Annotated in this window: 222 protein-coding genes, 6 tRNA genes and 1 other RNA gene (2 of these 229 only partly in view); 129 read left to right on the top strand and 100 right to left on the bottom strand. The window is 62.7% G+C overall.

Going from position 1 to position 225,001, the window contains the following annotated elements:
- From ACFCW2_RS01440 to ACFCW2_RS01425, 4 genes are all read right to left on the bottom strand, one after another.
- Positions 1-396: the 5' portion of a CoA pyrophosphatase gene (locus ACFCW2_RS01440; RefSeq protein WP_379547643.1), read on the bottom strand. Its footprint begins 207 nt before the window's first position; 396 of the gene's 603 nt are visible here — the first part of the coding sequence; its start codon is at positions 394-396; its stop codon lies off the left edge, out of view.
- Complete coding sequence (locus tag ACFCW2_RS01435; RefSeq protein ID WP_379547641.1) at positions 393-941, bottom strand: DUF1285 domain-containing protein; 549 nt, start codon at positions 939-941, stop codon at positions 393-395. Before ACFCW2_RS01435 ends, ACFCW2_RS01440 begins: the two co-directional genes overlap by 4 nt.
- Positions 942-972: 31 nt before the next feature.
- Positions 973-1,530: a GNAT family N-acetyltransferase gene (locus tag ACFCW2_RS01430; RefSeq protein WP_379547639.1), complete on the bottom strand. Its 558-nt coding sequence runs from the start codon at positions 1,528-1,530 to the stop codon at positions 973-975.
- A gap of 77 nt (positions 1,531-1,607) precedes the next feature.
- Positions 1,608-2,795: a PQQ-dependent sugar dehydrogenase gene (locus tag ACFCW2_RS01425; RefSeq protein WP_379547637.1), complete on the bottom strand. Its 1,188-nt coding sequence runs from the start codon at positions 2,793-2,795 to the stop codon at positions 1,608-1,610.
- On the opposite strand from ACFCW2_RS01425, the gene ACFCW2_RS01420 reads away from it, so the two are divergent.
- The 4 genes from ACFCW2_RS01420 (at position 2,794) to ACFCW2_RS01405 (ending at position 6,698) form a co-directional block, all read left to right on the top strand.
- Complete coding sequence (locus tag ACFCW2_RS01420; RefSeq protein ID WP_379547635.1) at positions 2,794-3,444, top strand: ribonuclease HII; 651 nt, start codon at positions 2,794-2,796, stop codon at positions 3,442-3,444. The two genes, ACFCW2_RS01425 and ACFCW2_RS01420, sit on opposite strands and share 2 nt — an antisense overlap.
- Positions 3,441-4,400, top strand: coding sequence for an oxidoreductase (locus ACFCW2_RS01415; RefSeq protein ID WP_379547633.1), 960 nt, complete (start codon positions 3,441-3,443; stop codon positions 4,398-4,400). Before ACFCW2_RS01420 ends, ACFCW2_RS01415 begins: the two co-directional genes overlap by 4 nt.
- A gap of 10 nt (positions 4,401-4,410) precedes the next feature.
- Positions 4,411-5,325, top strand: a complete 915-nt coding sequence (locus ACFCW2_RS01410) for a calcium/sodium antiporter (protein WP_379547631.1) — start codon at positions 4,411-4,413, stop codon at positions 5,323-5,325.
- A gap of 218 nt (positions 5,326-5,543) precedes the next feature.
- Positions 5,544-6,698 carry a site-specific DNA-methyltransferase gene (locus ACFCW2_RS01405; protein ID WP_379547629.1) on the top strand — a complete coding sequence of 385 codons (1,155 nt, stop codon included), beginning with the start codon at positions 5,544-5,546 and terminating at the stop codon, positions 6,696-6,698.
- Here the strand turns inward: ACFCW2_RS01405 and ACFCW2_RS01400 are convergent.
- Positions 6,695-6,928: a hypothetical protein gene (locus ACFCW2_RS01400; protein ID WP_379547627.1), complete on the bottom strand. Its 234-nt coding sequence runs from the start codon at positions 6,926-6,928 to the stop codon at positions 6,695-6,697. The two genes, ACFCW2_RS01405 and ACFCW2_RS01400, sit on opposite strands and share 4 nt — an antisense overlap.
- Positions 6,929-6,964: 36 nt before the next feature.
- On the opposite strand from ACFCW2_RS01400, the gene ACFCW2_RS01395 reads away from it, so the two are divergent.
- The 3 genes from ACFCW2_RS01395 to ACFCW2_RS01385 all read left to right on the top strand — a co-directional run bounded on the left by ACFCW2_RS01395 (position 6,965) and on the right by ACFCW2_RS01385 (position 10,116).
- Entirely contained in the window at positions 6,965-7,396 is a 432-nt protein-coding gene (locus ACFCW2_RS01395) for a hypothetical protein (RefSeq protein ID WP_379547625.1), read from the top strand.
- Between the two features lie 280 nt (positions 7,397-7,676).
- Entirely contained in the window at positions 7,677-8,789 is a 1,113-nt protein-coding gene (folP, locus tag ACFCW2_RS01390; RefSeq protein WP_379547623.1) for a dihydropteroate synthase, read from the top strand.
- A gap of 55 nt (positions 8,790-8,844) precedes the next feature.
- Positions 8,845-10,116, top strand: a complete 1,272-nt coding sequence (locus ACFCW2_RS01385) for an alkaline phosphatase D family protein (protein WP_379547621.1) — start codon at positions 8,845-8,847, stop codon at positions 10,114-10,116.
- A gap of 6 nt (positions 10,117-10,122) precedes the next feature.
- Here ACFCW2_RS01385 and ACFCW2_RS01380 read toward each other — a convergent pair whose 3' ends face one another.
- The 3 genes from ACFCW2_RS01380 to ACFCW2_RS01370 form a co-directional block, all read right to left on the bottom strand.
- Complete coding sequence (locus tag ACFCW2_RS01380; protein WP_379547619.1) at positions 10,123-10,884, bottom strand: SDR family NAD(P)-dependent oxidoreductase; 762 nt, start codon at positions 10,882-10,884, stop codon at positions 10,123-10,125.
- Positions 10,885-10,945: 61 nt separating this feature from the next.
- Positions 10,946-11,356, bottom strand: coding sequence for a hypothetical protein (locus tag ACFCW2_RS01375; protein WP_379547617.1), 411 nt, complete (start codon positions 11,354-11,356; stop codon positions 10,946-10,948).
- Complete coding sequence (locus ACFCW2_RS01370; protein WP_379547615.1) at positions 11,353-12,771, bottom strand: sigma-54-dependent transcriptional regulator; 1,419 nt, start codon at positions 12,769-12,771, stop codon at positions 11,353-11,355. Before ACFCW2_RS01370 ends, ACFCW2_RS01375 begins: the two co-directional genes overlap by 4 nt.
- A gap of 191 nt (positions 12,772-12,962) precedes the next feature.
- Here ACFCW2_RS01370 and ACFCW2_RS01365 point away from each other — a divergent pair, with 191 nt between their 5' ends.
- From ACFCW2_RS01365 to ACFCW2_RS01305, 13 genes are all read left to right on the top strand, one after another.
- Positions 12,963-13,085 carry a hypothetical protein gene (locus ACFCW2_RS01365; protein ID WP_379547613.1) on the top strand — a complete coding sequence of 41 codons (123 nt, stop codon included), beginning with the start codon at positions 12,963-12,965 and terminating at the stop codon, positions 13,083-13,085.
- A gap of 6 nt (positions 13,086-13,091) precedes the next feature.
- Entirely contained in the window at positions 13,092-14,213 is a 1,122-nt protein-coding gene (locus ACFCW2_RS01360; protein WP_379547611.1) for an NAD(P) transhydrogenase subunit alpha, read from the top strand.
- A complete protein-coding gene (locus ACFCW2_RS01355; protein ID WP_379547609.1) occupies positions 14,210-14,629 on the top strand; it encodes a hypothetical protein in 420 nt (139 codons plus the stop codon). Before ACFCW2_RS01360 ends, ACFCW2_RS01355 begins: the two co-directional genes overlap by 4 nt.
- A 25-nt stretch (positions 14,630-14,654) precedes the next feature.
- Entirely contained in the window at positions 14,655-14,936 is a 282-nt protein-coding gene (locus ACFCW2_RS01350; protein WP_379547607.1) for an NAD(P) transhydrogenase subunit alpha, read from the top strand.
- 50 nt (positions 14,937-14,986) lie between these two features.
- On the top strand, positions 14,987-16,444 hold the full coding sequence (locus ACFCW2_RS01345) for an NAD(P)(+) transhydrogenase (Re/Si-specific) subunit beta (protein WP_379548904.1): 1,458 nt from the start codon (positions 14,987-14,989) through the stop codon (positions 16,442-16,444).
- Complete coding sequence (locus ACFCW2_RS01340; RefSeq protein WP_379547605.1) at positions 16,441-16,785, top strand: hypothetical protein; 345 nt, start codon at positions 16,441-16,443, stop codon at positions 16,783-16,785. The genes ACFCW2_RS01345 and ACFCW2_RS01340 overlap by 4 nt, the downstream gene beginning before the upstream one ends.
- Positions 16,786-17,077: 292 nt before the next feature.
- Positions 17,078-18,283, top strand: a complete 1,206-nt coding sequence (locus ACFCW2_RS01335) for a parallel beta-helix domain-containing protein (protein WP_379547604.1) — start codon at positions 17,078-17,080, stop codon at positions 18,281-18,283.
- Positions 18,280-19,311 (top strand): SO2930 family diheme c-type cytochrome, encoded by a 1,032-nt coding sequence (locus ACFCW2_RS01330; RefSeq protein ID WP_379547602.1) that lies wholly within the window; start codon positions 18,280-18,282, stop codon positions 19,309-19,311. Before ACFCW2_RS01335 ends, ACFCW2_RS01330 begins: the two co-directional genes overlap by 4 nt.
- A gap of 24 nt (positions 19,312-19,335) precedes the next feature.
- Positions 19,336-20,319: an alpha/beta fold hydrolase gene (locus ACFCW2_RS01325; RefSeq protein ID WP_379547600.1), complete on the top strand. Its 984-nt coding sequence runs from the start codon at positions 19,336-19,338 to the stop codon at positions 20,317-20,319.
- A gap of 75 nt (positions 20,320-20,394) precedes the next feature.
- Positions 20,395-21,099 (top strand): aspartate/glutamate racemase family protein, encoded by a 705-nt coding sequence (locus ACFCW2_RS01320; protein ID WP_379547598.1) that lies wholly within the window; start codon positions 20,395-20,397, stop codon positions 21,097-21,099.
- Positions 21,100-21,209: 110 nt separating this feature from the next.
- Positions 21,210-22,370 (top strand): deoxyguanosinetriphosphate triphosphohydrolase, encoded by a 1,161-nt coding sequence (locus ACFCW2_RS01315; protein ID WP_379547596.1) that lies wholly within the window; start codon positions 21,210-21,212, stop codon positions 22,368-22,370.
- Entirely contained in the window at positions 22,363-23,055 is a 693-nt protein-coding gene (locus tag ACFCW2_RS01310) for an NAD(P)H-binding protein (RefSeq protein WP_379547594.1), read from the top strand. The genes ACFCW2_RS01315 and ACFCW2_RS01310 overlap by 8 nt, the downstream gene beginning before the upstream one ends.
- A 22-nt stretch (positions 23,056-23,077) precedes the next feature.
- On the top strand, positions 23,078-23,314 hold the full coding sequence (locus tag ACFCW2_RS01305) for a hypothetical protein (RefSeq protein ID WP_379547592.1): 237 nt from the start codon (positions 23,078-23,080) through the stop codon (positions 23,312-23,314).
- 265 nt (positions 23,315-23,579) lie between these two features.
- On the opposite strand, the gene ACFCW2_RS01300 is transcribed toward ACFCW2_RS01305, so the two are convergent.
- Positions 23,580-25,100, bottom strand: coding sequence for a CpaF family protein (locus tag ACFCW2_RS01300; RefSeq protein ID WP_379547590.1), 1,521 nt, complete (start codon positions 25,098-25,100; stop codon positions 23,580-23,582).
- A gap of 225 nt (positions 25,101-25,325) precedes the next feature.
- Here ACFCW2_RS01300 and ACFCW2_RS01295 point away from each other — a divergent pair, with 225 nt between their 5' ends.
- The 3 genes from ACFCW2_RS01295 (at position 25,326) to ACFCW2_RS01285 (ending at position 30,566) form a co-directional block, all read left to right on the top strand.
- Entirely contained in the window at positions 25,326-26,237 is a 912-nt protein-coding gene (locus ACFCW2_RS01295; protein WP_379547588.1) for a DMT family transporter, read from the top strand.
- 72 nt (positions 26,238-26,309) lie between these two features.
- Positions 26,310-28,133, top strand: coding sequence for a glutamine--fructose-6-phosphate transaminase (isomerizing) (gene glmS, locus ACFCW2_RS01290; RefSeq protein ID WP_379547586.1), 1,824 nt, complete (start codon positions 26,310-26,312; stop codon positions 28,131-28,133).
- A 111-nt stretch (positions 28,134-28,244) separates the two neighbouring features.
- Entirely contained in the window at positions 28,245-30,566 is a 2,322-nt protein-coding gene (locus ACFCW2_RS01285; protein WP_379547584.1) for a putative bifunctional diguanylate cyclase/phosphodiesterase, read from the top strand.
- Positions 30,567-30,590: 24 nt separating this feature from the next.
- Here the strand turns inward: ACFCW2_RS01285 and purQ are convergent, their stop codons facing one another.
- From purQ to ACFCW2_RS01270, 3 genes are all read right to left on the bottom strand, one after another.
- The gene (gene purQ, locus ACFCW2_RS01280; protein ID WP_379547583.1) at positions 30,591-31,262 is read right to left on the bottom strand and encodes a phosphoribosylformylglycinamidine synthase subunit PurQ; all 672 of its coding nucleotides are present in this window, start codon (positions 31,260-31,262) and stop codon (positions 30,591-30,593) included.
- Positions 31,263-31,266: 4 nt separating this feature from the next.
- Entirely contained in the window at positions 31,267-31,500 is a 234-nt protein-coding gene (purS, locus tag ACFCW2_RS01275; RefSeq protein ID WP_379547581.1) for a phosphoribosylformylglycinamidine synthase subunit PurS, read from the bottom strand.
- A gap of 89 nt (positions 31,501-31,589) precedes the next feature.
- A complete protein-coding gene (locus ACFCW2_RS01270; protein WP_379547579.1) occupies positions 31,590-34,460 on the bottom strand; it encodes a M16 family metallopeptidase in 2,871 nt (956 codons plus the stop codon).
- Between the two features lie 82 nt (positions 34,461-34,542).
- On the opposite strand from ACFCW2_RS01270, the gene ACFCW2_RS01265 reads away from it, so the two are divergent.
- Entirely contained in the window at positions 34,543-35,433 is an 891-nt protein-coding gene (locus ACFCW2_RS01265; RefSeq protein ID WP_379547577.1) for a diacylglycerol/lipid kinase family protein, read from the top strand.
- Positions 35,434-35,436: 3 nt separating this feature from the next.
- Here the strand turns inward: ACFCW2_RS01265 and purC are convergent, their stop codons facing one another.
- The 8 genes from purC to ACFCW2_RS01225 all read right to left on the bottom strand — a co-directional run bounded on the left by purC (position 35,437) and on the right by ACFCW2_RS01225 (position 41,091).
- Positions 35,437-36,243 (bottom strand): phosphoribosylaminoimidazolesuccinocarboxamide synthase, encoded by an 807-nt coding sequence (purC, locus tag ACFCW2_RS01260; RefSeq protein ID WP_379547575.1) that lies wholly within the window; start codon positions 36,241-36,243, stop codon positions 35,437-35,439.
- A gap of 29 nt (positions 36,244-36,272) precedes the next feature.
- Positions 36,273-36,347: transfer RNA gene (locus tag ACFCW2_RS01255), tRNA-Phe, on the bottom strand.
- Between the two features lie 90 nt (positions 36,348-36,437).
- Positions 36,438-36,632: a DNA gyrase inhibitor YacG gene (locus ACFCW2_RS01250; RefSeq protein WP_379547573.1), complete on the bottom strand. Its 195-nt coding sequence runs from the start codon at positions 36,630-36,632 to the stop codon at positions 36,438-36,440.
- The gene (locus ACFCW2_RS01245; protein ID WP_379547571.1) at positions 36,629-37,591 is read right to left on the bottom strand and encodes a ribonuclease E/G; all 963 of its coding nucleotides are present in this window, start codon (positions 37,589-37,591) and stop codon (positions 36,629-36,631) included. The genes ACFCW2_RS01250 and ACFCW2_RS01245 overlap by 4 nt, the downstream gene beginning before the upstream one ends.
- Complete coding sequence (locus tag ACFCW2_RS01240; protein WP_379547569.1) at positions 37,584-38,165, bottom strand: Maf family protein; 582 nt, start codon at positions 38,163-38,165, stop codon at positions 37,584-37,586. The genes ACFCW2_RS01245 and ACFCW2_RS01240 overlap by 8 nt, the downstream gene beginning before the upstream one ends.
- A 40-nt stretch (positions 38,166-38,205) precedes the next feature.
- Positions 38,206-38,478, bottom strand: a complete 273-nt coding sequence (infA, locus tag ACFCW2_RS01235; protein WP_379547568.1) for a translation initiation factor IF-1 — start codon at positions 38,476-38,478, stop codon at positions 38,206-38,208.
- 159 nt (positions 38,479-38,637) lie between these two features.
- The gene (locus ACFCW2_RS01230) at positions 38,638-39,447 is read right to left on the bottom strand and encodes an esterase/lipase family protein (RefSeq protein WP_379547566.1); all 810 of its coding nucleotides are present in this window, start codon (positions 39,445-39,447) and stop codon (positions 38,638-38,640) included.
- 15 nt (positions 39,448-39,462) lie between these two features.
- Positions 39,463-41,091: a WS/DGAT/MGAT family O-acyltransferase gene (locus ACFCW2_RS01225; protein ID WP_379547564.1), complete on the bottom strand. Its 1,629-nt coding sequence runs from the start codon at positions 41,089-41,091 to the stop codon at positions 39,463-39,465.
- Between the two features lie 211 nt (positions 41,092-41,302).
- Here ACFCW2_RS01225 and ACFCW2_RS01220 point away from each other — a divergent pair, with 211 nt between their 5' ends.
- Positions 41,303-43,927, top strand: a complete 2,625-nt coding sequence (locus tag ACFCW2_RS01220; protein WP_379547563.1) for a TonB-dependent receptor domain-containing protein — start codon at positions 41,303-41,305, stop codon at positions 43,925-43,927.
- A gap of 62 nt (positions 43,928-43,989) precedes the next feature.
- Here the strand turns inward: ACFCW2_RS01220 and ACFCW2_RS01215 are convergent, their stop codons facing one another.
- Together ACFCW2_RS01215 and ACFCW2_RS01210 are read right to left on the bottom strand one after the other, a co-directional pair.
- The gene (locus tag ACFCW2_RS01215) at positions 43,990-45,423 is read right to left on the bottom strand and encodes a peroxidase family protein (protein ID WP_379547561.1); all 1,434 of its coding nucleotides are present in this window, start codon (positions 45,421-45,423) and stop codon (positions 43,990-43,992) included.
- 232 nt (positions 45,424-45,655) lie between these two features.
- Entirely contained in the window at positions 45,656-46,642 is a 987-nt protein-coding gene (locus tag ACFCW2_RS01210) for a division plane positioning ATPase MipZ (RefSeq protein ID WP_379547560.1), read from the bottom strand.
- Between the two features lie 225 nt (positions 46,643-46,867).
- Here ACFCW2_RS01210 and uvrC point away from each other — a divergent pair, with 225 nt between their 5' ends.
- Both uvrC and ACFCW2_RS01200 read left to right on the top strand, forming a co-directional pair.
- A complete protein-coding gene (gene uvrC, locus ACFCW2_RS01205; protein ID WP_379547558.1) occupies positions 46,868-48,868 on the top strand; it encodes an excinuclease ABC subunit UvrC in 2,001 nt (666 codons plus the stop codon).
- Between the two features lie 94 nt (positions 48,869-48,962).
- Positions 48,963-49,667, top strand: coding sequence for an outer membrane protein (locus tag ACFCW2_RS01200; RefSeq protein WP_379547557.1), 705 nt, complete (start codon positions 48,963-48,965; stop codon positions 49,665-49,667).
- A 57-nt stretch (positions 49,668-49,724) separates the two neighbouring features.
- Here the strand turns inward: ACFCW2_RS01200 and ACFCW2_RS01195 are convergent, their stop codons facing one another.
- A complete protein-coding gene (locus ACFCW2_RS01195; protein ID WP_379547556.1) occupies positions 49,725-51,800 on the bottom strand; it encodes a DEAD/DEAH box helicase in 2,076 nt (691 codons plus the stop codon).
- A gap of 332 nt (positions 51,801-52,132) precedes the next feature.
- Between ACFCW2_RS01195 and ACFCW2_RS01190 the strand changes: the two genes are divergently transcribed.
- Positions 52,133-54,121, top strand: coding sequence for a hypothetical protein (locus ACFCW2_RS01190; RefSeq protein ID WP_379547554.1), 1,989 nt, complete (start codon positions 52,133-52,135; stop codon positions 54,119-54,121).
- 229 nt (positions 54,122-54,350) lie between these two features.
- Here ACFCW2_RS01190 and ACFCW2_RS01185 read toward each other — a convergent pair whose 3' ends face one another.
- Positions 54,351-54,623, bottom strand: a complete 273-nt coding sequence (locus ACFCW2_RS01185; protein WP_379547553.1) for a metal-sensitive transcriptional regulator — start codon at positions 54,621-54,623, stop codon at positions 54,351-54,353.
- A gap of 78 nt (positions 54,624-54,701) precedes the next feature.
- Between ACFCW2_RS01185 and ACFCW2_RS01180 the strand changes: the two genes are divergently transcribed.
- Complete coding sequence (locus tag ACFCW2_RS01180) at positions 54,702-56,417, top strand: copper resistance system multicopper oxidase (protein WP_379547551.1); 1,716 nt, start codon at positions 54,702-54,704, stop codon at positions 56,415-56,417.
- Positions 56,414-57,514, top strand: a complete 1,101-nt coding sequence (locus ACFCW2_RS01175) for a copper resistance protein B (RefSeq protein ID WP_379547549.1) — start codon at positions 56,414-56,416, stop codon at positions 57,512-57,514. Before ACFCW2_RS01180 ends, ACFCW2_RS01175 begins: the two co-directional genes overlap by 4 nt.
- Positions 57,515-57,523: 9 nt before the next feature.
- Here the strand turns inward: ACFCW2_RS01175 and ACFCW2_RS01170 are convergent, their stop codons facing one another.
- From ACFCW2_RS01170 to ACFCW2_RS01155, 4 genes are all read right to left on the bottom strand, one after another.
- Positions 57,524-58,456, bottom strand: a complete 933-nt coding sequence (locus ACFCW2_RS01170; RefSeq protein WP_379547547.1) for an acyl-CoA thioesterase — start codon at positions 58,454-58,456, stop codon at positions 57,524-57,526.
- Between the two features lie 59 nt (positions 58,457-58,515).
- The gene (locus ACFCW2_RS01165) at positions 58,516-59,418 is read right to left on the bottom strand and encodes a transcriptional regulator (RefSeq protein ID WP_379547546.1); all 903 of its coding nucleotides are present in this window, start codon (positions 59,416-59,418) and stop codon (positions 58,516-58,518) included.
- A gap of 11 nt (positions 59,419-59,429) precedes the next feature.
- Positions 59,430-60,563: a GNAT family N-acetyltransferase gene (locus tag ACFCW2_RS01160; protein WP_379547544.1), complete on the bottom strand. Its 1,134-nt coding sequence runs from the start codon at positions 60,561-60,563 to the stop codon at positions 59,430-59,432.
- Positions 60,564-60,729: 166 nt separating this feature from the next.
- Positions 60,730-62,838 (bottom strand): sodium-translocating pyrophosphatase, encoded by a 2,109-nt coding sequence (locus ACFCW2_RS01155; protein WP_379547543.1) that lies wholly within the window; start codon positions 62,836-62,838, stop codon positions 60,730-60,732.
- A gap of 299 nt (positions 62,839-63,137) precedes the next feature.
- On the opposite strand from ACFCW2_RS01155, the gene ACFCW2_RS01150 reads away from it, so the two are divergent.
- Together ACFCW2_RS01150 and ACFCW2_RS01145 are read left to right on the top strand one after the other, a co-directional pair.
- Positions 63,138-63,332: a hypothetical protein gene (locus tag ACFCW2_RS01150; RefSeq protein ID WP_379547542.1), complete on the top strand. Its 195-nt coding sequence runs from the start codon at positions 63,138-63,140 to the stop codon at positions 63,330-63,332.
- Positions 63,329-64,354: a fatty acid desaturase gene (locus ACFCW2_RS01145; RefSeq protein ID WP_379547541.1), complete on the top strand. Its 1,026-nt coding sequence runs from the start codon at positions 63,329-63,331 to the stop codon at positions 64,352-64,354. The genes ACFCW2_RS01150 and ACFCW2_RS01145 overlap by 4 nt, the downstream gene beginning before the upstream one ends.
- 12 nt (positions 64,355-64,366) lie before the next feature.
- On the opposite strand, the gene thiL is transcribed toward ACFCW2_RS01145, so the two are convergent.
- The 4 genes from thiL to hisG all read right to left on the bottom strand — a co-directional run bounded on the left by thiL (position 64,367) and on the right by hisG (position 67,767).
- A complete protein-coding gene (thiL, locus tag ACFCW2_RS01140) occupies positions 64,367-65,236 on the bottom strand; it encodes a thiamine-phosphate kinase (protein WP_379547540.1) in 870 nt (289 codons plus the stop codon).
- A 130-nt stretch (positions 65,237-65,366) separates the two neighbouring features.
- Positions 65,367-65,819 (bottom strand): transcription antitermination factor NusB, encoded by a 453-nt coding sequence (gene nusB / locus ACFCW2_RS01135; RefSeq protein WP_379547538.1) that lies wholly within the window; start codon positions 65,817-65,819, stop codon positions 65,367-65,369.
- Positions 65,816-67,105, bottom strand: coding sequence for a histidinol dehydrogenase (gene hisD / locus ACFCW2_RS01130; RefSeq protein WP_379548903.1), 1,290 nt, complete (start codon positions 67,103-67,105; stop codon positions 65,816-65,818). The genes nusB and hisD overlap by 4 nt, the downstream gene beginning before the upstream one ends.
- Positions 67,105-67,767 (bottom strand): ATP phosphoribosyltransferase, encoded by a 663-nt coding sequence (gene hisG / locus ACFCW2_RS01125; protein WP_379547537.1) that lies wholly within the window; start codon positions 67,765-67,767, stop codon positions 67,105-67,107. Before hisG ends, hisD begins: the two co-directional genes overlap by 1 nt.
- Before the next feature lie 41 nt (positions 67,768-67,808).
- Between hisG and ACFCW2_RS01120 the strand changes: the two genes are divergently transcribed.
- A complete protein-coding gene (locus ACFCW2_RS01120) occupies positions 67,809-68,894 on the top strand; it encodes a DUF2332 domain-containing protein (RefSeq protein WP_379547535.1) in 1,086 nt (361 codons plus the stop codon).
- Between the two features lie 19 nt (positions 68,895-68,913).
- On the opposite strand, the gene ACFCW2_RS01115 is transcribed toward ACFCW2_RS01120, so the two are convergent.
- The 6 genes from ACFCW2_RS01115 to ACFCW2_RS01090 all read right to left on the bottom strand — a co-directional run bounded on the left by ACFCW2_RS01115 (position 68,914) and on the right by ACFCW2_RS01090 (position 73,238).
- On the bottom strand, positions 68,914-69,801 hold the full coding sequence (locus tag ACFCW2_RS01115) for an alpha/beta fold hydrolase (RefSeq protein WP_379547533.1): 888 nt from the start codon (positions 69,799-69,801) through the stop codon (positions 68,914-68,916).
- Positions 69,801-70,628 (bottom strand): SDR family oxidoreductase, encoded by an 828-nt coding sequence (locus tag ACFCW2_RS01110; protein ID WP_379547532.1) that lies wholly within the window; start codon positions 70,626-70,628, stop codon positions 69,801-69,803. Before ACFCW2_RS01110 ends, ACFCW2_RS01115 begins: the two co-directional genes overlap by 1 nt.
- Positions 70,629-70,647: 19 nt before the next feature.
- The gene (locus ACFCW2_RS01105; RefSeq protein WP_379547530.1) at positions 70,648-71,529 is read right to left on the bottom strand and encodes a pirin family protein; all 882 of its coding nucleotides are present in this window, start codon (positions 71,527-71,529) and stop codon (positions 70,648-70,650) included.
- Positions 71,526-71,990: an NUDIX hydrolase gene (locus ACFCW2_RS01100; protein WP_379547529.1), complete on the bottom strand. Its 465-nt coding sequence runs from the start codon at positions 71,988-71,990 to the stop codon at positions 71,526-71,528. The genes ACFCW2_RS01105 and ACFCW2_RS01100 overlap by 4 nt, the downstream gene beginning before the upstream one ends.
- 5 nt (positions 71,991-71,995) lie before the next feature.
- The gene (locus ACFCW2_RS01095) at positions 71,996-72,835 is read right to left on the bottom strand and encodes a helix-turn-helix domain-containing protein (RefSeq protein WP_379547527.1); all 840 of its coding nucleotides are present in this window, start codon (positions 72,833-72,835) and stop codon (positions 71,996-71,998) included.
- Positions 72,836-72,965: 130 nt separating this feature from the next.
- Positions 72,966-73,238, bottom strand: coding sequence for a BolA family protein (locus ACFCW2_RS01090; protein WP_379547526.1), 273 nt, complete (start codon positions 73,236-73,238; stop codon positions 72,966-72,968).
- 56 nt (positions 73,239-73,294) lie between these two features.
- On the opposite strand from ACFCW2_RS01090, the gene ACFCW2_RS01085 reads away from it, so the two are divergent.
- Positions 73,295-73,888, top strand: coding sequence for a J domain-containing protein (locus tag ACFCW2_RS01085; protein WP_379547524.1), 594 nt, complete (start codon positions 73,295-73,297; stop codon positions 73,886-73,888).
- Between the two features lie 153 nt (positions 73,889-74,041).
- Here ACFCW2_RS01085 and ACFCW2_RS01080 read toward each other — a convergent pair whose 3' ends face one another.
- From ACFCW2_RS01080 to ACFCW2_RS01070, 3 genes are all read right to left on the bottom strand, one after another.
- The gene (locus ACFCW2_RS01080) at positions 74,042-74,680 is read right to left on the bottom strand and encodes a glutathione S-transferase family protein (RefSeq protein WP_379547522.1); all 639 of its coding nucleotides are present in this window, start codon (positions 74,678-74,680) and stop codon (positions 74,042-74,044) included.
- 12 nt (positions 74,681-74,692) lie between these two features.
- Positions 74,693-75,052, bottom strand: a complete 360-nt coding sequence (locus ACFCW2_RS01075) for a DUF1428 domain-containing protein (protein ID WP_379547520.1) — start codon at positions 75,050-75,052, stop codon at positions 74,693-74,695.
- 76 nt (positions 75,053-75,128) lie between these two features.
- Positions 75,129-75,992 carry an oxygenase MpaB family protein gene (locus tag ACFCW2_RS01070; RefSeq protein WP_379547518.1) on the bottom strand — a complete coding sequence of 288 codons (864 nt, stop codon included), beginning with the start codon at positions 75,990-75,992 and terminating at the stop codon, positions 75,129-75,131.
- Positions 75,993-76,066: 74 nt separating this feature from the next.
- Here ACFCW2_RS01070 and cobS point away from each other — a divergent pair, with 74 nt between their 5' ends.
- Entirely contained in the window at positions 76,067-77,065 is a 999-nt protein-coding gene (gene cobS / locus ACFCW2_RS01065; protein ID WP_379547516.1) for a cobaltochelatase subunit CobS, read from the top strand.
- Here cobS and ACFCW2_RS01060 read toward each other — a convergent pair.
- On the bottom strand, positions 77,062-79,422 hold the full coding sequence (locus tag ACFCW2_RS01060) for a putative bifunctional diguanylate cyclase/phosphodiesterase (RefSeq protein ID WP_379547514.1): 2,361 nt from the start codon (positions 79,420-79,422) through the stop codon (positions 77,062-77,064). The two genes, cobS and ACFCW2_RS01060, sit on opposite strands and share 4 nt — an antisense overlap.
- A gap of 161 nt (positions 79,423-79,583) precedes the next feature.
- On the opposite strand from ACFCW2_RS01060, the gene ACFCW2_RS01055 reads away from it, so the two are divergent.
- On the top strand, positions 79,584-81,812 hold the full coding sequence (locus ACFCW2_RS01055) for a transglycosylase domain-containing protein (protein ID WP_379547512.1): 2,229 nt from the start codon (positions 79,584-79,586) through the stop codon (positions 81,810-81,812).
- Positions 81,813-81,853: 41 nt separating this feature from the next.
- Here ACFCW2_RS01055 and ACFCW2_RS01050 read toward each other — a convergent pair whose 3' ends face one another.
- Together ACFCW2_RS01050 and ACFCW2_RS01045 are read right to left on the bottom strand one after the other, a co-directional pair.
- A complete protein-coding gene (locus ACFCW2_RS01050; protein WP_379547510.1) occupies positions 81,854-82,285 on the bottom strand; it encodes a PaaI family thioesterase in 432 nt (143 codons plus the stop codon).
- Positions 82,275-82,727 carry a PaaI family thioesterase gene (locus ACFCW2_RS01045; protein WP_379547508.1) on the bottom strand — a complete coding sequence of 151 codons (453 nt, stop codon included), beginning with the start codon at positions 82,725-82,727 and terminating at the stop codon, positions 82,275-82,277. Before ACFCW2_RS01045 ends, ACFCW2_RS01050 begins: the two co-directional genes overlap by 11 nt.
- Before the next feature lie 127 nt (positions 82,728-82,854).
- Here ACFCW2_RS01045 and ACFCW2_RS01040 point away from each other — a divergent pair, with 127 nt between their 5' ends.
- Genes ACFCW2_RS01040 through ACFCW2_RS01030 form a run of 3 tightly spaced genes read left to right on the top strand, consistent with a single transcriptional unit; the run spans position 82,855 to position 84,869 of the window.
- Entirely contained in the window at positions 82,855-83,010 is a 156-nt protein-coding gene (locus tag ACFCW2_RS01040) for a hypothetical protein (RefSeq protein ID WP_379547507.1), read from the top strand.
- A gap of 15 nt (positions 83,011-83,025) precedes the next feature.
- A complete protein-coding gene (locus ACFCW2_RS01035) occupies positions 83,026-83,973 on the top strand; it encodes a hypothetical protein (RefSeq protein ID WP_379547506.1) in 948 nt (315 codons plus the stop codon).
- Positions 83,974-83,975: 2 nt separating this feature from the next.
- Complete coding sequence (locus tag ACFCW2_RS01030; RefSeq protein ID WP_379547505.1) at positions 83,976-84,869, top strand: transposase; 894 nt, start codon at positions 83,976-83,978, stop codon at positions 84,867-84,869.
- A 10-nt stretch (positions 84,870-84,879) separates the two neighbouring features.
- Here ACFCW2_RS01030 and ruvX read toward each other — a convergent pair whose 3' ends face one another.
- The 6 genes from ruvX to pyrE are packed head-to-tail and all read right to left on the bottom strand — an operon-like array spanning position 84,880 to position 89,304.
- Positions 84,880-85,368 (bottom strand): Holliday junction resolvase RuvX, encoded by a 489-nt coding sequence (gene ruvX / locus ACFCW2_RS01025; RefSeq protein ID WP_379547504.1) that lies wholly within the window; start codon positions 85,366-85,368, stop codon positions 84,880-84,882.
- A 5-nt stretch (positions 85,369-85,373) separates the two neighbouring features.
- A complete protein-coding gene (locus tag ACFCW2_RS01020; RefSeq protein ID WP_379547503.1) occupies positions 85,374-86,633 on the bottom strand; it encodes a DUF3089 domain-containing protein in 1,260 nt (419 codons plus the stop codon).
- A gap of 22 nt (positions 86,634-86,655) precedes the next feature.
- A complete protein-coding gene (lepB, locus tag ACFCW2_RS01015) occupies positions 86,656-87,576 on the bottom strand; it encodes a signal peptidase I (protein ID WP_379547502.1) in 921 nt (306 codons plus the stop codon).
- Entirely contained in the window at positions 87,573-87,974 is a 402-nt protein-coding gene (gene acpS, locus ACFCW2_RS01010; RefSeq protein ID WP_379547500.1) for a holo-ACP synthase, read from the bottom strand. Before acpS ends, lepB begins: the two co-directional genes overlap by 4 nt.
- Positions 87,971-88,726, bottom strand: a complete 756-nt coding sequence (locus tag ACFCW2_RS01005) for a pyridoxine 5'-phosphate synthase (RefSeq protein WP_379547499.1) — start codon at positions 88,724-88,726, stop codon at positions 87,971-87,973. Before ACFCW2_RS01005 ends, acpS begins: the two co-directional genes overlap by 4 nt.
- Positions 88,723-89,304 carry an orotate phosphoribosyltransferase gene (gene pyrE, locus ACFCW2_RS01000; RefSeq protein WP_379547498.1) on the bottom strand — a complete coding sequence of 194 codons (582 nt, stop codon included), beginning with the start codon at positions 89,302-89,304 and terminating at the stop codon, positions 88,723-88,725. The genes ACFCW2_RS01005 and pyrE overlap by 4 nt, the downstream gene beginning before the upstream one ends.
- A 255-nt stretch (positions 89,305-89,559) precedes the next feature.
- Between pyrE and coxB the strand changes: the two genes are divergently transcribed.
- The 16 genes from coxB to ACFCW2_RS00920 all read left to right on the top strand — a co-directional run bounded on the left by coxB (position 89,560) and on the right by ACFCW2_RS00920 (position 101,428).
- Positions 89,560-90,615: a cytochrome c oxidase subunit II gene (gene coxB / locus ACFCW2_RS00995; protein ID WP_379547496.1), complete on the top strand. Its 1,056-nt coding sequence runs from the start codon at positions 89,560-89,562 to the stop codon at positions 90,613-90,615.
- Positions 90,616-90,685: 70 nt separating this feature from the next.
- Entirely contained in the window at positions 90,686-92,398 is a 1,713-nt protein-coding gene (ctaD, locus tag ACFCW2_RS00990; RefSeq protein WP_379547494.1) for a cytochrome c oxidase subunit I, read from the top strand.
- A 126-nt stretch (positions 92,399-92,524) separates the two neighbouring features.
- Positions 92,525-93,463 (top strand): heme o synthase, encoded by a 939-nt coding sequence (locus ACFCW2_RS00985; RefSeq protein WP_379547493.1) that lies wholly within the window; start codon positions 92,525-92,527, stop codon positions 93,461-93,463.
- On the top strand, positions 93,460-93,585 hold the full coding sequence (locus tag ACFCW2_RS00980) for a hypothetical protein (RefSeq protein ID WP_379547491.1): 126 nt from the start codon (positions 93,460-93,462) through the stop codon (positions 93,583-93,585). Before ACFCW2_RS00985 ends, ACFCW2_RS00980 begins: the two co-directional genes overlap by 4 nt.
- Positions 93,585-94,160 carry a cytochrome c oxidase assembly protein gene (locus tag ACFCW2_RS00975; RefSeq protein ID WP_379547489.1) on the top strand — a complete coding sequence of 192 codons (576 nt, stop codon included), beginning with the start codon at positions 93,585-93,587 and terminating at the stop codon, positions 94,158-94,160. Before ACFCW2_RS00980 ends, ACFCW2_RS00975 begins: the two co-directional genes overlap by 1 nt.
- A 105-nt stretch (positions 94,161-94,265) precedes the next feature.
- Complete coding sequence (locus ACFCW2_RS00970; RefSeq protein ID WP_379547487.1) at positions 94,266-95,087, top strand: cytochrome c oxidase subunit 3; 822 nt, start codon at positions 94,266-94,268, stop codon at positions 95,085-95,087.
- Positions 95,087-95,485, top strand: coding sequence for a DUF983 domain-containing protein (locus ACFCW2_RS00965; RefSeq protein ID WP_379547485.1), 399 nt, complete (start codon positions 95,087-95,089; stop codon positions 95,483-95,485). Before ACFCW2_RS00970 ends, ACFCW2_RS00965 begins: the two co-directional genes overlap by 1 nt.
- Positions 95,482-96,087 (top strand): SURF1 family protein, encoded by a 606-nt coding sequence (locus tag ACFCW2_RS00960; protein WP_379547483.1) that lies wholly within the window; start codon positions 95,482-95,484, stop codon positions 96,085-96,087. Before ACFCW2_RS00965 ends, ACFCW2_RS00960 begins: the two co-directional genes overlap by 4 nt.
- 40 nt (positions 96,088-96,127) lie before the next feature.
- Entirely contained in the window at positions 96,128-97,552 is a 1,425-nt protein-coding gene (gene thrC, locus ACFCW2_RS00955; RefSeq protein WP_379547481.1) for a threonine synthase, read from the top strand.
- Positions 97,552-98,451 carry a class I SAM-dependent methyltransferase gene (locus ACFCW2_RS00950; protein ID WP_379547480.1) on the top strand — a complete coding sequence of 300 codons (900 nt, stop codon included), beginning with the start codon at positions 97,552-97,554 and terminating at the stop codon, positions 98,449-98,451. The genes thrC and ACFCW2_RS00950 overlap by 1 nt, the downstream gene beginning before the upstream one ends.
- Before the next feature lie 10 nt (positions 98,452-98,461).
- Positions 98,462-98,833 (top strand): dihydroneopterin aldolase, encoded by a 372-nt coding sequence (locus ACFCW2_RS00945; RefSeq protein WP_379547478.1) that lies wholly within the window; start codon positions 98,462-98,464, stop codon positions 98,831-98,833.
- Positions 98,833-99,195, top strand: a complete 363-nt coding sequence (locus ACFCW2_RS00940; protein ID WP_379547476.1) for a Rossmann fold domain-containing protein — start codon at positions 98,833-98,835, stop codon at positions 99,193-99,195. Before ACFCW2_RS00945 ends, ACFCW2_RS00940 begins: the two co-directional genes overlap by 1 nt.
- 5 nt (positions 99,196-99,200) lie before the next feature.
- Positions 99,201-100,199: a GTP 3',8-cyclase MoaA gene (gene moaA / locus ACFCW2_RS00935; RefSeq protein WP_379547475.1), complete on the top strand. Its 999-nt coding sequence runs from the start codon at positions 99,201-99,203 to the stop codon at positions 100,197-100,199.
- The gene (locus tag ACFCW2_RS00930) at positions 100,199-100,441 is read left to right on the top strand and encodes a MoaD/ThiS family protein (protein WP_379547473.1); all 243 of its coding nucleotides are present in this window, start codon (positions 100,199-100,201) and stop codon (positions 100,439-100,441) included. Before moaA ends, ACFCW2_RS00930 begins: the two co-directional genes overlap by 1 nt.
- A complete protein-coding gene (locus tag ACFCW2_RS00925; RefSeq protein ID WP_379547471.1) occupies positions 100,434-100,925 on the top strand; it encodes a molybdenum cofactor biosynthesis protein MoaE in 492 nt (163 codons plus the stop codon). Before ACFCW2_RS00930 ends, ACFCW2_RS00925 begins: the two co-directional genes overlap by 8 nt.
- A 77-nt stretch (positions 100,926-101,002) precedes the next feature.
- Positions 101,003-101,428, top strand: coding sequence for a hypothetical protein (locus ACFCW2_RS00920; RefSeq protein ID WP_379547470.1), 426 nt, complete (start codon positions 101,003-101,005; stop codon positions 101,426-101,428).
- 9 nt (positions 101,429-101,437) lie between these two features.
- On the opposite strand, the gene ACFCW2_RS00915 is transcribed toward ACFCW2_RS00920, so the two are convergent.
- Complete coding sequence (locus tag ACFCW2_RS00915) at positions 101,438-102,130, bottom strand: Crp/Fnr family transcriptional regulator (protein WP_379547468.1); 693 nt, start codon at positions 102,128-102,130, stop codon at positions 101,438-101,440.
- On the bottom strand, positions 102,130-102,666 hold the full coding sequence (locus ACFCW2_RS00910) for a hypothetical protein (RefSeq protein WP_379547466.1): 537 nt from the start codon (positions 102,664-102,666) through the stop codon (positions 102,130-102,132). The genes ACFCW2_RS00915 and ACFCW2_RS00910 overlap by 1 nt, the downstream gene beginning before the upstream one ends.
- Before the next feature lie 270 nt (positions 102,667-102,936).
- On the opposite strand from ACFCW2_RS00910, the gene rplU reads away from it, so the two are divergent.
- The 4 genes from rplU (at position 102,937) to ACFCW2_RS00890 (ending at position 105,852) form a co-directional block, all read left to right on the top strand.
- A complete protein-coding gene (rplU, locus tag ACFCW2_RS00905) occupies positions 102,937-103,443 on the top strand; it encodes a 50S ribosomal protein L21 (RefSeq protein WP_379547464.1) in 507 nt (168 codons plus the stop codon).
- 12 nt (positions 103,444-103,455) lie between these two features.
- Positions 103,456-103,725, top strand: a complete 270-nt coding sequence (gene rpmA, locus ACFCW2_RS00900; protein WP_379547463.1) for a 50S ribosomal protein L27 — start codon at positions 103,456-103,458, stop codon at positions 103,723-103,725.
- Positions 103,726-103,953: 228 nt separating this feature from the next.
- Positions 103,954-104,496 (top strand): GNAT family N-acetyltransferase, encoded by a 543-nt coding sequence (locus ACFCW2_RS00895; RefSeq protein ID WP_379547462.1) that lies wholly within the window; start codon positions 103,954-103,956, stop codon positions 104,494-104,496.
- Between the two features lie 438 nt (positions 104,497-104,934).
- Positions 104,935-105,852 carry a hypothetical protein gene (locus ACFCW2_RS00890; protein WP_379547461.1) on the top strand — a complete coding sequence of 306 codons (918 nt, stop codon included), beginning with the start codon at positions 104,935-104,937 and terminating at the stop codon, positions 105,850-105,852.
- A 151-nt stretch (positions 105,853-106,003) separates the two neighbouring features.
- Here ACFCW2_RS00890 and ACFCW2_RS00885 read toward each other — a convergent pair whose 3' ends face one another.
- A complete protein-coding gene (locus ACFCW2_RS00885) occupies positions 106,004-106,843 on the bottom strand; it encodes a metal-dependent hydrolase (protein ID WP_379548902.1) in 840 nt (279 codons plus the stop codon).
- A 168-nt stretch (positions 106,844-107,011) separates the two neighbouring features.
- Between ACFCW2_RS00885 and ACFCW2_RS00880 the strand changes: the two genes are divergently transcribed.
- Positions 107,012-107,623: a TetR/AcrR family transcriptional regulator gene (locus ACFCW2_RS00880; protein ID WP_379547459.1), complete on the top strand. Its 612-nt coding sequence runs from the start codon at positions 107,012-107,014 to the stop codon at positions 107,621-107,623.
- Here the strand turns inward: ACFCW2_RS00880 and ACFCW2_RS00875 are convergent.
- Positions 107,620-108,372 carry a YgfZ/GcvT domain-containing protein gene (locus ACFCW2_RS00875; RefSeq protein ID WP_379547458.1) on the bottom strand — a complete coding sequence of 251 codons (753 nt, stop codon included), beginning with the start codon at positions 108,370-108,372 and terminating at the stop codon, positions 107,620-107,622. The two genes, ACFCW2_RS00880 and ACFCW2_RS00875, sit on opposite strands and share 4 nt — an antisense overlap.
- A 38-nt stretch (positions 108,373-108,410) precedes the next feature.
- Positions 108,411-109,301, bottom strand: coding sequence for an ATP-grasp domain-containing protein (locus tag ACFCW2_RS00870; RefSeq protein WP_379547456.1), 891 nt, complete (start codon positions 109,299-109,301; stop codon positions 108,411-108,413).
- 67 nt (positions 109,302-109,368) lie between these two features.
- Here ACFCW2_RS00870 and pyrC point away from each other — a divergent pair, with 67 nt between their 5' ends.
- Entirely contained in the window at positions 109,369-110,415 is a 1,047-nt protein-coding gene (pyrC, locus tag ACFCW2_RS00865) for a dihydroorotase (RefSeq protein WP_379547455.1), read from the top strand.
- Here the strand turns inward: pyrC and rarD are convergent.
- Complete coding sequence (gene rarD / locus ACFCW2_RS00860) at positions 110,396-111,343, bottom strand: EamA family transporter RarD (protein WP_379547453.1); 948 nt, start codon at positions 111,341-111,343, stop codon at positions 110,396-110,398. The two genes, pyrC and rarD, sit on opposite strands and share 20 nt — an antisense overlap.
- Before the next feature lie 218 nt (positions 111,344-111,561).
- Here rarD and ACFCW2_RS00855 point away from each other — a divergent pair, with 218 nt between their 5' ends.
- Entirely contained in the window at positions 111,562-112,041 is a 480-nt protein-coding gene (locus tag ACFCW2_RS00855; RefSeq protein ID WP_379547451.1) for a glycine zipper 2TM domain-containing protein, read from the top strand.
- 210 nt (positions 112,042-112,251) lie between these two features.
- Complete coding sequence (locus ACFCW2_RS00850) at positions 112,252-112,992, top strand: hypothetical protein (protein ID WP_379547450.1); 741 nt, start codon at positions 112,252-112,254, stop codon at positions 112,990-112,992.
- A 45-nt stretch (positions 112,993-113,037) separates the two neighbouring features.
- On the opposite strand, the gene astD is transcribed toward ACFCW2_RS00850, so the two are convergent.
- Complete coding sequence (astD, locus tag ACFCW2_RS00845) at positions 113,038-114,453, bottom strand: succinylglutamate-semialdehyde dehydrogenase (protein WP_379547448.1); 1,416 nt, start codon at positions 114,451-114,453, stop codon at positions 113,038-113,040.
- Between the two features lie 310 nt (positions 114,454-114,763).
- On the opposite strand from astD, the gene ACFCW2_RS00840 reads away from it, so the two are divergent.
- Both ACFCW2_RS00840 and ACFCW2_RS00835 read left to right on the top strand, forming a co-directional pair.
- On the top strand, positions 114,764-116,842 hold the full coding sequence (locus ACFCW2_RS00840) for a YadA-like family protein (RefSeq protein WP_379547446.1): 2,079 nt from the start codon (positions 114,764-114,766) through the stop codon (positions 116,840-116,842).
- Positions 116,843-116,875: 33 nt separating this feature from the next.
- Positions 116,876-117,475 (top strand): hypothetical protein, encoded by a 600-nt coding sequence (locus tag ACFCW2_RS00835; protein WP_379547444.1) that lies wholly within the window; start codon positions 116,876-116,878, stop codon positions 117,473-117,475.
- On the opposite strand, the gene ACFCW2_RS00830 is transcribed toward ACFCW2_RS00835, so the two are convergent.
- A complete protein-coding gene (locus ACFCW2_RS00830) occupies positions 117,472-118,881 on the bottom strand; it encodes a protein adenylyltransferase SelO family protein (protein WP_379548901.1) in 1,410 nt (469 codons plus the stop codon). The genes ACFCW2_RS00835 and ACFCW2_RS00830 overlap by 4 nt on opposite strands.
- Before the next feature lie 86 nt (positions 118,882-118,967).
- Here ACFCW2_RS00830 and ACFCW2_RS00825 point away from each other — a divergent pair, with 86 nt between their 5' ends.
- The 6 genes from ACFCW2_RS00825 (at position 118,968) to ACFCW2_RS00800 (ending at position 125,201) form a co-directional block, all read left to right on the top strand.
- Complete coding sequence (locus tag ACFCW2_RS00825; RefSeq protein WP_379547443.1) at positions 118,968-119,852, top strand: alpha/beta fold hydrolase; 885 nt, start codon at positions 118,968-118,970, stop codon at positions 119,850-119,852.
- Positions 119,849-121,003 (top strand): glycosyltransferase family 4 protein, encoded by a 1,155-nt coding sequence (locus ACFCW2_RS00820; RefSeq protein ID WP_379547442.1) that lies wholly within the window; start codon positions 119,849-119,851, stop codon positions 121,001-121,003. Before ACFCW2_RS00825 ends, ACFCW2_RS00820 begins: the two co-directional genes overlap by 4 nt.
- Before the next feature lie 134 nt (positions 121,004-121,137).
- Positions 121,138-121,971 carry a tetratricopeptide repeat protein gene (locus tag ACFCW2_RS00815; RefSeq protein ID WP_379547441.1) on the top strand — a complete coding sequence of 278 codons (834 nt, stop codon included), beginning with the start codon at positions 121,138-121,140 and terminating at the stop codon, positions 121,969-121,971.
- A 19-nt stretch (positions 121,972-121,990) separates the two neighbouring features.
- On the top strand, positions 121,991-123,334 hold the full coding sequence (locus ACFCW2_RS00810; RefSeq protein WP_379547439.1) for a PQQ-binding-like beta-propeller repeat protein: 1,344 nt from the start codon (positions 121,991-121,993) through the stop codon (positions 123,332-123,334).
- Positions 123,335-123,365: 31 nt separating this feature from the next.
- Positions 123,366-123,788, top strand: coding sequence for a hypothetical protein (locus tag ACFCW2_RS00805; protein ID WP_379547438.1), 423 nt, complete (start codon positions 123,366-123,368; stop codon positions 123,786-123,788).
- A 63-nt stretch (positions 123,789-123,851) separates the two neighbouring features.
- The gene (locus ACFCW2_RS00800; RefSeq protein ID WP_379547437.1) at positions 123,852-125,201 is read left to right on the top strand and encodes a methyltransferase family protein; all 1,350 of its coding nucleotides are present in this window, start codon (positions 123,852-123,854) and stop codon (positions 125,199-125,201) included.
- Positions 125,202-125,204: 3 nt separating this feature from the next.
- Here the strand turns inward: ACFCW2_RS00800 and ACFCW2_RS00795 are convergent, their stop codons facing one another.
- The 3 genes from ACFCW2_RS00795 to ACFCW2_RS00785 all read right to left on the bottom strand — a co-directional run bounded on the left by ACFCW2_RS00795 (position 125,205) and on the right by ACFCW2_RS00785 (position 127,739).
- Complete coding sequence (locus tag ACFCW2_RS00795; protein ID WP_379547435.1) at positions 125,205-125,513, bottom strand: putative quinol monooxygenase; 309 nt, start codon at positions 125,511-125,513, stop codon at positions 125,205-125,207.
- 18 nt (positions 125,514-125,531) lie between these two features.
- Positions 125,532-126,902 (bottom strand): glutamate--cysteine ligase, encoded by a 1,371-nt coding sequence (locus tag ACFCW2_RS00790; RefSeq protein ID WP_379547434.1) that lies wholly within the window; start codon positions 126,900-126,902, stop codon positions 125,532-125,534.
- Between the two features lie 87 nt (positions 126,903-126,989).
- Positions 126,990-127,739, bottom strand: coding sequence for a 16S rRNA (uracil(1498)-N(3))-methyltransferase (locus tag ACFCW2_RS00785; protein ID WP_379547432.1), 750 nt, complete (start codon positions 127,737-127,739; stop codon positions 126,990-126,992).
- A gap of 39 nt (positions 127,740-127,778) precedes the next feature.
- Here ACFCW2_RS00785 and ACFCW2_RS00780 point away from each other — a divergent pair, with 39 nt between their 5' ends.
- Positions 127,779-128,165 (top strand): hypothetical protein, encoded by a 387-nt coding sequence (locus tag ACFCW2_RS00780; protein ID WP_379547431.1) that lies wholly within the window; start codon positions 127,779-127,781, stop codon positions 128,163-128,165.
- Positions 128,162-129,088: a 4-hydroxybenzoate octaprenyltransferase gene (gene ubiA / locus ACFCW2_RS00775; RefSeq protein WP_379547430.1), complete on the top strand. Its 927-nt coding sequence runs from the start codon at positions 128,162-128,164 to the stop codon at positions 129,086-129,088. The genes ACFCW2_RS00780 and ubiA overlap by 4 nt, the downstream gene beginning before the upstream one ends.
- A 33-nt stretch (positions 129,089-129,121) precedes the next feature.
- Here ubiA and ACFCW2_RS00770 read toward each other — a convergent pair whose 3' ends face one another.
- Both ACFCW2_RS00770 and ACFCW2_RS00765 read right to left on the bottom strand, forming a co-directional pair.
- Positions 129,122-130,327, bottom strand: coding sequence for a L,D-transpeptidase family protein (locus ACFCW2_RS00770; protein ID WP_379547429.1), 1,206 nt, complete (start codon positions 130,325-130,327; stop codon positions 129,122-129,124).
- A gap of 64 nt (positions 130,328-130,391) precedes the next feature.
- Positions 130,392-130,790, bottom strand: coding sequence for a hypothetical protein (locus ACFCW2_RS00765; protein ID WP_379547427.1), 399 nt, complete (start codon positions 130,788-130,790; stop codon positions 130,392-130,394).
- 367 nt (positions 130,791-131,157) lie between these two features.
- Between ACFCW2_RS00765 and ACFCW2_RS00760 the strand changes: the two genes are divergently transcribed.
- The 3 genes from ACFCW2_RS00760 to ACFCW2_RS00750 all read left to right on the top strand — a co-directional run bounded on the left by ACFCW2_RS00760 (position 131,158) and on the right by ACFCW2_RS00750 (position 135,031).
- A complete protein-coding gene (locus tag ACFCW2_RS00760) occupies positions 131,158-131,493 on the top strand; it encodes a hypothetical protein (RefSeq protein ID WP_379547426.1) in 336 nt (111 codons plus the stop codon).
- A gap of 196 nt (positions 131,494-131,689) precedes the next feature.
- On the top strand, positions 131,690-134,479 hold the full coding sequence (locus ACFCW2_RS00755; RefSeq protein ID WP_379547425.1) for an ATP-dependent DNA helicase: 2,790 nt from the start codon (positions 131,690-131,692) through the stop codon (positions 134,477-134,479).
- Positions 134,480-135,031, top strand: a complete 552-nt coding sequence (locus tag ACFCW2_RS00750; protein ID WP_379547424.1) for a SixA phosphatase family protein — start codon at positions 134,480-134,482, stop codon at positions 135,029-135,031.
- Positions 135,032-135,235: 204 nt separating this feature from the next.
- On the opposite strand, the gene soxR is transcribed toward ACFCW2_RS00750, so the two are convergent.
- The gene (gene soxR / locus ACFCW2_RS00745; RefSeq protein WP_379547423.1) at positions 135,236-135,676 is read right to left on the bottom strand and encodes a redox-sensitive transcriptional activator SoxR; all 441 of its coding nucleotides are present in this window, start codon (positions 135,674-135,676) and stop codon (positions 135,236-135,238) included.
- A gap of 122 nt (positions 135,677-135,798) precedes the next feature.
- On the opposite strand from soxR, the gene ACFCW2_RS00740 reads away from it, so the two are divergent.
- Positions 135,799-136,194, top strand: coding sequence for a VOC family protein (locus ACFCW2_RS00740; RefSeq protein ID WP_379547422.1), 396 nt, complete (start codon positions 135,799-135,801; stop codon positions 136,192-136,194).
- A gap of 110 nt (positions 136,195-136,304) precedes the next feature.
- On the opposite strand, the gene ACFCW2_RS00735 is transcribed toward ACFCW2_RS00740, so the two are convergent.
- Positions 136,305-136,787, bottom strand: coding sequence for a MarR family winged helix-turn-helix transcriptional regulator (locus tag ACFCW2_RS00735; protein ID WP_379547421.1), 483 nt, complete (start codon positions 136,785-136,787; stop codon positions 136,305-136,307).
- Between the two features lie 119 nt (positions 136,788-136,906).
- Here ACFCW2_RS00735 and ACFCW2_RS00730 point away from each other — a divergent pair, with 119 nt between their 5' ends.
- Positions 136,907-137,308 carry a nuclear transport factor 2 family protein gene (locus ACFCW2_RS00730; protein WP_379547420.1) on the top strand — a complete coding sequence of 134 codons (402 nt, stop codon included), beginning with the start codon at positions 136,907-136,909 and terminating at the stop codon, positions 137,306-137,308.
- A 125-nt stretch (positions 137,309-137,433) separates the two neighbouring features.
- On the opposite strand, the gene ACFCW2_RS00725 is transcribed toward ACFCW2_RS00730, so the two are convergent.
- Entirely contained in the window at positions 137,434-138,216 is a 783-nt protein-coding gene (locus tag ACFCW2_RS00725; RefSeq protein ID WP_379547418.1) for a phytanoyl-CoA dioxygenase family protein, read from the bottom strand.
- Positions 138,217-138,334: 118 nt separating this feature from the next.
- Between ACFCW2_RS00725 and ACFCW2_RS00720 the strand changes: the two genes are divergently transcribed.
- Complete coding sequence (locus tag ACFCW2_RS00720) at positions 138,335-139,036, top strand: hypothetical protein (RefSeq protein WP_379547417.1); 702 nt, start codon at positions 138,335-138,337, stop codon at positions 139,034-139,036.
- Between the two features lie 149 nt (positions 139,037-139,185).
- Positions 139,186-140,838, top strand: coding sequence for a lysine--tRNA ligase (locus ACFCW2_RS00715; RefSeq protein WP_379547415.1), 1,653 nt, complete (start codon positions 139,186-139,188; stop codon positions 140,836-140,838).
- Between the two features lie 17 nt (positions 140,839-140,855).
- On the opposite strand, the gene ACFCW2_RS00710 is transcribed toward ACFCW2_RS00715, so the two are convergent.
- Entirely contained in the window at positions 140,856-141,527 is a 672-nt protein-coding gene (locus tag ACFCW2_RS00710) for a prolyl hydroxylase family protein (RefSeq protein WP_379547414.1), read from the bottom strand.
- 111 nt (positions 141,528-141,638) lie between these two features.
- Complete coding sequence (locus ACFCW2_RS00705) at positions 141,639-142,670, bottom strand: RcnB family protein (RefSeq protein ID WP_379547413.1); 1,032 nt, start codon at positions 142,668-142,670, stop codon at positions 141,639-141,641.
- 176 nt (positions 142,671-142,846) lie between these two features.
- On the opposite strand from ACFCW2_RS00705, the gene ACFCW2_RS00700 reads away from it, so the two are divergent.
- Positions 142,847-143,443, top strand: coding sequence for a pyridoxamine 5'-phosphate oxidase family protein (locus tag ACFCW2_RS00700; RefSeq protein WP_379547411.1), 597 nt, complete (start codon positions 142,847-142,849; stop codon positions 143,441-143,443).
- A 77-nt stretch (positions 143,444-143,520) separates the two neighbouring features.
- Complete coding sequence (locus tag ACFCW2_RS00695) at positions 143,521-143,772, top strand: hypothetical protein (RefSeq protein ID WP_379547409.1); 252 nt, start codon at positions 143,521-143,523, stop codon at positions 143,770-143,772.
- Positions 143,773-143,796: 24 nt separating this feature from the next.
- On the opposite strand, the gene ACFCW2_RS00690 is transcribed toward ACFCW2_RS00695, so the two are convergent.
- Positions 143,797-144,228: a ribose-phosphate pyrophosphokinase gene (locus ACFCW2_RS00690; protein ID WP_379547407.1), complete on the bottom strand. Its 432-nt coding sequence runs from the start codon at positions 144,226-144,228 to the stop codon at positions 143,797-143,799.
- A 204-nt stretch (positions 144,229-144,432) separates the two neighbouring features.
- Here ACFCW2_RS00690 and ACFCW2_RS00685 point away from each other — a divergent pair, with 204 nt between their 5' ends.
- The 3 genes from ACFCW2_RS00685 to ACFCW2_RS00675 all read left to right on the top strand — a co-directional run bounded on the left by ACFCW2_RS00685 (position 144,433) and on the right by ACFCW2_RS00675 (position 145,984).
- Positions 144,433-145,302: an OmpA family protein gene (locus tag ACFCW2_RS00685; RefSeq protein ID WP_379547406.1), complete on the top strand. Its 870-nt coding sequence runs from the start codon at positions 144,433-144,435 to the stop codon at positions 145,300-145,302.
- Between the two features lie 95 nt (positions 145,303-145,397).
- Positions 145,398-145,679 carry a type II toxin-antitoxin system RelE/ParE family toxin gene (locus tag ACFCW2_RS00680; RefSeq protein WP_379547405.1) on the top strand — a complete coding sequence of 94 codons (282 nt, stop codon included), beginning with the start codon at positions 145,398-145,400 and terminating at the stop codon, positions 145,677-145,679.
- Positions 145,679-145,984: a HigA family addiction module antitoxin gene (locus ACFCW2_RS00675; RefSeq protein ID WP_379547403.1), complete on the top strand. Its 306-nt coding sequence runs from the start codon at positions 145,679-145,681 to the stop codon at positions 145,982-145,984. Before ACFCW2_RS00680 ends, ACFCW2_RS00675 begins: the two co-directional genes overlap by 1 nt.
- A gap of 160 nt (positions 145,985-146,144) precedes the next feature.
- Here the strand turns inward: ACFCW2_RS00675 and ACFCW2_RS00670 are convergent, their stop codons facing one another.
- Both ACFCW2_RS00670 and ettA read right to left on the bottom strand, forming a co-directional pair.
- Positions 146,145-146,615 (bottom strand): hypothetical protein, encoded by a 471-nt coding sequence (locus ACFCW2_RS00670; RefSeq protein WP_379547401.1) that lies wholly within the window; start codon positions 146,613-146,615, stop codon positions 146,145-146,147.
- Entirely contained in the window at positions 146,612-148,288 is a 1,677-nt protein-coding gene (ettA, locus tag ACFCW2_RS00665) for an energy-dependent translational throttle protein EttA (RefSeq protein ID WP_379547399.1), read from the bottom strand. The genes ACFCW2_RS00670 and ettA overlap by 4 nt, the downstream gene beginning before the upstream one ends.
- A gap of 317 nt (positions 148,289-148,605) precedes the next feature.
- On the opposite strand from ettA, the gene ACFCW2_RS00660 reads away from it, so the two are divergent.
- The 3 genes from ACFCW2_RS00660 to ACFCW2_RS00650 all read left to right on the top strand — a co-directional run bounded on the left by ACFCW2_RS00660 (position 148,606) and on the right by ACFCW2_RS00650 (position 153,751).
- A complete protein-coding gene (locus tag ACFCW2_RS00660) occupies positions 148,606-150,960 on the top strand; it encodes a TonB-dependent receptor (RefSeq protein WP_379547397.1) in 2,355 nt (784 codons plus the stop codon).
- 73 nt (positions 150,961-151,033) lie between these two features.
- A complete protein-coding gene (locus ACFCW2_RS00655; RefSeq protein ID WP_379547395.1) occupies positions 151,034-152,452 on the top strand; it encodes a M28 family peptidase in 1,419 nt (472 codons plus the stop codon).
- 81 nt (positions 152,453-152,533) lie between these two features.
- Positions 152,534-153,751, top strand: a complete 1,218-nt coding sequence (locus ACFCW2_RS00650; protein WP_379547393.1) for a GGDEF domain-containing protein — start codon at positions 152,534-152,536, stop codon at positions 153,749-153,751.
- Positions 153,752-153,761: 10 nt separating this feature from the next.
- Here ACFCW2_RS00650 and ACFCW2_RS00645 read toward each other — a convergent pair whose 3' ends face one another.
- The 5 genes from ACFCW2_RS00645 to ACFCW2_RS00625 form a co-directional block, all read right to left on the bottom strand.
- The gene (locus ACFCW2_RS00645) at positions 153,762-155,027 is read right to left on the bottom strand and encodes an MATE family efflux transporter (protein ID WP_379548900.1); all 1,266 of its coding nucleotides are present in this window, start codon (positions 155,025-155,027) and stop codon (positions 153,762-153,764) included.
- Between the two features lie 128 nt (positions 155,028-155,155).
- A tRNA-Pro gene (locus ACFCW2_RS00640) sits at positions 155,156-155,232 on the bottom strand.
- A 75-nt stretch (positions 155,233-155,307) separates the two neighbouring features.
- Positions 155,308-155,384, bottom strand: a tRNA-Ile gene (locus tag ACFCW2_RS00635).
- Positions 155,385-155,492: 108 nt separating this feature from the next.
- Positions 155,493-156,491 (bottom strand): polysaccharide deacetylase family protein, encoded by a 999-nt coding sequence (locus ACFCW2_RS00630; protein WP_379548899.1) that lies wholly within the window; start codon positions 156,489-156,491, stop codon positions 155,493-155,495.
- 40 nt (positions 156,492-156,531) lie between these two features.
- Positions 156,532-158,313 carry a histidine kinase dimerization/phospho-acceptor domain-containing protein gene (locus ACFCW2_RS00625; RefSeq protein WP_379547391.1) on the bottom strand — a complete coding sequence of 594 codons (1,782 nt, stop codon included), beginning with the start codon at positions 158,311-158,313 and terminating at the stop codon, positions 156,532-156,534.
- A gap of 294 nt (positions 158,314-158,607) precedes the next feature.
- Here ACFCW2_RS00625 and ACFCW2_RS00620 point away from each other — a divergent pair, with 294 nt between their 5' ends.
- Positions 158,608-159,072 carry an Lrp/AsnC family transcriptional regulator gene (locus ACFCW2_RS00620; RefSeq protein WP_379547389.1) on the top strand — a complete coding sequence of 155 codons (465 nt, stop codon included), beginning with the start codon at positions 158,608-158,610 and terminating at the stop codon, positions 159,070-159,072.
- A gap of 510 nt (positions 159,073-159,582) precedes the next feature.
- On the opposite strand, the gene accC is transcribed toward ACFCW2_RS00620, so the two are convergent.
- From accC to ACFCW2_RS00570, 10 genes are all read right to left on the bottom strand, one after another.
- Entirely contained in the window at positions 159,583-160,932 is a 1,350-nt protein-coding gene (gene accC / locus ACFCW2_RS00615; RefSeq protein ID WP_379547388.1) for an acetyl-CoA carboxylase biotin carboxylase subunit, read from the bottom strand.
- Positions 160,933-160,942: 10 nt separating this feature from the next.
- On the bottom strand, positions 160,943-161,440 hold the full coding sequence (gene accB, locus ACFCW2_RS00610; protein ID WP_379547387.1) for an acetyl-CoA carboxylase biotin carboxyl carrier protein: 498 nt from the start codon (positions 161,438-161,440) through the stop codon (positions 160,943-160,945).
- Between the two features lie 98 nt (positions 161,441-161,538).
- Complete coding sequence (locus ACFCW2_RS00605) at positions 161,539-161,973, bottom strand: type II 3-dehydroquinate dehydratase (protein WP_379547386.1); 435 nt, start codon at positions 161,971-161,973, stop codon at positions 161,539-161,541.
- A gap of 40 nt (positions 161,974-162,013) precedes the next feature.
- A complete protein-coding gene (locus ACFCW2_RS00600) occupies positions 162,014-162,427 on the bottom strand; it encodes a holin family protein (RefSeq protein WP_379547385.1) in 414 nt (137 codons plus the stop codon).
- 99 nt (positions 162,428-162,526) lie between these two features.
- A complete protein-coding gene (locus tag ACFCW2_RS00595; protein ID WP_379547384.1) occupies positions 162,527-164,494 on the bottom strand; it encodes a proprotein convertase P-domain-containing protein in 1,968 nt (655 codons plus the stop codon).
- A 71-nt stretch (positions 164,495-164,565) separates the two neighbouring features.
- Positions 164,566-169,626 carry a hypothetical protein gene (locus ACFCW2_RS00590; protein WP_379547382.1) on the bottom strand — a complete coding sequence of 1,687 codons (5,061 nt, stop codon included), beginning with the start codon at positions 169,624-169,626 and terminating at the stop codon, positions 164,566-164,568.
- A gap of 84 nt (positions 169,627-169,710) precedes the next feature.
- The gene (locus tag ACFCW2_RS00585; RefSeq protein WP_379547381.1) at positions 169,711-170,799 is read right to left on the bottom strand and encodes a hypothetical protein; all 1,089 of its coding nucleotides are present in this window, start codon (positions 170,797-170,799) and stop codon (positions 169,711-169,713) included.
- A gap of 123 nt (positions 170,800-170,922) precedes the next feature.
- Positions 170,923-171,378: a hypothetical protein gene (locus tag ACFCW2_RS00580; RefSeq protein ID WP_379547379.1), complete on the bottom strand. Its 456-nt coding sequence runs from the start codon at positions 171,376-171,378 to the stop codon at positions 170,923-170,925.
- A 23-nt stretch (positions 171,379-171,401) separates the two neighbouring features.
- Complete coding sequence (locus ACFCW2_RS00575; protein WP_379547378.1) at positions 171,402-172,388, bottom strand: hypothetical protein; 987 nt, start codon at positions 172,386-172,388, stop codon at positions 171,402-171,404.
- 386 nt (positions 172,389-172,774) lie between these two features.
- Positions 172,775-172,851: transfer RNA gene (locus ACFCW2_RS00570), tRNA-Pro, on the bottom strand.
- A gap of 221 nt (positions 172,852-173,072) precedes the next feature.
- Between ACFCW2_RS00570 and yajC the strand changes: the two genes are divergently transcribed.
- Genes yajC through secF form a run of 3 tightly spaced genes read left to right on the top strand, consistent with a single transcriptional unit; the run spans position 173,073 to position 176,009 of the window.
- Positions 173,073-173,396 carry a preprotein translocase subunit YajC gene (yajC, locus tag ACFCW2_RS00565; protein ID WP_379547376.1) on the top strand — a complete coding sequence of 108 codons (324 nt, stop codon included), beginning with the start codon at positions 173,073-173,075 and terminating at the stop codon, positions 173,394-173,396.
- 17 nt (positions 173,397-173,413) lie between these two features.
- Positions 173,414-175,012, top strand: a complete 1,599-nt coding sequence (gene secD, locus ACFCW2_RS00560) for a protein translocase subunit SecD (RefSeq protein WP_379547374.1) — start codon at positions 173,414-173,416, stop codon at positions 175,010-175,012.
- Between the two features lie 13 nt (positions 175,013-175,025).
- Positions 175,026-176,009, top strand: a complete 984-nt coding sequence (secF, locus tag ACFCW2_RS00555) for a protein translocase subunit SecF (protein WP_379547373.1) — start codon at positions 175,026-175,028, stop codon at positions 176,007-176,009.
- 35 nt (positions 176,010-176,044) lie between these two features.
- Here secF and ACFCW2_RS00550 read toward each other — a convergent pair whose 3' ends face one another.
- Positions 176,045-177,235 (bottom strand): glycosyltransferase, encoded by a 1,191-nt coding sequence (locus ACFCW2_RS00550; RefSeq protein ID WP_379547372.1) that lies wholly within the window; start codon positions 177,233-177,235, stop codon positions 176,045-176,047.
- An 11-nt stretch (positions 177,236-177,246) separates the two neighbouring features.
- Positions 177,247-177,819 (bottom strand): helix-turn-helix domain-containing protein, encoded by a 573-nt coding sequence (locus ACFCW2_RS00545; RefSeq protein WP_379547371.1) that lies wholly within the window; start codon positions 177,817-177,819, stop codon positions 177,247-177,249.
- A 102-nt stretch (positions 177,820-177,921) separates the two neighbouring features.
- Here ACFCW2_RS00545 and ACFCW2_RS00540 point away from each other — a divergent pair, with 102 nt between their 5' ends.
- On the top strand, positions 177,922-178,404 hold the full coding sequence (locus tag ACFCW2_RS00540; protein ID WP_379547369.1) for a DUF6456 domain-containing protein: 483 nt from the start codon (positions 177,922-177,924) through the stop codon (positions 178,402-178,404).
- A 9-nt stretch (positions 178,405-178,413) separates the two neighbouring features.
- Here the strand turns inward: ACFCW2_RS00540 and ACFCW2_RS00535 are convergent, their stop codons facing one another.
- The 3 genes from ACFCW2_RS00535 to ACFCW2_RS00525 all read right to left on the bottom strand — a co-directional run bounded on the left by ACFCW2_RS00535 (position 178,414) and on the right by ACFCW2_RS00525 (position 181,220).
- Positions 178,414-178,767 (bottom strand): SnoaL-like domain-containing protein, encoded by a 354-nt coding sequence (locus ACFCW2_RS00535; protein WP_379547367.1) that lies wholly within the window; start codon positions 178,765-178,767, stop codon positions 178,414-178,416.
- A gap of 63 nt (positions 178,768-178,830) precedes the next feature.
- Positions 178,831-179,409: a uracil-DNA glycosylase family protein gene (locus ACFCW2_RS00530; RefSeq protein ID WP_379547366.1), complete on the bottom strand. Its 579-nt coding sequence runs from the start codon at positions 179,407-179,409 to the stop codon at positions 178,831-178,833.
- A complete protein-coding gene (locus ACFCW2_RS00525) occupies positions 179,406-181,220 on the bottom strand; it encodes an ABC-F family ATP-binding cassette domain-containing protein (protein WP_379547365.1) in 1,815 nt (604 codons plus the stop codon). The genes ACFCW2_RS00530 and ACFCW2_RS00525 overlap by 4 nt, the downstream gene beginning before the upstream one ends.
- 105 nt (positions 181,221-181,325) lie before the next feature.
- On the opposite strand from ACFCW2_RS00525, the gene ACFCW2_RS00520 reads away from it, so the two are divergent.
- The 4 genes from ACFCW2_RS00520 (at position 181,326) to ACFCW2_RS00505 (ending at position 184,730) form a co-directional block, all read left to right on the top strand.
- Positions 181,326-182,093 carry an SIMPL domain-containing protein gene (locus tag ACFCW2_RS00520; RefSeq protein ID WP_379547364.1) on the top strand — a complete coding sequence of 256 codons (768 nt, stop codon included), beginning with the start codon at positions 181,326-181,328 and terminating at the stop codon, positions 182,091-182,093.
- Positions 182,094-182,172: 79 nt separating this feature from the next.
- Complete coding sequence (locus tag ACFCW2_RS00515) at positions 182,173-182,475, top strand: hypothetical protein (RefSeq protein ID WP_379547363.1); 303 nt, start codon at positions 182,173-182,175, stop codon at positions 182,473-182,475.
- 109 nt (positions 182,476-182,584) lie between these two features.
- Complete coding sequence (locus ACFCW2_RS00510) at positions 182,585-183,262, top strand: response regulator transcription factor (protein ID WP_379547361.1); 678 nt, start codon at positions 182,585-182,587, stop codon at positions 183,260-183,262.
- Between the two features lies 1 nt (position 183,263).
- Complete coding sequence (locus ACFCW2_RS00505) at positions 183,264-184,730, top strand: sensor histidine kinase (protein ID WP_379547359.1); 1,467 nt, start codon at positions 183,264-183,266, stop codon at positions 184,728-184,730.
- Between the two features lie 180 nt (positions 184,731-184,910).
- Here ACFCW2_RS00505 and ACFCW2_RS00500 read toward each other — a convergent pair whose 3' ends face one another.
- Positions 184,911-185,123 carry a hypothetical protein gene (locus ACFCW2_RS00500; protein WP_379547358.1) on the bottom strand — a complete coding sequence of 71 codons (213 nt, stop codon included), beginning with the start codon at positions 185,121-185,123 and terminating at the stop codon, positions 184,911-184,913.
- A 158-nt stretch (positions 185,124-185,281) separates the two neighbouring features.
- Positions 185,282-185,599, bottom strand: coding sequence for a chorismate mutase (locus ACFCW2_RS00495; RefSeq protein ID WP_379547357.1), 318 nt, complete (start codon positions 185,597-185,599; stop codon positions 185,282-185,284).
- Positions 185,600-185,667: 68 nt separating this feature from the next.
- Between ACFCW2_RS00495 and ACFCW2_RS00490 the strand changes: the two genes are divergently transcribed.
- The 3 genes from ACFCW2_RS00490 (at position 185,668) to ACFCW2_RS00480 (ending at position 189,548) form a co-directional block, all read left to right on the top strand.
- Entirely contained in the window at positions 185,668-186,690 is a 1,023-nt protein-coding gene (locus tag ACFCW2_RS00490; protein ID WP_379548898.1) for a polyprenyl synthetase family protein, read from the top strand.
- A 32-nt stretch (positions 186,691-186,722) separates the two neighbouring features.
- Positions 186,723-189,152: an ATP-dependent helicase HrpB gene (hrpB, locus tag ACFCW2_RS00485; protein ID WP_379547356.1), complete on the top strand. Its 2,430-nt coding sequence runs from the start codon at positions 186,723-186,725 to the stop codon at positions 189,150-189,152.
- Positions 189,153-189,269: 117 nt separating this feature from the next.
- Complete coding sequence (locus ACFCW2_RS00480) at positions 189,270-189,548, top strand: ETC complex I subunit (RefSeq protein WP_379547355.1); 279 nt, start codon at positions 189,270-189,272, stop codon at positions 189,546-189,548.
- 13 nt (positions 189,549-189,561) lie between these two features.
- Here ACFCW2_RS00480 and ACFCW2_RS00475 read toward each other — a convergent pair whose 3' ends face one another.
- Entirely contained in the window at positions 189,562-190,062 is a 501-nt protein-coding gene (locus ACFCW2_RS00475; RefSeq protein WP_379547354.1) for a hypothetical protein, read from the bottom strand.
- 79 nt (positions 190,063-190,141) lie between these two features.
- Between ACFCW2_RS00475 and ffs the strand changes: the two genes are divergently transcribed.
- From ffs to ACFCW2_RS00450, 5 genes are all read left to right on the top strand, one after another.
- An RNA gene (ffs, locus tag ACFCW2_RS00470) (signal recognition particle sRNA small type) lies at positions 190,142-190,236 on the top strand.
- A gap of 193 nt (positions 190,237-190,429) precedes the next feature.
- Positions 190,430-192,256: a DNA polymerase III subunit gamma/tau gene (locus ACFCW2_RS00465; RefSeq protein ID WP_379547353.1), complete on the top strand. Its 1,827-nt coding sequence runs from the start codon at positions 190,430-190,432 to the stop codon at positions 192,254-192,256.
- Between the two features lies 1 nt (position 192,257).
- The gene (locus tag ACFCW2_RS00460) at positions 192,258-192,599 is read left to right on the top strand and encodes a YbaB/EbfC family nucleoid-associated protein (protein WP_379547352.1); all 342 of its coding nucleotides are present in this window, start codon (positions 192,258-192,260) and stop codon (positions 192,597-192,599) included.
- 132 nt (positions 192,600-192,731) lie between these two features.
- Entirely contained in the window at positions 192,732-195,122 is a 2,391-nt protein-coding gene (gene lon, locus ACFCW2_RS00455) for an endopeptidase La (protein ID WP_379547350.1), read from the top strand.
- 166 nt (positions 195,123-195,288) lie between these two features.
- Complete coding sequence (locus ACFCW2_RS00450; RefSeq protein ID WP_379547348.1) at positions 195,289-195,561, top strand: HU family DNA-binding protein; 273 nt, start codon at positions 195,289-195,291, stop codon at positions 195,559-195,561.
- A gap of 161 nt (positions 195,562-195,722) precedes the next feature.
- Here the strand turns inward: ACFCW2_RS00450 and ACFCW2_RS00445 are convergent, their stop codons facing one another.
- Together ACFCW2_RS00445 and rlmB are read right to left on the bottom strand one after the other, a co-directional pair.
- Positions 195,723-196,637 (bottom strand): hypothetical protein, encoded by a 915-nt coding sequence (locus ACFCW2_RS00445; RefSeq protein ID WP_379547346.1) that lies wholly within the window; start codon positions 196,635-196,637, stop codon positions 195,723-195,725.
- Between the two features lie 15 nt (positions 196,638-196,652).
- Entirely contained in the window at positions 196,653-197,438 is a 786-nt protein-coding gene (gene rlmB, locus ACFCW2_RS00440; RefSeq protein WP_379547345.1) for a 23S rRNA (guanosine(2251)-2'-O)-methyltransferase RlmB, read from the bottom strand.
- Between the two features lie 157 nt (positions 197,439-197,595).
- Between rlmB and ACFCW2_RS00435 the strand changes: the two genes are divergently transcribed.
- Positions 197,596-197,681: transfer RNA gene (locus ACFCW2_RS00435), tRNA-Tyr, on the top strand.
- A gap of 5 nt (positions 197,682-197,686) precedes the next feature.
- On the opposite strand, the gene ACFCW2_RS00430 is transcribed toward ACFCW2_RS00435, so the two are convergent.
- Positions 197,687-199,594 carry a beta-galactosidase gene (locus tag ACFCW2_RS00430; RefSeq protein ID WP_379547344.1) on the bottom strand — a complete coding sequence of 636 codons (1,908 nt, stop codon included), beginning with the start codon at positions 199,592-199,594 and terminating at the stop codon, positions 197,687-197,689.
- A gap of 308 nt (positions 199,595-199,902) precedes the next feature.
- On the opposite strand from ACFCW2_RS00430, the gene ACFCW2_RS00425 reads away from it, so the two are divergent.
- From ACFCW2_RS00425 to tsf, 6 genes are all read left to right on the top strand, one after another.
- Entirely contained in the window at positions 199,903-202,443 is a 2,541-nt protein-coding gene (locus ACFCW2_RS00425; protein WP_379547343.1) for a TonB-dependent receptor, read from the top strand.
- A gap of 139 nt (positions 202,444-202,582) precedes the next feature.
- A complete protein-coding gene (locus tag ACFCW2_RS00420; RefSeq protein WP_379547342.1) occupies positions 202,583-203,710 on the top strand; it encodes a beta-ketoacyl-ACP synthase III in 1,128 nt (375 codons plus the stop codon).
- Between the two features lie 91 nt (positions 203,711-203,801).
- Positions 203,802-204,551, top strand: coding sequence for a phosphatidylserine decarboxylase (locus ACFCW2_RS00415; RefSeq protein ID WP_379547341.1), 750 nt, complete (start codon positions 203,802-203,804; stop codon positions 204,549-204,551).
- A gap of 22 nt (positions 204,552-204,573) precedes the next feature.
- Positions 204,574-205,425, top strand: a complete 852-nt coding sequence (locus tag ACFCW2_RS00410) for a CDP-alcohol phosphatidyltransferase family protein (protein ID WP_379547340.1) — start codon at positions 204,574-204,576, stop codon at positions 205,423-205,425.
- Positions 205,426-205,921: 496 nt separating this feature from the next.
- A complete protein-coding gene (gene rpsB, locus ACFCW2_RS00405; RefSeq protein WP_379547338.1) occupies positions 205,922-206,659 on the top strand; it encodes a 30S ribosomal protein S2 in 738 nt (245 codons plus the stop codon).
- Between the two features lie 128 nt (positions 206,660-206,787).
- Complete coding sequence (tsf, locus tag ACFCW2_RS00400) at positions 206,788-207,714, top strand: translation elongation factor Ts (RefSeq protein WP_379547337.1); 927 nt, start codon at positions 206,788-206,790, stop codon at positions 207,712-207,714.
- Positions 207,715-207,775: 61 nt separating this feature from the next.
- Here the strand turns inward: tsf and ACFCW2_RS00395 are convergent, their stop codons facing one another.
- On the bottom strand, positions 207,776-208,522 hold the full coding sequence (locus ACFCW2_RS00395; protein ID WP_379547335.1) for a metallophosphoesterase: 747 nt from the start codon (positions 208,520-208,522) through the stop codon (positions 207,776-207,778).
- A 159-nt stretch (positions 208,523-208,681) separates the two neighbouring features.
- Here ACFCW2_RS00395 and pyrH point away from each other — a divergent pair, with 159 nt between their 5' ends.
- From pyrH to rpmE, 10 genes are all read left to right on the top strand, one after another.
- The gene (pyrH, locus tag ACFCW2_RS00390; protein ID WP_379547333.1) at positions 208,682-209,395 is read left to right on the top strand and encodes a UMP kinase; all 714 of its coding nucleotides are present in this window, start codon (positions 208,682-208,684) and stop codon (positions 209,393-209,395) included.
- A gap of 42 nt (positions 209,396-209,437) precedes the next feature.
- Positions 209,438-209,995 carry a ribosome recycling factor gene (gene frr, locus ACFCW2_RS00385; protein ID WP_379547331.1) on the top strand — a complete coding sequence of 186 codons (558 nt, stop codon included), beginning with the start codon at positions 209,438-209,440 and terminating at the stop codon, positions 209,993-209,995.
- A 162-nt stretch (positions 209,996-210,157) separates the two neighbouring features.
- Positions 210,158-210,799 carry a polyprenyl diphosphate synthase gene (gene uppS / locus ACFCW2_RS00380; RefSeq protein WP_379548993.1) on the top strand — a complete coding sequence of 214 codons (642 nt, stop codon included), beginning with the start codon at positions 210,158-210,160 and terminating at the stop codon, positions 210,797-210,799.
- Positions 210,786-211,496, top strand: coding sequence for a phosphatidate cytidylyltransferase (locus ACFCW2_RS00375; RefSeq protein WP_379547329.1), 711 nt, complete (start codon positions 210,786-210,788; stop codon positions 211,494-211,496). Before uppS ends, ACFCW2_RS00375 begins: the two co-directional genes overlap by 14 nt.
- A gap of 4 nt (positions 211,497-211,500) precedes the next feature.
- The gene (dxr, locus tag ACFCW2_RS00370) at positions 211,501-212,652 is read left to right on the top strand and encodes a 1-deoxy-D-xylulose-5-phosphate reductoisomerase (protein WP_379547328.1); all 1,152 of its coding nucleotides are present in this window, start codon (positions 211,501-211,503) and stop codon (positions 212,650-212,652) included.
- Positions 212,653-213,768: an RIP metalloprotease RseP gene (gene rseP / locus ACFCW2_RS00365; RefSeq protein ID WP_379547327.1), complete on the top strand. Its 1,116-nt coding sequence runs from the start codon at positions 212,653-212,655 to the stop codon at positions 213,766-213,768.
- Between the two features lie 163 nt (positions 213,769-213,931).
- Positions 213,932-216,634 carry an outer membrane protein assembly factor BamA gene (bamA, locus tag ACFCW2_RS00360; RefSeq protein WP_379547325.1) on the top strand — a complete coding sequence of 901 codons (2,703 nt, stop codon included), beginning with the start codon at positions 213,932-213,934 and terminating at the stop codon, positions 216,632-216,634.
- On the top strand, positions 216,634-217,308 hold the full coding sequence (locus tag ACFCW2_RS00355; RefSeq protein ID WP_379547323.1) for an OmpH family outer membrane protein: 675 nt from the start codon (positions 216,634-216,636) through the stop codon (positions 217,306-217,308). The genes bamA and ACFCW2_RS00355 overlap by 1 nt, the downstream gene beginning before the upstream one ends.
- A gap of 29 nt (positions 217,309-217,337) precedes the next feature.
- On the top strand, positions 217,338-217,790 hold the full coding sequence (fabZ, locus tag ACFCW2_RS00350) for a 3-hydroxyacyl-ACP dehydratase FabZ (RefSeq protein ID WP_379547322.1): 453 nt from the start codon (positions 217,338-217,340) through the stop codon (positions 217,788-217,790).
- Positions 217,791-218,348: 558 nt separating this feature from the next.
- Positions 218,349-218,573 (top strand): 50S ribosomal protein L31, encoded by a 225-nt coding sequence (gene rpmE, locus ACFCW2_RS00345; protein WP_379547321.1) that lies wholly within the window; start codon positions 218,349-218,351, stop codon positions 218,571-218,573.
- A 61-nt stretch (positions 218,574-218,634) separates the two neighbouring features.
- Here rpmE and ACFCW2_RS00340 read toward each other — a convergent pair whose 3' ends face one another.
- Together ACFCW2_RS00340 and ACFCW2_RS00335 are read right to left on the bottom strand one after the other, a co-directional pair.
- The gene (locus tag ACFCW2_RS00340) at positions 218,635-219,096 is read right to left on the bottom strand and encodes a hypothetical protein (protein WP_379547319.1); all 462 of its coding nucleotides are present in this window, start codon (positions 219,094-219,096) and stop codon (positions 218,635-218,637) included.
- Positions 219,093-219,731, bottom strand: a complete 639-nt coding sequence (locus ACFCW2_RS00335; protein WP_379547318.1) for a prolyl hydroxylase family protein — start codon at positions 219,729-219,731, stop codon at positions 219,093-219,095. Before ACFCW2_RS00335 ends, ACFCW2_RS00340 begins: the two co-directional genes overlap by 4 nt.
- Before the next feature lie 200 nt (positions 219,732-219,931).
- Between ACFCW2_RS00335 and ACFCW2_RS00330 the strand changes: the two genes are divergently transcribed.
- From ACFCW2_RS00330 to ACFCW2_RS00300, 7 genes are all read left to right on the top strand, one after another.
- Positions 219,932-220,008, top strand: a tRNA-His gene (locus ACFCW2_RS00330).
- Positions 220,009-220,058: 50 nt separating this feature from the next.
- Positions 220,059-221,132 carry a Leu/Phe/Val dehydrogenase gene (locus ACFCW2_RS00325; protein WP_379547316.1) on the top strand — a complete coding sequence of 358 codons (1,074 nt, stop codon included), beginning with the start codon at positions 220,059-220,061 and terminating at the stop codon, positions 221,130-221,132.
- Positions 221,133-221,235: 103 nt separating this feature from the next.
- On the top strand, positions 221,236-221,958 hold the full coding sequence (ccmC, locus tag ACFCW2_RS00320; protein ID WP_379547315.1) for a heme ABC transporter permease CcmC: 723 nt from the start codon (positions 221,236-221,238) through the stop codon (positions 221,956-221,958).
- On the top strand, positions 221,958-222,098 hold the full coding sequence (locus ACFCW2_RS00315) for a hypothetical protein (RefSeq protein ID WP_379547314.1): 141 nt from the start codon (positions 221,958-221,960) through the stop codon (positions 222,096-222,098). Before ccmC ends, ACFCW2_RS00315 begins: the two co-directional genes overlap by 1 nt.
- On the top strand, positions 222,095-222,562 hold the full coding sequence (gene ccmE, locus ACFCW2_RS00310) for a cytochrome c maturation protein CcmE (protein WP_379547312.1): 468 nt from the start codon (positions 222,095-222,097) through the stop codon (positions 222,560-222,562). Before ACFCW2_RS00315 ends, ccmE begins: the two co-directional genes overlap by 4 nt.
- Entirely contained in the window at positions 222,559-224,529 is a 1,971-nt protein-coding gene (locus tag ACFCW2_RS00305; protein WP_379547311.1) for a heme lyase CcmF/NrfE family subunit, read from the top strand. Before ccmE ends, ACFCW2_RS00305 begins: the two co-directional genes overlap by 4 nt.
- Positions 224,526-225,001: the 5' portion of a DsbE family thiol:disulfide interchange protein gene (locus ACFCW2_RS00300; protein ID WP_379547310.1), read on the top strand. The gene runs 55 nt beyond the window's last position; only the first 476 of its 531 coding nucleotides appear in the window; its start codon is at positions 224,526-224,528; its stop codon lies beyond the right edge, outside the window. Before ACFCW2_RS00305 ends, ACFCW2_RS00300 begins: the two co-directional genes overlap by 4 nt.

Below are 225,001 nucleotides of genomic sequence, written 5' to 3'. Positions count from 1 at the left end.
ATTGGGGACCAGCGGCAGATCGGGCGGAATCACGCCCAGCACCGGCGTTACTGCAAAGCCAGTTCCGGTGACATATTCGTCGCTCGCGCCCACGATCCGCACCGTGTCGGGGGGCATTGCCAGTTCCTCATGCGCCTCGCGCAAGGCGGCCTCTACCGCGTTTTCGCCTGCATCGAGCTTGCCGCCCGGAAAGGCGACCTGTCCGGGATGGCTGCGCATATCGCGCGGTCGCTGGGTCAGGATCACACCGGGCCGCTCGCGCTGGGTTACCGGGACGAGAACGGCGGCGGGGCGCGGGGAAGGATCGGCAAAGGCCTGATCGGTCAGCAGGCCGGGCATTTCCTCGCCATGCCCGTCATCGAACACGCGCTTCAGCCGGTCGAACAGGTCGTTCATGCAGGCAGCAGCGAGAAGGTCTCGCCGCCGCTGGTGACCTGCCAGTCATCGCCATGCGCCAACGCGATTGCGGCCAGTTGTTCATAGGTTGACCGGTTCAGCCGCGCCTCGCACCCGCGCCGCACGGCCAGATAGAGCGCCGGCCGGTCGGTATCGCCGCGCGCGATAATCGGGTGGTCAGGGCCAGCCACCACCAGCTCGTCTGTATTTAGGCGAAAGGCGATGCTGCCACCGCGCTCGACCGCATCCACCGCGATAAAGGCGGCATCCTCCACCTCGATCCGCGACTTCTCGTACGGCGTGACCAGCCAGTGCTGGCCGCTGTCTTCTTTGATCAGCAGTCCGGCAAAGGCGCGGACCATGCTTTCACGCTTGATGACCCCGCCATCGTGATACCACGTGCCGTCGGCAGCAATCCGCATCAGGCTCTCGGTTTCGGCCTCGGGCGTCCACGTCTCGACCGGCGGCAATTTGCGCGCGGCCACCTGCTCGGCAATCTGGCTGAGGGAGAGGCCGGCGAGTTCGGGGGGCGGATCATAGGGCATAGGGTCTGACTGTCAGAACCCTCCGCTGCGCTCAATCGTTCCCTTGAGCCGTATCACCGGCGCTCTGCGTGGCGGGTTGCCAAGCCTCCAGCATGCCTTCTGCGGGCAACACGGCGGGGTTGGCTGTGCGCACGAGCAGGCGTGCGGGGTCGTACGGGCCGGGGCAATGCCATCCGCCGGTATGTGCTGCGGTGAAATCCCACCGGCCGTAATATTCCGGATCGCCGATCATGACTTGCGGCAGAGCGGGGCGGCCACCGGCGTTGGCTTCCAGCGCGCCGAGGCTTGCACCCATCAGTGCGGTGCCGAAACCTTCGCTCTGGCGTGCAGGCATGACTGCGACCGGGCCGACCATGATGAGCGGATGTTTGCGCCCTTCCGGATCGATCAGCGCAACCGGCCACAACTGTATGGTGCCCGCGAGATAGTCCTCATCATCGAGCACGGCGAAGCTCAAGCCATCGAGCCACTGCGTGCCTTCCCGAATGCGATAGGCAGTGCGCGCGCGCCGATCTTCGCCAAAACTGGCGTCGAGCAATTCTTCGACCATTGCCGGGTCGATTGCGGACAGGGGAACGAGCGTTGCCATCAGGAGCGGGGCGCTAGAGCGCGCGCGCAGCCTTGTCGATCAAGTTCGGCTTGGTGCGGGGCTAGTGTGGGTTCCGGTCAGAGTGGCATCAACTGGCGCAGGCGGCCATCATCGCCGTCTTCCAGCACATAGATCGCTCCATTCGGCCCCTGGACCACTTCGCGCAGACGCTTGCCCATATCGTAGCGGGCGGCCTCGACCGGCGCGGTGCCGTTCATTTCGACCCGGATCAGTGATTTGGGTTTCAGGCCCGCAATGATCGCATCGCCCTGCCAATCGGCGAAGGCGTCGCCCGAATAGAACAGGAAGTCGCCCGGCGCGATCACCGGGGTCCAGCCGATCTTGGGTGCTTCCAGGTCAGGGCGCGTGTCGTTGTCGGGGATTTCCTTGCCGCTGTAACGGTCGCCTTCGGAGACCAGCGGCCAGCCGTAATTCTTGCCGGCTTCCACCAAGTTCAGCTCGTCGCCGCCAGCGGGCCCGTGCTCCAGATCCCACAGGCGGCCTTCGGCATCGAAGGCGAGGCCCAGAATGTTGCGGTGGCCGTAGGACCAGATTTGCTCGCCAATCGGATTGCCCGCTGCGGGCGTGCCATCGAGGTTCAGGCGCACGATGGTGCCTAACGTGTTGGAGTTGTCCTGCGCCGGGTCCAGTTTCTGGCGATCGCCGCTGGCCACGAACATGTGGCTTTCGTCTGGCGAGAACGCGATGCGGTGCGAGTAATGGCCGCGACCGGTGACCTTGGGGGCCTGACGCCAGATCACGTCCAGACCTGCAACCGTGCAGGCGTCGGCTTCTGCGCAGACCAGCGTGCCGCGCCCGACCACTGCGCCGCGCGTGTCGTTATCGCCGGCCTCTGCCCAGCTAAGATAGATCGTTCTGCTGTCCAGATTGTCGCTGCTTTCCGATGGGAGGAAGGCAATGTCGCCAAGGCCGCCCTGACCGCCAAAATCAACCTCCGGCATGCCGGTAACCGTCCCCAACCGTCCGGTCGCGGTATCTACGAACTTCATCGTGCCCGGCTTTTCGGTGATGAACAGCGTCGAGGTGCCCGGCGCGAAGGCTGCGGCCCACGGCTTGTCGAACGTGCCCATGTCGCGCACGGCGAAGGGGCCGACTGCCTCTGCCTCGGCCATTTCCATCGGTGCGGCGGCGGAGGTCGACTGCGCCTCCACCGTGCTATCCCCGCCATAGGCACTGCCACAGCTTGCGACCAGCAGCGCGGCGGGGGAAAGAAGGGCGGAGCGGCTCAGGAGGTTTTGTGTCATGAATGCTGCAACGCCCGATACGGTTTCTGGTTTCCGCCCCGATGCGTTTTCTCTGCCGGAGCAGATCATCGCGGGTGTGGACGAGGCCGGGCGCGGGCCTCTGGCCGGGCCGGTGGTGGCGGGGGCTGTGGTGCTGTGCAAGCCGCGACCTCAAGGGCTGGACGATTCCAAAAAGCTGACCGCCAAACGCCGCGCAGTGCTCGATGAAACGGTGCGGGCAAGATGCGCGTGGGCGGTCGGGGTGGTGGGTCCGGCAACGATCGACCGGATCAACATTTTCGCCGCAACCATGCTGGCCATGACCCTGGCAACCGCGCGGCTGGAGGAGGTGCTGGGCCGCGCAATCGACCGAACGTTAATTGACGGCAATATGACTCCGCAGGGCCGCACCGCAGGCTGGTGCTGGCCTGCCCGCCCGATTGTCGGCGGCGATGCGTTGGAGCCGGCCATCAGCGCCGCGAGCATCGTCGCGAAGGAGTGGCGCGACCGCATGATGCTGGCTGCTGCGCGGGAATATCCGGAATATGACTGGGAAAAGAATAAGGGCTACGGAACCCGCACGCATATGGAAGCATTGCGCCAATACGGACCCACACCGCTTCACCGGCGCAGTTTCGCACCGGTCGCGCAGGCAGAGCTTTCCCTATGACCGGTTTTACCTCTGACGATATCCCCGATTGCAGCGGGAAAACCGCGCTTGTGACAGGCGCGAACACGGGTCTGGGCTATGCCATCTCGGAGGCGCTGGCCCGCAAGGGTGCCGAGGTTATTCTGGCCTGCCGCGACGAGGAGAAGGGCGAGGCGGCGCGTGCCCGCATCGCTGAGACTGCGCCGGAGGCCAACACCCGCTATCTGCAGCTGGACCTGGCCGATCTGGATTCCATCAAGGCTGCGGCAGCCAAGGCGAAGAAGGAAAAGCGGCTCGATCTGCTGATCAACAATGCAGGCATCATGGTGCCCCCGCTGCGGCTGGAGATGGGCGTGGAATCGCAATTTGCGATCAATCATCTGGGCCATTTCGCGCTGACCGGCCTGCTGCTGAATAAGCTGACCAAGAGCGCCGGCAAAAAGGGACACGCCCGCATCGTCAACCAGGCGAGCATCGCCCATAAGGGCGCGCGGATCGACTTTGACAATCTGGACGGCAGCAAAGGCTATCTGCGCCAGAAATTTTACGGCCAGAGCAAACTTGCCAATCTGCTTTTCACCTTCGAGCTGGACCGCCGCCTGCGCGCTGCGCAATCTAACGTCAGCGCCTATGCCTGCCATCCGGGCATTGCCGGCACCGAACTGATGCGCAATCTCGGTCCGTTTGCCTTTATGGGCAAGGTGGTTGGCGCGGTGCTCAACAATCCGGACGAGGGCGCCTTACCAGCATTGATGGCGGCGACATCGCCCGATGCGGAACCGGGCGGCTATTACGGCCCGTATGGCCTCGTAGAAATCAGCGGGCGCAGCGCCGGCCGCGCGATTGCGACGGCGACCGCGCGCGACCCCCTGCTCGCAGCGCGCTTGTGGGACAAATCGATAGAGCTTACCGGGATCGATCCGGGGCTGGCCCCCGATGCTGCCCCGTATCTGGGCGACATCTCTTCAGAAAGCTGAACCTCTTTTCATGACAACTGCCATATTTCTGATCGTCATCGGCCTCATCGGCCTTGCGCTGGGCGGCGAATTGCTGGTGCGCGGGGCCGTGGGCATTGCCAAGGCGATGGGGCTGTCAAACCTGCTGACCGGGATCATCATCGTCGGCATGGCGACCTCCATGCCCGAACTGGTCACCAGCGTGGAGGCGGCACGAGCCGGTTCCCCGGAGATTGCGTGGGGCAATATCGTCGGCTCCAACATCGCCAATACGCTGCTGATTTTGGGCTCGACCGCGCTGATTGCGCCGATTGTCCTGACCGGGCTGGGCAAGCGCGATGCCGCTGCGGCGCTGGGCGCGACCGTTCTGCTGGCCGCGCTCGCCATTGCACAGATCGGCTCGCTGTGGATTGGTGCGGCGCTGCTGGCGCTGCTGGTCATCTATATCATCTGGCGGATCAACCACCCGCGCGAGGAGGAAGAGGAAGACGAGAGCATCCCCGGCCTGCCGCTTGCGATCCCGCTGTTCGCGGGCGGAATGGCGGCGTTGATCTTCGGCGGGAAATGGCTGGTCGAGGGCGCGATTGCCATCGCCACCATTGCCGGCATGAGCGAAACCGTCATCGGGCTGACCGTGGTCGCCATTGGCACATCGCTGCCCGAGCTTGCCGCCTCCGCTGCCGCCGCATTCCGGGGCAAGCCGGGGCTCGCCATCGGCAATGTGGTGGGTAGCAATATCTACAACATTTTCCTGATCGGCGGGGCGACCATGCTGATGGCGCCAGTCGCTTTACCACTGGAAATTGCCGGTTTGCAGATGGCGGTGCTGCTGGGTTCGGCAGTGATGCTGTGGGTGCTGCTGTGGCGTGGCCATGCCATCGGGCGGGCGCTGGGCGGGGTTCTGCTGCTGGCCTTCAGCGCGAACATTGCCTTCACTCTGATCTAAATCACGCAAAGCGCGAAAGCTCCGCGCCAACGAGTCTTTTGCGCCACACCCCTCTATGTCGAGTCTGGCCAGCGGCAATGGACTCAACATCTTGTGCCGGCCACCTTTCGTTCCGCCTGAGGTTACGTCAAATTAACCATAAGCTGCGCAAAATCCTCCCTTGACGCGGAGTCCGCTTGGACTCACCCTGTGGATAACTCAGGGGAAGGGAAGATTTGATGGGGGTCTTGGAGACCACGAAGCAACGTGCACGCCGGGCGGTAAAGCCTGCCGCTGTGCCCAAAGAAGCACTCCCGCTCGGCCAGATTCTGGACGGCGATTGCGTGGAACGTCTGCGCGAATTGCCCGATGCCTCGGTCGATCTGGTGTTCGCCGATCCGCCCTACAATCTCCAATTGGGCGGCGATCTGAACCGGCCCGATGGCAGCCATGTCGATGCCGTGACCGATCACTGGGACCAGTTCGACAGCTTCAAGCTATATGACGATTTTACAAAGGCCTGGCTGACGGAGTGCAAGCGCATTCTGAAGCCCGACGGCGCGCTGTGGGTCATCGGCAGCTATCATAATATCTACCGCGTCGGTACGATCCTGCAGGATCTGGGCTTCTGGATCCTCAACGATATCGTCTGGCGCAAGACCAACCCGATGCCCAACTTCCGCGGCACCCGGTTTACCAATGCGCACGAGACGCTGCTGTGGTGTTCGCAGGGCGAGAAATCGAAATACCAGTTCAATTACCGCGCCATGAAGACGCTGAATGACGAGCTGCAAATGCGCAGCGACTGGGTGCTGCCGATCTGTTCCGGCGGCGAGAGGCTGAAGGGGGAGGACGGCCACAAGGCGCATCCCACACAAAAGCCCGAGGGGCTGCTCTACCGCGTATTGCTGGCCACGACCGAGCGCGGTGATGTGGTGGTCGACCCGTTCTTCGGCACCGGCACCACCGGCGCCGTGGCCAAACGGCTGGGCCGCGAATGGATAGGCTGCGAGCGCGAGTCCGCTTACCGCGAGGTGGCCCATGCCCGCATCGCCAAGGAACTGCCGCTCGACGAAAGCGCGCTCACCACCATGCAGGCCGGCCGCACCGCGCCCAAGGTCGCCTTCGGCGCGCTGGTGGAAAACGGCATGTTGAAACCGGGCACCGAGCTGTTCGACAAGAAACGCCGCTGGACCGCGACGGTGCGTGCCGATGGGTCATTGTTGTGCGGGAAACAGTCAGGCTCGATCCACGGCCTTGGCAAAGAACTGCAAGGCGCCCCCAGCTGCAACGGCTGGACCTTCTGGCATTACGAGGATGCCAATGACGAGGGGGGCGCGGTGAAACCGATCGACGCGGTGCGGCAATTGTATTTGCTCAGCGTGGAGGATTAGGGCGAACCGATCCTGATGCGCAGGGCCGTCAGAACGCAGCCCCAGACAAGACCATACACGGCAATGCATGCGACCAGCATCATTGGTCCGCTTGCCCCCACGGTAGGAATGCCGCGCCATGAAAAATATCCCGCAAAGAAGAGCGCCGCGCCCGCTCCCGCAGCCAGATGGCGCAAGATATTCTTCACGCTGGTGTCATAGAGCCAGGGGAAGTTTTTCAAAGGATCCATTCCCGAACCGTGCCAAGAAAAGCTTGAAACAAGGTTATGTTTGAACCCGTCCTCAAACAGCTCGTCGATTTCGACCGGCAGATTGTTATCCTCTCGAACTGGCGTCCGACCGAAGGCCCGCCCGGCTTCGTCGTGGAGTTCGAACCGGCCATCACGCGCGATGATTACGCGGAGCAGTGGGACGGGGTGATGGCAAAAATCTGGCACAGTGCGGGCAATCAGGGCCCCCCTCCAAGCTCGCTGAAGTTCAGCGATGATCGGAGGGAAATTACACGTTTCGTCTGTGAAGAACGGGGAGATCACTTTCTTGTCCATTTGACGGCGCGCGACCGCGAGTATTTCGAGCGCGACCGTCACAAACACGATCTCCCGGCAGATTATCTGGACGCAATTTACAAGGCGATCCCCCGTCATCCCTTCTGGGACGATCCCGATGTGTACAAGGGCGTGCAAGTCCTAGTCGACTAGCTCCAGTCGTTCGATCGGCCATTGGATTTTCCTGCGCTTTTTGAGCGTTACAATCGGTTTGTTCGTTCAGTTTGATTTGCAACTCCCACGTCATTCCCGCGGAGGCGGGAACCCGGAATGGCGGGCTGTGCGCGCTTGCTCTGGGTCCCTGCTTTCGCGGGGATGACGAGGTTTGCCGGGCGGAGAGCTCGACATACTTGGCTCCCCTCCAGAACTTTCCCCCCTTGTACCGCGTTCCATGTGTTCCATCCTGACGGCGATGCGCTAGGGAAGTCGGGCCATGACTGACAGCGTCTACATCCGCCCCATCGCCCTTGTCCCCGGCCCGCAGAGCGAGGAGGGGGATGCCATCCGGCTGGCGGGGAGCATGGTCTATGCCCACCGCTTCGCAGTGATCCTGCGCGAGGCCGGAGGTGCGGTTACGCAGCGATGGACGTGCTCGCCCGCGACGATGCCGCAAGTGCTGGAGCAGCTGCCCGAAGACGTCGCCGCCGATGCCGCGCTCCAGTGGTCGAACCTTTCGCTTGCGCACCCTCCGCTGGAGCTGGGCGAGCGGACCGTACCCCTCGACCAGCCGCAGATCATGGGCATCCTCAATGTCACGCCCGACAGCTTCAGCGATGGCGGCGCGTTTCTAGATGATCCCGAAGTCGGGCAGGCCCACGCCGCCGCTATGCTGGAAGCGGGCGCGGCGCTGATCGACATTGGCGGGGAAAGCACGCGGCCCGGCGCGCAGGCCGTGCTGGAGCAGGACGAGATCGCCCGCATCCTGCCCGCCGTCGAATACACCGCCGCGATGGGCGGGGCGATCAGCATCGACACCCGCCGCGCCGAGGTGATGCAGGCGGCGCTGGGCGCGGGGGCGGCGATGGTCAACGATGTGTCGGGCCTGCGCTATGACCCGCGCGCGCCCGCGCTGGTGAAGGATGCGGGCTGCCCCGTGGTGCTGATGCATGCGGGCGACGGCACGGATTTGCACAAGAAAGCGGGCGATAGCGTGGTGTTCGATGTGTTCGATGCTCTGCGCACCATCCGCGACGATGCGGTGGCGGCGGGCATTCCGGCGGAGCGCATCGTGCTTGATCCGGGCATCGGCTTCGGCAAGCAGGTGGCGGACAATCTCGCGCTGATCAATGCGCTGCCGCTGTTTCACGCGCTGGGCCACCCGCTGCTGCTGGGGGCCAGCCGCAAACGGATGATCGGCGCGCTCAGTCACGAGGCTCCAGTCGAGAAGCGGATGGGCGGCTCCCTCGCGCTGGCGATTGCCGGGATGCAGGCGGGGGTTCAGTTATTGAGGGTGCATGATGTCGAAGAGACGGTGCAGGCGCGCAATGTTTGGCGGGGCCTGCGCGATGCGGCGCTGACCGACTTTGCGGACTTGCCCGCCGATTGATACCAGTGCGAATGATATGCAACCGGCCTGTCATAAAACAGGGCCAAGGAAAGCCATGATGATGACCAAACGCAAACCCCTCTCCGCCTCCATGGCTGTCGCTCTCCCGCTGCTGTTTGCTGCACCTTTGGCGGCGCAAGACACCAATGTGACGGTCGGCCCCGATGCCTTCCTGGCTGGCTATTACAAGGCGCTCGATGGCCAGATATCGATGCCCGTCGCGCCTCCCGGTGCGCCGCTGCCCAGCACCGCCGCGACCATCCAGCGGATCGCCTTTGGCAGCTGCAACCACCAGTCGCGCAGCCAGCATATGTGGGCGCAGATCGAGGCGACCAATCCGGACCTGTTCCTGCTGATCGGCGACAATGTCTATGGCGACACCAACTGGTCGGGCGATGCCGCTCTCTCCACGCTGCGCGCTGCCTATGACGAGCAATCGAGCCATGACGAATTCCAGCATTTTCGCGCCCGCGTGCCGATGATGACATCGTGGGACGACCACGATTTCGGCTTCAACGATGGCGGTGCGGAGTTTGCGTTCAAGGGTTTCGCGGAGGACATTTACGAGACCTATTGGGGAAGCTCGGCCGAAGTCCGCTCGCGCCCCGGTATCTATGAAAGCCGCACCTTCGGGCAGGGCGATCGGCGGGTGCAGCTGATCATGCTGGATACGCGCTTCTTCCGCTCCGACTTCGAGCGGATGCCCTACACCGAGGAACGCGCGCCGCTGGGGCCGTATGTGCCAAGCCAGGACGAGAGCAAGACCATGCTGGGCGGTGCGCAATGGGCGTGGTTGCAGCAGGAACTGGCCAAACCGGCGGACCTGCGCATTCTGGTATCGTCCATTCAGGTGCTGACCGATGCGCATGATTACGAAAGCTGGGAGCAGCTGCCGCGCGAACGCGCGAAGCTGTATGACATGCTGGGTGCGAGGGCGGAAAGCGGGCTGTTGATGCTGTCGGGCGACCGGCATTCGGGCGGGATCTACACCGATGTGCCCACCGGCGGTGGCGAACAGATGTGGGAGCTGACCAGCAGCTCGCTCAACCTCGCCTTCAGCACGACCGAGCGCAACACTGCGCGCGAGCCGGACCCCAAGCGGGTGACGGACTTCATCGCGGAGGAGAACTTCGGACTTGTGGAGATCGACTGGGATGCCGAAACGGTCAGTCTGTCCCTGCGCGGAGCCGAGGGCGAAGTGCGGGCCGAGCAGGTGGTTTTCTGGAATGCCCCTCCAGTGGTGGACGAACCCGAAACCCCCGGCGATGCTCCGCTGATCATGCGCGATGACCGGATGATTCCCGGCGGAGAGAACGAGCCGCAGTAGGACGCGCTAGAGCGAGTACCCGCCATCGGTGACGAGGATTTCGCCGGTAATGTTGGCGGCCGCGTCCGAAAGCAGGAAACCAATCTGTCCGGCCAGCTCTTCTGCTGTGGCGAACCGCCCGCGCGGGGTGTCGCCGGACATGGCCTTGATCGTCGCCTCGCGGCCATTGGCCTCTACCGCCTTGCGGAAATCGGGTGAGCCGTCCCACAATGCGGTATCGACGCCGCCAGGAGCGACAGCATTGACGCGGATGCCATGCGGCGCGCCCTCCAGCGCTGCGATCCGCGTCATGTGGCTGACGCCGGCCTTGGCCACGCCGTAAGCGCCGATCCCTGCTACCGCCTTGATCCCGGTGGCAGAGGAAGTGACGACCACCGAGCCGGACCCGCGCCGCTGCATCGCCCGCATCGCGTAGCTCAGCGTCAGGAACGCTCCGTCGAGATTGACCGACATGACCCGCCGCCAGCTTTCGAAACCGTGCTCGGCGATCAGGCCGGAGCCGCCGACCCCGGCATTGACGACCGCGAAGTCGATCTGCGGGTGGCTCGTGTCGAGGCGGTCCCACAAGGCTTCGTCGCCAACCGACCCCTCGATGAGGTCAGTCTCACAGGAAAGTTCAAGCGATTGCAGACCGGCGAGGTCCGTGTCGATCAGTATCAGGCGCTGAACACCCTGCACGTCCAGCCACCGCGCACAGGCTGCTCCGATGCCCGATGCGGCCCCGGTCACGAGGGCGGTGGAACCGGCGAATGATGTGTTGTTTTGCATGGGCCCCGCGCTACGGTCGGGCGGTCGCCATGTCGAGAGGGATGGTATCGGAGAAAAGTCCTTAAGCGGGGACGATCCGTTCCATCAGCTTGCCCAGCGTCTCGCCCACCCATTGCTCGTCCACTTCGGAATACGGCGCGTGGATCGGCTTGTCCTGTACAACCTGGAAGGGGCTACGCTCGACCGCTCCGATGGAGACCACCGCGCGGCCCCGGTCCAATGCAACGCCGAGCCCGGCAATACGCTTGCCATGGACCTTGATGACAAAGCGCTTGGTGTCCTGAGAGCCGCCTTCTTCGTTGATTTCGATATCGGTGCGGTCTTCAACCGAGCCCATGACCAGTTCGACCAGACGCGCCAGTTTCGGCGCTTCATCGCGGCTCCAGCGGAACCTTTCGAACTGGCCGGCATCGACTTTGTTGGAAAGGGCGTCGCACGCGGCTCGAAAGCCGGAATGGTTCATCTCGCTCATGCTGCGTTATCGATCCCTAAATCACTGAGTTTGCGGTAAAGTGTCGATCGGCCAATGCCGAGGCGACGGGCGACTTCGGTCATGCGGCCTCGGTAATGTCCGATGGCAAGGCGGATGACATCGGCCTCGATCTCTTCCAGCGGACGCAAATTGCCGTCCTCTGTATAAAGCATCACGCCGATGGCTTCCTGCAAGGGAACCGCGTTTTCGTCCATCTCGCCAAGAAGCTCGGACAGCTGCGGAAAATCGCTCGCTGTCAGGGATTCCCCTTCACAGAAGACGGCGGCGCGGAACAGAACAGTCTGCAACTGGCGGACATTGCCCGGCCAGTCATACGCGCCCAGCAGGTTCAGAGCGCTATCGGCCAGCGACAAATGGCGCAGGCCTGGCTGCTCACCGATACGGACGAGGAAATGGCGCGCCAGTGCGGCGATATCGCTGCCTCGTTCGCGCAAAGGCGGTAAAGTGATGCGGGTAGCGCCAAGAGCTTCCAACAGACGTGCGTCGAACTGTTCGCCGGCGACGAGATCATCCATCGGCAAATTGCTGGCCGACAGAATGCGCACATCGACCTTGAAACCGTGCGCCGCGCCGACCGGGCGGACAATACCCTCGGTCAGCACATCGGCAAGGCGGGTTTGGAGGCCGGGCCCGAGGCGGTCGATCTCGTCAAGCACCAGCGTCCCGCTGTCGCAAAACTGGATGGCACCGATCTGCCGGTCGAATGCACCGGGAAAGGCGTCTGGTTCGTGACCGAACAATGCGGATTCAATCGAATTGGCGGGGATGCCGCCGATATTGAGGAAACGATTGGGAGCTTTCGCGCGCGGGCTTGCGGCCAGCATCGCGCGCAGCAGCATTTCCTTGCCGGTGCCGCTTTCGCCCTCGATCAGCACATGGCCGTGGCCGCGGGCCGTCTTTGCAGCGCGAGCGAGCGAGGTCCGAAATTCAGCGGCAGTGCCGATCATCGAATCGAAATCGAGTTCCGCGTCGATTTTCTCGGTCAGCGGCTGCAATTCGTCGCGCGGCGCTTCCTTGCGGGTGGCGCTGTTGAGCGCGGTCATCAGGCGATCGGGAGCGACCGGTTTGATGAGGTAATCGGTTGCCCCGGCACGCATGGCCTCCACGGCCAGTTGCGGGCTGGCGCTGGTTGTCAGCATCAGGATGGGCAGGGCCGGACGGCGGCTTTTCAATTCCTCGATCAGACCACAGGCATCGTCACCCGGCACCCATTGGTCCAGAATGATGGCGGACAGCTGCATCCCTTCGCGGGTGCCCAGCGTGGCAATGGCGGTTTCGCTGTCCTTGACGACGATCGTGCGCCAGCCCTCGCGCGCAGCGAGAGCGGTGACGAGGCGGCTCTGCGCCGGCTCATCATCGATCAGCATCAAAAGGCGGGTATCATCCTCTGCCATCGTTCCCCAAAACCGTCCCAGTGCGGTACAAGCAGTGTGGATACCCGCTCGGGGTAAAGTTCGTGTTAAGGCTGTCGGTAATGAGAGGTGCGGCTGGCGGGGGATGGGTCCAGACCGCTCTTGTAAGGGCCGATAGGCGGCGATAGGAACAAAACGTTCTTGCCAATTTGCCATCCTGGGGAAACATACAAATGGCCGCAAACGATATGGAATCTGCGAAAAGCACGTATGATAGCTTCATCGCATCGCTGAAATGGACGGTGCCTTTGATCTGCGTGATCACGCTGATCGTCATCGTTCTGATTGCCGACTGACCGGCCTTGCGTATTGCGATCCTGAAAGAACGTGAGGCGGGCGAGACCCGCGTCGCGGTGACGCCGGAAACGGCGAAGAAGTTTATCGGTCTGGGTGCGGAAGTCGCGGTCGAGGAAGGGGCGGGGCTCCATGCCTCCATCTCTGATGCCGACTACACAGATGCCGGTGCGAGCGTTGGCACGGCAGCAGACGCGGTCAAAGGCGCCGATATCGTGCTGGGCATTCGCGCCCCTGATCCCGCCTTGCTCGCCGGCGCCAAAAATGGCGCGATGGTTGCTGCTACGTTCGATCCGTTCCAGCGCCGGGATCTGGTAAATGCCTATGCCAAGGGCGGCTTGGAAGCGCTGTCGATGGAATTTATGCCGCGCATCACGCGGGCGCAGAGCATGGATGTGCTCTCCAGCCAGTCGAACCTTTCGGGCTACAAGGCGGTCATGTCGGCGGCCGATCAATATGGCCGCGCATTCCCGATGATGATGACCGCTGCCGGTACCGTGCAGGCGGCTCGCGTGTTTGTCATGGGCGTGGGCGTCGCCGGTCTGCAAGCGATTGCTACAGCCAAACGGTTAGGCGCACAGGTTTCTGCCACCGATGTGCGCTCGGCGACCAAGGAACAGATCGAATCGCTCGGTGCGAAACCGATCTTCGTGGAGGATGTCGAAGGCATCGAGGGCGAAGGTTCGGGCGGCTACGCGACCGAAATGAGCGAGGAGTACCAGAAGGCGCAGGCAGCGTTGGTCTCCAGCCATATCGCCAAGCAGGACATCGTCATTACGACCGCGCTGATTCCGGGCCGCGATGCGCCGCGCCTGATATCCGACGCGCAGATCGCCAGCATGAAGCCGGGCAGCGTGATTTTCGATCTGGCGGTGGCGCAGGGCGGCAATGTCGAAGGCAGCAAGCCGGACGAGCTGGTGGAGCGCGACGGCGTCACCATCATGGGCTATTCCAATACGCCGGCGGCTCTCTCGCCCGATGCATCGGCGCTGTTCTCGCGCAATCTGTTCAACTTTCTCTCCGCCTTCTGGGACAAGGAGACCGGCACAGTCACGCTCGACGAGGAAATCGGCGATGCCGTGCGGCTGACCAAAGACGGCATGATCGTTCACGAGAGGCTTCAAGCATGAAAAAACTGATTTTTCTGGCAGTGCCGCTTCTGGCGCTGGGCGCATGCGATGGCATGCAATCGGGTGCGAGCAGCTACAGCGCCGATGCCGCGAAAGCCGGATCGGATTTCCGCTTCGGCGCGCGGGACGTGGTGGCCAGCCTCGATCCGGTATGCGCGTTTACCGAGCAGGACGAACGGCTGGCCCAGTACGATCCGCTGCGCAAACGTCTGAATGCGCTGGAAGAACGGATTGCCGGAACCGCACTGGCCGTCGATCTGGCCATCGTGCGGGCGGATTACGAACATTACTGGACGGTCAACGAGGCCTCCTGCGGCGAGACCGATACCGGCGAAACGGCAGAGTTGCTGGCCGCAGAGCTGCAGAAGATCGCCAATGGCCTTGACCGCATGGAAGCGGCGGCCGGGGTAACTTGAACGATTAGGCCCGGGGAGGGCGCGCGTGGACTTCATTAGTATTCTGTCGATTTTCGTGCTGGCCTGTTTTGTCGGCTATTACGTGGTCTGGTCGGTCACTCCGGCGTTGCACACGCCGCTGATGGCGGTGACCAATGCGATTTCCTCGGTGATTATCGTCGGTGCGCTGATCGCGAGTGCCGAGGCGGGGAGTGCCGTGGCCAAGTGGCTCGGCCTGATCGGTGTGGTTCTGGCGAGTGTGAACATCTTCGGTGGCTTTGCGGTCACCGAGCGAATGCTGGCGATGTACAAGAAGAAGGAGAAGTGATCGTGGGCTCGCTTCTCTCCAAGATCAGGCCGACACTCGGTTTCACTGGGCTGACCGCATTGGTCGCTGCACCCGCACACGCTGCTTCGGGCGAAGCGGTCAACCCGTGGGTTGCGCTGGCCTATCTCGTGGCGGGCGTATTTTTCATCCTCGCGCTGCGCGGGCTGTCCAGCCCGGCCACCAGCCGGAGCGGCAACCGTTTCGGCATGATCGGTATGCTGATCGCAGTCGTCACCACGCTGGTGACGCATGACATCGCCAATATTGTGGAGATCGCGATTGCCATCGCCATTGGCGGTCTGATCGGTTTCACCATCGCGCGGCGCATTGCGATGACCGCGATGCCCGAACTGGTCGCCGGTTTTCACTCGCTGGTCGGTATGGCAGCGGTGCTGGTCGGTCTGGCCGCTTGGCTCAACCCTGGCGCATTCGGGATCACCGACGCGGCGGACCAGATTCTGGTCGTCAGCCGGATCGAGTTGGGGCTGGGCATCGCCATCGGTGCGATCACCTTCTCCGGATCGGTGATTGCCTTCCTGAAATTGTCGGGAAGGATGAGCGGTTCGCCGATCCTGCTGCCCGGTCGCCACATCATCAATCTGGGCACGCTGTTCGCCATTCTCGCGCTGATTGCAGCCTATGCCCTGTCGGGCGCGGGCGGGGCAGGCGAGGGGATGCTGATCGTCTGGATCACCGTTTTGGCCTTCGCCATCGGCTTCTTGCTGATCATCCCCATTGGCGGCGCGGATATGCCCGTCGTGGTGTCGATGTTGAACAGCTATTCGGGCTGGGCCGCGGCGGCGATGGGCTTCACGCTGGGCAACACCGCGATGATCATCACCGGCGCGCTGGTCGGGTCCTCTGGCGCGATCCTGTCCTACATCATGTGCAAGGCGATGAACCGCAGCTTCATCTCCGTGATTGCCGGCGGGTTTGGCGCGGATACCGCAACCGGTGGCGGCGAGGCGAAGGAACAGCGCCCCTACAAACAGGGCAGCGCCGACGATGCGGCCTTCATGCTGGAGCAGGCGGAGAGCGTCATCATCATCCCCGGCTACGGGATGGCGGTCGCGCAGGCGCAGCATGCCGTGCGCGAGATGGCCGATGTGCTGAAGGAAAAGGGCGTAGAGGTGAAATACGCCATTCACCCCGTCGCCGGACGGATGCCGGGCCATATGAACGTGCTGCTGGCCGAGGCCAATGTGCCCTATGACGAAGTGTTCGAGCTTGAGGATATCAACAGCGAGTTCGCGCAGGCCGATGTGGCCTTCATCATCGGGGCAAACGACGTGGTGAACCCGGCGGCCAAGACCGACAAATCCAGCCCGATTTACGGCATGCCCGTGTTCGATGTGGACAAGGCCAAGCAGGTGTTCTTCATCAAGCGCAGCATGGGCGGCGTAGGCTATGCCGGCGTCGACAACGATGTGTTCTACATGAACCAGACCGTGATGCTGCTGTCCGATGCGAAGAAGATGGTTGAAGGCATTGTAAAGGCGCTGGATTGACCCGCGCCCTGCTGGCGCTGCCCACCGTGTTGGGCGCAGCGCTGGTCCTGACAGGCTGTATCGACCGGGTGGTGGAAAGCCGGGTGGAGAGCGCGCTCGTCAAAAACGGCGTCTCGCAAAGCAATGCTGAATGCATGGCCGGGAGGATGGTGGACCGCCTGACAATCGAACAATTGCGCAAGCTGGAAGGGCTGGCCCCGCAGGCCGGTGAAAGCAAACGCCCCAGCGGCGTTCGCGACCTGCTGCGGCGGCTGGAGCGTGTGGGGGATACGGAGGTGCTCGCGGTCACCGGAAGCTCTGCCGCGCTGTGTGCCACGGGGCTGGTGGGTTCTTCTCGGTAGTTTTTCGCTCGCTGAGGCGCTGAAGCCTGAAGAAGATCGGCGCTCACAGAGGCACAGAGGCACGGAGGGGTGGTGCCTGCGGCAAAGCCGCTATCGAATGGCCAACCTCGCGGCGCTGGCCACCGCACAGTCTGAAAGCGGCTTCGCCGCAAGAGGACTCTCTCTGTGGCTCTGTGCCTCTGTGAGCGCCTCCTTGTTTGAAGCCCTCCGCGCCTCGGCGAGCGCAATTCCAGCGCCGCTCTTGCAAAAGCGGCCTCCACAGGCTGTATGCATCGCAGGGAGGATGGGATTTATGACGAAGCTGTTGCTGGGCGCATCTGCGCTGGTTTTTGCCACGCCGGCCTGGGCGGAGATATACGAGGTCGAGCCGGGCGAGGGCGCGCAGGAGCGGCTGCAGGAAGCGCTGATCCTTGCCGAGCCGGGCGATGAAATCGTGCTTGGCGCGGGCCGCTTTGTTTTGACCGACGGAATCAGTCTGGACGTGGACGATGTGACCGTGCGCGGGGTGGGGATGGATGCCACCATCCTCGATTTCACCACACAGGCAGGGGCCGGCGAAGGCTTCCTGATCACCAGCGACGATGTGACCCTGCGCGATTTCGCGGTCGAGAACCCGAAGGGCGACGGGATCAAATCCAAGGCCGCCGACAATATCGTGTTCTACCGCCTGCGTGTGACATGGACCGAAGGCCCCAAACCCACCAATGGTGCCTACGGCGTCTATCCGGTGGAGGGGACCGGCGTGCTGATAGATAGTGTCGTTGTCTCCGGCGCGTCCGATGCAGGCGTGTATGTCGGCCAGAGCAAGGACATCACCGTCCGCAATTCGATCGCGCAATACAATGTTGCCGGGATCGAGATCGAGAACAGCCGGAACGCGATCGTCGAGAACAACATGACGCTGCACAATACCGGCGGCATTCTGGTGTTCGACTTGCCCGATCTGCCGGTGATGGGCGGCGGCGATGTGATTGTCCGCAAAAATCTGGTGACCACCAACAACACCCCGAATTTCGCGCCCGCAGGCAATATCGTGGCCGGCATTCCTAAAGGCACCGGCGTGATGGTGATGGCCAATGACAATGTGCTGGTCGAAAACAATCTGATCGCGGAAAACGACACCGCGCAGGTGATGGTGATTGCCTATTCGCAAACCTTCACCGATGCCCGATACGATCCCTATCCGCGCAATGTGCTGATCGGGGAGAATCTCTACACCGGGGGCGGGAAGGACCCGTATCTGCCCGGCGCAGAAATGCTGCTGGCCGCTTTTGGCGGATCGCTTCCGGATGTGCTGTGGGACGGTTTGGCGAAAGAGGGGACGCCCGCTCTGTTCGCTGTCGAAGGCACACGCGGGTGGTCGCTCAATCTGCCGGTGCAGGGGCAGGGTGTGGCCAATGCGCAGCCCGGACCGATGGTGGTCGATACGCCCGCTTCGCTGATTCTCGATCAGGTCACCGGAGCCCCTGCCGAACTGGCGGCGCGGATCGCGGGATGATGCGGAATGCGGGCCTTTTGGGGGCAGCGGCGCTTGCGCTGTCGGCGGTCACGCTGTCGGGTGTGATTGCAGCCAAGGATGCCGAGCCATTGCAGGTCAGCGATATTGCTGTTGCGACACAGAAATTCCCGCGTGCCTTGTCCGAATTCGGTTTCTTCAGCGATGCTGCGGGGCAGGTTCCAGTGCCGGGCGTGGTCCCCTATCAGCTCAATACGCCGCTGTTCTCGGACGGCGCAGACAAATTGCGGTTCGTCTATATTCCCGGCGGAGCATCGGCAGTCGCGGGCGACGAGAACGAGGTGCTGGCTTTCCCGGTTGGCAGCGCGCTGATCAAGACATTCGCTTTTGGTGAGGGGGAGGACCGGCGGCTGATCGAAACCCGCGTCCTGCTCCACCGCGCCGATGGCTGGCTGGCGTTGCCCTATCGCTGGAACGCGGAGCAGACCGATGCAAAGCTCGCGCTGGCAGGCGGTAGGCTGGACCTGACGACCCCTGCGGGGGAGGCGATCAGCTACCGCATTCCGAACAAGAACCAGTGCAAGGAATGCCACGGGGTGGAGGGTGCGGTGGTGCCCATCGGCCCCAAGGCGCGCAATTTGTCGCATGACTGGCTGGCCCGGCAGGTGGCGCATGGACGGCTGGACTTTGTGCCCGCCAATGCCGGCACCATGCCGCAATGGGGCGCGGGCGATTCTGCAGAGGCCGAGGCGGCGGCGCGGGCCTATCTGGATGTGAACTGCGCGCATTGTCACCGGCCCGGGGCCACCGCATCGAACAGCGGGCTGGACCTGCGGTGGGAGCAGGGCGACCCGATGAAGCTGGGCATCATGAAGCGGCCCGTAGCCGCAGGACGCGGCTCTGGTGGACTGGATTTCGACGTGGTACCGGGGCAGCCGGACCAGTCGATCCTGCTTCACCGGATGAAGAGCGCGGAACCCGGCGTTGCGATGCCCGAACTGGGCCGAGCGACGATCGATCCGGAAGGCGTTGCAGCGGTCGAGCGCTGGATCGTGGAACTGGGGCAGTAACGCACGCCAACAGGGGCAATCGCCATGAAGAGATTTCTGAAGGTTCTGGCCGTTCTGGCTGTCCTGCTCGGTGTGCTGTTTCTGGTATTCCGCACGCCGGATACCGACGCGGCCGAGATGCGTGCGAAATACGGGAGCGAGGCTTCCCAATTTGTCGAGCTGCGCGGCGGGCAGACATTCCATTTGCGCGATGAAGGCCCGCGCGATGCGCCGGTCGTAATGCTGATCCACGGGGCCAATAGCAGCCTGCATACATGGGATGTGTGGACCGACCAGCTGAAGGACAATTTCCGCGTGGTCCGCTTCGATACTGCTGGCCACGGGCTGACCGGACCTGCCGCCGATGGTGAATATACCAAGGCGCGCTATGTCGCGGATATCGATGCGATTGCCGATCATCTTGGGCTCGACACCTTCGTGATCGCGGGCAATTCCATGGGCGGCTGGATGGCGACATCCTACGCCATCGCGCATCCCGAGCGGGTCAGCGGCCTCGCTCTGCTCAACGCCAGCGGTGCGCCGCGTATCGAGGGCGAGGGGCAATTGTATCTGGGCGCAATTCTAGCCTCAATGCCTGTGGTGCACAACCTGATGACCTCCATCACCCCGCGCAGTCTGGTCAAGTCCAGTTATAAAGGGGCGGTGGCTGATCCAGCTGTGATTACCGAAGAGAAGGTCGACCGGTATTGGGAATTGCTGCGCTATCCCGGTAACCGTCAGGCCGTGCTGGACCGCAGCAATACGCCGCGCGGCGGGCCGTTCGACACCGGCGATATTGCCGCGCTGACCATGCCCGCGCTGGTGATGTGGGGGGATGAGGACAAGGTCACTCCGCCAAGCGGCGCCGACTGGTATGAGGAGCATCTGCCGAACGACCGCGCGATCCGTTATCCAGACGTGGCCCATGTGCCGATGGAGGAAATTCCCGAACGCTCGGCAGCCGATTTGCGCGGCTGGATCGAGGATGCGGTGGTGGAGCCTGCCACCGAGGCGGTTGACACTCCCTAGCGATAGGGCAAGCACTGCCGCTTCAACCCTGCGCGCCGATCAGGCCCTTGCAGGGGATATCAGGAGCGTTGTGCATTGCGTAAATTGGGCATGATCGGGGGGATGAGCTGGGTCTCCACCGGAATGTATTATCGCTGGATCAATCGCGGCGTTCAGCGGCGGGCGGAGCCGATGGCGAGTGCTCCGCTGCTGATCGAAAGCCTGGATTTCCGCCCGCTCTTCGGGCTCGACGATGAAGCCGATTGGGACCGCGCGGGCGATGTGCTGGTCGAAAGCGCCAAACGGATGGAGGACGCCGGGGCCGGCGCGCTGATGATCTGCGCCAACTCGATGCACCGGCTGTATGACCGCGTAAATGAAGCGATCAATATCGATGTGCTGCATATCGCCGATTGCGTCGGCGCGAAAATGGCGAAGGAAGGCGCGACCGAAGCGGCCGCCCTGATCGGTACGCGCAATGTGATGACCGAAAGCTTCTATCGCCGGCGACTGGTCGCCCACGGGATCGATCTGATGCCGCCGGACATGGCACAGGTCGGCGAAGTGAACCGGATTATTTACGAAGAATTGATGGCCGGCGAGGGCACACGGTCCTCCCAGCGGTTCTTCAAGACGATGATCACCCGGATGGAACAGACCGGCGCCAAGGCGGTGATCTCCGCCTGCACGGAGCTGGACATGGTCATCGACGTCGACGCCAATGTTCTGCCGATTTTCGATTCCGCGCGCATTCATTGCGACGCGGCGGTGGATTGGATCATGGGCGACACCGAAGCCTAGGCCGCACTGCACAGACTGGCACACACCCACGCCGCCTTGTCGGACTTGTCGCGGTGTTGCCCGATTGTTCCCGTTGTCGCGGGGCAAGGCTGCGCCTATCCGCACAGGCAATGTCGCGCTCCCGCCTTGCTGCCGATCCGCTGCGCTCTCGTGGGCGTGAGTTCTCCGCCGGAGGCGAGGAAACGCGCGGGCCGCGCAGCGCATTCCAGCGCGACCGCGACCGCATCATCCACTCCATCGCCTTCCGCCGCTTGCGCGGGAAGACGCAGGTCTTTGTCGCCCCCGATGGCGACCATTATCGCACCCGTCTGACGCACAGTCTGGAAGTCGCGCAGATCGGGCGGACGATTGCCCGCGCACTGGGTCTGGACGAGGATCTGACCGAGGCGCTGTGTCTGGCGCACGATATCGGCCACCCGCCGTTTGGCCATGCGGGAGAGAAGGCGCTGGACGATGCGCTCCAGCGTCATGGCGGCTTCGATCACAACGCCCAGACCCTGCGCACGTTGATGCGGCTGGAAAGCCCCTATTGCACCCATGTCGGCCTCAATCTCAGCTGGGAAATGCTGGAGGGGCTGGCCAAGCACAACGGGCCGGTGACCGCGCCGCATTGGGCACTGGCGGAGCTGGACCGCGACTATCCGCTGGATCTGGCGGCATGGCCCAGTCTGGAAGCGCAAGTGGCGGCGGTGGCCGACGATATCGCCTACGACAATCACGATATCGATGACGGTCTGCGGGCAGGCTTTCTCAAACTGGACGATTTGCTGGAGCTCGATTTCGTCGCCGATTTGTGGCGCGCGATCGAGCTGCGCTACCCCGATGCGCGGCAGGAAACGCGGCTGCGCGAATTGGTGCGCGACCAGATCGGGGTGATGGTCAACGATGTGATTTCCACCGCGCGGGAGCGGATGAAGGGGATTTCCTCGCGCGAGGAGGTCGCTTCTTATCAGGGACCTGTGGCGGGTTTTTCCGACACGATGTTCGAGCGCGAGCGGCGTCTCAAAACCTTCATGTATGACCGGCTGTATCTGCATTCCGATCAGACACAGACGGCGGGCCGCGCGCAAAGCGTCGTTGCGAAACTCTACGCTGCCTACGAGCAGGAGCCTGATCTGATGGGCGGGCGCTGGGCCGCTCAGCTGCCGGCGCAGGAGCCGGAGCGCAGCCGCCATATAGTGGACTATATCGCCGGGATGACCGATAGTTATGCCATGGCGCAGCACGCAAAGATCTACGGCACAGTGCCGGAGGGCCTCAGCAATGTCTGAGGTTACGCGGATTGCTCTGGTGGGTGCCACGGGGCTTGTCGGGCGCGCGGTCATGGAGGCCTGCGTCGGGCGCGAGGATGTGCGACTGGTGGCGCTTTCCCGGCGCGAAGCCCCCATCCCCAAGGGTGCGCGGATGGAGATGTTTGTCGCCGATCCGGCCAATTGGGGCGATGTCTTGCAGGATTTGCGGCCCGAAGTGCTGGTGAGCGCGCTGGGCACCACCATTCGCAAAGTGGGCGGCGACAAGGACGCGTTTCGCGCCGTGGATTACGATCTGGTGGTCGATACGGCGCGCATGGCGCATGAAGCGGGCGTGGAGCGGATGATTTCGGTCAGTTCGGTCGGAGCTGATCCGCATTCGGACAATTTCTATCTCAAGACCAAGGGCGAGGCCGAAAAGGCGTTGATGAAAGCCGGTTTCAAGCGGCTGGACATCCTGCGGCCCGGCCTGCTGCGCGGCACCCGCACCGCCGATCTGCGCCCGCTGGAGGGGCTGGGACGCATGGCAAGCCCGGCGATGGATTTGTTGCTGCGCGGAAAATACACCAAGTACCGCTCCGTTCATGCGAGCCTGATGGCCGAGGCAATTCTGGCCCTTGCCATGCGCAAGCAGCAGGGCAAGTTCGTCCACGAGCACGAGGGGCTGCACCGCGCGGCCAAGCTGTTGCCGGCTCTGGAAGGGTGAAAGCCCAGCCGGTTAGCGCGCTATGCTCGAATTCTTCCATGGTCTGATTTTTGCCAGCGACGCGGCGCTGGTGGCGCTGGCTGGCGGTGCATTTCTGGTGCTCGCGGTGGTGGCATTGCTGGCCGAGCGCTGGCGCAATGCCCGAGTCCGGATCGACCGGATCGGCTGGGTCCCGTGGACCGGCGTCTTCCTGTTTTCAGCCGTGATCGGAGCAGGGCTGCTGGCGCTGGCGATCCCGGCGTTGCTCAAAGGGGGATGAAGTTGGTGCAGTAGGGGAGGAATGTTTGTTTTCTGCACCCCATCCGGGGTGCAATCTCCTCGCTCATGCGACCTGAAGGTCGCGTCGCTGCGGGCGGCCAGTCGGCCTTGCGGGGCCTGGCGGCCCCGAACCATTCCAGGCAATTAGAGTTGTAATCAGTTTCGGTCCGCAACCAGCGGACCCAAAGGGCGACCGCCCGCCGGCCGGTTAGGCCGGAGCCAAGCGGGCCGGATGGCCCGCGCCCGGCGTTTGAGGGTCGCTTGCCCTACAGGCAAGCCTCAAGATACGCCTGATCGAAGCCGAACTGGCGCGCTTTTTCCAGCGTGTAGGGGCGCAGGCCGCTGGCGCGGAATTCGCCGATGATCTTGCCGTCTTCGCTCTCGTCCAGATATTCGAACTTGAACAGATTCTGCGTCACGATCACGTCGCCTTCCATCCCGATCACTTCGGTGATGTCGGTGGTGCGGCGCGAACCGTCGCGCAGACGTTTCACCTGCACGATAATGTCGACCGATTCAGCGATCTGGCGCGAAATGGCTTCTTTCGGGATCTTGATGTCGCCCATCAGGATCATGTTTTCCATACGGCCCAGGCACTCGCGCGGGCTGTTGGCGTGGAGCGTACACATCGAACCATCGTGGCCCGTGTTCATGGCGGCGAGAAGGTCGAAACATTCCGCGCCGCGAATCTCACCCAGGATGATGCGGTCAGGACGCATACGCAGGGCGTTCTTCACGAGGTCACCGATGGTAATCGCGCCCTGGCCTTCAAGGTTCGGCGGACGCGTTTCCAGCGGCAGCCAGTGAGGCTGCTGCAAGCGCAATTCGGCGGCGTCCTCGATTGTCAGCACGCGCTCGCCCGGGTCGATCATTTTCGACAGGGCGTTGAGCATGGTGGTTTTACCCGAACCCGTACCGCCGGAGATCACGATGTTCATCCGGCAGGCGCCTGCGATTTTGAGCGCGGTGCACATCTTGTCGCTCATCGAACCAAAGTCCTTGAGCATGTCGAGGGTGATCGGCTTCTCGGAGAACTTACGAATGGAAAGCGCCGTACCGCGCAGTGACAGCGGCGGCACAATGACGTTAACACGGCTGCCGTCCTTGAGACGGGCGTCGGCCAGCGGTGTGGTCTGGTCGACGCGGCGGCCAACCTGGTTCACGATGCGCTGGGCGATCTGGAACAGATGCTGCTCGTCGCGGAAGCGGATCGGTGCGATGACCAGCTTGCCGCCTTTTTCAATATAGGTCTGGTCGGGGCCGTTGACCATGATGTCCGACACGTCGGGGTCGTTCAGCAGCTCTTCCAGCGGGCCGAAGCCCAGAAGCTCGTCGATCAGGACTTTTTCCAGCGCGAATTGCTCGCGGCGGTTCAGCGTGACCTTCAGTTCGGCCAGCACTTCCATGATGATCGGGCGGAATTCCTCCGACAGCTCTTCTTTGGAAAGGGTAGAGGCCGCTTCCGGGTCGACGCGTTCGAGCAGGCGGGGAAGCACCTGTTCCTTGATCTTGTGGACGCTGGCTTCGAATCCGCCGACTTCCTGCTTCTCGTGGATCGCATTGGCGCGGTCCGCAAGGCGGGTCATTGCGTCGTCTTTGTTCGGCTGCGCGCCAGCGACATCCATCGCTTCTGCGGCGTCTTCGCCGGGCAGAGGAGGGAACTGTTCACCGCCCGGTGGGGGTGCCTTGTCAGCTGGAGCCGCTGCCTCGCCGCCCTTCATCGGGCGGGCAACACCGAAGGATGAGCGTCCGCCGCCGGGTCCATTCTTGCGTCCAAATGCGCTCATCGTTCCAATTCCCTCGGAGGTAATCCGTTATTGTTGTTGCCGGCCCGTCTGCGCACCCATCTGACAACAGGGCGAAGAAGGCCTTCTGGAAAATGGTGAATAGGCAGGAAACCTTATTTTTTTCCTAAATGCGAGAGGCCCCGATTGGTTTCGGCATTGGACGTAAGGGTGCGGCGCGGGTTAGGGGCGCACGCCGACTGATGGATTTTGAGGAGAAACCGGGCCGTGCAGGACAATGAACGGACCGGGCTTTTGCTGGCGATGGCCGGGTTTGCCAGCTTGTCGGTCGGCGATGCGGTGATCAAGACGATGTCCGGTGAGTGGTCGCCGCTCGCTGTGGGCGCGCTGCGATTCACCATCGGGGCGATTGGCCTGTCGGTATTGCTGTTCTGGAAAGAAGGCGCACGCGGTTTTCGGCCCAGTCACCCCTGGCTGCAACTGGCGCGCGGATTTTGTCTGGCAGCGGCAAGTCTCTGTTTCTTCTGTGCGATTTACCTGATGCCGCTTGCCTCGGCGATGGCGTTGGCCTTTGTCGCGCCGGTTCTGACCGCGCTGTTCAGCGGGCCATTGCTGGGGGAGAAAGTGCGCCTGCCGACCGTTGTTGCTTCGGTGATCGCGCTATGCGGAGTAGTGCTCGTCTTGCGGCCCAATCTGGCGGCGCTGGGTCTGGCGGCATTTCTGCCGCTCGCATCGGCGTTTTTCTTCAGCATGATGATCATCGCCAATCGCGCATCGGGCGGGCAGGGCAGTGCGCTGTCGATGCAAGTCTTTGTCGCTCTGATTGCCGCGCCGCTGCTGCTCGTTGCCGCGGTTGCCGGTCATTGGAGCGGCATTCCCATGCTGCAGGTGAGCGTCCCGGACTGGAGCGTGCTAGCCCGCTGCGCGCTGGTGGCGGTGACGGCAAGCACGGCGCACTGGCTCGCCTATCTGGGCACGATGCGCGCCGGAGCAGCAACAATCGCCCCCACAACCTATATTCAGATGCTGGTTGCTATTACGCTGGGCTGGTGGTGGTTTGGCGATGTGCCCGACGCGGTCACTCTGGCGGGCGCTGCTATCATCATCGGTGCCGGGCTGATCCTGTGGAGCAGCACACCCTCGGCTGCTCCCGCCACTGCGGAGAAAGTGCAGCGCTAGTAGTATAGTAGGATTTTGCGGCTAATAGCGCGGCAACCATAATCGAAGTTTTGGCTTAAGGAATACAAAGCGATGTGCGGCATTATCGGCATTGCAGGCACGGCGCCTGTTGCAGACCGGCTGGTCGACGGCCTGAAACGGATGGAATATCGCGGCTATGACAGCGCCGGTGTCTGCACTCTGCATGAAGGCGCGCTGGTGCGCCGCCGGGCAGAGGGCAAGCTGGCCAATCTGGTCGAGGAAGTGTCCGGCAATCCGGCGCCCGGCCTGCTCGGCATCGCGCACACCCGCTGGGCCACCCATGGCGCGCCGACGGCTGCGAACGCGCACCCGCACGCCACCGATCACGTTGCGCTGGTCCATAACGGCATCATCGAAAACTTCCGCCCGCTTCGCACGGAGCTGACCGATGACGGGCGCACTTTGGAGAGCGAAACCGATAGCGAGGTGGTGGTCCACCTGATTTCGCGCGAAGTGGAAAACGGCGCGTCGCCGCAGGAGGCTGTGCAGACCGTGCTACCCCGCCTGCGCGGTGCGTTCGCGCTGGCGATTGTGTTCCGCGAGCATCCGGACATTCTGATCGGCGCACGGCGCGGTTCGCCGCTGGTTGTGGGCTATGGCGAGGGCGAGATGTTCCTCGGCTCCGATGCCCTGGCGCTGGCTCCGCTGACGCAGAAAATCACCTATCTGGAAGAAGGCGACTGGGTCGTGCTGACCCGCGATACGGCGGAGATTTTCGACGGCGAGAATGCGCCGGTCGAGCGCCCGATAGTCACTTCGGGCGCATCTGCCGCTGCAGTGGAGAAGGGCAATTATCGCCACTTCATGCAGAAGGAGATTTTCGAGCAGCCGACCGTCGTGGCGCAAACGCTCGCCAGCTATATCCGGCAGAGCGACGAAAGCGTCGCCTTGCCGCAGATCGATTTCGATCTCTCGGCGGTGAACCGGATCACCATCGTCGCGTGCGGTACGTCTTTCTATGCCGGAATGGTGGCAAAATACTGGTTCGAGCAGTTCGCCCGCGTGCCGGTCGATGTCGATGTGGCGTCGGAGTTCCGCTATCGCGAGCCGGTGCTGGAAGAGGGCGGCTTGTCGCTGTTCATTTCGCAAAGCGGGGAGACAGCGGACACGCTGGCGGCTCTGCGCCATTGCAAGGAAGCGGGCCAGACCATCGCGGTGGTCGTCAACGTGCCGACCAGTTCCATGGCGCGCGAGGCCGATTTGTTGCTGCCCACCCATGCCGGGCCGGAAATTGGCGTCGCCTCGACCAAGGCGTTCGCCTGCCAGCTGGCCGTGCTCGCTGCGCTGGCCGCGCATATGGCGGTGAAGAAGGGGCAGATGTCCCGTGCAGAAGAGCAGGACGTGGTGCATCATCTGCTGGAGGCACCTGCCGCTCTGAACGCTGCCCTCGATCACGACGACGATATTGCCGGGATGGCGCATCTGATCGCGCCGGCCCGCGACGTTCTGTATCTGGGCCGTGGCCCGGACTACCCGATGGCGATGGAAGGCGCGCTGAAACTCAAAGAAATCAGCTATATCCATGCCGAAGGCTACGCTTCGGGCGAGATGAAACACGGGCCGATTGCGCTGATCGACGAGCATGTGCCTGTAATCGTGCTGGCCCCCAGCGGACCTCTGTTCGAGAAGACGGTGTCGAACATGCAGGAAGTGCGCGCACGTGGCGGACAGATTGTGTTGATCTCCGACGAGGAAGGTCTGGAAGAGGCCGGCGAAGGCTGCCTCGCCACCATCTGTATGCCCAAGGTCCATCCCCTGATCGCGCCGCTGGTCTATGCCGTGCCGGTGCAATTGCTTGCCTACCATGTGGCAGTGGCAAAAGGCACGGATGTCGATCAGCCGCGCAACCTCGCGAAGTCGGTCACGGTCGAATAAATTCTGCTTTGCGGGCGCCTGACGCGGAATTGGGCCCTATCCTTTACCCCGCGCTAACCTTTCTCCTCTAGCGCGGGAGGCGTGACGGAGAGCGCGCCAAACCGTAGGCAATTGCCAGCCAAACTGCCGATTGCAGGGCTACTCGGCCTGCGCGATTCGGGGGATATCGACTGGGCGCATCTGCGGGCGATCCAGCATTCCGTTCCGGCATCGAAAATTTCCCTGCGTCTGTTCGGACATGGATTGCTGGCGGCGATTGCAGCGACCATTCTTTATCCGATCCTGCCAACGGCGTATCTCGTCGGCTGGTTCGCTCTGGTGGCGGCATCGCTGGGTCTGATGTTTCAGGCCGATACGGATTTGCAGGCCAAACCCGGTCGCCCCTTGAGCAAAGGTTCCGCAGCGCGTCATCTGCGCGGAACAATTGCTGCTGCGATTACGTGGAGTATGTCCACTCCGCTCGCGTGGCTGTTCGGGACGACCAGCGAAGTGCTGGCCATCTGGGCGGTTATCGCCGCGGTCATCACCGGCATCACCATCACTCTGGGCACAGCGCCGCTCGGGGCAATCCTCTTTTCGGTGATAGTCATGGTACCGGGCGCGGTTATTCTGGCACTGTCGGGCTGGTGGGCCGCATCGGTCGCCGCAATCCTGATGCTGGCTCTGGCCTGCTGGGGCTTCATTGTCCGGGCGGAGAATTTCCTGCGCGGCAATCTGGCCGAGGCCGGGATGAACGAGCGTTCGCAAGTCGTGTCGCTCTTGCTGCGAGAATTCGAGGAAAACGAAGCCGACTGGCTCTGGCAGATCGATACATCGCGCCGCATTCGCTCGGCTTCCCCGCGTTTCGCGTTTGCGCTTGGCTGTTCCAGCGATGACGCAGAGGGTCAGCCGTTCCTGCAATTAATCTCTGGCGAGTATTGGGAAACCGGCCAGTTCCCCAACAGCCTGCACGATCTGGCCGAGCGCCTGAAGCGGCGCGAGAGTTTCTCCAACCTGCTGGTGAAAGTCACCATTGGCGGGAAAGAGCGCTGGTGGGAGCTTTCGGGCACACCCATGCTCGATAATCACGGCAAGGATGTCGGCTTCCGGGGCGTAGGCTCCGATGTGACCGAGCAGCGCGAATCGAGCGAGAAAATCGCTTATCTGGCGCGCTACGACACCCTCACCAATCTGCCCAACCGGCTGATGCTGAACGAGGCTCTGGGCGACGCCATGCGCTATGCCCGTCAGTGGCGCTCGCGCTGTGCGTTCCTGATGATCGATCTGGACCGCTTCAAGCAGGTAAACGATTCGCTCGGACACCAGGTGGGCGACCGCTTGCTGGAGCAGGTGGCCCTGCGGCTCAAAGAAGTGTGCGGCGAAAACGAAGTATGCGGCCGGCTGGGCGGCGACGAGTTCGCCGTGGTGATCCGCGAGGCCAAGGATGGCGAGATCGTCAATTCCGTAGCGCGGCGCTTGATCGCGCGCCTTTCGGAGCCTTACGCGGTCGACAATCACACGCTCTATGTGGGCGCCAGCGTCGGGTCCGCAGTGGCCCCGCGCGATGGCAAGACTGTCGAAGAATTGATGCGCAACGCCGACCTGGCGCTTTATCGTTCGAAGGACGAAGGCGGCGGGGAGCATTACAAATACGAGCCCTCGCTCCACGCTTCTGCCGAAGAGCGTCGTCAACTCGAATTCTCCCTGCGCAAGGCGCTCGAGCGCGACGAGATGCTGCTCCATTATCAGCCGGTTGTGGACTCGAATACGGAAGAGTTGGTCGGGTTCGAGGCTCTGGTGCGCTGGGACAGCAAGGATCACGGCTTTGTCAGCCCCGGCAAATTCATCCCGCTGGCAGAAGAAACCCGCCTGATCGTGCCCATCGGCACATGGGTGCTGGAGCAGGCCTGTATCGAAGCGGCCAAATGGACGTCCAATGTGCGGATCAACGTCAATGTTTCACCCGAGCAATTGCTGGAGCCCGATTTCGCGACCACCGTTGTCCGCGCTCTGTCACGCAGCAAACTCGCGCCGCAGCGGCTGGAACTGGAAGTGACCGAAAGCATCTTCCTGCGCGATGCCGATGTTGCCCGCTCTGCATTGGAGCAGGTGATGGCTCTGGGTTGCCGGGTGGCGCTGGATGATTTCGGTACCGGCTATTCCTCGCTCGGCTACATCCGCAAATTGCGTTTCAGCACGATCAAGGTGGACCGCACCTTCGTGCAAGGGGCGGCTCAGGGTGCGGCTGAAAGCGTCGCGATCATCCGCGCCGTGGTGGCGATGGCGGACAGTCTCGGCATGTCGACGACAGCCGAAGGCGTCGAAACATCCGACGAAGCGGCGCTGATCCGCGATCTGGGCTGCACCAAGATCCAGGGCTATTACTTTGGCCGCCCCATGCCGTCGGGCGAGGCACTGGACGTTGTCCACCGCGCCAGCCGGATGCGCGCCTGATTGTCAGGCCTCTACGCAGCTCCCCTAAGCCGGGGCCAGAGCGTTCAACACACCTTCGAACAGGGCTCTACCATCGGTATTGCCGTGGGCATCCTCCACCGCGCGTTCGGGATGGGGCATCATTCCCAGCACATTGCCCGCCGCGTTCAGCACGCCCGCAATGGCGCGCTGCGATCCGTTGACATTGTCGGCATAGCGGAAGGCCACCCGGCCATCCCCTTCCAGCCGGTCCAGCGTGGTCTCGTCGGCGAAGTAATTGCCATCATGATGCGCCACCGGAATGGCGATGTTCTGGCCCGCCGAATATTGCGCGGTGAACAAGCTCTGCGCGTTCTCGACCGTCAGATCGGCGGTGCGGCAGATGAAGGTCTGCTGGGCATTGCGCATCAGCGCGCCGGGCAGCAGCCGCGCCTCGGTCAAAACCTGAAAGCCATTGCAGACGCCCAGCACAGGCACGCCGCGTTCCGCCGCCGAAATCACATCACGCATGATCGGACTGTTGGCCGCCATCGCACCGGAGCGCAGATAGTCACCGTAGGAGAATCCACCGGGCAGGGCGATGAAATCGAGGCCATCGGGCAGCGCACTGTCGCCATGCCACACCCGCACGGGCGCAGTGCCGGACACAAGCTCGATCGCCACCGCCATGTCGCGGTCGCAATTGGAGCCGGGAAAAGTGATGACGGCGCTTTTCATTGGCTCAGCCCACCTTCTCGATCCGGTAATCCTCGATCACCGTATTGGCGAGCAGCTTGTCACACATCTCGGTAATCTGCGCGTCGGTGGTCGTATCGGCCACGTCCATTTCCACGGTCCGCCCGATGCGGACATCTTCCACGCCGGTGAAGCCAAGACCTTCCAGCGAGTGATGGACAGCGCGGCCCTGCGGATCGAGTACGCCCGGCTTAAGACTGACATGGATGCGGACTTTCATCGGAAGGTTCCCTCTTTGTGGGGCGGATCAGGTATCTGTGCGCCCTATAGCGAGAGGGGCAGTTGGCGCAATCGCGCAGGGCAGGCTTATCACTCGGCAATTGCCGTTTCGGCAGCGGTCTGCGGCAAAACCGTGATGACCACCGCGTCTGCCGGATCGAGATAGCGCACCGCAAGCGCCTGCAAATCCTCCGCCGTCACGGCGCGGTAGCGATCCGCCCCGGCCAGATAGCGGGCAATCCGGTCCGGTTCGCTTTGCGCGCGGCGGGTGTAGCGAAGCCAGCCGCTATTTGTTTTCAATGCATTGTCGAGCCCTTCCAGAATCGGCTGGCGGGCGCGTTGCAGCATGTCTTCGGACACCGGTCCGTCACGCAGCGCCGTGATGGTGGAACGGATTGCGGCGCTGGCCACGTCCAGCCGCCCGACATCGACGCCCGCGCTGACCGCAAAGGTGCCGTAGCCATCGTAATAGCGCGAGGGGCTGCTCGAGACGCCGGGGGAATACGCATCGCCCAGCCGCTCGCGCAGTTCATCGGTCATCGCCAGATCGACGACGGCGCGCAGCAGGCCGAGACCGACAGTGGTTTCCGGGTCCAGCGCATCGGTGGTGGGCCAGACGAACCGCAGCAGGGCCTGATCTGCTTCGCCGGTATGGTACAGCGTGCGGGGGCTGCGATCAGCGGTAAAGGCGCGCTCACGGGCACCGGGCGGGGTGGTGAAATCCGCCTCGCGCCGGGGCAGGGCGCCCAGAGTGCGCGCCACCAGAGCGATCGCGGCTTCCTCGTCGATATCGCCCACCAGCGCCACTTCCAGCGCACCGTTTGCCAGCCGGTCGCTGATCGTGTCGCGCAGGTCCGACAATTCCAGCGCGCGATAGGTCGCCTCGTCCTTCAGCGTGAAGCGCGGATCGTCATCGGACAGGATGTTGGCCTCGTAAGCGCCCAGCGCCGCACGCGGGGTGGCGGTCAGCCGAGCGAAGTAATCCTCCAGCGAATTGCGGTAACGGGTGAGCGCTTCGGGCCGGTAACCGGGATCGGTCAGATAGGCGGCAATAAGCTGCAATTGCAGCTCCAGATCGCGCGGTGTGGTGGTGGTGGTGCCGGCAAAACTGTCGGTCTGCGCGCTAAAGCGAAATTGCGCATTGCGGCCCGCAAGCACAGTGGAGAGATCGTCTGCGGACAATTTGCCAAGGCCCGCCGATGGCAGCAGCGCCGCCAGAGCAGTGCCCTCCGAATTCTCGCGCGTATCGAGCCAGTTGCCGCCGTCGAGCACGTAGGAGACGCGCACCCGGTCATCCTCCAGCGCCGTCTGCTTCAGATTGAGCCGCACGCCGTTGTCGAACACGATTTGGCGGATGCCGAGCGCTTCCTCCACCGTGTCGGAAACCAGCGTGCCCGGCTCTCCAAAATCGGTATAGGGGAAGGCGTCGAACGCGCTTTCCACAGGGGGATCGACAGGCAGGGCAACGGCAATGTTCCATACCTTACGCAAGGCCGCCTCGCCGCCTTCGGGCGCTGTGCGTCCCTGAAAGCGGATCAGCGGCTCTTCCAGCGGGATAACGTCAACGCGCAAGGCAGCGACCACCTGACCGGGAGTGAGGCCTTCCACTGCGCTTTCAAACAGGGCCAAGCCAAATTCGGGACTGGTCGGAACCAGATCATTGCGCGCCAGCCCCACTGCGCCGCCAACAAAGCTGCGATGGCTGCGCGTGGCGGCGGCGTTGACCTGATTCTGCAAGGCGGTGCGGCGGCTGGAGACTTGCTCGGCAATCTCTGCCGCAGTCACGCCGTGCTGCATGATGCGGACATATTCCTGCGCTGCGGCTGTCAGGCCGCGCTGCCAGTCGCCTTCCAGAGCGGCCAGCACCAGCGATGTCTGGCGGCCCGCCTCGAAAATATCCGATGTTCCGAAGCCAGCGTTGCGGAATGGCGGGTCTTCCGACAGCGTCAAACGGCGCAGGCGGCGATTGACGATCCCGTAACCGATGCCGCGGATGATTGCCTCGCGGCGGTTGGCGGAAGTGTCGGGCCGGTCGATCCACTCCCCGAACCGCGCGACGCTGATTTGCGCATCGAGGGCGGGATCGGTGTAGATATCGGCGGCGCCCTTGTAGTCTGGCTGGACCGGACCGGCAGAGGGCTGCGGCGCATCGGGCTTTGCCTGCCAATCGGCAAAGCGGGTGCGGATTTTCGCCTCTACCGCGTCAGCATCGAAATCACCGACCACGATCAGCGTCGTGTTGGCGGGGATATAGGTCCGCTCGTAAAACCCGCGCAGCACATCGGCGGTGGCGGTATCGACATCCTCGCGGTCGACCAGCGGATACCGGTTGGAAATGAGCGAGCCGGGAAAGAAGAAATCGATCTGGTCGGCAGAGGCAAGGCTGCGATAGTCGGTCCGGTCGCGGCGCTCTGCGATCAGCACGCCCCGCTCGCGCTCCACCGCATCCACTTCGAACAGCAGCTCACTGGCCGTCTCGCGCATCAGGAACAGCGCGGTATCCAGCAGTTCCTCGTCGGCGCGCGGCAGGTCGAGCATATATTGTGTGTAGTGGAACGCGGTTGCGGCGTTGGTGTCCGCGCCGAATGCCAAGCCCAGTCGTTCCAGCAATTTCACCATCTCGCCCTCGGGCACATTGGTGCTGCCGTTAAAGGCCATGTGCTCGACATAATGGGCCAGGCCGCGCTCGTTATCGCGTTCGTCGAACCGGCCCGATTCCACTTCCATGCGAACCAGAGCGGTGCCTTCGGGCGTGCCATTGCTGCGCACGATGTAGCGCATGCCGTTATCCAGCTGGCCGTAAATCGTCCCGTCCTCGGGCTCCAGATCGCTGTCCTCGAAAGCCCAAACGGGGCCGCCTGTCTCTGGCGTGGAGACCACCGAAAGAGCGTTCTGGGCGTGGGCGGGAAGGCATCCGCTAAGCGAAACAGCAGCGGCTGCGAAAAACAGGCGTTTGAGCATGGGTTTCTTATGCAGAGTGTGGCTGAACCCGGCAATAACATTGGCATTTTCGCAACGCGGCGGTGTTAGGGTCCGCGCCGCGATGAAAATGGACCTTGTCTACAACCCCGTGGCGGGCAGTTTCCGTGCGGAGCGGCTGGACCGGCTGGTGGAGGCGTTCGCCGCGCACGGGTTTGCCGTGCAGCCGATGGCGACAACGGCTGCGGGCGCGGTGCTCTCTGGCGAGGCCGATCTCGTCTGCGTGCATGGCGGCGATGGGACATTGCGCGATACCGTGCAGGCCCTGATGCAGAAGACCGGAGAGGACGCTGGCGCTACACCCTTGTGTCTTGCGCCTGCCGGAACGATCAATCTTGTCGCCCGCGAACTGGGCTATGCCCGCGATCCGGGGGCTCTGGCCCGGCAGATTGCGGCAAGCTGCGCGCGCGGCAGCGAGGGCTGGGTGCACTCGCCACTCTATGCGCTGGGCGAGACACCGATTGTGTCATGCCTCAGCATCGGGCCGGACAGCCATGCGGTAGCTGGCGTGTCACCGGCGTTGAAAAAGCGCATCGGCCGCTACGCCTACGGTGCCGCGATGATGAAGCAATTGCGCCGCTGGCCGCGCGCGCCCATGCCGATCAACGGCGAACTGGCCGACGGCTCGCTTTTCGAGACGCAGGCGGAGGCAGCGATTGTCTCCCACGGTGCATTGTATGGGGGGCCGTTCCGGCTGAGCCGGCTGGCGGCGCTACAGGCGGATTCGGTAGAACTCATCACGATGCGGCAATCCACCCGCACCGGAACCGCTGCCCTGATGACAGCGGCGATGCTGGGCCGCCAGGTCGAGGGCATGCGCGGTATTGAAATCCGCACCTGTCGCCGGATTAGTTTCGCGGACTGTGTAGCACCCGTGCAGGTCGACGGGGATCATATGCCGGAATGCGCCCACACGATTGAGCCGACCGGGATCAGCCTGCGATATTGCGTGTAGCGGTTACTTGGTCGGCTTCGGCGATTTGCCGCGCATCCGGCCGCGATGGGCGTCCATATCGAGCACTTCGCCGGGGCCGTTGTCTTCGCCGTTCAGCAGGCCCAGACGGCGGGCGACTTCCTGATAGGCTTCTTCTTCACCGCCCAGATCGCGGCGGAAGCGGTCTTTATCCAGCTTCTCGCCCGATTTTATATCCCAAAGGCGGCAGCCATCGGGGCTGATCTCGTCGGCCAGAATGACGCGGCTGTAATCACCGTCGAAAATGCGGCCAAACTCCAGTTTGAAATCGACCAGACGGATGTCGATCCCGGCGAACATACCGGCCATGAAATCGTTGATGCGGATCGCCATGCTGGCCATGTCCTGCATCTCTTCCGGGCTGGCCCAGTTGAAGCAGGCGATGTGTTCTTCGGACACCAGCGGATCGCCCAGCGCATCGTCCTTGAAATAATATTCGATCAGCGTGTGGGGCAGCTGGACGCCTTCTTCCAGACCCAGCCGCTTGCAGATGGAGCCGGCGGCGACATTGCGCACAACCACTTCGATCGGGATAATTTCAACCTGCCGCACCAGCTGCTCGCGCATGTTCAGGCGGCGGATGAAATGCGTGGGGATGCCGATCTGGGCCAGGCGGGTGAACACATGTTCGCTGATGCGATTGTTGATCACGCCTTTGCCGTTGATTGTGCCCTTTTTCTCCGCATTGAACGCGGTGGCATCGTCTTTGAAATACTGGATGATCGTGCCGGGTTCGGGACCCTCGTAAAGGATCTTGGCCTTGCCTTCGTAAATCTGGCGGCGACGAGTCATGAAATCACCCTTGCGTAAAAGGGGAAAAATGGTGCCCAGGGGCGGATTTGAACCACCGACACGGCGATTTTCAATCGCCTGCTCTACCCCTGAGCTACCCGGGCATTCGCTGCGGAGCCGATCCTTGGGAATCTGGAGCGGCGAGCGAGTGAAGCGCGCCTATGGCGAAGCACGGCGCGCTTTGCAAGGGGGATTTATACACCATCCTCGTCAGAACGCGCACCGATTTCCGATGCAATCTCTTCCGGCATGGCCGGGCGGCCGGGGACGGCATAGCCATCGCCGAACCACTGGGCCAGATCACGGTCGCGGCAGCGCTGCGAGCAGAAGGGCGTATGCTCTTCGCTGCGGGGTTTTTTGCAGATCGGGCAGGGGCGGGAGCGCGTCATTGATCTACCAATTGGGCATGGCTTGCCTCCAGGGCAAGCTTGGGATTGGTCTCTATCCGCACCTCTTTGCCGGTGCGCTGCGTAAGCTCGACCAGCCATTCTTCTTTGAGCTTGGCTTTGAGGGCAGGGTGGACACTGATCAGCAGTACCCGGCCCGTTCCTTGCGCCATTTCGGCGCGGCGCAAGGCCATGCGGGCGCAGGCACCGGTGCGCGACAGGCTCAACCTGTGCAGCAGCGAGGGCCCTTCCAGCCGGGCGACAAGCTGGACGAAGCCAAATCCGTTCATCGCTGTGCGTTCGTGCGCCCAATCGTCCAGCGCTGCGCCAAGCGCGGCGTCGACGGCCTTGCGGCCTGCCTTGTCGGGGATGGTCGGGAAATCGATCCCGATGGATCCGCCAAGGTCGAACCATTGCAGAGCCCGCGCAATGGAGGGGATGGCGGCCAGCGACAGTTCGCGCGGGGTTCCTTCGCCGTCGACATCAATCAACGTCATGGCAGGTGTTGTGCTGACGATGATGCTGCCGCCGGGAAAGTCCAGCGTGCGCGTGGATGCTGCGTCCCACACTTCTTCCCACAGGCCAGCGGGGAAGCGGCGTGTGATCATCCCGGTATCCATCACCGATGCCGGAGGGATATGCGGATTGTCATCGCCAAAATAGCGGGCCTGCGCGCGTTTCAAGCGGCCCTGTTCGGCGATCTGCTCGCGGGTGATGATGAGGCGGACCTGGCTGCCTTCCGAGGCATCGCGGGGCAGACCGTCGGCATTGATTTCAGTCCCCCGCTCGCTGACGCAAAGCGCGCGCGAGGAGCCTGCTTTGCGCGAGACGATCTTAGCCACCAGGATGGTGCGGGCGCATTCTTTCCCGATCCAGAACATCCGGGCGGCGAGTGCACGGTCGTTTTCGACCAGCAAGGCACGCGTTTCGCCGATGCCTTCTTCGACGAGCCACTCAGCCAAGGCGGATCCCCGCCGCTTTCAGAAGCGCTCGCGTTTCAAACAGCGGCAATCCGACCACGCCGGAATGGCTGCCCTGGATCCATGAGATCAAACCCTCGGCAGAGCCCTGAATGGCATATCCGCCCGCTTTGCCATCCCACTCGCCGCCCGCCAGATAGGCGTCCAGTTCCTCGGCGCTCAGGCGTTTGAATTTGACCTGTGTGGTACTCAGCTTTTCGCGGATCGCGCCATCGGGTGCCCGCAGGGCAATCGCAGAGAGTACCGTGTGTCGTCGCCCCGATAGCAATTCGAGGCACCGGCGCGCCGTCGCCTCGTCCTCGGCCTTGGGCAGTATGCGTCGACCGGCGGCAACAACTGTGTCGCCCGCCAGCACATAGGCGTCAGCATAAGCTGCCGCCTCCGCCTTCTCGCGCGCCATGCGCACGGCGTAATCGCGCGGGAGCTCGTCCTTTGCGGGCGTCTCGTCAATGTCGGCAGGGGCGATCGCATCGGGCGATATGCCCAGTCGCGAGATTAACTCGCGGCGCCTAGGGCTGGCCGATGCGAGAATGAGTTTTTGTGATGAGCCCGTCATTGCTGAGCCCGGTCAGGGCCAACCCTTAGGAACCGGGCCCTCAGGAACCGGGGCCGGGGCCCTGTGCTGCGTTCTGGCCCGGACCGCCGCGGCCCGGCATGAAACGATAGGTGATCCGGCCCTTGGTCAGATCATAGGGTGTCAGTTCGACCAGAACCTCGTCCCCCACCAGCACGCGGATGCGGTTTTTGCGCATCTTGCCGGCGGTATGGCCAATAATCTTGTGCTCGTTTTCCAGCTCTACCCGAAACATTGCGTTAGGCAGCAGCTCGATAATCTTGCCGCGCATTTCGAGGAGTTCTTCTTTGGCCATGTAATTCCATCAGTTCTTGTGTGTGTGCACGCCAGCACGGCGTGTTCGAGCGCGCCCCATAGCGTCAGGACGGTAAAAAGAAAAGCTTTGGCAGCAGGAGAGGTTCCCGCGTCGCCGTTGCAGGCAGGCCGGTGGTCCAGGCGGTAACCGGACCCGCTGTCAGTGCAGCGAGCAGGACGGGAACATCAGCGAAGCGAGGCCTTCGGGCGCAAATTTGGCCCATTTGCCCTCTTCCTGTGCCAGTCGGTCGGCGATGGCGAACACCGCAGCCGGGTTCACGCCGAGGCCGCAGTGGCTGGCGATGACTTCGATATTCTCCGTCTCCGGCCCAGCCTCCTGAATCGATCCGCGCCAGTGCACCACGCCATCGGTTTTGGTCAGGATCGAAGTGGTGGGGACGGGCGGAGCCTCTGCCAGCGACTGGAAACGGCCATCCTTCATCGGCTCCGGCTCGCGCCCATTGAGCCATTCGAACAGCCGCGCGGCATTGGTGTGGTTCCGATCATCCGATATCGGGCTGCCGAGCGAAATGACCTGCCGCACCTTTTCCGGCGCCTGCTTGGCCAATTCGCGGGCAAACACACCGCCCAGGCTCCAGCCGACAATGGAAATCTTGCGACCCGTGCGTTCGTACAATTCGTCGATGCAGTCCATCATCGCTGCGACGCGGGCATTGTCCACGCGGACATTGCGGCCCAAATTCCAGCCCACCGCATCATAGCCCAGATCACTGAGCAAAGAGCGCAAGGGGCGGGTGGAGCTGTCACCGGCCATAAAGCCCGGCAGGACCAGCACGCCGTGGCCGTCGCCCTTCTTCAGTGTGGTGAGCAGCGGGCGCAGGGCGTAAAACGTGGCCAGCTCGCTCAGCGCGCGGCCCGGTTCGGCCAGCGCGAGAAAGCGCGACGGGGGACGGGGAGGCATTGCGGGCCGTGTGGTGGCGGCGTCTGCCATTGCTGCTTGTGTGCTCATATTCCTGCGTCCCTGTTACTTTGTTTTCGTTTTTGTTGTTTTCTTCGCACGCGGTTTCGCAGCGCTCGTTTTCTTTGCGGGCGCTTTGCGCGTCGTCCCTGTCTTGGCAGGAGCGCGCTTCGAGGCAGCTTTCGCCGTGCCGGTTTCAGCCTTTTTGGCCGTTCTCTTTACCGGTTTAGCACCCGCGCTATTTTTAGAGCCTGAACGCGCCGCGCCCTTGGCTGCCTCGGCAGCAGCCAGATCGCGCAATGCCTCGAAGCTTTCGCGAATGCATTCGATATAGAAATCGGGATCGGGAAGCAGATCGCGGCAAGCGGTGAAGCTGATCGTCGCTTCGTCGACATAGGACTGGACCACATGGCCAAGCCCCATGCCATCGGTGAGGCACACGAGCCCCATCTGGCTCTCCAGTCTTGCACCGGTGGAATAGATCGGAACGGGCGGGCCCGGGACGTTTGTAACGACCGTAGAAAAAGGCTGTTTCACACGCTCTGCCAGACCCAGCTCGGTATAAAGCCGGGCACCCAGCGACATGAACAGGGCGGGGCTGACCTTGCTGATCTCGGTCATGTTGCGCGCGCCCATCGCGTCGGTCATCGCTTTGGAATTGACCGTCTGCGCATGGACAAATTCGAGCCGCTCCCTGTGGTCGGCGATGTGCGTGCCGAGCGGCGCAACCATGGCGGCGACCTGATTGCCCATATCGCCTTTCTCGTCCTTCTCGCGGACGGAAATCGGGGCCATCGCTGTCAGCGTTGCCTTGGGCAGATCATCCTTGGCTGTCAGATATTTGTTCAGCGCACCTCCGACAATTGCAAGGAACACATCGTTGACTTTGCAGCCCGGAGAGAGGGCCCGGATCGCCTTGATATCGGCCAGCGGTACGCTCATTCCCTGAATGACGCGGTGCGGCGAGATCTTGCGGTTGAAGCGGCTGCGCGGGGCGACGAGATTGGTCGATACCTCGAAATCCCGTTTAGCGAGGCCTTTGACGGCATTGGCCAGCCCGGGCGCGGCCTTTGCCGCCACTTCCAGCTGCTTCATCGGGTTGGTCAGCGCGTTGAAATAGCTTTTTCCCAGCAGTTCTGCCGCATTGGGGATCTTTTCCGGCTGCCAGTCATCGGGCGCGTTCGGAGGAGGTGCGTTGGGATCAAGCGTGTGCGTGGCCTCCAGCAGATCGACCCCGCTCATCCCGTCGATGGCGGCGTGATGGACCTTGGTCACAAGGGCGTAGCTGCCGGGAGGAACGCCTTCGACATTCTCCAGTCCCTCAATGACTGTGAATTCCCACGGAGGACGCGTCAGATCGAGGGGGCGGGCAAAGATGCGGGCGGCCTGAATGCACAATTGTCGCCAGTCACCCGGTTTCGGCAAGGCCAGATGGCGGACGTGATATTCCAGATCGAAATCGGGATCCTCGACCCAATAGGGATAATCCAGATCGAAGGGGACGCGAACGAGACGCTGGCGGATCGTCTTGCTCAGTTGCATCCGGCTTTCGATAAAGCTCAGAATATCCTTGAAACGGACGAACCCGCCGGGTGCAGTTTCCGGATTATATACAAGGATTGAGCCGATATGCATCGGCGAGTTGCGGGTTTCCATCGCAACGAAGCTGGCATCCATGCCCTGAAGCTGGCGCAAATAGTTCCTCCCACATGGCCTGCTTTTGCAGGTCCCCCGGAACTGCCTAACAGTCAAAAGGCTACCGTCAAGTTACGGGGGTGATGCCTTACGCGCACGGAAACTGCGCAATTCTGCGACAATGCGACACAAAGACCAGCCTTGAATGCGCCCCGATCCTGGCCCATTTGTCCGCGTGGATGGGGATCCTGAAGCGTTAGAGACTTATGCGATGGCCCGTCTTTACCCGAATACTCGTTCCACGATTATTGCCGGCCTGCCACTGGTCGCGCTGGCCCTGACCATGCCTGCCGCGCCGCTGAGCGCGCAGGAGGGGCTCGATACCACCGGGCTGGACCCCGTCACCGGCGAGATCGTGGTGGTTGCCCCGCGCCTTCCGGGCCAGGTCGATACCGATGTGCCCCCTCTGATCGAGCTGGATGAAGAAGACATACTCGCTTTCGGTGCCGGTTCTGTGGGTGAACTCGTCGCCCAGCTGGAGCCTTCTTCCGGTTCGGCCCGTGGGCGCGGCGGCGGCGGACGTCCGGTGTTTCTTATCAACGGCATCCGGGTCGCATCTTTCCGCGAGTTTTTCTCCTATCCGCCAGAGGCGATCCGCAAGGTGGAAGTGCTGCCGGAGGAGGTCGCCCAGCGCTTCGGCTTTCCGCCTGACCGCCGCGTGATCAATTTCCTGCTCCAGCCCGACTATGCCAGCCGCGAGATCGAGGTCGAGTTTGAAGGCCCGGACCGGGGCGGCTATTTCGTCACCGAGCAGGAGTTCACCTTCCTGCGGATTGCGGAAAGCGGTCGCCTCAACCTCAATGTGGAGCATCAGGATACCAGCCTGCTGACCGAAGCCGAGCGTGATATCATCCAGACCGGTGACAGCATTCCCGATGTCGCGACGGATCCCGATCCGGCGGCGGCGCGCAGCCTGGTGGCCGACAGCCGCCAGTTCGAAGGCACGCTCAATTGGGCGACCACCGATCTGGACAGCGGTTCCTCCACCAGCCTGAGTGCCAGTTTCGAGCATGAAAACAGGCGCGCCCTTTCGGGTCTCGATTCTGTGTTCCTGACTGCGCCGGACGGCAGCACAGCCCTGAGGACGTTCAACGCTGACGATCCGCTGACCCGGCGCATCAACAGCGACACGGTGAGCCTTGCGGGGAGCTATGCGCGGCCCGTTGGCGGCTGGCAGTTCACGTCCACGCTCGACACCAGCGTGGACGATACGCGCACGCGCATCGATCAGCAGGCCGATACCAGCGCCTTGGAAGCAGCAGCGCTGGCAGGCACGCTGGCCATTGACGGGACCCTGCCGGTTCTGGGCGAGAGCGGTTTCGATGAAGCCAAATCGCGGGTTTACGATGTCAGCGGGAAGGTGACCCTGCGCGGCAATCCGATCTTTCTGCCGGCCGGTGATGTGGGTGTGACCTTCGATCTGGGCTATGACTGGTCACGCATCGAAAGCAGCGATACTCGCAGCCTGACGGACACCCAGCTGACGCGCGGGCTGACTTCGGGCGGCATCAATGTGGCCGTGCCGCTGACCAGCAGGCGGGATAATTTCCTGGCTTCGCTCGGCGATTTTTCGGCGAATTTTCAGGGCCGTATCGATCACTTCTCGGATTTCGGCACACTGTATGAATGGAGCGCGGGCCTGACTTGGGAGCCGGTCGACCGGCTGACCCTGTCGGCCACTTATGTTGATGCCGAAGCCGCGCCAACGCTGTCGCAACTGGGCGATCCGCTGACCACTTCGTTTAATGTCCCGATCTTCGATTTGACCCGCGGCGAGACGGCGCTTGTGACGGTCACCGACGGAGGCAATGCCGCGCTGCCATCCGAAAGCCAGTCGGACTGGAAATTCAGCGCCAACTGGAAGCTGCCGACCAAGGCCGATATGCGCCTGAACGTCGACTATATCGACAACACCTCGCGCAATGTCACTTCGGGCTTTCCCGCGCTGACACCGGCACTGGAGGCAGCCTTTCCGGGCCGTGTGACCCGCGCTGCGGATGGCCGTTTGCTGGCGCTCGACACCCGTCCGCTGGCCTATGACGAGACCAATGCCCGCAGGGTGGTGATCGGCCTGACGATGCGCGGCCAGATTGGCGCGCGGCCCGAGCGCGGCGGCAGGCCCAGTGGTGGCAGGCCCGGTGCTGGTGGCCCAAGCGGCGGCCCCGATGCGGGCGGAGCTGCTAGCGGCGGGCGGGGTGGTCCTCCCGCAGCAGCGCCGAGTGCCGGCGAGGGGCAATCGCCCGTGCAAGCGACGACCCCTGCGAACCCATCCGGCGCCCCGGCATCATCCGGCGGTCCGCCCGCCGCAGCGCGTGGCGGCCCCAGTCCGGCGGCTTTTCTAGGGCGCGGTGGCCCGCAGCGGCCCCGATATTTCGTCAATCTCAGTCATACGATCGAGCTGGAAGACACCATTCTGGTCGCGCAGGGCGTGCCGGTGCTCGACCAGCTGGATGGCGATGCCACGGCTACGTTCGGCCTTGCCCGGCACAGTTCGCGTCTGGAGGCCGGGCTGTTCTTCGGCGGAGCGGGCCTGCGGGTATCGGGCCGGTATCTGGGCAAGGCCAATCTGTCAGGCAGCGGCCTGCCGGGCAGCAGCGATCTGTTTATCGACGATTTGGCGACGATCGACCTGCGCGTCTTTGCCGATCTGGGCCGCCTTCTGGATAAAGAGGACGGGCCTCTGAAGGGCCTGCGCCTCAGCTTCCGGGCGGACAATGTGTTCGACGGACGACGCATTGTGCGCGACCAGACCGGCGCTATCCCGCTGCGGTTCCAGCCCCTGCTGGTCGACCCCACGGGCCGCTATATCGGGATCGATATCCGCAAGCTGTTCTAGCAGCAGCGAGAGGGCCCGCCGGGCAAGGGCGGGCCTTCATTGCTCGATAAAGCTGGCAAATCTCAGCCTGCCGTCACCAGCTTGCCGAGCGTGTTCCAGTCATCCTGCGGCGACCAATTGCGGTTCGCACCGAGATAGGAATGCTCGTCCAGCTCCAGCAGGCCGATCAGCGTTTCAGCCACGATCACTGCGCCGACAGGGCCAAGGCCTTCGCCTTCGGTGGTGCTGCCATCCGGCTCGGCGCGGCCGATTACCTCTGCTTCGGCCAGAAGATAGAGCCAAAGCGGGATGCCATGGGCCGAAAGCGCAGGGTCCAGTTGTCCCACGCGCTTGACTACCTTTTCGATCTGCTTGGGCGGACAGCCGATGGCTTCGGCAATTTTCTCTCCGCCGGGCAGCAGGAACGTGTTGCCGCGCAGCAGATTGCGCGTCGCGAGCGAAGCCTCGCCCTCGGTGATAAAGGGCAGGGCCAGCAGATCACCGGCCATTTTCAGGTCCAGCTTCTGAGCCCGCTCGACCTTGCGGTTTTGCGGCGTGAACAGCAATTCGTGCCAGTCGACCACGCCCTTGGGATCGGTCAGCGCATCGAAGCCGCCGCCCAATATCGCGCCGAATAGTTCCAGCGGCGCTTCGCCCTTCTGTACCTGAACCTTCATCGGGATCATGGAATGGCCAAACCGGTAGGCCGCGACCGAAAATTCGATCGGGATAAAGGGCACAGCGCCGCAATAGTGCTCCCGCCCGCAGCCAAGGATGCGGTCAACCACCGGCTGGCCGCACATCGCGGTGAGGAAATCGTTCACCACGGCCCACTGGTAATGCCAGGTCGTTTCGCGGCGCGCGATTTCGTAAAGTTCATGGCCTTCAGGAGCCGTTGTCAGTCCGAAATTGGCCGGGAAATTGTGGATCGTCTGGGCGACGTGATTGTGGAACCGGATGATCGCCAACTGGATCTGGCTGATAACCCTGTTCTCGTCATTGCGCGGGTCGCCGATGACGGCGCGGCCATTGGGGCTACGCAGCAGGTCTTCCTGCCGCTCCCCCGCCTGCCCGGGATTGTCCGCGCCGGTCAGGAGTTTGACACCGCCAAAGGGGCCACCCTGCTCGAACAGATAGGGCTGCGCCTCCGGACCGAGCCCGTAAATGCAATCGAGGTCCAGCGTCGGCGTGCGGACATTGGCAATTTCGCCCGGATTATCGACCACCGTATCGAAGCTGGTCGAGGCATCGAGGGTGACATCGTGATCGACGAACTGGCCGAAAAATACCATGCCAACCGGCACGGAAGCTGTCCGGTTGTTCTTCGACTTGCCATCCATCGGGCCGCCCTTGCGGCCGATATTCTCGAGCACCTGGCGCGGCGTGAATGCGGGGCTGAGCTTGGGAAACAACCGGCCAAACCGGTCGTCCCGTTGATCGGAGGAGCTGTGCCCGCGGCGGCAATGGGCGGCCATGCCTTCCAGCGGTTTCATGCCGTGATGTTCGTGATTTTGCATAAGTCGACTCCGTTCAAAAGTGCGTCAGAATGCGACCGACATTTGTCTTTTGATCGTGATGAGTCGTGCGAACCGTTCTTTCGGTTCAATGATCTTACGAAAATTTATCGAATGGGCGCCGAATAGAATCGCAATTCGGGGAATCAGGTCTTTATCGACTGCCTTGCGGGCAACCGGTTTTGTTTCTTGCCAATGTGGATAGACTGCCGCGCGCAGGCGCAGATACCGCTGGTTAGTCGGCCAGTTCCGGTGTCAGATCGCGGCATCCGGCGTCGGCGCGCAGCCCTTGCAAATAGCGTTCGCGCAGAGTCGGCGGATGAAGCGGTTTGCGCTGCGGCTTCTGCTCGCTGGCCACCACGCGGGTCGGCAGGCGAAGTTCGGCAAGGAAGCGCTCCAGCTCGGTCCCATGGTCGCGTTTGCGATGGCGCGCCAGTTGCGGGATGCGCGCCAGATCCCCCTGCGTCAGGCCGAAATGCAGCAGCTCGCGGTAGGTCACCCGCTCCGCCATGCTGGCGGCAACACGGATGCCATAGGCGCGGACCAGCTCTGCCAGCGTTGCGTCGATCCGTGATTGCTGATGGCGTTCCTTGCTGCGGTTGCGGTTCTTGACCACCACCCAGTCGGGCCGTGCGCCCATCCGGCTTTCGCGCTCTGCCGCCAGATCGACAACCGTACGCGCAAAGGGGCCGGGTTCGATCAACCTCCGGTCGACCGGATCGAACCGGCCCAGCAAATCAAGATCGAAATCCGAGGCATTGATCGGTGTCACCAGCGTATCGGCCAGAGCCACCGCGCGGCGGCCGAGCGGTGTGTCACTGCCGGCGGTATCCAGAACCACAAAATCGGCGCTCGCCCCGATGCGGGCGATTTCCTGCAGGATTTGCGCAGCGCCGTTTTTCTCAACCTTGGCGGCAGCGGGGCAGGCGATGGGCGCGCTCAGACAGCGGGCGGTCGCGGCGCGCTGCTCCAGCGCTTTGGACAGGCTGCCCTGCCGCGCGTCCAGATCGATCGCCGCCACGCTTGCCCCGGCATTGGCCAACGCCACTGCGGTGTTGAAGGCGAGGGTGGATTTGCCCACGCCGCCTTTCTCGTTGGCGAAAGTAATTACATGCCCACCCGGTCGCGGGCGGCTGCATATCTCGTCGAAAATGCGCTGCGGGCACTCGCCCCAGCTGTATGGCGCGTCGGAAGCGCGCTCCTCTGTCAGACCCTTGTCCAAAAGGCTTCCCCACCCGTTGCGACTCGTGATTATGGCCGCAGTGTCTACAATCCACACGTTATCCACAAGAGATTGAAAAAGTGCTTGCGGCCCAAAACGAGAATATCGCGCATAATATGCTGAATCCTTGTGGTAATTTTTTTGTTGCAATGCAGCGCCCTCTACCGCGCATGCGGTTTGCCGCTATGAGAGGCCTCGTGAGCAGCAAATCATGACAGATTGCCAATGACAGAGGAGCGCGCGCAGCGGCCGCATGATCCGCGTGGGGCAGAACGCTTCAACGAGGACCGCGCCGCCTATACTGTGGCCAGTGCGCAGCCCGATCTCGAGGCCGGGGTCAGCGCCATCCGAGAGACGGTGAAGACGCTCAAACCCACGCCCGGCGTTTACCGGATGCTCGATACGCGGGGCGATGTTCTGTATGTCGGCAAAGCGCGCAGCCTGAAGGCGCGGGTGGCCAACTATACGCAGGTCAGCAATCTGACCAACCGGCTGCAGCGCATGGTCAGCCAGTGCCGCGCGATGGAGATCGTCACCACCAATTCAGAGGCCGAGGCGCTGCTGCTGGAGGCGCAGTTCATCAAGCGGTTCCGCCCGCCTTTCAATGTGTTGCTGCGCGACGACAAGAGCTTCCCCTTCATCCTGCTGCGGCAGGGGCACGATTTCCCGCGCATCATGAAACATCGCGGCGCGCGGCGAGCGAAGGGCAATTATTACGGGCCGTTTGCCAGCGCGGGCAGCGTCAACACCACGATCAACGCGCTGCAGAAACTCTTCCTGCTCAGAAGCTGCACCGACAGTTTCTTCGCCAATCGCGACCGGCCTTGTCTGCTCTATCAAATCAAGCGCTGCAGCGCCCCTTGCGTCGGGCGGATCGATGCCGAGGGGTATGACCGGCTGGTGCGCGAGGCGAAGGATTTCCTCGGCGGGAAATCGAGCGCGGTGCAGGCGCAGATGGAACAGCAGATGGCCAAGGCGGCGGAGGAGCTGGACTTCGAAACCGCCGCGATCCTGCGCGACCGGCTGCGCGCGGCGACCTTCATCCAGGGCAGTCAGGCGGTCAACGCGGCAGGGGTGGGCGATGCCGATGTTTTCGCGCTGGCGCACAAGAACGGGCAGATCGCGGTGCAGGCGTTCTTCATCCGCGGCGGGCAGAACTGGGGCCACCGCGCGTTCTTCCCCCGCAACACGGCGGATCAGGAAGACGGGCAGGTGCTCGCCGATGTGCTGCTGCAATTTTACGAAGAAGTGCCACCGCCGCGCACCGTGCTGGTGGACCGCGAACTGCCTGAGCAGGAGCTGATGGAGCAAGCGCTGGGCGAGGCGACAAGGCTGAGCAGCGGCGATGATGGAAAGTCGGCCGGCTATAAAGTCGCGATCTCTATCCCCCAGCGCGGCGACCGGCGGCGGCTGATGGAGCAGGCGCAGCGCAACGCGGTGGAAGCGCTCGACCGGCGCTTGGCCGAAAGCGGCACCAAGGCCAAGCTCAACCGCGAACTGGCCGAGTTTCTTGAGCTGTCCGAACCGCCCCAGCGCATCGAGGTCTATGACAACAGCCATATCCAGGGCGCGAAGGCTGTCGGCGCGATGGTGGTCGCTGGGCCGGAAGGGTTCGAGAAAGCGCAATATCGCAAGTTCAACATCAAGACCGCGCAGACCAATGACGATTTCGGCATGATGCGCGAAGTGATGGAGCGCCGCTTTCGCAAACTGGCAGAGGACGTCGATGCCGAGGACAGCGGAGGCAGGAAAAACAGTCACGAAACGATCTGGCCCGACTTGCTCCTGATCGACGGCGGCAAGGGCCAGATGTCGAGCGTGATGAGCGTGCTGGAAGAACTCGGCATCGCCGACCGCGTGCCGACCATTGCCATTGCCAAGGGGCCGGACCACGGGCGCGAGGGGCGCGAAGTGTTCCACTTCCCCGACGGGCGCGAGAAGACGCTGCCGGTCAATTCGCCGCTGCTCTACCACCTCCAGCGCCTGCGCGATGAAGTCCACCGCTACGCCATCGGCGCCCACCGCGCGAAACGCAGCCGCGCCATCACCGCCAGCCCGCTGGACGAGATCCCCGGCATCGGCCCAGCCCGCAAACGCGCGCTCTTGCTCCATTTTGGCACAGCCGGAAAAGTCCGCGCCGCGTCACTGGAAGACCTGCAACGCGCCCCCGGCGTAAGCGAGGCCGTGGCGCAGACGATCTACGATTTTTACCACGCGGGCGGGTGAGGCCCCTAGACGATCCTGCAGGAAAATCCGCGCATTTGTAACGCAATGGGGGAAGGGGGCGAAAGGGTGTCTGTCTGAACATCAGGAGAGACACATGACCCCCGCATTTCGTTCTTCCCGCCTCGTTTCCACCGCCGCCGCCACTGCCATCGCTGCCGCCGCAATGCTGGCCGCCGGTTCTGCATCGGCCAACGAATTCTACGTCACGGGATCGATCGGCCAGACCAGTCTCGAGCACGAAATCCAGCGTGATCTCGGTCCCAACCCGCCCGCATTGCCGGTGGCCGACACCAGCGGCACCAGCCTGACGTCGGATGACGGCACCAGCCTGCAAATCGCCGCCGGTTACGAGTTCGACCTCGCTGCCCTCCCGGCGTCCATCGGGATCGAGGGCTTCTACAGCTACGAGACCGCCGAGACGCGCAACGTCAACAGCGTTCTGGTCACCGACGTCGAGCTGGATTCCCGTTACGGTGCACGGCTGCTGTTCAATTACGACGTGAACGACAAATTCGGCATCTACACCCATGGCGGCGTCACCGTGATCGATTACGATGTCACCAACAGCTACACTTTTGCGCCGCCGGTGACGGAGCGTTCGGACAGTGAAACTGCCTTCGCCTATGGTGTCGGTGCGCGCTACAATCTGACCGACAATGTCAGCCTGGTGCTCGATTATACCCGGCTGAGCGAAACGCAGTTCGACGGCATTCCGGAGGTTGCGGGCAATACCGGCCGCGTCAATCCGAACCGTCTGGGGCTGGACCGCCTCTCCACCGGCCTGCGTTTCAGCTTCTGATCATGCGTTAGAGCGGCGGCGGGGGGCTTCCCTCGCTCCTGCCGCCGCTCGACTTGCCTAGTTATCGAAGGGCGACTTACCCTTCGGCTGATATTTGCCGGAGTAGCTCTTTGCGCTGCCCGGTCCGCCCTTGGCCCCGGCGTTGGGGCGATCTTTCGGGCCGCCCGCTTTCCACGATGAGTTGCCCTTGCGGTGGCCGCCGGGTTTGGCGGAGTGTTTTCCAGCTGGCTTGCCAGCAGGTTTGCCGTCAAACTTCTTGGCTCCTGGCTTTCCGTCGAACTTCTTGCCAGCCGGCTTCCCGTCGAATTTTTTCGCACCGGGTTTGCGTTCAAACTTGCCGCGAGGCTTGTCATTGCGGGGCCCATCATGGCGCGGTTTGGCGTAGTGCTTGCCGCCGCCTCCCCCTTTGAAGTTGCGCCGGTTGTCGCGGGCTTGCTCGCGCGGACCTTCGGGGGACTCTTCGATCAGGATCGAGTCCTGATCATCGTCGCCATCGGCCGTTCGTTTGAGGGCCTCGGCGAACTTTCCGGCAACGGCGCGGGGAACCTGGAAATGCGTTTCCTCATGCCCGATGCGGATCGCGCCCACTTCGTTGCGGGTGATGTGGCCCCGGCGGCACAGCAGCGGGAGGATCCAGCGCGCCTCGGCGTTCTGGCGGCGGCCCACGGCGATCTTGAACCACACAATGTCCTCAAAACCGGGACGCTTGCGGTCTTGCTTGGCGGCCTCGCGCGCGGCAGGCGTGTTGGCGACCAGCTCTTCGGGCTGAGGCATGGAGGCACGGTGCGCCTGCACCAGAGCCGCCGCAATGTCCTCGGGCGAACGCTGGGCCATCAATTGCTCCGCCAGCTTGCGGTCTTCCTCGTCGAATTCGACCTCGGCGGTCAGCTTTTCCATTAGCCGTTCGCGGTCTTTCACGCGGATTTGTTCGGGCGAGGGGGCGTCCATCCACTCCGCTTCGATCTTCGCGCCGCGCAGCATACCCTCGACGCGCCTGCGCCGGTTGTAGGGGACGATGATCGCGGCGGTGCCCTTCTTGCCCGCGCGGCCCGTGCGGCCCGAGCGGTGCTGCAATGTCTCCGCATCGCGGGGCACTTCGACATGAACCACCAGGCTAAGCGTGGGCAGGTCGATCCCGCGGCTGGCGACATCGGTGGCCACGCACACGCGCACGCGCCGGTCGCGCATAGCCTGCATAGCCTGATTGCGCTCCTGCTGCGAATGCTCGCCCGACAAAGCAACGACGGCAAAGCCGCGTTCCTGCAAGGTCGCGTGCATCCGCCGGACATTGTCGCGCGTGGCGCAGAACAGGATGGCAGTCTCTGCCTCGTGATAGCGCAGCAGATTGACCACCGCATTCTCGATTTCGGCGGGGGCGACGGTGATCGCCTGATAGGCAATATCGCCGTGCCCGCGATCCTGACCGACCAGCGACAGGCGCAGCGCGTCGTTCTGATAACGCTCGGCCAGACGCTCGATCTGGCGCGGCATGGTGGCTGAGAACAGCAAGGTGCGGCGGGTTTCGGGCGCGGCGTCGAGGATCTCTTCCAGATCGTCGCGGAAGCCCATGTCGAGCATCTCGTCCGCCTCGTCCAGAACGACGCCGATCAGGCCGGAGAGATCGAGCGCGCCGCGCTCCAGATGGTCACGCAGGCGCCCGGGCGTGCCGACAACGATCGCGGGCCCGCCACGCAGCGCGCGACGTTCTTTCGAGGCATCCATCCCGCCCACACACGTGGCAATGCGCACACCGACCTGACCGTAGAGCCAGTCCAGCTCGCGGCTGACCTGCAGGGCCAGTTCGCGGGTCGGGGCTATGACCAGCGCCAGCGGCTTTTCCGCCAGCGGCATTTCGCCGAGTTCTGCCAGCAGACTGTCAGCCAGCGCGATGCCGAAGGCGACTGTCTTGCCCGAACCGGTTTGCGCGGAGACGACCAGATCGCGGCCCATCGCTTCGGGTGCAATCACAGCGGCCTGCACCGGCGTGGGCTGCTCATAGCCGCGATGGGACAGGGCATCACGCAGCTTTTCGGGCAGGACGTCAAACGGGGAGGGTGCGGATGCAGACGGGCTGGCAGACGGCGTGTCGGTGTCCGTTGGTGCGGAAGGTTCGGGGGACGGTTGGGAGGACATGAAAGCTCACAAAAAACAGCAGGGTGCGCAGGTTATGCCGGCACCGGAGAAACAGGACATATGGGGCAAAAGCAAGGGGTGCTCCGGCTATCTCGCAAGCCGCGCATCAGCCCTCAATCGACCGGATCACCAGTCAGGCCAAAATTATGTTGCAGCGCACCATAGCACGCTGCGAAGCGTTTGGCTTGCGGTATTTTTCTGGCGAGGGAATTTGCCGCGATCGGCATTTTTCAGAATAGACCACTTCCGGAACAACCCACCAGAATTCGTGCAATCGAGGTTGCCGGTTTCAAATCCTTTGTTAGTGCAAAGTAGATTTGGGGGCAGAAATTTTGGAATATCAGGATGAAAGCGAAGAAGTTTCAATAAGGACCTGGAGGGATGCCTTTTGGCTGGCGGCTGGGTCAACAGCAGCACCAGCGCTTTTATTCGCCTGCTGGATAGCGGGGGCACTGACAGTGGAGGCTGTGCTCAATGGCAGCCCTGCGCAGGAGTTGGCAGCCATGCCGATGATTGCGCCCGCGCTGGCGCCTTTTGCCTGGGCAATTCTCGTGCCATTCCAATTCATAGTCGCGTCAATTTGGCGAAAATCCAGCGACACACGAAAGTGGTTCGTCAGCACAGCGTTTCAGGCGATGTTTGGACTGCCGGTCTTTTTCATTTTCACCGGGTTTATTCTTACGATCCACCTTGCGGTGCCATTGCCAGCAGTCGCGTTGGTCTCCTTTGGGGTTGTCACGATCCTCGCTGTGCTCAGTGCGACGAGTTTTGTGGGCGCTGACAATGGCCGCGCACGCACAGTTTCAGAGCAGCTCGGAGTTATTCCAGGGACCTACAGGGATCTGACTGTTCTTGCAGGCAGTCGCTCGATGCACCGCTTCTTTCAGCGTTTCGGTTCGGGCAATCTGGTCTGGGCCATCGGAATACTTTGCGTGGCGGTTGTCATCCTCTCTTTGGTGCTGGCCATGACGTCGCACCCCCTTTTCATCCTTGGGCTGGTTTTGCTTTTGCCGGTAATGGCTCTGGCGTTTCAGCTGGCGTTTTTGCTCCATTCCAATGTGCGAACTCTTTATTTCCTGTTGGTCGCTGCTCTGGCTGGTGGCCTTTATCTGAATTTGAGCAACCTCAGCCGGGTGGCAGGGCTTTTTTCGCTTCATTCGGAATCGCTCAGCGATCCGCGGGTCTTTCTGTATCTTGCGGTCTCGTCCGTGTCCGCGTTGGTTTCGTTTGTGCTCATCGGTTATTTTTTGGGGCAGGCATTTCAGCTTTCTTCCACCGAGACTGCAAAACTTGCGGTGATCAGCGGAGACAAGCCAAGAAAGGGCAGTTTCTCAAACTCTCTACTACGGGGTATCGGCGCACCAGCATTTGCCGACGTCCTCCCGCAGCGCCGTCGTGAGATCGGCTGGAAGTATGCGGCGAGCGCGGCGCTCGCGGTCCCGATTTTCGTGTTCTTCATGTCGCTCGGAGGGCTCATTAGTGTTCCGCTGAATTTGGTGGCCGGAACATTGTTGGTCGATCCGACGCTAGCATTCGCGAACCTTCCGATCATGGTCGTCGCGCTCATTCTCACGCCGGTTTTTGTGGCCATACTTTACGTCGCGGCGAGCAGTATGATGGATAGCTCTCGGCAAAAGGAGCATCGCGTTCGGGCCGAGGCGACCGAAGAATATCAGGCCATTGATAGTGAGGATCCGAGGCGACCCATTTTGTACCTGCGGCCATTCAATCTCGACGGCATGGATATGACGCAGCAACAGCAATCCAGGCTAGCCCGATTGATGCGGCTCGACAGTCTTTACAGCAGTTTGGATGATGCTGTTCTGAGTGAGGCTCATTCATACGGACCTGTGCTTGCGATAGGCAAACCGGGCGAACCCATGCCGCCCCTTGGTGCAGCCCGGCGTTATGTCTCGGACGATATCTGGCAAGAAGTAGTGAAGGACCTCGCCAGGTCGGCCTCGTTCGTCATCCTGACGGTAGACGATACCGATGGCGTGAAATGGGAAATCGATATGATTTTTCAGCAGACGATGGCCGACAAGGTCCTGTTTCTTACCAGTCCAGAGCTTGGCAAGGACAAAACAAACGCGATTTTCTCCTCGCTGGTCGAACGTCTTTCATGTGACATCGAATTGCCGGAGGATCAGGACATTGTCGGACTGCGCTATGAAAACGGCGGCTGCGAACTGATGGTTGCAGACGAGCTTTCCTTTGAAACCTATTGCATAGCGATTGCTTTGGCGATGAAGGCCCGGTTTAGCCAGGAGGATGCAGAATTCCTGAACGCGGACATTGAAGAGTTGCCCGACGCGGCCTGACTGAATCGGGACACCAACACTGCGGCAGCTGGCACATTTGAGGTCGGCGATATTCGCTTCCGGCGAGACATCATACCCTCTTGCGCTACGCTCGCGGACTGCGCCCACGCATCCCCATGATCTCGCCGGGTGGGACTGGATCAACTTCATGATGCGTCCCGATTCGCCCGGGCCGCGATAAATCGGGGCGAACTGGTCCGCCTGAACCAGACTGCCCGCCTAACCAGCCTTATCTCCGCGTGCGCTCCATCAAATCCACCAGCTCTTCGAATTTTGCGCGCTGTTCTTCGGTATCGCCGCTGGCGATGGCCTCGGCGACGCAGCAGGCGGCGTGGTCTTTCAGCACTTGGCTCTCCACCTTGGCGAGCGCGGCCTTCACCGCCTGCACCTGATGCAGGACATCCATGCAATAGCGGTCATCCTCGATCATCTGCGCAATGCCGCGCACCTGCCCGCCAATCCGGCTGAGCCGCCTGATCTTCGCCGCCTTTGCATCGCTCATGGTCTTTGGTCCGTTGAAATACCCTAGGGGGGTATATATACGCCGCCTGACAATCACTTTTCAAGCTCGTTGGAAACTATGATCAAACCTCTCAATCGCCGTCGTTTCATCACCAGCACTGCTGGGCTGGCAGCAGCCACGGCTATGCCGATGCCTGCCTGGGCGAAGGGCGGCTCGCTGTCCCATGCGAAGAACGGATTTGGCGAGGTGTCGGGCGAGGATATCGAGCTGGCTATCGGCGACCATCACTTCACCACGGGCGGCCGGTCCGGACATGCCTTCGCCGTCAACGGCACTGTGCCGGGGCCGCTCATCCGCCTGCGGGAAGGGCAGGATGTCCGTCTGCATGTGACCAACAATCTGGCCGAAGACAGCTCGATCCACTGGCACGGCCTGCTGCTGCCCTTCCAGTTTGACGGCGTGCCCGGCGTCAGCTTCCCGGGGATCAGGCCGGGGGAGCGCTTCACCTATGAATTCCCGATCCGCCAGAACGGCACCTATTGGTGGCACTCGCATTCCGGCCTGCAGGAACAGGCGGGGCATTACGGCCCGCTGATTATCGAAAGCGCCGATCCGGATCCGCGCTACGACCGCGACTATGTGGTGCTGCTGAGCGAGTTTACCCCGACCCACCCGCACGAAATCATGCGCAAGCTGAAGGTGGGGGAGCATTATTATCAGCGCCAGATGAACAGTGCGACCGAGGGCGACATGTCCGGCGCAGACCGGCGGATGTGGGGCCAGATGCGGATGAACCCGCGCGATATCTCCGATGTGACGGGCTCGACCTACACCTTCCTGATCAATGGCCACGGCCCGGCGGATGATTTGCAGCTGGAGTTCAAACCGGGCGAGCGGGTCCGTCTGCGGGTCATCAATGGCAGCGCGATGACCTTCTTCAACGTCCGCATTCCCGGTGTGCCGATGACGGTGATTCAGGCCGACGGGAAAGACGTGAACGAAGTGGAAGTCGATGAATTCCAAATTGGTGTGGCGGAAACTTACGATGTGATCGTAACGCCGCCCTCTGGCAGCCACGCGATCACGGCAGAGGCGATGGACCGCAGCGGCATGGGCGTCGCCAGCCTGACCAGCCACAAGGGGCACCGCGCCACGCCGCCGCCGCTGCGTGAGATTCCCACCCTGACCATGACCGATATGGGCATGATGGATCACGCCGCCATGGGGCACGACATGTCCGGCATGGAGGGCATGGATCACAATATGCGCGACACCTCGCTGCTGCCCGATGATGTGGAGGCAGGGCCGGGCGTCGATATGGTTTCGCAGGCACCGATGGACCGGATGGATTACCCGGGTCTCGGCCTCGACTCCGTCGATCACCGCGTGCTGCGCTACACCGATCTGAAGGCCAAGCAGGCGAACCCGCACCGCACGGTCGAGCGTGAGATGACCATCCACCTGACCGGCAATATGGAACGGTATATGTGGAGCTTTGACGGCAAGAAGTTCACCGCCGTCACCGATGATCCGATCCGTTTCGGGTTTGACGAGCGGGTGCGGGTGAAGCTGGTCAATGATACGATGATGGCCCATCCGATCCACCTGCACGGGCATTTCTTCGAGCTGGTCAACGGCGCGGATCATATGCACCAGCCGCTGAAGCATACGATGGTGGTGCAGCCGGGCAGCACGGCGACCTTCGATCTGACTGCGAACGAGCCGGGCGACTGGGCATTTCACTGCCACCTGCTGTATCACATGCACGCCGGGATGATGCAGGTGGTGACGGTGCGCCCGTTCCCCGAAGCGCCTGCAAAGGCTTCGTCATGATCCGCGCTCTTTTGCTCACCGGCGCTGCGCTGGCGGCGGCTCCGCTGGCTGCGCAGGACCATTCCATGCATGGCGGACATGATGGGGCAGCGACCGATGTGGCTCCGGCGGAAATGGATCACTGCGCGATGGGGCACCTGCCGCCGGAACAGTGTCCGCCGAAGTCTGGCGCGCAAGTTGAGCCGGAACCAGAGCCAGCGCCAAAGCAGCCCGAGATGGATCATTGCGCCATGGGCCATCTGCCGCCCGAACAGTGCCCGCCTAAAACCGGGTCTGCCGCGCATGGGAAGATGGATCATTCCGCGCACGGGATGGGCACTGATAAATCCGCACCCGGTGCTGCGCCGGAAAGCGCCGTGCCTGCGCGCGCACTTGCAGGGCCTCGCTATGCTGCCGATGCGATCTGGGGCGCAGAGGCGATGGCTCCCTCCCGCGCGCAGCTCGCCCGCGAAAATGGCGGCATGAAAACCGGCATGGTTCTGGTCGAGCGGCTGGAAGCGCGCTTTGCCACCGATCGCGGCGGCAAGGACGGATACGTCTGGGACGCACAGGGCTGGTATGGCGGAGACATCAGCCGCTTCGTCATCAAGACGGAAGGCGAAGGCGAACTGGGCGGCGCGCTGGAGGACGCCGAGATACAGGCGCTCTACAGCCACGCCATCGGCCCGTTCTTCGATTTCCAAGGCGGCGTACGGCTGGATGCAGAGCCCGAAACACGCGCGCATCTGGTGCTGGGTGTGCAGGGCCTCGCGCCCTATTGGTTCCACGTCGACGGCGCGCTGTTCCTGTCGGACAAGGGCGATCTGACCGCGCGGCTGGAGGCGGAATATGATCAGAAAATCACCCAGCAATGGATCCTGCAACCGCGCATCGAAGTGGAGCTGTCCGCGCAGGACATTCCCGAGCGCGAGATCGGCGCAGGAATTACCAAGATCGAGCCGGGGTTGCGGCTGCGCTACGAAATCGTGCCCGAATTCGCGCCCTATGTGGGCGTGGAATACGAGGCAAAGCTAGGGCAAACCGCCGATATCGCCCGCGCGGATGGCAAGGACGCCGACGGGATCAAAGTGCTGGTCGGTCTGCGCGGCTGGTTCTGATCCCCGGCGTCAGCTTTTCCCCTTACGCCGCCGCATCATGCCTTCTTGCGCCACGCTCGCGACCAGCTCGCCTGCGCGGTTGTAGATGCGGCCGCGGTTGAAGCCCCGGCCCGATCCGCTCCACGGGGCGTCGGTGGCGTAGAGGAGCCATTCGTCGGCGCGGGCTTCGCGGTGGAACCATAGCGCGTGGTCGAGGCTGGCCCCGACCAGCTCGCCGCGCATCCACGAAAGGCCGTGGGGCAGGGCGCTGGTGCCCAGCAGCGTGTAATCGCTGGCATAGGCGATAATTGCGCGGTGGATCGCCGGGTTGTCCTCGATTGCGGGCAAGATGCCGGAGGTTTTGAACCAGCTGTGCGCGCGCGGCTCCTTGGGCTCGCTGTTCATCCAGTGGAGCTTGTCCGTGGTGCGCATTTCGATGGGGCGAGGGCGCAGCATGATCTTGCGGGTCGCTTCGGGCAGGTTCGCCTTGTCCGCGAAATGACGCCGCATCTCCATGTCGGATTTGAGCTCCTCTGGCGGGGGCACATCGGGCATCACGCTGTCCTGATGGGCCATGCCGTCCTCGGGCCGCTGGAAACTGGCGGTGAGGTTGAGAATGGGTTTGCCGTTCTGGCTGGCGACCGCCCGGCGATTGGCGAAACTGCGGCCTTCGAAATCGCGCGCGGTTGCGTAGTCGATGCCGACGCCTTCCTCGCCGCCGCGCAGGAAATAGGCGTGGAGCGAGTGTGCATGCTTGCCATCCTCCACCGTTGCCTGTGCGGCCTGCAACGCCTGCGCGATCACCTGCCCGCCGAACACACGGCCAAAGCCGTCCTTCTGCTGGCGGCCTGCAAACGCATCATCGCCGGTGCGCTCTACAGTCAGCAGGCGGACGAGGCCGTCGGTGAGTTTTTGCGGGTCGGGGGCGGTATCGGGGCCGTTATCGGGAGTGTCGTCGCTCATCCCGCGGGCCATGCGGCGGAAGGGTGGCGCGCGTCAATTGGCCAATTTGGAAGAGACGTTTAGGCGACCAGCTTCAGGCGGCGCATCGCGCGGTAGGCGAGGGCCTTGCCGCGATTGCCCGCAGGCCAGCGTCCCGGCGGGGCAGGGCTGATCCCGGCGTCGCGCATCAGCGCGTTGAAGGCCCGCGCATCGGCTTCGGCAAAGCTCCAGTCGCTGCGCCATGTGATGCTCAGCGAGATGGAGCTGGCGGGACCGTTACGGACAAAATGCGGGGCCATGACCGGCACGAAGAGCGCCTGCCCGGGAGACAGCGCGAATTCGGTGCCGCCTTGCGCCAGATCATCGGTCCATGTCAGCTCCCGCGCGCCGCCGGTGTGATAGCCTTCGTGCACTGCATCGGGGGCGTAGGTGGGGTCGCCCGCCGGGAACTGGGTCATCGTCTTGGAGCCGGTCAGCTGGAGCAGAATGTTGTGCTCCGGATCGAAGTGATAGGGCGTCACGGCGTTCGGGCTGGAGATGAAGATGAAGCCCTGCGGGCGCAGCATCGCGCCCGTTTTCTCCTCGATGGCGGGGCGCAATTCGTCGAGCAGGCGCAGCAAAAGAGCCTCGTAGGAAGGCACCTGTTCGATATTCTTGAGCACGGCCCAGCTGTTGCTGGTGGCGATGTGGCGGATGGTGTCCTGAATGGAGCGCCCCGTCGCGCCGGGTTTGCCGTCCACGCCGATGGGCAGGTCCCCGCGATTATACTCGATGCTCGCTTCGGGAAGCGCGCCGGCAAGACCCGCCAGCGCATCGAGCGTCAGCAGATCGTGCCGCTCGAGCGAATGACGCAGCGTATGCGGCGTTTCGGGATAGCCTAGCGCAAACAGATCGCGCGAGGAGCGCGGGAACACGGTCTCGGGCAGGTCCGCGACACTGTCTTGCGCGTTATTGTCTGCGGCGGGGAAGGAGGGGCTGTCCATCAATCTGTCCTTCAAAGGCCTTTGGGCAGGGCGCGGTTTTCGGCGGTCAGGAAGGCGCGGGCGGCTTGGCGGCGCATGATGCCACCCAGCGCCACAGATACACGCACGACCTCGCGTTTTTCGCGCCAGATGCGTTCGATCATCGGGTGGTCGGGCGCGGCGCAGCTGTCGCACCAGGCAATGTCTTCGCGCGCCAGAATGTCGAGGTTCTCGCGCTGCAACAAAACGCCGGGGCTGAAGCGCGCATAGCGTTCGTCATAGGCGGTCTTGAAGCTGAAGCTGCCGGGCGCGGTCAGGAAATTGGCCAGCATGGCAATCGGCGCGCCATCGAGATTGAGCGACAGGCGTTCGAGCCTGCCCGCCTGCGCTGCGCCTGCCAGACTGTCGCGGAAGAAAGCGGCGGTATCGGGGGCACTGGCGAGTGCAGAGCGTTCGTTGCCTTTCCAGCCCGAAGCTTCCAGTGCGAGAAACTGCTGCGTCCATTCGGGCAATTGCGCATCATCCGTCTGGCGGACAAATTCCAGCGCGCCTTCTTCGCCCAGACGGCGGGACTGGCGGCGCAGCTCTTTGCGCTTCTTGGTGCTCATCGACTGGGCGAAATAGTCTTCCGGCGAGAGGTCGGAGATGAGCATCGCGCGCTCCTCCCGTTGGACCACCGCTGCCGGGCGGCGGTCACGTGCGGTTGTATCGCGCAAGGCGTCATAGAGCGGCCCGTCCGAGGGGAGGCCGGTCAGATGCAAGAACATCGCATTGCCCTGTGCAGCATCCGCCCACTCCAGCAGGGCCGCCCAGAAGGTGTGTTCCTGCCCCGCAAGCACCAGCGGCGCACCGCAAAAGGCATTGGCATGCAGCCAGGCCCGCTGATGGGGCACGGGATAGCCGTAATAATCTCCGCTCAGCGCCAGTGGCAGCAGCCCGATCAGCCGTTCATCCCGGTAAAAGCAGGCAAGGCGCACCGAGTACGCCGGATCGAATGCGGCCAGCGCAGGCAGCAGGCACCAGCGTTCGAAAAACGGATTGGGCGTGGAGGCGTTTTGCGCCAGCGCATCCCAGGCAACGGCCGGCACGCTGCCGGCCCGCGTGGATACCACGCGCGTCATGCCGACCGGGTCGGCAGGTGCAATTGTCCGGGCCTGACTCGCCACCGTTAACCTTCGTAAGCGCCGCGCAACCTTCTGCGCTCGTCTCCGGTAACTGCTTTTGACTTCGGAATGTTTAAGCGGTGCGCCCGCGTCCCGTGTCGATACAAAAGGCCCCGCCCGGGTTAACGCCGGGCGGGGCCTTTCTCGTCCCGTTATGGGAAGCTTCGGATCAGCCGACCGCGAGCGCTGCGAGCAGCAGCAGAGCGACAATGTTGGTGATCTTGATCATCGGGTTCACAGCCGGGCCGGCGGTATCCTTGTAAGGATCGCCAACCGTATCGCCGGTCACCGCAGCCTTGTGGGCTTCGGAGCCTTTGCCGCCGTGATTGCCGTCTTCGATGTACTTCTTGGCATTGTCCCATGCACCGCCACCCGCGGTCATGGACAGCGCCACGAAGACACCCGAGACGATCACGCCCAGAAGCAATGCACCCAGAGCGGCAAAGCCATTGGCCTGACCCGCCACTGCGGTGATTGCAAAGTACACCACGATGGGCGCGAACACCGGCAGCATCGAAGGCAGGATCATTTCCTTGATCGCCGCCTTCGTCACCAGATCCACCGTGCGGGCATAGTTGGGACGGCTGGTCCCTTCCATGATGCCGGGGTCTTTCGCGAACTGGTCACGCACATCGACAACCACGTCACCGGCGGCGCGGCCCACGGCGGTCATGCCCATCGCACCGAACAGGTACGGGAGCAGAGCGCCGAGCAGCAGGCCGACAATGACATAGGGGTTTTCAAGGCTGAAGCTGACTTCCAGATCGGGGAAGAACTCCTTCAGGTCGGCCGTGTAGGCACTGAACAGCACCAGCGCGGCCAGACCGGCGGAACCAATGGCATAGCCCTTGGTCACAGCCTTGGTCGTGTTGCCCACAGCGTCCAGCGCGTCCGTCTTGTCACGCACGCTCTGGTCCAGTTCCGACATTTCGGCGATACCGCCGGCATTGTCGGTGACCGGGCCATAGGCGTCCAGAGCAACCACCATGCCAGCGAGAGCCAGCATCGAAGTAGCAGCGAAGGCAATGCCCATCAGGCCGGCCAGCTGATACGTCACGATGATGCCGACCACGATGACCAGCGTCGGCAGGGCGGTCGATTCCAGCGAGATCGCCAGACCCTGAATGACGTTGGTGCCGTGGCCCGTTTCGGACGACTTGGCGATCGAGCGGACCGGACGGTATTCCGTGCCGGTGTAGTACTCGGTGATCCAGATGATCAGACCGGTTACAGCCAGACCGACCATCATCGACCAGAACAGGTCCATGCCGGTGAAGGTCTGCTCGCCCACGGTGTAGCTGGCGTCCATGCCGATGGTGTAGCTTGTCGCCCACCAGATCGCCGGGATCGACAGCACCGCAGTGGTGATGAAGCCCTTGTACAGCGCGCCCATGATGTTCTCGGACTTGCCGAGACGGACCATGTAGGTGCCGATGATCGAGGTGATGATGCAGACACCGCCAACCAGCAGCGGCAGGCTCATCAACGCAGTCAGTTCAGGCAGCGCGAGGCCAGTGAACAGCAGCGCGGTCAGAACCATAGTGGCCCCGACGGTCACGACATAGGTCTCGAACAGGTCGGCAGCCATACCGGCGCAGTCACCCACATTGTCGCCTACGTTATCGGCGATGGTGGCAGGGTTGCGTGGATCATCCTCGGGGATGCCTGCTTCGACTTTACCCACCAGATCGGCGCCGACATCGGCAGCCTTGGTGAAGATGCCGCCGCCCAGACGGGCGAAGATCGAAATCAGCGAAGCACCGAAGGCGAGGCCGACCAGCGCGTCGATAATCTCGCGCTTCTCTTCCAGCACGGTGAGGTCCAGCCCCATCGAAACCGTCAGCAGGTAGAAGAACCCGGCAATGGACAGTAGCGCGAGGCCGGCGACCAGCATGCCGGTGACGGCACCGGCGCGGAACGCCACGGTCAGGCCCTGTTGCAGACCGGACTGTGCAGCAGCGGCGGTGCGAACGTTCGAGCGGACCGAGATGTTCATCCCGATAAAGCCCGCGACGCCCGACAAGACCGCGCCAACCACGAAGCCGGCGGTCGAGATCGGACCGAGGAAGATGAAAACGATGATCGCCACGACCACACCGACGATGCCGATGGTGGTGTATTGGCGGCGCAGATAGGCCTGGGCACCCTCTTGGATGGCCCCGGCGATTTCCTGCATTTTCTCATTCCCGGCGCCCGCGCCGAGGACCTGGCGACTGGTTACAAAGCCGTAGATTACGGCCACCAATCCCAGAATGATCGAGAGTAAAATTACATTCACGATTATTCCCCCTACGTCCGGCCAATTTTTTAGACCGGCATCCATTATCAATAGTGAAAGGCCCCGCTTTCGCAGGGCCGCTCTGCGCACGCGCTATAGTGGCTGTGAGGGCAGGTGCAAGCTTTCGCTTGGCCCCGTTCCCCCGCTCAAATCGATAGGCACGCCATTCGGGCTACTGACGGGCCGCTGCGGGACCGGGGCGGCCAATAGCGGCCCAATTCAAGACGCTTTGAATTCAGGTCGCTACAGCCCTTCGCCCTTACTTGCGGGGCTTTGTGGTTAAGCGTATGCTAACCATCATGCAGGTCGCTCTGAAAAAGCTGTTCGCCATCATGCCGTTTCTCTTCGGCATCGGATTTATCGCGCCGCTGATTGCGCAAGTCATGGCCCTGTGGGGCTGGGAAGCGCCATTCGGGATGGAACGGATCGTCTTCGGTCTGGTGATCGGGGCGGCCTGGGGGCTCTACGCGACGATCAGGGGGCGCTGGATATGACCGACCATTACACCATCCATCCGCGCGTCGGCGAAGCCGAAGGCGTGGATTTCGATGTTGGTCCCGCGGATGATGATGGCGCGGTTGCGCTCGCGCCGGATACGAAGCCGTCTGGCGATGCACCGGCCATTCCGCTGCGCGCTCCGGCAGAGCTGGACAAGCACACGCGGGTCGAGCTGCTGAAGGAAGAGCGCAAGATTGCAGCCAAATATCACGGCGGCCCGATGTGGGGCTATGTCGCGGCGACGTGGGGCGGTTATGCCGTGTGGCTCGCGCTGTTCCCGCTGACCATGCTCGATCTGGTGCCGATGTGGATTGCGTTTCCGCTGGCGACCTTCATCGCGACCGCAGGCTACATCCCCGCGCATGAGGCGATGCATGACAATATCGCGCGGCCCGGCAGCAAGCATCGCTGGGTGAACGAATGGGTCGGCAAGGTTGCGACCATCCCCATCGTCTTCCCGTTCTCGCTCGCCCGCCTGATGCATTTGCAGCACCACTATCACTGCAACGATCCGGTCAAGGACCCCGACTATCCGGATGAAGCACCCGGCTTCTGGTCCGCGTGGTACAAGACGTGGTATAACCGCCAGCCGGGCGTCGATGGGACGATCAACACCTACAAGCGGGTGGTCGCCGAAATGGGCACGCCCGAGGCTGCCAAGGCGCTGAAAGACACCATCATGGTCCAGCTGCTGTATATGGCGGTGCTGTTTACGATGGCATGGTCGGGCTATGCGATCGAGGCCGCGCTGGTCTGGTGGCTGCCGCGCCATATCGCGCTGAGTTATGTGCGGTTCTATCTCAGCTGGGTGCCACACCACCCGCGCGAAGGGCGCACCGGCCGGTACGAACAGACAAAGGTCTTCAAGAGCAAGATCGGCCATTTCCTGTCGATGTGCATGGAAACGCACGCGGTGCATCACCTTTATCCCGGAATTCCGAACCACCGGACCAAGGCCGCCTATTACGAGCTGAAGCCGATTCTGGAGAAGCGCGGCGTCGATTGCTCCGCGCTGTAGGGCCGCGCGGCTCTAATGCGTGTAGCCGAGGCCCTCGCGGCCCGTGATCGGCAATCCGTCCAGGATTAGCGGGACTTCGCCTTCTTCCACCGTTCCCACGGGAACCGCCGGCACGGGTAATTTCGCGGAGAGCGGCGCGGTAAATAGCAGCTGGTAATCATCGCCCCAGCGCAAGGCATCGGCGCGGCGATCCTCCGGCGCATCAATCGGCACATCGTCCGACGCGATCACCAGCGTGAGCCCGCTGGCCGTCGCCATCCGCCAGCTGTCGAGCAGCAAACCGTCCGACACATCCATCATGGCGCTGACGAGCGGGGCGAGCGCCTGCCCCTCGGCCAGCAGCGGGGCGGGGCAGCGGAAGGCGGTGCTGGCTTCGCCGGTGTCGTCCCGCAACGCTTCGAACCCCATCATTGCCGCGCCGACCGGGCCGGTCAGGAACAGTGTGTCGCCCGGCTGCGCCGTGCTGCGCGAGGGTACGGGAGTGTGCGTTGCCCGGCCAATGGCGGTCAGGCCCAGCGTGCGCGCACCATCGCCAGCGGACACGGTATCGCCCCCAAGCAAAGGACAGTTGAACGCAGTCAGCGCCGCGCGCAGGCCCGCGACAAACCGCTCGTCTCCATCCCCCAGTGTGTGTCCCAGCAGCACGCCGAGCGGCTCCGCGCCCTTGGCTGCGAGGTCGGAAAGGTTGGTCGCCACCAGTTTCCACGCGACATCCGCCATGTCTTGTGAGGGTAGCCAATGCCGCCCCTCGACCATCGCATCATGGGTCAGGACCAGCGTTTCGTCACCGACTTCCAAGACAGCCGCATCATCCACCAATCCGCGTGCGGCGGGGTGCGGGGCCAGTGCCCGGAAAGATTGGATGAAGTCGAGTTCGTTCATGGTCAAACCCTGAAACCGCTCGTCCTGAGCCTGTCGAAGGACCGCACTTTCTTCCAGCGTTGCCTCAAAAGAAAAGGACGACCCTTCGACAGGCTCAGGGTGAGCGGATTTGGGAGGGGCAGAATTTGTCTCAGTCCCGCACATCCTTGGCCACAGCATCCAGCAGCCCGTTCACAAACTTCGCCTCGCGGTCATCGAAGAACGCTTTCGCCACATCGACATATTCGCTGATCACGCTGGCCTTGGGCACATCCGCGCGGGCTATCAGCTCATAGGTGCCTGCGCGCAGGATTTGCAGCATCGCCTTGTCCAGCCGCCGAAGCGACCAGCCACCGGCCAGCCGCAGCTCGACCGCCGCGTCGATCTCGTCGCTGCGCGCATCGACGCCTTTCACGATGTCATCGAAAAAGTCGGTTTCCGCATCGGCATATTGCTCGTCCTCGACTTCCTGCCCCAGCCGGTGCTGGTGAAATTCGTCGAGCAATTTAGCGAGCGGGGTGGCCTCCATATCCTTCTGGTACAGCGCCTGCACGGCAGCAAGGCGGGCGGCGGAGCGCGCAACGGATCGTTTCGGAGTGCTCATTTGAGGCGCATTTCTATCGAGGCGGCATGGGCGGGCAGCCCTTCCGCATGGGCAAGGCGGGCGGCTGCGGGGCCGAGCGCGGCAAGGCCGGCATCGTCCATCGCGATGAAGCTGGTCCGCTTCATGAAATCGAGCACCGACAATCCGCTGGCAAAGCGCGCGCGGCGTCCCGTTGGCAGAACATGGTTTGGGCCAGCAACGTAATCACCGATGGCCTCTGGCACATTGCGCCCCAGGAAGACACTGCCCGCATGGCGCAGGCCCTTCATCAGGCTATCAGGATCGTCCACCGCCAGTTCGACATGCTCCGCCGCCAGCCGGTTGGCGAGGGGGAGGGCATCTTCGAGGCGGTCGACCACGATCAGCGCGCCATTGGCATCCCAGCTGGCGCGGGCGACTTTGTGGGTGGCAAGCGCGGCGCATTGCACATCGACCTGATCTTCCACCATGGCGGCAAAGGCGGCGTCGTCGGTAATCAGGATCGACTGGCTGGTCGGGTCGTGCTCGGCCTGGCTGAGCAGATCGGCGGCGATCCACTCGGGCTTGTTCTTGCCATCCGCGATCACCAGAATTTCGCTCGGCCCGGCGACCATATCGATGCCGACCGTGCCGTAAAGCTGGCGCTTCGCCTCTGCGACCCACGCATTGCCTGGGCCGGTGATGACATCGACCGGCGCGATCCGCTGTGTCCCATAGGCCAGCGCGCCTACGGCCTGCGCTCCGCCGACCCGCCAGATTTCGTCCACGCCGGCAATATGCGCGGCGGCGAGCACCAGCGGATTGACCTGTCCCTTGGGTGTGGGGGTGACCACTGCCAGCCGCTCCACCCCGGCAACGCGGGCGGGAATGGCGTTCATCAGCAGCGAGGAAGGATAGGCCGCGCGTCCGCCGGGCACATACAGGCCCGCTGCATCCACCGGCGTCCATGTCGCGCCCAGCCGCACGCCCGCATCATCGGTATAGTCCCGGTTTTCCGGGATCTGCGCCTGATGATAGGCGGTGATCCGGTCGGCTGCGAATTGCAGCGCGTCACGCAGATCGGGATCGAGCGCCGCGTAGGCCGCAGCGCATTCCTCCGCGCCGATCTGCCAATCGGCATCGCTCGATAGAGCATGGTCATCGAAGCGCTGGGTGTATTCGACCAGCGCTGTGTCGCCCTGTGCCTTCACCCGCGCCAAAATGTCGGCGACGTCGCGCGACACATCCTGCGCGGTGTCGCGCCGGGCCTCTACCAGCCGGGTGAAGCGGGCTTCGAAATCGGGATCATTGGCCGAGAGAGAGCGCATCACGCGGCCCGCCTTTTCTCGGCATCGCTCCGGAAAGCCTCGACCAGTGCGGCCACACGGGCATCGGTCTTCAGCGCCGCGCGGTTGACGATCAGGCGGGCGGAAATGTCGAGAATACGCTCGCGCTCCACCAGCCCGTTATCCTTCAGCGTGCGCCCGGTGGACACCAGATCGACAATCCGGCCAGCCAGACCCAGCGAGGGCGCGATTTCCATGGCTCCGTTCAGCTTGACGCATTCGGCCTGAATGCCCTGTGCCTCGAAGAAACGCCTGGTCAGATTGGGATATTTCGTCGCCACCCGCAAATGGCTGGCCCCGCGCGATGCCCCGGCACTGGCATCGGCAGGCTCTGCCACCGCCAGATGGCAATGGCCGATATCCAGATCGACGGGGGCATAGAGGTCTGAATAGTCAAATTCCTCGATCACGTCCGAGCCGACAATGCCCATCTGCGCCGCGCCATGCGCCACGAAGGTCGCCACATCGAAGGCGCGCACGCGGATCAGCGCCATGTCCTCGGCCTCGCAGGCGAAGGTCAGGCTGCGGTTGCTCTTGTCGTGAAACGCGGCTTCCGGCACGACACCGGCACGCGCCATGACCGGCAGCGCCTCGTCCAGAATACGGCCCTTGGGCACGGCGAAGGTGATCGGCATTTGCGGCATGGCGGGCGAGATAGGGGTGCAGGCAGGAAAGGGCAATCTGTATGGGCGACAAAGGCGAGCAATCCGGCGCGATTATGGACATTTCCTCGATTGCCGAGGGCGTGGAGTGGCAGGCGCATCATGCCGAGCAGGCCGGCGCGACCGGTACCGCGATGGTGGTGCGTGCGCTGATGGCGCTGGAGGATAGCGATGCGGCCACGGCGCGGCGGATATTTAGCTGGACCGGCCCGATCATCAAGGACGCGATGCCGCTGCGCATTAATGGCGGACTGCACAATCTGGTGCTGACCGGAGAGGACACGCGGCTGGGCGACGTCTATGGCGGCCGCGTGCGCGATCAGGCGGTGGCCGATGCGCTGGTGCGCGAGCTGGTGGAAACATACGACACCCGCCTGCTGCCATGGCTCGACGGTCCGCCGCAGACCAACGAAGCGGGGCGCTCTGCCAGCCTGATGGCGGGATTGCTGTGGCTGGCCGAGCGTGTCGGGTCCAAATTCGAAATGCTGGAAATCGGATCGAGCGCAGGCATCAATACGATGATGGAGCGGTATTTCTTCGATCTGGGCGGAGTGGAGGCGGGGTCACCGGAAAGCCCGATGCGGATCGTGCCGGAATGGCGCGGCGATCCGCCGCCAGCGACCTCACCTGAAATCGTATCGATCCGTGGCTGCGATATCGCGCCGGTCGATCTGACCGATCCGGAAGCGGCGCTGCGATTGAAGAGCTATGTCTGGCCGGAAGCAACCGAGCGCATGGGGCGGATCGATGCGGCGGTCCAGCTGGCGAGCGAGGGTGCACCGGATGTCACGGCGCAGGATGCCGGCAGTTTCGTTGCGGATGCTTTGCAAAGGCCGCAGCAGCCGAATGTTACCCGCGTATTGTTTCACTCGATCGTGTGGCAATATGTCCCCGCCGATCAGCAGCAGGCGATCGAAGCAGCGATGGAAGCCGCAGCTAAAGAGGCAAGCGCGGAGACGCCGCTGGCGTGGCTGTCGCTAGAGACGAACCGCGAGACGTTCCGGCATGAACTGGTCGTAAGGTCTTGGAATGGCAGAGATGCGCAGGGCGAGCCGCATTTGCTGGCCTGCGCCCACCCGCATGGCGCATGGGTGGAGTGGCTTGCGTGAATTCACTCACCAGCCACATCTACCGCCCCAGAAACTCCTCCATCGCCGCATTGACCGCTTCAGGCGCTTCCCACGGGACGAAGTGGCCGCAATCGGGGACTTTCACCACGGTGAGATCGTCGATCACGTCGTCGAGCCCCTCCAGATTTTCAGGCGGCAGCGCGCCGTCGTCCAGTGCCCAGATCACCAGCGTCGGAATGGTCAGGTCGGGCAGGGCGGGCGGCGTCCAGTCGGTTGGAATTTCGAAAGGAGCATCCATCGGCGGTACGTCGATCGGGCTGCCGCGATAGTAGTTGATCATGCCCACCGCCGCCTCGCGGTTCTTGAAATCCTCCAGCAGAGCGGCGCGTTCTTCGGGTTCCATCGCATCGGGCCGGTCCCAGCTGACTTCCTGCTGCAAAATGCCGGTAATTCCCTTCTCGCGGATCAGCGCATCATTGGCCGCATCGCGGAAGCCGCGAATATACTGGCTCGCCTCGCGCTGGCCTGGATGGGTGTAGAGCAGGCGCTGGAAGATCAGCGGATGCGGGGCGTTGGCAATGATCGCGCGGTCCACGTGGCTGCCTTGGCCGTTCAGCGCAACGCCCCACGCAATCGCGCCGCCCCAATCGTGGCCGACAATGGTGAAGCGCTCCACCCCCAGCGCATCGGCCAGCAGGAACACGTCGCCGATCATCTTGTCCGGTGTGTAGGAAGCCACGTCCTGCGGCTTTGACGAACCGCGATAACCGCGCTGGTCGGGCGCGATGCAGCGATAGCGGCCTGAAAAGTGGCGGATCTGGTGCCGCCACGTTCGGTGGCTTTCGGGAAAGCCGTGGAGGAAGATCAGCACTTCGGCGTCTCTCGGTCCTACGTCGACGAAATCGAGCTCGATGCCATTCGCCAAACGCACACGCGATTGTTCCATCACTCGCCGGCCTCCATTTTTTCCATATAGCCATCGGCGACCATTGCGGCGACCTGATCGAACAGCTGATCGGGGGTGCGCCGCATTTCGCCCATGGCTTCTTCCATGCCGCGCGCGACCACGATCTCGCGCTGGCCCGCCGCCACGGCATCGAGCATCGTCCTGGCCGCCTCGTCCGCCGGAATACCGTTATCGATCACGGAATCGCTTTTCTCGCGGCGGGCCCCGTCGCCTTTCAACGCGTTGCGGCTGACATCGGTGGCGACCGATCCGGGATAGATCACATGCACCCCGACCCCGTCCTGCGACAGCTCGCCCCGCAGCGCATCGGCATATCCCGCCAGACCGAATTTCGCGGCGCAATAGGCGGTGCGCATCGGGACACCGACCTTGCCCGCAATGCTGCTGATAAACAGGAGCCGCCCCGATTTACGCGGGGCCATATGCGGGAGCAGCGCCTGCGTCGCGGCGATCTGCGCGGTCAGGTCGATATCGATGATGTCACGGTAGACCTGCATATCGGTCTTGGTTGCGCGGCTGCGCTGGGAGACACCGGCATTGGCCACGAAGCCGTCAATGCCGCCTGAATTCTTGGCGGACCATTTCACCGCCTTTTCTGTCGCCGCCAGCATCGCTGCATCGTCGCGCACGTCGAAGGGCAGGAGGAGCGTTTCGGTGGTGATATCGCCCGCGACCCCGGCCAGCCGCTCCTCGTCACGGCCCGACAGGATGACCCGCGCTCCGCGCGCGCCCAGTTCGCGGGCCAGGCCTGCGCCAATCCCGCTCGATGCGCCGGTGATCCACCAGCATTCGTTCTCGTATGTCATGCTCTCTCCCTGACGATGTTCAGGGATAGGTGACCGTCTTCGGCCTTTCGGGCAAGGGGATGTGTTCTTCCTCGTCACCGGGAACTGTCGGGAAGCGGCCCGCGCGCCAATCTTCCTTTGCCTGCTCGATCCGTTCCTTGCTGGAGGAGACGAAGTTCCACCACGCGGTGCGCTTGGTCGTGAAGGCCTCTCCGCCCAGCAGCATGACGCGCGCGCCTTTGCCGGAACGCACAGTCATCGCCGCGCCCGGTTTCAGCACGGTGAGCGTATAAAGACCGAGCGGAGTGTCATCGACCTCGGCCTCTCCGCCGACCAGCATCAGCGCGCGCTCATCCGCTTCCGCTTCGATGGGAATCGCCCCTTGTGGACCAAGCACGATCTCGGCGTAGATCGTATCGGCATAGGTCGTGGTCGGCGCGCGGCTTCCCCACAGTTCGCCCATGATAACGATGGCCTTGCTGGAGCTGTCCTCGATCACTGGCAGGTCGCGTTTCTCCTCAAAGGCGGGGTCGATCTCCTCGCGCCCGTCGGGCAGCGCGAGCCATGTCTGCATGCCGTAAAGCTGCGGGCCCTTCGCGCGTTCCGCGGCCGGGCTGCGTTCGGAATGCACGATGCCGCGCCCCGCCGTCATCAGATTGACCTGTCCGGGCCGGATGGTGCTGAAAGACCCGAGCGAATCGCGGTGGTCGATGGCACCCTGAAACAGCCAGGTGACGGTCGCCAGATTGATATGCGGGTGGGGGCGCACATCCATCCCCTTGCCGATATCCATCGAGCCGGGACCGAACTGATCGACGAAGATAAACGGGCCGACCATGCTGCGTGTCCGTGCAGGCAGGGCGCGGCGAACTTCGAACGCGCCCAGATCATGGGTGACCGGGGTTATGGTCTGTTCGATCATGCGCCGGTTCCTTCGGTGAGCAGGCCTGATACGAGCGCCGCAGCGTCTGCCGGGTAAATCGCCTCGTGCCAGTCTTCCATCTCGGCCATGGTGAACCAGCGGTGCTGTTTCATCACCTGTTGCTCAAGTTCGGTATGGCCGGATGTGTCGATCTGCGGATCGTCGACATGGACGATGTAAAACCGCTCGTCGCCCTGGACCGGCTCACCCTCGACGGTCTTAAATTGCGGCTGCATCCGCAGCACCTGCTCCCCCGGATCGGCGATGATCCCGGTTTCCTCGCGCAGTTCGCGGCGCGCTGCGTCCTCGAAGCTTTCGCCCGGATCGCATTCGCCGCCCGGTGTGATCCAGAAGGGCGGGCGGTCGGACACATCGTAGCGAAACATCAGCATACGCCCCTGCGTATCGAGGACGAACAGCCGCGCCGCGCGGCGCAATCGGAGGGGAGCGCTGTCAGCCACCGGATCTAATCCTCGTAGAGGCTTTCCTCGCGCAGTTTCAGCCCGGCGGTCTGCAGCGGCGTCACCGCCTTTTCAAACTGCTTAGGAGTCATGCGGGTGAAGCGTTTGAATTCCTTGTTTAAATGCGACTGGTCGAAATAGCGCAGCGCGGCCAGATCGGTCTCGCTAGGCGAGCTGAATCCGCGCATCGCGGTAGCCATGTCGAGGAACCGGCTACGGCGCAGAACGGCCTTGGGGGTCAGGCCGAATGTGTCGCGGCAGCGGCGTTCCAGCTGACGGGTAGAGAGATTGGCACGGGCGGCGACCTCCTCCACCAGCATCTTCGAATCGGTCCGCGCAATAGCTTCCAACTGGGCCATCGCATCGTCGGTTTCGCGCGTGCCCACCTGGGCGAGGCGTGTGCGGATAGTGTCCTCCATGCAGGCGATGATCGCGTCGTCGCCGTCTGCCGCCTTAAGCTCGGCTTCCATGGTTGTGGCAAGATCGCCCCATAACTCGCTGAGCGGGAACAAATTGTCGCGAAACTTGTGATGCGGCCAGGGGAACAATGCCTTCCAGCCGCAAGGGCGGATAGCGATGCCCAGCACTTTGAAGCTGCCTTTCACCCGAACCGGAAAGGGCCGCTCGTTTGCGCCAAAAAGCAGTGTGTCGGACGGGCGATCCCACACACCGGGCTCCACCTCGCCCTTCCAGTCTCCGTCCAGCAGGATGCGGATGAAAGCGGTTTCAGAGAGGAGGAAATCCTCGATCACCATCTCGTCGGGCAGCTCCGCCTCGAAGATGTAGTAGCGCCGGATGTACGGTGCCAGATCTTCGCCAGGGCGGAAGGTGCGCGACAGCAGCATGGGCGTTACCCGGAAACCGTTCGAATTGGGGCTGTGCGACTCAAAACCATGCAAAACCCTTTATGAAGCAAACACCTCGATAATCAAATCGCCCGCATAGGGGGCCAAGGGGCCGCCGCCGCGAAAGGGCCTATGCTGCCGGTTCACTCGCCTTAATCGCTAGGGCGTGCACGCGCTGGCCGGGAATGTCGCCCAGCGCCTGATTGACCGCGCGCTGGCGCTCGATGCGGTTCATGTCGGCAAAGGCGGCGGCTTCGATCACCACGGTAAAATGCGATTCCCCGCTGCCGTCGTCGCCCGAATGGCCCGCATGGCTGGCGCTGTCATTGATGACTTCCAGCCGCGTGGGCGAAAAGGCGTCCTGCAGCAGACGTTCCATTTCTTTCTGTACCGGGCCAGCCATCGACAATTCTCCTTCGGGGGTTTTCACATGCGGGATTACTCCCCATCCTAATGGGGATGCGCAGCACGAAATTCCACGGCCGATACGAAGATACAGGGCGCATCTGCGAACATCCAACCTGCGAAGAGCCGGGCGAATTTCGCGCACCGGGTCTTGCCGGGAACAGCTTTGACGGGCCGGGCCAATGGCGCTGGTTCTGCCTGGACCATGTGCGCGAATTCAATGCCGGGTATGACTGGTTCGAAGGGATGAGCGCGGATGAAATCCTCAGCGCGCAGTCGCCGGCGTCGGGCTGGGCGAGCGAGACGCGCGCGTTCAAGCCGACCGCCGGTGTGGACGGAATGCCGCGCTGGGCCGACTTCCACGATCCGCTCGACGCGATCGGCGCGCGGGCCAATGGCATCAAAAGCCGCGCCCGGCGCGAGGCCGAGATGGCTATGGACGGCAGATTTTCACCGGACGAGGCGAAGGCGCTGGAGGTGATGGGGCTAGGGCTGGAAACGGACCGCAGGCGCTTGCGGCGACGGTATTCCGAACTGGTCCGCCGCTATCACCCCGACCGCAATGGCGGGGACCGGAAGTATGAAAAGCGCCTGACCCGGGTGGTGGACGCGTATCAATTGCTGCGGAAATCGCGGGCGATCGGGTGAGTCTTGTCAGGCACAATACCCCAAACCCGTTCGTCCTGAGCTTGTCGAAGGACTGTTCTTCACTGTGGGACCTTCGCTCGAAAGCAGAGCAGCCCTTCGAAAGGCTCAGGGCGAACGGGTGGATGTGCAGGCGGCTACCCGCAGGCTTCGTCCTTACCCCGCCGCCTCGATCAGCTCCGCATCGATCGCATTCGCCTCGGAATAGGCCTTCCGCTGGGTCACGCGTTCGACATAAGCCTTGAAAGCAGGCGTTGCGGGGATCGAGCCGAAGCGCAGACCCCACACGAACTGGCTGCCGACATAGGTGTCGGCCATCGTAAACCGCTCGCCGCAGACAAAATCGTGCGAAGACAGCCAGCCATCCATTGCAGATAACGTCAGCTCCAGCGTCCCGAACCCAGCGGTGGCGGTGCGTTCTTCGGGCACTTCCCAGTTCAGCGCCTTGGCCATCAGCGCCTGCTCCAGCGGCCCGGCGGCGAAAAACAGCCAGCGGAAATAGGCAGCTTTTTCATGCGTATCAGGCAGCAGGCCTGCATCGGGGTGGGTCTCGGCGAGGTAGTGGTTGATCGCCGCGCATTCGGTGATGGTGTGATCGTGGTGCCCCCCGGATTCAATGGCATGATGATGCACCAGCGCAGGCACTTTGTTCATCGGATTGATGTCGGTGAAATTGTCGGGCCGGGTGGCCCATTCGAACACCACCTGTTCGTAATCCGCGCCCGCCTCGTGCAGCGCCCAGCGGGCAATCTGGCCCCGGCTCATCGCGACGGTGTAGAATGTGAATTCAGCCATGGGTCGCGCTCCTTACCGTCCGCGGGTCAGAACGGGTTCGAACATGCCGAAGATCAGCCGGCTGCCGTCGAAGGGCGGTTCGCCGCCGGGATGGCCTTCAAATCCTTCGCCCTTGGCCATCGCTTCGTGCGCTTTCTCGAAGGTTTCCTTGTCCGGCCAGATGACCCACCCGGTGACGATTTTTTCGCCTTCACCGGCTTGCACAGCCTGACGGTAATCGGTTTTCTTGCCTTCGGGAACGTCGCGCTCCCATGCTTCCATCACTTCCAGCGCGCCGTGTTTCATGGACCAATCGGCCATGAAAGCAGCGGCTTCTTCATAAGCGCTTCGCTTGTCTTCCGGCACGGCCAGGACAGCACAGGCAATATACATTTCTCTCTCCCGTTGATTGCTGCTCCGCTTAGCACAAAGTGGCCAATTTGCCGAAGCCGGACGGGAGGGCGGATCGTCAGCTTTGCCGGAAAGCCCAGCGCAGGGTCTTGCCAGCCCCCCATGTTGCGGCACGGGCGGGAATACCGGTCAGGCCCGGGCGCTCCAAGCCCAGCATGGATCGGGCAAAGGCGGGCAGGGTTTCGATTGCCTCGGCAACCAGCGCCTTTTGCAAGGCGACCGGCGCGCCTTCGGGTTTGATGCTGACCACAAACTGCGCAACTTCGCGCGCGGCTTCGGAGGTCTGCAAATCCGCCCGCAGCTCGCGGAAAATGGTCTCCGCCTCGCGCTGGTCCAGCGGCACGGGATCGGCCCCCAGCGCGCGGGCGATGATGGCGAACTGGCGGTAATATTCGTCGCGCTCGCTATGCGGCATATCGGGGCGGACATGGCGGATATAGGCGGTCAGGAAGCTGGTCGCCTCGGCCACATGGACCCACGCCAGCGTGCGCGGATCGGTCGCCTCATAGCGCGTGCCATCGGGCAGGGTGCCGCCAACCCGGGCGTGGATACGGTTGACCCGCTCGATCGCCTCCTTCGCACGGTCCTGATGGCCAAATGTGGTGACGGCGATGAAGTTGGCCGTGCGCCGCAGCCGCCCGTGCATGTCGGTGCGGAAGTTGGAATGGTCCAGCACGCCTTGCAGCGCGTGGGGATGCAGCATCTGCAGAAACAGCCCGCGTATCCCGCCGACCATCATGCCCACCACATCGGCGTGCACCATTCGGATCGGCGTGTCTTTCTCGAACAAAGCATCGTCGCTGGGCGGCACCGGCGGGGTCTGGTCGGGTCGTTCGTGGAAGACGGCACGCACGCGGTCCACCACTTGGCGGCGCAGAAATTCGGATGGCGGCTCGGGCGGCATAGCGCTGTATATAGGCACTTGTGCGCGCCCAACAAAATGTCGGCCTTCGTCCCGCTTGCAGCGCGGCGGGCGCGCGGCTAACCGGTGCAGCGATGAACGATCTCACAGAAAAAAGCTTCGAAGCCCGCGACAAGACCCTGATGGCCGCGCCCGACACCACGGTGGATGTTCGCGAGACATTCGGCGTCGATATCGACTGGCAGGTGCCGGCCTTCTCCAAGGCGGATGACCGCGTGCCGGACCTCGACGAAAGCTATGTATTTGACCCGGACACGACGCTCGCGATTCTGGCCGGCTTTGCGCATGACCGCCGGGTGATGGTGCAGGGCTATCACGGGACGGGCAAATCGACCCATATCGAGCAAGTTGCCGCGCGGCTGAACTGGCCGTGCATCCGGATCAACCTCGATGCGCATATCAGCCGGATCGACCTGATCGGGCGCGATGCAATTGTCCTGCGTGACGGGCTGCAGGTGACCGAGTTCCGCGAAGGTCTGTTGCCATGGGCCTTGCAGCATCCGGTCGCGCTGGTGTTCGACGAATATGATGCAGGCCGCCCCGACGTGATGTTCGTGATCCAGCGCGTGCTGGAGCAAAGCGGCAAGCTGACCCTGCTTGACCAGAACCGCGTGATCCGCCCCGATCCGCATTTCCGTATGTTTGCGACATCCAACACGGTCGGGCTGGGCGATACCAGCGGGCTGTATCACGGCACGCAGCAGATCAATCAGGGCCAGATGGACCGCTGGAACATTGTGGTGGGCCTCAATTATCTGCCTGCAGAGGTGGAGGAAGAGATCGTCGCTTCCAAGAATCCGGAGACCGACAAGAAGCTGTTGGCCGACATGATCAAGGTCGCCGACCTAACGCGGCAGGGCTTCATGAACGGGGATATCTCCACCGTGATGAGCCCGCGTACGGTGATTACCTGGGCGCAAAACGCCGCGATCTTCAAGGATACCGGCTTCGCCTTCCGCCTCAGCTTCCTCAACAAATGCGACGAGGCGGAGCGGATGCTGGTTGCGGAATATTACCAGCGCGTGTTCGGCACCGAATTGCCCGAAAGCGTGGTGGCAGGCGCGAACGCCTAAGCCGATTTGCGGTCCGGCTTGGCGGGTTCTTCCGTCTTGTCCGCCGGGGCAATCGACGTGACCGTCGGCTGCGGGGCGCGGAGCATACGCTGCTCCGCCCCATGCTCCAGCTGGGCCGGCGGTTTGGCCGCGTCGAACAGAAAGCCCTGAACGGATGTGCAACCGGTGGCGCGGATGCGGTCCAGTTGCTCGGTGTTCTCGATACCCTCGGCGGTGGTGCGCATCTTTAGCTTGCTGGCCAGTTCGACGACCGCATTGACGATGGCGTCGCTGTCTTCCTCCTCGGCGATGTCCTGCACAAAACACCGGTCGATCTTGATCCGGTCAAACGGGAAGCTGCGCAGGTAATTCAGCGAGGAATAGCCGGTCCCGAAATCGTCGAGCGAGATCTGCACGCCGAGGCTGCGGATTTTGTGCAGCAGGGCGATGTTTTCCTCATTGTCCTGCATCAGCAGGGATTCGGTAATTTCCAGCTCGAGCCGGTGCGGCGCAACACCGCTGGTGGCGAGCGCGCCGACAATGGTGTTGACCAGCCCTTCATCGCGCATCTGTGCGGGCGAGAGATTGACCGAGACGCTGATATCTTCGGGCCAGTTCGCCGCCTCGTTCAGCGCCTCGCGCAGCACCCAGGCGCCGATGGGCAGGATTTGCCCGGTTTCCTCGGCAATCGGAATGAAGGTCGCCGGACTGACCATTCCGCGTTCAGGATGGTGCCAGCGCAGCAATGCCTCGTAACCGACCGTGTCTGTCGTCACCGCATCTTTCAAAGGCTGATACTGTACCTCCAGCTGTCCGCGCGAGAGCGCCGCGCGCAAATCGAGCTCCAGCTCGCGGCGGCTCTGCACTTCCTGCTGCATGCCGGGGTCGAAGACGCTGGCTCCGCTGCGTCCGCGCGCTTTGGCATCATACAGCGCCATATCGGCAGCTTTCAGCACTTCCTCTCCGGTGCGGCCATTGTCGGGCGCGAAAGCCACGCCGACGCTGGCCCCGATGGGCAGCGGGCTGTTATGCCCAGCGACCCGGACCGGCTCGTCCATGGCGGACACGATCGACTGGGCGACTCCCAGCGCTTCCTCGCGGTCGGTCAGCCGGTCGAGCAAGACTGCAAACTCGTCTCCGCCCAATCGTGCGACCATCGAAGTGTGCCCCACAGCGCGCTCGATCCGGCGGGCAGCCTCGCTCAATACGATATCGCCCACTGCGTGGCCGTGCGTATCGTTGACCGCCTTGAAATGGTCGAGATCGACATAGAGAACGCCCATGAGCTGGCCGTCATCCTGCCGGTCGAAGGCGCGCCGCAGCGTCGTGTTGAACAGGCTGCGATTGGGCAGATTGGTCAGCACATCGTAATGCGCCATGTAAGTGACCTTGGCCTCTGCCCGGCGGGAGCGTGAGATGTCGGTCATAAAGCCGCGCCAGCATTCCAGATGACCATCCGCGGAATAGATCGGACGCGCGCTGATCGACCACCAGCAATTCTCGCCCCGCACAGTGAGCGGGATCACCAGCCCGCGGAAATTGTCTTCCTTCTCGCCCAGCGTCCGCAGTTCCTCACGCTCCGGGCAGTCATCGAACAATAGCGACAGGCGCATCCCGTCCATTTCCTGCGCGCTGCGATCCGCCGCGCGGCAGAACCGTTCGTTGGGACGTAGAATCTGGCCTTCCTTGTCGCATTCGAACAGCCAGTCGCTGCCATCCTCATCATACTGGTTAAGAAGCAGCTGGATGGTGTCCTTCGCCTCGGTCAGTTTGCGCGTGCGCAGACGGCGGGTGGCGAACAGGAAGTTCAGATTGAACATGGCCCAATGCAGGAAAATCAGAGCCGATGTGGCCATGATGGCCGCGATCCAGATTGGCCCGCTATGGAACACCACCACGGGAATAGAAATCGCCGCAGCATAGATCGACGCGGCCAGAAGCGCCCGGCGGGGCAGGGCAATCATGCACAGCGTATCGACGAACAACACAAAGAGGGCGCAGGCGACCAGGGCAGGGATCCACTCCGAAGGGCCGAAAGACAGACCCGTGGCGGTTACCACGCCCCAAAATACGGCCCTTACGATTACCAGATCGCGGAAGGCGGCGTAATTGGCGCGGTGCGATCTGTCGCCCTTCTTGATGCTCTGCTCGATCCACATCTGGCACAGGATTATCCCGCTACCGATGACGCCCATGACGACCAAGAGAGTCGCCGGGACGAAAATCGCGTAAATAATCAGGCCAGCGATCAGGCGAACGCAGTCATAGGCCAGATAGGGGAAAGCGGCGGTGTGATTCAGTTTACAGCGCGCCCACCATTCACGGTCGGCTTCGGCGACCTCGTGATTGATCAGGTCGAGCAGGAGAAACTCCCGCACTGCCGGTTTCTGCAACCATGCATTCAACATCAGATCGTTACCCGTTTCAAACTTTTGGCGATACCTCCCGTTACGTGTGGTTGGTTAAGATTACCTTCCGGTGCGAAGGCGCATAATCCTTAAGGCTCGCCAAAGGCGTATTGGTAAGGTAATACAGTTTGATGCGGCGCTTTTTTCGATTTGGCAGGGATTCCGGCGAGGAGAATACCGGGCATTCCGGCTATTATCCGCTGGAAGAGACCCCCGGCGGGGGCTGGCAGGACGATGGCGACGATCCGGATGATGGTTTTTACCGCCCCTCGGCTAGCCGCCCGGCTGGCGGTGCCAACTGGGACTATGGGGCTACATCCGGGACCTATGTGCCCCCGTCCGAAGGCGCTGCGGTCAGCCCGTGGCCACGCCGGCGCAAATGGCTGAAGCGCGGGTTTCTGGCGCTGCTGGTCGCGCTGGTGCTGATTATCGCCTATCTCGCCATCACCGCGCCGCTGTCCAAATCGCTGGAGCCGGTGGTGCCGCCCGAGGTCACTCTGCTCGCTACCGATGGCACGCCGATTGCCCGCGTCGGGGCGGTGATGGAGCCGCCGGTCCCCGTTTCGGAACTGCCGCCCCATGTGGTCGAAGCATTCCTCAGCATCGAGGACCGCCGGTTCTATTCGCATTGGGGCATCGATCCGCGCGGGCTGGCGCGGGCCGCCTGGTCGAACGCGACGGGCGGACCGGTGCAGGGCGGCAGCACCATCACCCAGCAGCTGGCGAAGCTGTCTTTCCTGACGCCCGAACGCAGCCTGACGCGCAAGCTGCGCGAAATGCTGATCGCGTTCTGGCTGGAGGGATGGCTGACCAAGGACGAGATTCTGGAGCGCTATCTCGCCAATGCCTATTTCGGCGATAATCGCTACGGGCTGCACGCGGCGTCTTTGCATTATTTCTACCGCAAGCCGGAGAACCTGACGCTGGCGCAGTCGGCGATGCTGGCCGGGCTGGTGCAGGCCCCGTCCTACCGCGCGCCGAGCAAGCATTATGCCCGCGCCGAAGAGCGCATGCGCGTGGTGCTGGGCGCGATGGTGGATGCGGGCTATCTGACGCAGGCCGAGGCGCAGGCGGTCCCGTCGCCCAAACTCGATGTGCGGCGGGCGGAGCGCGTTCCCACCGGCACCTATTTCGCGGATTGGGCCTTGCCCGAAGCGCGGGACCGGGCCGAAGGCGGCTATTCCCGGCAGACGATGACCACCACGCTGGATGCACGGCTGCAAGGCATTGCCCGGCAGGCCATCGCGCGCGCTCCGCTGGGCGGGGCACAGGCGGCGATGGTGGTGATGCGGACCAATGGCGAAGTCGTCGCGATGGTGGGGGGCAAAGATTATGCAAGCTCGCCCTTCAACCGCGCGACACAGGCGCGGCGGCAGGCAGGCTCCACCTTCAAGCTGTTCGTCTATCTCGCAGCGCTGGAAGCGGGCGCGCGGCCGGATGATACGATCAGCAATCTGCCGATCGCAACCGGCAGCTACCGGCCGAAAAATTCTGGCGAGAAATACAGCGATACCCTGACGCTGGAGGAGGCCTTTGCGCAGTCCAGCAATGTGGCCGCAGTGCGCCTTTTCCAGGATGTCGGCAGCGAGAAAGTGATCGCCATGGCCCGCGCATTCGGGGTGGAAAGCGATATGCAAGAAGGCGACCCCAGTCTCGCTCTGGGTACAGCCAGCATCCCCCTGATCGAACTGACCGCAGCCTATGCCGGCATTGCCGGCAATGCCTTTCCGGTGACGCCCACAGCCTTCCCGAAACCGGAGCAAAGCTGGTGGGACTGGTTCTGGAACGGGCCGGAAAGCATCGGCAGCAACGAGCATGAAGATATCGAGGCGATGCTGCGCCGCGCGATCAATTCCGGTACCGGGCGGGCGGCGATGCTGTCCGGCCCCAATTACGGCAAGACCGGCACAACGCAGGATAATCGCGATGCGCTGTTTGTCGGCTATGCCGGTGATCTGGTGGTCGGTGTCTGGATCGGCAATGATGACAATTCTTCGCTCGGCAAGATATCGGGCGGCGGCTTGCCCGCGCGCATCTGGAAAAATTTCATGCAGGCTGCGCTGGTTGCCGATGGCGGGCAGAGACGCGCCCCGGCACCGCGCCGCGCCCCCTCGGCCGATCCGTCCGGTCCAGTCGAGCCGCAGGATGTGCCGGAGCCCGAAGATATTCCGCTGGGTGAAGACGGGGTGCAGCTGCGGCTGGATGACGGCACGCTGATCCTGCGCACCGATGTCGATGGTATCCCGATTGATCTGGAGGTCGGTCAGGACGGCGTGCGGATGGATGACGCGGCGATAGAGCGCGCGCGGCGCGAGGCGGAGCAGCGTGTGCGCGAAAGGCTGGGCCAGCAGGGGAGTTAAGCCAGAGTGGCACCTGGCGCGGCAGCTGATCCGTGCGGCTGCTATTCAGGCCCGGCGGTCACCATCAGGACATTCATCACCGCCGTGGCGCGCGGGCGGGACCGGTCAGCCTGCCAGCACTCGACCTCCACATTGGCATTGCGGCGCCCCAGCTTGGTGATCCGGGCCTGCGCAAACAGTGTCTCGGATTTGGCAGCGGCCAGAAACTGCATGGTGATGTTGATGGGTTTGAGCCGGACATTGCCGCGCTGATCCAGCTCCAGCTGCGTTCGGATCGCTGCATAGCCGGCGGTTTCCAGCAGACCGCTGATCGCGCCGCCATGATAATGCGACGGGCGGCCCTGAACCGTGTCGGAGAACGGTACGCTGAGGATCGGAGCGGTGCCATTTTCAGCGCCGTCGTCCTGCACTTCCACGCCCATGGAGCGGGCATAGGGCGTCAGGAGCGGGGATGGATCGATACTATTCGCCACGCTGCGATGCTCCGCCGATGGTCATGAACACACCCGCCATATTGGCCACCGGATCCTCCGCATCCCCGTCATGCGCAATCCCGCGCACGAAAGCGGCGGAGCGTGTGAGCCGGTAACATTCCGACCGCCCGATAACCGCGCATCGCTCCTTTGCCGGGCGCAGATAATCAACCCGCAGGTCCAGCGTCGCCACCGGTGTGAAAGCCTGCATTCTGGTCCAGATCGCCATTCCGCTGGCCATGTCGAGCAAGCTGATGATCGGGCCCGATGCCAGCACATGCTGTTCGCTGTCACCCACCAGATCCTCGCGCCATGGCAGTTCCAGTTCCATCCAGTCCTCGCCATGCGCGTGATAGCCCATGCCCAGAAAGCCATTGTGACTGGCCCCGAACATGAAGCGGGCCATGCTTTTGGGATCGAATTGCGGGGTCTGTTCACTCATGCCGGGAAAGCAGTGAAACGGGTGGGCCGCCATGACAATGTTTTAATTTTTCTGGCGGCCCGGTGCGGCCCAGTTTGCCACTTCCGGCCACCATTATGGCGGCCGCATACAGGAGGGGTGCAAGCCAATGGAACTTCCCAAAATCGATATCGACAGCCTGCCCGATCTGGGCACAGTCACCGGCGTTTTCGGCAGTATGGCAGATGGCGCCAGCGCGACGCTGGATGACCGGATCATTATCATCATGGTCTATCTCTACAACCACGCATCCGTCGTTTTGTAAGCTGGGGCCGGCGGCGTGCAGGCGGGGCCTCAGCTAACGGCATTTCGTGGCGACCGCGCGGCGCAGGACCATGCGCAGGCGGCGATGATCCGGGCTGCGCAGGACTGGCGCGGGGCTGCGTGCGCTGCGCCGGTGCTGGATGATTTGACGCGCTACGGGGCCGGAGAGGAATTGGGCGATCTGCCCGCGCTCTCCGGCCTGTTTGCCGGGAACGAGCCTGCACGCTTTGCGGCGGATTTCCTGACCCATTCCGCCAGTGCCATGGCGCACACACCGCTGGGCCAGCCGTGCTTCCGGCATAGCTGCGAAGGCGGATTTGCGCTGGTCAGTCTGGCCAATTGCGGCCGCGCCTCGCTGTCGCTGGTGGTGGTGGAGGGCGATGGAGGAGGCGCGCGTGCGGTGCCTGCGTCGGCCACAGTCACAGCAGCGGAGCGGGTCGAGGCGGTGCTCGCAGGCCGCGCCCGGGGCGAGATTGCGGCACTTCATGGCGAGCGGTTGGAGCGCCAACCGCGTGGCTTTGCACCGGGCGACATATTGCGCCTGCCGGCCTGGCATACGCGGCTGTTTCATCAGGTCACATCCTCGCTCGTCTGTCTGCGACTGGCCCGGACACCGGAGCCTATGCCCGCCACACGGCAGATCAGCCTGACAGACGGGGCGCTGCTGCATGAAGCGGCGGGTGATCCCCGCGATACAAGGCACGAATTGATGGCAGCGCTACTGACCGCGATGGGGCGGGGGGATGCTGTGGATGCCCTGGCGGGGCTGGCGACGCGAGAGGGCAATGGCCCTGCGCGCTGGCAGGCGCTGAAAGGGGCGCTGGCCATGAATACCGCTGCCGGTTTTGCTGCCCTGTCGGCCATCGCCAGTGATCCGGCAGACCCGCTGATGCCCGATACGCGGGCGCTGCGCGATGCGCTGATTGCCCGCCATCCCGTGCTCGGCGAACTGGAGCTTGCTTGACCATGCCACGCACCATTGCGACTGCGCCGCAGCAAGCCGCCTTGCTGGAAGAGACCATCGCAGCTTTGGACGCGCTCGATCCGGATTTCTCGCAAGACGAGCATCTGCTGACCGCTGCCACCCATCTGCGCGCTCTCGATGCCAACCGCACATTCCTCGGCGATCTGATGGTGGAGGAACTCAAATCCTCCCACCGCGCGGACCCCGGCGCAAACGGATATGGCCCGCAAGCGATCATGCTCAGCGGAGCGCGTCCCGGCTATTTTCTGCGCGCGAATATCTGGCCTGCGGCGGGAGACAGCGTGATGCGGGCGGGCGGGGCGAGCAGCTTTGCTTACGGCCTGCCGCACGATCACAATTTCGACTTTCTGACCATCGGCCATTTCGGCCCCGGCTATGGCAGCGACTATTACGAATACGACTATGACAGCGTCATCGGAGTGACGGGCGGAAGCGTCGCACTGCGCTTCCGCGGACGAAGCATCCTGTCACCGGGCGAGGTGCAGCATTACCGCGCGCACCGCGATATCCATGCGCAGTTGCCGCCTGCCAGCCTCTCGGTTTCATTGAACGTCGTGGCGGCCAATCCGGCGCAGGCGTGGCACGACCAGTACCGGTTTGATCTGAACGAAGGGCGGATCACCGCCATCCTCAATCCCGGTGCCAGCGAAGCCCTGCTGCGCTGCGGGATTGCGACCGGACATCAGGAAATGCGCGATCTGGCGGACCATTTCACCGGTGCGCATCCTTCGGAACGCCTGCGTCTGGCGATTTACGATGAGCGCAGCCGTACGGGCGAAGACCCCGATGCCGTTTGGCGCGAGGCGGAGTTATCGGGCAGCAGGCTGGTGGCCGGGGAAGCCAGACAGCGGCGCGCCGCACTCGCCAGCGTATGAGCAATGGCCGCTAAAGGATTGTTCCGCCTGCGAGCCGGTCGATCGCCGCTTGCAGGATGATCGCCGCTGCATGGCTGTCTATCCGCTCCGCGCGTTTGGCCCGGCTGGTGCCTTGCCCGATCATCGCCGTCTCGGCGCTCTGGGTGGACCAGCGCTCGTCCCACAGCAGCAATGGCAGGCCGAACGCTTCGGCCAGATTGCGGGCATAGGCGCGGCTGGCCTGCGCGCGCGGGCCTTCGCTGCCGTCCATATTGCGCGGCAGGCCGAGGATCAGGCCCGCAACGCCGCGCTGTTCCATAAGGGCGCGCAAAGCCTCCCGGTCGCGGCCGAACTTGCCCCGCGGCAGGGTTTTGCCCGCCGTGGCAAAGCGCCAGCCTGCATCGCAGGTCGCCAGTCCGATGGTTTTGCTCCCCAGATCGAGCGCCAGCAGCACGCCGCCCTCGGGCAGAGCCCCGGCGAAATCGGCAGCGCTTTCAGTAATCAATTCGTCGCTGGCCATGCCCGCTATCGGCTTTGCGCCGACCAAGCGTTTACGCGCGCGACCACATCCTCCTGCACATTCCGCCAGAACAGCGGGATGTCATAGACGTGGTAATTGTTCCCCGGCAGCACCGCTTCGCCCATATCGGGCGGGGAGCCGATCAGCAGCAATCCGCGATCATCGCAGCGGGCAGGCACTGCGCCCGCGATCAGCGAGGCGGAGGAGAAGTCTTCCTCCGGCACCAGCGTGCCCAGATTGGCGCTGGCAGGCGCGCCGTCATTCACCGCGCCGGTGATGGGATTGACGCACAGGATCGGGCCGTCGCCGCGCGGCTGGCCGTTGAAGCCCAGACCATCCGCGTAATAGCCCAGAGCCATGCTCGCGTCGTTATCGTCGGCAAAGCTGTTCCAGGTGGAAATGCATCCTGATTGACCGGCTGCCGCGCAGGCGGGGAAGGGCAAAGCGGGCAGATCGCTTTCGACCGAAATGGGCCAGCCGACCGCATAGACCGCCGCAATCCGGGCCTCGACCGCCGTGCCCGCGACCTTCTGGCGCAGGAGGTTGAGGATATGCAGCGATCCCTGACTATGGCCCGCCAGCACGATGGGTTTGTCGTCGTCCACGCTTTCGAGGAAATAGGCGAAGGCCTGTTCCACATCGCGGTAGGCGGCATCGATGGCCTTTTGCGCTTCGGGCTTGTCGGTCAGGAATGCGCCGACCGCCGCCTGCCGGTATTTTGGCGCCCAGATCTCGTCCGCCCGGTTGAAGGCGCTGGCCAGCCCGCGCAGGAACAGCCGTGCGCGCAGCTCGGCCTGCTCGTCACCCAGCGCCGCGTTCCAGTTGACCTCGTCGGTAAAGTTTACCGGGATGTAGCTGGTCGGGTGGACGAAAAAGACCGCGAAATCGGGGATTTCATCTGCCGGGACGATCTCTGCGCGGCGGGTTTCGCCGATTTCCAGCGAAGGCGCGGCAGGCGGCAGACTGGCTTCCGTGGCCGGGTTTTCCGGTGATGGGGGCGGAGGTGCCGCTTCGGCCGCGCCGTCTTCAGGCTCGGCGATGGAGGGCTGGTAACGGGCTGGATCGTCGGTGCCGATGCCGGGGCGCGAATACCACATGGCCGGGTCCTCATAGGCATTCTGCGCCAGCGCATCCTGCTCCACGAAATCGCCCTGCGGAACGAAAGCAAGCTCGGTCGCCTCGCGCGACCAGATGCTGAGCGCAATGCCGCCTGCGATGACCAGAATGGCGATGAACGCGACGAGATAGAGAAACTTGCGGGCCATGGAACGCTCTGCAGATCGGTTGTTACGACGCGCTATCGTCGTCTTCGGAAGAGGCAGGCGGCGGGCCGAGTTCGGGCCGCAGGGTCGTCCATGCCCGGTCGCCGCGCATGGCGGAGAACCAGCTGAACGGGTTCCAGCCCGCTGTCCCGTCGAGCGAGAATGTGATGAATTCGGCCCTTCCGCCGACATTCTTCAGCGGAATCGGCCCGCCCAGTCCCTGATCGAGGATACTGGCGCGGCTGTCCGCCGAATGATCGCGGTTGTCGCCCATCACGAAGACATGGTCTTCGGGCACCAGAACCTCGTCCATATTATCGAGCGAGACGGTCCTGTGATCGAGGATCAGATAGCTTGCGCCGTTAGGCAGGGTCTCGCGGTAGGTCGGGATGCGGCAGACCGCGTTGCCATTCTCGTCGCGCTCCTGCAGGCCAGGATAGTCGTAGGCGCTGCACGGGGAATTGATATCCACCGGGATTTCCAGAGGCGGCACCACTTCCTGCGGCACAGGCTCGCCGTTCAGGACAATCTGGCCATTGGTCACAGCAATCCGGTCACCGGGTAGGGCGACCACGCGCTTGATGTAATCCTCGTCCCGCTCCGGGTGCACGGGGATGACGATATCGCCATATTCGGGGGTCGATCCAAACACCCGCCATTCGCCGCGCGGGGCAAGGTGAAAACTGATCGAGGCCCAGCTGAAGCCATAGGGGTATTTGCTCACCACCAGCCGGTCACCCACCAGCAGGTTGGGCATCATCGATTGGGAAGGGATGTAAAAAGGTTTCGCGATGAAGCTGTGGAACACGACCACCGCCAGCAGCATCAGCGCCAGCCCGCGGATTTCCGCGAACCAGTTGACCTTTTCGTCCTTCTTTTCGGCCTCGTCTGTCTTGCCGTTTTCGTCTGTCTTGTCGTTCACGGGTCTGGATGCGCCTGAGTTCATGTGCGGATGGCCTCGATAATCACGAAGGCCTGTGCCCATGGGTGATCGTCGGTGAGGGTGAGGTGAATGATGGCCTCATGGCCGTCAGGCGTCAGTTCCGCAAGCCGCTTCGCCGCGCCGCCTTCCAGCGCCAGCGTCGGCGCGCCCGATTTTGCGTTCACGACCCCGATGTCTTTCATGAACACGCCGCGCCGAAAGCCTGTGCCGACAGCCTTGGAAAAGGCTTCCTTTGCGGCAAACCGCTTGGCGTAAGTGCCTGCGATGGTGAAGGGACGCCGCCGTGCCTTGGCGCGCTCGATCTCGGTAAAAACGCGATTTTCGAACCGCTCGCCAAAACGGTCGAGCGAGTTTTGAATGCGCTCGATATTGCACAGGTCAGAGCCGAGGCCGATAATCACCGCACTTCATCCATCAGATCGCGCATGCGCCGGACCGCTTCTTCCAGCCCGATAAAGATCGCCTCGCCGATCAGGTAATGCCCGATATTGAGCTCGGCGAGCTGGGGGATGGCGGCGATGGGCTGGACGTTTTCATAGGTCAGTCCGTGGCCTGCGTGCGGCTCGATCCCGTTCTTCACCGCCAATGCGGCCATGTCGGCGATACGTTTCAGCTCGCTCGTCACTTTGGCGCTGTCGCCGTCCAGATGGGCGTGGGCGTATTCGCCGGTGTGAAACTCCACGATATCCGCGCCGAGCCGGATGGCGGCGTCCAGCTGTCGTTCCTCGGCTTCGATAAACAGCGATACGCGGATGCCCGCATCGCGCAATTGCGTGACGATCGGCGCGAGGTGGTTGTCCAGACCTGCCGCGTCCAGCCCGCCCTCTGTGGTGCGCTCCTCACGTTTCTCCGGCACGATGCAGGCGGCGTGGGGCGAGTGCGCCAGCGCGATGGCGAGCATTTCGTCAGTCGCGGCCATTTCCAGATTGAGCGGCAGACCGGTCGCATCCTGAATGCGCTGCAAGTCGCCATCGCGAATATGGCGCCGGTCCTCGCGCAAATGCGCGGTAATCCCGTCCCCGCCGACCGCCGCGACGATTTCCGCCGCGCGCACGGGATCGGGATGATCGCCGCCGCGTGCGTTACGGATGGTCGCGACATGATCGATATTAACGCCGAGGCGGAGCTTGTGAGAGGCGTGGTGGTTGCTCAAGCGGCACGGCTCCCGGGCTTGGTCACAGGGATGGCGGCCAGTTCTTCGGGCACTTCGTCATCAGCATAGGTGGGGAAGTTTAGCGCCACCAGCGGGAAGAATGGCACACCCAGATCGACCGAACCGGCAGAGCGGTCGACCAGCGACGCCTCGGCGATGACTTTGCCGCCCTCGGCCTCCACCGCTGCGATCGCTTCGCGGCTGGAGAGGCCGGTGGTGACTACGTCCTCGACCATCAGCACCTTGGCACCCGGCTCCAGCGCGAAGCCCCGACGCAGGTGGAACGTGCCCTCGGGTCGCTCCAGAAACATCGCGTCTTTATCCAGCGCGCGGCCCATCTCGTGGCCGATAATCACGCCGCCCATGGCAGGCGAGACCACGCAATCGATCTCGCCACGGATTTCGCGGGGGATATTCCGCGCAATCGCCGCCGCCAGCCGCGCGGCGCGTTCCGGGTTCATCAGCACCCGGGCGCATTGCAGATAGAAGCCGCTGTGACGGCCGGAGGACAGCAGAAAATGCCCCTCCAGCAGCGCGTCGCAGCTACGGAATTCGGCCAATACTTCTTCGTCGGTCATTGCAGTCCCATCATCGCATGGCGGCGCGCGGGCGCCGGATGTGCAGGGGGATATAGGGGCTGTGTTGCGCGAGGGGAGACACAAATTGCGTAAAAATGTCCGCAGAAGCGCTTGAGACGGTGGGCAAGCGTCCGTATAGGCCGCGCTATTCGGCTTCCCTATATGGACGCCAAGGGCCCTCAGTGGCTCGTACGAATTGCCCGATGGCCAGCGCTGGCCTGACGATTGGCCAAGATAGTTGAAAGCATGTTCGCAATGACAATATCCGCCCGGTTCGCCGACCTAACCCGCGCCATGGCGCTGCTGTTCGCCGCAGTGATGCTGGCCTTCGCAGCGCAACCGCTGCTTGCCCAGGACGCGGCAGTGGACGATTCGGCAGCGCCCGCTGCACAAGCCGTGGATGGCGAAGCCGCCGCAGCGGAAGAACCGGCTTACGAATATTACGGCCCCGAGATGATCAAGGGCCAGCCCACCGCGTTCGAAGACGGTGCGCTGGAAAGCATGACCTTCCAGGACCAGTACAATTCCGACGGCCAGTACGCGCTGTGGATGCATGACTACATTCTGATGCCGGTGATCACGGTTATCAGTCTGTTCGTTTTGGGCCTGCTGCTGTGGGTCGTCGCGAAATACCGCCGCCGCGAAGGCGTCGAGCCCTCGCGCACCACGCATAACACGCTGATCGAAGTTGTCTGGACGATTGTTCCGGTGATCATTCTGGTGGCCATCGCCATTCCGTCGATCACGCTGCTGGCACGCCAGTATGAAACACCGCCGGCCGACGCGATCACTGTGAAGGCGACCGGTTACCAGTGGTATTGGGGCTATACCTATCCCGATCAGGGCGGCTTTGAAGTCGTTTCCAACATGCTGACCAAGGAAGACGCGCTGACCAAGGGCGAGCCCTATCAGTTGGGTGTCGATAACCGGATGGTGGTGCCTGTGGGCGTTCCGCTGCGCATCCAGACGACCGGTGCCGATGTGATCCATTCCTTCGCTATCCCGAGCCTGTGGTTCAAACTGGACGCGATCCCGGGCCGCCTGAACGAGCGGATGATGACGATTGACGAGCCGGGCATCTATTACGGCCAGTGCATGGAACTGTGCGGCGCGAAGCATGCCTACATGCCCATCGCGATCGAAGCGGTTCCGATGGAGCGTTTCCGTCAGTGGATCGCCTCGCAAGGCGGCACGTTCGGTGACGAAGAGGGCACTGAAACTGAAGATGCCGAGTCGGCAGCAGATGCCGCCGAAGCCGGCGACACCGGAGCAGAAGCCGAAGCCGAAATGGCCGAAGCCGCTGCATCCTAAAGTACGGGGCGACTAATCGGTCGCAGCCGGATAAGTTATAGACGTTTGTTGAGAAAAGAGACCAAGCACGATGGCAACCACAGCTGAAGGCTTCCAGGCCCACACAGAGGACCATGCGCACCACGACGCGGACCACAAGCCGGGCTTCTTCGCCCGCTGGTTCATGTCGACCAACCACAAGGACATCGGAACGATGTACCTGATCTTCGCGATTGTCGCGGGGATCATTGGTGGCGCGATTTCCGGTGTCATGCGTGCCGAATTGGCGGCTCCGGATATTCAGTATCTGGGCTGGTGGGTCGAATTCATGGGCGGCGAGGCAAGCCTCGATGCCAATCTGCATATGTGGAACGTGTTCATCACCGCCCACGGCCTGATCATGGTCTTCTTCATGGTCATGCCGGCGATGATCGGCGGTTTCGGTAACTGGTTCGTGCCGCTGATGATCGGCGCGCCGGACATGGCGTTCCCGCGGATGAACAACATCTCGTTCTGGCTGACGGTCGTCGGCTTCATCTCGCTGCTGTTCTCGCTGTTCGTGCCGGGCGGCACGGGGCTGGGCGCAGGCACCGGCTGGACGGTCTATGCACCGCTTTCCACCAGTGGCTCGGTCGGTCCGGCAGTCGATTTCGCGATCTTCTCGCTGCACCTTGCAGGCGCGGGCTCCATTCTCGGGGCGACCAACTTCATCACCACCATCTTCAACATGCGCGCGCCGGGGATGACCCTGCACAAAATGCCGCTGTTCGTGTGGTCGATGCTGGTCACGGCATTTCTGCTGCTGCTGGCGCTGCCGGTTCTGGCCGCTGCGATCACCATGCTGATTACCGACCGTAACTTCGGCACCACCTTCTTCGATGCTGCTGGCGGCGGTGATCCGGTTCTGTACCAGCATCTGTTCTGGTTCTTTGGTCACCCCGAAGTGTACATCATGATCCTGCCGGGCTTCGGCATGGTCAGCCAGATCGTGGCGACCTTCAGCCGCAAGCCGGTGTTCGGCTATCTCGGCATGGCCTACGCCATGGTTGCCATCGGTGTGGTCGGCTTCATCGTGTGGGCGCACCACATGTATACCGTCGGCCTCGACGTAAACACGAAGATGTACTTCACCGCCGCGACCATGGTGATCGCCGTGCCGACGGGTGTGAAGATCTTCAGCTGGATCGCGACGATGTGGGGCGGCAGCCTCGAGTTCAAATCGCCGATGGTCTGGGCGCTGGGCTTCATCTTCCTGTTCACCGTTGGCGGTGTGACGGGCGTGGTGCTGGCCAATGGCGGCATCGACGACAATTTGCACGATACCTATTATGTGGTGGCGCACTTCCACTACGTGCTGTCGATGGGCGCCGTGTTCAGCCTGTTCGCCGGGTTCTACTACTGGTTCCCCAAGATGAGCGGCCGCTGGCACAGTGAATTCCTGAGCCACGTGCACTTCTGGCTGTTCTTCATCGGCGTGAACGTGATCTTCTTCCCGATGCACTTCCTGGGCATGCAGGGTATGCCGCGCCGCTATCCCGATTACACCGCGGCCTATACCTACTGGAACGAAATCGCGTCTTACGGCTACGTCATCATGGCGGCCTCGATGCTCGTGTTCTTCGTGAACATCGGTTACGCGCTGGTTGCCGGACGCAAGGCGGAAGCCAACAGCTGGGGTCCGGGTGCGACGACACTGGAATGGACGCTGTCCAGCCCGCCGCCCTATCACCAGTTCGAAACGCTGCCGGTGATCGAGGACCATCACGATTACCACGATCACATGCCGAAGCCTGCCAAGGGCTGATCGCAGCTGATCGCATCCGGCCTGTGCCCCGGGGGATCGGGGTTAGGGCGGAACACAACAGATCGGGGGGCGCGCCAGCGATGGTGCGCCCCCACTCATAAGGAAAGGGCCACTGGCCTTAGGACAATGACCGCGACCAGCACCTCCGAGGCGCCACAAGCGACTATTCAGCTGCCGACTGACTGGCGCGATTTCTACGCGCTGACGAAGCCGCGCGTGATGAGCCTGGTGATCTTCACCGGTCTGTGCGGATTGCTGGCCGCGCCGGGCAGCGTGCACCCGGTTATCGGCTTCACCGCAATCTTGTGCATCGCTCTGGCTGCAGGCGGGGCCGCCGCCCTCAACATGTGGTGGGAAGCCGAGCTGGACGCGAAGATGAAGCGCACCCGCAACCGGCCCATTCCCGCCGGTCGTCTGCCCAAAAGCGACGCGCTGATTTTCGGAACGCTGCTCTCCGCCGTGTCGGTGATGACCATGGGGCTGGCCGTGCACTGGCTCGCCGCAAGTGTGCTGGCACTGTCGATTTTCTATTACGTGGTGATCTACACCATGTGGCTGAAGCCGCGCACTCCGCAGAACATTGTCATTGGCGGCGGGGCAGGGGCGTTCCCTCCGCTGATCGGGTGGATCGCAGTGACCGGCGATATCACCGCTATGCCGATCCTGCTGTTCGCGATTATCTTCATGTGGACGCCGCCGCATTTCTGGGCGCTCGCCCTGTTTGTAGAGATCGATTACGAAAATGCCGGCGTGCCGATGATGCCCAATGTGAAGGGCCAGAAGAGCACGCGCCTGCAGGTCCTGATCTACTCGATCCTGCTGCTGCCCATCGCCGTCGCCCCCTGGGCCATCGGCGGCACTGGCGCGATTTACGGCGTTACGGCTCTGGCCCTGACAGCGTGGTTTATCGCGCTGAGCGTGCCCGTGGCGACCCGGATCAGCGCAACGGGCGACGCGATGCTGCCGGAAAAGCGGCTGTTCAAATTCAGCATTCTGTACCTGTTTGCCCTGTTCGCTGTCCTGGTGCTGGACCGCTATGCCAGCCCGTTTGTGGAGGCTCTATGACCCCTGAAGAACAAACCGAGCTGGAGCGCCGCCGCAAATCGCGCAACTGGGCGCTGGGCGGATTGCTGCTCTTTTTCGTACTCCTGTTTTACTCGATCACGATTGTGAGGATGGGCGACTGATGGCGACGGTAATTCCCGACGAGAACCGCAATGCGAAGACCGGGATGATGGCATTCGGCCTAGCGCTGGCGATGCTGGGCATGGGCTATGCCGCCGTGCCGCTGTATGAATTGTTCTGCCGAGTGACCGGCTTCGGTGGCACCACGCAGATCGCCACCGAGAGCGAGGCCGCCAATGCCGAGCGTCTCGCGGCGCTGGCTGAGGCCCGGCCGATTTCCGTGCGCTTCGATGCCAGCACCGCGCGCAATGTCCCGTGGACATTCGAACCGGCGCAGAGCACCGATACGATCCAGATCGGCGTGCGCGACATGGCGTTCTACACCGCGAAGAACAATTCCAGCGTGCCGATCACCGGCACCGCGACCTTCAATGTCGAGCCGGAAATCGCAGGCGTCTATTTCCACAAGATCCAGTGCTTCTGCTTCACCGAGCAGACCTTGCAGCCGGGTCAGGAAGTGCGGATGCCGGTGCTGTATTACATCGATCCCGCGATTCTGGAGGACGAAGGGGCCGACGGGGTCGAGCAGATCACACTCAGCTACACCTTCCACAAGAAGATCGAGGAAGACAGCTGACAGAATATGGTGTGGCGGGCCATCCGCCCCCTAGACCACCACGCACTGCCGGTTTAAGGGCGGTGTCACAGATTTGAATGCATATCCAAGCAGGAAGCGCGACGCATGGCCGGTAACGTCAATCACGACTATCACATTCTCGAACCCGACATCTGGCCGCTGATCGGTGCCTTTTCGGCGCTGACCTTCACTAGCGGCATGGTTCTGTTCATGCACGAAATGGCCAATGCGTGGCTGGTTCTGGGCCTCGGCATTGCCGGTCTGATCGCCACGTTCTTTGCGTGGTGGGCCAATGTGGTGAAGGAAGCGGAGCGCGGCGATCATACGCCGGTGGTCCAGCTGCATATGCGCTACGGCATGATCCTGTTCATTGCTTCGGAAGTGATGTTCTTCGTCGGCTGGTTCTGGAGCTGGTTCGATTTCGCGCTGTTCCCCAATGCACTGACCGAAGTTGTCGGCGGCGTCTGGCCACCGGCTGCGATTGACGAGGTGCTGAACCCGTTTGATCTGCCGCTGATCAACACGCTGATCCTGCTGTGCTCGGGCACCACGGTCACGTGGGCGCACCACTGCATGCTGTCGGGCGACCGCGAAGGCGTGAAGAAGGGCCTGTGGCTCACGATCTTGCTGGGCGCTCTGTTCACTTGCATCCAGGCGTATGAGTATGCCGTTGCCCCGTTCGCATTCGGCGGCAACACCTACAGCTCGGCGTTCTACATGGCGACCGGCTTCCACGGCTTCCACGTTTTGGTCGGCACGATCTTCCTGATCGTCTGCCTTGCGCGGACCTATAAGGGCCACTTCACCCCCCGCCAGCATTTCGGTTTCGAAGCGGCGGCTTGGTACTGGCACTTCGTGGACGTCGTCTGGTTGTTCCTGTTCATCGTCGTCTATGTCTGGGGCGGCTGGGGCGCTGACTTCCACTGATGACCGGGATTCCGGGCGTTTCGCCGGACACTGAAAAGGGGCAGCCCGCCATGCGGCAGGCTGCCCTTTTCGGTTTGTGCCCCGCTTGCGGTGGGCGCACGCTGTTTGATGGCATTGTAAAGTTTGCACCTGCATGCCGCGCCTGCGGCTTGGATTTCGCCCGCTTCAATGTCGGCGATGGTCCGGCGGCTTTCCTGATCCTGATTGTCGGCGCGATTGTTGTCGGGCTGGCTACTTGGCTTGAAGTCGCTGTGAGCCCGCCGTTTTGGGTTCATGCACTGCTGTGGTTGCCGCTGATTGTCGGGCTGACACTGGGCGGATTGCGCGTGGCCAAGGGTGCGCTGATCGCCTCGGAATACCATCATAACGCCCGCGAGGCTGGAAGTTCGGAAGTATGACCCGCAATCTACCCATCATTCCTACGATCATCGTCGTACTCGCGGCGCTCACCATGGTTGCGCTGGGCTTCTGGCAATTGGGCCGGGCTGACGAGAAAGAGGCGATGCTAGCGCGCTATGCCACCGCCGGGGATCTGCCCGAATCGGTCGCATACCCGCTGACGCCGGAGCAGACGGAGCAGGACCTCTATCGCCGCAGCTCCATCACGTGCGAGCGGGTGCTGGATCGCCGGGCCACTGCAGGCACGAGCGAGGCCGGTGTGAAGGGCTGGGCCCAGATCGCCCGCTGCGCGCTGAAGGGCGGGGGAGAGACCGAAGTCGCGCTGGGCTGGACCCGCGCGCCCGATGGCCCGCAATGGACTGGCGGCACGGTTACGGGGATCATCGCGCCGGGGCCGAAACTGGTCGCCGATCCGCCGCGCGCTGGCCTTATTGCGCTCAGCCCGCCCGATCCTGCGGATTTGCCGAACAACCACATGGCCTATGCCGGTCAGTGGTTCTTCTTCGCTATCACGGCGCTGGTTATCTACTTCTTCGCTTTGCGGCGCAGGCGGCGGGATCAGGACGCTGATGAACTGGATCGCGACGACGATGAAGACTAGCTTTCTTGTCGCGCCCGCACCTCCGCGCTAACCCGCGCCCATGAAATACGTCTCCACCCGCGGCTCTGCGCCCGTGCTCGATTTCGAAGGTGTCACGCTGGCGGGGCTCGCCAATGATGGCGGCCTGTATATCCCCGAGAGCTGGCCGCAATTTTCCCATGCCGAGATCGCCGCCATGCGCGGCCTGCCCTATGCCGAAGTGGCCGCGCGGGTGATGGAGCCGTTTGTCGGTGAAGCGCTGACGCCGGAGCGCCTGCGGGAATTGACAGCAGAGGCCTATGGCCGGTTCTCGCACAAGGCGGTGGTCCCGCTGGTGCAGCTGGACCAGCAGCACTGGTTGATGGAATTGTTCCACGGCCCCACGCTGGCGTTTAAGGATGTGGCCCTGCAGATGCTCGGCCTGCTGTTCGAGGAATTCCTTGGCCGCCGTGATGAGAAACTGACGCTGGTCGGCGCGACGAGCGGGGATACCGGCTCTGCCGCCATCGATGCGGTAGCCGGGCGTGAGGGCGTGGAGATATTCATGCTCCACCCCGAAGGCCGGATCAGCGATGTCCAGCGCTGCCAGATGACCACCGTTCTGGCACCCAATGTGTTCAACATCGCCATTTCCGGCAGTTTCGATGACGGGCAGGCAGCGGTGAAGCGCATGTTCGGCGACGAAGCGCTGAAGGGCACGCTGCGTCTGGGCGCGGTCAATTCGATCAACTGGGCGCGATTGCTCGCTCAGGTGGTCTATTACTTCGCCACCGCACTGCAATTGGGGGCGCCGGATCGCAGCACCGCCTTCAGCGTGCCGACCGGCAATTTCGGCGATGTGTTCGCAGGCTATGTCGCCGCGAAGATGGGCCTGCCGATAGCAAAACTGGTGGTCGCCACCAACGTCAACGATATCCTCCATCGCGCCCTGTCGACCGGCGATTATTCCGCAGGCGTGGTCACGCCCACGGCCGCCCCCAGCATGGACATTCAGGTCAGCTCCAATTTCGAGCGGCTGCTGTTCGACCTGACCGGTTCAGGGGGAACGCGCGACGGTGCGGCGATGGCGGCGCAGATGGCGGGTTTTGAAAGCACGCGGGCCATGACGCTGACGAACCAGCAGCGCGCCGGGGCCGCCGAACTGTTCACCAGCATCAGAGTCGATCCCGATGGCATGGCGCAGGCGATGCGGCGCACGCACGAGAATTGCGGCGAGATCATCGACCCGCACACCGCCATCGGTCTGGCTGCGGCGCATCAGGTTGATCTGCCCGGCGATGTGCCCGTGGTCACGCTCGCGACCGCCCATCCGGCCAAGTTCCGCGATGCAGTGGAGCGGGCGACCGGCACGCGCCCGCCGCTGCCGACCCGGATCGGCGACTTGTTTGCGCGGGAAGAGCGCTGCGTTTCCTTACCCGGCGAGTATGACGCGCTGACCGCTTATATTCTCGACACGGCGCGTCCGAGTGCCCAGCCGGACGCCTGATGGCAGAGGTGATCGAACAGCCGCTGGTCATGGCGGGCGAGGGGTGGGACGACTACGCCCTGCTCGACAGCGGGCACGGCCGTAAGCTGGAGCGCTTTGGCCCCTACCGTTTCATCCGCCCCGAACCGCAGGCGATGTGGACCCCGCGGCACGATCCTGACGGCACCGACTGGCAGGCGGATGGCGAGTTCATCCCAGGTGCGGACGAGGATGGCGGCGGGCGCTGGCACCTGACGCCGGACATTCCCGACAGCTGGCCGATGGCGTGGCGCGAGGCGCGCTTCCGCTCGCAATGCACGCCGTTCCGGCATCTGGGCTTTTTCCCCGATATGGCCCCCGTGTGGGACTGGATGCGTGGTGAACTGGAGGGCAAGCCCGAAGCCGCTACGCTCAACCTATTCGGCTATACCGGCGTTGGCAGCCAGGCTTTGAGCGAATGCGGCCCTGTCACCCATGTCGATGCATCGAAGAAATCCGTCGCGCAGGCGCGGGAGAATGCTGCGTTGGCCGGGATGGAGGATCGTCCGATCCGCTGGCTGGTGGATGATGCGGCGAAGTTTGCCGCGCGCGAGGTGCGGCGGGGCAAGCGCTATGATGGGATCATCCTCGATCCGCCCAAATTCGGGCGCGGGCCGAAGCACGAGATATGGCGTATCGAGGAAGGACTCGCCCCGCTGGTGCGTGATTGCCGCGCGCTGCTCGATAACGACAGCCGCTTCCTGTTTCTGACTGTGTATGCCGTGCGGATGAGCAGCTTGGCGCTGGCCGGGCTGGTGGGCGAAATCTTCGCCGATCTGCCCGGCAAGGTGGAGCATGGCGATCTGGCGGTGCGCGAGAGCGGCGAGGGCGGGCGGCTTCTGCCTACCGCAATCTTCGCGCGCTGGTCCAATCCGCGCTAGGGAGCGCTCCATGGCCGATTCGCTCACTCTCCGCTTCGCCGATATCCAAACCGATGTGCTGACCGGCATCTATTCGGAAGAGACGGGCAAGCCCCAGCCGCTGCGCATCACGATCGAGGCGGATTACAAAGTCGCGGACCGCTACGATCCCGACACGCCGCTGGACGCCAGCAAGAACTACATGGACCTGAAATTCGCGGCTACCGATGCACTGCCCGAAGGCGTGCATTTCAAGCTGATCGAATCGGTGGCCGACCATATCTGCGAGACTTTGTTTGCGCAGGACGAGCATGTGCTGCGGGTGAGTGTGCATATCGTGAAGCTGGCGATTGCGGTCGATAAGGAGCAGATCGGGATTACGCTGACGCGCGAGCGCCGCTGATGGGTGCCCCGCAGCAGATTGTGATCGAAACAGGCGAGCTGCCGTCCGGCGCTCTGGAAGCGGCTGCTGTGTTCCACGAGACGATTGCGGCGCGGGTCGCGCAGGCCGCGCAAGACGGTGCTTCCGACGTGGTGCTCGCCCTGCCTGCTGCCCCCTATGACCACACCGACTGGCGGCGCACCGCCGCGCGCGATCTGGCGCGGGCCCATGCGCCAGTGCGGGTGAATGTGATCGGCGGAGGCGACGCGCAGGCGAGGGCCGCGACAACCGCCTATTTGGCAGGTGCGCATGGGATTACGGGCCAGTATCTACCCCTTGATAACAATGGTGCAGGCGATCCGGCCTGCACAATCGGGGAGTAGGGTTTGTGAGCAGCAAGGGTCTGGTCGATACTTTCGGGCGGCAGATTACGTATCTGCGCCTCTCGATCACGGATCGCTGCGATCTGCGCTGCACCTATTGCATGCCCGAACGCATGACTTTCCTGCCTAAGAAGGAAGTGCTGGACCTCGAAGAGCTCTACGCCCTCGCGCGGGGATTTATGGATCGCGGCATCCGCAAGATCCGGCTGACCGGCGGGGAGCCGCTGGTGCGCAAGGATGCCGTCGATCTGGTGCGTGCGATTGGCCGCCATGTGGGGTCGGAGCTGGACGAGCTGACGCTGACCACCAATGGCACCCAGCTGGCGCAGCACGCGGTGGCGCTGGCCGATGCGGGCGTGCGGCGGATCAATGTCTCGCTCGATACGCTGGACCGCGACGTTTTTGCCGGGCTCGCCCGCCGCGATGCGCTGCCACAGGTGCTGGGCGGGATCGCTGCGGCGAAGGCGGCGGGGCTGAAGATCAAGATCAACACCGTCGCGCTCAAGGGCGTGAACGAGCACACCATCCCCGCGCTGATCGAGTGGGCGCATGGCGAAGGGCACGACATTACCCTGATCGAGACGATGCCGCTGGGCGTGGTGGACGAGGACCGGACCGACCGTTTCCTGCCGCTGTCCAAAGTGCGCAAGGAACTGGAAGCGCGCTGGACGCTGGAGACGTCGGAGCACCGCACGGGCGGCCCCTCGCGCTATTTCAAAGTTCGCGAAACCGGCGGATTGCTGGGGCTGATCACCCCGATGACCGAGAATTTCTGCGCCGGATGCAACCGGATCCGGGTCACGACCACCGGCCAGCTCTACCCCTGCCTTGGCGGAGGGGAGCGGGTTGATTTGCGTGCCGCTCTGCGTTCCGATTCGCCCGAGGCCCGGCTCGAGGCCGCCCTCGATCAGGCGATGTCGATCAAACCGGAGCGGCACAATTTTCGCATCGGCGCGGGCGAAGCGCCTGCGGTCGAACGGCATATGTCGATGACCGGCGGCTGATGGGCGTCCGGGTCCTGTTCCTCGGCCCGCTGGCCGATCTGGAAGGCGCTGCCGAGCGGGAGTTCGATGCGCCGCTCGACTGGCCCGGCCTGCTCTCCCAAGTCTCCGACAATGTCGCCGGGCAATTGCTGGAAGCGCGGGTCAATGTCGCATGCGGGGGCAAGGTGCTGCCCGAAAAGACCACGCTGCAAGCGAAGGATGGCGACGAGGTGGCGCTGCTCCCGCCGGTGAGCGGTGGCTAGAATCGCGGTCAATGCGCCGGTCGATGTGCGCGTGCTGGAAAGCGGCTTCTCCGTTGGTGAGGCGCTGGCGGCCTTCAATGCCGCGCATGCCAGCTCTGGCGGTATCACCAGTTTCGTCGGCAAGGTGCGCCCCGATGGCGAGGTGAAGGCGCTGGAACTCACCCATTACGCCCCGCTCACGCTGCCGGGGATGAAGGAGATCGCTGCGCAGGCGATGGAGCGCTGGAGCCTTGACGGGATGCTGGCATGGCACCGCGTCGGGATGCTGACACCGGGTCAGTCCATCGTGCTGGTCGCCGCTGCGGCGCGCCACCGCAGGGCGGCTTTCGAAGCGACGGACTTTGTGATGGACCACCTGAAAAGCGCGGCGTGGTTCTGGAAGCGCGAGCGGCGGGGCACCGATGCTGACGGGGCGTGGCACTGGATTGCCCCGCGCGACGCCGATTATTCGGACCGCGCCCGGTGGGAAAAAGACAATTCCTGAGCCAGTTTGATCTGCGTCAAAGCGCGAAGGGCCGGGGCCGGTCATAACCCTCCTCAACACCTGAGGAGGAACATCCAATGTCCGATCTGCTTTCCCGCGACGTCCTTTCCGCCAATGCCATCGTCCATGATGTGCTGCCGATTGCGCACCAGCCGGACCACACATTCGAGCTGCCCACCGGCCTCTATGTGGCAAGCGCGGGCTGCTTCCTGGCATTCCTCGCGATTTTGGCCGCTGGAATGAGTTCACCCGGCCTGATCGTTCCGATGGCGATTTTCGTGGTCTTTATTGGGATGTTCTTCGCCATCCCCGCGTTATTTACGCGGGTGAAGCCCAAGGCGTCCGACAAACCGATGAGCTGGGGCGCGTTCAAACGCCGGGGCATCATGACCCACACCGGCCTGCTCTCCCCGAAAGACGCGGCGATCCAGATGATGATTCTTCCGGTGCTGATCGTTGCCTGGGGCCTGATCTGCATCACCATCGCGGCGGTGGTCGCCTGATGGCCTAGATCAAAGGCTTCCCGCAAGGGAGGAGAGGCGCGCGGGGTCGACCAGTTCGATCCCGCGTTTGCCGTTTTTGGTGATCACGCCGTCTTTCTCCAACCGGGTGAGGCGGCGGCTGACGGTTTCGATGGTCAGCCCCAGCATCTGGGCCATCTCGCCGCGTGTCAGCGGCAGATCAAACGCCTGCGCCGGATGGCAGGGCGAGTGGCTGGCGGCTTGGGCGAGGGAAAGCAGCAGGCCCGCAATGCGCGTCTCGGCGTCCTGCTTGCCGGTCAGTTCCAGCAGCGCGCGGGCCGAATGGAGTTCATCCTGTGAACGCCGGAGCAAGGCGCGGGCGAGGGCGGGGTGCTGGTCAAGCGCCGCCTCCATCGCGCTGCGCGAAAATATGCACAGGCGGCAATCGGTCAATGCAGTGACATCGTGATCGGCGAAGGGGCGAAACATCTCGCCGACAAACCCTGCCGGATGAATTAGCGCGAGAATGCGTTCTTCGCCTGTGATATCGGTGCTCGACACTTTGAGCGCGCCGGTCAGCAATGTGGCACAGGCATCGGCATCATCGCCAGCGGCAAACAGAACTTCGCCGCGTGACAGCGTGCGGGTGCGGCCAGCGGTGGCGAGATCGGCCCGTTCCTGCTCGCTCAGCACTGCACAGGCCGCCTGATCGCGCACCGGGCAGGTGGCGCATTCCAAGCCCATCAGCGAATCCGGCTGCGCAATTGCGCCAGCGTGCGGTCTTCCTCTGCCACCAGCGCAAGCACATCGTTACGGGCACGGGCGACCTCCGCAACCGGATCGAGCCTGGCTGCCTGATCGACTAGCAAGGCGTCAAGATCGGCCAGCGGAACTGCGGTAAGCGAACGGTGCGTTTCCAGATCCGCGAGGGCAACTTGCGCGCGCGCCCAGGCATCGCTGGCAGGAGCAGCGCCGGCCCCGGCAGACACGGCGCGGCGGGCAGCGGGGGCTGCGGCCAAGAATCGCTGATGCGCGGCCACCGCGTTGCTGCGCAAGCTAGCAGCCCGCTCCAAAACGTCCGCGCTGGTGATGCGCGGGGGAACGGGGATGGCTGGGGCAGGGGCTTCCGGCGCCCCAATCGTCCCACGCGGCCGCTCTGCATCGCGCACGGCCAGCGAGGGGTAGTCGCCGCTCGCTGCCGCACAGGCGGGCAAAGCGAAGATCAACGCTAGTGAAGCGAGCGCGCGGATCGGCTTGCGAGAAGGGGTGGTGTCGGCCATGGACCAGTGCATATCACGCGCGCAGGACGATGCCACCCTTTGAGCGCAGCCAACCGGTAGGCGATTCCCTTGGTGCGACCCGCTTCCTATCCGGCGAGCAGGCGCAAATTGTCTGCGGCGAAACACCACTTTCCGCAGCCTCAAGCGTTGACTTGGCGGCGCGCTTACCTTAACGGCACTCGTCTTTCCGGGCTCCGCTGTATGGCGGACCGTCCGGCGCGTCGCATTCATAAGGGTGCGGCACAGCACTAAAACGGAAGTATATAAGCCATGTTCGCTATCGTGCGCACAGGCGGCAAGCAGTACCGCGTTGCCGCCGGAGATAAAATTGCCGTCGAGAAGCTCGCCGGAGAAGCCGGTGACACGGTCACGCTGGGTGACGTTTTGCTGGCCGGTGAAGGCGATTCGATTGCCGACGCTGCCAAGGTGACGGTGTCTGCCGAAATCATCGCCCAGGCGAAGAGCGAGAAGGTGATCGTTTTCAAGAAGCGTCGCCGCCACAACTATCGCCGCAAGGCCGGCCACCGCCAGATGATGACGCTGCTGCGCATCACCGATGTTGGCGAAGGCAAGGCGAAGGCTAAGGCCGCGCCGAAGAAGGCTGCTGCCAAGACCGACGCTCCGGCTGAAGAGAAGAAGGCGGCGGCAACCAAAGCTCCGGCCAAGAAGCCTGCTGCCAAGAAAGCGGCACCGAAAACCGAAGCTGCGGCAAAGAAGGCTCCTGCCAAGAAGCCTGCAGCGAAGAAGGCAGCCCCCAAAGCTGCTGACAAGAAGTAAGGAGACCGATCGATGGCACATAAAAAAGCAGGCGGTTCATCCCGCAACGGTCGCGACTCCGCAGGCCGCCGTCTTGGCGTCAAGAAATTCGGCAGCGAAGGCGTTGTCGCGGGCAACATTATCGTTCGCCAACGCGGCACCAAATTCTACCCGGCCAACAATGTCGGCATGGGCAAGGATCACACCCTGTTCGCTCTGGAAGACGGCGTCGTCCGTTTCCACACCGGACGCCTAGGCCGCAAATTCGTATCGGTCGATGCGATTGCCGAGGCAGCTGAATAACCGGACGGTTCGATAAGGGAACCGTCCACCAGGACGGTCCCAGCCGGGTTCACCACCGGCACCACTAGAGGGAGATGGGGCTTTCCTGGGAATACCAGGGGGCCCGTCTCCCTCTTGTCGTTTCTCCCTCTCACATTGGCGAATTTCGGTTCGCTGAAACGGGAATGTCACGCAGAGTGCCTATCGGGGCATTCATCCATTGGGGGCGTGGCGATGAGGAGAGATGCAATGTTCCATCGCAGCGAAAGACTGCTGCTCCGGCCCCCTTGGGCAGAGGATTGGGAAAACGTGCTGGGCGGGATCGCCGATGAGGGCGTGGTCAGAAATCTGGCCCGCGCCCCGTGGCCCTATTCCGCCGATGATGCGCGCGATTTCGTGTCTCTGCCGATTGCGGACCTGTATCCGCGCTTCCTGATTACGCGGGCGGACAGCGGCGCACTGGTGGGCTGCATCGGGATAGACCCGCATGAGGACGATACCGAGATGGGCTACTGGATCGCGCGCCAGCATTGGGGGCAGGGCTACGCCACCGAAGCGGGGCGGGCCGTGTTGCAGATCGCCAGCACGCTGGGCCATCGGCGCATCGTTGCCAGCCACTATCTCGACAACCCCGCCTCCGGACGCGTGCTGGATAAGCTGGGTTTCCAGCGCACCGGCCGCGTAGTCGACCGCCACAGCTGCGGACGGGGTGAGGCTGCGCCCACAGCGGAATTTGTGCTTGATTTGGAGGATGCGGAGGCCGAGGCTGAGGCGGCGCGAAGGGCGGCTTGAGGGGGGGGGGTGTAGCGGAATGGCGTAGCCCAATATAGGATGCTTTCTCGAGATCTTGTATCCAATGAACCGCGGTACTTTATCAAACGAATGTTCGCTGACGTTTGTCAAACTGAGGGCTGCTTCCTTCAATATTTTCGTAAGCAGAATGTTGCGAGAGCCAGTACAGATCATTGTCCAGCGACCTCCGAGTGGAATGAAAAGTAGGATCATGCTACTTATACCGCTTCCTTTAAATGAGTTTTCTCGGATAAGGCACTGCTAGATAAAAAGAAATTTTCGTTCTTCTAGATTCAACGAACGGCAAGGAGCTTTCCGTAAAAAAGGGGGGCAAACGCTTTTCTTTGTTGCTAAAAATGTTTCAAGCTGTAACTTCGTTGGGAGTATTTTCTTCAATAGGTAGGGGTGGTTGTGGCGGACCTAAGATCAGCAAAAATTTTGAATACGAGCGAGTATTCGGAAGAGGTTTTTGTTGCGGCAATGCCACTAGATGACTTGAATATTCGGAGCAAAGACAAAGCTTCGCTATGGGCCACCTCATCTCGTAAAGTGCTGGTTTTCGCATCTGATCCATTTACGTGGGCGGCCATCGGTAAAGCGGTCCTAAATGCACTTATCTCCGCCGGAGTTAGCGCTGCTCTCCATCACATGTTTGGAGGGAAGATTGATCAAAAGGAGCTGCTTAGATCTTTCTTTATCGACGTAGTTGATGCTCTTGGTCTCAAGCTAGAGGACATCTGGTTAAGGCAGACCTCTGCCCAAATGCGTGGCTTGAAGTCTTCATTTGAAGCATATGCGAGAAGCCCTGAGACTAGGGGGGATCAACTAGCATTGATTGCAGTGAAAGCCGATGAACTGGAAGCGTCTGGGAAGGAAATTGGGGCAGCAGCGATGGGTGTCACGTCGCTTGCTAGTACTCTTCGATTAGCTGCACATTTGGAATACGCGAAGGCTCATAACACCGCGGGAGATTGGCAAACTGTGTCAATTGTTCAAACAGACTTTGCTGCGCACATACACGAGATCGAAAAACAAATGCCTAAGCTCATGAAAAAGCGGTTCAGCAAGCTTAAGGTGCAAACTTGGCCGGTTGTCGGCGGGAGTACCTGGGGAAGGCCTAACGGGGGGCGTCCGTCAAATTACTGGTTTTACTACAAGAAAGACGGTAAGAATGTGAAGATTGGCCGACCAGTGGTAGGTGGCGATGAGAAGAAGCTCGCTGCAAAATATGCAGCACAAGTCCTGAAGCGAGACAGGAGTGAGACCCTTCGTAAAATGCTAGTCAACACGATCGTGCCGGCGAAAGCACTGAGTGAGGAAATGTCTCGAGTAATCTCTGTTGCCAGAGGAAGCTGATCCCTGAAAACTGCAGATGTTCTTCTGGATCGTTGGAGACGGCATCAGAGCTACCGAACCATTCTTGAGGAATTTGAGCAGTTTGCGTAGCGTTCGCAGTAGCGTCGTTAATGGACCGTCCCCTTTCAGACCCAAAACTCCAATTCCTCACTCACTCCGCCGGCATCAACGCGTCCGCAAACTCGCCCTCATACTTCCCGATCAGTTCGCGGTCGTCGTGGTTCCAGGGGTGGAAGCCGGGGCGGAAATAGGCGATCCATGCGGGCAGGATCTTGCGCACGATGCCGGGGCTGACGGTGAGGTATTTGAACAGGCCCCAGCGCGCTTTCCAGCCCGTGATGCCGTCCTGTTCCAGCAAGTCGATCGTGTCGATCCAGCGGTTCTTGAAGAAACGGCCGGTCACCAGCACCATGGTCAGCGAGCGGACTTTCCACGCCTTCCAGCCTGACCAGTCGCGGGTGGCGTGCAGCCAGGTGTCGTAGGCGACGCCCTTGTGCTCGACTTCCTCGACCGCGTGCCAGCGCCACATGTCGCGCACTTCCGGATCGGCGTTTTCGAAATGCTGCGGGTTGGCGAGGAATTCATGCGCCATCATCGCGGTGTAGTGTTCCAGTGCCATGGTGACGGCGAGGTTGGCGATGGCGGGGCGGCCCTTGGTCAGCTCCAGCATTTCTTTCACGCGCTTGTCGATCTTGGCGATGTCGTAACCGGCATCCTCGGCCAGCCGGTTGAACGCGATGTGTTCGCGGGTGTGGTTGATTTCCTGCTTCACGAAGGCGCGGATTTCGGCGGAGAGCTTTTCGTCCGCACCGTCACGGTGGGCTTTGACCGCCTCGATGAAGAACGCCTCGCCGCGCGGGAAGGTAGCCGAGAGCGCATTGTGCCACGCCGTGCCGAACGCATCGCCGGCCCACCAGCGGGACGGAGTGCTCTCGCGATTGAAACGTTCATCGCGGACCGTGATGGCGAGGTCGGCGGGGCTGCCGGACATGGTCGACTTGGTGCCCGTTTCTGCAGAAGCTTCGGGAGCTATGGTGCTGTGTGCGTTCATGGTAGCCTCGTGTTACTTACACCAATGTAAATAGCGTTACTGACATTGATGTCAATAGTGTTCGTGGGCGCTTGTTGTTCCCCGCGCGCGGCCCTATCTGATCGTCCCATGGCAACCCGCAAACGTCTCTCTCCCGAAGAATCGCGCGCTGGCGCTCTGGTCGCGGCCCGCGAATTGCTGATCGAGGCCGGTCCGCAAGCGGTGACACTGAAAGCGGTCGGCGCGCGGGTCGGGCGCACGCATGCGAACCTTCTCCACCATTTCGGATCGGCAGCGGGCCTGCAACGCTCGCTCGCGGCGCATATGGCGCAGACCGTGTGCGAAAGCGTGGCGCAGGCGGTGCTCAAGAACCGTGCGGGCGAGGGCTCTCCGCGCGAGGTGGTCGATATTGCGTTCGATGCGTTCGATCACGAAGGCGGCGGCGCGCTGGTCAGCTGGATGCTGGCGACGGGCCACGAGGATTCGATCCAGCCTTTCGTCGAGACGATCCACGGGATGGTCGACGATCTGCACCCGGAAGAAGAGGGGCATGATGAGGCACGGATGGCGCATGAGGCGACACTGGCGGTGGTGCTGCTGGCGCTAGGTCATTCGTTGATCGGTGCGCCCTTGTCGCAATCGCTGCGGCTGTCAGAGACGACGGCGCGCGACATGGCGGAGAACATCATCGATGCCTCGCTAATCCAGGCGCAGATGAATGCCGGCAAGGCCTCCGACTAAGACGCGTCGCCGCGCTGCTCGTCTGATTGCAGGCGCATCCAGCCGGGCGCGCTGTCTGGGTCGATATCTGCCACACGTTTCTGGACAATGGCGAGGCCAAGATCCTCGTGCCGCGCCTTGATGCGCTTTTCCTCGGCATCTTTCAGCGGCACCACCAGCAGGCGGCGATTGATCTTTTGCCGCCAATTCATCCGGGCGGTGTTTTCCTGCCCCACATAGCAGCCCTTCTCGAAGCTGACGCCGTTGAGCTCCACTGCATTGGTTTCCAGCCACAATATGTCGCCCAGCTCTGCCTGACCCTCAGCCACGCCCAGCGATAGCCGATGCGCTGTCCATTCGGCATCGGTGCTGGCATCATTTGCATCGACCGGCGCAAGCCAGCGCTGGCCAAGGCCGGGCAGGCGCGGATCGGGCGGGGCGCCGTCGCCCGATTGCTTATGCCAGTGCACGGCCAGAGTATCGTCGCGGACAATCGCGATCTTGCGGCGCAGACGATAAAGCGACAGCCGCTTGACCAGATCATCGGCCACAGCCGCCTCGCAATCGATCAGCAACTCGCCGTCGCCGGCAGGCCACACGATCATATCGAACAGCGCCTTGCCCTGCGGCGTCAGCAGCCCGGCATAGGCCGGCAGTTCGCCCTTCACATCATTGGTCAGCAGCCCCTGCAAGAAATCGGCGACGTCTTCTGCCGGATCGGTGGGGGAGAGGCGCAGCACGGCGCGTTCGAACAGGCGGGTCGCGGTCATGGCGCTATAGCTGGCGATTTGGCGCGAGGGGTCAAGCCTCAGCGGGCCGTCTGTCCCAATCGGCGGGTGATGCCTGCGGCCATGCGCGGGCCGAGTTCGGGGCCTTGATTGGGGTATAGAAACGGCTCGATCAGTTCCGCCTCCATCAGCAGCAGACCCGTTTCGCCGCGCACCATGTCGATCCGCGCATAGAGCGGCAGGTGGGGCAGGGCGGCGATGATCGCGGCTGCAGCTGTGCGTTCGGCGGCGGTGGGGTCGTACATTTCCTCCGTCCCGCCATATTCCGACTGTACGCGGTAATCGCCCTGTGCGGGGCGTTTGACGGCGGCGTGGGAAAATTCGCCATCGATGAACAGGAAAGATGTCTCACCGGTTTCGGCAATGGCGGGCAGGAAGGGCTGGACCATCACCGGCATATCGAGCGACCAGTCGGGGGGCAGATCATCGCTGCGATTGAACAGATGCTGCCCCTCCGCATTGGCCCCGACCTGGCGTTTCACGACCAGTCGGTCTGCGCCCAGCCTGTCGAAAGCCGACGACAGGTCTGCGCGGGTCAGGCGCTCGTGCCACAGGGTCGGGATAGTGGCAGCGCCGGCCTCTTCCAGCTCGCGCAAATAAGTCTTGCGAGTGTTCCAGCGAACCAGCTCGGGCGGATTGCACACCGCGATGCCGCGCGCTGCGAGGGTGTCGAGCTTGCCGAGAAACTCGGCCTCGTGGTCCTGATAATCCCACGGCGTTCCGATCAGCACCAGCCGGATGTCATCGAACGCTGTGTCGGGAGCGCGCCACTCGATCTCGCGCAATTCCATCCCCGCCGCCTCGATCGCGGGGCGCAAGGCCGCAACCTGCAGATCGTGCTCAAACGCGTCCTTGCGCCGGTTGGGGGAGCCGGGGTGCGTGCCCGGGCAGGTAAGAAAGCCGATGGTCATGGCCCGTGCCCTAGCTTTGCCGATTGCCGGTGGAAAGAGCGCGCGGCTGGCCGTATGACCGCCCGCGATGACACAAACTCCGACACAGACCCTGACGATCCGCCGCCCCGATGACTGGCATGTCCATTTGCGCGATGGCGCCATGCTGGAGGATGTGGCGCAGCACACCGCGCACCAGTTTGCCCGCGCCATCGTGATGCCCAATCTCAGCCCGCCGGTGACCACAACGGCGCTGGGTGCAGCCTACCGCGACCGGATCATGGCCGCGCTGCCCGCTGACACGGGCTTCACCCCGCTGATGACGTGCTATCTAACCGACGACACCGACGCCGACGATCTGGCGCAGGGTTTTGCCGATGGCGTGTTCACCGCGGCCAAGCTCTATCCCGCCAACGCTACGACCAATTCCGCCCACGGGGTCAGCGATATCGCGAAGCTGCGCCCGGTGTTTGAGCGGATGGCGGAGATCGGCATGATCCTGTGCATTCACGGCGAAGTGACCGATCACGATGTGGACGTGTTTGATAGGGAGAGGGTGTTTATCGAGCGCACGCTTGCGCCGCTGCATGCCGCGCTGCCCCAGCTGAAGATCGCCTTCGAGCATATCACCACCAGAGATGCGGTGGATTTTGTGAATGGGGCGACAGACAACGTCGCCGCTACGATCACGCCCCAGCATCTCCACATCAATCGTAACGCGATGCTCGTCGGCGGGATACAGCCGCACAATTACTGCCTGCCTGTGGCCAAACGGGAGGAGCACCGGCTGGCCTTGCGCAAGGCGGTGACATCAGGCTCGCCCAAATTCTTCCTCGGCACAGACAGCGCGCCCCATGCCAAGGGGGAGAAGGAAAGCGCCTGCGGCTGTGCGGGTATCTTCAACGCGCCTTTTGCGATCGAGAGCTATGCCGCCGTGTTTGACGAGGAGGGTGCGCTCGACAGGCTGGAAGGCTTTGCCAGCTTGCATGGCCCAGCGTTCTACGGTCTGCCTGTCAACGATGACACGGTCACGCTGGAGCGGGTGGAGCATACGGTGCCCGCCACTATCGAGGCGGGCGGCGGACCGGTCGTGCCCTTCCACGCGGGCGAAACGCTCAACTGGCGGCTGGTTTAACCCGCGATTTGGGCCATAGATCCCACAAGAACAGCGCCAGCGCCGCCCAGATCAGCGCGAAGCAGATCGCCTGCGCGGGTTTCAGATCTTCCTGAAAGACCGTCAGCCCCAGAATGAAAACAATCGTCGGGGCGAGGAACTGGATAAAGCCAAGCGTGGAATAGGCCATGCGCTTTGCCGCGATGGCGAACAGCCACAGCGGCACGGCGGTGAACAGCCCGCCCAGCACGATCAGCAGGCTGAGCCCGAGCGAATCGTCGAACGAACTGCCGGCCGGTGAGGCGGCGTACCAGCCCGCTACGCAGGCGGCGGGGACCAGCAGCAGCGCGCTTTCGATGGTCAGGCCGGGCAGAGCGCCCACTGTCACCTGCTTGCGCAGAAGACCGTAGGTGCCGAAGCTGAGCGCCAAAGTCAGGCTGATCCACAGCGTGGTCAGCGCGCCGCCCGCCAGCACCGCGACCCCGGTGGCCGCTAGCGCGACTGCCAGCCATTGCAGGCGCGACAGCCGCTCGCCCAGCAGCAGCGTGCCCAGCAACACGTTCAATAGCGGATTGATGTAATAGCCGAGGCTGGCGGCGTAGACATGGCCGGTCTGGATCGCCCAAACATAGACGAACCAATTGACCGCAATCAGTGCAGCGCTGGCCAGCAAGATGCGCATCACCTTGCCATCCGACAGGGCCGCGCGAATTTCTCCCCATTGCCGGCGGACACTGATGATCAGGGCGCAAATCGGCAAGGTCCAAAGGATACGCCAGCCGACAAATTCGAACGGCGGCACGCTGGACACCCAGATCAGATAGAGCGGCAGCAATCCCCATATGACATAGGCGCCCAGCGCCGCGGGCAGACCGGATGGCTCTGCCGGAGCTGATTCGGGGCCGGACGATGCAGCTGTGGTGGGGGCCGGAACCGCGGGGTCGCTCATTACAGCCGCCTAAGCGCGGACCAAAGGCCCGGCAAGCGGCAATTTTCCCGGCGTTTCGTCGATGCCAGTCACTCGGTTCATCGCAAAATCGCAATCTGACTCACCGGTTGCAGTCCGTTCAGGAAAGCAGCTGTATTGCTGAACGTGTTGAAGGGATCGAGCTGGACGGTCTCATCGGCCGGGCCGCTAAGGCGCGAAAAACAATCGAGGAATTCGCAATGTTCAACAAGGTCAAAACCGCCGCTCTCGCCATTGCCGCATCGGGCATGGCCATCGCTACACCCGCCGCCGCTGCTCCCGTGGCGCAGGGCACTTCCGCCATTCCGGCCGGCATCACGATGATGCAGCCGATGGGCGATCTGAAATTTGAACATGGCCGCAAGAAGCACAAACACTGGAATCGCGGACGTGGCTATCGCCAGGATTACCGTGCGCAGGGCCGCTATTACGCTCCGCGCCAAGCCTATTACGGCGAGCGTGTGCACCGCAACACCCGCGTCTGGCGGGCGCGTGACGGACGTTATTACTGCCAGAAGGACAACGGCACGACCGGTCTGCTGATTGGCGGCGCAGCGGGCGCGCTGATCGGACGCGAACTGGCCGGACGCGGCGACCGCACGCTCGGCGCAATTCTGGGCGCGGCAGGCGGAGCCCTGCTGGGCCGCGAGATCGATAGCGGCGGCGCGCGCTGCCGCTGATCCGGCGGACGATTCAACCAACTTCGCCCCCTGTTTGCGCAGGGGCGGGGCACGGCATCCCACCAAGCCGTGGGGAACACCTCGGACCGGTCAAACGGTTCGGGGTGTTTTCATTGGGGATGGCTGCCGCTCAGGACCCCGCACAGGACGGCTTAAAGGTCTATACGCGGTTGACCTGCTCTTTACCCTATTCATGCTAGCAGACCGGCCATGATGCGCAGGTTCTCTTCTCTGGTCCATTCGCGTGTGCCGGCCATGCTGGCATTGCCGGTCCTATTGGCCGGCTGCGGCGATTCCGGTGAGGGGGCGTTCCTGCCGCCGGAACGCGATCCGATTGCCGTACAGGCCGTCAACGATCAGATCATGACCGATCCGGACCTGTCGGCCCGCAATGAAGCGAATGCCGCACTGACCACCAGCACCGATCATTCGATCCCGCCCGTGGTCGGCACGCGGGAGGCGATCTCCTCGGCGCAGCAGGAAGCGCTGGAGCTGATCAAGGGGACAGGCGCCATTCCGGCTCTGCCCGATGACATCGAAGAGGGCGACGCGCTGAACGTCGAGGCCGGCATCGGCTTGCAGGGTATGGCGGCGCTGACGCCGGAATTTGCGCCGTGCGCTGGCGGCTTGGGCTACACCGCACGCTGGGCAGCCGAATGGCCCGCGATCATGCCGATTTACCCGCGCGCCAATCTGCGCGAATCTGCGGGCAATACCGCAGGGGGATGCGCCCTGCGAAGTGCCTCTTTGCTGACGCCGGTTGCGTATAAAGATGTGGCGGCGTTCTACCTCGAGAAGGCGCGGACCGAGGGTCTGCGGGCCAGCATCCGGCAGCTGGGTCCGGCCTATGTGGTTTCCGCCGCCGGGCGCGGTGTGGAAGCACGGGTCTATATTGCGCCCACGGCTTATGGCCAGACGCGCCTCGATATTGTGCTGCAGGGCGGGGACTGACCCGCCAATTCGAGTCGCCAGGTATGGGCCCGCGCTTGAGGCGCCTTATCCTTCCTTGAAGCCCACCCCGACGCTCGCACGCGGCTGGTCGATTTCAGAGCTGGCCACCGGATAAGCGCAATAATCCGCCGCATAGAAAGCCGCCGGACGGTGGTTACCCGACAGGCCCAGGCCGCCAAACGGAGCCTTGGACGATGCGCCATTGGTCGGCTGGTTCCAGTTGACGATACCGGCCCGCACGCTGGCCCAGAAGCGGCTGTAATCCTGCGGCGTGCCACCGATGAGCGATGCAGACAGGCCGAAGCGCGTATTGTTCGCCTCGGCAATGGCTTCGTCCAGACTGCCGACCTTGATGACCTGCAGCAACGGGCCGAATAATTCGACATCCGGGCGATCAGGAATGCCGGTCGTGTCGATGATCGCCGGGCTGAGGAACGGCAGATCATCATTGGCGCGCTGCATATGCTTGATCGCTTTACCGCCATTGGACAGGAAATAGAGGAAGCTCTCGACCAGCTGGTCGGCTGCGCCATTGTCGATCACCGGCCCCATGAAGGGGGCAGGGTCGGCAAACGGCTCGCCCACAATCAACCTGTCGGCCAGCCGTTTAACCTCGGCGATTACCGCATCATACATGCTGTCGAGCACGATCAGGCGGCGCGCGGCGGTGCAGCGCTGACCAGCGGTAGTGAAGGCTGATTTGACGATCAGAATTGCGGCATCGGTCACCAGCGGCGTGTCGGCGACGACAATCGGGTTGTTGCCGCCCATTTCCAGCGCAACGATTTTGCCCGGATTGGTGGCCAGCCGTTTGTTGATCGCGATGCCCGCTTGCGCGCTGCCGGTGAACAATACTCCGTCGACGCCAGAGTGGGCGACCAGCGCTTTGCCTTCGTCAGGGCCGCCGGGGAAAAATTGCGCCACCGCTGCGGAGATACCCGCCTTGTTGAAACACTGCATCAGCAATTCGCCGACCGCAGGGGTCTTCTCGCTCGGTTTGAAGATGACGACATTGCCCGCGATCAGGGCGGGCACGATATGACCGTTCGGCAGGTGGGCAGGGAAATTATAGGGCCCCAGAACGACCATCACGCCATGCGGTTTGTGGCGCACGGCGGCGGTTCCGCCCAGCGCCCCGTCCAGTTTCTTCTGGCCTGTGCGCTCGGCATAGGCGGTGACGGAGATATCCACCTTGTTGATCACCGCCTCGACCTCGGTGTGGGCTTCCCACATCGGCTTGCCGGTCTCTTTGGCAATCAATTCCGCGAGTTTCGTCGCTTCCTTGCGCACTTCGTTGGCGAAGCGGCGACACAGTTCTATTCTGGTTGCCAGTGGCTTGGCGGCCCATGCAGGCCATGCCCGGCGCGCGCGATCGACGGCAGCATCTACATTACCAACCTTACTGCGCCACAGCTCTTCGCCTGTTGACGGCTCGTAAGAAATTATCTCGTTGGTCGACACGTTTATGACTTCCCCTGTCCTATCCGACTGGTTCTTTGTAGCAACTAAGCGACGTTAACCATGTCGAAAATCGAATTAGACCCTTGAACTTCCTTAGCGCTTGGCACAGTGTCCGACAGATGAACAGAGCGGGGGGATGCTGAGCGAAATCACCTGTGCCGGATAGCGTGGCTGCGTTAGACCGGCTTTTCACAACAATAAAGGCGCACAGACAAACTGTGGCCAAGCCTGGGTTCGCAGGAAATAGGCCCATCCCGGCTCCGGAATGGGCGAATGAATTGAAACTTCGACAAAAAGACGAGGGAATATTATGCGTAACACGATGATCAAACGGGCCGGCCTGGCCCTTTCGGCCTCTGGCGTAGCATTCGCGGCAATGGCTCTGGCGGCAACGCCTGCAGCGGCAAGCGAGTGTCTGCTGGACACCAATGATGATGGCACAGCTGCTGCGGGTGACACCGACGGCGGTGCGAACTCTGCCGGGCTGACCGCTCTGGCATGCGGTAGCTTCTCGAATGCCGGCAACGCAGCCACTGCAATCGGTTTTGGCACCAATGCCGGTAATGTCGGGGTCGCCGTTGGTGTCGTCTCCACCGCAGGTACGGGTGGCACCGCCGTCGGTTCGGCTGCCTTCGCAGCCAACAGCGCGGTGGCCAATGGTCTGCGTGCAAACGCCGGCGGTTTCGGTGCGGTAGCAAACGGTACGGACAGCTCGGCAGCCGGGATCGGCGCTGTGGCTGTTGGCGGCGACTCGACCGCCAGCCTGAACTTCGCAACGGCTATCGGTGCTGACTCGACCGCCTCGGGCGCACGCACGGTTGCTCTGGGCGTCGATTCAACCGCCAGCGCACTGCGCGCTGTTGCGATCGGCGACAATGCTCTTGCTTCCGACCGTTTCGCCATCGGCATCGGCTTCAACTCGGCTGCACAGGGCCGCGGCTCTGTTGCTCTGGGTGCTGCGGCAGGCGCAACTGCTGACCGCTCGACGGCCATCGGTAACGGTTCGAGCGCTGACGGTCTGAACTCGACCGCAATCGCCGCCAACGCCAACGCAACGGGCGATTTCTCGATTGCTATCGGTTCCGACGTGAACGGTGACACCTTTGGTGCACAGGCTTCGGCTCTGGGTGCGGTTGCTCTCGGTTGGGATTCCAACGCTTCCGACATGCATGCCGTAGCCATCGGCGGCGCGTCGAACGCTTCGAATGCGTTCGCCACCGCGACCGGTTTCGTCTCCTCGGCAACTGGCCGTTCGGCATCGGCTTACGGCGCAAACGCCGTGGCAACCGGTGACCGCTCGACCGCCATCGGTAACGCTGCCGATGCAACCGGCCTTGAATCGACCGCTACCGGTGTTCTGGCATCGGCAACCGGCGATCGTTCTGTGGCAGTAGGCGCCAATGCAAGTGCATCGGACTCGTTCTCGGTCGCTGTCGGTTATGTCAGCGAAGCGTCGGGCCGCGCCTCGACCGCGGTTGGTCCCAATGCTGTGGCATCGGGCTTCCAGTCGATCGCTCTGGGTAACGCATCCGACGCCCTCGACAGCAACTCCATCGCAGTGGGTACCGGCGCACAGGCCAATGGCGGTGACGCCATCGCCATCGGTAGCAACCGCGACGGCGCTGGCGGCCGCGCAACGGTCGCAACCGGCCCGTCGACCACGGTCGTCGGCGGCCAGGCTCTTGCAACCGGTCCGGGTGCAACGGCTTACGGCTGGAAATCGGAAGCCAACGCAGAACGCGCAACGGCTCTCGGTCACCTCGCAGTGGCCAACGGCGTCCGCTCGGTCTCCGTCGGTGAAGCGGCCAATGCGGGTGCCGACGGTTCGATCGCCATCGGCAACCTGTCCAGCGCTGCTGGCGTCGATTCGATCGCGATCGGTAACGGCGCAACGGCTACCAATGACGGTCAGGTCGTGATCGCCAATCTGGCCACCAGCACCGGCAGCCAGACCGGCATGACCAACTTCGTCACCGCAGACGCGAACGGCACGCTGGGTCTGACGACCGGCATCGCCACCTCGGCTTCGGTAGATGCAGTGGCAGCCCGCGTGACCACCAACGAAGGCAACATCGCTGCCCTTCAGACGCTGACCAGCAACCAGCAGGCCCAGATCAACACGCTGTTCGGCCAGACGGCTGCGAACACCGATGCGATCGAGCGTGCGAACGAAGGTGTCGCCATGGCGCTGGCCATGGAAAGCCCGTTCCTCCCCGCTGGCACCAATTTCGGTGTTTCGGGCGGTATCGGTTACTTTGAAGACCGCGCTGCCGGTACGATGGCCTTCTCCGCCCGCGTCGGCACCAACGCATCGGTTTCCGCCGGTGTCGGTATCGGCTTCGACAGCGGCGAAGTCGGCGCACGTGGCGGCTTCCAGGTCGCCTGGTAAGCCAACCACCATTCAGGCCATGCAAATCTTTGCATGACCAACAAGATGCCGGGGCCAGCGCGCCCCGGCATTTTTGCATTCGGGACCATTGAAATGAATCTTCGCCGCTCCATCACGCGCCTTTCGGCAATGGCTGCCGGACTGGTCTGTCTGGGTGTACCAGCTGCCGCACACAGCGGCCTGCCCGCACTCCAGATTGCCCAGCAGCCGGTCGTCCCCACGATCAATGCCCCGCCTGCGGTGCGGCCTGTGCCCGGGCAGCTGGAGCTTTCCCAACTGATTTGGTCGACGATGATCACGGTAGAGAATGCCAACCGGACCGGAGACTATTCCGTTCTGCGTCAATTGGGTTCGCAAGCGTTCCAGATCGGCAACCCGCCGTCGCAACTGGTTCAGGTCTTTGCCGGACTGCGCGCAACAGGCCTCGATCTATCGACGACGCTGCTGGTCCCCCCCACATATACGCAGGCGCCCCAGGTCGTGCAAAACGGCGTTTTTCGCGTGCAAGGCATCTTCCAGCTACGGCCAAGATCGGTCGGTTTCGATCTGTATTACCAGTGGGAGCAAGGCCGCTGGAAAATCTACGGTATCGATATCATCCCGCTGAAGATGATCGAGCAGCGCGATAACTAGAGCGGGCGCGAGCCATGCCCGGCAGGCGTGGGCGGCGCACCATGCGCTTCGCCGACTTTCCGCAGCGCTTCGATTTTTCTTTCCAGCGGGCCCCAATCGTCATCCCTGTCGATATGCGACCACAGCGCCTCGACTTCCTCGATCACCATCTTTTGCGGGGCGGAGCCCGACCAATAGTCATGCTCTGGGCCTGACAGGTCATAGCCCTCCAGCACCTCGGCCAATTCCCCGTCCGTATTGCGCCCGCCGCGATGGACGAAGAAGAAGGCATCGGGCTGCCAGCCGCCTTCGCGCAATTCTTTCTCGCAAGCCGTGACCAGTGCCGTGTCCGCTTCCACACCGCGCGGCTTTACGCCCAGCCGCCAGCACCAGCGGCGCGCGATATTCTCGGCATAAAGCAGCCCGAACCGGTCGAGCGCGGCAATCAGCGGCGGGGCATCGGCGAGCATCCGCAGCGCCACAGCCAATTGCCCGCAATTCCAGTGCATCGCCTCTGGCTGGCGGCCAAAGGCATACAGCCCCTGGTGGTCGAAATAGGCGGCGGTAAAGGCCGGGTCCCAGCGCGGCAGCCAGCGCCACGGGCCATAATCGAAGCTCTCGCCCGATATGTTCATATTGTCAGTGTTGAGCACCCCGTGCACAAAGCCTGCCACCATATAACTGGCCGCCAGATCGGCCATCCGCTCCACCACAAGGTGCATCAATTGCACCGCCGGTTCATCCCTGCCAGGTGCGTCCTCGGGCGGCGGCGGACCGGGAAAATGCTCCAGACTATACGCGACCAGCGCAGCGATATGATCGCTTTGCTCCAGCGCCAGCAGACGCTGGAAGCTGCCAATGCGGATATGGCCATGGCTCAGGCGGGTCATCACGGCGGAGCGGGTGGGCGAGGGCTCGTCGCCGCGCTCCAGTTGCTCGCCGGTTTCCACCACGCTGAACGTGCGCGAGGTATAGACGCCCAGCGCCTCCAGGAATTCCGTGGCGAGAATTTCCCGCACCGCGCCTTTCAGCGTCAATCGCCCGTCGCCCGCGCGGCTCCATGGGGTGGTGCCCGATCCCTTTGTCCCCAGATCCAACAGGCGGCCCGCGCTGTCTCGCAATTGTGCAAACAGGAACCCGCGCCCATCGCCCAGTTCCGGATTGTAGGTGCGGAACTGGTGCCCGTGATAGCGCAGGGCCAGCGGGCCGGGCAGCGACCCTTCCAGTGGGGCGAACCGCCCGTAATGCCGGAGCCATTCCTCGTCGGTCAGGCCTGCCAGCCCGACCTCTGCCGCCGCCCGGTCGTTGCGGAAGCGCAGCCGCGTTTCAGGAAAATCGGCGGCCTGAACCGGATCGCCAAGCCAGTCGGCTAGCTCCAGAATTGCGGTTTCCGGTGTGAAGTCGGCGGCTTGCGGTTCGCTCTGCATCGCGCGATAGTGGGGATGCGCGCAGGCACAGGCAAGCGTGCGCTGCACACCCTCCCGATTTCTCCGGCGTGAGTACGATAGACCCGATGGATAAACCCTACGCACACCGCACGTGGCAAAGCGCCGACGGGCTGACCCTGCATTACCGCGACTATGCGGGGCCTGACGGGGTATCGGACAAGCCGCCGATCCTGTGCATGCACGGCCTCACCCGCAATGCGCGCGATTTTGCCACTCTGGCGGACCATCTGGGCAAGAACTGGCGCGTGATTGTGCCGGAGATGCGCGGGCGCGGGCGCAGCGATTACGCACCCGACAGCGCGACCTACACGCCTGTCACCTATGTGCAGGATGTCGAGGCGCTGCTGGCCGACCAGAATATCAACCGGTTCGTCGCCATCGGCACCTCGATGGGCGGGCTGATGACGATGATGATGGCCGCAGGCGACGCGATGCAGGGGCGCAGCCGGATTGCCGGAGCGGTGCTCAACGATATCGGCCCGGTCATCGATACGGGCGGGCTGGACAAGATCCGTACCTATCTGGGGCAGGGCGGCAGCTACGCCACGTGGATGCACGCCGCGCGGGCCTTGCGCGACGTGCACAGCGCGGCGCATCCCGATTTCGATATCGAGCGCTGGCTGGAAATGGCCAAGCGCACGCTGGTGCTGGGGCAAAGCGGGCGGCTGGTGTTCGATTACGACATGGCCATTGCCGAACCGTTCAAGGCGGCAGACGAAAACGCCGCGCCGCCCGATCTGTGGCCCGCCTTCGATGCGCTGGGCGAGGTGCCGCTACTTCTTTTGCGCGGGGAGCTGTCCAACCTGCTCTCGGCCGAAACCGCCGCTGCGATGCAGGCGCGCAAGCCGCAGATGGAGGTCGTCACCGTACCGCGCTGCGGCCATGCGCCGGTGCTGGACGAGCCGGAATCCGTCGCCGCGATCGATCGCTTGCTGGAGAAAATCGCATGAGCGGCAAGAAAGATGTGTTGCCGCCGCGTATCCTGCATCTCCATTCCACCTTCAATGCGGGGGGCAAGGAACTGCGCTGTGCGCGGCTGATCAATGCCTTTGGGCCGAAAGTGCATCACACCATCGTGTCTGCGGTGGACGGCGCTTACGGCGCCTCCAGCGCCATCGCGCGCGGGGCGAATGTTTCCTACCCGAAGGACTTTCCCTCGCTTCAGGGCAGGCCCACGCCCGGGCGATTGCAGACGATTGCCCGGCGGATGGCGGCGCATAATCTGGTGCTGACCTACAATTGGGGCGCGATGGATGCGGTGATGGCGCATACCTTGTTCAAGGATGCGCTTGGCCTGCCGCCGTTGATCCATCACGAGGATGGCTTCGGCGAAGACGAAGCGCAGCGCCGCAAGCGCCGCCGGACATGGTTCCGCCGCATCGCGCTGGGCAAGGCGACCGGGCTGGTCGTGCCGTCCGAAACGCTGGAAGGGATCGCTCTGACCGAATGGCAGCAGCCGATAGGCCGGGTGAAACGTATTGCCAACGGGATCGATACCAAAGCCTTCGCCAAGCGGCCCAAAAAGGACGCGCTGCGCGGAGTGGTGAAGCATGATGGCGAGTTCTGGATCGGCACGGTCGCGGGCCTGCGCACAGTCAAGAACCTGCCAGCGCTCGTCCGCGCTTTCGCGCAGGTGCCCGAGCCATGGCAGCTGGTGATTGTCGGGGAGGGGCCGGAAGAGCAGGCCATCAGGGCCGAGGCCGAGCGGCTCGACATCGGCCACCGCGTCCATCTGCCCGGCTTCGTGCCCGATCCTGCGCGCTATATCGGCCTGTTCGATATTTTCGCGCTCTCCTCGGACAGCGAGCAGTTTCCGATTTCTCTGGTCGAGGCGATGGCCGCCGGGCTGCCGGTTGCGGCCCCTGCGGTTGGCGATATTGCCCAGATGGTCGCGCCCGAAAACGTCCCCCACATTACCGACCCCGCCGCCCCTGATGCACTGGGCACGGCGCTTCTGACACTTGCGAAAGACGATGCCCTGCGCGCCACGCTCGGCACGGCCAATCGTGACCGTGCGCGGGCGGATTATGACGAGAAGACCATGATCGCCGCCTATCGCAGGCTCTATTCCAGCGCGATGGGGCGGGACGGTTTGCCCTGACGCAGAGGGCACCGATGGCCCGCGCGCGCTCCACAGCTTCATAACGGGTTCACGCGCGCTTCTATTGAATTGCGTGACCCATGGTTTAAGACGCGGCAACCCCAGTTCAAACAGCCCAAGGATACGAGCCCGACGTGGCCCTTTTACCCAACAGAAACAAAACCACCCCCGAGGGCAAGGCCGAGAAAAAGGCAGCCGAAGACGACGTGCTGATGCGCGAAGTCGACGAGGCGGTGCGCAAGGACCAGGTCGAGAATTTCGGAAAAACCTATGGCCGCCCGCTGATCGCGGTGCTGGTGATCGGCCTGCTCGCCTTTGGCGGATACCTGTTCTGGCAAAGCCAGCAGGAAGCCGCGATGGAAGCGACCAGCGAAACGATGGTTGCCGCGCTCGATCAGTTGCAGGCGGGCAATCTTGATACGGCCAGCGAAACCGTGGCCGATCTGGCTTCCAATGGCGAAGGCGCGGTCAAGGGATCTGCCCTGATGCTGCAGGCCGGTGTCGCGGCGCAGGCGGGCAAGAACGATGAAGCGGTGAAGCTGTTCGAGCAATTGGCGGCGGAGGATGATGTGCCGTCCCCCTACCGCGATTTGGCCCGCATCCGCGCCGTCGCGACGCAATTCGACGATCTGCCCAGCGCGCAAGTGATCGAGCGACTGGGCGATATGGCGAAGCCCGGCGAACCCTTCTTCGGCAGCGCGGCTGAAATGGTCGCGATGGCGCATCTCGACATGGGCGATACGGAAAAGGCCGGAGCCCTGTTCGCGCAAATCGCCAAGGATGAAAGCGTGCCCGAAAGCCTGCGGGGCCGTGCCCGGCAGATGGCCGGGATGCTGGGCGTCGACGCAATCGTGGATATTGACGAAGTTATAGAACAAATGAGCGGGCCAGCACCAGCTACAGCCTCCGGGCAAGCACCGAATGCCGGACAACCCGCCGGGTCGCCTCCTCCGCAAGGCGCACAATAAATTGATCGGACAGTATTTTATGACGAATCTTCCCAAGGGCCGGCTTCTGGTCACTGCTCTGCTTGCTGGCAGCCTCGGCGCCTGTTCCGGCGGGCTTTTCGGCGGCGGCGGCGACGATAAGGACACCCCGACCATCGGCAACCGGATGCCGGTTCTCTCGCGCATCGATCAGACCGCGCAGGTCGATCCCGAACTGGCGGGTGTCTCCGTCGTTCTACCGCCCGCGCAGACCAACACCGAATGGACGCAGGCTGGCGGCAATCCGGCCAAATCCTACGGCCATCTGACGCTGGGCGCTGCTCCGCAAAAGATCTGGAGCGCCAACACGGCCGGGACCAGCAATCGCAAGCGTCTGGGCGCTGCGCCCATCGTGGCGGCGGGTGCGGTGTTCTCGGTCGATACCGACGGCGTAATCCATGCCTTCGATGCGCAGACCGGTGCGAAGCGCTGGACCACCCGGATGGAAATCCCCGGCGATATCCGTCAGGCGGCCTTTGGCGGCGGCGTGGCGTTCTCCGGAGGCAAGCTGTTTGCCACCAACGGCGTTGGGCAGGTTCTCGCGCTGAACGCCGCGAATGGCGAGATCCTGTGGACGACCACGCCCGCAGGCCCGCTGCGCGATGCGCCGACCGTGGCGTTCAATCTTGTCTTCGTGATGTCGCAGGATAACCGGATTTTCGCGCTCGATGCCGATACGGGCGAGATTACGTGGCAGGAATCGGGCTCCATCGCACAGGCCGGCGTGTTCGGCGTGGCATCGCCTGCCGCAGGGCAAGGCACGATCATCGCGGGCTACAGTTCGGGCGAACTCTCCGCCTATCGTTACGAGAATGGCCGCGTGCTGTGGTCGGATGCTCTGGCGCGCACCTCGATCAGCACCGAGGTTGGCTCGCTGACCGATATCGATGCCGATCCGATTATCGATCAGGGCCGCGTCTATGCGCTGGGTCAGGGTGGCCGCATGGCTGCCTATGAACTGGTGACAGGCCAGCGCATCTGGGAGCTCAATCTGGCCGGCATCTCCACCCCTGCGATTGCGGGCGAGTGGATTTTCACGCTGACCGACGATGCCAGGATGCTGGCAATTGCCCGCTCCACCGGCAAGGTGCGCTGGATCACCCAGCTCGCGCCGTTCCGCAATGTCGAGAAGAAGAAGAACCCGATCTTCTGGACCGGGCCGGTGCTGGCAGGCGGCAGCCTGTGGGTCGCGAGCTCCGAAGGCGAGATCTACCAGCTCAGCGTGGGCGAGGGCTCTGCATCGCTGTTTCAGGATCTGAATGCCGGGGTCAGCCTGCCGCCGGTGGTGGCGAACAACACGATGTATATCCTCGACGATAGCGGGACGATCCACGCCTTTCGGTAGGCGCGTAGGCTGAGCAGGGGGAGCAGACGCGTTGCAGAAAGCATTTCGTTTCCTGCCTGCCGTGATCCTGATCGCGCTGCTCGCCTTTGGCGCAACCAGAATGCTGGAATTCCGCGGGAACAGCGTTGCCAAGGAGGAATTCTTCGGCTGCTACGCCCATCCCGACCATGGCCGGTTTGATATTTCGGATGCGGGCCTGATCTATAACGGGACCAGCCATTACGAGGGCTGGAGCGGCACGAAGATGAACGGGAAGCCGCAGATTATCGGGCGGCCACATTTCGCGCGCATCGTGCAGAGCGACGGCAGTCTGGAATTCGATCTGTTAAAAAGCGGCGATTCCGCGCGGGATTTCTATAACTTCACCGACGGACCAGCGGGCGAACGCGCGCTGATTGTCAGCACACGGTATTCGGGCGATCTGACTTTTAGCGAGATTCCCTGCACGCCCTGAGCCGCATCCAATCATGGCCGCATTACCGCGTCCTTAACCCATTGTGGTTACGGACCATGACCCATGACACTGGACCAATCAGCACCTGCGGCTCGCCCGCGCAGCGATGTATCGGCAGGCGTGGGCCTTGCGGGCCTGCTGGGCCTGGCCCTGTGGCTGCTGTTCTGCCGCAATTATGCAGGTTTTGCCGAGGCCATGAACCTCCCCGGACCGCGCGAGCCGCTGTCCGGCCCCTATGCCGCGCTGGCCGCCCTGCTGTTCACCAGCGGTCCGATGGTCATCTGGTCGCTGCTGGTCGACAAGGTGCATCTGCGCGCTTCCACCGGAATCGACTGGTCGAACCCGCGCAAGATTTCCGAAATCCGCGATGTCTCGGTCGTGAAGCTCGCGGGCCTATGGGCGACATGGGCGATTATTGCCGGGCTGTATTGCCTTGCGCGCTGGTATTGGGACGGACGCTATCTGTTCGCCATGGAAGTGCTGGGCGCGGCAATCATTCCGCTGGTGATCCTGAGCATTCCCTACGTCCTTTGGATCGACCGTGTGATGGTCAATCCGAAGGACCATGCATGGCATTTCGGCGCGATGCTGCTGGGGCGCGAGGCGTTTGACGGCGAAGAAGTGAAGAAACACTGGCGCAGCTGGATCATCAAGGGGTTCTTTGCCGCTTTCATGATCTCCATCCTGCCGGGCGGTTTCGCAGTGATTGTGAACGGACAGATCGGCGAGCTCGCCAATGATCCGTTCCGCCTGTCGCTGTTCCTGATCGAGCTGCTGTTCGTGATCGACGTGCAAATCGGCACGGTCGGATACCTCGTCACCATGCGCCCGCTCGATGCCCATATTCGCAGCGGCAATCCGTTCTTCGGCGGCTGGGTCGCAGCGCTGATCTGTTATCCACCCTTTGCCTGGGGCATTCTCGGCAATATCCTCGCCTATGAAGTCGATACGATCGGCTGGGGCGGGGTGTTCGAGGGCAATGTGATGGCGCTCTCGCTATGGGGCGCGTGGCTGATCCTGTTGACCGCGATCTATGCGTGGGCGACGGTGGTGTTCGGCATCCGCTTTTCCAACCTGACCTATCGCGGCGTCATCACCAACGGCCCCTACAAATGGACCCGCCATCCGGCATACGTATCGAAGAACCTGTTCTGGTGGTGCGCGACCTTCCCGTTCATCGTGTCGACCGGCAACCCGGTGGACATGATCCGCAACACCTTCTTCCTCGGCTGCGTCAGCGCGATCTATTACTGGCGCGCGAAAACAGAGGAAGCGCATCTGCTGGGCGAGGACGCGAAATACCGCGAATACCACGCATGGATGGAGCAGAACGGGGTGATCACGGCTCCGCTGGCACGCCTTCGCAACCGGCTGCGTCAGCGCGGCGCAACTGTGCAGGCGCCCGCCGAGTAAAGCCTACATCGGCTTCCCGTCATCGGTTTCGTAAATGCGCAGCTCGCGGCCGACCGGCGGCGTAGCGGCGATGGCTTTCTGGAACGCGGCCATGTGCTCTGACTTGCCGTGCGCTGCCAGCGCTTCCTTGTCGCGCCAGCGCTCGAAAATCACGATGCTGTCGGGGTCTGACAGGTCCTGCGCAAAGGTGTAATCGAGGCAGCCGTCCTCGGCGCGTGAGGCCGCGACCATCGTCTTGATCGCCTCCACCGTCTCCGGCGAGTTTGCGATGGTGCCGGGGGCCATGGTGAGTGTGCCGTTGATCTGGATCATGTGTGGTCGTCTTTTCTGTCAGAAGCTGTATTTGTAGACCCGGCTGACATCGCCGTTCCATTCGCCGTGATATTTATCGAGCAGGCGCTGCGCGGGGACTTTGCCGCTTTCGACAATCTCGTCGAGCGTCGAGAGGAAACCGGTTTCGTTGTCGCCGCTCTGGCCCAGACGTCCGCGTGCGGCCAGACCGCTGCGGGCGATTGCCAGCGCTTCCTTCGCCAGATCCTGCAAGGTCCCGCCGCCGGGAATTTTCGCACCCAGCGCCTCTTTGGGCACGGCATTGCGCAATGCCTCGCGCTCTTCCATCGTCCAGCCCTTGACCAGATCCCACGCGGCATCCAGCGCGCTCTGATCATACAGCAGGCCGACCCACAGGGCGGGCAGAGCGCAGATGCGGCTCCATGGTCCGCCATCGGCGCCGCGCATTTCGAGGAAGCTCTTCAGGCGCACTTCGGGGAAGGCGGTGGAGAGGTGATCCCACCAGTCGCTCTGCGTCGGCAATTCGCCGGGCAGGACGGACAATTCGCCCTTCAGGAAGTCGCGGAAGCTGAGGCCCGCTGCGTCGATATATTTGCCGTCACGAACAACGAAATACATCGGCACGTCGAGCATGTAATCGACCCAGCGTTCGTAGCCGAAGCCGTCTTCAAACACGAAGGGCAGCATCCCGGTGCGGTGCGGATCGGTGTCCGACCAGATATGGCTGCGATAGGAGAGGTAGCCGTTCGGCTTGCCTTCGGTGAACGGTGAATTGGCGAACAATGCCGTGGCGAGCGGCTGGAGCGCGAGGCCGGTGCGGAACTTTTTGACCATGTCCGCCTCGCTCGAATAGTCGAGATTGACTTGAATGGTGCAGGTGCGCAGCATCATGTCGAGGCCCAGATTGCCGACCTTCGGCATGTGGTTCATCATGATGCCGTAGCGTCCCTTGGGCATCACCGGAAGCTCTTCGCGGGTCTTGTCCGGCCACATGCCCAGGCCGAGAAACCCGACGCCCATTTCGCCGCCCAGCTTCTTCACCTGTTCCAGATGACGGCCGGTTTCGTTGCAGGTTTCATGCAGCGATTCGAGCGGTGCGCCGGACAGTTCCAACTGGCCCGCGGGCTCCAGGCTGATATTGCCATCGGTGCCTTTGAGCGCGATGACCTTGCCGTTCTCGGTAATCGGTTCCCAGCCAAACTGCTGCATATTCAGCAAGATATCGCGGATACCGTTCTCCTCGTCATAAGACGGGGCGGCGTGATCCTTGACGCGGTAGACCAGCTTTTCATGCTCGGTCCCGATGCGCCAATCGGACTTGGCCTTCTCTCCGGCGATCATGGGGGCGACCAGCTGGTCGCGGTTTTCGATGACGGGATCGGCTTTGTCGGATGCGTCGCGCGTGCTCATATTTCCGGCGTTAGAAAAGTTGGCGCGGTTGGCAAAGGAAATTCCGTTGCGCGATGCAACCGGCAGGGATGTGGATCGGGTAGGGGCTCACTGCTGCCAGTCGCCGGAGACGGACATCCATGTGGCCAGTGCGCAGAGTGCAGCGGTCTCGCCGCGCAGGATGCGGGGGCCGAGCGTAACGGGCCGGGCAGCGGGATGCGCGCGGATCGCGTCGCGCTCGGCATCGTCCCAGCCGCCTTCGGGGCCGATCAGAATGGCGGCGGGGCCGGCGTGCGAGGCGAAGGCGCGCAAAGCATGCTCGCCCCCCTGTTCATCGGCGAAGAAGAGCGCGCGGTCCTCCGGCCACTTGGTCAGCATCGCGGAGAGCGAACGGGGCGCGGCGATTTCCGGCAGGGCGGTGCGGGCGCATTGTTCGGCCGCTTCGGTGGTGACGGTTCGTGCGCGGTCGAGATTGAGCTTGTCAGCCACGCAGCGGCGGGCAAGCACCGGGTGGATGGCGGCAACACCCAGCTCGGTGGCCTTTTCCAGCACTATGTCGAAGCGGTCTTTCTTCAGCAGGGCTGGGCACAGCCAGATATCGGGCACGCTCTCGCGGGGGCGTAGCTTCTCCACGGGCTCCAGCGTCACGCTGCGCTTGTCGGCGGAGACAACACGGCAGGCCCATTCACCCGTCACATCGTCGCACACGATCACTGCGTCCCCTTCGCGCACGCGCATGACGCGGGTGAGATAATGCGCGGGATTGCCTTCGATGACGACCAGCTCGCCGGCTGCAACAGGCGCCTCAACAAACAGGCGCGGTGCGGAGCGCGGGGGCCAAGAGGGTGTCGCAGGCATGGCTTTGCACTAGGCGCGGGCGGCGCTAGGGAGCAAGCCATGAGCGCAAGATTGGCACAATACGGGATCGCGGCGGTGTTCCTGATCCTTGGCGGATGGGCGCTGTTGGCGCCTGCCAGTGTGATCGAGCTTGCGGTTACGCCGGAATATCAGGATGCCGGGTATCTCACGGTCTTCACGATGGCCTGTTTCGGCGCGCAGGCGGTGCTGTTCGGGGTGATGGCGCTGGTGCTCGAATGGACCGCGCGCGCCTTTGCGGTGTTTGCTGTGCTGTTGCTGCCGTTCTTCGTGTTCAACTGGTATTTCCATTACGAGGTGCCGGTGCTAACCTCCATCGGGTTGCTCGATTTTGCAGGCAATGTGACCATGCTGGTGCTCGCGCTGATCGGATGGCGGGCGGCGACACGGGGCGAGGGCGCGGCATGAGCGACACACCCCTTGCCGAAGCCATCGTCCCCGATACGCAGCATCGCGGGCTTATCGAGCGCCTCCCGCAGTTCCCGCGCGATTTGGCGCAGCTGGCGCGGTTTGACCGGCCGATCGGCTGGTGGCTGCTGTTCTGGCCGTGCGTCTGGGGCGTATGGCTGGCGGGCGCGGGCTGGCAATTCGCGCTGCTCGGCTGGTTGCTGCTGGGCAGCATCGCCATGCGCGGGGCGGGCTGCGTTTATAACGATATCGTCGATGCGAAGCTGGACGCCTCTGTGGCGCGCACCGCCAGTCGTCCGGTGGCGAGCGGGCGGATCAGCCGCAAGACCGCGTGCGCCTGGCTGCTGGCGCTGTGCCTCATCGGTCTCGTGGTGCTGCTGCAATTGCGCTGGGAGGCGCAGCTGGTGTCGCTGGCGAGCCTTGCGCTGGTGGCGGCCTATCCCTTCATGAAGCGCATCACATGGTGGCCGCAGGCGTGGCTGGGCATGGTGTTCACCTGGGGCCTGTTGGTCGGCTGGACGCAATTGCGGTCCGACAATTGGGATGCGCTGGCCGCCATGTATGGCGGCGCGGCGCTATGGGTGATCGGTTTCGATACGATCTATGCGCTGCAGGACCGGGAGGATGACGCGCTGGTCGGTATCCGGTCGAGCGCTTTGCGGATGGGGTCGCGGGTGAAGGGCGGCGTGGCGCTGTTTTACGCAGGCGCGCTGGCGCTGTGGGGATTAGCGTTCTGGCTCTACCGCGCGGACTGGCTGGCGCTGCTGGCTCTGCTGCCCGCCGCGCTGCATCTGGGCTGGCAGGTCACCACGCTGGATACCGAAGACGGCAGCAATCCGCTGGCGCGTTTCCGCAGCAATCGGTTGACCGGAGCCCTGGTGGCCGCAGCCTGTTTCGTGGTCGGAAACGCCGGAGCCGGTTAGCGCGAAGGCAAGAGCGCAGGAAAGCGCGCGGGCTCAATTACCCATCATCGCCAGACGCGGAGCGTCACGGCTGTAGATGTCCTCGCGGAAGTCAAAACCATCGGCGGTCGGTACGGCGGTGAAATAGGCGACATAGACCGGCACAGGATCGGGAATATCCACCCGCTGTTCGGGCGCGCTGCCTATCGCCCTTGGCCGCTCTCCATAAAGCCATGTCGAAAGCCGTGCGTGGTCTTCCACCCGGATGCAGCCCGCGCTGAACATCCGCTGCTGCTTGTCGAACAGCGCGCGCGAGGGCGTGTCGTGGAGATAAATGCCCAGCGCATTAGGGAACATGAATTTGATCGCGCCCATTCCGTTGCCCGGGCCGGGCAGCTGGCGCACGGTTATCTGGGTCTGTCCGGCAGCCGCCCCGCGCCAGTCCACCGATGCCGGGTCCATCACCGCGCCGGAATCGTCCAGCACCTGAAAGCCGGTGCGTTTGAGATAGGGCCGCCCCTGCGCGAGATATTTGCGCGCAACGCTGCTCTGCGCCAGATCGAATGGCACATTCCAATAAGGATTGAGGACCGAATAGCGCAGTATGCCTGCCATCACCGGCGTCTGGGTGCTCGGCTTGCCGATCACGACTTTCATCGAATCGACGGTCTGGCCGTTCTCGACCATTTTCAGGGTCTGCGTGGTCAGATCCACCAGCGCATAGCGTTCGCCAAGATCGCTCGGTAAGCGCTTGAACCGCTTCAGGTTCAGATCGATCAGCGAGCGGTAATAATTGTGCCCGCGATTGAGCGAGGCGATCAGCCGGTTATCGGCATGGGTGCCACCCGCCAGATCATGCGCCGCGCGGTAGGCTGCAATCCGCGAACCCAGTTCGGCATCGAATTGCGATCCCGGAGCCAGGCCCAAGCGGACACGCAGATTGGCGACGCGGGGGCCCGATGCGCCGACATTCAAGCGTGATCCTTCGCTCAAAGCGATCTGCGGCAGTCCGCCCCATTCCGATTCGAAGCGCGCCGCGGCGGCTTCCATTTCGACTGTCAGGACATTGTCCGGCAGCCGCGTCGCGCTGGGAAAGATCTTGAGAAATTCTTCGGTCGGCGGGACGACCAGCTCGGCATCTGCGTAGTGCATGTCCACTACGGACGCGCCCAGCGGTGACACGGGCTGGGCCGAGGCCGAAACCGCTAAAGAGGCCGCGAGTGAAGCGGCAAGCGACAGAAAGGGCAATCTGCGTGACATAATGCTGTTATATCAATCCGCAGATTGCCCTTTTCTGAAAGCTTAGGCTGACTTTGTCTTTACCTTATCCGCGCTCGCGCAGAACCGGCTCGGCTACCTGAGTCGGCGCAACGCCCAATGCGGTCCACTGAGCGGTGGTGTTGCACGAACTGGCAAGCGAAACGGGGCGATTGGCCTGGAAGCGCTGCGAATAGTTCCAGCACTCGCTGGCACCGCCGGCCTGCAGGCACAGCTGGTTGCCGGAGACGCCCCATTTGGCGTTGACCGGAGAAACATTCGGTCCCGAAATGACGGCATTGCCATCGGACATGAAACGGATCGTGTTGACTGTGCCGTCGGCCGAGCGGACCTGAACAGTCTGGCCATAGAGTTCTTCACCCATGGGCATGCCCTGTGCGGCAGCGCCCGTGGCGCCCATCGCTGCGATGCCGATTGCGGCGGCGGTAAAAATTGCTGTCTTCATGGATATTCCTCCGGTGTGAATCAGTCTCTCATCTCGTGCGAGGGCAAAGTAGACCCTCGCGCTTGATAGTGCATTAACCCATGGAACGCCGCAGTGCCAGTCCGTTACAAGGTATTACATCGTTGAAATCGCACAATTTCACGCAAAAACCACGCAATACTGCGGGGTTGGTGCCATAGCGTGAAAAATGCACTAGCAGTTTCACGATTTTTTCACGCGGAATCATTAGGATTCCACGCTTTTTGTGCTTAACATCATCGTTGTTGGTGGGGCCAGAACATTGGGTAGAGATGCTCGTCTGACCTGGGATCGCATCCGGGTTTGAAAAAACACCATCTGCCTTAATCGCCTAAAGGATTTAAAACTTATGACGTCCATTTCAAAACTCACGGTTGCAGCATTTACCGCTGCGGCGCTGATCGGCAGCAGCTCTGCACCCGCTTTCGCGTCGGCCGGCACGAAAGCTGCCGTTGTTTGTCAGGGCGGCCTGCAAGGGTGTGTCCTGCCGGTTGGTAACGCCGCTCCGCCGGCTCCGACGCCGCCTGCTGCGACACCGGCTCCCGCGCCTGCACCGGCCCCCGCACCGGTTGCTGCATCGACCGGAACCAACTGGTTGCTCCCCGCACTTCTGGGTCTTGCTGCCATCATTGGCGGTATCTTCATCCTCGATGGCGGTGATGACGACGATCCGATTTCGCTCTGATCGCTAACGACCCGGGCGCTTTGCCCGGGGCGGTCAACATAGAGGCGCGCTGTTCCCTGGTGGTGGGCAGCGCGCCTTTTCTTTGTCCGGCCGATACCAGCGCTGATGGCGAGCCTGCGGCGCACAGGGTATTGGGGGGCAAACCCGCCCGCACTGTGTTTACTTTGCCATGCGTCCATCGCATCGAAAGGGCGCAATGTCTGCGACCGCCGCCATCCCTCTTCCCGCGCTCCACGCCAGCCATGCGGGCATCTGGCTGCGTGAAGCCAATGGCGAAACGCGCGGCGTATCGAAGGGAGAGGCGATCAACCGCGCTGCGGATACGCCCGTCCTGATGATCAACGCTCCGTTGGTGGCATCGCGGCTGGGCTATCCGGATCTGAACGGGCTGGACCTGTTGGAATTGTACGCCTTCATCCATCCGGCGCGGTTTTGCGTGCCCACGGCAAAGGGGCTCGCGCAGGCGCTGGATATGGAGCCCCCCACAGGTGACGACGCCGTCGCTGAATTTCTGCAAAGAGCCGCCACCCGCCTGTTGCAGGGCTGCGAGCAGCCCGATTGGGCAGAGCGCGAGGGCGCGTGGAGCATTCTGCAATCGCTCGCCAAATTGCGCTGGCCGTGGGCGCAGGTTGTCGCCCCGCATATCGCGCGGCCCGCGCAGGCGGAGAAGTGGCTATTCTCGCGCTTGCCCGAATGGGAGGATGCGCCCGAACGGCCGCAGCCCAAGCAAGTCGCGATGGAGGAAGAGGCGGTCGCCGCCAGTCTGGCGCGGCTGACGGGTGAGGGGGCAGAGCGGCGCGAGGGGCAGCGCGCCTATGCGCAATCCGCCGCGCAGGTGTTTGCGCCGAGGGAGCGCGATGCACGGCCCCATGTACTCCTCGCTCAGGCAGGCACAGGCATCGGCAAGACGCTGGGCTATCTCGCGCCCGCGGCCCATTGGGCGCAGGAAAGCGGCGGCACGGTGTGGGTCAGCACCTATACTAAGAACCTGCAGCGCCAATTGCGCAGCGAATCGCGTCGCGCCTGGCCCGACCGGCGCAGAGACGGGTCGCGGCCCGTGGTGGTGCGCAAGGGGCGGGAGAATTATCTCTGCCTGCTCAATCTGGAAGACGCGCTGCAAGGCGGCTTTACCGGCCGGCCCGCGATTCTGGCCCAGCTGGTTGCGCGCTGGGCCGCGTTCAGCGCGGATGGCGATATGATCGGCGGCGATCTGCCCGGCTGGCTGGGGACTTTGTTTCGCAAGCGCGGGATCACCGCGCTGACCGACCAGCGGGGCGAGTGCATCTACGCAGGCTGCCCGCATTACCGCAAATGCTTCATCGAGCGCAGCGCGCGGGCCTCTGCGCAGGCCGATCTGGTGATCGCCAACCACGCGCTGGTGATGATCAACGCTGCCCGTGGTCGTCATCAGGGGCAGGCGCCCACGCGGGTGGTGTTCGACGAAGGGCATCATGTGTTCGATGCCGCCGACAGCACCTTTGCTGCGGCACTGACGGGGCAGGAGGCGATCGAGCTCAGGCGCTGGATCATCGGGCCGGAGCGCAATGCACGTGGGCGCAGGCGCGGGCTTGCCGCGCGGCTCGCCGATGTCGCGAGCTACGATGATGCAGGCGGCGAAGCGGTGGAGGCGGCCATCGAGGCGGCGGCGGCTCTGCCCTCGGACGGGTGGAACCAGCGGCTGATAGAGGGCGCGCCTTCCGGCCCTGTCGAGGCTTTGCTGGGGCAGGTGCGCAGCTTCACCTATGCGCGCGACGAGAGCGGCGCGCAGGATGCCGGCTACGGGATAGAGACCGAGATCGCCCAGCTGGACGGCCCGCTGGTGGAGGCCGCGCAGGAAGCGGGCGTTACCCTGGCCGCGATTCGCAAACCGCTGATGGCGCTGGGCGCACGGCTGGAAGCGGTGCTGGAGGATGCGCCCGATTGGCTGGACGGGCAGGGCCGTGCGCGGATCGAGGGCGCGCGTCATTCGCTGGGGTGGCGGGTCGATCTGGTGGCCGCGTGGGAAAGCCTGCTGGCGCGCATGGGCGGCCCGGCAGACCCGGACTTTGTCGACTGGTTCGCGGTGGATCGCAACGACACGCGCGAATTCGACATCGGCATCCACCGCCGCTGGCTCGACCCGATGAAACCCTTTGCCAAGGTCGTGCTGGAGCAGGCCCACGGAGTGATGCTGACCAGCGCCACGCTGACCGACCGCGCGGCGACCGGCGATGGAGGGCGGATCGAGGATTGGCCCCACGCCATCGCGCGCAGCGGCGCACCGCATATCGACCTCGCGCCCAAAACCGCCAACGCGGCCAGCCCGTTCGACTATGCAGGCCGCGCCGAAGTGCTGATCGTGAACGATCTGAAGCGCGGCGATCTGCCGGCATTGGCTGGGGCCTATGCACGGCTGATCGAGGCGGCGGGCGGCGGCACGCTGGGGCTGTTCACCGCCATCAAACGCCTGCGCGCGGTGCACTCGCGAATTGCGGACCGTCTGGCGCGTGCCGGCCTCCCGCTTTACGCCCAGCATGTCGATCCGATCGACACCGGCACGCTGACCGACATTTTCCGCGATGATCGCGCAGCCAGCCTGCTGGGCACCGACGCCTTGCGTGACGGTGTGGATGTGCCGGGCGAAAGCTTGCGATGCGTGGTGATGGAGGCGGTCCCATGGCCGCGCCCCACCATATTGCACCGCGCGCGGCGCCTGGCGGCGGCGGACGAGCCGGGCGGCGCGAAAAACTACGATGATCGCATCATCCGCGCGCGGCTGGCGCAGGCATTCGGCCGCCTGATCCGCAGCCGCGATGACGCGGGGCATTTTGTTGTGCTATCCTCCGCCTTCCCCAGCCGCCTGCTCAGCGCTTTTCCGGAGGGCACGCCTGTCATAAGGCTGACACTGGATGCTGCTTTGGCACGGGTGGCTGCGGGGCCGCCGACCGGCAAAGCACCGGCGGCAGCGTCGGAGATGCAGATCGATGAAAAGGACATGCCTTACTAAATGAAAAGACTGGGTATCCTGCGCCACGCAAAGTCCGATTGGGACGACATGGCCAAGCGCGATTTCGACCGCGGTCTGAACGATCGCGGACGGCGCGGGGCGGCGCTGATGGGCACGCATATCCGCGAGTATACCGAGAGTGAGGGGATGGAATGGGACCTGCTGCTCGCCAGCCCGGCCGAGCGGGTGCAGCGCACTCTGGAAGCAGCGGAGCTTGATCTGGAGCCCCGCTGGAACCGCGCGCTCTATCTCGCTAGCGCCGAAACCATCGCTGATGAAATCCGCGAGGCGGCAGAGGCGATGGACGGCGATCCAGGCGCAATCCTGATCTCCGGTCACAACCCCGGCCTTCAGGATCTGCTGCTGATGCTGGTCGCGCGGGACAAGGAGAATGCGCTGTTCAAGGAAGCGTGCATCAAATTCCCCACCGCCACCTTCGCCGTGCTGGATATCGCGATCGACAGCTGGGCGGAATTGGGCGGAGAAGCAGGCGAAGTCGTCCACTTCAAACGCCCGCGCGATCTGGATGCGGAGCTGGGGCCTGAGAGCTGACGAGTCCCGAGGGACCGGGGGGTCAGCGCATAACCACGACATATGCTGGGGTCAGCACATGCCGTGGCCACGGGTCGCAACAATGCGTTTGCATTGCATCGCCCGGCTAGCGCACGCGATTCGCGGAATCCTGATGGAAACCTGATGTTTACAGGAAAATTTGAAGTAGTCTGATCCGGCACGGGGCGCGCCCCGCTTTGGTACCTAGGCCAGCACCTGATTGGGGCCGGGGCCCTTCACAGCCAGCCGGTCATCCTTGTTGTACAGCGCGCATTTGCGCAACGAGAGGCAGCCGCACCCGATGCAGCCGTCCAGCCGGTCCCGCGTGCGTTGCAGTTCCGCGATGCGCTCATCCAGAATCGCCCGGATGGCGCGGCTGATGCTGCGCCAGTCATGCGCAGTCGGCGTGCGCCCCTGCGGCAGGCGGGCCAGTTGGGCCTCGATCTCGCCCAGCGAGAGGCCCATCCGCTGGGCGATCAGGATGAAGCTGAGCCGCCGAATATCGGAGCGCAGGAAGCGCCGCTGGTTGCCGGATGACCGGAACGCCTCGACCAGTCCCTTGTCCTCGTAATAGCGGATGGCCGAAACCGAGAGGCCCGTCCGGCGCGACAATTCCCCGATGGGCAGCAGATCGTTTTTGTCCATCCAAACCCAATAGCGAAATTAGAGCTTGACCTCAAGTTAGCTTGAGGTTTCATAAGCGTCTGCACTCACCTGCAACAGTCCGCCTTCCCGGTGGCCTCGCAGCGCAACACAGGAGTGCAGACATGACCAAGAAAACGGCCATCGGCCATCTGGAACACGCCAATATTTCCTCCACCGACCCGGAGCGGCTGGCGGCCTTGCTGATCGACCTGCTCGGCTGGCAGGAACGCTGGCGAGGGCCGTCGCTGAAATATGGCCGCTCGATCCATATCGGCAGCGGACCGGCCAACGGCGACGACTATCTCGCGATCTACACCGGCGATCACGTGAAGGGCGGTTACACCAAGGGCCAGCCGCTCAACCACATCGCCTTCACCGTCGCCGATCTGGATACCGCAGAAAAGGCAGTGCGCCGCGCCGGCCTGAAGCCCTTCGATCGCGAGGCCTATGATCCGGGCGAACGGTTCTACTTCTTCGACTGGGACGGCATCGAATTCGAGGTGGTGTGCTATGAATGAGCCGATCCTGCGCGAACCGATGTTTGGGCCTCCTACTGACAAGAAGAAGGAGGTCCGGGGCAAATCTCTTACACCGCTAGAACGTCTGTTGGGGCGCTTGAAACCGGCGCTTAATCCGCATTGAATTCGGCTGGGATCGGGCAGTCGGTGCAGATGCGGCCGTCACACAAACGGCAAAGCTGGCAACGCTCAAGATCGCTGGACGGCAACCCGGTCAGAATCCGCGAGAGGAGCGCACCAAGCTGATCCTGTTCTGATGGGGTGAGCGGGGATACGAGCGTCTTGATCGCGGCCAGTCGACCGGCCAGCAGCTCTTCGCGCGCTAGGTGCCCCTTCTCCGTCAGATGCAAAGCCAAAGTGCGTCGGTCGCGCCCGCTGCGCCGTTCGACCAATCCATCCGCGACCAGCCGGTCCACCAGGCGGACGGCTCCGGGATGCGACAGGCCGAGGATCGCGCGTAGCTGATCGTTCGAGGGCTCGGTGCCGTACCCTATGACGACCAGTGCAGCGGGGGTCTCGCCCGCGCGGCTCATGACCTGCCGAGCGGTTTCCTGAATCCGGTCAGCCACGGCCAGTCCCACGGCCCCGAGCAAATTTGCTGTCCTGTCCAACATCAGCCCCAGATACGTGCCTCTCGCACATTTTTCAATTGACGTTATGTGCGCTCCGCACATATGAAGGGTAGGCCACAACCCGATCAAAGGAATTGACCATGACTGACGTAGGCCTCACTCCGGAGCACATCGATTTTTACGACCGCTTCTGCGCCTTCTGGAAAGCTCCTTCCGGGGAGCGCGTTCTGGATATCATTGCGCCAGACGCCTCTATTCATTTTACCGGCGCGGGCTTCATGTCAGGAACGCAGTATGCTGCTTTTATGGGGGAAACACTCGCCGCTCTGGAAGAGCTGGTGGTCACGCCGATGGACTGCGCGGGCAATGGCGAAATGCTGTATATCGCATGGGAAGCAGCGGCCAATATTCATGGTGAGAAGCGCACCTATCGCGGCGTCGACCGCTTCCGATTGAAAGACGGAATGGCGGTTGAAGAGCACGTGATCTTCGATTCCGCAGTTCTTAGCCCTGAAGGGCGGGGTGGTATCGAGCAGGTTTGAGGGCATCGGGCAGAGGCGGGCAATACAGATGCCTCGCTGCGGGTTGATCAATCGATAGGATAGGCGGCCAAATCGCGCGATCATTGCGGGAGTCATTCGGCATAGCCTTGCCGAAAGTCAGTGCCCTAACTCGCAATTCTCTCTGCGATATCGGTCCGGGGGAATCGGCAGGTCGCCATCATACGCGCTGTGTCGGACGCGTTTGGCGCGGGGGTGTGGAGGACGCGCAAATCCATCAGATAAGCGTCTCCCACGCGCCCAGTGAGTTCGACGACTTCCAGATCCACGCCCTCGGCGGCTCCAACGGCGTCGCTCGCATCGCCAATTGCCGGCCGCTCGGGATCGAACAGATGCTTGAAAAAGTCCTCGGCCTGCAGGTGCGCCTTCACCTCTTTCGAGGGCAAAGTGGAAAAGCCGCGCAACAGGCGGTGCGATCCAGCAACGACAAGCGTCGCGCCGCCTTTGGGCTCGACATCATCGAGGAAGGTGAAACTCTGTAATCCCGATGCGCTGCGCTCTGCAAATCTAGGCAAATCAGTGTGCCAAACATCGCTGGGGATCGACCAGTCTTCTCTACCGGGAAGCGAGAAGAGAAGCTGCTGACCCGGAGCCATTGCGATGACCGGGGCGCTCAGCAGCTGCTCGATCAGGGGCTGGAATTGCGCGGCCGCCAGATCCGGGAAATCCGTCGACTTGTTCAGCTTGATCAGCGCCTTGCGAAACGCTTTGGGCACTCCGAACCGGCCGGATGATCTCATCCAAGTGCCAGACGAATAAAGGCCATGCTCTTCTGCGAGTTTCAGGACCATGCGATGGGCGGCGCGCGCTTCGTTAACCGGCACCGCCCCCTCCAGTTTGACGATGCCTCTTTCCACGAGAGTGCCTTTGATCTGTTCAAGCTCGCCCATGCGCGCTGATCTAATATTCTGTTGGCACAGTCGGCAAGAACGCCAGCAACCCAAGACCGCGGCCAATCCAACACAAAACCGCTGTCCTACACGCGCGAAATTTGCATTAGGCTCTTCGATGAGCAAACCGGAAAACAGCTTCGCCCCCGATACCGCCCCGGACAACGCTACCCCTCAGAGCGCCGATCAGCCGTATCTCCCCCTCACCAAAAACCGTGGCTGGACGCCGCGCAAGCAGGCGGCGTTTCTGCATGCGCTGTGCAGCACGCAGAATGTCGCGGCGGCGGCGCGGGCGGTGGGGATGAGCCGGCAATCGGCCTATGCTTTGCGCGCTCGATTGCGCGGTCAGCCGTTTGACCGGGCGTGGGACGGGGCGTTTTCGGGCCGGTTCGATGCGCTGGCGGAGGCGGCGATGGACCGCGCGCTTAACGGGGTGGAGGTGCCGCATCTGCACAGGGGCGAAGTCGTCCATGTCTCGCGCCGCTATGACGAGAAGCTGACGCTGGGCCTGCTGAAACTGCGCGCTGATCTGTTGCGGCCAAGCCCTCCGCGTCACGAGCCCGGCACGATCTATTCGCCCAGCGATCTGGCCGAGCTGATCAGCCGCGTCGCGCAGGGGCCGGAAACGTGGCTCGACTCAAAAGAAGAAGAATTGCGGGCCTGGTTCGACCGCGATCCGCATGAAGGCAAGGACGGGTATTATCCCGAGGCGGAAGTCGTCGATGAAATGGAGGAATATGGCGAGGCTTCGTCCGAGGTCCTGCGCGCCGCCCGGGAAAAACGCGGGGGCAATGTGTCAAGCAAATCCAACCCGGAATAATATCATAAAAACAATGGGTTGTGTGATTTTCCCTGCTTGACAGGGTGTCAAAAACGTCAAGCAAATCCAACAGCAATTCCGGGCGCGCATAGCCGCCTGTTTGCGCTTCGCACTTGCAACATCGTGCGCGCGTGGCATGGCAGCCCGCTATGAGTATGCAAGAACTGATCGACGCCGCCCGTAACTCCAAGGCCTGGCCTTTTCAGGAGGCCCAGCGCCTGCTGAAACGCTATCCCGACGGCGCGAAACCCGACGGCTCGCCGATCCTTTTCGAAACCGGTTACGGCCCCAGCGGCCTGCCGCATATCGGCACGTTTCAGGAAGTGCTGCGCACCACCTTCGTGCGCCGCGCCTTCGAGGCGCTGATCGGGGCCAAGCCGGAAGACGGCAAGACCCGGCTGGTGGCGTTTTCCGACGATATGGACGGCTTCCGCAAAGTGCCGACCAATCTGCCCAATCAGGATATGCTGGCGCAGCATCTGCACAAGCCGCTGTGCCGCGTGCCGGATCCTTTTGATGCAGGTCATGAAAGCTTTGCCGCGCACAACAATGCGAAGCTGCGCGAATTTCTCGACCGGTTCGGGTTCGAGTACGAATTCATCGCCTCGTCCGACCGCTATCAGTCGGGCGCGTTCGATGATGCGCTGCGCAATGTGCTGGCGCATAATCAGGCGATTCTGGATATCATGCTGCCGACCCTCAGGGCCGAGCGGGCGGCGACCTATTCGCCAATCATGCCGATCTCGCCATCGACCGGTCATGTGCTGCAGGTGCCGGTGGAAGTGGTGGATGCCGCAGAGGGCATGATCCGCTTCACCGACGAGGATGGCAGCGTGGTCGAGCAGAGCGCGCTGGGCGGCATGGCCAAGCTGCAATGGAAGGTCGACTTCGCCATGCGCTGGGTCGCGCTGGGCGTCGATTACGAGATGTATGGCAAGGATCTGACCGACACCGGCGTGCAATCGGGCAAGATTGCCAAGGTGCTGGGCGGGCGCAAGCCGGATGGGCTGATTTACGAGCTGTTCCTCGACGAGAACGGCGAAAAGATCAGCAAGTCCAAGGGCAATGGCCTGACGATCGAGCAATGGCTGGATTACGGCAGTCAGGAGAGCCTGGGCTTCTACATCTTCCCCAATCCCAAAAGCGCCAAGCAGCTGCATGGCGGGGTGATCCCGCGCGCGGTGGATGATTACTGGGCCTTCCGCGAGCGGCTGGCCGAACAGCCGCTGGACAAGCAGCTGGGCAATCCGGTGTGGCATCTGGCGCGGGCCAATGGCGGCTTTGCCAATGATGAAGTGGGGCCTTCCGAGGCACCGGGAGCGGGCGACAATCAGCCGGTGACCTTTGCGTTGCTGCTCAATCTGGTCGGCGTGCTGGGGGCAGAGGCGGACAAGGATCAGGTGTGGTCCTACCTTGCCAATTATGTCGAGGATGCGGACCCGGCGAAGCATCCGATGCTGGACGATCTGATCGACAATGCGCTGGCCTATAACCGCGATTTCATCGCCCCGACTCTGGAGCGGCGCGCGCCGACAGAGACCGAGGCGGCGGCCTTGCGGGAGCTGGACGGGGTGCTGGCCGATGTGCCCGGCGATATCACGGCGGAGGATTTGCAGACGCAGGTCTACGAGATCGGCAAGCGGGAGGAGTTCGGTTTCGAGAACCTGCGGGACTGGTTCACGGCGCTGTACCAGATCTTGCTGGGGGCCGATCAGGGCCCGCGCATGGGCAGCTTCATCCGGCTTTACGGGATCGAGAACTCGCGGGCGTTGATCTCCGATGCGCTAGGGAAGGGGGGCTAATTTACGCGGGGCGCGCGCTAGCCCCATTTGCGCACGCGGTACCAGCGGGTGATGACGTATTTCTCGCCCTCTGACACTGGGGTCCCGGCGTGGAGTGTGTCCTGATTGGGGCTGCCATCGGGTGAGTGATTGTTCCACACCAGCAGCACGCCCGGCTTGGGCTCTATATCGATGCCGACATTGGTGAAATTGGTCGCACCGCCGCTTTCGACCTCGTTGAGAAACATCATCGCCGTCCAGCTGCGCTGGCCCCCGCGTTTGCGCTCTGCCTTCCAGTAGTCTTCGCTGGGATAGAAGAAATCGTGGTGTGGCTTGAACTGCTGGCCGACCAGATAACGCTGCCCCTGCATCCGCTCGCCCAGCTCACCCGGCAGGCCGAGCAAATCATCGACCCGGCGGGAAATGCCGCGCACAAACGGGTCCTCGTCTTTGAAATTGCCGGAATAGGAGGTGCGAAAGCCCTCGACATAAGCGCCCTCGTGCAGCTGGCTGGGCTGCGCCACGGCGTCGATCATGTCGCGCAGGCGCTGGCATTCGCTGAGGGTCAGAAAGTCTCCGATCGCATAGATTTCCGCGAGATCGGTGGGCACTTTATAAGCCTTGGGATCGATATCGAGCCGATTCCGGACCTGTTTGCCAAGACGGGCGAGGGCGGCCTGATCGGGAATGTCGGTGGTCGTTTGAGTCATTTCGGTAATCTGTATCGCAGGTGCGGTTCAGTTCAAGCCAAAGCGTGACAGACAAAGGCCCCCGCGCAGCATGGCTGGCGGGGGCCCTTGTTGGTGGTGCGATCTGGCGACTTACCAGAAGAAGTCGTGGATCACGTCGACGGTCTGGCCGGTGTAGATATTCACCAGGATCACGTCGTCGTAATAGCGGATCCAGCGATACGGGCCGTAAACCTGCGGGAGGCGGTAGGAATACGGATCGTTGATCCAGTACCGGCTGCCGAAGAACGCGCTATCGAGAAAGAACCCGATATTGATCCGGCTGTAGCGGTAATTGCGATAAGGCGCATAATACCGGCCCAGACGGAACAGGCTGCGGTTCGAATAGCGGTGATGGTTCCAGTTGTACCGGCGGTCACCGCGCCAGCCAGTGTTCCAGCGGCGGTAATCACCACCCCGGTAATCGCGGCGGGCCTGACGGTAGCCTTGCTCGTAACCATTACGCCGGATCTGCCGATTTTCGCGGCGGTCATTGCGGTTCGCATCGCGGTAGCCCTGCTGATAGCCGTTGCGGCGGATCTGCCGGTTCTCGCGGCGATCACCCCGGCGTTCCACCACCCGGCCGTCACGGCGACCTTCGCGGTAGGCCTGGCGGGTTGGTGTCACAGTACGCTGGCGGGTGTTCTGACGGGTGGCCTGACGAGTCGTGCGGCGTTCCACGCGCTGTTGCCTCGGCTGTGCCTGCACCCGCTGTCCGCGCTGGGCGCGTTGGGCGCGATCCTGTGCGAAAGTGGGGCGCTGATTGGCGCTGACGGTGCGGGTATCACCCGACGGACGGCGGGTCTGGTCCGCTCTGTTGCTTTGCGCGATTGTGCGCTGGGCAGCGGGACGCGACACCTGACGGGGCTGACGAGCCTGACGCGATTGCCGCGCTTGCTGCCTGTTCTGGCCGCGCGCCTGCTGGCGGCTGGCCCGCTGTGCACGGGCCTGATTACGATTGCCGCGGTTCTGGCGTGCCTGCTGGCCGCCGCCGCCACGTTGGCGATCTGCGCGCTGTTCTGCATCCGCCTCGGCCGCAACAGCCTGCGCCGGCATCGCGGCAAAAGACAGGGCTGCAGCCAGCGCGGTGAGCCCGCTCGCTTCGAGAAGTTTTTGAATAGTCACCTTGCGGTTCCCCTTGATTGAGCCGCGCCCACCCATGATGCGGCGTTGTTGATACACTCCTGATACAAACGAGTCGGTGAGCGAAGTCTGAACAAAGGGTTACGGCTTTTGTTCAGGTTCGGGCGCTTTTTTCTGAATTCTTGACAGGCGCGGTTCATTCGGGCGGGGAAGCAGGCATGCTCGAAACACTCGATGATGTCCGCGCCGATATCGCCAGCCGTCTTGCCCGCGCAGCGAAGGATCGCAAGTCCGCCATGCATACGCCGGTTGTGGCAACGGGCGATGCGGATGCGCGGGTCATGGTCCTGCGTGCCTTCGATGCGGCGGCGTGGACTTTGCGTTTCCACACCGATGCGCGGGCTCCAAAGGTTTCCGTGGTTAAGGACGACCCGCGGATCGGCCTGTTGTTTTACGACAAGGCGCAGAAGGTGCAGCTGCGACTGCGGGGGCGGGGGCGCATTGTGCGAGACGGCGACATGGTCGACGCGGCGTGGGAGGCGAGCACCAATTTCGCCCGCCGCTGCTATCTGGGCGAGGGACCGGGCGCATCCAGCGATACGCCAACCAGCGGCATTCCCGAAGCGTTCGAAGGGACCGAACCGGAAGATGCCGAGCTGGTCCCGGCGCGGCCGAACTTTGCCCTGCTGATGGTCGAGCTGCAATCGCTCGACTGGTTTCATCTCGCCCATACCGGCCATCGCCGCGCGCAGTTTGATCGCGCCCAAACCGGTCATGGCAGCGGGAGCTGGGAAGGGCGCTGGGTTTCGCCCTGAACCTGTTGGAGAAAGGGATTTGGGCGGAAATGTGATTGGAAACCGGGTTTTAACACGCGGGAGTTAGACCCGCCCTCATGCAGTGCAATCGCAAAACCGCCGTGCTCGCGTCGATGGGATTTGGCGGCATTCTCGCATTCTATGCGGCCACCACCGACGCGCCGGAGACGCCGCTGGCGGGAAGGGCCGCTCGCGGGACCGGGGACATCATCAACTCGACCGTAGAAGCGCTCGGCCCCACCGGCGCCGCAGTGGCATTCCTGATGCTAGGCGCGGTGATGGCCGTCATTTCGGCCGCGCTCTGTCCGTCATCGCGGCAACGGCGCTGAGACCGCGCCAAGACGCTCTCCAGTCTAGCACCCCTGCCAATAGTCGAACGCCCGCTGCTGCACGCCTTCGATGAAACGCAGCGCTTCCTTACCCTCCCACGCGCCGGTATAGCCCAGCCGGTCGGCCACACCGACCCACCATCCTTGGCCCGGCAGCCGATCACTTTCGCGCACCACCAGCACCGCGAGTTCCGGCTCGCCCGCCGCCCGTCCTGTCTCGTCAATGGCATCGAGCGAACGGCACAGAGTGCGCATTTTCGGGCGGGTGAAGCGAAAGCCCAGCTGCCCCAGCATGTCGGAATAGCTGACCGAATGCCCGGCGCGCGCGGCCTCCAGCAGCAGCGCGCGAATGCGCGGCAAATCCTTCAGCGCTGCCGGATCGGCTGCCGGCACAATGCCCTCTGTCTCCAGCCATTCGGCCAGCGATCCGTCAGGTGTGGATGGCTTACGACTCATTTTCTGCCCGTTTCGTCGCATCGGTGGTGTGCGCAAATGGCGATGTGTGCGACCCCTCTTGGCAGCATATGCGTGGGCGCCGGGCAAGGCCCGATCTGCCGCCGCATGGGCTCGGCGGGTCGCATGCGCCGTTACGCAAACCGCAGCGACCGGATGCTCCCGGTTGGAAAGGGGAGTTGGAAGGGGGCTTGAAAGGAACGAGCGATGAAAGCCATGACCACCACTTCACAAGGGCTCTGCGCCCTTGCTCTGGCCGCCATGCCGATGGGCGCGGCGGTGTCGGCGCAGGATTACAGTGACGAGCAAAATTACAGCGACCAGCAGATCGATGTGTTCGGACAGGCGCTTGTCGAGGGGCCTGACATCGAAGGCGTCATCACTGCGCGGCGCGATAATATGGTGCAGATCACTGCGCCGGGCGGGCAGCAGACCGTGATCGAAATCAATGAAGAGACCGACATCCGCGCGAAGGGCGGGTTTCTGGGCCTCAGCCGCAAATCGCTTGGCGCGGAATCCCTGATGAATGGCTTGCCCGTATCCGTCGAGACGATGCGCGCAGGCGATGCTCTCTACGCCAGCCGTGTGCGCCTCGATAACAGCGATCTCGAAATGGCCGAGATGATCCGCGCCGGTACCGCGCAAGGCTTTGCCGAGCAGACCGCCGCGACAGAGGCTCTGCGCGGCCGGGTGGGCGACATCGACAAATACAGTATCAAGGGCACCACCAACGTCTATTTTGGCACCAATGAATGGAGCCTCTCGCCCGGTGACGAGCAGCGCCTGTGCAGCGCGGTCAATCAGGCGGATGCGATGGACAACGCGCTGCTGCTGGTGGTGGGTTATACCGACTCGACGGGCAGTCAGGAATACAACCAGATTCTGAGCGAACGCCGCGCGGGCCGTGTGGTCAACCACATCCAGCAGGCCTGCGGCTGGCAGCCCTGGCGGATGCTGACCCCCACCGGCATGGCCGAGGCCGACCCGGCGGCGGACAATTCCACCGAATACGGCAAGTCGCAAAACCGGCGAGTGGCGGTGAATATCCTCGTCAGCAAGGCGACCGAGGGGTTGTAGGCCGGATAGTTTAGGTCGGGGCGGGCTGATGCTTGCCTCGTGCAACCGTCACGTGACGCTTGACACTTATCGTGTAATGCGATACATGACGCCCTGTGGAAATCGAGAGCATCCGGAACAAGGCTCTGCGGCGGTTCGTCGAGACCGGCAAGCCGAAGGGTGTGATTGAGCCCGCAAGGCTCGCGCGCATTATCGAATTCCTCGATCTCGCGCGGTCGTTCGACGAATTATACGATCCGCCGAATTTCGGGTTTCATCCACTCACGGCTGACCGGGCCGGGAGTTACGCCATCACGGTAACGCGGAACTGGCGACTGACATTCACCAAGGTTGACGACCACACTATCGCCGACCTCGATCTGGAGGACTATCACTGATGGGTATCGAATTGCATCCGTCGCTCCGCTCGCATCCGGGCACGTGGCTGATGGCCGAAGTGGTCGAGCCTCACGATCTCACCGTCACCCAATGCGCCGCGCATCTGGGCGTGAGCCGCCAAAACATGAGCGCACTGCTCAATGGCCGCGCCGCCCTGTCGCCGATGATGGCCCTGCGCTTCGAAAAGGCGTTCGGTATCAAGGCCGACACGCTGATGGGAATGCAGGTTGCGTATGATCTCGCGCAGCTGAAGCTGAAGGGCGAGGAGCCGGACGTGAAGCGTTTGGAATTGGCGGAGAGCTAAACCCCACTCACCTCGTCATCCCGGACCCGATCCGGGATCCCGCTATCCTTCTAGCGCCACGCTCAAAGAAGCTGGGCCCCGGATCAAGTCCGGGGTGACGGTGCATTCGTTACATTGTTCACAGAATTGATGGCTTTTTCCTCCACGCGATTGGGACGCACTAATCTTTTTGAGATGAAGGCCGAAACCCTGTGGTGAGTGCTAGGAATTTTCTTGTCCCTCTTTTGTTCAACCCCTTTATACGTCGCCACGCCCTCTTCGATGCAAACAGAGTGAAGAACGAGGACTCAATTTTGGATCGTTCCCAGTCGTGCTTTAATAGAAGAGATATATAGCGGATCGATTGATCGCGCGCTTCGCTGTCCAGCTTCTTGCCTCGACTGTTCTTAATCGAATCAATAATGGTAGCGGCCTCAGCCGAAAACGGATTGAGACGAGTTTGCAGGTCAATCCAATGTGTGTCCTGAATCTCGTCTTCCACCAATGACAAAGCGGTCTCGCGCAACTTCTCGCGCCACTTTTGCCGCTCGGTCGTGACGTTCTCAGCATGGAGTTTTCGCGCCGTTATGAGCGCGGAGAATACCCCCGCCGTCAAACCTGCAAGAACGGCAATGAGAATGTCGGTCGTCACCGAGTCAGCTTCTTATAAGCCAAACGCGTAGGCCGATCCGCTGCATCGCCCAGACGGCGCCGCTTGTCTTCCTCATATGCTTCGAAGTTGCCCTCGAACCATTCCACGTGGCTGTTGCCTTCGAAGGCGAGGATATGCGTCGCGAGGCGGTCCAGGAAGAAGCGGTCATGCGAGATGACCACGGCGCAGCCGGCGAAGTTTTCGATGGCGTCTTCCAGTGCGCGGAGGGTTTCGACGTCGAGATCGTTGGTCGGTTCGTCCAGCAGCAGCACATTGCCGCCTTGCTTGAGCATCTTGGCCATGTGCACGCGGTTGCGTTCACCGCCCGACAGCTTGCCGACGTTTTTCTGCTGGTCCTGACCCTTGAAGTTGAACGCGCCCACATAGGCACGCGTGGACATGTCGTGGCCGTTGACCTGCATGTAATCGAGCCCGTCGGAGATTTCCTCCCAGACGTTGTTGCTCGCCGTCAGATCGTCGCGGCTCTGGTCGACATAGCCCAGATGCACCGTGTCCCCGATTTTGATGCTGCCACTGTCGGGCTCTTCCTGACCGGTGATGATCTTGAACAGCGTGGACTTACCGGCGCCATTGGGGCCGATGATGCCGACAATGCCGCCCGGAGGCAGGGTGAAGCTGAGGTCTTCGAACAGCAGCTTGTCGCCGAACGCCTTGGAGATGCCGTGCGCTTCGATCACCTGTGAACCCAGACGCTCGGGCACCTGGATGACGATCTGCGCCTTGCCCGGCTTGCGGTCCTGCTGCGCGTCTTGCAGCTGCTCGAACTTGCGCAGGCGGGCCTTCGATTTGGTCTGGCGGCCCTTCGGGTTCTGCCGGATCCACTCCAGCTCCTCGTTCAGTGCCTTCTGGCGGCCGGTATCCTCGCGCTCTTCCTGCGCCAGACGCTTGGCCTTCTTGTCGAGATAGGTCGAGTAATTGCCCTCATACGGGTAGTAAGTTCCGCGATCGAGCTCCAGAATCCATCCCACCACATTGTCGAGGAAGTAGCGATCGTGGGTGATCATCAGGACGGCGCCGGCATATTCCTTCAGGTGGTTTTCGAGCCACGTGACGGATTCCGCATCGAGGTGGTTGGTCGGCTCGTCCAGCAGCAGGATGCCCGGCTTCTGGATCAGCAGGCGGGTCAGCGCCACGCGGCGCTTCTCGCCGCCCGACAGGTTCTCGACCGATGCGTCGGATGGCGGGCAGCGCAGGGCCTCCATCGCGATCTCGAGCTGGTTGTCGAGCGTCCATCCGTCGACCGCGTCGATCTCTTCCTGCAGCGTGCCCATTTCTTCCATCAGCGCGTCGAAATCGTCGCGGTCCGGGTCGCCCATCAGGCCGGTGATTTCGTTGAAGCGGTCCACCTTGTCGGCCACTTCGCGCGCGCCGTCCTTGACGTTTTCGAGCACGGTCTTGCTCTCGTCCAGCTGCGGTTCCTGCGGCAGGTATCCGACGGTGATGTTCTCGCCCGCCCATGCTTCGCCGGTAATGTCGGTGTCGATGCCCGCCATGATCTTGATCAGGGTGGACTTGCCCGCGCCATTGGGGCCGACAATGCCGATCTTCGCGCCCTGATAGAACTGCAGATTGATGTCCTTCAGCACCGGCTTGGGGGCACCGGGAAAAGTCTTGGTCATGTTCTTCATGACATAGGCGTATTGCGCGGCCATCGAATTGGTCCTTCGGGTAGGCGGGAATGTGACAGGAAATTGCTGCGCTGCAGATAGGGCGGAGCGGCGGCAGGAGCAAGGGCGAGATGGCAATCCGGCGATCCGTGATGCCTAGGGCCGGGACGCGTGCTGCCCTTTAGTCCCGTGACCTTTCCGCCACGGTAGCGCGATGACCGCGCGCAGCCGCGCTCGCCCCGATTGACGCGGTGCAGCATTATTGCGATTTTATGACTGTCACCAACACGCAGCGATTCCTGCATGACACCCCTTGCAAGCGCGCGGGCACGCTCCGCGACCAACGAAGGATACCCTGAAAAATGAAGACCACCCGCTTCCTCTGCGCCGCCACCGGTGCTGCGATTGCTGCTGCGTTCACCGCAACCCCCGTACTGGCGCAGGACGTGGATACCGTTGCTGCGGAAACCGCAGATGCCGAGCAGGGCGGGGTGGGCACCATCGTCGTGACCGCGCAGCGCCGCGAGGAAAACCTGCAGGACGTTCCCGTCTCTGTCAGCGCGATCAATCAGGATGCGCTCACTGCGATCAATTCCAGCGGCGCGGATATTCGCGCTCTGTCGGGCCGGGTGCCCAGTCTGCTGGTCGAATCCTCCTTCGGGCGGACCTTCCCGCGCTTCTATATTCGCGGGCTTGGCAACACGGATTTCGATCTGAATGCGGCCCAGCCGGTCAGTCTGGTGTATGACGATGTCGTGCTGGAAAACCCGATCCTCAAGGGTTTCCCGATTTTCGACATGCAACAGGTCGAAGTGCTGCGCGGCCCGCAGGGCACGCTGTTCGGGCGCAACACACCTGCGGGCATCGTGAAGTTCGATTCCGTGAAGCCGCGCGACTACGCGGACGGATATCTGACTGCGACCTATGGCCGGTTCGACGCGTTCAATCTGGAAGGCGCTGTGGGCGGCCCGCTGGGCGACAATGTCAGTGTGCGGCTCTCGGCTCTGTATCAGAGCCAGAACAACTACGTCGATAACGTGCTGCCTTCTGGCACGCAGAGCAACGCACTGGGTGCCTATGACGATTTTGCCCTGCGTGCACAGGCGGAGATCCGTCTGGCTGACAATCTGGAAGTTCTGCTGACCGGCCAGTTCCGCGATCTGGACGGCACGGCGCGTCTTTTCCGGGCCAACAATTTCACCCGCGGCGAAGAAGGGCTCAATGCCAATTTCGATCGCTTTGCCGTTTCGACCGACGGCCAGAACGAGAACGAGCTGCGCACCACCAATGCGTCCGCCCGGGTGACGTGGGACGTAGGCCCCGTCAGCCTGATTTCTGTCACCAGCCTGTGGGACGGCAATTCAACCTCGGTCGGCGATATCGATGGCGGCTTCGGGGCGAACTTCCTGCCCGCCGGTCTGTTCGGTCCGGGCAATATTCCCTTCACTGCCGAAACCCGCGACTCCGTGCCCGAGCTGGAGCAGTTCACCCAGGAATTGCGGATTGCCAGCAACACCGGCGGCCCGCTCAGCTATCAGGCCGGGTTCTTCTATTTCAACGAGAACCTGAGCATCGTCAGCGAGAACTATTCGACGCTGGGCGACCCGCTGAATGCGCCGGGCGGGGTGAACATCCTCGTCAGTCAGGAGCAGAACAGCAAGGCCTATGGCCTGTTCGGGTCGCTGACTTACGAACTGACCGATCAGCTGAGCGTGACCGGCGGCATTCGCTACAATGACGACAGCCGCGATTTCGTGGTGGTGCGCAGTCAGGATACGCAATTCCCGACCTTCTTGCAGAACCCGCTGGGCACCGTGACCCGCGAAGTGAGCGACGATACGATCACGTGGGATGCCAGCATCACCTATGCAGCGACTGACGATGTGAACCTCTATGCCCGCGTGGCGCGTGGCTATCGCGCTCCGTCGATTCAGGGTCGGATCCTGTTCCCGCCGGCCACCGCGACACCACTGGAAGACGGCGTGTCGATCGCGGATTCGGAGACGATCACGTCCTACGAGGCGGGGATCAAGTCGATCCTGCTGGGCGGCAATGCGCGCGTGAACCTGTCGGGCTTCTACTACAATCTCAACGATGCGCAGCTGACCGCTGTGGGCGGGAATGTGAATGCCAACCGGTTGGTCAATGCCGACAATGTGCGCGGCTATGGCTTTGAACTGGATGCGGAATACACGCCGGTCGACGATCTCTATTTCACCGCCGGGGTGAGCTACAACAACACCGAGATTCAGGACACTGGCCTGACCACAGCGGCATGCGGCGGAACACGGGTCGATACGTTCCCCAATGTCTCGCTGTGCACCGTGCTCGACCCGATCGTGACGCCCGCTGCGCCGTTCTCCGCCGCGATCGTCAGCATCGATGGCAACAGCCTGCCGCAGAGCCCGCGCTGGATTGCCAATGTGACGGCGCGCTACAACATCCCGGTCGGCGACGGTGATCTGTATATCTATACCGATTGGGCTTACCGTTCGAAGATCAACTTCTTCCTGTATGAATCGGTCGAATTTCAGGACAAGCGGATGCTCGAAGGCGGCTTGCGGGTCGGCTATGAAACAGGCGATTACGAATTCGCGGCGTTCGTGCGCAACATCACCAACGACACGTCGGCAGTCAGCGGGATCGATTTCAACAATCTGACCGCGATGGTGAACGAGCCGCGTGTCTGGGGCGTGACGGCTGGCGTGAAGTTCTAGGACGGCTGGGTTCGGGCCGGTGGGACTTGGGCCGGCTGGACTTGGAGACGCGCTGTCGATAGCAGCGCTCCCCATGAAAACAGTCTCTCTGCTGCTCGCCAGCGCGCTTGTCGCGTTCACACCCGCCGCTGCTCAGGAGGTTGGCTCCGTCTCGCTGGAAGACATGGCCGACGGCGCCTTGGCAGGCGACACCATTGCGTGGGATTTCGTCGAGGGGATCACGACCGAAGTCGGCCCACGACAGGCGGGGACCGAGGCGGAAAAGCGCGGGCGCGACTGGGCGGTGGCGTGGCTGCGCGCGCAGGGCTTCGCCAATGTCGCGGATGAGCCGTTTGAAATGGAAACATGGGTGCCGGGCGATCTGCACAAGGCCGAGATTATCAGCCCGTTCCCGCAGCCTCTGGTGATCCAGCCACTCGGCGGAAGCGCCTCGACCGGCCGCGATGGCATCACCGCCGAAGTGGTCGAGTTCGAGAACATCGCCGCGCTGATCGCTGCGCCCGAAGGCAGCCTCAACGGCAAGATCGCCTACATCTCGCATTCGATGACGCCGACACAGGACGGTTCGCAATACGGCTTTGCCGGGCCAGCGCGCTGGATCGGGGCAGGTGTCGCCAAGAACAAAGGCGCGATTGCGACGGTGATCAAATCGGTCGGGACGGATTATCACCGCAACCCGCATGTCGGCGGCACCACCTTCCGCAATGCTGACGGATCGAGCGATGTCGGCCGCCCGGTGCCGACACCGGCGGGCGCGCTGAGCCTGCCCGATGCGGCCAATCTGGAGCGGATGTTCGACCGTGCCGATGGCCGCCCGATCTTCATGAAACTGACGCTGACGCCGGAAGATCTGGGCACCACCACGAGCGGCAATGTGGTGGGCGAGATCGTTGGACGCGATCCCTCGCTGCCGCCAGTGCTGGTCGCCTGCCATATCGACAGCTGGTGGAACGCGCCGGGCGCGTTCGATGATGGCGCGGGCTGCGGCATCGTTGCGGCGGCTGCACTCCATGTCAGCCATACCGGTCAGCCCCTGCGCACGATCCGCGTGCTGATGGCCGGGGCAGAGGAAGTCGGTCTGTTCGGCAGCGTCGCCTATTCCAAGGCGCATATCGACGAGAAGATCGGCGTCGGTCTGGAAAGCGATTTCGGGGCGGATCGCATCTGGCGCTTTGAAAGCAATTTCCGCGACACCAATCCCGAACTCCACGCAAAGCTGGCGGCGTCGGTTGCGCGCTTCGGCGTGGCCGACAGCACCATCGTCGCGCGCGGTGGGGCGGACATCAATATCAGCCGGGATCAGGGCGGCGCGATCATTGACCTGCAACAGGATGGCACCCGCTATTTCGACCTGCACCATACGCCGGACGATACGCTGGACAAGATCGACCCCGTGCAACTGCGCCAGAATGTCGCGGTGTGGACGCAGGTGGTCGGTATTCTGGCTAACGAACCGGGATCGATTCAGAATGGACCGGATACTCCTGAGTAAGGCCCATTTGCGCGATTGCGCAGAAACCCGGTGTTAACCATTAATTCGTAGGCAATTCCCCGGAGAACCGGGGGGATTGTCGTGCAACAACAGATCATGGGGCTAATGAATCCGGCGATCTCGCTGGTTTTCGCCCTGCTGTTCCTGTTCGCCTGGCAACGCGACCGTTCCCGCAAGCATATTGTCTTCTTCTCGATCGCCTATTCCACGCTGGCGATAGGCTTTCTGATCTTTCACTTCGTGCCCGATCCCGCCGCGCGCGGACCCATCCTGACGATGCATCTGTTCTATACCGCCGGTTGCGCGCTGCTCGCCCATGGTGCGGCTCGCAGGGTAGGGCAGACGATCCAGCCAAGCTATTTTGTCGCGGTCGCCGCAATTAGTTCGCTGCTGATGATCGCGTCCACCTACGGGCTCGATCAGAACCCCCGGCTGTACATCGCCAATTCCGCTTATGGACTGATCTTCATTCTGGGGGCCCACGCGATGGGGCTGGCCGCGCGGCATGAGCCGATCGACCGGATCATTTTCTGGCTGTTCGCCGCTACAGCCGTGCAATTTTTCGTCCGACCGGCAGCGACCTTCATCCTCGAAGAATCGCTTTCGGCGAGTGAATATCGCGATTCCACCTATTACGCGGTGATGATCATGGTGGTGGCGCTGTTCTCGCTGCTGCTCGCTCTCGCTCTTCTCGCGGCGGTGATGCTCGATCAGATCAAGGTCGACCGCAAGATGGCAGAGACCGATTTGCTGACCGGCCTGCGCAGTCGCCGGTCGTTCGAACAGGAGGCGTTGGCGATGCTGGCGCGGTCCAAATCACGCAACGTGCCCGTCAGTCTGATCGTGGCCGATCTCGATTTCTTTAAACAGGTCAATGATATCTGGGGCCATCAGGTGGGCGACAATGCGATTCGCGCGTTCGGCAAGCTGATCGGGTCGACCATCAGGACCACCGATATTGCCGGGAGGATTGGCGGCGAGGAGTTCTGCATTGTGGTGTGGAATTGTACCGGCACGGCTGCCGCGCGCCTGGCAGACCGTATCCGGCTGGCTCTGACCGAGACCGAGATCGAGGGCATTTCCGATGACATCCATCTGACCGCCAGTTTCGGCGTTGCCGCGTTTTCCGGCTGCGAAGGATATGGCCGGCTATTCGGTCAGGCCGATGCGGCCATGTACACTGCGAAAGAAGCGGGCCGGAACTGCGTGCATTTCGAAGGCGGGGAAGAACTCGAAGACGATACCAAACGGGTTCGTAAGCCTTTCAAGGGCGCAGAGTCGGTAACGCTCGCGGCCTGAGCGGCATTGATCAGCGCGGGCCGAAAGTGCGGCTGAGCAGGCGCGGCATCAGGGCCAGCTGGAACACGGCGCGGATTGCCAAGAACAGCGTAAAGCTGAACCATAGCCCGGCATTGCCCCAGCCCCACGTCAGCCATAGCGATGCGGCAAAGACGACACCCGCCCCGGCCATTGTGGCTAGCAAAGCGCGTGTCCAGCTTGCGCCCACATAGATCCCGTCGAAGACAAATCCCGCCACTCCGGCAAAGGGGATGATGACCAGCCACAGCGCGCTGTCTTGCGCCGCGATGCGCACGCCTTCCGTGGCGGCAAAGCTGGCAAGAACCGGATCGGCCAGCAATGCAAAGCCCAGCGAAACCAAGCCCGCTGCGGCCAGACTGCGCAGCAGGATCGCTTTGACATAGGCGACGAATCCCCGCCGGTCCTTCGCGCCCAGCCGCTCTCCATTCAGCACCTGCGCCGCGTTCTCGAACCCGTCGAGCAGCAGGGCGGTGAAGACGAACATCTGGTAGAGGATGCCGTTCGCCGCCAGCACTTCCGGCCCGCGTTCCGCGCTCAGGCGGGTGAGGGCGCCCAGCGCGATCATCAGGATGACGGTGCGCAGGAACAGGTCACGATTAACGCCAAGAAACGGTTTGAGGCTGGCCCAACGCAGCACCGCCGTGTTTCGCAACGTGCCAAACAGGCCGGGTGCCCCGCGCCAGACGAACAAGCCAACTACCGCCAGCTTCGCATATTCGGCGATGAAGCTGGACCAGCCGATCCCGGCGATGCCCATATCCAGCGCCAGCACGAACCACAGCCCCAGCCCGACATTGACCGCGTTGTAGGCAATCTCGAACAGCAGCACCGCCTTCATCTGCCGCCGACCGACCATGTAGCCGATCAGCGCCAGGTTCAGCAGGACACCGGGCGCGGTCCAGTACCGGATGTCGGCATAAATCCGCGCCGCGCCAAGCACCTCGCCCTGAGCGCCCAGCGCCCCCAGCAAGGCTGGCAGCAGCAGCGGCTTGGCAATCAGCAGCAGCGCGGCAATGCCCAGAGCGATGGCCAGACCGCGCAGCAAGGTGGCGTGCTGCGCCGCAACACCCTCCCGCGTGCCGTCCTGCGCGACCAGACCGGTGGTGCCGGTCTTCAGGAAATTCATCACCGTAAACAGGATCGCGAAGGTCCGCGCGCCGACATCGACGGCACCTTGCGTCGCGGCATCGTTCAGCCTCCCGACGATCCACATATCGCCAATGCCGATCAGCGCTGTGGCGACGTTGGTGACCATGGCGGGCAAAGCAATTGCCCAGATCGCGCGCGTATCCAGAGTGAATTTTGCAGCGGTGGTTTTTGCGAAGTTGGTAACGGGCCTCGCTCCCTATTCTGCCCCTGTGGGCGGGGCAGGGCCGAAAATAGTGGTCGGGGAGACAGGATTCGAACCTGCGACCCTCTGTTCCCAAAACAGATGCGCTACCAGGCTGCGCCACTCCCCGACACTATTCGTCCGACACTTTCAGACCGCCATTATCTGGCCGAAACCATCCGGACCGGCACACCCGAAAGTGTCCTGGTGGGCCCGGCAGGACTCGAACCCGCGACCTAGCCGTTATGAGCGGCCAGCTCTAACCAACTGAGCTACAGGCCCTCCCGGACACGAGGCTCGTCACCTCGTGCCGCGCGCCTAGCGGGGTGTGAGCCTTGCTGCAACCAAATCCGCGCCTCTTTTCGTCGCGCAGCGCAATTTATTGTCCGCTCACTGTCCGCGGGGCAGGACCACATGCTCCATGATCTCGCTGACGCTTGTCGGTTTCACGCCGCGCTGGCCGAGATAGGCGTACACCTCGCGGAACCACTCATACAGCGTGTCGACCCCGGTTTCGCTGGTCACATAGGGTGTATGGCCGGGGGCGAGCGAGGGGCTGTGAAACGACAGGACGAGCAGGGGCAATCCATCGTCCAGTGCGATATCGATGCCGCGCAGCGCTTCTTCCGCGGTCACGCCTTCCGGCGTCAGCGCAATACGTTCCAGGATTCCGAAACGGGCCATAGCGCCGCGCAAGGCGGGCACGCGGTCAATCACGGATTGCAAGGCCGGTCCCTGACGGCGCAGCATGCCCCAGTAAACCGTGGTCAGCGGCAATTCGAGCAATTGATGCTCTGCCCCGGTCCAATAGGGCTGCAGCGGGTGCCGTGTGTAATCTGCGCCGCCGTCTCCGGAATAATCAAAGCCGGTCCGCACCGACGTATCGACCCCAATGCCATTGTCGCTGAGCAATTGTGCGGTTTGCGGCCCCAGACCATAGCGTCCTGCGCGGTACACCATCGGGGCGGAACCGAATTTCTCGGTAATGGCATCGCGCAGCCGGACGAATTTCTCCCGCTCTAGCGCCGGGGGAAGGTTGCCAGCATAGCTGTTATGGGCGCTCACTTCCTCCTCATGCGGCGGATTGACCCACGGGTGCAGCTGGATACCGATCTCGGCCTTGCCGCGTTTCACCGCATCGCCCAGTACCTCTTGCGCCATGGGCGCGTGGGTAATCGGCCAGTCCACCAGATAAACCGGGCTGATACCCAGATTTTCGCAAAACTCCTGAAAGGAGCGGAGGTGGCGCACATGATCCAGCCCGTGCTCGGTGGCGCTGAACGGCTTGTCCCAGTCGAACTCTTCCTCGGTGTCGATAGTCAACAGGGCGCGCTGGCCGAAGTCCTCGGCAAATTTCGCAATGCTGTTGGCCGATGGCGGCACGAGCATATTGGTCACAAAATTGCAGTCCGGCGCCCGAATGGAAGGATCATTTGGACCGGGCGGCGCGCCCCGTCGCTGTTGCTGGGCTAGGTTCAGCCTCGCTATCGGTCAAGCGCGGCAGGTCCATAACCAGCCGCGTGTCCACTCTTGCAAGGTCGCCGCCTGCCGCCCTTGCCTCTGCCCGTGCCAGCCGAAGCGCAAAGGCCGGGCCGAAAGCACCGGAACTTGCCGCGCCTTTGGATTTGCTGCGGGATTGGCCGTTCGAGAGAACGAAGATATCGTCCGACACCACCAGAGCGGCAGGCAGGGCAACCTCCAGCCAGCTGGTGTCGCGGTCTCCTACCAGTGTCAGCTCGATTTTCTCGCCCGGCGCCATGGAAGCGGCCAAAGCCGCCAGCATGCGCCAGGTCATGGCTTCCAGATCGGACTGCCCCAGCGTGACCTGTATCTGCTCCACCAGATTGAGTTTGAACCCGGCATTGCGCGGCTCGAGGATCGCGGCGAGGCGCTCCGACACAGCGGCGATAACGCCGGAATGGTCGGCGTCGCCGGGCTCCATTTCCAGCGCGCCGCTTTCCAGTTTGGCCAGCCTGTCCAGCTCGTCGAAGCCAGCCAGCATGCGCGCACTGTCCCCGGCGATATTGGCCGCCAGCGCGCGGTATTCATGCGGCACGGGGCCGAACAATTGCTGCTGGATCAGCTCGGCAAAACCCTGAATCGCGTTCACCGGAGTGCGCAGCTCGTGCAGCAACTGGCGCAGGCCGTCGCTCTGGGCATTGGGCGCAGCGGCCCCAGCGGCGAGGGCGGATGCCGCAGCGCTGGCCGGGCGGCGCAGGCGTCCGGCATAACCGAAGAAACGCCCGCCATCGCTCGTAAAGCGCGGCGCGGCTTCGCAGATCCACTCGCCGCTGATGACCGGTGCACCCTCGACCGTGATCGGCGCGCCATCGATGGTCTGGCGCTGCATGAAAGCGCGGCGGTAACTATCGGGCAGCAAGGATGGCACCGCCATATGCATCACCGATGGCGCGACATGCGGCTCGGCCCAGTCGATCCGGCCAACGGCATCGGTGGTGAAGGCAAAGCCGAGCAAGGGCGGGGTGCCTTGCGCGTCTTCTTCTGTGGGCAGCAGCGGCGGGGCGGCTGTGGTGCCGCTCTTCTCCCCCACGCGCTTGGCACGCTCGCGCTGGAATGCCTCGATGCGCTGGACCAGCGTGCCGATGGCTGTGGGCTGTGCCGCGTCGGCAGTTTCGACGGCAATCTCTCCCGGTTCGGCAGCGTCGTTGGCGGGCACGGGCGGGAGTGTCGGAGTATCGGTTACAGGCGCTTCTTCGTCGGTTTCTCCTAGCACTTCTGCGTTTTGGTCCGTTTCCTCGAACGTAACGATGGGCTCCGGCAATCCGCGATCGCTGATGCCCAGCCGGTCCAGCAGGCGGATGGCGCCTGGCGGCAAATCGTTGCGCAGCCGCAGGAAACCGCGTGCACGGATCGGCAGGCGCGGGATCAGCGCTTCCCAGTCGTCCTCCCGCAATTGCGCCACGCCCAGCGCAGCGGCGGCGACAGCGGGCTCGTCCTCGGCGAAATGCGCCGCGAGTTCGGGGCAGTGGAAACGCAGCGCAGGATCGCGAATCATCTCGGCGCGGCCACTGGCCGGAATTGCCTCGCCCAGAGCGCCCAGACGGAGCCAGGCAGCCGCGCGCAGGCTCTCGTCACTGCCGCGCTGGCGGCGGCCCAGCAGGTCCAGCAATTGCCGGAATTGCGTGCGCGCCGCGCGCTCGCCCGATGCGCGGTGACGCAGCACGGTGGCAAGGCGATCGTCGAACAGCATGGGGTGGCGGGCGGGTCCTTAAGCGCGGCGTCGGGGCAAGTCTGAAAGCACGCAACTTTGCGCACTTTCCTGTTCGCACCTGTTACCAGCAAATACCCCGCGCGTGGCCTGAACGGGGGACGCGTTGCAAAGCGGGACAATTGCTGGCAGGAAAAATAATCTTGTTGAATGCCGCAAGATTCCGGTTTTTCATTACACGAATCAGGGCGCGATTTTGCGCGCGAATCGTGCGGCGCTGATTGTTAGAGTGAAGGGGCGGCAATGCCTCTGGCAGCAATGCGGGGAACGGGTGATATGGCAAGCCTCGATGAAATCGATATGCGTCTGCTGGCGGAATTGCAGGACGAAGGACGAATCACCAATGTCGAGCTTGCCCAGCGCGTCGGTCTGACCGCGCCGCCCTGCCTGCGCCGGGTGCGCGCATTGGAAGAGGCCGGCGTCATTCGCGGCTATCACGCAGAGCTGGAGCCTTCGCGGCTGGGCTTTGCCCTGACAGTGTTCGCGATGGTCAGCCTGAAAAGCCAGGCGGAAGCCGATCTGCGCGAGTTTGAACAGGCCATGCGCGATCTGCCCGAAGTCCGCGAAGTGCATATGCTCAACGGCGAAATCGACTTTATCCTCAAGATCGTAAGCCAGGACCTTCAGAGCTTTCAGGAATTTCTGACCAGCAAACTGACGCCTGCACCCAATGTCGCAAGCGTGAAGACTTCTCTGACGATCCGGACCAGCAAGCTGGAGCCAGGGGTGCCCTTGGGGTGAGAGATTTACGTCTGATGGACTGGTAAGACGTCTGATCGCTAAAGGACCTTGTAGCCTGCGCTACGAAGTTCCGCCAAGAATCGGGTCCAATACGGCTTCCATGGTTCGAGATCATCAGTGTAGCACGTGCGTTCTACCCTAGCCCTTGCGAACCGTTGGCCCGGCTTCCAATCGGCGCTTATCGAAACGCTGACTTTCGGGCTTTGAAGCCCCAACGTTTTAGAACGAATGATCCCGCCTTCGGCGGAGCCGATGCCCCAAGTGCTCATTGCAAGAGGCCCAGCAAGCTTTGCAAATCGCCCTTCGAGTACCCTGATATTTCCGGTCGGCAACACGATAGTTGCGGTTTGCAAGACTTTAGCGCGTTCGGGATTGCTGCATACAAGCGACGTGCCAGCGACGCTTTGAGGGGTCAAAAGAATTAGGAAGGCTGCTGTGGCTTTCAGCGCATGCATAAAAGGATGCCTTCTCATTATTTGAATGTCTGCAAGCGGGTCAAATGCGCACCCACTACCCCTCGCGCGTTTCCAGCCATTCCTCGAGCCATTTGATCGAATAATCGCCGCTCAGCACGTCGTCCTGTTTAATCAGTTCCTGATGCAGTGGGATCGAGGTTTTGACGCCCTCGACGACCATCTCTTCCAGTGCGCGGCGCAGGCGCATGATGCATTTCTCGCGGGTGCGGCCGTAGACGATCAGCTTGGCGATCATCGAATCGTAATAGGGCGGGATGCGGTATCCGGCGTACAGGCCGCTATCCACCCGCACATGCATGCCGCCTGCCGCGTGGTAGGATGTCACTTCGCCGGGGGAGGGGGCGAAGGTGAACGGATCCTCGGCATTGATCCGGCATTCGATGGCGTGCCCGGCGAAAATCACTTCGCTTTGCGTGACCGACAGCGGTTTGCCGGCCGCGATGCGGATTTGTTCGCGCACCAGATCGATGCCGGTGATCATCTCGGTCACCGGATGCTCCACCTGCAGGCGGGTATTCATCTCGATGAAGTAGAACTCGCCGTCTTCCCACAGGAACTCAATGGTTCCGGCCCCGCGATAACCCATATCGGACATCGCTTTGGAGCAGATCTCACCCATTCGGTGGCGGTCTTCGCTGGAAAGTACCGGAGACGGTGCCTCTTCCAGCACCTTCTGGTGGCGCCGCTGGAGCGAGCAATCCCGCTCGCCCAGATGGATGGCGGTGCCTTCGCCGTCGCCGAAAACCTGAAATTCGATGTGGCGCGGATTGCCGAGATATTTCTCGATATAGACGGTCGCATCGCCGAACGCAGCTTTCGCTTCGCTTCCCGCCTGCTTCATCAGCGTCTCGAGCTGGTCTTCCGCCTCGCAGACCTTCATGCCGCGCCCGCCGCCGCCGCTGGCCGCCTTGATAATCACCGGGTAGCCGATTTCGGCTGCAATCTTGCGCGCTTCGGAAACCTCGGACACTGCCCCGTCGCTGCCCGGAACCAGCGGCAGACCGAGCTTCCCGGCGGTGCGCTTGGCCTCCACCTTGTCGCCCATCGTGCGGATATGTTCCGGCTTGGGGCCGATCCACTTGATGTCGTGCGCCTCGACGATCTCGGCAAATTTCGCATTTTCGGACAGAAAGCCGTAGCCAGGATGAATGGCGTCGCAATGCGCCACTTCGGCGGCGGAGATAATCGCGGCTACGTTGAGATAGCTCTCGGTCGCAGAGGGCGGGCCGATACATACCGCATGGTCCGCCAGTCGCACATGCATGGCGTCGGCATCGGCGGTGGAGTGCACCGCGACGGTCTCGATGCCCATTTCATGCGCTGCACGGTGGATGCGCAGGGCGATTTCGCCGCGATTGGCGATCAGGATGCGGTTGATAGCCACGCTGCGGCCTTCAGGAAATGACGACGAGCGGCTGACCGAATTCGATCGGCTGCGCATTGTCGACCAGAATTTGCTTCACGGTGCCCGACCGGTCGGCGGCAATCGGGTTCATCACCTTCATCGCCTCGACGATCAGCAGCGTGTCGCCTTCCTTCACCTTGTCGCCCACTGCCACAAACGGCGGGGCGCCGGGTTCGGAGGAGAGATAGGCGGTGCCCACCATGGGGGACGTCATCGCATCGGCGACAGAGGCATCATCGCCGCCGCTATCGCCCATAGCCGGAGCCGCTGCCGGGGGCGCCGGAGCGGGGGGCGGGGCGGGCGCTGCAACGGCGGCAGGCGCGGCCGCAGCAGACATTTGCCGCGCAACCCGCACCTTCCGGTCACCATCCTCGACTTCGATTTCGCTCAGCCCGGTTTCCCCGAGCAATTCGGCCAGTTCGCGCACCAGTTTCGTGTCGACATTCATGCCGTTCTTGCGCGCAGTGTTCGATTTGGTTTCGGCCATTGTGGTCCCGCTATTTGCCAGAACCCTTGCCTATGCGCAGCAACGGGCATTCTGGCAAGAGGCGGGACCGCCCGATGTGAACGCATTTGCCACCGCGATCACAACTGGGCCGCGTGCTCCAGCGCCTGAATATAGGACTGCGGGCCAAGGCCCTGAACCGTATGGGCCGCCGCCATACCGACATAGGAGATATGCCGGAATTCCTCGCGCGTGTGCGGATCCGACAGGTGGACCTCGATTACGGGAACGCCAATCGCCTTAATGGCATCGAGCAGGGCGATGGAAGTATGGGTGTAGGCCGCCGCATTGAGTAACACCGCCCGCGCGCCCGCCGCATCCGCCTCATGCAGCCAATCGACCAGCGTGCCTTCGTGATTGGTCTGGCGGAAATCCGCGGTGAGACCCAGAGCCTGCGTCTTATCGCGGCACTGCGCCTCTATTTCGGCCAGAGTCGTTCGCCCGTAAATGTCCGGCTCCCGCTGACCAAGCAGATTGAGATTGGGGCCGTTGAGGATGAAGACTGTGGTGCTCATCCCCTCCGTCTAGCGCGCGAGCGGCGGGCGGCAAGCGGGTTTACCGGTCCACGCCCTTGGCTTTGCCCCATTGGCGCGCGGCGGTGTAGCCGAGATAGCCGGTGCCGAAGAGCGCATAGAGCGGTTCCGGCAGGCCGCCGAGATAGGCATTCATGCCGGTGGCAATGTCGCGGGCCGATTGGGGGCTGATCGCAGCCAACACGCCCAACGGCAGCGCGGCCAGAATGATGACATACATCACGTAGAGAAAGCTGGGCCGGGCGCGGCTGGTCCACGGATCGGCCGACTGCGCCTCTGCGACAATCGCGGACAGGCGGGCCTCGATCGCTTTCAGTTCGTGCGTGCCTTCCAGCTTGAGCAATTCCAGCTTGGCCGCAGCCCGCGCATTCTTGTCTGGAATGATCTTGTCGATGATGGAGGCGATGGGGCCGATAAGCGATTCGACGAGGGGCATTGGGTCTCTCCCGGAAAATGGAAGCGACTCAGATAACCATATCGGTTTGTGTAGGACAGCGAAAAGTGTGCTTTCGGCGAGCTCGCTTCTAGCCGGGTCTCACTGGATGGTGCCTTCGTAAGTCACCGCCACCGTCTCCCCGCCCGGAAGCTCCGGTACGGCGATGGTGATCGTTCCCGAATTGAACGACACTCCGGTAAAATCGGTGTCGTCTGTCCCGACAGCATCGTCGTCCTCCTCGACGGTGGCCGCCGCGCAGGTTGCGCCCGATTTTATCGTGCCGGGATTGTAGGTCAGATTGGCCGGAAGCGTATCATTCGCCGTCACGCTTCGCGCAGACGCTGTGCCTGTGTTCGTGATGAGGATGCAGTAGCGCAGAACCGCGTCGGGAATGGCAAACGCATCGCTCGTCTCGCCCGAAACAGGGTCGCTGACCGGCGTGCTGGACTTGGAAACGGTAAGATCGGTGTTGGCGTTGCAAACCTGAATATTGCCGGACATCTGGATGGCCTGCCCGTCGGGGTCGGCGGGTGCCATGCCGTGGTTGCCATAATCGATGACAATCGTGTCCACCGCGCTGGTGAACGTCGCCACCACATTGCCGTTTGTTTGCGTGTCGCTCGATGATTGATCCCCGAATGCGGTATTGCCAATCACATAGTTCGACAGTCCGTTGGTCAGGATCGGGATGACATCCGCGCCGTTCAGCTTGCCGGTGACAGTGACCTTGTCGGCGAAGTCATTGGCGGCGAAATCGACGTCGAAGATGGTGAACTGAGCTCCGTCAACGACTTCTCCCAGCGATATTGTGGTGGTTGCAACCTCAAACCGGTTGTTGAAATCGACCGCCAGCGACAGCGATGTCGTGCTCTGCACAGCGGTCGTTAGCCGGGGATGTTCACCGCCATATGCAGCGATGTCGAGATACGGTGCAGGGCTGCTGAGATCCCAGTCGAACGCGCCAAAGCCCGCAAGATTGTAATCGTTGCTAGTGGTGCCCGGCGTCCAGGTGCGGCCGGCCCAGTCGAAGGCGATCGAGCCATCCGGACAGGTAAGGGCGGGTGGTACTCCGGCGGTGCGGGTTCCCTGTACGGTAAAGCTGGCCGATCCGTCATCGTCCTCGACCGATGATCCGTTGCCCGGTGTGGAATCGATGTCGTCTTCGCTGGAGGTCCAGACTTCTGCGTTATTCACGACGGTCGAGCCGGCGCCTGCCGCCACGTTTACTCTGATGACCAGTGTTTGCGAAGTATTCGGGGCAAGTGCCGTCACGGTCCAGTCACCGGTAGCGGGGTCGTAGGCGCCGCCGCTGTCATCGCCGACGTAAGTGACGCCAGCAGGGAGCACATCGCGGATGGTCGCGTTAGCTGTCGCGGTCGAGTTGGACGCATTGCTTACGGTCAGCGTGTAACGGATTTCCTGGCCGAATATCGGGGAAGCGACGTCGACCGACTTTGTTAGGGACAGATCGGCGAAGGGGGCGGTCTGCGGTGTCAGATAGAGTGTGGCTTGCAGGAACGTGCCGTCATCCTCATCACCAAAGCTATCGCACATCAGCAGCGTCCACGTGCCAGCGCTCGACTTGCCGTTGAACGCCGAAAGGGCGTTGTCCGGGATGAAATTGTGCTGGTATCCGCCGTTCACAGCGGTCGAAAGGTGGTTGGTGGTGTTACCGTCCGTGTTGACCAGCTGGGTCCCGCCATCGTTCAGGCGGAAGTTGAAATTGTCCCCCGAAACCGCGCCGTTGCCGTCGAGGATCAGCACAGTTGTCCCGTCCGGATGGCGCAATGCCGCGCGAACGTCGCCGCGATAGGTGTGCGAACCGCGCATCCCGATATCGACATCACCCAACAGAAAATCGCTGGCCACCGAGAAGGTCCGCGTCATTGCGGCATTGCAGGGCGTGGTGCTGTCGAGCGCGCCGGTGGTCGTATTGTTGAACGTCTGGGTCTGGGCGCTGGCAGGTGCCGCAACCAGCACGGATGCGAGCGCGACAAGAGCGAAAACTCCCACACGCACCGCGAGGAACGTGATGAATTCAAAGCCGGAATGGACAGCGCGTTGCATGCGGGCAGGACTAATCCGCGCAAGGTTAAGAGGCAGTAACCTTTGGGCGTTTGATACAAGATCTAACGTGCTCATCGGCCGAGCCCCAGGAAGTTGAAGCTGTCGTCATCCAGCTTGATCCGGACGCTTGCGAACAGTCCCTTGTCGGTCGAGCGCGCATCCTGGAAGTCGGGGTCGCGGAAGCCGACGATATTGTACCCAACGCTGAGCAGGACATTGTCTGTCGGGACAAAGCCGATTTCGGGGCCGACGGAGAACGCCGTGGTGCCCGACGACAGATCATGGCGCACGCTGGCTTTGCCGCCGATTTCGATCCGGTCGGGCAGGCCGATGCGCAGGTCGAGACCGCCAAGCAGCGTGGTCGTGCCGAGATCGAAGCCTTCAACCCGGTCGAAATTATGGCGCAGGCCGGCGAACACGCCCACTTCGGTGCGGGCGGACTGGCCGTCTTCCTCGTCCCGGTCGATGGGCGACCAGTTGGTGGAGACGCTGCCGATCAGGCGGCGCAGTTTCGCATCGCCGGATGTGAGCAGGGCGGTCTGGCCAGCGGCTCCGACAAAACCGTCGACTGCGCCGGTCACTTCGTCGCTGCGATATTCTACCTTCGAGAGCAACGAGAATGCGGAGCTTGCGGGACGATGCGCGACAGAAAGTGCCGCGTCGACAATCTGTGTGGTCCCGCCGGTTTCGTTTTCTGCGCGGGTCCAGGTTGCGCCGCCGCCGACAACGCTGCCTGCGCCCAAACGGCGGATGATCGCGAGATCGGCACCGGTGCGATCAGCCAGTTCGCCATCGCGGTATTCGCCGCGAGCGCGGGCATTCCAGTCACCGGCGCTCCACGCCGCGCCCAGGGTAAAGGCGGTGAAGTCTTCGCCCAGCAGGCCGTTGCCGTCGAACTGGCCGCCGCTTGGCTCGGGCTGCGCAGGGTTCACCGTGTCGGCGAGCGCGATGCCGCCCGATAGGGTTTTGTTACCGTCCAGCGTAGTCTCTATCAGCAAACGTTCGCCCACGCGGAAGCTGTGGCCCAGAGCGAAGGCGGCGAAAGTGCGATTGGCATCGGCTTCTTGCGGGCCGCGGCCGATGGTGTCCTGACCGATGGAGCTGACGACGCGGCCACCTTCCCATGGGGTGATCTCGGCGCCGACCTTTACGGTGTTCGCATCGATCGCATCGCCGCGAGCAATTTCGTAGCTGCCGATGACTTTCACATCGCGCGAGACGGTGTAGCGCACACCCAGCGTGTGACGGGTGGGCAGGGCAATGGAGCCGGTGCCGCCAAGCGGAACGCTGGTTGCGCCGGTGACTTCCAGCGTGTTGTCGAGCAGGCGCTGCGTGCCGCCGGCCTGCAGGATCGTGGAGTTGGTTTTACGACCGTCGGCCAGCGTGTCGGCGACGTGAGCGACACCTGCAAAGGCATCGGTCTTCGCGGTCTGCCATACGGCGCGCACTTCTACTGCGTCGCGCTTGGCGGTGTCGATCAGGCTTTCATCGTGCCATGCGCTGGCGACGACGCTGAATTCTTCGGTCAGACGCGCGCGGCCATCCACGCCGACACGGCGGCGGCCACGGTCGGCCACGTTCTGCTGCCCGACACCGTAATCGGCATCGGTGTGGCGGACATAGGCCAGCAGATCGAACGGGCCGGACACATGCTCGACTTCGGCGAGATAGGCGTTCGACGTCGCGCCGTTCTGGCGGCTCATCGCGGCTTCTGCGCGCACTTCGGTCTGTTCACCGATGCGCACCCGCACATCGACTGCGCCCAGATTGGTGCGCTGCTCGTCGCCCTTTTCGGTGAGGCCGGTGAAGCCGACCCGTACGCTGTCATCGTCGGTCGACCAGGTCACACGGCCGCCTGCATTCCATTCCTTCTGGCCCAGCGCATCGACATCGTAATTCACGACGATGAATTGCGGGTTCAGAGCCGGATCGCGGCTGAGCACGGGCTGGGCAAAGGTGATGGTGCCCGACAGCAGGTCGACATCGTAGTCGATGAAGCGGGTAAGCGTCTGGCTGCTGACGATCACGTCGCTGCGCAGGCGGTCGCGCACTTCGATGGTCACCGTTTCGCTGTTGGGCACAATGCGGCGTGCGCTGAGGCGATAGGGGCCGGAGATACCCTGACCCTGAATTTCGTCGCGGCGCTGGCGCGAACCGATCTTGGCGGCGAAGCCCTGCGCTTCGACCTGGCCAAAGCGGCCCTCGGCCTTCACGCCGGTGGCGATGCGCTGATAGCGTGCCAGATCCGTCTCGTCGAAGCCGGTCTCGAAATCGCCATACAGAGCGTAGAAGGTGCTGCTTTCCACGCGGACATAGATCTTGTCGCGGCTGGCGGCGTCGAAGAAGCGCTGCGAATTGTCGCCAAATACGGTGTAATAGGCCGCCGGATCGATCGTGCCGAGGAGGCGCTGATCGTTCTCCTGCTTGGCGCTGTCATAGGCGATGGTGGCAAGATATTTGCCCAGCACACGGCCCTTTGCATAGAATGCGACGCGGGCATTGTCGCCCAGATGGCTATCGAAATCGCCTTCTCGCTCCATGTTCTCGGCGACGTTGCGTGCACCGATGGAACCTTCGGCCAGGCCGATCAGGGTCCACGGCTGGTCGCCGGGCTCGACCCACGCTTCCAGACGCTCTTCGCGTGTGGTTTCGCCGTCGGTAAAGGTGAAGGTCGCACGCAGCGCGCCGCTTACCAGCGTCGGGGCCAGTTCAATATAGGCTATGCCGTCATCACCCTCGACCAGCCAGCTGGCGGACGCGTTGCCGAACCCGCTCAGCTCGCGGCTTTGTGCGGCCTCGATGGCGCTGCGGGTCTGGTACGGGCTGTCGATGGTCAGCGAACCGGCGATGCCTGCGTGAACGGGGCGGCCATTGCGGTCGGTCATGCGCACGGCCAGCACCGGTGCGGAGGCACCATCGGCGATCAAGCGCGAAAGCTCGGGCACGATTTGAGCGCGCAGGGGCGTCGTCGAGTAATAGACAGGCCGTTCGTATGTTTCGACGGTACGGCCGTCCGCATCACGGATTTCCGCGCGCAGCTGAGTGGCCGGGCCTTCCAGAGGAATGCCGCGATAGATGCTGACCGCGAAGGTCTTGTCGGCGCTGGTCTTGGTGCCGTCAAAGGCGAGGCCCGAAACCGGCTTGCCATCTGCGTGCAGGGTTACCCGCTGGCCCGCGCGGTGGCGCACGACAACACGAATGGAGGGCGAGCGCGGATTGTGGTCCACTTCGGGGAAGACAAAACCGTCCGGCCCGTCGCCCAGTGCGAGGAAATCGGTCGATGCGCCCGATGCAGCGATATTGTCACGCTGTTCGCGCACCGGGGCTGCATTCTGGTCGATATCGGTGCCGGCTGGCAGCACAGCATGGAAATCTGCGCGTACCAGCGATCCGCCCTGACCGCTGATGAAGCGGGAGATGGGGCTGCCGGCGCTGCGGGTGGAGCGCGTGCAATCCACAAACTCGCCGCCCTCGGGGAGAGTATAGCGGATGGCCTGCACCACATGGTTGCCCGGCACGACGCCTTCGAAATGATAGCGGCCGTCATAATCGGTGATGGCAAAGCTGCCGTCTTCCATCATGACGCGCACGCCGGGAATGCCGCGGACTTCGCCATTCGGGCGGCATCCGCCATCCACGATACGGCCGATGATGGTCATCCGCGCCGTCAATCCGTCGCGCTCGATGCGGATGCCTGCCTGCGCGGCGGCCTTATTGCCGTCGGGCGCAGTGATCATGGCGAGGTTTTCTGCATCCCCGACTGGCGCATCGTCGCGCACCGTCATGGCGTAGGTGACCCGGCGCGCAATGCCGCCATCAATGGCGTCGAGCGCGAGGGAGAAGCCGTTTCCGTCGGCGTCCGGCGTCAGTCCTTCGGCGACCGGCTGCCCGTCGACACGGATGGAGTCTGTCTGCAAGCGCAGGCCGGGGGCAGCGCGGTCGGTCAGCGTCACGCCGCGCGAAGCCCGCGACGGGTTCGTGTTGCGCAGGGTGACGGTGTAGAACACGGCATCGCCGGGCTGAACGATCTCGCGCGAGGCACGCTTGTCGATCGACACATCACCGCCCGGTGCATCCAGCGGGTAGTCGATCTGAACGGGGATCAGCGAGTCGACAGCAAATGTGGCGCCATAGGAGGCGTCCGAAATCTGGAATGCGCCGCCGGAAGGTGCGGTCAGCTGCGCCAGTTCTGCCGGGGTCGCAACGGACGGGCCGGTATAGGGCGCGGGCGGCGTGACCTGCAGGCGATAGTTGCCGAATGCGACAAGCGGAAAACGATATTCGCCGGGCGCAAAGGCATATTCATCGCCATTGGCGTCGGTCGCGCTGGAGCCGCTGATCACGGTATTGGGGTAGGGCGTCACGCCGTCGAAGGAGAATACTTCTGCTGGCTGTCCGGTGGCGACATCGATCAGGGTCACAGTCGCGCCATCGACGGGCTTTCCGTCGAGACTGTCGAACACGACACCGAATGGATCGGCCAGCGCGTCCATCGCACCGGTCAGGAACGGAGTTTCGTTACCGCGAATGAAGGCTGCGATGCCGATTTCCTCACCGTCGCGCAGGCTCAGGCGGCAATCGCCGGTCACCGGGGCAGGGTTCAGCGGCAGGGTGCCGATGGATGCGAAGAAGATCCCGCTGTCATTGCTGTCCTCGACGGCAGTCAGCGTCTCGATGTCGCCGCTGGGCGTAGTCAGTTCGAGGCGCAGTTCATCGCGCGCGGCGGGGTCGAAATTGGCCGACTGCGCGTTGATCCGCAGCACGAGGTTCTGGCCAACCCGCACAGTGCGCGTGGGGAGGATGTCGGTCTGGTGTGCGCCTTCCGGCGCGCCAGCGATCGTCAGACGCGACGGGGCCGTCGCGCTGGAGCAATAGGATGCGTTCAGCTCTGCGCTTTGCGGAGCAGAAGGGAAGGGGACGAAAGTGGTCAGTTCCACTTCGGGCTGGGTCACATCGAATGTGACCGTGTTGGAGCCGACCGTCTGGTCGCGGCCGCCATCGTTCCACGAAGCGGTGGCCGTGTTGGTCACCTGCCGCTCGGATGCGAGGGACGCTTCAGGCGTCAGCACCAGCGCAGTGAAAGCTGCGAGGAGTGCCGATCCGGCGTGGAAGAAGGAGGGGTGCGACCGCATGGTGTATGCTCTGGCTTCAGTTTCTTTTGCTGTAAGCCGGAGGGAGGGCGCCCGATGTCAGGCGCCCCCCAACCGTTTTCCTGCTTAGTTGATGGTAGCGCGGAAGATGAGCGACTGCTGCTCACCGCCAGCGAGCGAGCCGATGGTGCCGGACACCACGCCGCCGCTGAAAGTACCGGCGGTGCCGCCCGGGGTGGCGCAATCAGCGCCGCCGACGCGCACACCGAATGCGGGGACATAGGTCACCTCGGCAGGCAGCGTATCGGAGATGGTCACATTGGTGGCCGTCGCGCTTCCGGCGACGTTGGCTACCAGAATGCAATATTCCATCGTTGCGCCCGGCAGATAGGTGCCGCTGTTATCGCCGCCAAAGGCACCGACAACGACTGCACTCGACTTGGTCGCGGTGAGGCCTGCTGCCAGCACGACATAATCGTCCGTGTCGAAGGCAGCGCCGTCATTGGCGATCTGGCCGTCGGCATCGGTGTCGGCAAACACGGTGTCCACGGTAAGCGGATCGGCCGAGTTGGCGGTCGCCACAGTGAACGAGCCACCCAGCGCGGTCGTGCCGTCATCAACGCGGGCAATCGCGCTCAGCGTGATGGCTGCGCGGTCATCGGTGCTCAGACCACCCTCGATGTTGGAAACAACGTGGATGATGGCCGAGTCGCCGGAAGGCAGCGCATCGATATGCGTAATCACCGTGTCGCTGGCGTCGAACACGCCCGGCGTACCGGCAGAGGGGTTGTCGAGGTAATAGGTGAAGCCGCCCGTTGCGTCGAAATTGTCGCTCGCGGTGCCGTCCAGTTCGGATGCGGTGCCGGTTGCGACGTTTGTGGCGTCAAGCTGGAAATCAACCGCGTCGTTCGATTCATTGGTCACGACATAGGTGACAGCCGCGCCGGTTTCGCCCGGCGTAACCTGGGTGCCGGTGTTGTCGGTACGAGCCACGGTCAGGTTGATCTTGCGGTCAACTGCGACCTCGTCCTGTGCTTCCACAGGATCCTGAGCCACGGCGTCAGGGCCGCTGCCGATGTTGTAGTTCACGGTTACTTCGTTGAGGATCGTCTCGCCGACCTGGGTGCCGACAGGGGCAGCCATGGCCGGGGTGGCGAGAGCCAGGGTGCCGAGTACGACACCCAGAGCGCTGCCATGGGCAAAAGTTCTGGTCATTGGTGGTCTCCGTTATGCGTTCGGACGGTCCGCGTTCCCGAAGGGCAACGGCCGGTTTTGGTTGACGCCTGAAGGGCGGTTTTCGCGGGGACGCTGGTCTTCGCCCCCGGGAAACTTTGAAATTTACTTGACGGTCGCGCGGTAGCTGACGACGCCTTCGGCCTTGGGGGCCATCTGGGCGACGACCCAGCGCAGATGCGTGACATCCTCTGCCGTTGCCGGACGCGAGGTCTGGTCTTCAGCAGTGATCGTCAGGCTTGCCAGCGGGCCCCACACGGTTCCGCCATCCACCGACACTTCCAGCGAAGCAGCCGAAGCCGGCGTCAACGTAACGTGCTGGGGGACGGGGCTGACGACCGTGAAGTCGCTGATCGTGGCGCCCGTGCGGTTGCTGTAGTTGGTCTGAAACTCCAGCACGTCGCCCGGCACGATACTGGCCGGATCGACCAGTTTCTCGCCACCATCGCTTTGGCTCACCAGCTGGATGGCGCTGGTCAGTTCGATCGGCTTGTCCTGCGCGGCGGCCGGAACGGCCATCGACGAGATTGCAAGAGCGGCGATGATACTTCTGATATTCATGGGGTTTTTCCTCGTCCGAAAGATCATTCGTCAATCTTGACTTTGAAGGTGATGATGGTGCTGGTGCCACCGGCCACCGTGCCGAGGTCGACATTGACCTGTGTGCCGTCTGCGGTGACTGCGTCCCCGTCTGCGGCATCGGTCAGGCGTACGCCGCCGACCCGCGTGGTGCTGGGGATGTAGGTGGTGTTGACCGGGATCGGATCGTTCACGACCAGCCCGTCGACCGAGCCGGAGCCCGATACGCGTGCGATCAGACGGTAGGTGACGATCGAGCCGGGAATGGTCTGACTGCCGCCGAAAGGATCGAGCACGGTCGCGCTCTTGGTCAGCGTTACAGCGCTGACCTGGGCAATCAGCGTGCCGATATCGTCGTCAATCGCGGTCGTCAGACCGACGACCGCATCGACGCCGTCGACACCCTGACCGGCAAACACCGTACCCGGCGTACCGCTGCCGGTCACAGCCGTGGCTGTCAGGCGGACATCGGCGGTATCGCCATTGCCCGGTGCCGCGCCATCAAACTCGGTAATAACAAACATGCGCAGCGAGCCGTCGGCTGCGATTTCCGGCGTGCTGCCGCCAGCCGGGATCACGATGTCTACGCCCTCGTCGTAAACGCCATTGCCGTTGCTGTCATAAGCGAACTTCACGATTGCGGGGTCGAAGTCGTCTCCGGTCAGAGCGGGATCGACATCGATATTGTATGCTTCGGGGCCGTTGCCCGTATTGTTGACTTGAAATGTGAGAACCGCGCCTGCGGCTGTAAGTACGACTTCACCGGCGTCCAGCGACTGGACGGCGACATCAAGGATCTCGTCGACCTTGACCGTAACCTTGTTCGAAGGGACCGTTTCGGTCGCTCCACCAATCGTATAGGTCGCCTCGGCGGTGTTATCGATCGGTGTACCTGCAGGGACGCCCTCGGCCATTGCGGCGGAGGGCAGGGCGATGGCGGTAAGGCCGGCAGAGGCTGCCAACAATACGCTTCTGGTGTTGCTACGTGTCATGACGCAGCCTGATGGGCCTAATTCGTTAACATCCGTTTCAACATGGCCTTCAAAGGCTCGTTATCTTGTGTTCACAAAGGCTGAAATGGCGTGGTGACGTCGTTCTCGATTAGTTCGAGAAAGGCCGTATAAAGCTCTATAATAACGACATTTCTAGGATTTCATATCGACCGTCTTGCGGCGGCTCCGAGCCGATGTTTTGCCGCCATGATGCCAAGTGTATAACGTTGTAAACAGCGCGGTCAGGGGGATTGCGTACGTTTCGACCCGGTATTTTCTCGTCCGTCAACGAAATGTCAGGATATGCAGAATCGTGCCTGGCGCGCGCTCTCGGCCCCGCAAAAGCGTGCGTTTCCATGGCAAATGGCGATGTGAGGAAAGTCCACTGGTCGGGACGATAGGATTCGAACCTACGACCCCCACACCCCCAGTGTGGTGCGCTACCAGACTGCGCTACGTCCCGATCAGTGGAAGGCGCGCCTATAGGGTTGTGCCATTCCGGTGGCAAGTATCCTTCGCGCTGCGTGAACACGGCGGTGTTGGCTTGCCGGCACCCTTTCGCAATTCATTGCCCCGCCATGGCAATCTTGCTAGGCGCGCGGCGAAAGGGTGCACTAGGCGACGATTGTCGTCAGGACGCGCCCGAGATACGCGTCATAACAACCGGTACCGGATACCAATTTCATGCTCGATATTCTCGCCGCCGCGGCCAGCGCTGAAGCGCCGCCTGCATGGGTCCAGTTTCTGCCGCTTATCGGCATGGGCCTGATCTTCTGGTTCCTGATCATCCGCCCGCAAATGAAGCGGCAGAAGGAGCATCAGGCCAAGGTCGCCGGCATCAAGAAAGGCGATCAGGTCGTCACCGCAGGCGGGCTGGTCGGCAAGGTCGTCAAAGTGGACGATGATTACGCCGATATCGATCTCGGCGGCGGCACCCGCGTCAAAGCGGTGAAGGCAACGATTGGCGATGTGATCCCGCCAGCGGGTGCCAAGCCTGCGAACGATTGATCGGGGCTTAGAACACAATGCTCGAATTTCCGCGTTGGAAGAAGATCTGGCTGTGGGGCATCACCGCGCTGTGTTGCCTCGCGGCTATGCCTTCCGTGCTGTCGTCCACCGGTGTTACGTGGCCCGAGGCACTGCCGAACCCGACTGTCAATCTGGGCCTGGACCTCGCCGGCGGGAGCCACATCCTGCTTGAGGCCGAGCCCGATCAGGTGGCGGCCCAGCGGCTGGAGAATATGGAAGAGGGCGTGCGCGGCGTGCTGCGCGATGCCGAGCCGCGTATCCGTATCGGCGATGTCTCGACGGGCGAGGGGCAGCTGTCGTTCATGCTGGAGAACAGCAGCGATATCGACCGTGCCCGCGAATTGCTCACCCCGCTGATGAATGGCGATGGGCTGGTGCAGGAATGGGAACTGACGGTCGTCGATTCCTCCCGCATGGTGCTGACGCAAACCGCCGCCGGGCTGGAAACGGCGATTACGCAGGCGATGGACAGCGCCACCGAGGTGGTTCGCAAGCGTATCGACGAGCTGGGCACGCGCGAGCCGACAATCATTCGGCAGGGCGATACCCGCATCGTGGTGCAGGTGCCCGGTCTGCAGGATCCCGATCAGCTGAAGGACTTGTTGGGCCAGACGGCAAAACTGGAGTTCAAGCTGGTCGACCAGTCGGCGCTGCCGACCGATATCGAACAGGGCATTGCGCCTCCCGGCAGTCAGATTTTCCCGTTTGCCGAGGGCACTCCGCAGCAGGGCACGTCCATTGCTGTGCGGCGGCTTGGCGGGATTCAGGGCGACAATCTGATCAATGCGCAGGCGGGCATCGATTCCCAGAACCAGCAGAATGTCGTGAACATCACATTCGACCAGCAGGGAGGGCAGCGCTTCGCCCAGCTCACGACGCAGAATGTGAACAAGCCATTCGCGATTATTCTCGATGGCGAAGTCTTGTCTGCGCCCAATATTAATGAACCAATTCTGGGTGGTAGCGCGCAAATCTCAGGCAGTTTCACGGCCGAAAGCGCCAATGCCCTGTCGATCTCGCTGCGCTCTGGCGCGTTGCCGGTGGACTTGGCCGTGGTCGAGGAGCGGACGGTCGGCCCCGATCTGGGTGCGGACTCGATCCGGCGCGGCATGCTGGCCATGGCGCTGGGCTCGGCGCTGGTGATCGGCCTAATGATGCTGACCTATGGCCGTTTCGGGGTCTACGCGACCATAGCTTTGATCTTTAACGTATTGATGATCCTCGGAATCATGGCCGTGCTGAATACGACGCTGACCCTGCCGGGGATCGCCGGGTTCGTGCTGACAATCGGCGCGGCGGTGGATGCCAATGTGCTGATCAACGAGCGTATCCGCGAGGAGCGCAGACGTGGCAGGCGGGTCGTGGCGGCAGTCGAGAACGGCTATAAAGAAGCCAGCCGGGCGATTTATGATGCCAACATCACCAACTTCATTGCCGGCGTGCTGCTGTTCCTGTTCGGCTCCGGTCCGATTCGCGGCTTTGCTGTCGTTCTGATCATCGGCCTGTTCACCAGCGTGTTCACCGCCGTGGTGCTGACGCGGATGTGGGTGGCCGGATGGCTGCGGGCCAAGCGTCCGTCAGAGCTGTATATTTAAGGGAACGCGCGCGATGAAACTTCTCAAACTCGTCCCTGACGACACCAACATCAAATTCCTGAAATGGCGGATACCGTTCTACGTCGTCAGCCTGCTGCTGATGGCCGCGAGCTGGGGCCTCGTGCTGACCAAGGGCCTCAATTACGGGGTCGATTTTGCCGGCGGTCAGGAAATCCGTGCGACCTTCGTGGGCGAGGCTTCTGCGCCGATCCCCGAAATCCGCGAGTCATTGACCTCGATCAAAAATGTTGGCGATCCCGTGGTCCAGCGCTTTGGAGCAGAGAACGAGGTCTCGATCCGCGTGAAGCTGCCGCCCGAGGCCGAGGGCGACAAGGAGTTTGCCGACCGGTTGACTCGGGACATCACCGATACGCTGAAAGAGGATCACCCGCAGGTGCGGATCGACGGGGTGGACTCGGTATCGGGCAAGGTTTCGGGTGAGTTCCGCTCGGCCGCTGTCTGGGCTTTGCTCGCGGCAATGGTGGCGATTGCGCTCTACATCTGGATCCGGTTCGAATGGCAATTCGGGGTCGGGGCGCTGTTCGCTCTGGCGCATGACGTTTCGCTGGCGCTGGGCATGTTTGCGCTGTTCCAGATGGAATTCAGCCTGCAGATCATCGCTGCGATTCTGGCGATCATCGGTTATTCGCTGAACGACACGATCGTGGTGTATGACCGCATCCGCGAGAACCTGAAAAAGTTCCGCAAGATGCCGATGCCCGAACTGCTCGATCTGTCGGTGAATGAGACGCTGGCGCGCACGGTGATGACCTCGCTGACGCTGCTGGTGGCCTTGCTGCCGTTGCTGTTCTTCGGCCCTGCCAGCCTGTTCGGACTGGTCGCGGCGATTGTGCTGGGCCTCTTCGTCGGGACCTACAGCTCGGTCTATATGGCCGCGCCGATCCTGATCTGGCTGGGTGTGTCGAGCGACAGCTTCGTGCCGCAGGAAACCGAGGCCGACCGGCAGGAGAAGATTGCGCGGGGCGAAACCGCCTAGGCAGCGATCAGGCCCGGTCGGTTAGACCCATTAGATCAGGCCTTATGCGCCGCGACCAGCACGTCGTAATATTCGCCCAGCTTCGCGCCGTTCACGCGCCAGTCGAACTGCTCGGCCATGGCGACGGTGGCGTTTCTGTCCGGCGGATCGGCCAGAACGGCGCGGATAGCTGATGCTATCGCCCCGGCGTTGCGCTCGACAATTCTGCCCGCCGCTTTTTCCGTCACCAGCTCGCGTGCGCCGCCAGCATCGGTGATGACCAGCGGCGTTCCGCAGGCCAGCGCCTCGACCCAGGCATTGGCGAGCCCCTCGCTGGCCGAGGGCAGGACCATGATGTTGGCCGCCGAGAGAACCAGCGGCAGGAGATCGTGATCGAGCAGGCCGAGGAAATGGACGCGGTCGGCGACGCCGTGTTCCTTCGCCAGAGCGCGCAGGGAAGCCTCATCCTCTCCCTTGCCCACCAGCAGCAATTGCGCATCGGGAATAGAGGCCAGTGCTTCGATCACAAACACTTGCCCCTTGCGCTGGATCAACGCGCCCACGGTGGCGAGAATGGGCGCATCGCCTGACAGGGGTAGGCCCAATTCATCCGAAAGCCTGTCGCGCAGTTTGGTGTGATTGAGCGGGCGAAACTTGTCGCGGTCGAGCCCCGTGTAGTGGATGGTGATCTTTTCAAGCGGGAGGCCGATGCCCGCCATGTCGTCCGCAAGCGCTTCGCAAACAGCGAGCAGCCCGCCCGCCTGCGCACTCGCGCTGCGCATCGCGCGATTGGCATAGGGTTTTGCGCCCCAGAAATGGATGTCCGCCCCGCGCGCCTTGATCGACAGGGGCAGCCCGAGTGCCTCGGCGATGGTCGCTGCAGCAGGCCCGTCCGGATAAAAGAACTGCGCATCGACAATATCGAAGGGCCGCTCGGCATGCAGGCGCTTTGCCAGAGGCAAGACGGACCGCGCGATCATGGACGGGTTCAATCTCCCGCCGATCTTGGGCAGAAGCGTGAAAGTGGGGCGGCGCACATGGACGCCGTGCTCATCCCCGTCGACAGCAGCATCGGCCAGCGCGGTATATTCGCCGAACAGGACAGGAGGCACGCCAATGGGATTGATCACGGTCACATCCCAATCGCCGTGCGCTGCCAAAGCCTCGAGAGACCGCGCGACGAATGTCCCGAAGCGCGGGCGAGCGGCATTGGGATAGAGCGTGCAAAGCGAGAGAACGCGCTTCATGTTACCGGCGCTCACAGGCGGCGCACCAGCATCTCGCACACTGCGATCCATGGCGGATCATCCACCACCTGCTGTTTCTGGCCCATGCCGGGCGGCAACAGGCCGACCATGCTGCCCTGCCGGTCGATCAACCGGCCAAAGGCGAAACGGCCACCGGGGCGGGGCACGAGCACATCGCGATTGATGGCGCGCGCCGCTTCCGATGGATCGACCTGACGCAGCCAGATCTGGTCACCGGGCAAATAGGCGCCGCTCGCAACCTCCACATTCATCACGGTGAGCACGCCTTCACCGGCCAGATCGGAGGGCAGTATCGCATCCAGAGGCTTGGCCAGCGCTTCCGGGCCGCTCGCGCCGAGGCTGGCGATGATCTGCGGATGATCCACATTGTCCGAGCGGACGAGCGTTTCCGGATCGACTTCCAGCGCGGCTGCTATCCGCTCCATCCATTTCAGCGAGACATTCCGCATCCCTGTTTCCAGCCGGCCAATCGTTTGGGCAGTTGTCGGCGGTTCGCAGGCGGCGGCAAGCTGAGCGAGAGTAAGCCCGCGATCCTTCCGGATGGCTCTGATACGATTAATCATAGTACGTCCCTGAACCGCAATGGTGAGAAAACACTTTCCTACACGATGCGCACTTTGGCAAGTCGCGATTCGCCATATTGGTTATTCTTCAGGAGAACAGCATTGCCGCAGAACCTCGTCGAACGCGCACTGACGTCCGAGGGCCCGGCGCGTGGAGGCGGTGCCGCGCCTCGCGCGGGCCGCGCCCGCCGGACAGTCACGGTCAATGCCAGCGAGTCGCCGCTGGCCTGGCTGCATTCGCGCGGGCATCTGGAGGACCGGCTGTTCGATGCAGGCGAGCGACTGAGGGCAGATTACGAGCGGGCGCAATTAGGGCCGAGCGTCACCATGCGCTGGGATCCGGTGCGGGTGAAGGGCGGCGAGGCGGGCCTGACCCCGACCGAGCGCCAGATTTCGGCCAAGCGCCGCTTCGACGAGGCTTTGGCGCAGGCGGGCAGCGGGCTGGCCGACATTCTGTGGCGCGTCGTATGCGCGGGCGAAAGCCTCTCGCTGGCCGAAAAGGCGCTCGATTGGCCCACACGGTCGGGCAAGCTGGTGCTCAAGCTCGCGCTTGACCGGGTGGCCGATTACTACCGCATCCGCTGAGGGAAGCGCTTAGCCTTCGGGATAGAAGAACCGCTCCTCGACGATCTTGTCGTTCTCGACCGTATAGATGCCGACTTCCTTCATCTGGCTGCGCTCGCCATCCATGGTGACGTCCATCCCGTAATGCACAGCGAACTGGTTGCCGGTGACAAACGGGCCCTCGGTGGTGGTGTCGTGCACCTCGGTGTTCTCGAACCACCAGGCGTGCTTCTGGAGCAGCGCTTCGCGGCCCTGACAGCGTGACATCGGGCCATCGCCCGGCTCGATGCTGACGATATCGTCGGACCAGTGGGATTGATAGCCTTCCGCATTGTCCTCGGCGACGGCCTTGGTGAATTCCTGTGCGACGGTTTCAACAGACATAATGCTCTCCTCTCAAGCGTAAGATTTTAGCCAAAGAAGGCGGCAATTTCATGACGGGGGAGATTAGCCCACATGGCGCAATTTGCGCGCAACCTGCCGTCGGAGCTCCGGCAGCGCCTCACCTTCGAACCAAGGGTTTTTGCGCATGAAGATTGTGCTGCGCCATGCCGGATGCGGCAGAGGGAGGACGCCGGGCAGGAAGTCACGGTAGGCCTGCACCCGGTCAGTGAGCGTCCACCGGCGCGTTTCGGGCAGATAATACGCCTGCGCATATGTGCCGACGAGCAGCGTCAGCCGGTCTTGCGGCAGCGATGCAAGCACGCGCTCATGCCATAATGGCGCGCATTCCGGGCGTGGCGGATTGTCGCCGCCCGATGCCTTGCCCGGATAGCAGAAGCCCATCGGCACCAGAGCAACCTGCGCCGGATCGTACATCTGCGCTTTGGTCAGGCCGGTCCATTCGCGCAGGCGATCCCCGCTGGCGTCATCCCACGGGATGCCGCTGGCGTGGACCTTCGATCCGGGAGCCTGACCGATGATCAGCAGGCGCGCGGTGGAGGAGAAGGAGACCACTGGGCGCACACCGTGGGGTAGGGCGCTGGCGCACACAGTGCAGGCTGCAATCTCCGCCTGCAGGCTCACGCGCTCTCCACCCGTTCTGCCAGTTCCAGCCAGCGTTCCTCCGCAGCGTCTTTTTCAGCGCGGGCATTCTCCAAGCCCTTCGAGATATTCGCGAATTTCTGCGGATCCTTGGTGAACAGGTCGGGGTCGGACAGGATCTGCTCGCCGCGAGTGATGGCGCTTTCCAGTTCCTCGATCCGGGCAGGCAGCAGATCGTAATCGCGCTGCTCGTTGAAGGAGAGCTTGTCTGCGCGGGGCGGCGGGGGAGGGGGCGGCGCACTGGTCTGAACAGGCTCCGATTTGCCCGCGCGCGATTTGCCGATCACCCGGGTCTGCCGCTTGCGCTCCCAATCCTCGTAACCGCCAGCGACCACATCCACCGATCCGCTGCCATCGAGGCCGAGCGTAACGGTGACGGTCTTGTCCAGAAAATCGCGATCATGGCTGACGATCAGCACGGTTCCTTCGTAATCCGCGATCACTTCCTGCAGCAAATCGAGCGTTTCCAGATCGAGATCGTTGGTCGGCTCGTCCAGCACCAGAAGATTGGACTTCGCGGCAAATTCACGGGCGAGCAGCAGGCGCGATTTCTCGCCGCCTGACAGAATACCGACCTTGGTATCGACGATTTTCGGGTCGAACAGGAAATCCTTCAAATGGGCCTGCACATGCTTGCGATTGCCCTGCACGTCGATCCAGTCGCCACCCTCGGCCAGAATATCGCGGACGGTTCTATCGGGCTCCATCATGCTGCGCTGCTGGTCGATCATCACGCCGGTCAGTTTCTTGGAGATTTCCACCGAACCACTGTCGGGCTCCAGCTCTCCGGTCAGCATCTTGAGCAAGGTCGTTTTGCCCGCGCCGTTTGATCCGACGATCCCGATCCGGTCGCCCCGCTGGATGCGGAGCGAAAACGGCTTGATGACAGCGCGCCCGTCATAGGTCTTGGCGATATCCTTCGCCACGATGACGGACTTGCTCTTGAAGTCTTCTTCCACCGTCAGCTTCAGCTTCGCCGTGCCCGATGTGTCGATCATTGCGGCGCGGGTGGCGCGCAGTTTCCAAAGCGCTTCCAACCGGCCCTGATTACGCTTGCGCCGGGCGGTCACACCGCGCTCCAGCCAGCGCGCTTCCTGTTTCAGCTTGACGTCCATCCGCTCGGCCATGCGGGCTTCTTCGGCATAGACCTGCTCTTCCCATGCCTCGTATCCGCCAAAGCCGACTTCCTTGCGCCGGACGATCCCGCGATCAAGCCACAGCGTCGCGCGGGTCAGGCGTTTCAGGAACGTCCGGTCATGACTGATGACCACAAACGCGCCGGTGTAGCGCTCCAGCCAGCCTTCCAGCCATTCGATGGCGCTCAGGTCCAGATGGTTGGTCGGTTCGTCCATCAGCAACAGATCGGGGTCCTGCGCCAGCGCGCGGGCAATGGCCGCGCGGCGACGCTCGCCGCCGCTGGCACCGGGGGCAGGCGTGGTCATGTCGATGCCGAGCTGACCGGCAATGGCTTCGACCGCGTATTCTTCCGGAGGGCTATCACCGGACAGCGCGAAATCCATCAGCGTGGCAAACCCTGTCATATCGGGGTCTTGCTCCAGCACGACGATCTGCGTGTTTGCCTTTACCTTGCGAATGCCCTGATCGGCCTCCAGCACACCCTCGATCAGGCGGAACAGCGTAGTTTTGCCTGCGCCATTGCGCCCGATTAGCGCCAGTCGGTCGCGCGGGCCGATATGCAGATCGATATTCTCACGCTCCGGCCCGCCCAACAGCCAGCGGCCGCCCTGCTGCAGGCCTAATCCTTCCCAGGAGAGTATCGGTGGTTGCGCCATGATGGGGGGCAGGTAGGGGTGGCGGCGGATGACAGCAAGCCGGTTCAGCCAGGTGTAAGCGCCAGTGGCCCAGCTTGGCTGCCATAGACACACAGGAGAACGCCCATGTTTCGCCCCACATTCCGCCCTTCGATCCGCGCTGGATTGATTGCCGCCAGCCTGCCTTTTGCCGCGATGACCAGCCCTCTGGCAGCAGCAACGGTGGAAATTACCGCCACCAATCCCGTGATCGAACTGAGCGTGTACGAGCAGGTCGAAGTGGCCCCCGATATCGTCACACTGGGTGCGGGCGTATCGACCGAAGCGCCCACAGCGGTGGAAGCCCTGCGGCGCAATTCGGCGGAGATGCGCCGCGTGGTGGACCTGATCAAGGCGCTGGGCATCGATGCGCGCGATATCCAGACGACCGGCATCAATCTCAATGCGCGCTATGACTACGACCGCAGTAGCCAAAAACAGGTGTTCCGCGGCTATCAGGCATCGAACCGGGTGAGCCTGCGGCTGCGCGAGATTGAGCGGGCAGGCGAAGTGCTCGACGCGCTCGTATCCGCGGGTGCTACCGACATTAACGGCCCCAGTTTCTCGGTCGAAGATGACACGGCTGCAAAGGACGAAGCGCGCGGCCGGGCGATGGCCAGCGCGCAGGCGCGGGCAGAGGCTTATGCACAGATGGCGGGATATTCTGGCGTTCGCATCTTGCAAATCTCCGAAACCATTCGCAACAGCGCGCCGCGCGGTGAGGCGATCATGGTGACCGCCTCGCGCATGGCCGATGCTGCCGCTCCGCCGCCGCCCATCGAGCCGGGTATGGTCGGCACAGGCGTATCGGTATCGGTAACGTATGAAATGATCGGCGCACCGGTTGTCGGCTGACAAGCCTGCCCGGCTGAACAATCCGCACCGCGCATATTCACGGCGTGTTCAATGGTTTCGTCCTAATACTGGAAGCGTAATGAAAACAGCACTTCTCTCTCTGGCCGCTGCCACGCTTGCTTTAACGGGCTTTTCTGCTCCGGCAGAGGCGCAGCAACGCAAACCGCAGGACGAGGCTCGCAAGGAAATGCGGGCCGGCAACGTGCTGTCGCTTCGAGAGATCGAGCGCCGCATCCTGCCGACCATGCGCGGGGCGGAATATCTCGGCCCGGCTTACGATTCGACGGCGGTCGCCTATCGCCTGAAATTCATCCGCAAGGGTAAGGTCACTTTCGTCGATGTGGATGCGCGCACCGGCCGGGTGCTGCGCCGCTCCAACTGAGCCGCATCCCGGTGAACCACGAAACTGCGCAGAAACCGCGTCGCGCATTGACGCAGCGCGGGCTTACGCGCCACAAGGCACGCCATATTATAGGGGGCTTTGAGCGACCATGCGCATTCTGATTGTCGAAGACGAACCCACTCTGGGCCAGCAGCTGAAAAGCACGCTGGAGCAAAACGGGTATGCTGTTGATCTGTCCACCGATGGGGAGGACGGACATTTTCTCGGCTCGACCGAGAATTACGACGCCGTGATCCTCGATCTGGGCTTGCCGGAAATCGACGGGCTGACTGTGCTGGGCATGTGGCGCAAGGAAGGCCGCGACTTTCCCGTGCTGGTCCTGACAGCGCGCGACAGCTGGTCCGACAAGGTGGCCGGTCTGGATGCAGGCGCGGACGATTATCTCGCCAAGCCGTTCCAGACCGAAGAACTGATCGCCCGTCTGCGCGCGCTCATCCGCCGTGCTTCGGGCAACACTTCCAGCGAGCTGATGGCGGGCGATGTCCGGCTGGATACTCGCAGCGGCCGTGTCACGCTGAAGGGCGAGCCGGTGAAGCTGACGGCGCAGGAGTACAAGCTGCTGAGCTATCTGATCCACCACAAGGGCAAGGTGGTCAGCCGCACCGAACTGATCGAGCATATTTACGATCAGGATTTCGACCGCGATTCGAACACGATCGAAGTGTTCGTGACGCGCATCCGCAAGAAGCTGGGCGCAGAAGTCATCACCACTATTCGCGGCCTTGGCTACAGCCTCGACGATCCTGCCGACGCGCCCAGAGCCTGATATGAATGCGCCTGATCGCATAAGCGCATCATTGGGCGCGGGCGAGGCAGGCACTGGCGATGAGCCCGGCGCGACCGGCGATGACATAGAAGAGCGCACCACACCGCATACGGGCAGTCTGGCCCGGCGGATGATGGTAATCTCCGCCGTGTGGATCAGCATACTGTTGCTGAGCGGCGGCTTTGCGCTGGACCGGACGCTGGTTGCGCTGGTGGAGCGCAATTTCGATGATCAGCTGGAATACGTGCAGACAGCGCTGATCGCGTCCTCCGAAATCGGACCGGATGGGGAAGTTCTGCTCTACCGTCCGCTTGGCGATCAACGGTTTCTTGAGCCCAATAGCGGGCTTTATTGGCAGATCAGCGGCGATGGCCATGATGATTGGCCGAGCCGTTCGCTGTGGGATCGAACCCTGCAGGTGCGCGAGCAACGCCCCGGGGACGAGGCCGAGTTCTACAATAGCAGCCAGTTCTCCGACGAACCGCTGCGTATGGTGGAGCGCAGCGTCATCCTGCCCGGCAGTGATACCAGCTGGACCTTCGCAGTCGCATCCGCGCGCGAGGAACTGGATGCGCAGATCGCCCGCATCCGCTCTATTCTCTTCTGGAGTTTCGCAGTGCTGGCCATCGGCCTGCTGATTCTCGCAGCGCTGCAAAGCTATTTCGGCCTGCGCCCCTTGCGCCGCGTGCGCGAGGCGATCCAGCGTATCCGCACCACCGGCACCAACCGGGTCACCGATCCGCTGCCCTACGAAGTTCAGCCGCTGGTGCAGGAATTGAACGCCTTGCTCGCACATTCCGAGCGGCAGGCAGAGGAAGCGCGCACCCATGCGGGCAATCTCGCCCATGCGCTGAAAACTCCGCTGACCGTAGTGAACAATGCGGCGACGGCCCACGCCGACGATCTGGCGGACACAGTCATTCGCGAGGCGCGGACAATGCGCCGCCATGTCGATCACCACCTTGCGCGGGCGAGGGCAGTGGGGCGGCGGGCCACGGGTCTGGCCCGCACATCATTGAACGACAGCGCAGCGGCGGTGCAGCGCGCGGTCGAGCGGCTTTACGCTCATGTCCGCTTCGATATCGATGGGCCGACCGATCTACTGGTTGCGATCGAGCGGCAGGATCTCGATGAAATCCTTGGGAATCTGATCGAAAACGCAGCCAAGTATGGCGGCGGGAGTGTGTTCGTGACGCTCGATGCGGAAAGCGATGGCAGCGGCACCGATCCGTGCGTGATCTGGGTCGAGGATGACGGAATGGGCATTCCCGAAGAGGAGCGCATCCGCATTTTCGACCGGGGCGCGCGGCTGGATACGGGCAAACCCGGCACCGGTCTCGGTCTCGCGATCGTGCGGGATGTGGCAGAGATCTACGGCGGCACTGTCACTCTCGGCGAAAGCGAGGACCTTGGCGGGCTGCTGGTCCGGCTGGTTCTGCCACGGGCGGAGCAGCTTCGACCGGACTAGATTTGGTCGGTAACAGCCGCGTGGCCTGTTCCACCTCTTCCAGCCCTTTCCAAAATGCGTCAGTCGATCTGGAGTTCTTCGCTGGAGCACCGGTCAAGAGCCAACAGGCCAATCTGGAATTCAAACAAAAAAAGGGGCCCCGTGAGGGACCCCTTTTAAAAATTCAAAGGCGTCAGCCGATTAGTTGCTGATCGGCTCGTCGTCGCCGCCGGCACCAATGGCAATCGCCAGAGCCAGAACACCGAACAGTGCGAGGATCGCACCAGCCTTGCCACCAGCTTCGCTTTCGCCGCTGATCGGAGCAGAACGATCAGCTACCGTGGCCTGTGCCGCGATCGGGGCGACCGCGAGGGTGCCAGCGGCGAGGACTGCAGTGAGCTTACCAAATTTCATTCTTTTGTCTCCGTATGTCTAAATCTGCATATCCTGATATGGCGCGGCCTTCGCACTTGCAACAGAAAATGGGGCGAGGCGGGGTGAAATGTGGCGATTCAGCGGCGATGCGCGATGATTTGCGGCGTTTTTGCCACATAGCGGGGCAGTCCGGCGCCTCATTTGGACCGCGCCTGTTCGTGATGCCGAATCACTTCGTCGATAATGAAGCGCAGAAATTTCTCCGAAAATTCGGGGTCGAGATGCGCTTCCTCGGCCAGCGCGCGCAATCTCTGGACCTGTCGCTTCTCGCGATCCGGATCGGCTGGCGGAAGCGCTGCTTTCGCTTTGTAGTCGCCCACAGCCTGTGTGATTCGGAACCGTTCCGCGAGCATATGGATAAGGGCCGCGTCGATATTATCGATCGAACGGCGATACGTCACAAGGACTGTGTCCTCATCCGTAGGCAGCGGGGCGGGTGCATCGTGATTGCTCATATCCCTCTTAGCTAGCAGCAATTCGTTCCTTGCCAAGCGCGCGGGCACGCCGCATGAACATTGCCACGATGAGCGCAGACATCCTGACTTTCCCCAAGGGGCCCGAAGCTCCGCAGCCGTCTCTCGACCCCATGCTGGCGCTCACGGCGTCGGGCATGAATGCGGTGAATTCGGTCATTCTGGACCGGATGCAGAGCGAGATTCCGCTCATACCTCGCCTTGCCGGGCATTTGATTGCGGGCGGCGGGAAGCGTCTGCGCCCGATGCTCACGCTCTCCGGGGCAGAGCTTGTCGGGTATCAGGGCACGCGTCACTACAAATTGGCCGCTGCCGTCGAGTTCATTCACACGGCGACTTTGCTGCATGACGATGTGGTCGATGGCAGCGAGCTGCGGCGCGGGAAGGCTGCGGCCAATATCATCTTCGGCAACCCCGCCACCGTGCTGGTTGGCGATTTCCTTTTCAGCCGCTCGTTCGAGCTGATGACCGAGGACGGAAGCCTGAAGGTTCTGAAGATTCTGTCGTCCGCCAGTGCCGTGATTGCGGAAGGGGAAGTCGCCCAGCTATCCGCCCAGCGCCGGATTGCCACGAGCGAGGCGAAGTATCTCCACATCATCGGCGCGAAAACCGCCGCTCTTTTCGCCGCTGCCAGCCGGATATCGGCCGTCGTCGCCGAATGCGACGAGGCGCAGGAACAGGCGCTCGACGATTATGGACGCAATCTGGGCGTGGCCTTTCAGCTGATCGACGATGCGCTGGATTACGATGCGGATGCCGCACAGATGGGCAAGGATCGCGGGGATGATTTCCGCGAGGGCAAGATGACCCTGCCGGTGATCCTGGCTTATGCGCGGGGCGATGCGGAGGAACGCAAGTTCTGGGAAGCGGCGATTGGCGGCCACCGGACGTCGGATGCCGATCTGGATCATGCGATCGAGCTGATTGGCCGCCATGGCGCGGTCGAGGCGACGCGCGAGCGGGCGCGCCACTTTGCCCAGCAGGCCGCCGACAGCCTGTCGATCTTTCCCGATGGAGAGGCCCGCGCGGCTATGGTCGAGGCCGCCCAGTTCGCAGTCTCGCGGGGCTATTGATTCCGGACGACGGTTTGAGAGAGGAGGGTGCTGTGAGCCAGCTTCCTGTCCACGCTGTTCTTCCCGATCTGCTCGATGCGATGCGGTCCGGCAATGGCGCGGTGCTCGTCGCTCCGCCGGGAGCGGGCAAGACCACGGCAATCGCGCCTGCGCTGCTCAGTGAAGAATGGTGCGGGCGCGAGATATTGCTCCTTAGTCCGCGCAGGGTGGCAGCCCGTGCGGCAGCCGAGCGTATGGCGCAGAATGCCGGAGAGAGTGTCGGAAAAACAGTCGGTTATACGACACGCCTCGACACAAAGCGAAGCTCTGCCACCCGCGTCACGGTGCTTACCGAGGCGATTTTCGTCAACCGGATTGCCGATGATCCGGAGCTGAAAGGTGTCAGCGCGGTGCTGTTCGATGAAGCGCATGAGCGCAACCTCGACAGCGATCTGGGGCTGGCTTTGGCAATCGAGACCCAGCAAATTCTCCGTCCCGATCTGCGCATTCTGGTCATGTCGGCGACAATTGACGGGGCGCGGTTTGCCCGGCTTCTGGGCGAAGAGACGCCGGTACTGGAAAGCGAGGGGCGCAGCTTTCCTCTGGAAATCGAATGGCTTGGCGCGGATCCTTCGCAGCGCATTGAAGACGCCATGACGTCAGCCATCCGCACGGCGTGGGCGGATACCGGGGGCGATATACTGGCGTTCCTGCCCGGTTTGCGGGAGATCGCGCGGGTGCAGGAACGGCTCGAGGCGGTGTTCATCGATACGCCGATCCTCCCCTTGCACGGACAGGTGGAACCGGCGGCGCAGCGTCATGCCATCCAGCGCGACCCGCAGGGCCGCCGCCGGATTGTGCTTGCGAGCGCCATTGCCGAGACTTCGCTGACGCTCGACGGTGTCTCGGTCGTGGTCGATAGCGGCTTGTCGCGGCAGGCTTTTTTCGATCCCGTAGGCGGTGCGACGCGGCTGGAAACTGTCTGTGCCAGCCAGGCATCGGCGGACCAGCGGGCGGGGCGCGCTGCGCGGCAGGGTCCGGGGATCGCCTATCGCCTGTGGAACGAGGCGGGCCATGCGGGGCGGCCAGCTTACTCGCCGCCCGATATCGAGACCGCCGATGTGGCACCCCTGCTGCTGACGCTGGCCAATTGGGGTGCGGGCGATCCATCTGCTCTGCCCTGGCTCGATCCGCCGCCGCTGGCTTCGCTTGCCTCCGCGCGGGATCGCTTGGCGAAACTGGGCGCGCTGGATGATGCCGGGCGCATCACGCCTGCCGGGAAAGACCTTGCCAAACTCCCGCTCGATCCGGCATCGGCTGCGGCTGTGCTGGCGGGCGCGCGGGCAGGGCAGGCGGTGGAGGCGGCCAAGCTGGTCCTGTTGCAGCAGGAACGCGGCCTCGGCGGACGAAGCGAGGATCTGTGGCGGCGATTGAGCGCGTGGAATGCCGATCGCGGAAAGCGGGCGCAGGCCACGCGGCAACTGGCCCAGAGATGGGCGAAAGCAGCGGAGCGTCTGGCGACGGCACGTGAGGCGGAGCATCGCAGTCCGGCTTTGTTCCTCGCAGCCGCCCGGCCCGATTTCATCGCGCGCCGACGCAATGCTTCGGGTGAGGAATGGCTCTCGGCGGGCGGGCGTGGCTATCGGCTGGATCCGGTGTCGCCGTTGGCCCGCGCGGAGTGGATCGTGATCGGCGATGCACAGGGCCATGCACAGGGCGCTCGTATAACCTCGGGCATCGAACTGGATGCGCAGGAGCTGGAAGCGCATCTTGGGCATTTGATCGAAGAGAAACGATCAGTCCGTTGGAATACCAAGGAAAAGCGTATCGAGGCGCGGCGCGAAGCGCGGCTTGGCGCGATCGTGATGAAAAGCGGATCGGACGAAGCACCGGACCCCGATGCGGTTGCCGCCTGTCTGCTCGAGGCAGCGCGCGAGAACATCGCGGCAATCGTCCCGGCCGAACTTCTGGCGCGGGGAAAATATGTCGGAATTCCAGAGCTTTCCGTGGAGCATCTGAAAAAGACTGTTGATCTTTGGCTGGCTCCGCTGCTGCTCGGAAAACGCAATCTCGATCTGTCCGGACGGGCGGTGACGGATGCAGTGCTGGGTCAGCTCGATTGGGACACGCAGAGCAAGCTCAAAACGCTAGCCCCGCAGCAATTCACCTCCGCCGCAGGCACGAGCCACGCGATCGACTACACCGGCGATGATGCTCCTGCGGTGGAAGTGCGCGTGCAGGCGATGTTTGGGGTGGACCGCCATCCGATGATCGGCTCCACCCCGCTATTGCTCAAGCTGACCAGCCCAGCAGGCCGCCCGGTGCAAGCGACCCGCGACCTGCCCGCCTTCTGGCGCGGCAGCTGGGCCGATGTGCGCAAGGATATGAAAGGCCGATACCCGAAACATCGCTGGCCCGACGAACCATGGGCGGAAAAGCCGAGCCTGAAGACGAAGAACGCCTTTTCAAAGGGGCAGGGCTGAATTAGAGGCGGACGGCACGCATCGCGGGCCGCAAGCGCGACCGCGCGCCCGAGCTGATGCGAGGAAGCCAAGGCGGGCGGAGGCCCGCCGCCCGGCGATTGAGGGACCAGACAAAAAATGGCCGCAAGAATTTACCAACGACCGAAATCCGCGATGCAGTCCGGCAAGGCGCGCATTGATGAGTGGGTGCTCGAATTCGAGCAGAGCGAGGCGCGCCAGGCGGATCCGCTGATGGGCTGGACCGGCAGCGGCGATACGCAGGCGCAGGTGGTTCTGTCGTTCGAAAGCAAGGATGCGGCGAAGGCGTATGCCGAAAAGCACGGGATTGCCGCCCGCGTGCACGCGACGCCGCCCAAATCGCTTAAGCTGCAGGCCTACGCCGATAATTTCCGATAGAGCTGCGCGCCGACTATTCGCTCATTTCTTCTTGAAACATGTACTGCTGTTCCATTCTAATGGAATTGCCCTGCCACTGCGACAATCCGGCCTCGACAGCGGTGCGGCAATCGGTCGCATCATGGCCGATATCGTCGGCCATATAGAGCACTTCACTGGCATCTGGCCGGGTGAACCTGATGTCGTCGCACTCGCCATCATTGGCGTATTCGCCGTCGTCATCGCCGTAATTGATGTCAGCCGGATCGGTCAGCGGGGCGAACAGCGGGGAGAGGGTTACCCGTCCCTGCATGAACAGCGCGCGGCAATCGCTAGCATCGCGGCCGATATTGTCGGTCAGCAACCCCGCGCCCATTTTGCGCCCTTCGAAACGCGGATCGTCACAATCGCCATCATCGGCATACAAGCCCGAATCATCACCGAAATCGATGATTACCCGGTTGCTTTGCGCGGTCAGCGGAATGGTCCCGATGGTGAGGCATATGATTGAAAGAGCTGCGGAAATTTTGCGCATTGCGACCCCTCGATTGTTGCGTGGTTCTTAGGGTGCGCGTCATGTCTTGCCAATGAACCGTCATCGCCCCATATGGGCCACGGGAGTCGGGTGGACGTTTGCGTTCGCTCACCGGGTCAGGTCCGGAAGGAAGCAGCCCAGGTGAATTGCGGCGGGTCGCTCGGCTCCTTTTTCTATACAATTCGGTACCGGCCCGCGCCCCCTCCCAGCCACCCGATAGGGTAGCAGGGCATGATCGGGTGGCTGGGAGGGGGCGTGGGCCCCTGCCGGTAAAGCGATCCTCGCTCGGCTCCTTTTTATCCTCAGATCGCGAATCCTTGGCTCTGCCAGCATGACATTGGGCGGCAGGCAGCCTACCTATGAATGCATGGGTGATTCACCGGACAATTCCGACACGCCTCCTTGGGGCGAGCCTGACGAGGACGATAAGCCGACGGCTGCGGAGCTGGAGGCTGCGGGGCAGGATTCGATGTTTGGCGGGCCGGTGGATGAGCCGGTGGCTGGCACTTCTGCCGAAACCGCCAAACCTGCGGCCATCGAGCCGCAAGCAGCGGCCCGCGAAAAGAGCAACACGCCCTATCGCGTTCTCGCGCGCAAATACCGCCCGCAAACTTTCAGCGAGCTGATCGGGCAGGATCCGATGGTCCGCACGCTGGCCAATGCGATCGAGCGGGACCGGCTGGCGCACGCCTTCCTGATGACCGGTGTGCGCGGGGTCGGGAAGACCTCCACTGCACGGCTCATCGCCAAGGCGCTGAATTGCATCGGTCCGGACGGGCAGGGCGGGCCAACAATCGAGTCTTGCGGCGTGTGCGAGCCCTGCGTCGCCATCGCCGAGGGGCGACATATCGACGTGATCGAGATGGATGCTGCCAGCCACACCGGCGTGGACGATGTGCGCGAGATTATCGAGGCGGTGCGTTATGCCGCCGTCAGCGCGCGTTACAAGATCTACATCATCGACGAAGTCCACATGCTTTCGCGCAATGCGTTCAACGCGCTGCTCAAGACGTTGGAAGAGCCGCCGGCGCATGTGAAATTTCTGTTCGCCACCACCGAAGCGGAGAAACTGCCGGTCACCGTGCTAAGCCGGACCCAGCGGTTCGATTTGCGGCGCATTCCAGCCGATTTGCTGGCCAAGCATTTTGCCTATGTCTGCGCGCAGGAAGGTGTGGGGGCAGAGGACGAGGCTATCGCGATGATCGCCGCTGCTGCCGAAGGGTCCGCCCGTGACGGGCTCTCCATCCTCGACCAGGCGATTGCCCATGCCGATATGGGCGATGGCGGGAAGGTTCTGGCGGCGCGCGTCCGCGACATGCTGGGGCTGGCCGATAAAGGCGCTCAGCGGCGCCTGCTGGACACGATGCTGCAGGGCGATGCCAAAGGGCTGATTTCCGCAATCGACGATCAATATGCGCTGGGCGTGGAGCCGCTGGCGCTGATGCGCTCGCTTATGGGGCTGGTGCACCGCATCACTCTGGCGCAGCTGGCCGACGGGGAACCCGATGCGCCGAGCGCTGAGGAACGCGCGGCACTGGCCGAATGGTCGAAGCGCCTTTCACCGGGCCAGCTTCACCGGCTGTGGCAATTGCTCCTGAAGGGGTATGACGAGGTGAAAGCCGCGCCCGATCCGCTCGTCAGCGCGCAAATGGCACTGCTGCGAGTGCTGCATGCCTCGGATATGCCTGACCCCGGCACGCTGGCGCGCAAGCTGGAGGAGGCTGCGAAAGCGGCGCCTTCTGCCGCGATGGCGACGACACCGTCTGGCGAGGCGGGGCAGGGTGCTCCTGCTGCTTCGCAGTCCGCACTGCCCGATTTCGGCACTCTGGCGGAGCGGGCCGAGCATAAGGGCTATGCACTCGCGGCCAGCATCATGCGCCTGCAAGTGCGGGTGATTGAAATGACCGACGGGAAGCTGGTGTTCACCCGCGCCCCGCATTTCACTGACGATATCTCGCCCGAACTGCGCGAGGCTTTGTTGGCCGCAACAGGCAAGCGCTGGCAGGTGGAAGAGCGCCCCGGTGCCGACGCGCCGCCCAGCCTGCATGAGCGGCTGGAGGCGGAACAACGCGCCGCGCAGGAGCGTATCAAAAACGATCCGATGGTGGTGGCTGCTTTTGCTGCCTTCCCCGATGCACAGATACTCGAGGAGCCCGACGCTCCGCCCAAAGCACAATCCAATTGGAGCCAATGATATGCAATCCATGGAAGAAATGATCGCCGCCGCCCAGAAGGCCGCCGAATCGATCCAGAACCAGATGAACGACGTGCAGGCCAAACTCGACTCCATCGAAGTCGAGGGTGTGTCCGGCGGCGGCCTCGTCAAAATCCGCTGCACCGCGAAAGGCCGCATCCTGTCGGTGAACATCGACGAAAGCCTGATGAAGCCGGAAGAAAAGCAGATGGTGGAAGACCTCGTCACCGCCGCGTTCAACGATGCACGCGGCAAGGCGGACCGGGTTTCCAACGAGGAAATGCAAAAGGCACAGCAAGGCATGGGCCTGCCTCCCGGCATGAACCTGCCCGGCATGGGCTAAGCCCACTCTACCCGGTTGCGGCGTCCACTATCCTCGGCCGCGCACAGTGTTGCGGGGCGGAGTGAGGCTCCCCATATCTGCGGTAACAAAGCGCGAGGCCGCGTCCGGCAGCGCGCGCAATAGCGAGACCACATGACCCAGCTTTATCCGCTCCTGCCCCTGCGCGACATTGTCGTTTTCCCCGGAATGGTGGTGCCCCTGTTTGTCGGGCGCGACAAATCGGTCGCTGCGCTGGAGGCGGCGATGGAGGGGGACAAGGACATTTTCCTGCTCGCACAGCTGGACCCCGGCTGCGAGGATCCCGGTGCTGACGATCTCTACGACACCGGCGTCGTGGCGCAGGTTTTGCAGATGCTGAAACTGCCTGACGGCACCGTCCGCGTGATGGTGGAAGGGCAGCAACGCGCCTCGACCCGAGCGCTGCGGGCGGAAGGCGCGATGGTCGTCGCCGAGGTTGATATGATCGAGGATCGCTCGGTCTCCGGCACCGAAATCACCGCGATGATGCGCAGCGTGACCAAGCAATTCGGCGAATATGCGCGGCTCAACAAGAAGATGGGCGACGGCGCGGACGAGGACCTCGGCGATATCGAAGATGCGGGTGAGCTGGCCGATGCCATCGCCGCCGCGATCAGTGCGAAGGTTGCCGACAAGCAGGCGCTGCTGACCGAGCCCGACCCGCGCAAGCGTCTTGAAATGGTGATGAGCCATATGGAGGGCGAATTGTCGGTCCTTCAGGTCGAGAAGAAGATTCGCGGGCGCGTGAAGCGTCAGATGGAGAAGACGCAGCGCGAATATTATCTCAACGAGCAGATGAAGGCGATCCAGAACGAGCTGGGCGGCGAGGGCGAAGAAGGCGACGAGATGGCTGCCCTTGGCAAGACCATCGAGGAAACCAAGCTCTCCAAGGAAGCGCGCACCAAGGCAGAGGCGGAGTTCAAGAAGCTGAAAGCCATGCAGCCGATGAGCGCTGAAGCGACGGTGATCCGCAATTATCTGGACGTGCTGCTGGGCCTGCCTTGGGGCAAGAAATCAAAGCTGAAGAAGGACATTGGCGAGGCGCAGAAGGTGCTGGATGCCGATCACTTCGCTCTGGAGAAGGTCAAGGACCGGATTGTCGAATATCTGGCGGTGCAGGCGCGGACCAACAAGTTGAAGGGCCCGATCCTGTGTCTCGTGGGCCCGCCGGGTGTGGGCAAGACCAGCCTCGGCAAATCGATTGCCCGCGCGACCGGCCGCGAATTCGTGCGCCAGTCCCTGGGCGGCGTGCGTGACGAGGCGGAAATCCGCGGCCACCGGCGGACCTATATCGGCTCGCTGCCGGGCAAGATTGTCACCAATTTGAAAAAGGCGGGCAAATCCAATCCGCTGTTCCTGCTCGACGAGATCGACAAGCTGGGACAGGATTATCGCGGCGATCCCGCTTCTGCTCTGCTGGAAGTTCTCGACCCGGAGCAGAACTCCAAATTCCAGGACCACTATCTGGAGCTGGACCTCGATCTGTCGGACGTGATGTTCGTCTGCACGGCGAATACGCTCAATCTGCCGCAGCCCTTGTTGGACCGGATGGAGATCATCCGGCTGGAAGGCTACACCGAAGACGAGAAGGTCGAGATTGCCACCCGCCATCTGCTGCAAAAGCAGATCGAGGCGCATGGTCTGAAGCCCGAGGAATTTGCGCTGGAAGTGGACGCGCTGCGCGACCTGATCCGCTTTTACACCCGCGAGGCCGGTGTGCGGACGCTGGAGCGCGAGATTGCCAAATTGTGCCGCAAGAGCTTGCGCAAGATTCTGGAAGGCGAGGGCGACAGCGTCACCGTTACGACCGAGAACCTCTCCGACTTTGCCGGGGTGCGCAAGTTCAAGCACGGGATGGGCGAGGAGGAAGCGCAGATCGGCGCGGTCACCGGCCTTGCCTGGACCGAGGTTGGCGGCGAATTGCTCACCATCGAAAGCGTCACGACCCCTGGCAAAGGCGAAGTGAAGACCACCGGGAAACTGGGTGAAGTGATGAACGAAAGCGTCGCCGCAGCATTCAGCTTCGTGAAGGCCCGCGCTCCCGCTTATGGAATCAAACCGAGCCTGTTCCAGCGCAAGAATGTGCATATCCACTTGCCCGAAGGCGCCGTGCCCAAGGACGGGCCGAGTGCTGGTGTAGGCATGGTGACCTCGATTGTGTCGACCCTGTCCGGCGTTGCGGTCCGGCCCGATGTTGCCATGACCGGCGAAGTCACGCTGCGCGGACGTGTGCTGGCAATCGGCGGTCTGAAGGAGAAATTGCTCGCGGCGCTGAGGGGCGGGATCAAAACGGTTCTAATCCCCGAAGACAATGTGAAAGACCTCGCCGAAATTCCGGACAAGATCACGCAAGGTCTTGCAATCGTGCCGGTTTCCCATGTCGACGAGGTGCTGGAACGCGCGCTTGTCCAGATGCCTGCTCCGATCGAGTGGACCGAAGCTGACGATCTGGCTTCGCAGCCACCGTCCGCTTCGCCAGCCGACACGGGGCGGGTCGCGCACTGACCGACCAACTCCGCAGGGAAGAGGCCAAGTTGTGCATTGCAACATGGTTAACGCTGCGTAACGCACGCAATTTGGCCGGATTTGTCTTTGACAGGGCGGGCAAAAAAGAGTGTGATACGTCCCTTCGTTAGCGATTCTACCTTTTGTTTCACCGGGGGAACTATCAATGAATAAGAACGAACTGATCGGCGCAGTTGCCGATGCTAGCGGCCTTTCCAAAAGCGATGCAGCGAGCGCGGTTGAGGGTGTTTTCGACACCATCACCAAAACGCTGTCGAGCGGGGATGAGGTCCGGCTGGTAGGGTTCGGCACTTTTTCCGTGGCAAAGCGCAAAGCATCCACGGGTCGCAATCCTCGCACGGGCGAACCGATGACCATCAAGGCGTCGAACCAGCCCAAGTTCAAGGCCGGCAAAGGCCTGAAGGACGCCGTCAACTAGGACGCGCCACTCGCGAGGCCGCAGTGTCGGTTTGACGCTTCAGCCAACAAAGAAGCCCCGCCCATCGTGATGATCGGCGGGGCTTCTTTTTGCCGTTCATGTTTTTGCCGGGCCGAGCCAAGCCGAGCCGGGCGGGGCGTCCGGCGAGCTGGCACTGCGCGCTAGCTGGCTGGCGAATAGTCGATCAGTGCCGTCGGTGCGATCTTGGTCCGTTTGTTAATCGTCCACGTCAGCACTTCGCGGCCGTCGATCATTTCCGGCCCCTCATCCGTGTTGTTCGCCAGAATGCGCGCATCGGTGACCAGACGGAAGGTACCGTCGAGCTCGGGGAACAGGGGAATGTCCTCGTCCTCTCCGTTATCACCGCTGGCGGCCATGATCGCGCCGAACATCCCGGTCATGCCGCCCATCATGCTGCTGAAGGGATCGTCCGAACTGCTCGCGGCGAAAGCGGGTGCATCCATCCGCACTTTCTGCCCCTCGCGCAGGGCGAGCTGGACGAAGTGATTGGCCATCGGCACGCGCTCCATGGTGGGGAAAACGAAGTCGTGGCTTAGCCGTCCGCGGATCGCGAAGCTGATGTTGAACAGGCCATCGCCGGCATATTCCACACTGTTCCAGCCCACCTGCCGTTCCAGCCGGGCGACCAGCTCCTCCGCTGCATCGGGATCGGTCGGGTCCAGACCGCCGAGCATGGCCTTCATCATCTCGGTTTCGCGCTCTTGCTCTTCCGCCTTGCTCTTCAGCTCGTCTTCGTAATCGCGTTTCTGGGTCGCGATCTCGTCTTCGGTGCAGGGGCGCTCTTCAAAGGCATCTTCTTCCAGACCGTCATCATAGCAGGGCTGCTCGACAAACTCGGCGTCGGAGTTTTCCATGCGCTGCCCCAGCTCGGCCAGCTTGCTGAGACCAAGCAGATAGATCTCTCCATCATAACGGTAACCGAACGTGCCCCCGCGTTCGACGGTCAGCTCGGCGTCGAACTTTCCCGGTTGCAGGAAGCAGCCGGTGAGAAGCAGCAGGGCACCGCAGGCGGACAGGGCGCGCAAGGCTGCCGGCTTTTTAAAGAGTTCCATCATTATCCCCGTTGGATTTTATCGTGTGGCAATGGCGTAGAGCGAAATCGCAGCCGCGTTCGAGACATTGAGACTTTCTATCGCATCGGAAATCGGCAGCGATGCCAGCGCGTCGCAATGCGAAGCGATATTGGCCCTCATTCCGGCTCCCTCCGCCCCCAGAACCAGAGCGACCGGGCCTGCTGGCAGAGCCTCGCCAAGGGTCGTCTCGGCTTCGCCCGCCAGCCCGATACGCCAGAAATCATGCTCGGCCAGTTCTTCCAGCGCCCGGGCCAGATTGACCACCCGGACCCAGGGCACGGTTTCGAGCGCGCCCGAGGCCGATTTCGCCACCACCCCCGATTCCGGCGGAGCGTGGCGGTCCTGCGTCACGATGGCCGCCGCGTCGAATGCGGCGGCGGAGCGCAGGATCGCGCCGACATTGTGCGGATCGGTCACTTGATCGAGGACCACGATGGGGCGGCCCGACCCGTCGATCACGTCTTTCAGGAATTGATCGGCCAGCGGCGCGCATTCCAGCACCAGCCCCTGATGCGGCGCATCACCTGCAACCAGCCGCGCGAGATCGTGGCCATCGGCATATTCCACCGTGAAATCATGCGGCAATTCCCCGTCGAGCGAGGCCACGCCCTCGCGCGTTGCCCATAATTTGCGGTGGACACGGTCGGGATTCTTCAGCGCAGCCTCCACCGCATGGCGGCCCCAGAGACGCACATTGCCGCCCGAAGCCTTGCCGCTGCCACGCCCCCCCTGCATCCGGCCTGCGCGGCCTCTATATGCCCGTTTGCGTTCGCCCTTGGCCATCGCGTGAAATCACCCTTTACTGAAACCTTTGGGCTGCCCTGCCAGCGGCCCCATTGACAGGCAAGCACCGCTTCGCCATTGGGGCGCCTCTCGGCACGCAGCGTGGCTTCTCAAGCCACCAATTTTCAGGCCGGTCTTGTGACCGGGCAGGCGATGTGGACAGGTGGCCGAGTGGTTAAAGGCAGCAGACTGTAAATCTGCCCGCGCAAGCGTACATAGGTTCGAATCCTATCCTGTCCACCACCGCCTCATTCCTTCGAATCAGGCTCGTAAACCCAGCGTGCAGGGCTGATTTCCCGAGCTTTTGCGATGTTTGCTTCGGGTCCGTAGTTGAACCAGTAGCTGCCTTTGCCAAAGCTCACGCGGCGCAGGCCTTCGGGCATTGGATGCACCGGCAATTCCGCATCTTTAGCAGCCAAGCCGATGATTTGTTTGATGATTTTGCCTTCGGGCCATGTGGCGCAAGTGCGGGCTCGTCCGTGCTTCCAGCAGGCGACCGTGCCGTCTTTGGCCACCAGTTCCGCCTCGGCGCTGCCTTCGACATGATCGAGCCAGCGCGCGATTTCCCAGCCGTCGCCCTCATGGGTGAGGCCGGGGCGCAGGCTTTCGCTCTTGGTTACGGTCAGGCCGAGCAGATCGTGCAAGGGGCCGGGGGCCAGGCTGTCGGGAATGCGGAAATCGGTGTCGCGGCTGCCGGTGCGCGGTCCGACCACGATCTGTCCTGCAAATGCGTTTAGCGAAGAGGCCGCCGCGTCGGACACGATTGGCAGGCAGGGTATGACTACAAGAGCATAACTTTCGAGTTCGGCGCCAGAACGGGCAAAGTCCACGTTCAGGCCCAGCGTGCGCAGCGCTTCGTAACAGGAGAAGGCGGCCCACAGTGCAGACAATCCTTCACCCTGCGGCTGGATTTGCGTCATCCATTCGGCAGCGTAGTCGAACAGTATGACGGCATGCTTTTCGCGCGGGCCGGTTTTGTCAGGGGAGGGCAGGCTGCCCAACATGCCCGATATTTCGCTTAAGGCCGGTGCAGGCTCGCCATCGGGGCGCAGCAAGCCGGCGTGCATCTGTTCCTGCGCAAACGGAGCCTGACGCCAGCGGAAATAGCTGACCAGCTCCGCGCCATGCGCCGCTGCCTCTGCCGTCCAGAGATTGACCATGCCAGGCAGGGGCGCCGGATTGTGCCGGGCCCAGTTCACCGGGCCGGGTTGCTGTTCGAGCACGCACCACCGCCCGTCTTTGGCACATCCACGATAGAGGTCATGGTGAAACGCGGCGATATCGGGGTGTCCGGTGCGGGCGTAGCGATGCTTGTCATGCTCGCTGAACCGGAAAGTTTCCAGAAAGCCGAGCGGATAGGAATCCCAGCCAAGACAATCGAGATCCTGCGCCAGATCGAAATGGTCGTAGCCGGTGTAGAACCCCATCGCATTGTGCAGGATATCGCGGCCCGGCGAGGCTTCGCGCAAAATGTCGACTTGCGCCCGGTTGAACGACACGACCTGATCGGAGGAGAACCGGCGGAAGGCCAGCCAATGCGCCGGGTTGGCCTCGGTCACGGTCAGGTTGGGGAGGTCGATTTCCCCGAAGCTGCGATACTCCATGCTCCAGAACACATTGCCCCACGCGGTATTGAGCGCGCCGATGTCGCCATACCGGCTGGCCAGCCACTCGCGAAACGCATCGCGCGCTGCTGCCGAGAAACTCTGCACGGTATCATGGCAGCCATATTCATTGTCCGTCTGCCAAGCGGTGACGGCATCGTGGCGGCCATATTTCTCTGCCACCGCGCGGGTGATGCGCGCGGCTTCTACGCGGTAGCCTGCGTGGCTGAAGCAGTAATGCCGCCGCGATCCGAAGCGGCGGGGGGCACCATCCCGGTCCAGTGCGACCATATCGGGCATGATGTCGACCAGCCATTTGGGCGGCGTCGCGGTCGGCGTGCCCAGAATGATCTCCAGCCCTTCGCGGTGGAGCGTCTCGATGGCCCGGTCGAGCCAGCCCCAGTCGAAGACACCGCGCTCCGGTTCGATCCGGCTCCATGCAAATTCGCCAATCCGCACGCGAGAGATGCCGGCCGCGCGCATCATTGCAGCATCCGTGGCCCAGCGTTCTTCCGGCCAATGCTCCGGATAATAGCAAACGCCCAACTGCATATTTCCACTCCCCATCTGCTGGCCCCACCGCCCGTTGCAAAAAGGCGGCGGTGCGACAAGCGGCTATGCCAATTCGAGTGATAGTCCTTACGCTCTGATTGATGGTAACATTGCCATCGCAGGCTCACGCACGAACCTTGCGCGGGGTGATGCAAAACAGCAACGCTGGCCAAATTGATGGGGTTTTGCCCCGCCTGTTGCTTGTCCGCCGGGAAATCACCGCGCATACGCAAGGGTCCACGACACCCGGCAAACGGGTGCGTCACATAAGATGCCGGACAAACCCGGCGTTGATGGAGAGGAAATCTATGAAGCACGTCCTTTTGTCGGGCACGGCCCTGGTCGCCTGCGCCCTCGCAGCAACCCCCGCGATGGCTCAAGAGGCCGCCGATGGTGCCGATGCACAGGTCGATCCCAACGTAATCATCGTGACGGCAACCCGCCGCGCCGAGGATGTGCAGGACATTCCGATCGCTGTGACCGCCGTATCCGGTGCGGCGCTGGATCGTCAGGGCGTTGTCGACGTGACCAACATCACGCAAGTTTCGCCGAGCTTCTCGACCTCGAACGCCCAGACAGCGTCCGGTTCGGTCGTGCTGCGTATCCGCGGGATCGGGACCACCTCGAACAATATCGGTTTTGAAAGCGCCGTGGGTATCTTCGTTGACGGTGCCTATCAGTCGCGTCCCGGTGTCGCGCTTTCCGAATTTGTCGATGTGGAGCGGGTGGAAGTCCTGCGTGGCCCGCAAGGCACCCTGTTCGGACGCAACACCTCTGCTGGTGCTCTGAACATCACCAATGTGCGCCCCGATCTTTCCGAGTTCGGCGGTTTCGCCAACGCAACATACGGCAATCGTGACCTGTTGAGTGTGCAGGGCGCGGTCAACGTGCCTGTGGTTCAGGACACGGTCGCCGTGCGCCTGACCGGTGCCTACCGCGAACGTGATGGATATGTCAGCATCCTCAATGCCGCTGGCAACCAAGTCGGCGAATCGAACGGGGTCGATCAGTATCTCGTGCGTGGCCAGATCGGCTGGGAAACCGACAGCGGCATTTCGGGCCGTATCATCGGCGATTATTCTGAATCGAAGGCACCGTTTGGCGCAGCGCTCGAAGTGCTGCAGTCCCCGATTGAAGGCGCCGGTCTGTTCGGGGCCGTCGGTCTCGGCGCGCGTGGCGGTATGGCCGCACCGAATGTTGCGACCAGTCCCTTCGACAATGTGAACGCCCAGCGCGCGGTGGATGACCGTATTGCAACGGCCAATTTCGAGCCGATCACAAATTCCGAACAGTGGGGTATCACCGGGGAACTGGAAATCCCGCTCGGCGCCGCTGCCGACCTGATTTATATCGGTTCCTATCGTGAATTCGACGCATTCGAAGCGTATGATTCCGACTTTTCCGGCATTGATGTGTTCGACGTCACTGCGAACAATACTTCAATCGAGACGATGACCCACGAATTGCGCCTTCAGGGCGATGCATGGGGAGGCCGCCTTTCGTGGCTGATCGGTGGCTACTACTCCACGGAAGATATCAGCCAGTCGGTCAGCTTCGCGCTCGGACAGGATTATGGTGAGCTGATCGGTGCACTGTTCGCCGGTGCGACCGGCGGTGCCAGCCTGTTCCCGCCGCCAGCAGGGCTGGGGCTGGGTGCGAACCCACTCTCCACTCTGACCGGCGGTGTCGATCCTGCCGGAACGACCAACACCAACCTGTATTCGCAGGACAGCAAGAGCTGGTCGGTGTTCACCCACAACACGCTGGACATCACCGACAGCCTCGCGCTGACGATCGGCCTGCGTTATTCGGATGAAAGCAAAGACGGTGCCTTCGCGCAGGGCAACAACAGCAACCAGATCTGTCCGGCAGTGCTCGGCTCTATCGGTGCAGGGAACGTTCCGGGGGCATTCATCCCCACCGTGTTCGGAACCGGTTGTTTCGCCTTTACCGCACCGGCTGATCTGCCCGCTGCGGCGGTGTTCCCGCTGCCCCGGACGTTCAACTCCACTTTCGACGATTCGGAGCTGATCTACACCGGTAAGCTGAGCTACTCGTTCATCGATCCGGTGAACGTCTACGCCAGCTTTACGCACGGCTACAAATCGGGCGGTTTCAACCTCGACTCCACCGCCGCTGCGGGCGGGGCCGATCCCCGGTTCGCTTCGGAAGAGGTGGACGCATATGAAATCGGTATGAAGGGCCGGTTCTTTAACGGCGATGTCACGCTGAACATTGCTGCGTTCCATCAGGAATTCACGAACTTCCAGGTTCTCGAATTCACCGGCGCGCAGTTCCAGACCTTCAACGTGCCCAAGGCGAAGACGACCGGTGTGGAAGTTGAGAGTGTCGTTCGTCCGACCGACAGCCTGACACTCAATGCCGCGCTGACGGTCATGAACGCCCGCTATCCGAGCGATTGCGCGGGTACGCTCACGGCCAACAATGTCACGAACCTGTGCGGCAACTCGCTGACCAACGCGCCCGACATTGTCGGCATCGTCGGTGCGACTTACGAGCGTGATCTGGGTACCAACCTCGATTGGTTCATCGGTGGTCAGGTTCGGATGGAATCGGATCGTCGTACGTCGACACAGGCATTCGATCCGGCTGATCCGGCCGCTCGTATCCTGGTTCCGTTCGATGTTCAGGACAGCAATGTGAAGATCAATATGCGCGCCGGTATCGGTTCGCAGGATGATCGCTGGACAATCGAAGGGTTCGTCAACAATCTGACCAACGAGATCACCCGGGCTGTTACCTTCAACACGGTGCTCCGTTCGGGCTCGCGTTCGGCCTTCATCCAGGAGCCGCGCTCCTACGGCGTGACGGTGCGGACCAAGTTCTAAGGTTCCACAAACCACACGGTAGCGGCCGCCCGGGCGAGAGCTCGGGCGGCCGTTGTCGTTTGTGGCCTTCGCCATTGGGTCTCGTCCGACACGCATTGGTGACTTGTGAGCGCAGCCTCGCGGGCTTATTCAGCCCCGCATGACAGATCAGCACCAACCCGTAATTTCGGCCACCGGCCTCTTCACCCCTGAAGAAAGCATCAGCAATGAAGAGCTGGTCGCAAGCTTCAACGAATTTGTAGAGCGCCACAATGCGCGCTTTGCAGACGAAATCGCAGCGGGCGAGGCCGAAGCTCTGGCGCCCAGCTCGGTCGAGTTCATCGAGAAGGCGAGCGGGATCAAGGCGCGCCATGTGATGGCGAAAGAACCGATCCTCGATCCCGACATTATGTCTCCCCGGTGGGAGCAGCGCGGCAATGACGAGATGTCGCTGATGGCCGAGATCGGCGTCGCGGCCGCGCGCCAGGCGATGGACGCCGCCGGGCGCAAAGCGGAAGATATAGATGCGGTGCTGTGCGCTGCCTCCAATATGGAACGGGCCTATCCGGCGATGGCGATCGAGATCCAGCAGGCGCTGGGAATCGATGGCTTTGCCTTCGATATGAATGTTGCGTGCTCCTCCGCCACTTTCGGTATCCAGACCGCCGCCGATTATATTCGTGCCGGTAATGCGAAAAGCGTGCTGGTGGTCAGCCCCGAGATTACGTCGGGACACCTGAACTGGCGCGACCGGGACAGCCATTTCATCTTCGGCGATGTGGCAACGGCGGTGCTGGTGGAGGACCTGTCCATCGCGCCGGACGACCATTGGAAAATTCTCGGAACGCGGCTCAAGACGCTGTATTCCAACAATATCCGTAACAATTTCGGATTCCTCAACCGGGCCCATCCGGAAACGGCGGGCGAGCCGGACAAGCTGTTCGTGCAAGAGGGCCGCAAGGTCTTCAAAGAAGTGGTGCCGATGGTCGCGACCATGATCCTGGAGGAAGCCGAGCGCCTGTCGCTCGATCCGCAGCAACTGCGCCGTTTGTGGCTGCATCAGGCCAATGCCGGGATGAACCGCCTGATTGCCCAGCGCGTGCTGGGGCACGAGGCGAACGACGATGAAAGCCCGACTGTTCTGGACACCTATGGCAATACGTCGAGCGCGGGGTCGATTATCGCTTTCCACAAACACAGCGAAGATCTGGCTGGCGGCGATACCGGGCTGATCTGCAGTTTCGGCGCGGGCTACTCGGCCGGCACCGTCTTCGTGCGCAAAGCATAGGCCATAATTATCACGCGGTTGGCCATTCCCCCACAGCCTTGCCGCGTGGTTTCCCTTGTGGGCACAGGGGCAGGCCACTAGATGCCAAGACATGTCAGGTGACCTGCTAGATAATAAAGGCCGGGGCGACGGGGGCTGGGAATGGCCCGCAATCCACCCCGAAGGCCGCAAATATGGCGTCGCCGTTGCCGGGTTTGCATTGCTCACGGCATTCATGGCGTGGGAGACCATCGCGTGGCCGCTGGCATTTCTAACGCTGGGGGTGCTGGCGTTTTTCCGCGATCCGGAGCGAATTGTTCCGCAGGATGAGAGCGCGATTGTTTCGCCGGCAGACGGTGTCGTCTCCATGATCCGCGTTGTCGACCCGCCGCTCGATATGCAGGGCGCGGATGCGGACGGCACGCCGGGATTGCCCGCCGCGCCGGTCACCCGGATATCCATTTTCATGTCGGTCTTTGATGTGCACATCAACCGCGCGCCGATCACCGGCATGTTGACGCGTCTGGTCTATGTGCCGGGCAAATTCGTGAATGCCGATCTGGACAAGGCGAGCGAAGAAAACGAGCGGCAGCATATTTTGGTGCGCCGCGCCGATGGCGTGACGGTCGGCTTCACCCAGATCGCCGGTCTGGTGGCGCGCCGTATCGTGCCGTTTGTGAAACAGGGCGATACCGTGGCTGTAGGGCAGCGGGTTGGACTGATCCGCTTCGGGAGCCGGGTCGACATCTACCTTCCCGCAGGGACCGAACCGCAGGTTATCATGGGGCAGAAGACCATTGCCGGCGAGACGGTTCTGGCAACGCTCGGCCAGACGAAGTTGCTGGAAGGCATTGCCCAGTGATGGGCTGCGGGAAGGAACGACATTGAGCGGACAGCAACCCGAACGCATGGGCCCCAAGGCCGATGAGGACGAGAAGCCGATCGGTCCTCAGGGCGGGGGGCTGAGGCTGCGTGCGGTTCTGCCCAATGCCATCACTGCGGCCGCGCTGTGTTCCGGGCTGACCGGCATCCGGTTCGCGATAACGGGCGATTGGCGCGAAGCCTTGCTCGCCATCGTTCTGGCCGGTGTTCTGGACGGGATGGATGGCCGCGTCGCGCGGATGCTCAAGGCGCAATCGCGCTTTGGGGCGGAACTGGACAGTCTGGCCGATTCGCTGTCCTTCGGGATGGCTCCGGCGATTATTCTCTATCTTTGGTCGCTGCAGGCGGTGCCCAATCTCGGGTGGTTTGCCTCGCTCGCTTTCGCAGTGGCGTGCGCCCTGCGCCTTGCGCGGTTCAACGCCCAGATCGATGTCGATCATCAGCCGCACAAATCGGCTGGCTTCCTCACCGGCATTCCCGCGCCTGTCGGGGCGGGGCTGGCGTTTCTGCCGATTTATCTCTGGCTGGCCGGGGGTTGGGAGTGGCTCCGCGACCCGTGGGTGGCCGGCCCGTGGATGACGGTGATCGCGTTCTTCATGATTTCCAACACCGCAACGCTCAGCTGGATGTCGATCAGGCCACGGCGCAATGTGCGTCTGGAGCTGATCCTGTTTGTCGGCATCCTGTTTGCCGCATTGCTGGTGGAGCCCTGGTGGACTCTCGCCGTTATCAGCGTCGGCTATCTGGCCCTGATGCCCTATGCGTGGCTGAAATATGCGCGGATCAAGCGGCAAACTTCAGCGAAGGGGCCGACCCGCCTTGCGGGTTCTGACGGAACGACGCCGGACGAATAACCCGGCAGGGCACCGGCCGCTGCGTCTTGACCTGTTCAGCCTTCAAACCAGCATAAGCGTTGCGGCCACGCACCAGCGTGTCGGCCAGCGAAAGCACGCTTGCACCAAAGGCAGCGGCGAAAATGGCGAACAGGGCAATCGTAATCATCATTTCTCGGTCTCTTCAAACTGCACAAGCCTGTCGAAAGCCTGTGGATATTTGTGGAGAAACAGTTACAGTGTGCAATCTGTTCCCTTGAAGAACACCATGTTCTCTATTTGTTCCGCCCTGTCAAGGGGAATTCCCGATGAGTGGAATCCCTTATGCGACGAATTGAGGCTGGATTTCTCACCAACACAGCGCTAAAGGGCCGCATCCCGCCGGGAATGGCCGCATTTCCGCAGTCAATCTCCGCCGGGAAATCCACATGGAAAGCACTATATACCGGTGCTCGTTTGCGGGATCTCCGCACGGGTCACTCGCTTTCCAGAGGCACAACCGGAAAGGAATTTTACTATGGCGGCACCTACCGTCACGATGCAGCAATTGATCGAGGCCGGGGCCCATTTCGGCCACCAGACCCACCGCTGGAACCCGCGCATGAAGCCGTATATTTTCGGCGCTCGCAACGGTGTTCACATTATCGACCTGTCGCAGACAGTGCCCCTGATGGCGCGCGCGCTCGACTTCGTCGCCTCCACCGCCGCAGCAGGCGGCAAGGTTCTGTTTGTCGGCACCAAGCGTCAGGCGCAGGAACCGATGGCAGAAGCGGCCCGGATGAGCGGCCAGCACTTCGTCAACCACCGCTGGCTGGGCGGCATGCTCACCAACTGGAAGACGATTTCCGGTTCGATCAAGGAACTCAAAACGCTTGAAGAGCAGCTGTCGGGCGACACCAGCGGCCTGACCAAGAAGGAAGTCCTGCAGCTGACGCGCAAGCGCGACAAGCTGGAACTGTCCCTTGGCGGCATCCGCGATATGGGCGGCATTCCCGATGTCATGATCGTGATCGACGCCAACAAGGAAGACCTGGCGATCAAGGAAGCCAACGTTCTGGGCATTCCGGTCGTCGGCATTCTCGACACCAATGTCGATCCCAACGGCATCGCTTTCCCTGTCCCGGGCAATGACGATGCAGCCCGCGCTGTGCGTCTCTACTCCGAAGCGTTCGGTGAAGCGGCGGCAGCGGGCAAGAAGGGCAAGAACGACGAAGCAGGCGAGATGCTCAATCCGCCAGCCGAAGCGGCCGCCTGACCTTTTATTCGGGAGGCTGAACAGGCCACCCGTTCACAGACTATGCGAGGCGGGGCTGCATTGTGCGGCCCCGTCAGCTGTATCCCCCAATTCAAACCTCCCCAATTCAAACTCAAGGAATTGATGACATGGCCGATTTTTCTATCGCCGATGTAAAGACCCTGCGCGAAAAGACCGGCGCGGGCATGATGGACGCCAAGAAGGCGCTGACCGAAACCGGCGGCGACATCGAAGCCGCTGTTGACGCTCTGCGCGCAAAAGGCCTCGCCGCTGCACAGAAGAAATCCAGCCGCACCGCTGCCGAAGGGCTGGTGGGCGTCGCTGTGGAAGGCACCAATGGTGTCGCAGTCGAAGTGAATTCCGAAACAGACTTCGTTGCGAAGAACGACCAGTTCCAGGATTTCGTCCGCAAGGTCACCGAAACCGGCCTCAAGGCCGATAGCGACGATGTCGAAGCGCTGAAGGGTATGGAATATCCCGGCGGCGGCACCGTGGCCGACAAGCTGACCGATAACGTGGCCACCATTGGCGAGAACCAGCAGATCCGCCGGATGAAGAGCGTGTCTGTCTCCAGCGGTATGGTCGTGCCCTATATGCACAACGCTGCTGCGGCTAACCTTGGCAAGATCGGTGTTCTGGTCGCGCTGGAAAGCGATGCCGGTGCCGACGTGCTGGAGCCGCTGGGCAAGCAGCTGGCCATGCACATTGCCGCTGCCTTCCCGCAGGCGCTGGACGCAGACGGCCTCGACGCAGACGTGATCGAGCGCGAACGCGCGATTGCACAGGAAAAGGCAGCCGAAAGCGGCAAGCCTGAAAACGTGCAGGAAAAGATGGTCGAAGGCGCGATCAAGAAGTTTGCCAAGGAAAACGCTCTCCTCTCGCAGCTGTTCGTGATCGACAACAAGACCCCGATCGCCGACGTGGTGGCCAAGGCTGGCAAGGATGCCGGCAAGACCATCGTGTTGAAGGACTATGTCCGCTTCCAGCTCGGCGAAGGCATCGAGAAGAAGCAGGAAGATTTCGCAGCCGAGGTTGCTGCGACGCTGAAGGGCTAATTCTTAGGCGATTGCTTGCTTTGAAAAGCGCCCGCTGGACCATTGGGTCTGGCGGGCGTTTTCATTTCGGCGGGACCAGATCGATCACCCAAATTTCTGGCCGGGTGAACATCCTCACCGGTAGAATGCTGGTGCCAAGCCCAGAGCTTACGACGAGGGTGTTGCCGTTCTCACGAACCACTCCGCAAGCGTACCGGTCCCCGTATCGCGACATTGTCGCTGGTGCTCCGCCCCACGGCCAGCCGATCTGACCGCAATGGGTATGCCCCGCCAGCATGATGCCACTGCCGGGCGGCAGCTGCGCGAAGGGGTCAGGGCTGTGGCTGAGGAACAGTGCCCGTCCCCCGAACGGTTCTAACTGGGTCAGAACATCGGCGAGCCTCGCGCGTCCGGTAAAGTCGTCGTCGAGGCCTGCGACGAGCAGCCCGCCGACATTGGACACTTCGTTGCGTAACATGCCAATCCGGTGCTGTACCAACGCCTCTTCGATAGCCTCCACATCGCGCCAATGGTCGTGATTTCCGGGCACGGCCAGCTTTACTGCGGAGGCCGGCAACCCGGCGAGAGGAGCAAGTGCCTCTCCGACCGGATAATGCCGCGTGGCTGTTCGCTTATCGCTCACGAAGTCTCCGGCGAAGAGCACTATGTCAGGCTCGAGCTCGCCAACCTGCGCAACAATCTCTGTGAGGCGGGATGGGGGCATGTCAGGTCCCGCGACATGAATATCGGCAAGCAGAACGATGCGCCGGTCGGGTGTGTGAGACAACTGCATTGGCAGCGTGATCGTACGGATGACTGGTTGAGCCATCGTATCATGCGACATTTTGCCTATGGCCGTGACGGTCAATGCCGCGAAGGCGAGCAATAGCCATCTCCGCAACATCCGACTTGGCTTTCCCTTTGCGCGTCTCACTCTTCATGGCTAAGGACCGCGCAGCCTTACAGCAACACGGAAAACCCGCGCCCCATGCCTCTGACCACTGCCAAACGCGTCCTTCTGAAACTTTCGGGCGAGGTGCTGATGGGCGATCAGGACTTTGGCATCGATCCCGCTTTCGTCGCCGAGCTGGCGCAGGAAGTGAAGGCGGCCAAGGATACCGGCCTCGAAATCTGCCTTGTCATTGGCGGAGGCAATATCTTTCGCGGGATGGCCGGCGCGGCGCAGGGGATGGACCGGGCGCAGGCCGACTATATGGGCATGCTCGCCACGGTGATGAACGCGCTCGCCATGCAAAATGCGCTGGAGCAGCTGGGCGTGCCGACCCGCGTGCAATCCGCCATCGAGATGGACAAGGTGTGCGAGCCGGTGATCCGCCGGCGCGCCGAGCGCCATCTGGAAAAGGGGCGCATCGTTATCTTTGCAGCGGGCGTGGGCGCGCCGTACTTTACCACCGACAGCGGTGCAGCCCTGCGCGCGGCGGAAATGCGCTGCGATGCCTTGTTGAAAGGCACCAGCGTGGACGGGGTTTATGACAGCGACCCCAAGAAGAACGCTGATGCGAAGCGTTTCGATACCGTGGGTTACGACCGCGTGCTGGCAGATAATCTGAAAGTGATGGATGCCTCTGCCGTGGCGCTGTGCCGCGATAACCAGATACCGATTGTAGTGTTCTCGATCCGGGAGAAGGGCAATCTGGCCCGCATCCTGAATGGCGAGGGCACGCAGACAATCGTCCAGTAAAAACGACCCAGTAAAAAACGACGAGGAACCGGAGAGCCTGACATGGCCAAATTTGACAAAGCCGATATCGAACGCCGGATGCAGGGCGCTGTTGAGAGCCTGAAAGGCGATCTGGGCGGTCTGCGCACGGGCCGCGCCAACACCAGCCTGCTCGATCCCGTCGTATGCGAAGTCTATGGCTCGATGATGCCGCTGAGCCAGGTCGCCACCGTCTCCGCCCCGGAGCCGCGCATGCTGAGCGTGCAGGTGTGGGACAAGAGCAATGTGAGCGCGGTGGAGAAGGGCATTTCCAAGGCCAATCTGGGCCTCAACCCCATGACTGACGGCCAGACCGTGCGCTTGCCCATGCCCGATCTGACCGAGGAGCGCCGCAAGGAACTGGCCAAGCTGGCAGGCTCCTATGCCGAGAACGCGAAAATCGCGATCCGCAATGTCCGCCGCGACGGGATGGAAGCGCTGAAGGAAGACGAGAAGAAGAAGGAAATTTCCGAAGACGAGCGCAAGCGGTCCGAGGACGAGGTCCAGAAGCTGACCGATAAATATGTCGCCGATGCCGACACCGCCGCAGAGGCGAAGGAAAAGGAAATCCTGACCCAGTGAACGCGTCCGGCGTTTTCCTCCCCTCCTTTTCAAAGGAGGGGATCGAGGGGTGGTTGCGCTGCGCCAGCAGCGATTGCGCCTTGCACCACCCCCAAACCCCCTCCTCTGAAGAGGAGGGGGCTTTTGACTGACGAAAACCATGCACGCCACGTTGCCATCATCATGGATGGCAATGGCCGCTGGGCGAAGCGCAAGGGGCTGCCCCGCGCGGTCGGTCACCAGCGCGGCGTAGAGGCCGTGCGCAAGCTGGTGCGCAGCGTCGGCGATATGGGCATCGACTGCCTGACGCTCTATGCGTTCAGCTCCGAAAACTGGAAGCGGCCCGAAGAAGAGGTCGACGATCTGATGAACCTGATGCGCAAGTTCATCAAATCGGATTTGCCGGAGTTTGTCGCCAACAATGTGCGCCTGAAGATCATCGGCGACTGGCAGGGATTGGCGCCCGATATCGTCGCCATGCTGGAGGATGCTCTGGAGCAGACTGCAGGCGGGACGCATACGCTGGCCGTCGCGCTCAATTACGGGGCGCAGCAGGAAATTGCCTCGGCAGCTGCCAAGGCCGCGGCGTCTGGCGAGGTGACCGAAGAAAGCATCGCCGCGCATCTCTACACTGCAGATCTACCGCCGCTCGATCTGCTGATCCGCACCAGTGGTGAAGTGCGGCTTTCGAACTTCCTGCTGTGGCAGGCCGCCTATGCCGAGATGGCATTTGTCGATACCCTGTGGCCCGACTTCGCGCCGGAGCATCTGCAGCAGGCGCTCGATGATTTCGCGCAGAGGGAGCGGCGCTATGGTGGACGCTGAAGTCCAGCCGAAAAAGAAGAGCGATCTGGGCGTGCGCCTCGTTTCTGCGCTGGTCATGCTCGCGGTATTGTTCGGCGCGTTTGCAGCTGGCGAGCTGTGGTTCGATGCGTTCGTGGTTGCGGTAACGCTGGTCACTTTTGCGGAATTTGTCCGCTTGGTTCTGAAGGCGACCGACAATCCGGCCTATCGCATTGCCGGGATTGTCGCAGGCGCGTTTTACATCGGGCTGGCCGGGATGGTGATTGTCGGGCTCGATTCCTACTATCTGCTCGCCGCTGTGGGCGTGGTCATTGCGACCGATGTCGGCGCTTACTTTATGGGCCGTGGCATTGGCGGGCCGAAAATCGCGCCCTCGATCAGCCCGTCCAAAACATGGGCCGGCCTTTTCGGCGGTATGCTGTTAGCCGCTGTTTTTCTGATCCTGATGGTCGGCGCGTTTCACTACACCAGCGGCTACAAGACGTGGGGCGAGCTGTTCGCAGTGGCCTGGCCCGATGCCGCCGGTGCAGCGGTTGTCGGCGCGATTCTCGCGATCACCGCGCAATTCGGCGATTTCTTCCAGAGCTGGCTGAAGCGCAAAGCGGGAGTGAAAGACAGCTCCAATCTGATCCCCGGCCATGGCGGTTTCTTCGACCGGACCGACGGCCTGCTGCCGGTGGCGCTGATCGCCGGCTTTATCGGCGCGACGTTTACCTGATCCGATGCGCAGTCTCTCCATCTTTGGGGCCACAGGCTCGGTCGGCACATCGACACTGGACCTTGTCAGGCAAGATCGCAGCGCGTGGGACGTCAAAGTCCTGACGGCCAATTGCAGCGCAGGCGAACTCGCGAGACTGGCCCGCGAATTCGATGCCGAGCTGGCGGTGGTGGCGGATGAAAGCTGCCTTGCGGATTTGCGCGAGGCGCTGGCGGGATCGGGGATCGAAAGCGCGGGCGGGGCGGCAGCCCTGTGCGATGCCGCCCGGACAACCGCCGATATCACAGTTGCCGCGATTGTTGGATGCGCGGGGCTGGAGCCGGTGATGGCGGCGATAGAGCAGGGCAACACCATTGCGCTGGCGAACAAGGAAGCGCTGGTCTCCGCAGGCGAAGTGATGACCGCCGCCGTTGCCAAATATGGCGCGACATTGCTGCCGGTGGATTCTGAACACAACGCGATCTTCCAGTGCCTTGCGGGCGGCAAGACCGAAGATGTGCGCTGGATAACGCTGACCGCGAGCGGCGGGCCGTTGCGGACCTGGTCGCAGGCCGAGCTGGAAGCGGCCACTCCGGCACAGGCGGTGGCGCATCCCAATTGGGATATGGGCGCAAAGATCAGCGTCGATAGCGCGAGTATGTTTAACAAGGGGCTGGAGCTGATCGAGGCGCATCACCTGTTCCCCGTCGGCCTCGATAGGCTGCGCATCGTGGTGCACCCGCAAAGCGTCATTCACTCCATGGTCGAATATCGCGACGGATCGACGCTGGCGCAATTGGGGCCGTCGGACATGAAGGTGCCGATTGCCTCCTGCCTTGCTTGGCCTGACCGGATGGATACGCCCTGCGAACCGCTGGATTTGCCCGCAATAGGCTCGCTGACATTCGAAGCGCCCGACGAGACCCGCTTCCCCGCCACGCGTCTGGCGCGCCATGCCGCGATGGCGGGCGGGGCGGCCCCGGCAGTGCTCAATGCTGCCAATGAAGTGGCGGTGGCCGCGTTTCTCGCCGGTAAGATCGCATTCACCCGGATCGCGGTAATGGTGGAGCAGACCCTGACCGACTACACACCCGCAGCGCCCGGATCGCTGGCCGATGTGATGGCCGTCGATGCCGCAGCGCGCGAAAAAGCGTCGGCTATGCTAGAGAGCGCCTGAATGTTCGAATCGACCCCTTTCTGGATGTGGATCCTCGGTTTCCTGCTGCTGCTGGGGCCGCTGATTACTGTGCACGAGCTTGGCCATTATCTGGTCGGCAAATGGTTCGGCGTGAAGGCGGAGGCGTTCTCCATCGGTTTCGGCAAGGAAGTGTGGGGCCGGACGGACAAGCACGGGACGCGGTGGAAAATCTCGGCCCTGCCGCTGGGCGGTTATGTCCAGTTCAAGGGCGATATGAACCCGGCCAGCATTCCGGGGGCAGACACCGACGACACGCTGAGCGCGAGCGAGCGCGAAGGCGCGTTTCAATATGCGGCGCTGTGGAAGCGCGCGCTGATCGTGTTTGCCGGGCCTGCGACCAATCTGATCGTGACGCTGGCGATCTTTGCGTCGTTCAATCTCGCCTACGGGCAGGTCGAATCGTCCAACGCCATTGGCGGTTTCGCGGAAACGTCTGCGGCGCGCGATGCCGGAATGGAAGTGGGCGACAAGATCATCGCCATCGATGGCGATCCGACCCCTTCCTTTCAGGACATCGGCGGCAAGGTGTTGATGTATCCGGACAAGACGGTGAACCTGACTGTCGAGCGCGATGACCGGCAGATGGAAATCCCGGTCAAGATCGCCAGCGTGGTCGAGACCGACCAGTTCGGCAACGAATCCCGCATCGGGAGGCTGGGTGTTGCCTCGGGCGCTCCGGAAATCACCTCTGTCGGCCCGGTGCAGGCACTGGTGATTGCTTGGGACCAGACGATGGGTCTGGTCGATATGATGGTGACCGGTATCATCCAGATCGTTTCGGGCGACCGGTCGGTGAAAGAGCTGGGCGGGCCGATCAAGATTGCGAAATATTCCGGCGAGCAGCTCAGCCTCGGCTGGTTGGCCTTTGTGAACTTCGCGGCGCTGATATCGCTTAATTTGGCATTCATTAATCTGCTGCCAATCCCCGCTCTGGATGGTGGGCACCTCGCTTTTTATGCAGCGGAGGCGGTTCGCCGGAAACCGGTTGGTGCGCGGGGGATGGAAATGGCGTACCGGACGGGAATGGCCCTGGTGCTGATGTTGATGTTGTTCGTCACATTCAATGATCTGGCTTCGCTCTCGCTCTTCGGGTGAGGGATCGGGGTTCAGGCAGGACAAAAGGCGGGTCGTATCGGGTACCAGCTTCTTGATTGCGCGCACCGCATCGGGCATTGGCGACAATTGCTTCTTGTGACCGGCGAAATCACGATGGATCTGACGGCCGGACCGAAAACCTATGGACGGGAATTTTTCCGAAATGAACGGCACACCGATGCGTAGCGCCATGGCCGCGCACAAAAAGGGCACTTTTGCGCTCGCCTTGCTTTCCGGCACCATTCTGGCGGGGCTGCCATCCGGCGCGCTGGCTCAAAGCGCCGGCGATCCCGCCACTCTGCCGACCGCGCAGGAAGCGCAAAGCGGGCAAGCGCCCGTCGTTCAGGCTCCGCAAGCGGACGTCATCCAGACCATTTCCGTCTCCGGCGCGCAGCGTCTCGAGCCGCAGACGATCCTGTCCTATATCCGCATTCGTCCCGGCCAGACCTACACTGCGGCACTGGGCGACCAGACGCTGAAGGAACTGGCGGATACCGAGCTGTTCTCCGATTTCTCGATCCGCAATGATCGCGGCGCCGTGCTTATCACGGTGGTCGAGAACCCGGTGATCAACCGGATCATTCTGGAAGGGAATGACCGGCTGGATAGCGACAAGATCCTGCCCGAGATCAAACTGGCCCCGCGCCAGATTTTCACCCGCTCGAAAACCCGCGCCGACGTGGCCCGCATCATCGAGCTGTATAAGCGTCAGGGACGCTTTGCCGCCACGGTCGAGCCGAAGATTGTCGAGCTCAGCCAGAACCGTGTCGATCTGGTGTTCGAGATCAGCGAAGGGCCCAAGTCCAAGGTCCGCCAGATCAATATCATCGGCAACGAGGTGTTCGGCGACGGCACTCTGCGCGGTGAAATGGTCACCAAACAGGCGCGGCTCACCAGCTTCCTGTCGTCCAACACCAGCTATGACCCTGACCGTCTGGCATTCGACCAGCAGAAACTGCGCGAGTTCTACCTGACCGAGGGTTACGTCGATTTCCGCGTCGTGTCGGCTGTGGCCGAACTGACGCCGGACAAGCGCGACTTCATCATCACCTATGTGGTGGAAGAGGGCGAGAAGTACGATTTCGGCGAAGTCAGCGTCGACAGCCAGCTGCGCGACTTCTCCAGCGAAGGCCTCAGCGCTAATCTGCCGATGAAGACCGGCGATGGCTACAATGCCAAACTGGTCGAAGATACAGTCGAACAGCTGAGCGAACTCGCCGGCACGTTCGGTTATGCATTCGCCGATGTGCAGCCGGAGTTTTCGCGCAATCGCGACAGCAAGACCATGGACGTCGCTTTCGTCCTGCGCGAGGCACCGCGCGTCTATGTCGAGCGGGTCGACATCAACGGCAACACGCTGACGCAGGACAAGGTGATCCGCCGCGAAATGCGTCTGGCCGAGGGCGATGCGTTCAACTCCCTGCAAGTTGCGCGTTCGACCAACCGGATCAATTCGCTGGGCTTCTTCCAGGAAAACTTCGAGATCGAGCAGAAGGAAGGCTCTGCGCCGGACCGGATTGTTCTGGAAGCCAATGTCGAAGACCAGCCGACCGGTGAATTGCAACTTTCGGCCGGTTTCTCCTCCATCGAGAGCTTCCTGCTGGCGGCCTCTATCCGCGAACGCAACTTCCGTGGCCGCGGTCAGACGGTGGGTGCTTCGGTCAACTGGTCGCGCTTCTCGCGCTCTGCCGGGATCAATTTCAGCGAACCCTATGTGTTCGACCGGAACATCTCGATGGGCGTCGATTTGTACCGCCGCGATTTCAACAGCTTCAACTTCACCAACAACGACCGCAACACGACGTTCGAGCAGACCACGACCGGCGGCTCGATCCGGGCAGGTGTGCCGCTAACCGAGTATATGTCGCTGATCGCTAGCTACACGCTGAACCACGACAAGGTCTCGCTGGACGAAAACCAGTTCTTTGCCGACTTCGATGGTGATGGCGTGGCCACGTGTGAACCGCTGCTGGCGGGCCGCTTCCTGTGCGACTCGCTGGGTTCGCGGACCAGCTCGATCGCCGGCCTGACGCTGAATTACAACTCGCTCAACAGCCGGTTCCGCCCGACACGCGGGGAAAGCGTCAGCATCACCGGCGAATATGCCGGTCTTGGCGGGTCGGTCGAATATGCCCGTATTCGCGGCAAGGCGGCGAAATACTGGTCTGTTTTCAATGGCTTTATCTTCTCGCTGCAGGGCGAGGGCGGATATATCAAAGGTCTGAAGGATCGCCAGGGTGCCGGTGTCGACGATGTCCTGCTGACGGACCGTTTCTTCCTTGGCGAGCCGCAAATTCGCGGCTTCGACATTCGCGGTGTCGGCCCGCGCGTTCTGCGTCAGCCGATTGTCGATGATGGCGAAGGCAACCCGCTGATCATTACCGATCGCAACCGGGTGGCCGACGATGCCATTGGCGGCAACGCCTACTACCTTGGCCGCGCCGAACTGGAGATTCCGCTGGGTTCGGGCGTGCGCGAGCTGGGCCTGCGTCCTTCGCTGTTCGTCGATGTCGGCGCGCTGTGGAATGTGACCGAGCCAGTGCTGCAGAACAGCCCGTTCCCCGGTGGCCTCTCGTTCCAGCAAACCGATGGTGACGGAAACCCCATCTTCATCGGTCCCGATGGCTCGCCCACGCTGGACCCGGCACAAACCAACGGCACCCCCAACCAGCCGCTTAACCAGACGATTGACCCGTTCCAGGAAGTCTTCCTGGGCGATTCCTCTTCGCCGCGCGTATCCGTGGGCATCGGGGTCAACTGGAACTCGCCTTTCGGTCCGTTCAGGATTGATTTTGCCCGCGTGCTTAAGAAGCAGCCGGGCGACGACACCAAAACATTGTCATTCAACGTAGGAACACAGTTCTAATGAAAACTCTTGCCAAAACACTCGCAGCCGCCAGCATTGCCGCCGCCACTGTGGCCGGTGCGCCTGCCGCGGCGCAGGTTAGCGGCATCGCCGTAAGCAGCCCGGAAGCGGTTTTCCTCCGCTCGGCTGCGCGTCAGGCCGCTTACACCCAGATCGCCCAGACCTATGCTGGCCAGATCCAGCAGATCAACACGATGCGTCAGGAAGCGCAGACGCTGCAGCAGAGCCTCGACACCAATGGCGATGGCCAGGTGACCGATGCCGAAGCGGCCGCCAATCAGGGCGTGACCACACAGGTTCAGCAGAAACTGCAGCAGATTGCGCAGACCGGCCAGCCGATCACGCTGGCGCAGACCTATGTGGTCGAGCAGCTGCTGCTGGATTACAACAACGCGCAGCAGCAGGTCATCTCGTCCAAGGGCATCCAGCTGATGCTGCCGGCTGACGGCGTGCAGTATGTGTCCGACGCTGCCGATGTCACGAGCGACATTCTCGCCGTTCTGGACCAGCGCCTGCCGACCGTGCAGGCCGCACCGCCGGCAAACTGGCGTCCGCGCCGCGAATCGCTGGCTCTGCAGCAGTCGATCCAGCAAATTCTTGCCGGTCTCGCCCAGCAGCAGGCCGCTCAGGCTGCCCAGCAGGGTGCAGCCGCGCAGCAGCCGACCGGCCGCTAAGCCAAATAGAACCGGGGCAGGGGGAAACGATGGACGCTGACAAGCCGTATGACATCCGGCGCGTGCTGGAGGCATTGCCGCATCGTTATCCCCTGCTGCTGGTCGACCGGGTGAAGTCGCTTGATCTGGGCGAGCGGATCCACGCAGTGAAGGGCGTGACCTTCAACGAGGATTTCTTTCAGGGCCATTTCCCCGGCCAGCCGATCATGCCCGGTGTTTTGCAGATCGAGGCCATGGCGCAGGCCGCCGCGATCCTTGGCATCGAGACATTGGAGCTGGCCGGAACGGGCAAGCTGGTGTTCTTCATGGGCATCGAGAACGCGAAGTTCCGCAAGCCCGTGACACCAGGCTGCCTGCTCGATCTGGAGGTCGAATTCACCCAGAAACGCAGCCGTGTCTACAAGTTCAAAGGCAAGGCGAGCGTCGAAGGTGCGGTGCATAGCGAAGCCGAATTTACGGCGATGATTGCAGATCCGAGTTAGTTTGTTTTGACCCTGCGGGCGGGGTGCATCCGCACCCCTTGCTGCGCCGCATAAGCGGCGGCGCGCGGTCGCGCGCTGTCGTCGCCTCTCGGTGCCGAACCATTCCAAGCCAAAGAGCTTGCTGCAAAGCACGGTCCGCGTTCTAGAGCGCCGCCGAAAGCAGAGCGGGGCATGCCCAACCTAAAGCAACACCCCAAACCCGTTCATCCTGAGCTTGTCGAAGGATTGCGCTTCTTTCTGACGCTTCGCCAAATTCGGGGCCCTTCGACAGGCTCAGGGCGAACGGATATTGGGGGAGGGGGCCAAGCCTGCTGGCCAACCAGTGCTTGGAATGGGCCGGGGCCTAGAGGCTCCGCAAGGCCACGCGGCCGCCCCGCAGGTGCTCGACCTGAAAGGTCGAAACAGCACCGAGGATGCGCCTGCGGATGCAGGTGCGAAAAGCAAACAAGGCGCGCTTACCAACGCTTGCAATTAGGGCGCAAACCTCTATTAGCCGCGCCTTCTCTATTCACAGCGCGTCCGGTCGGAACCGGGCACAAGCTTTAAGGACACACCGCCATGAAGGCCGAAGGACATCCCGATTACCACACCATCACGGTCAAGATGACCGATGGCACCGAATTCCAGACCCGCAGCACTTGGGGCAAGGAAGGCGATACGATGACGCTCGACATCGATCCCACCAGCCACCCGGCGTGGACCGGCGGCAAGCAGCAGATTCAGGAAGGCGGCCGCGTCGCAGCCTTCAACAAGCGCTTCGGCGGGCTTTCGCTCAAGAAGTAAACTTCTTCAGCGCTTTGCGAAATACGGAAAAGGGCGGTCCGGCTGGGCCGCCCTTTTTGTTTCAGTCGAACAAGAACTCTCTTTTCGTCGGCTGGTCGATGAATGCGGCCCTCATGGCCGCAAACCAGTAGGCCCAACCGAGATAATACACCGTCCAAAGCAGCTCCTGCCAAATTCTGATCTGGAGCAGGTAAACTACGCTCAGAAATAAAGCTCCACTGATTCCAATGAGCGCTGCCAAAGTGATGAACACGCTTCGCAATCGACGGTCGTCTCGCCAGACCATCAGCGAAGGAGCGGCCTCGTATCTCCTTAATGCCAGCCACGCGCATCCAATGATGAACGGTGACAAGGCAATCGCAAGGAAAACGGATCCCATAATCGGGATGATAATTGTATCTCCGTCAGGCGGGTAGGCTCCTGCCATCGCCATTGCTGTGAAGTAGTTGTCCGCGATTATCGGAAACGCGATGACGAGACCGACGGTCAGAACCCAAAGCAATGTCGATGTTTGTGGCATCACTCCCACCCCCACGGTTTCTCGCGGTACCATTTCGTCAGCACATATTTCAGCCCCTTGCGGACCTTCATGCCGTGGTGGAGCGTGTTCGGGTTCACCTCGCCATCGGGGCGGCGATTGTTCCATGCCAGCAGCTTGCCCGCCTCGGGCTGGAAGCTCTTTTTCAGGACCTTGAACCGGGTCGCGCCGCCTGCTTCCACATCGTTGAGATAGACCATGCAGGTCCAGGTCCGCTGCCCGGCGACCGAGCAGTATTTCTCCCAATCCTCTCCATCGGGCGCGAAGTAATCTGTGTGCGCTTTGAATTCCTGCCCGACATCATAGCGCTGGCCCTGCAAGGGCTCGCCGTAAGCCGGGTCGATCCCGGTCAATGCGTCGAGCTTCGCCTCCATCGCCTGCACCGCCGGATGGTCTGCATTCAGATCGCAGGTTTCACTGGTGCGGAAATAGTGATCGCCATTGGCATCCGCGAGCGTGGAGGGGCGGCGTTCGGCCTCGATCAGCGCTAACAGCTGCGCGCACAGTTCCGGCTCCACAAAGCCGCGCCGCTGGAACATTTCGGCCTTGGGGAAGGGCAGCTTTTGCACGCCGCCATAGGCCAGCAGCCGCTCGCCCGAGGATTCGTTTGGTTGCACCATCGGTGTTCCAGCATCAGATATCCGGCGAGACCGTGCAAGCAGCAAAGGTAAGAATATTGCGCCTGAGCGCCGCCAGCGCAGTTTTCGCTTCCCAATCGGGGCCGCTTATGCAACAGGCTCGCCCCCGCCTGAAAGCGCCCTTGACGGGCGTGTTTACGGGCGTAACAGCCCCGCCATGCACGGCAATTTCGGGGCATGTGGCGATCGTAGCTCAGTTGGTTAGAGCGCCGGTTTGTGGTACCGGAGGTCGCGGGTTCAAACCCCGTCGATCGCCCCATTTTTCGCTTCCGATCATGCCGCTTTCAGCACCTGCGCAGGGACGCGATAATGACAGCTTTCTGGACCGAACCCGATTATGACGATCACGAGCTGGTACAGCTCGTCCGCCATCCGGAAAGCGGGCTGACCGCGATTATTGCGCTGCATTCCACCCATCTTGGCCCCGGTGCCGGGGGCACGCGCTTCTGGCATTATGCCGAGCCAAAGGCCGCGATGCGCGATGCGCTGCGCCTGAGCCGCGGGATGAGCTACAAGAACGCGATGGCCGGTCTGCCCATGGGCGGCGGCAAGGCTGTGATCCTGGCCGGTGCGGACAAGCGCAAGACACCTGAAATGCTCGCCGCCTTCGGTGATGCGGTAGAGGCTCTGAATGGCCGCTATGTTACGGCCGAGGATGTCGGCATCAGCGAAGACGATATGGTCGCCGTTTCGCAGCGCACCGCGCATGTCTCCGGCCTGCCGGTCGATGGCAGCGCAGGCGACAATATGGCAGGCGGCGATCCCGGTCCGTTTACCGCGATGGGCATCTATCACGGCATCAAGGCAGCAGTGCGGTACAAGCTGGGCAAGGACAGCGTGAAGGGCGTGCATGTCGCCATTCAGGGCACCGGCAGCGTAGGCGGCGGCGTAGCGAAACTGCTGGCGCAGGATGGCGCGAAGCTGACCCTGTCGGATATCGACGAAGGCCGGGCCAAGGCGCTGGCGGAAGAGCTGGGCGGCGAAGTCGCTGCACCTGATGCGATCATGAGCACGTCCTGCGACGTCTTCAGCCCTAACGCGCTGGGCGCCATTCTGGACGAGGAGGGCATTGCACGCCTCGATTGCCCGATTGTCGCTGGCGGGGCGAACAACCAGCTCGCCCGCGCGCATCACGGGGCACAGCTTGCCGAGCGCGGTATCCTGTATGCGCCGGACTATGTGATCAACGCAGGCGGCATCATCAGCGTGACGATGGAATATCTGTGCCGCTGCCACGGCGATCCATGCGATATCAATGAAGTGCGCAAGCGCTTGGCGTTGATCCCCGGACGTCTGGAAGAAATCTGGGCGGAAAGCGATAGCAGCGGCGTGTCCTCCGATGTCGTTGCCGACCGCATGGCGCAAAAGCTGATCGGGCGATAGGTTTGCGGGGCTGGAAGGCCACCCTTTGGACCGCCTTCCCACCACTGGTATCTGCCTGTAAGAGAGCCGGTAACACGCGCCATTTCCCCGCTAGAGCCCATTCATGCACGGTTTCGCCAATCCCCGCCGGTTCCTCGCGATTGCCCGCTGGCTGACGCCTGCGCTGCTGATCTCGGGACTGGTGCTGACGGCTGGCGCGACGTGGTGGGGCCTGACACAGGTTCCGCCCGACCGGCTGATGGGCGAGACGGTGCGCATCCTGTTTATCCATGTGCCCGCCGCGTGGCTCGGCATGGGCGGATGGACCGCGATTGCGCTGTCCAGCATCGCTCTGCTGGTCTGGCGTCATCCGCTGGCCGCCATCGCCGCGCGGGCCTCGGCTGCACCTGGCATGGTGTTCACTGCGGTCTGTCTGGCAACCGGTTCCATCTGGGGCCGCCCGACATGGGGCACCTGGTGGGTGTGGGACGGGCGGCTGACCAGCATGCTGGTGCTGCTGTTCTTGTATGCGGGATACATCGCCTTGGCGCAGGCCAGCGCGCGTGAAGGCGTTTCGCAGCGCATTCCGGCAATTTTTGCGCTGGTCGGCGCGATCAACATTCCGATTATCAACCGCTCGGTCGTCTGGTGGAATTCGCTGCACCAGCCGCCCAGCCTGACCGTGGGCAAGAGCGCGATTGATCCGGCTTACCTCTGGCCGCTGCTGATAGCCGTGCTGGGGTATTCGCTGCTGTTTGGCGGCGTAGTGCTGGCGCGGATGCGGGCCTTGCTCGCCGATATGCAGGCCGATGCGCGGCTGCGGCGCAAGGCGATGGAGACCGCCTGATGCGCGAGGGGTTGGCCCAGTGGGATTTCGTGGTCGCATCCTATGCGGTGGGGCTGCTGGCGATTGGCGCTCTGGTGCTGTGGGCCTTCATCACCATGCGCAAGGCAGAAGCCCGGCGTGAGGAGGCGCGGCGCAAATGACTATGCTCAAAGCGAAACACCAGCGGCTCGTGCTGGTGGTGATTGCGCTGGTGGTGCTGATCGGCGCAGGACTGCTCGCCGCTTGGGGCCTGCGCAGCGAGGCGAATTACTTCTACACGCCCAGCCAAATTGTTGCCGATCCGCCAGAGAAGACCCGCCTCGTCCGTCTGGGCGGCATGGTGCAGACCGGCTCCATTGCGCAGCAGGCTGACGGCGTTTCGATCCGTTTCGTTGTTTCCGATGGCGAGGCCTCCATGCCCGTGCAATTCACCGGCATCGTGCCCGATCTGTTCGTCGAAAACTCCGGGGTGGTGGCAGAGGGACGCATGGGCGACGGCACCTTCATGGCGGAGACCCTGCTGGCCAAGCATGACGAAAACTACGTGCCGCGCGAATTGCAGGACATGACCGAGCATCAGGCGCAGCAGGTGGTGGCCGAGACCACCGGGATTTCGCCCAAGTGACAGCGGAAATCGGCCTCGCCGCGTTGTGGATGGCGGCTGCGCTGTGCATGCTGCAATTCATCGCAGGCGCGCTGGCGACGCGCAGCGAAGGCAACGATATCGGCGCGCTTACACGGCCTGCCGCCATTGTGCAGGGGTTGCTGGCGCTGACCGCGTTTGCGTGCCTGTTGTGGCTGTTTGCGATCACCGATCTGTCGGTGAAGCTGGTCGCCACCAATTCGCATTCCGAAAAGCCGATGATCTACAAGCTGACCGGTGCGTGGGGGAATCACGAGGGTTCCATGCTGCTGTGGGTCGCGGTCATGGCGCTTTCGGGCGCAGCCATCGGCGCGCTGGAGAAACGCCTGCCCGAACGCACGATACAGGCGGTTCTCGCCGCGCAAGGGGCTGTGGGCGTGGGCTTCTATGCCTTTCTGATCGGCAGCTCCAATCCGTTCGAGCGTTTGCCCTCTCCGGCCGCGCAGGGGGCGGGGCTGAACCCGCTGCTGCAGGACTGGGGCCTCGCCTTCCATCCGCCGACTTTATACATCGGCTATGTCGGCCTGTCGGTCGCTTTCAGCTTTGTCGTCGGCGCGCTGATTACACGGCAGGTGAACCCCGACTTTGCCCGCGCGATGCGGCCCTGGGTGCTGGGCGCGTGGGTGTTCCTGACACTGGGGATCGCCGCGGGCAGCTGGTGGGCTTATTACGAGCTGGGCTGGGGCGGCTGGTGGTTCTGGGACCCGGTGGAGAACGCGTCGCTGATGCCATGGCTGGCGGCGACCGCGCTGCTGCATTCGGTCACCGTGCTGGCCGCGCGCGATGCCTTGCGGACCTGGACCGTGATGCTGGGCGTGGTGGCGTTTTCGATGAGCATGCTGGGCACCTTCATCGTCCGGTCGGGCGTGCTGACGAGCGTGCACAGTTTCGCCGTTGATCCGGAGCGCGGTGTGTTCATTCTCATCCTGCTCGCCCTGTATATTGGCGGGGCGCTGGCGCTGTTCGCATGGCGGGCCAGCAGCATTGCAGAGGGCAAGCGCTTTGCCGTTGCCAGCCGCGAGACGGCGCTAGTGTTCAACAACATCATGCTATGCGCCATTCTGGGCGTCGTTCTGCTGGGCACGCTCTATCCGCTGATGGCAGAGGCGGCGGGGGACCGCGTGTCCATCGGCCCGCCCTATTTCAATCCTGTGAGCGCGGTGTTTGCACTGCCGATGTTTGCCGTGATGGCGGTCGGCCCGATCCTGCGCTGGCGGCAGGACAGCGCGCGGCGGATTTCGAAGGGTGTTATCGTGCTTGCCGCAGTCGGTGTGGTGACGGCCCTTGCAGGCGCGTTGCTGAGCGATGCGGGCGTGTTGCCTGTCCTTGGTCTGGCCTTCGCGGCGGTGATTGCGGTGGCGGCTGTAATGCCGCTCTACGGACGCAAGTTGAGCCGGACCCCGATGGCGACATGGGGCATGGTGCTGGCCCATTTCGGCGTGGCGGTGTCGTTGTTCGGCATGGCCAGCGAAAGCGGTTTCTCCAAAGAAACGCTGGCTGCGGTGAGCGCCGGCGAAGGCGCGCAGATCGGCCCGTATGAGGTAACTCTGGAAGGCGTGGAGCCACTGGCGGGGCCGAACTGGACAGCGCTGGAGGCGCGCCTTTCGGCGAGCGATGGGGGCGACGCTGTCATCCTGCGCCCGCAATCACGCACTTTCGTGCAGCCAGTGCAAACAACGACCGAGAGCGCTCTGCTGAACCGGTGGGACGGGCAGCTCTATGCCGTGCTGGGTCAAGCGGCGGGCGACGGGCGCTGGCAATTGCGGCTTTGGTGGAAGCCTTTTGTGGCGATGATCTGGTATGGATCGCTGCTGATTGCGCTGGGCGGTATTCTTGCCGCAGCGGGGCATATACGGCGCTCCCGGCGGCGGAAGGCGCAGGAAGCGCGGCTTGCGGAGCGACAGGCAGACCAGCTTATGGTTCGTCAGCAAGAAGAGGCGATAGCATGAACCGCTGGGCGTTTTATATTCCCCTCGCGCTGTTTGCGCTGTTTGTCGGGCTGGCAGGTTATCAGCTGACCCAGCCAAAGGCGGACGAGATCCCCAGCCGGATGGTGGGCAAGCCTTTGCCGATGTTCGAGCTCCCTTCCGGCCGCGCCGATGGTGCGCCGCTGACGAATGCGGCCTTCACCGATGGCCAGCCGCGTCTGCTGAATATCTGGGCGACATGGTGCCTGCCGTGCATTGCCGAGGCCCCGCATTTGGAGAGCCTGAAGGAAGCGGGCGCACCGATTGTCGGCATCGCCATTCGCGATACGCAGGAAGACATCGCTGCATTTCTGGCGCAGCATGGCGATCCCTATGCCGGCATCGCCATCGACGAGCGCTCCTCGGTGCAACTCGCCATTGGTTCCAGCGGGGTTCCGGAAACCTTCGTGATCGACGGTCAGGGGATCATCCGCCACCAGCATATCGGCGATAT

It is taken from the genome of Qipengyuania algicola (assembly GCF_042492175.1).
GTDB lineage: Bacteria > Pseudomonadota > Alphaproteobacteria > Sphingomonadales > Sphingomonadaceae > CAJXSN01.
The sequence above is the reverse complement of the archived record's forward strand: the minus strand, read 5'-3'. Positions and strand labels throughout refer to the sequence as shown.

Coding starts and splice junctions, on each gene's coding strand:
- ACFCW2_RS01435 (WP_379547641.1), bottom strand. CDS start 941: ATGCCCTATGATCCGCCCCCCGAACTCGCCGGCCTCTCCCTCAGCCAG.
- ACFCW2_RS01430 (WP_379547639.1), bottom strand. CDS start 1,530: ATGGCAACGCTCGTTCCCCTGTCCGCAATCGACCCGGCAATGGTCGAA.
- ACFCW2_RS01420 (WP_379547635.1), top strand. CDS start 2,794: ATGAATGCTGCAACGCCCGATACGGTTTCTGGTTTCCGCCCCGATGCG.
- ACFCW2_RS01425 (WP_379547637.1), bottom strand. CDS start 2,795: ATGACACAAAACCTCCTGAGCCGCTCCGCCCTTCTTTCCCCCGCCGCG.
- ACFCW2_RS01415 (WP_379547633.1), top strand. CDS start 3,441: ATGACCGGTTTTACCTCTGACGATATCCCCGATTGCAGCGGGAAAACC.
- ACFCW2_RS01410 (WP_379547631.1), top strand. CDS start 4,411: ATGACAACTGCCATATTTCTGATCGTCATCGGCCTCATCGGCCTTGCG.
- ACFCW2_RS01405 (WP_379547629.1), top strand. CDS start 5,544: ATGGGGGTCTTGGAGACCACGAAGCAACGTGCACGCCGGGCGGTAAAG.
- ACFCW2_RS01400 (WP_379547627.1), bottom strand. CDS start 6,928: ATGGATCCTTTGAAAAACTTCCCCTGGCTCTATGACACCAGCGTGAAG.
- ACFCW2_RS01395 (WP_379547625.1), top strand. CDS start 6,965: ATGTTTGAACCCGTCCTCAAACAGCTCGTCGATTTCGACCGGCAGATT.
- folP (WP_379547623.1), top strand. CDS start 7,677: ATGACTGACAGCGTCTACATCCGCCCCATCGCCCTTGTCCCCGGCCCG.
- ACFCW2_RS01385 (WP_379547621.1), top strand. CDS start 8,845: ATGATGATGACCAAACGCAAACCCCTCTCCGCCTCCATGGCTGTCGCT.
- ACFCW2_RS01380 (WP_379547619.1), bottom strand. CDS start 10,884: ATGCAAAACAACACATCATTCGCCGGTTCCACCGCCCTCGTGACCGGG.
- ACFCW2_RS01375 (WP_379547617.1), bottom strand. CDS start 11,356: ATGAGCGAGATGAACCATTCCGGCTTTCGAGCCGCGTGCGACGCCCTT.
- ACFCW2_RS01370 (WP_379547615.1), bottom strand. CDS start 12,771: ATGGCAGAGGATGATACCCGCCTTTTGATGCTGATCGATGATGAGCCG.
- ACFCW2_RS01365 (WP_379547613.1), top strand. CDS start 12,963: ATGGCCGCAAACGATATGGAATCTGCGAAAAGCACGTATGATAGCTTC.
- ACFCW2_RS01355 (WP_379547609.1), top strand. CDS start 14,210: ATGAAAAAACTGATTTTTCTGGCAGTGCCGCTTCTGGCGCTGGGCGCA.
- ACFCW2_RS01335 (WP_379547604.1), top strand. CDS start 17,078: ATGACGAAGCTGTTGCTGGGCGCATCTGCGCTGGTTTTTGCCACGCCG.
- ACFCW2_RS01330 (WP_379547602.1), top strand. CDS start 18,280: ATGATGCGGAATGCGGGCCTTTTGGGGGCAGCGGCGCTTGCGCTGTCG.
- ACFCW2_RS01325 (WP_379547600.1), top strand. CDS start 19,336: ATGAAGAGATTTCTGAAGGTTCTGGCCGTTCTGGCTGTCCTGCTCGGT.
- ACFCW2_RS01315 (WP_379547596.1), top strand. CDS start 21,210: ATGTCGCGCTCCCGCCTTGCTGCCGATCCGCTGCGCTCTCGTGGGCGT.
- ACFCW2_RS01310 (WP_379547594.1), top strand. CDS start 22,363: ATGTCTGAGGTTACGCGGATTGCTCTGGTGGGTGCCACGGGGCTTGTC.
- ACFCW2_RS01305 (WP_379547592.1), top strand. CDS start 23,078: ATGCTCGAATTCTTCCATGGTCTGATTTTTGCCAGCGACGCGGCGCTG.
- ACFCW2_RS01300 (WP_379547590.1), bottom strand. CDS start 25,100: ATGAGCGCATTTGGACGCAAGAATGGACCCGGCGGCGGACGCTCATCC.
- glmS (WP_379547586.1), top strand. CDS start 26,310: ATGTGCGGCATTATCGGCATTGCAGGCACGGCGCCTGTTGCAGACCGG.
- purQ (WP_379547583.1), bottom strand. CDS start 31,262: ATGAAAAGCGCCGTCATCACTTTTCCCGGCTCCAATTGCGACCGCGAC.
- purS (WP_379547581.1), bottom strand. CDS start 31,500: ATGAAAGTCCGCATCCATGTCAGTCTTAAGCCGGGCGTACTCGATCCG.
- ACFCW2_RS01270 (WP_379547579.1), bottom strand. CDS start 34,460: ATGCTCAAACGCCTGTTTTTCGCAGCCGCTGCTGTTTCGCTTAGCGGA.
- ACFCW2_RS01265 (WP_379547577.1), top strand. CDS start 34,543: ATGAAAATGGACCTTGTCTACAACCCCGTGGCGGGCAGTTTCCGTGCG.
- purC (WP_379547575.1), bottom strand. CDS start 36,243: ATGACTCGTCGCCGCCAGATTTACGAAGGCAAGGCCAAGATCCTTTAC.
- ACFCW2_RS01250 (WP_379547573.1), bottom strand. CDS start 36,632: ATGACGCGCTCCCGCCCCTGCCCGATCTGCAAAAAACCCCGCAGCGAA.
- ACFCW2_RS01240 (WP_379547569.1), bottom strand. CDS start 38,165: ATGACGGGCTCATCACAAAAACTCATTCTCGCATCGGCCAGCCCTAGG.
- infA (WP_379547568.1), bottom strand. CDS start 38,478: ATGGCCAAAGAAGAACTCCTCGAAATGCGCGGCAAGATTATCGAGCTG.
- ACFCW2_RS01230 (WP_379547566.1), bottom strand. CDS start 39,447: ATGAGCACACAAGCAGCAATGGCAGACGCCGCCACCACACGGCCCGCA.
- ACFCW2_RS01220 (WP_379547563.1), top strand. CDS start 41,303: ATGGCCCGTCTTTACCCGAATACTCGTTCCACGATTATTGCCGGCCTG.
- ACFCW2_RS01215 (WP_379547561.1), bottom strand. CDS start 45,423: ATGCAAAATCACGAACATCACGGCATGAAACCGCTGGAAGGCATGGCC.
- uvrC (WP_379547558.1), top strand. CDS start 46,868: ATGACAGAGGAGCGCGCGCAGCGGCCGCATGATCCGCGTGGGGCAGAA.
- ACFCW2_RS01200 (WP_379547557.1), top strand. CDS start 48,963: ATGACCCCCGCATTTCGTTCTTCCCGCCTCGTTTCCACCGCCGCCGCC.
- ACFCW2_RS01195 (WP_379547556.1), bottom strand. CDS start 51,800: ATGTCCTCCCAACCGTCCCCCGAACCTTCCGCACCAACGGACACCGAC.
- ACFCW2_RS01185 (WP_379547553.1), bottom strand. CDS start 54,623: ATGAGCGATGCAAAGGCGGCGAAGATCAGGCGGCTCAGCCGGATTGGC.
- ACFCW2_RS01180 (WP_379547551.1), top strand. CDS start 54,702: ATGATCAAACCTCTCAATCGCCGTCGTTTCATCACCAGCACTGCTGGG.
- ACFCW2_RS01175 (WP_379547549.1), top strand. CDS start 56,414: ATGATCCGCGCTCTTTTGCTCACCGGCGCTGCGCTGGCGGCGGCTCCG.
- ACFCW2_RS01170 (WP_379547547.1), bottom strand. CDS start 58,456: ATGAGCGACGACACTCCCGATAACGGCCCCGATACCGCCCCCGACCCG.
- ACFCW2_RS01165 (WP_379547546.1), bottom strand. CDS start 59,418: ATGGACAGCCCCTCCTTCCCCGCCGCAGACAATAACGCGCAAGACAGT.
- ACFCW2_RS01150 (WP_379547542.1), top strand. CDS start 63,138: ATGCAGGTCGCTCTGAAAAAGCTGTTCGCCATCATGCCGTTTCTCTTC.
- ACFCW2_RS01145 (WP_379547541.1), top strand. CDS start 63,329: ATGACCGACCATTACACCATCCATCCGCGCGTCGGCGAAGCCGAAGGC.
- thiL (WP_379547540.1), bottom strand. CDS start 65,236: ATGAACGAACTCGACTTCATCCAATCTTTCCGGGCACTGGCCCCGCAC.
- nusB (WP_379547538.1), bottom strand. CDS start 65,819: ATGAGCACTCCGAAACGATCCGTTGCGCGCTCCGCCGCCCGCCTTGCT.
- hisD (WP_379548903.1), bottom strand. CDS start 67,105: ATGCGCTCTCTCTCGGCCAATGATCCCGATTTCGAAGCCCGCTTCACC.
- hisG (WP_379547537.1), bottom strand. CDS start 67,767: ATGCCGCAAATGCCGATCACCTTCGCCGTGCCCAAGGGCCGTATTCTG.
- ACFCW2_RS01120 (WP_379547535.1), top strand. CDS start 67,809: ATGGGCGACAAAGGCGAGCAATCCGGCGCGATTATGGACATTTCCTCG.
- ACFCW2_RS01115 (WP_379547533.1), bottom strand. CDS start 69,801: ATGGAACAATCGCGTGTGCGTTTGGCGAATGGCATCGAGCTCGATTTC.
- ACFCW2_RS01110 (WP_379547532.1), bottom strand. CDS start 70,628: ATGACATACGAGAACGAATGCTGGTGGATCACCGGCGCATCGAGCGGG.
- ACFCW2_RS01105 (WP_379547530.1), bottom strand. CDS start 71,529: ATGATCGAACAGACCATAACCCCGGTCACCCATGATCTGGGCGCGTTC.
- ACFCW2_RS01095 (WP_379547527.1), bottom strand. CDS start 72,835: ATGCTGCTGTCGCGCACCTTCCGCCCTGGCGAAGATCTGGCACCGTAC.
- ACFCW2_RS01090 (WP_379547526.1), bottom strand. CDS start 73,238: ATGGCTGGCCCGGTACAGAAAGAAATGGAACGTCTGCTGCAGGACGCC.
- ACFCW2_RS01085 (WP_379547524.1), top strand. CDS start 73,295: ATGCGCAGCACGAAATTCCACGGCCGATACGAAGATACAGGGCGCATC.
- ACFCW2_RS01080 (WP_379547522.1), bottom strand. CDS start 74,680: ATGGCTGAATTCACATTCTACACCGTCGCGATGAGCCGGGGCCAGATT.
- ACFCW2_RS01075 (WP_379547520.1), bottom strand. CDS start 75,052: ATGTATATTGCCTGTGCTGTCCTGGCCGTGCCGGAAGACAAGCGAAGC.
- cobS (WP_379547516.1), top strand. CDS start 76,067: ATGAACGATCTCACAGAAAAAAGCTTCGAAGCCCGCGACAAGACCCTG.
- ACFCW2_RS01055 (WP_379547512.1), top strand. CDS start 79,584: ATGCGGCGCTTTTTTCGATTTGGCAGGGATTCCGGCGAGGAGAATACC.
- ACFCW2_RS01045 (WP_379547508.1), bottom strand. CDS start 82,727: ATGAGTGAACAGACCCCGCAATTCGATCCCAAAAGCATGGCCCGCTTC.
- ACFCW2_RS01040 (WP_379547507.1), top strand. CDS start 82,855: ATGGAACTTCCCAAAATCGATATCGACAGCCTGCCCGATCTGGGCACA.
- ACFCW2_RS01030 (WP_379547505.1), top strand. CDS start 83,976: ATGCCACGCACCATTGCGACTGCGCCGCAGCAAGCCGCCTTGCTGGAA.
- ruvX (WP_379547504.1), bottom strand. CDS start 85,368: ATGGCCAGCGACGAATTGATTACTGAAAGCGCTGCCGATTTCGCCGGG.
- ACFCW2_RS01020 (WP_379547503.1), bottom strand. CDS start 86,633: ATGGCCCGCAAGTTTCTCTATCTCGTCGCGTTCATCGCCATTCTGGTC.
- lepB (WP_379547502.1), bottom strand. CDS start 87,576: ATGAACTCAGGCGCATCCAGACCCGTGAACGACAAGACAGACGAAAAC.
- pyrE (WP_379547498.1), bottom strand. CDS start 89,304: ATGACCGACGAAGAAGTATTGGCCGAATTCCGTAGCTGCGACGCGCTG.
- coxB (WP_379547496.1), top strand. CDS start 89,560: ATGACAATATCCGCCCGGTTCGCCGACCTAACCCGCGCCATGGCGCTG.
- ctaD (WP_379547494.1), top strand. CDS start 90,686: ATGGCAACCACAGCTGAAGGCTTCCAGGCCCACACAGAGGACCATGCG.
- ACFCW2_RS00985 (WP_379547493.1), top strand. CDS start 92,525: ATGACCGCGACCAGCACCTCCGAGGCGCCACAAGCGACTATTCAGCTG.
- ACFCW2_RS00980 (WP_379547491.1), top strand. CDS start 93,460: ATGACCCCTGAAGAACAAACCGAGCTGGAGCGCCGCCGCAAATCGCGC.
- ACFCW2_RS00975 (WP_379547489.1), top strand. CDS start 93,585: ATGGCGACGGTAATTCCCGACGAGAACCGCAATGCGAAGACCGGGATG.
- ACFCW2_RS00970 (WP_379547487.1), top strand. CDS start 94,266: ATGGCCGGTAACGTCAATCACGACTATCACATTCTCGAACCCGACATC.
- ACFCW2_RS00965 (WP_379547485.1), top strand. CDS start 95,087: ATGACCGGGATTCCGGGCGTTTCGCCGGACACTGAAAAGGGGCAGCCC.
- ACFCW2_RS00960 (WP_379547483.1), top strand. CDS start 95,482: ATGACCCGCAATCTACCCATCATTCCTACGATCATCGTCGTACTCGCG.
- thrC (WP_379547481.1), top strand. CDS start 96,128: ATGAAATACGTCTCCACCCGCGGCTCTGCGCCCGTGCTCGATTTCGAA.
- ACFCW2_RS00950 (WP_379547480.1), top strand. CDS start 97,552: ATGGCAGAGGTGATCGAACAGCCGCTGGTCATGGCGGGCGAGGGGTGG.
- ACFCW2_RS00945 (WP_379547478.1), top strand. CDS start 98,462: ATGGCCGATTCGCTCACTCTCCGCTTCGCCGATATCCAAACCGATGTG.
- ACFCW2_RS00940 (WP_379547476.1), top strand. CDS start 98,833: ATGGGTGCCCCGCAGCAGATTGTGATCGAAACAGGCGAGCTGCCGTCC.
- ACFCW2_RS00930 (WP_379547473.1), top strand. CDS start 100,199: ATGGGCGTCCGGGTCCTGTTCCTCGGCCCGCTGGCCGATCTGGAAGGC.
- ACFCW2_RS00920 (WP_379547470.1), top strand. CDS start 101,003: ATGTCCGATCTGCTTTCCCGCGACGTCCTTTCCGCCAATGCCATCGTC.
- ACFCW2_RS00915 (WP_379547468.1), bottom strand. CDS start 102,130: ATGGGCTTGGAATGCGCCACCTGCCCGGTGCGCGATCAGGCGGCCTGT.
- ACFCW2_RS00910 (WP_379547466.1), bottom strand. CDS start 102,666: ATGGCCGACACCACCCCTTCTCGCAAGCCGATCCGCGCGCTCGCTTCA.
- rplU (WP_379547464.1), top strand. CDS start 102,937: ATGTTCGCTATCGTGCGCACAGGCGGCAAGCAGTACCGCGTTGCCGCC.
- rpmA (WP_379547463.1), top strand. CDS start 103,456: ATGGCACATAAAAAAGCAGGCGGTTCATCCCGCAACGGTCGCGACTCC.
- ACFCW2_RS00895 (WP_379547462.1), top strand. CDS start 103,954: ATGTTCCATCGCAGCGAAAGACTGCTGCTCCGGCCCCCTTGGGCAGAG.
- ACFCW2_RS00885 (WP_379548902.1), bottom strand. CDS start 106,843: ATGTCCGGCAGCCCCGCCGACCTCGCCATCACGGTCCGCGATGAACGT.
- ACFCW2_RS00880 (WP_379547459.1), top strand. CDS start 107,012: ATGGCAACCCGCAAACGTCTCTCTCCCGAAGAATCGCGCGCTGGCGCT.
- ACFCW2_RS00875 (WP_379547458.1), bottom strand. CDS start 108,372: ATGACCGCGACCCGCCTGTTCGAACGCGCCGTGCTGCGCCTCTCCCCC.
- ACFCW2_RS00870 (WP_379547456.1), bottom strand. CDS start 109,301: ATGACCATCGGCTTTCTTACCTGCCCGGGCACGCACCCCGGCTCCCCC.
- pyrC (WP_379547455.1), top strand. CDS start 109,369: ATGACACAAACTCCGACACAGACCCTGACGATCCGCCGCCCCGATGAC.
- rarD (WP_379547453.1), bottom strand. CDS start 111,343: ATGAGCGACCCCGCGGTTCCGGCCCCCACCACAGCTGCATCGTCCGGC.
- ACFCW2_RS00855 (WP_379547451.1), top strand. CDS start 111,562: ATGTTCAACAAGGTCAAAACCGCCGCTCTCGCCATTGCCGCATCGGGC.
- ACFCW2_RS00850 (WP_379547450.1), top strand. CDS start 112,252: ATGATGCGCAGGTTCTCTTCTCTGGTCCATTCGCGTGTGCCGGCCATG.
- ACFCW2_RS00840 (WP_379547446.1), top strand. CDS start 114,764: ATGCGTAACACGATGATCAAACGGGCCGGCCTGGCCCTTTCGGCCTCT.
- ACFCW2_RS00835 (WP_379547444.1), top strand. CDS start 116,876: ATGACCAACAAGATGCCGGGGCCAGCGCGCCCCGGCATTTTTGCATTC.
- ACFCW2_RS00830 (WP_379548901.1), bottom strand. CDS start 118,881: ATGCAGAGCGAACCGCAAGCCGCCGACTTCACACCGGAAACCGCAATT.
- ACFCW2_RS00825 (WP_379547443.1), top strand. CDS start 118,968: ATGGATAAACCCTACGCACACCGCACGTGGCAAAGCGCCGACGGGCTG.
- ACFCW2_RS00820 (WP_379547442.1), top strand. CDS start 119,849: ATGAGCGGCAAGAAAGATGTGTTGCCGCCGCGTATCCTGCATCTCCAT.
- ACFCW2_RS00810 (WP_379547439.1), top strand. CDS start 121,991: ATGACGAATCTTCCCAAGGGCCGGCTTCTGGTCACTGCTCTGCTTGCT.
- ACFCW2_RS00800 (WP_379547437.1), top strand. CDS start 123,852: ATGACACTGGACCAATCAGCACCTGCGGCTCGCCCGCGCAGCGATGTA.
- ACFCW2_RS00795 (WP_379547435.1), bottom strand. CDS start 125,513: ATGATCCAGATCAACGGCACACTCACCATGGCCCCCGGCACCATCGCA.
- ACFCW2_RS00790 (WP_379547434.1), bottom strand. CDS start 126,902: ATGAGCACGCGCGACGCATCCGACAAAGCCGATCCCGTCATCGAAAAC.
- ACFCW2_RS00785 (WP_379547432.1), bottom strand. CDS start 127,739: ATGCCTGCGACACCCTCTTGGCCCCCGCGCTCCGCACCGCGCCTGTTT.
- ACFCW2_RS00780 (WP_379547431.1), top strand. CDS start 127,779: ATGAGCGCAAGATTGGCACAATACGGGATCGCGGCGGTGTTCCTGATC.
- ubiA (WP_379547430.1), top strand. CDS start 128,162: ATGAGCGACACACCCCTTGCCGAAGCCATCGTCCCCGATACGCAGCAT.
- ACFCW2_RS00770 (WP_379547429.1), bottom strand. CDS start 130,327: ATGTCACGCAGATTGCCCTTTCTGTCGCTTGCCGCTTCACTCGCGGCC.
- ACFCW2_RS00765 (WP_379547427.1), bottom strand. CDS start 130,790: ATGAAGACAGCAATTTTTACCGCCGCCGCAATCGGCATCGCAGCGATG.
- ACFCW2_RS00760 (WP_379547426.1), top strand. CDS start 131,158: ATGACGTCCATTTCAAAACTCACGGTTGCAGCATTTACCGCTGCGGCG.
- ACFCW2_RS00755 (WP_379547425.1), top strand. CDS start 131,690: ATGTCTGCGACCGCCGCCATCCCTCTTCCCGCGCTCCACGCCAGCCAT.
- ACFCW2_RS00750 (WP_379547424.1), top strand. CDS start 134,480: ATGAAAAGACTGGGTATCCTGCGCCACGCAAAGTCCGATTGGGACGAC.
- soxR (WP_379547423.1), bottom strand. CDS start 135,676: ATGGACAAAAACGATCTGCTGCCCATCGGGGAATTGTCGCGCCGGACG.
- ACFCW2_RS00740 (WP_379547422.1), top strand. CDS start 135,799: ATGACCAAGAAAACGGCCATCGGCCATCTGGAACACGCCAATATTTCC.
- ACFCW2_RS00730 (WP_379547420.1), top strand. CDS start 136,907: ATGACTGACGTAGGCCTCACTCCGGAGCACATCGATTTTTACGACCGC.
- ACFCW2_RS00725 (WP_379547418.1), bottom strand. CDS start 138,216: ATGGGCGAGCTTGAACAGATCAAAGGCACTCTCGTGGAAAGAGGCATC.
- ACFCW2_RS00720 (WP_379547417.1), top strand. CDS start 138,335: ATGAGCAAACCGGAAAACAGCTTCGCCCCCGATACCGCCCCGGACAAC.
- ACFCW2_RS00715 (WP_379547415.1), top strand. CDS start 139,186: ATGAGTATGCAAGAACTGATCGACGCCGCCCGTAACTCCAAGGCCTGG.
- ACFCW2_RS00710 (WP_379547414.1), bottom strand. CDS start 141,527: ATGACTCAAACGACCACCGACATTCCCGATCAGGCCGCCCTCGCCCGT.
- ACFCW2_RS00700 (WP_379547411.1), top strand. CDS start 142,847: ATGCTCGAAACACTCGATGATGTCCGCGCCGATATCGCCAGCCGTCTT.
- ACFCW2_RS00695 (WP_379547409.1), top strand. CDS start 143,521: ATGCAGTGCAATCGCAAAACCGCCGTGCTCGCGTCGATGGGATTTGGC.
- ACFCW2_RS00690 (WP_379547407.1), bottom strand. CDS start 144,228: ATGAGTCGTAAGCCATCCACACCTGACGGATCGCTGGCCGAATGGCTG.
- ACFCW2_RS00685 (WP_379547406.1), top strand. CDS start 144,433: ATGAAAGCCATGACCACCACTTCACAAGGGCTCTGCGCCCTTGCTCTG.
- ACFCW2_RS00675 (WP_379547403.1), top strand. CDS start 145,679: ATGGGTATCGAATTGCATCCGTCGCTCCGCTCGCATCCGGGCACGTGG.
- ettA (WP_379547399.1), bottom strand. CDS start 148,288: ATGGCCGCGCAATACGCCTATGTCATGAAGAACATGACCAAGACTTTT.
- ACFCW2_RS00660 (WP_379547397.1), top strand. CDS start 148,606: ATGAAGACCACCCGCTTCCTCTGCGCCGCCACCGGTGCTGCGATTGCT.
- ACFCW2_RS00655 (WP_379547395.1), top strand. CDS start 151,034: ATGAAAACAGTCTCTCTGCTGCTCGCCAGCGCGCTTGTCGCGTTCACA.
- ACFCW2_RS00645 (WP_379548900.1), bottom strand. CDS start 155,027: ATGGTCACCAACGTCGCCACAGCGCTGATCGGCATTGGCGATATGTGG.
- ACFCW2_RS00630 (WP_379548899.1), bottom strand. CDS start 156,491: ATGCTCGTGCCGCCATCGGCCAACAGCATTGCGAAATTTGCCGAGGAC.
- ACFCW2_RS00625 (WP_379547391.1), bottom strand. CDS start 158,313: ATGCTGTTCGACGATCGCCTTGCCACCGTGCTGCGTCACCGCGCATCG.
- ACFCW2_RS00620 (WP_379547389.1), top strand. CDS start 158,608: ATGGCAAGCCTCGATGAAATCGATATGCGTCTGCTGGCGGAATTGCAG.
- accB (WP_379547387.1), bottom strand. CDS start 161,440: ATGGCCGAAACCAAATCGAACACTGCGCGCAAGAACGGCATGAATGTC.
- ACFCW2_RS00605 (WP_379547386.1), bottom strand. CDS start 161,973: ATGAGCACCACAGTCTTCATCCTCAACGGCCCCAATCTCAATCTGCTT.
- ACFCW2_RS00600 (WP_379547385.1), bottom strand. CDS start 162,427: ATGCCCCTCGTCGAATCGCTTATCGGCCCCATCGCCTCCATCATCGAC.
- ACFCW2_RS00595 (WP_379547384.1), bottom strand. CDS start 164,494: ATGCAACGCGCTGTCCATTCCGGCTTTGAATTCATCACGTTCCTCGCG.
- ACFCW2_RS00590 (WP_379547382.1), bottom strand. CDS start 169,626: ATGCGGTCGCACCCCTCCTTCTTCCACGCCGGATCGGCACTCCTCGCA.
- ACFCW2_RS00585 (WP_379547381.1), bottom strand. CDS start 170,799: ATGACCAGAACTTTTGCCCATGGCAGCGCTCTGGGTGTCGTACTCGGC.
- ACFCW2_RS00580 (WP_379547379.1), bottom strand. CDS start 171,378: ATGAATATCAGAAGTATCATCGCCGCTCTTGCAATCTCGTCGATGGCC.
- ACFCW2_RS00575 (WP_379547378.1), bottom strand. CDS start 172,388: ATGACACGTAGCAACACCAGAAGCGTATTGTTGGCAGCCTCTGCCGGC.
- yajC (WP_379547376.1), top strand. CDS start 173,073: ATGCTCGATATTCTCGCCGCCGCGGCCAGCGCTGAAGCGCCGCCTGCA.
- secD (WP_379547374.1), top strand. CDS start 173,414: ATGCTCGAATTTCCGCGTTGGAAGAAGATCTGGCTGTGGGGCATCACC.
- secF (WP_379547373.1), top strand. CDS start 175,026: ATGAAACTTCTCAAACTCGTCCCTGACGACACCAACATCAAATTCCTG.
- ACFCW2_RS00550 (WP_379547372.1), bottom strand. CDS start 177,235: ATGAAGCGCGTTCTCTCGCTTTGCACGCTCTATCCCAATGCCGCTCGC.
- ACFCW2_RS00545 (WP_379547371.1), bottom strand. CDS start 177,819: ATGATTAATCGTATCAGAGCCATCCGGAAGGATCGCGGGCTTACTCTC.
- ACFCW2_RS00535 (WP_379547367.1), bottom strand. CDS start 178,767: ATGTCTGTTGAAACCGTCGCACAGGAATTCACCAAGGCCGTCGCCGAG.
- ACFCW2_RS00525 (WP_379547365.1), bottom strand. CDS start 181,220: ATGGCGCAACCACCGATACTCTCCTGGGAAGGATTAGGCCTGCAGCAG.
- ACFCW2_RS00520 (WP_379547364.1), top strand. CDS start 181,326: ATGTTTCGCCCCACATTCCGCCCTTCGATCCGCGCTGGATTGATTGCC.
- ACFCW2_RS00515 (WP_379547363.1), top strand. CDS start 182,173: ATGAAAACAGCACTTCTCTCTCTGGCCGCTGCCACGCTTGCTTTAACG.
- ACFCW2_RS00510 (WP_379547361.1), top strand. CDS start 182,585: ATGCGCATTCTGATTGTCGAAGACGAACCCACTCTGGGCCAGCAGCTG.
- ACFCW2_RS00505 (WP_379547359.1), top strand. CDS start 183,264: ATGAATGCGCCTGATCGCATAAGCGCATCATTGGGCGCGGGCGAGGCA.
- ACFCW2_RS00500 (WP_379547358.1), bottom strand. CDS start 185,123: ATGAAATTTGGTAAGCTCACTGCAGTCCTCGCCGCTGGCACCCTCGCG.
- ACFCW2_RS00495 (WP_379547357.1), bottom strand. CDS start 185,599: ATGAGCAATCACGATGCACCCGCCCCGCTGCCTACGGATGAGGACACA.
- ACFCW2_RS00490 (WP_379548898.1), top strand. CDS start 185,668: ATGAGCGCAGACATCCTGACTTTCCCCAAGGGGCCCGAAGCTCCGCAG.
- ACFCW2_RS00480 (WP_379547355.1), top strand. CDS start 189,270: ATGGCCGCAAGAATTTACCAACGACCGAAATCCGCGATGCAGTCCGGC.
- ACFCW2_RS00475 (WP_379547354.1), bottom strand. CDS start 190,062: ATGCGCAAAATTTCCGCAGCTCTTTCAATCATATGCCTCACCATCGGG.
- ACFCW2_RS00465 (WP_379547353.1), top strand. CDS start 190,430: ATGGGTGATTCACCGGACAATTCCGACACGCCTCCTTGGGGCGAGCCT.
- ACFCW2_RS00460 (WP_379547352.1), top strand. CDS start 192,258: ATGCAATCCATGGAAGAAATGATCGCCGCCGCCCAGAAGGCCGCCGAA.
- lon (WP_379547350.1), top strand. CDS start 192,732: ATGACCCAGCTTTATCCGCTCCTGCCCCTGCGCGACATTGTCGTTTTC.
- ACFCW2_RS00450 (WP_379547348.1), top strand. CDS start 195,289: ATGAATAAGAACGAACTGATCGGCGCAGTTGCCGATGCTAGCGGCCTT.
- ACFCW2_RS00445 (WP_379547346.1), bottom strand. CDS start 196,637: ATGATGGAACTCTTTAAAAAGCCGGCAGCCTTGCGCGCCCTGTCCGCC.
- rlmB (WP_379547345.1), bottom strand. CDS start 197,438: ATGGCCAAGGGCGAACGCAAACGGGCATATAGAGGCCGCGCAGGCCGG.
- ACFCW2_RS00430 (WP_379547344.1), bottom strand. CDS start 199,594: ATGCAGTTGGGCGTTTGCTATTATCCGGAGCATTGGCCGGAAGAACGC.
- ACFCW2_RS00425 (WP_379547343.1), top strand. CDS start 199,903: ATGAAGCACGTCCTTTTGTCGGGCACGGCCCTGGTCGCCTGCGCCCTC.
- ACFCW2_RS00420 (WP_379547342.1), top strand. CDS start 202,583: ATGACAGATCAGCACCAACCCGTAATTTCGGCCACCGGCCTCTTCACC.
- ACFCW2_RS00415 (WP_379547341.1), top strand. CDS start 203,802: ATGTCAGGTGACCTGCTAGATAATAAAGGCCGGGGCGACGGGGGCTGG.
- rpsB (WP_379547338.1), top strand. CDS start 205,922: ATGGCGGCACCTACCGTCACGATGCAGCAATTGATCGAGGCCGGGGCC.
- tsf (WP_379547337.1), top strand. CDS start 206,788: ATGGCCGATTTTTCTATCGCCGATGTAAAGACCCTGCGCGAAAAGACC.
- ACFCW2_RS00395 (WP_379547335.1), bottom strand. CDS start 208,522: ATGGCTCAACCAGTCATCCGTACGATCACGCTGCCAATGCAGTTGTCT.
- pyrH (WP_379547333.1), top strand. CDS start 208,682: ATGCCTCTGACCACTGCCAAACGCGTCCTTCTGAAACTTTCGGGCGAG.
- frr (WP_379547331.1), top strand. CDS start 209,438: ATGGCCAAATTTGACAAAGCCGATATCGAACGCCGGATGCAGGGCGCT.
- uppS (WP_379548993.1), top strand. CDS start 210,158: ATGGATGGCAATGGCCGCTGGGCGAAGCGCAAGGGGCTGCCCCGCGCG.
- ACFCW2_RS00375 (WP_379547329.1), top strand. CDS start 210,786: ATGGTGGACGCTGAAGTCCAGCCGAAAAAGAAGAGCGATCTGGGCGTG.
- dxr (WP_379547328.1), top strand. CDS start 211,501: ATGCGCAGTCTCTCCATCTTTGGGGCCACAGGCTCGGTCGGCACATCG.
- rseP (WP_379547327.1), top strand. CDS start 212,653: ATGTTCGAATCGACCCCTTTCTGGATGTGGATCCTCGGTTTCCTGCTG.
- bamA (WP_379547325.1), top strand. CDS start 213,932: ATGAACGGCACACCGATGCGTAGCGCCATGGCCGCGCACAAAAAGGGC.
- ACFCW2_RS00355 (WP_379547323.1), top strand. CDS start 216,634: ATGAAAACTCTTGCCAAAACACTCGCAGCCGCCAGCATTGCCGCCGCC.
- fabZ (WP_379547322.1), top strand. CDS start 217,338: ATGGACGCTGACAAGCCGTATGACATCCGGCGCGTGCTGGAGGCATTG.
- rpmE (WP_379547321.1), top strand. CDS start 218,349: ATGAAGGCCGAAGGACATCCCGATTACCACACCATCACGGTCAAGATG.
- ACFCW2_RS00335 (WP_379547318.1), bottom strand. CDS start 219,731: ATGGTGCAACCAAACGAATCCTCGGGCGAGCGGCTGCTGGCCTATGGC.
- ACFCW2_RS00325 (WP_379547316.1), top strand. CDS start 220,059: ATGACAGCTTTCTGGACCGAACCCGATTATGACGATCACGAGCTGGTA.
- ccmC (WP_379547315.1), top strand. CDS start 221,236: ATGCACGGTTTCGCCAATCCCCGCCGGTTCCTCGCGATTGCCCGCTGG.
- ACFCW2_RS00315 (WP_379547314.1), top strand. CDS start 221,958: ATGCGCGAGGGGTTGGCCCAGTGGGATTTCGTGGTCGCATCCTATGCG.
- ccmE (WP_379547312.1), top strand. CDS start 222,095: ATGACTATGCTCAAAGCGAAACACCAGCGGCTCGTGCTGGTGGTGATT.